174 protein-coding genes, 3 pseudogenes and 1 other annotated feature (1 of these 178 cut by a window edge) are annotated in these 220,408 nt (G+C 39.0%); of the genes and pseudogenes, 161 read left to right on the top strand and 16 right to left on the bottom strand.

Annotated elements, in window-relative coordinates; all coding sequences use genetic code 11:
• The first annotated feature begins 191 nt into the window (after positions 1-191).
• From NPA36_RS03950 to NPA36_RS03940, 3 genes are all read left to right on the top strand, one after another.
• Positions 192-8,309, top strand: coding sequence for a Cna B-type domain-containing protein (locus NPA36_RS03950; protein WP_256944802.1), 8,118 nt, complete (start codon positions 192-194; stop codon positions 8,307-8,309).
• A gap of 328 nt (positions 8,310-8,637) precedes the next feature.
• Positions 8,638-12,468 (top strand): Cna B-type domain-containing protein, encoded by a 3,831-nt coding sequence (locus NPA36_RS03945; RefSeq protein ID WP_256944801.1) that lies wholly within the window; start codon positions 8,638-8,640, stop codon positions 12,466-12,468.
• 428 nt (positions 12,469-12,896) lie between these two features.
• Entirely contained in the window at positions 12,897-13,799 is a 903-nt protein-coding gene (locus NPA36_RS03940; RefSeq protein ID WP_256944800.1) for a hypothetical protein, read from the top strand.
• An 820-nt stretch (positions 13,800-14,619) separates the two neighbouring features.
• Here the strand turns inward: NPA36_RS03940 and NPA36_RS03935 are convergent.
• The 4 genes from NPA36_RS03935 to NPA36_RS03920 form a co-directional block, all read right to left on the bottom strand.
• Positions 14,620-16,626, bottom strand: coding sequence for an FtsX-like permease family protein (locus NPA36_RS03935; protein ID WP_256944799.1), 2,007 nt, complete (start codon positions 16,624-16,626; stop codon positions 14,620-14,622).
• Positions 16,607-17,386 (bottom strand): ABC transporter ATP-binding protein, encoded by a 780-nt coding sequence (locus NPA36_RS03930; RefSeq protein ID WP_256944798.1) that lies wholly within the window; start codon positions 17,384-17,386, stop codon positions 16,607-16,609. Before NPA36_RS03930 ends, NPA36_RS03935 begins: the two co-directional genes overlap by 20 nt.
• Positions 17,387-17,497: 111 nt before the next feature.
• A complete protein-coding gene (locus NPA36_RS03925) occupies positions 17,498-18,514 on the bottom strand; it encodes a sensor histidine kinase (RefSeq protein ID WP_256944797.1) in 1,017 nt (338 codons plus the stop codon).
• Positions 18,511-19,191 carry a response regulator transcription factor gene (locus tag NPA36_RS03920; protein WP_256944796.1) on the bottom strand — a complete coding sequence of 227 codons (681 nt, stop codon included), beginning with the start codon at positions 19,189-19,191 and terminating at the stop codon, positions 18,511-18,513. Before NPA36_RS03920 ends, NPA36_RS03925 begins: the two co-directional genes overlap by 4 nt.
• A gap of 169 nt (positions 19,192-19,360) precedes the next feature.
• Between NPA36_RS03920 and rapZ the strand changes: the two genes are divergently transcribed.
• The 22 genes from rapZ to NPA36_RS03810 all read left to right on the top strand — a co-directional run bounded on the left by rapZ (position 19,361) and on the right by NPA36_RS03810 (position 40,447).
• Positions 19,361-20,248 carry an RNase adapter RapZ gene (gene rapZ, locus NPA36_RS03915; protein WP_256944795.1) on the top strand — a complete coding sequence of 296 codons (888 nt, stop codon included), beginning with the start codon at positions 19,361-19,363 and terminating at the stop codon, positions 20,246-20,248.
• Positions 20,248-21,291 (top strand): gluconeogenesis factor YvcK family protein, encoded by a 1,044-nt coding sequence (locus tag NPA36_RS03910; RefSeq protein WP_256944794.1) that lies wholly within the window; start codon positions 20,248-20,250, stop codon positions 21,289-21,291. The genes rapZ and NPA36_RS03910 overlap by 1 nt, the downstream gene beginning before the upstream one ends.
• Positions 21,292-21,925: 634 nt before the next feature.
• Complete coding sequence (gene liaX, locus NPA36_RS03905) at positions 21,926-23,506, top strand: daptomycin-sensing surface protein LiaX (RefSeq protein ID WP_256944793.1); 1,581 nt, start codon at positions 21,926-21,928, stop codon at positions 23,504-23,506.
• 29 nt (positions 23,507-23,535) lie between these two features.
• The gene (locus NPA36_RS03900; RefSeq protein WP_256944792.1) at positions 23,536-23,721 is read left to right on the top strand and encodes a PspC domain-containing protein; all 186 of its coding nucleotides are present in this window, start codon (positions 23,536-23,538) and stop codon (positions 23,719-23,721) included.
• A 13-nt stretch (positions 23,722-23,734) separates the two neighbouring features.
• Positions 23,735-24,079, top strand: coding sequence for a PspC domain-containing protein (locus NPA36_RS03895; protein WP_256944791.1), 345 nt, complete (start codon positions 23,735-23,737; stop codon positions 24,077-24,079).
• A complete protein-coding gene (locus tag NPA36_RS03890; RefSeq protein WP_256944790.1) occupies positions 24,079-24,423 on the top strand; it encodes a phage holin family protein in 345 nt (114 codons plus the stop codon). The genes NPA36_RS03895 and NPA36_RS03890 overlap by 1 nt, the downstream gene beginning before the upstream one ends.
• 444 nt (positions 24,424-24,867) lie before the next feature.
• Positions 24,868-25,812, top strand: coding sequence for an HPr(Ser) kinase/phosphatase (gene hprK / locus NPA36_RS03885; protein ID WP_256944789.1), 945 nt, complete (start codon positions 24,868-24,870; stop codon positions 25,810-25,812).
• A 71-nt stretch (positions 25,813-25,883) separates the two neighbouring features.
• Entirely contained in the window at positions 25,884-26,729 is an 846-nt protein-coding gene (lgt, locus tag NPA36_RS03880) for a prolipoprotein diacylglyceryl transferase (RefSeq protein ID WP_256944788.1), read from the top strand.
• A gap of 33 nt (positions 26,730-26,762) precedes the next feature.
• Positions 26,763-27,785 carry an NAD(P)H-dependent glycerol-3-phosphate dehydrogenase gene (locus NPA36_RS03875; protein WP_256944787.1) on the top strand — a complete coding sequence of 341 codons (1,023 nt, stop codon included), beginning with the start codon at positions 26,763-26,765 and terminating at the stop codon, positions 27,783-27,785.
• A 116-nt stretch (positions 27,786-27,901) separates the two neighbouring features.
• Complete coding sequence (gene galU / locus NPA36_RS03870; protein ID WP_256944786.1) at positions 27,902-28,834, top strand: UTP--glucose-1-phosphate uridylyltransferase GalU; 933 nt, start codon at positions 27,902-27,904, stop codon at positions 28,832-28,834.
• A gap of 25 nt (positions 28,835-28,859) precedes the next feature.
• A complete protein-coding gene (gene trxB, locus NPA36_RS03865) occupies positions 28,860-29,822 on the top strand; it encodes a thioredoxin-disulfide reductase (protein WP_256944785.1) in 963 nt (320 codons plus the stop codon).
• A gap of 20 nt (positions 29,823-29,842) precedes the next feature.
• Complete coding sequence (locus tag NPA36_RS03860; RefSeq protein WP_256944784.1) at positions 29,843-31,558, top strand: phospho-sugar mutase; 1,716 nt, start codon at positions 29,843-29,845, stop codon at positions 31,556-31,558.
• A 72-nt stretch (positions 31,559-31,630) separates the two neighbouring features.
• Positions 31,631-32,563 carry a 2-dehydropantoate 2-reductase gene (locus NPA36_RS03855; protein ID WP_256944783.1) on the top strand — a complete coding sequence of 311 codons (933 nt, stop codon included), beginning with the start codon at positions 31,631-31,633 and terminating at the stop codon, positions 32,561-32,563.
• Between the two features lie 401 nt (positions 32,564-32,964).
• A complete protein-coding gene (locus NPA36_RS03850; protein WP_256944782.1) occupies positions 32,965-33,378 on the top strand; it encodes a DUF2177 family protein in 414 nt (137 codons plus the stop codon).
• 1 nt (position 33,379) lies between these two features.
• Positions 33,380-35,167 (top strand): DAK2 domain-containing protein, encoded by a 1,788-nt coding sequence (locus tag NPA36_RS03845; protein ID WP_256944781.1) that lies wholly within the window; start codon positions 33,380-33,382, stop codon positions 35,165-35,167.
• Entirely contained in the window at positions 35,164-35,943 is a 780-nt protein-coding gene (locus NPA36_RS03840) for a DUF1295 domain-containing protein (RefSeq protein ID WP_256944780.1), read from the top strand. The genes NPA36_RS03845 and NPA36_RS03840 overlap by 4 nt, the downstream gene beginning before the upstream one ends.
• Before the next feature lie 36 nt (positions 35,944-35,979).
• Positions 35,980-36,714 carry an alpha/beta hydrolase gene (locus NPA36_RS03835; protein ID WP_256944813.1) on the top strand — a complete coding sequence of 245 codons (735 nt, stop codon included), beginning with the start codon at positions 35,980-35,982 and terminating at the stop codon, positions 36,712-36,714.
• 515 nt (positions 36,715-37,229) lie between these two features.
• Positions 37,230-37,655 (top strand): PTS sugar transporter subunit IIA, encoded by a 426-nt coding sequence (locus NPA36_RS03830; protein ID WP_256944779.1) that lies wholly within the window; start codon positions 37,230-37,232, stop codon positions 37,653-37,655.
• 13 nt (positions 37,656-37,668) lie between these two features.
• Positions 37,669-38,166, top strand: a complete 498-nt coding sequence (locus NPA36_RS03825) for a PTS system mannose/fructose/N-acetylgalactosamine-transporter subunit IIB (protein ID WP_256944778.1) — start codon at positions 37,669-37,671, stop codon at positions 38,164-38,166.
• Positions 38,167-38,180: 14 nt separating this feature from the next.
• A complete protein-coding gene (locus NPA36_RS03820; protein WP_256944777.1) occupies positions 38,181-38,996 on the top strand; it encodes a PTS mannose/fructose/sorbose/N-acetylgalactosamine transporter subunit IIC in 816 nt (271 codons plus the stop codon).
• Positions 38,996-39,838 carry a PTS system mannose/fructose/sorbose family transporter subunit IID gene (locus NPA36_RS03815; protein WP_256944776.1) on the top strand — a complete coding sequence of 281 codons (843 nt, stop codon included), beginning with the start codon at positions 38,996-38,998 and terminating at the stop codon, positions 39,836-39,838. The genes NPA36_RS03820 and NPA36_RS03815 overlap by 1 nt, the downstream gene beginning before the upstream one ends.
• A gap of 48 nt (positions 39,839-39,886) precedes the next feature.
• Positions 39,887-40,447 (top strand): glucose-6-phosphate isomerase family protein, encoded by a 561-nt coding sequence (locus NPA36_RS03810; RefSeq protein ID WP_256944775.1) that lies wholly within the window; start codon positions 39,887-39,889, stop codon positions 40,445-40,447.
• Between the two features lie 126 nt (positions 40,448-40,573).
• Here NPA36_RS03810 and NPA36_RS03805 read toward each other — a convergent pair whose 3' ends face one another.
• Positions 40,574-41,302: a GntR family transcriptional regulator gene (locus tag NPA36_RS03805; RefSeq protein WP_256944774.1), complete on the bottom strand. Its 729-nt coding sequence runs from the start codon at positions 41,300-41,302 to the stop codon at positions 40,574-40,576.
• A 139-nt stretch (positions 41,303-41,441) separates the two neighbouring features.
• Here NPA36_RS03805 and NPA36_RS03800 point away from each other — a divergent pair, with 139 nt between their 5' ends.
• Positions 41,442-43,190, top strand: coding sequence for a class I mannose-6-phosphate isomerase (locus NPA36_RS03800; RefSeq protein ID WP_256944773.1), 1,749 nt, complete (start codon positions 41,442-41,444; stop codon positions 43,188-43,190).
• Positions 43,191-43,209: 19 nt separating this feature from the next.
• Positions 43,210-43,989, top strand: a complete 780-nt coding sequence (locus NPA36_RS03795; RefSeq protein ID WP_256944772.1) for a glucose-6-phosphate isomerase family protein — start codon at positions 43,210-43,212, stop codon at positions 43,987-43,989.
• Between the two features lie 107 nt (positions 43,990-44,096).
• Here NPA36_RS03795 and NPA36_RS03790 read toward each other — a convergent pair whose 3' ends face one another.
• Positions 44,097-44,312 carry a DUF4305 domain-containing protein gene (locus tag NPA36_RS03790; RefSeq protein ID WP_256944771.1) on the bottom strand — a complete coding sequence of 72 codons (216 nt, stop codon included), beginning with the start codon at positions 44,310-44,312 and terminating at the stop codon, positions 44,097-44,099.
• A gap of 165 nt (positions 44,313-44,477) precedes the next feature.
• On the opposite strand from NPA36_RS03790, the gene NPA36_RS03785 reads away from it, so the two are divergent.
• The 13 genes from NPA36_RS03785 (at position 44,478) to NPA36_RS03725 (ending at position 60,139) form a co-directional block, all read left to right on the top strand.
• Positions 44,478-44,747 (top strand): co-chaperone GroES, encoded by a 270-nt coding sequence (locus NPA36_RS03785; protein WP_256944770.1) that lies wholly within the window; start codon positions 44,478-44,480, stop codon positions 44,745-44,747.
• 26 nt (positions 44,748-44,773) lie between these two features.
• Positions 44,774-46,393, top strand: coding sequence for a chaperonin GroEL (gene groL / locus NPA36_RS03780; protein WP_256944769.1), 1,620 nt, complete (start codon positions 44,774-44,776; stop codon positions 46,391-46,393).
• A 680-nt stretch (positions 46,394-47,073) separates the two neighbouring features.
• Positions 47,074-48,453, top strand: a complete 1,380-nt coding sequence (gene rpoN, locus NPA36_RS03775) for an RNA polymerase factor sigma-54 (protein WP_256944768.1) — start codon at positions 47,074-47,076, stop codon at positions 48,451-48,453.
• Between the two features lie 26 nt (positions 48,454-48,479).
• Positions 48,480-51,314, top strand: coding sequence for a sigma 54-interacting transcriptional regulator (locus NPA36_RS03770; RefSeq protein ID WP_256944767.1), 2,835 nt, complete (start codon positions 48,480-48,482; stop codon positions 51,312-51,314).
• Positions 51,315-51,505: 191 nt separating this feature from the next.
• Positions 51,506-51,919, top strand: a complete 414-nt coding sequence (locus tag NPA36_RS03765; RefSeq protein WP_256944766.1) for a PTS sugar transporter subunit IIA — start codon at positions 51,506-51,508, stop codon at positions 51,917-51,919.
• Positions 51,916-52,416: a mannose/fructose/sorbose PTS transporter subunit IIB gene (locus NPA36_RS03760; RefSeq protein WP_256944765.1), complete on the top strand. Its 501-nt coding sequence runs from the start codon at positions 51,916-51,918 to the stop codon at positions 52,414-52,416. Before NPA36_RS03765 ends, NPA36_RS03760 begins: the two co-directional genes overlap by 4 nt.
• A 23-nt stretch (positions 52,417-52,439) precedes the next feature.
• Entirely contained in the window at positions 52,440-53,252 is an 813-nt protein-coding gene (locus tag NPA36_RS03755; RefSeq protein WP_256944764.1) for a mannose/fructose/sorbose family PTS transporter subunit IIC, read from the top strand.
• A 13-nt stretch (positions 53,253-53,265) separates the two neighbouring features.
• The gene (gene manZ / locus NPA36_RS03750) at positions 53,266-54,102 is read left to right on the top strand and encodes a PTS mannose transporter subunit IID (RefSeq protein WP_256944763.1); all 837 of its coding nucleotides are present in this window, start codon (positions 53,266-53,268) and stop codon (positions 54,100-54,102) included.
• 4 nt (positions 54,103-54,106) lie between these two features.
• Complete coding sequence (locus NPA36_RS03745) at positions 54,107-54,427, top strand: DUF956 family protein (protein ID WP_256944762.1); 321 nt, start codon at positions 54,107-54,109, stop codon at positions 54,425-54,427.
• A 306-nt stretch (positions 54,428-54,733) separates the two neighbouring features.
• A complete protein-coding gene (locus tag NPA36_RS03740; RefSeq protein ID WP_256944812.1) occupies positions 54,734-55,081 on the top strand; it encodes a YlbF family regulator in 348 nt (115 codons plus the stop codon).
• Between the two features lie 79 nt (positions 55,082-55,160).
• Entirely contained in the window at positions 55,161-56,420 is a 1,260-nt protein-coding gene (locus NPA36_RS03735; RefSeq protein WP_256944761.1) for a metallophosphoesterase family protein, read from the top strand.
• A complete protein-coding gene (locus NPA36_RS03730; RefSeq protein ID WP_256944760.1) occupies positions 56,420-59,158 on the top strand; it encodes an ATP-binding protein in 2,739 nt (912 codons plus the stop codon). The genes NPA36_RS03735 and NPA36_RS03730 overlap by 1 nt, the downstream gene beginning before the upstream one ends.
• 15 nt (positions 59,159-59,173) lie before the next feature.
• Positions 59,174-60,139: a 3'-5' exoribonuclease YhaM family protein gene (locus NPA36_RS03725; RefSeq protein WP_256944759.1), complete on the top strand. Its 966-nt coding sequence runs from the start codon at positions 59,174-59,176 to the stop codon at positions 60,137-60,139.
• Positions 60,140-60,782: 643 nt separating this feature from the next.
• Here the strand turns inward: NPA36_RS03725 and NPA36_RS03720 are convergent.
• Positions 60,783-61,754, bottom strand: a complete 972-nt coding sequence (locus tag NPA36_RS03720) for an L-lactate dehydrogenase (protein ID WP_256944758.1) — start codon at positions 61,752-61,754, stop codon at positions 60,783-60,785.
• Between the two features lie 189 nt (positions 61,755-61,943).
• Between NPA36_RS03720 and pth the strand changes: the two genes are divergently transcribed.
• The 17 genes from pth to lysS all read left to right on the top strand — a co-directional run bounded on the left by pth (position 61,944) and on the right by lysS (position 83,964).
• Positions 61,944-62,513, top strand: coding sequence for an aminoacyl-tRNA hydrolase (gene pth, locus NPA36_RS03715; protein WP_256944757.1), 570 nt, complete (start codon positions 61,944-61,946; stop codon positions 62,511-62,513).
• A 92-nt stretch (positions 62,514-62,605) separates the two neighbouring features.
• On the top strand, positions 62,606-66,133 hold the full coding sequence (gene mfd / locus NPA36_RS03710; protein ID WP_256944756.1) for a transcription-repair coupling factor: 3,528 nt from the start codon (positions 62,606-62,608) through the stop codon (positions 66,131-66,133).
• Positions 66,134-66,221: 88 nt separating this feature from the next.
• Positions 66,222-67,844, top strand: a complete 1,623-nt coding sequence (locus NPA36_RS03705) for a putative polysaccharide biosynthesis protein (RefSeq protein WP_256944755.1) — start codon at positions 66,222-66,224, stop codon at positions 67,842-67,844.
• Positions 67,845-67,875: 31 nt separating this feature from the next.
• A complete protein-coding gene (locus NPA36_RS03700) occupies positions 67,876-68,148 on the top strand; it encodes an RNA-binding S4 domain-containing protein (protein ID WP_256944754.1) in 273 nt (90 codons plus the stop codon).
• A gap of 87 nt (positions 68,149-68,235) precedes the next feature.
• Positions 68,236-68,670, top strand: a complete 435-nt coding sequence (locus NPA36_RS03695) for an FtsB family cell division protein (protein WP_256944753.1) — start codon at positions 68,236-68,238, stop codon at positions 68,668-68,670.
• A gap of 111 nt (positions 68,671-68,781) precedes the next feature.
• Positions 68,782-69,285 (top strand): S1 domain-containing RNA-binding protein, encoded by a 504-nt coding sequence (locus tag NPA36_RS03690; RefSeq protein ID WP_256944752.1) that lies wholly within the window; start codon positions 68,782-68,784, stop codon positions 69,283-69,285.
• Positions 69,286-69,396: 111 nt separating this feature from the next.
• Entirely contained in the window at positions 69,397-70,809 is a 1,413-nt protein-coding gene (gene tilS / locus NPA36_RS03685) for a tRNA lysidine(34) synthetase TilS (protein WP_256944751.1), read from the top strand.
• A 22-nt stretch (positions 70,810-70,831) separates the two neighbouring features.
• Positions 70,832-71,371: a hypoxanthine phosphoribosyltransferase gene (hpt, locus tag NPA36_RS03680; protein ID WP_256944750.1), complete on the top strand. Its 540-nt coding sequence runs from the start codon at positions 70,832-70,834 to the stop codon at positions 71,369-71,371.
• A gap of 139 nt (positions 71,372-71,510) precedes the next feature.
• Positions 71,511-73,754: an ATP-dependent zinc metalloprotease FtsH gene (gene ftsH / locus NPA36_RS03675; protein WP_256944749.1), complete on the top strand. Its 2,244-nt coding sequence runs from the start codon at positions 71,511-71,513 to the stop codon at positions 73,752-73,754.
• Between the two features lie 78 nt (positions 73,755-73,832).
• Complete coding sequence (gene hslO / locus NPA36_RS03670) at positions 73,833-74,729, top strand: Hsp33 family molecular chaperone HslO (RefSeq protein ID WP_256944748.1); 897 nt, start codon at positions 73,833-73,835, stop codon at positions 74,727-74,729.
• A gap of 11 nt (positions 74,730-74,740) precedes the next feature.
• The gene (locus tag NPA36_RS03665; RefSeq protein WP_256944747.1) at positions 74,741-75,268 is read left to right on the top strand and encodes a DUF2812 domain-containing protein; all 528 of its coding nucleotides are present in this window, start codon (positions 74,741-74,743) and stop codon (positions 75,266-75,268) included.
• A 204-nt stretch (positions 75,269-75,472) separates the two neighbouring features.
• Positions 75,473-76,585 (top strand): galactose ABC transporter substrate-binding protein, encoded by a 1,113-nt coding sequence (locus NPA36_RS03660; RefSeq protein ID WP_256944746.1) that lies wholly within the window; start codon positions 75,473-75,475, stop codon positions 76,583-76,585.
• A gap of 282 nt (positions 76,586-76,867) precedes the next feature.
• The gene (locus NPA36_RS03655) at positions 76,868-78,370 is read left to right on the top strand and encodes a sugar ABC transporter ATP-binding protein (RefSeq protein ID WP_256944745.1); all 1,503 of its coding nucleotides are present in this window, start codon (positions 76,868-76,870) and stop codon (positions 78,368-78,370) included.
• A gap of 403 nt (positions 78,371-78,773) precedes the next feature.
• Positions 78,774-79,781, top strand: coding sequence for a galactose/methyl galactoside ABC transporter permease MglC (locus tag NPA36_RS03650; RefSeq protein ID WP_256944744.1), 1,008 nt, complete (start codon positions 78,774-78,776; stop codon positions 79,779-79,781).
• An 80-nt stretch (positions 79,782-79,861) separates the two neighbouring features.
• Entirely contained in the window at positions 79,862-80,863 is a 1,002-nt protein-coding gene (locus NPA36_RS03645) for a LacI family DNA-binding transcriptional regulator (RefSeq protein ID WP_256944743.1), read from the top strand.
• A 495-nt stretch (positions 80,864-81,358) separates the two neighbouring features.
• The gene (gene dusB / locus NPA36_RS03640; protein WP_256944742.1) at positions 81,359-82,375 is read left to right on the top strand and encodes a tRNA dihydrouridine synthase DusB; all 1,017 of its coding nucleotides are present in this window, start codon (positions 81,359-81,361) and stop codon (positions 82,373-82,375) included.
• An 80-nt stretch (positions 82,376-82,455) separates the two neighbouring features.
• The gene (gene lysS, locus NPA36_RS03635) at positions 82,456-83,964 is read left to right on the top strand and encodes a lysine--tRNA ligase (RefSeq protein WP_256944741.1); all 1,509 of its coding nucleotides are present in this window, start codon (positions 82,456-82,458) and stop codon (positions 83,962-83,964) included.
• 404 nt (positions 83,965-84,368) lie between these two features.
• Here lysS and NPA36_RS03630 read toward each other — a convergent pair.
• Positions 84,369-85,748, bottom strand: a pseudogene (locus tag NPA36_RS03630) (ATP-binding cassette domain-containing protein).
• A 428-nt stretch (positions 85,749-86,176) separates the two neighbouring features.
• Between NPA36_RS03630 and NPA36_RS03625 the strand changes: the two are divergent.
• From NPA36_RS03625 to NPA36_RS03295, 67 genes are all read left to right on the top strand, one after another.
• A complete protein-coding gene (locus NPA36_RS03625; RefSeq protein WP_256944740.1) occupies positions 86,177-87,037 on the top strand; it encodes a helix-turn-helix domain-containing protein in 861 nt (286 codons plus the stop codon).
• Between the two features lie 143 nt (positions 87,038-87,180).
• Positions 87,181-88,383 (top strand): NRAMP family divalent metal transporter, encoded by a 1,203-nt coding sequence (locus tag NPA36_RS03620; RefSeq protein WP_256944739.1) that lies wholly within the window; start codon positions 87,181-87,183, stop codon positions 88,381-88,383.
• A gap of 69 nt (positions 88,384-88,452) precedes the next feature.
• Positions 88,453-89,181 (top strand): 5-oxoprolinase subunit PxpB, encoded by a 729-nt coding sequence (gene pxpB / locus NPA36_RS03615; RefSeq protein ID WP_256944738.1) that lies wholly within the window; start codon positions 88,453-88,455, stop codon positions 89,179-89,181.
• 1 nt (position 89,182) lies between these two features.
• Positions 89,183-90,196, top strand: a complete 1,014-nt coding sequence (locus NPA36_RS03610; protein WP_256944737.1) for a 5-oxoprolinase subunit C family protein — start codon at positions 89,183-89,185, stop codon at positions 90,194-90,196.
• A gap of 16 nt (positions 90,197-90,212) precedes the next feature.
• Complete coding sequence (gene accB, locus NPA36_RS03605) at positions 90,213-90,629, top strand: acetyl-CoA carboxylase biotin carboxyl carrier protein (RefSeq protein ID WP_256944736.1); 417 nt, start codon at positions 90,213-90,215, stop codon at positions 90,627-90,629.
• A 26-nt stretch (positions 90,630-90,655) separates the two neighbouring features.
• Entirely contained in the window at positions 90,656-92,011 is a 1,356-nt protein-coding gene (accC, locus tag NPA36_RS03600) for an acetyl-CoA carboxylase biotin carboxylase subunit (RefSeq protein WP_256944735.1), read from the top strand.
• A 15-nt stretch (positions 92,012-92,026) separates the two neighbouring features.
• Complete coding sequence (locus NPA36_RS03595; RefSeq protein ID WP_256944734.1) at positions 92,027-92,794, top strand: 5-oxoprolinase subunit PxpA; 768 nt, start codon at positions 92,027-92,029, stop codon at positions 92,792-92,794.
• A 494-nt stretch (positions 92,795-93,288) separates the two neighbouring features.
• On the top strand, positions 93,289-93,705 hold the full coding sequence (rpsL, locus tag NPA36_RS03590) for a 30S ribosomal protein S12 (protein ID WP_256944733.1): 417 nt from the start codon (positions 93,289-93,291) through the stop codon (positions 93,703-93,705).
• 50 nt (positions 93,706-93,755) lie between these two features.
• Positions 93,756-94,226: a 30S ribosomal protein S7 gene (rpsG, locus tag NPA36_RS03585; RefSeq protein WP_256944732.1), complete on the top strand. Its 471-nt coding sequence runs from the start codon at positions 93,756-93,758 to the stop codon at positions 94,224-94,226.
• A 195-nt stretch (positions 94,227-94,421) separates the two neighbouring features.
• Positions 94,422-96,503, top strand: a complete 2,082-nt coding sequence (gene fusA / locus NPA36_RS03580) for an elongation factor G (RefSeq protein ID WP_256944731.1) — start codon at positions 94,422-94,424, stop codon at positions 96,501-96,503.
• Positions 96,504-96,672: 169 nt separating this feature from the next.
• Complete coding sequence (gene tuf, locus NPA36_RS03575; RefSeq protein WP_256944730.1) at positions 96,673-97,860, top strand: elongation factor Tu; 1,188 nt, start codon at positions 96,673-96,675, stop codon at positions 97,858-97,860.
• A gap of 119 nt (positions 97,861-97,979) precedes the next feature.
• Positions 97,980-98,642, top strand: a complete 663-nt coding sequence (locus NPA36_RS03570; protein WP_256944729.1) for an aspartate/glutamate racemase family protein — start codon at positions 97,980-97,982, stop codon at positions 98,640-98,642.
• Positions 98,643-98,766: 124 nt separating this feature from the next.
• Positions 98,767-100,224, top strand: coding sequence for a flotillin family protein (locus NPA36_RS03565; RefSeq protein ID WP_256944728.1), 1,458 nt, complete (start codon positions 98,767-98,769; stop codon positions 100,222-100,224).
• Positions 100,225-101,012: 788 nt separating this feature from the next.
• The gene (rpsJ, locus tag NPA36_RS03560) at positions 101,013-101,321 is read left to right on the top strand and encodes a 30S ribosomal protein S10 (RefSeq protein ID WP_256944727.1); all 309 of its coding nucleotides are present in this window, start codon (positions 101,013-101,015) and stop codon (positions 101,319-101,321) included.
• 24 nt (positions 101,322-101,345) lie between these two features.
• Positions 101,346-101,984: a 50S ribosomal protein L3 gene (gene rplC, locus NPA36_RS03555; RefSeq protein WP_256944726.1), complete on the top strand. Its 639-nt coding sequence runs from the start codon at positions 101,346-101,348 to the stop codon at positions 101,982-101,984.
• A 25-nt stretch (positions 101,985-102,009) separates the two neighbouring features.
• Positions 102,010-102,633, top strand: coding sequence for a 50S ribosomal protein L4 (gene rplD / locus NPA36_RS03550; RefSeq protein ID WP_256944725.1), 624 nt, complete (start codon positions 102,010-102,012; stop codon positions 102,631-102,633).
• Positions 102,633-102,923: a 50S ribosomal protein L23 gene (rplW, locus tag NPA36_RS03545; protein WP_256944724.1), complete on the top strand. Its 291-nt coding sequence runs from the start codon at positions 102,633-102,635 to the stop codon at positions 102,921-102,923. Before rplD ends, rplW begins: the two co-directional genes overlap by 1 nt.
• Before the next feature lie 39 nt (positions 102,924-102,962).
• Positions 102,963-103,793, top strand: coding sequence for a 50S ribosomal protein L2 (rplB, locus tag NPA36_RS03540; protein ID WP_256944723.1), 831 nt, complete (start codon positions 102,963-102,965; stop codon positions 103,791-103,793).
• 45 nt (positions 103,794-103,838) lie between these two features.
• The gene (gene rpsS, locus NPA36_RS03535) at positions 103,839-104,120 is read left to right on the top strand and encodes a 30S ribosomal protein S19 (RefSeq protein WP_256944722.1); all 282 of its coding nucleotides are present in this window, start codon (positions 103,839-103,841) and stop codon (positions 104,118-104,120) included.
• An 18-nt stretch (positions 104,121-104,138) separates the two neighbouring features.
• Positions 104,139-104,495 carry a 50S ribosomal protein L22 gene (gene rplV / locus NPA36_RS03530; protein WP_256944721.1) on the top strand — a complete coding sequence of 119 codons (357 nt, stop codon included), beginning with the start codon at positions 104,139-104,141 and terminating at the stop codon, positions 104,493-104,495.
• A 3-nt stretch (positions 104,496-104,498) separates the two neighbouring features.
• Complete coding sequence (rpsC, locus tag NPA36_RS03525) at positions 104,499-105,158, top strand: 30S ribosomal protein S3 (RefSeq protein WP_256944720.1); 660 nt, start codon at positions 104,499-104,501, stop codon at positions 105,156-105,158.
• A gap of 2 nt (positions 105,159-105,160) precedes the next feature.
• Positions 105,161-105,595 (top strand): 50S ribosomal protein L16, encoded by a 435-nt coding sequence (rplP, locus tag NPA36_RS03520; protein ID WP_256944719.1) that lies wholly within the window; start codon positions 105,161-105,163, stop codon positions 105,593-105,595.
• Positions 105,585-105,779, top strand: coding sequence for a 50S ribosomal protein L29 (gene rpmC / locus NPA36_RS03515; protein ID WP_256944718.1), 195 nt, complete (start codon positions 105,585-105,587; stop codon positions 105,777-105,779). Before rplP ends, rpmC begins: the two co-directional genes overlap by 11 nt.
• 24 nt (positions 105,780-105,803) lie before the next feature.
• Positions 105,804-106,070, top strand: a complete 267-nt coding sequence (rpsQ, locus tag NPA36_RS03510; RefSeq protein WP_256944717.1) for a 30S ribosomal protein S17 — start codon at positions 105,804-105,806, stop codon at positions 106,068-106,070.
• A gap of 39 nt (positions 106,071-106,109) precedes the next feature.
• The gene (gene rplN / locus NPA36_RS03505) at positions 106,110-106,478 is read left to right on the top strand and encodes a 50S ribosomal protein L14 (protein ID WP_256944716.1); all 369 of its coding nucleotides are present in this window, start codon (positions 106,110-106,112) and stop codon (positions 106,476-106,478) included.
• A 31-nt stretch (positions 106,479-106,509) separates the two neighbouring features.
• The gene (rplX, locus tag NPA36_RS03500; protein ID WP_256944715.1) at positions 106,510-106,821 is read left to right on the top strand and encodes a 50S ribosomal protein L24; all 312 of its coding nucleotides are present in this window, start codon (positions 106,510-106,512) and stop codon (positions 106,819-106,821) included.
• A 24-nt stretch (positions 106,822-106,845) separates the two neighbouring features.
• On the top strand, positions 106,846-107,385 hold the full coding sequence (gene rplE, locus NPA36_RS03495) for a 50S ribosomal protein L5 (RefSeq protein ID WP_256944714.1): 540 nt from the start codon (positions 106,846-106,848) through the stop codon (positions 107,383-107,385).
• A gap of 22 nt (positions 107,386-107,407) precedes the next feature.
• Positions 107,408-107,593 (top strand): type Z 30S ribosomal protein S14, encoded by a 186-nt coding sequence (locus NPA36_RS03490; RefSeq protein ID WP_256944713.1) that lies wholly within the window; start codon positions 107,408-107,410, stop codon positions 107,591-107,593.
• A gap of 31 nt (positions 107,594-107,624) precedes the next feature.
• A complete protein-coding gene (gene rpsH, locus NPA36_RS03485; protein WP_256944712.1) occupies positions 107,625-108,023 on the top strand; it encodes a 30S ribosomal protein S8 in 399 nt (132 codons plus the stop codon).
• 25 nt (positions 108,024-108,048) lie between these two features.
• Entirely contained in the window at positions 108,049-108,585 is a 537-nt protein-coding gene (gene rplF, locus NPA36_RS03480) for a 50S ribosomal protein L6 (RefSeq protein ID WP_256944711.1), read from the top strand.
• Positions 108,586-108,652: 67 nt separating this feature from the next.
• Positions 108,653-109,009 (top strand): 50S ribosomal protein L18, encoded by a 357-nt coding sequence (gene rplR / locus NPA36_RS03475; RefSeq protein ID WP_256944710.1) that lies wholly within the window; start codon positions 108,653-108,655, stop codon positions 109,007-109,009.
• 21 nt (positions 109,010-109,030) lie between these two features.
• Positions 109,031-109,531: a 30S ribosomal protein S5 gene (rpsE, locus tag NPA36_RS03470; RefSeq protein WP_256944709.1), complete on the top strand. Its 501-nt coding sequence runs from the start codon at positions 109,031-109,033 to the stop codon at positions 109,529-109,531.
• A 14-nt stretch (positions 109,532-109,545) separates the two neighbouring features.
• Positions 109,546-109,725 (top strand): 50S ribosomal protein L30, encoded by a 180-nt coding sequence (gene rpmD, locus NPA36_RS03465; protein ID WP_256944708.1) that lies wholly within the window; start codon positions 109,546-109,548, stop codon positions 109,723-109,725.
• Between the two features lie 31 nt (positions 109,726-109,756).
• On the top strand, positions 109,757-110,197 hold the full coding sequence (rplO, locus tag NPA36_RS03460; protein WP_256944707.1) for a 50S ribosomal protein L15: 441 nt from the start codon (positions 109,757-109,759) through the stop codon (positions 110,195-110,197).
• The gene (gene secY, locus NPA36_RS03455) at positions 110,197-111,495 is read left to right on the top strand and encodes a preprotein translocase subunit SecY (RefSeq protein WP_256944706.1); all 1,299 of its coding nucleotides are present in this window, start codon (positions 110,197-110,199) and stop codon (positions 111,493-111,495) included. The genes rplO and secY overlap by 1 nt, the downstream gene beginning before the upstream one ends.
• A 90-nt stretch (positions 111,496-111,585) precedes the next feature.
• Positions 111,586-112,245: an adenylate kinase gene (locus NPA36_RS03450; RefSeq protein ID WP_256944705.1), complete on the top strand. Its 660-nt coding sequence runs from the start codon at positions 111,586-111,588 to the stop codon at positions 112,243-112,245.
• A gap of 120 nt (positions 112,246-112,365) precedes the next feature.
• Positions 112,366-112,584, top strand: coding sequence for a translation initiation factor IF-1 (gene infA, locus NPA36_RS03445; RefSeq protein ID WP_005607446.1), 219 nt, complete (start codon positions 112,366-112,368; stop codon positions 112,582-112,584).
• A 36-nt stretch (positions 112,585-112,620) separates the two neighbouring features.
• Positions 112,621-112,734 (top strand): 50S ribosomal protein L36, encoded by a 114-nt coding sequence (gene rpmJ, locus NPA36_RS03440; protein WP_256944704.1) that lies wholly within the window; start codon positions 112,621-112,623, stop codon positions 112,732-112,734.
• Positions 112,735-112,760: 26 nt separating this feature from the next.
• On the top strand, positions 112,761-113,126 hold the full coding sequence (gene rpsM, locus NPA36_RS03435; RefSeq protein ID WP_256944703.1) for a 30S ribosomal protein S13: 366 nt from the start codon (positions 112,761-112,763) through the stop codon (positions 113,124-113,126).
• Between the two features lie 27 nt (positions 113,127-113,153).
• Positions 113,154-113,540 carry a 30S ribosomal protein S11 gene (rpsK, locus tag NPA36_RS03430; protein ID WP_256944702.1) on the top strand — a complete coding sequence of 129 codons (387 nt, stop codon included), beginning with the start codon at positions 113,154-113,156 and terminating at the stop codon, positions 113,538-113,540.
• A gap of 70 nt (positions 113,541-113,610) precedes the next feature.
• Positions 113,611-114,555, top strand: coding sequence for a DNA-directed RNA polymerase subunit alpha (locus tag NPA36_RS03425; protein ID WP_256944701.1), 945 nt, complete (start codon positions 113,611-113,613; stop codon positions 114,553-114,555).
• Positions 114,556-114,585: 30 nt separating this feature from the next.
• Positions 114,586-114,966 (top strand): 50S ribosomal protein L17, encoded by a 381-nt coding sequence (rplQ, locus tag NPA36_RS03420; protein WP_256944700.1) that lies wholly within the window; start codon positions 114,586-114,588, stop codon positions 114,964-114,966.
• A 247-nt stretch (positions 114,967-115,213) separates the two neighbouring features.
• Entirely contained in the window at positions 115,214-116,056 is an 843-nt protein-coding gene (locus tag NPA36_RS03415) for an energy-coupling factor ABC transporter ATP-binding protein (RefSeq protein ID WP_407932764.1), read from the top strand.
• Entirely contained in the window at positions 116,032-116,916 is an 885-nt protein-coding gene (locus NPA36_RS03410) for an energy-coupling factor ABC transporter ATP-binding protein (RefSeq protein WP_256944810.1), read from the top strand. The genes NPA36_RS03415 and NPA36_RS03410 overlap by 25 nt, the downstream gene beginning before the upstream one ends.
• Complete coding sequence (locus NPA36_RS03405) at positions 116,906-117,703, top strand: energy-coupling factor transporter transmembrane component T family protein (protein WP_256944699.1); 798 nt, start codon at positions 116,906-116,908, stop codon at positions 117,701-117,703. The genes NPA36_RS03410 and NPA36_RS03405 overlap by 11 nt, the downstream gene beginning before the upstream one ends.
• Before the next feature lie 64 nt (positions 117,704-117,767).
• Entirely contained in the window at positions 117,768-118,511 is a 744-nt protein-coding gene (gene truA / locus NPA36_RS03400; protein WP_256944698.1) for a tRNA pseudouridine(38-40) synthase TruA, read from the top strand.
• Between the two features lie 471 nt (positions 118,512-118,982).
• Complete coding sequence (locus NPA36_RS03395) at positions 118,983-119,999, top strand: hypothetical protein (RefSeq protein ID WP_256944697.1); 1,017 nt, start codon at positions 118,983-118,985, stop codon at positions 119,997-119,999.
• 76 nt (positions 120,000-120,075) lie between these two features.
• Positions 120,076-120,924 (top strand): aldo/keto reductase, encoded by an 849-nt coding sequence (locus NPA36_RS03390; RefSeq protein WP_256944696.1) that lies wholly within the window; start codon positions 120,076-120,078, stop codon positions 120,922-120,924.
• 266 nt (positions 120,925-121,190) lie between these two features.
• On the top strand, positions 121,191-122,594 hold the full coding sequence (locus NPA36_RS03385) for an MATE family efflux transporter (RefSeq protein ID WP_256944695.1): 1,404 nt from the start codon (positions 121,191-121,193) through the stop codon (positions 122,592-122,594).
• A gap of 305 nt (positions 122,595-122,899) precedes the next feature.
• Complete coding sequence (locus NPA36_RS03380; RefSeq protein ID WP_256944694.1) at positions 122,900-123,442, top strand: helix-turn-helix domain-containing protein; 543 nt, start codon at positions 122,900-122,902, stop codon at positions 123,440-123,442.
• 19 nt (positions 123,443-123,461) lie between these two features.
• Positions 123,462-124,565 carry an ABC transporter ATP-binding protein gene (locus NPA36_RS03375; RefSeq protein ID WP_256944693.1) on the top strand — a complete coding sequence of 368 codons (1,104 nt, stop codon included), beginning with the start codon at positions 123,462-123,464 and terminating at the stop codon, positions 124,563-124,565.
• The gene (locus tag NPA36_RS03370) at positions 124,558-125,373 is read left to right on the top strand and encodes an ABC transporter permease (RefSeq protein ID WP_256944692.1); all 816 of its coding nucleotides are present in this window, start codon (positions 124,558-124,560) and stop codon (positions 125,371-125,373) included. Before NPA36_RS03375 ends, NPA36_RS03370 begins: the two co-directional genes overlap by 8 nt.
• Positions 125,370-126,203, top strand: a complete 834-nt coding sequence (locus tag NPA36_RS03365) for an ABC transporter permease (RefSeq protein ID WP_407932761.1) — start codon at positions 125,370-125,372, stop codon at positions 126,201-126,203. The genes NPA36_RS03370 and NPA36_RS03365 overlap by 4 nt, the downstream gene beginning before the upstream one ends.
• A complete protein-coding gene (locus NPA36_RS03360) occupies positions 126,200-127,270 on the top strand; it encodes an ABC transporter substrate-binding protein (protein ID WP_256944691.1) in 1,071 nt (356 codons plus the stop codon). The genes NPA36_RS03365 and NPA36_RS03360 overlap by 4 nt, the downstream gene beginning before the upstream one ends.
• A gap of 396 nt (positions 127,271-127,666) precedes the next feature.
• Entirely contained in the window at positions 127,667-128,761 is a 1,095-nt protein-coding gene (locus NPA36_RS03355; protein WP_256944690.1) for a glycerol dehydrogenase, read from the top strand.
• 487 nt (positions 128,762-129,248) lie between these two features.
• Entirely contained in the window at positions 129,249-130,628 is a 1,380-nt protein-coding gene (locus tag NPA36_RS03350) for an NAD(P)/FAD-dependent oxidoreductase (RefSeq protein ID WP_256944689.1), read from the top strand.
• Positions 130,618-132,090: a helix-turn-helix domain-containing protein gene (locus tag NPA36_RS03345; protein WP_256944688.1), complete on the top strand. Its 1,473-nt coding sequence runs from the start codon at positions 130,618-130,620 to the stop codon at positions 132,088-132,090. Before NPA36_RS03350 ends, NPA36_RS03345 begins: the two co-directional genes overlap by 11 nt.
• A gap of 157 nt (positions 132,091-132,247) precedes the next feature.
• Entirely contained in the window at positions 132,248-133,783 is a 1,536-nt protein-coding gene (gene glpK, locus NPA36_RS03340) for a glycerol kinase GlpK (RefSeq protein ID WP_256944687.1), read from the top strand.
• 4 nt (positions 133,784-133,787) lie between these two features.
• Positions 133,788-135,638, top strand: coding sequence for a type 1 glycerol-3-phosphate oxidase (glpO, locus tag NPA36_RS03335; protein ID WP_256944686.1), 1,851 nt, complete (start codon positions 133,788-133,790; stop codon positions 135,636-135,638).
• A gap of 19 nt (positions 135,639-135,657) precedes the next feature.
• Positions 135,658-136,371, top strand: a complete 714-nt coding sequence (locus NPA36_RS03330) for an MIP/aquaporin family protein (protein ID WP_256944685.1) — start codon at positions 135,658-135,660, stop codon at positions 136,369-136,371.
• A gap of 244 nt (positions 136,372-136,615) precedes the next feature.
• Entirely contained in the window at positions 136,616-137,302 is a 687-nt protein-coding gene (locus tag NPA36_RS03325) for a class B sortase (protein ID WP_256944684.1), read from the top strand.
• Between the two features lie 102 nt (positions 137,303-137,404).
• Complete coding sequence (locus NPA36_RS03320) at positions 137,405-138,019, top strand: hypothetical protein (protein WP_256944683.1); 615 nt, start codon at positions 137,405-137,407, stop codon at positions 138,017-138,019.
• A gap of 8 nt (positions 138,020-138,027) precedes the next feature.
• Positions 138,028-147,669, top strand: coding sequence for a DNRLRE domain-containing protein (locus NPA36_RS03315; RefSeq protein WP_256944682.1), 9,642 nt, complete (start codon positions 138,028-138,030; stop codon positions 147,667-147,669).
• Position 147,670: 1 nt separating this feature from the next.
• Positions 147,671-148,276, top strand: coding sequence for a hypothetical protein (locus tag NPA36_RS03310; RefSeq protein WP_256944681.1), 606 nt, complete (start codon positions 147,671-147,673; stop codon positions 148,274-148,276).
• Positions 148,277-148,315: 39 nt separating this feature from the next.
• A complete protein-coding gene (locus tag NPA36_RS03305; protein WP_256944680.1) occupies positions 148,316-149,359 on the top strand; it encodes a hypothetical protein in 1,044 nt (347 codons plus the stop codon).
• A 2-nt stretch (positions 149,360-149,361) separates the two neighbouring features.
• Positions 149,362-149,874, top strand: a complete 513-nt coding sequence (locus tag NPA36_RS03300) for a DUF2247 family protein (RefSeq protein ID WP_256944679.1) — start codon at positions 149,362-149,364, stop codon at positions 149,872-149,874.
• A 604-nt stretch (positions 149,875-150,478) separates the two neighbouring features.
• Entirely contained in the window at positions 150,479-150,940 is a 462-nt protein-coding gene (locus NPA36_RS03295) for a hypothetical protein (protein WP_256944678.1), read from the top strand.
• A 54-nt stretch (positions 150,941-150,994) separates the two neighbouring features.
• Here the strand turns inward: NPA36_RS03295 and NPA36_RS03290 are convergent, their stop codons facing one another.
• Positions 150,995-151,537 carry a biotin transporter BioY gene (locus NPA36_RS03290; protein ID WP_256944677.1) on the bottom strand — a complete coding sequence of 181 codons (543 nt, stop codon included), beginning with the start codon at positions 151,535-151,537 and terminating at the stop codon, positions 150,995-150,997.
• Between the two features lie 33 nt (positions 151,538-151,570).
• A complete protein-coding gene (locus NPA36_RS03285; RefSeq protein ID WP_256944676.1) occupies positions 151,571-152,554 on the bottom strand; it encodes a biotin--[acetyl-CoA-carboxylase] ligase in 984 nt (327 codons plus the stop codon).
• Between the two features lie 426 nt (positions 152,555-152,980).
• On the opposite strand from NPA36_RS03285, the gene NPA36_RS03280 reads away from it, so the two are divergent.
• The 4 genes and pseudogenes from NPA36_RS03280 to rpoC all read left to right on the top strand — a co-directional run bounded on the left by NPA36_RS03280 (position 152,981) and on the right by rpoC (position 162,373).
• Positions 152,981-154,252, top strand: a complete 1,272-nt coding sequence (locus NPA36_RS03280) for a UDP-N-acetylglucosamine 1-carboxyvinyltransferase (RefSeq protein WP_256944675.1) — start codon at positions 152,981-152,983, stop codon at positions 154,250-154,252.
• 144 nt (positions 154,253-154,396) lie between these two features.
• Positions 154,397-154,660, top strand: a complete 264-nt coding sequence (locus NPA36_RS03275) for a type B 50S ribosomal protein L31 (protein ID WP_256944674.1) — start codon at positions 154,397-154,399, stop codon at positions 154,658-154,660.
• Between the two features lie 298 nt (positions 154,661-154,958).
• Positions 154,959-158,436: pseudogene (rpoB, locus tag NPA36_RS03270) on the top strand (DNA-directed RNA polymerase subunit beta); the annotation flags it as partial.
• 289 nt (positions 158,437-158,725) lie between these two features.
• Positions 158,726-162,373 carry a DNA-directed RNA polymerase subunit beta' gene (gene rpoC / locus NPA36_RS03265; protein ID WP_256944673.1) on the top strand — a complete coding sequence of 1,216 codons (3,648 nt, stop codon included), beginning with the start codon at positions 158,726-158,728 and terminating at the stop codon, positions 162,371-162,373.
• Between the two features lie 93 nt (positions 162,374-162,466).
• Here rpoC and NPA36_RS03260 read toward each other — a convergent pair whose 3' ends face one another.
• Complete coding sequence (locus NPA36_RS03260; RefSeq protein WP_456237497.1) at positions 162,467-162,964, bottom strand: Ltp family lipoprotein; 498 nt, start codon at positions 162,962-162,964, stop codon at positions 162,467-162,469.
• A 582-nt stretch (positions 162,965-163,546) separates the two neighbouring features.
• Positions 163,547-164,395, bottom strand: a complete 849-nt coding sequence (locus NPA36_RS03255) for a MurR/RpiR family transcriptional regulator (protein WP_256944671.1) — start codon at positions 164,393-164,395, stop codon at positions 163,547-163,549.
• Positions 164,396-164,559: 164 nt separating this feature from the next.
• Between NPA36_RS03255 and gnd the strand changes: the two genes are divergently transcribed.
• The 6 genes from gnd (at position 164,560) to NPA36_RS03225 (ending at position 171,686) form a co-directional block, all read left to right on the top strand.
• On the top strand, positions 164,560-165,456 hold the full coding sequence (gnd, locus tag NPA36_RS03250; RefSeq protein WP_256944670.1) for a phosphogluconate dehydrogenase (NAD(+)-dependent, decarboxylating): 897 nt from the start codon (positions 164,560-164,562) through the stop codon (positions 165,454-165,456).
• Positions 165,457-165,922: 466 nt separating this feature from the next.
• A complete protein-coding gene (locus NPA36_RS03245) occupies positions 165,923-167,830 on the top strand; it encodes a CAP domain-containing protein (protein WP_256944669.1) in 1,908 nt (635 codons plus the stop codon).
• A gap of 246 nt (positions 167,831-168,076) precedes the next feature.
• Entirely contained in the window at positions 168,077-168,823 is a 747-nt protein-coding gene (locus NPA36_RS03240) for an NADPH-dependent oxidoreductase (protein WP_256944668.1), read from the top strand.
• 36 nt (positions 168,824-168,859) lie between these two features.
• Positions 168,860-169,564 carry a metallophosphoesterase gene (locus NPA36_RS03235; RefSeq protein ID WP_256944667.1) on the top strand — a complete coding sequence of 235 codons (705 nt, stop codon included), beginning with the start codon at positions 168,860-168,862 and terminating at the stop codon, positions 169,562-169,564.
• A 629-nt stretch (positions 169,565-170,193) separates the two neighbouring features.
• Positions 170,194-170,961: a M15 family metallopeptidase gene (locus NPA36_RS03230; protein ID WP_256944666.1), complete on the top strand. Its 768-nt coding sequence runs from the start codon at positions 170,194-170,196 to the stop codon at positions 170,959-170,961.
• 26 nt (positions 170,962-170,987) lie between these two features.
• Positions 170,988-171,686: a CPBP family intramembrane glutamic endopeptidase gene (locus tag NPA36_RS03225; RefSeq protein WP_256944665.1), complete on the top strand. Its 699-nt coding sequence runs from the start codon at positions 170,988-170,990 to the stop codon at positions 171,684-171,686.
• Between the two features lie 93 nt (positions 171,687-171,779).
• Here NPA36_RS03225 and NPA36_RS03220 read toward each other — a convergent pair whose 3' ends face one another.
• The 3 genes from NPA36_RS03220 to NPA36_RS03210 all read right to left on the bottom strand — a co-directional run bounded on the left by NPA36_RS03220 (position 171,780) and on the right by NPA36_RS03210 (position 175,272).
• Positions 171,780-172,499 (bottom strand): YebC/PmpR family DNA-binding transcriptional regulator, encoded by a 720-nt coding sequence (locus tag NPA36_RS03220; RefSeq protein WP_256944664.1) that lies wholly within the window; start codon positions 172,497-172,499, stop codon positions 171,780-171,782.
• Positions 172,500-172,607: 108 nt separating this feature from the next.
• Positions 172,608-174,002 (bottom strand): metallophosphoesterase, encoded by a 1,395-nt coding sequence (locus NPA36_RS03215; protein WP_256944663.1) that lies wholly within the window; start codon positions 174,000-174,002, stop codon positions 172,608-172,610.
• Between the two features lie 403 nt (positions 174,003-174,405).
• Positions 174,406-175,272 (bottom strand): methyltransferase domain-containing protein, encoded by an 867-nt coding sequence (locus NPA36_RS03210; protein WP_256944662.1) that lies wholly within the window; start codon positions 175,270-175,272, stop codon positions 174,406-174,408.
• 150 nt (positions 175,273-175,422) lie between these two features.
• Between NPA36_RS03210 and NPA36_RS03205 the strand changes: the two genes are divergently transcribed.
• The 10 genes from NPA36_RS03205 (at position 175,423) to argS (ending at position 188,246) form a co-directional block, all read left to right on the top strand.
• Positions 175,423-176,505 carry a CobW family GTP-binding protein gene (locus NPA36_RS03205; RefSeq protein WP_256944661.1) on the top strand — a complete coding sequence of 361 codons (1,083 nt, stop codon included), beginning with the start codon at positions 175,423-175,425 and terminating at the stop codon, positions 176,503-176,505.
• A gap of 85 nt (positions 176,506-176,590) precedes the next feature.
• Positions 176,591-177,529, top strand: a complete 939-nt coding sequence (locus tag NPA36_RS03200; RefSeq protein ID WP_256944808.1) for a glycosyltransferase family 2 protein — start codon at positions 176,591-176,593, stop codon at positions 177,527-177,529.
• Between the two features lie 344 nt (positions 177,530-177,873).
• Positions 177,874-179,070: a tRNA epoxyqueuosine(34) reductase QueG gene (gene queG / locus NPA36_RS03195; protein ID WP_256944660.1), complete on the top strand. Its 1,197-nt coding sequence runs from the start codon at positions 177,874-177,876 to the stop codon at positions 179,068-179,070.
• Positions 179,071-179,153: 83 nt separating this feature from the next.
• The gene (trmL, locus tag NPA36_RS03190; protein ID WP_256944659.1) at positions 179,154-179,663 is read left to right on the top strand and encodes a tRNA (uridine(34)/cytosine(34)/5-carboxymethylaminomethyluridine(34)-2'-O)-methyltransferase TrmL; all 510 of its coding nucleotides are present in this window, start codon (positions 179,154-179,156) and stop codon (positions 179,661-179,663) included.
• Between the two features lie 201 nt (positions 179,664-179,864).
• Positions 179,865-181,097 (top strand): arginine deiminase, encoded by a 1,233-nt coding sequence (gene arcA / locus NPA36_RS03185; RefSeq protein ID WP_256944658.1) that lies wholly within the window; start codon positions 179,865-179,867, stop codon positions 181,095-181,097.
• Positions 181,098-181,157: 60 nt separating this feature from the next.
• Positions 181,158-182,171, top strand: a complete 1,014-nt coding sequence (argF, locus tag NPA36_RS03180; RefSeq protein WP_256944657.1) for an ornithine carbamoyltransferase — start codon at positions 181,158-181,160, stop codon at positions 182,169-182,171.
• Between the two features lie 145 nt (positions 182,172-182,316).
• Positions 182,317-183,816 (top strand): YfcC family protein, encoded by a 1,500-nt coding sequence (locus NPA36_RS03175; RefSeq protein WP_256944656.1) that lies wholly within the window; start codon positions 182,317-182,319, stop codon positions 183,814-183,816.
• 42 nt (positions 183,817-183,858) lie between these two features.
• Positions 183,859-185,196, top strand: coding sequence for a dipeptidase (locus NPA36_RS03170; RefSeq protein ID WP_256944655.1), 1,338 nt, complete (start codon positions 183,859-183,861; stop codon positions 185,194-185,196).
• Positions 185,197-185,236: 40 nt separating this feature from the next.
• Positions 185,237-186,187, top strand: coding sequence for a carbamate kinase (gene arcC, locus NPA36_RS03165; RefSeq protein WP_256944654.1), 951 nt, complete (start codon positions 185,237-185,239; stop codon positions 186,185-186,187).
• Between the two features lie 70 nt (positions 186,188-186,257).
• Positions 186,258-186,477 (top strand) — a binding site (T-box leader).
• A 77-nt stretch (positions 186,478-186,554) separates the two neighbouring features.
• Positions 186,555-188,246 carry an arginine--tRNA ligase gene (argS, locus tag NPA36_RS03160; RefSeq protein WP_256944653.1) on the top strand — a complete coding sequence of 564 codons (1,692 nt, stop codon included), beginning with the start codon at positions 186,555-186,557 and terminating at the stop codon, positions 188,244-188,246.
• Between the two features lie 391 nt (positions 188,247-188,637).
• Here argS and NPA36_RS03155 read toward each other — a convergent pair whose 3' ends face one another.
• Positions 188,638-188,889, bottom strand: coding sequence for a hypothetical protein (locus tag NPA36_RS03155; protein WP_256944652.1), 252 nt, complete (start codon positions 188,887-188,889; stop codon positions 188,638-188,640).
• A gap of 197 nt (positions 188,890-189,086) precedes the next feature.
• Here NPA36_RS03155 and NPA36_RS03150 point away from each other — a divergent pair, with 197 nt between their 5' ends.
• From NPA36_RS03150 to NPA36_RS03070, 17 genes and pseudogenes are all read left to right on the top strand, one after another.
• Complete coding sequence (locus tag NPA36_RS03150) at positions 189,087-189,365, top strand: hypothetical protein (protein ID WP_256944651.1); 279 nt, start codon at positions 189,087-189,089, stop codon at positions 189,363-189,365.
• A gap of 12 nt (positions 189,366-189,377) precedes the next feature.
• Positions 189,378-190,073, top strand: coding sequence for a DNA alkylation repair protein (locus NPA36_RS03145; protein WP_256944650.1), 696 nt, complete (start codon positions 189,378-189,380; stop codon positions 190,071-190,073).
• A gap of 346 nt (positions 190,074-190,419) precedes the next feature.
• Positions 190,420-191,130 (top strand): hypothetical protein, encoded by a 711-nt coding sequence (locus NPA36_RS03140; protein ID WP_256944649.1) that lies wholly within the window; start codon positions 190,420-190,422, stop codon positions 191,128-191,130.
• A 4-nt stretch (positions 191,131-191,134) separates the two neighbouring features.
• Positions 191,135-191,536, top strand: a complete 402-nt coding sequence (locus tag NPA36_RS03135; protein ID WP_256944648.1) for an alpha/beta hydrolase family protein — start codon at positions 191,135-191,137, stop codon at positions 191,534-191,536.
• Positions 191,537-191,597: 61 nt separating this feature from the next.
• A complete protein-coding gene (locus NPA36_RS03130; RefSeq protein ID WP_256944647.1) occupies positions 191,598-192,305 on the top strand; it encodes a hypothetical protein in 708 nt (235 codons plus the stop codon).
• Between the two features lie 4 nt (positions 192,306-192,309).
• On the top strand, positions 192,310-192,963 hold the full coding sequence (locus tag NPA36_RS03125) for an Mbeg1-like protein (protein ID WP_328516868.1): 654 nt from the start codon (positions 192,310-192,312) through the stop codon (positions 192,961-192,963).
• A pseudogene (locus tag NPA36_RS03120) lies at positions 192,956-193,213 on the top strand (replication protein); the annotation flags it as partial. The gene NPA36_RS03125 and the pseudogene NPA36_RS03120, both read left to right, overlap by 8 nt.
• A gap of 21 nt (positions 193,214-193,234) precedes the next feature.
• Entirely contained in the window at positions 193,235-193,993 is a 759-nt protein-coding gene (locus tag NPA36_RS03115; RefSeq protein ID WP_256944646.1) for a hypothetical protein, read from the top strand.
• A gap of 302 nt (positions 193,994-194,295) precedes the next feature.
• The gene (gene mobV, locus NPA36_RS03110) at positions 194,296-195,528 is read left to right on the top strand and encodes a MobV family relaxase (RefSeq protein WP_256944645.1); all 1,233 of its coding nucleotides are present in this window, start codon (positions 194,296-194,298) and stop codon (positions 195,526-195,528) included.
• 237 nt (positions 195,529-195,765) lie between these two features.
• Positions 195,766-197,067 carry a peptidase domain-containing ABC transporter gene (locus NPA36_RS03105; protein WP_256944644.1) on the top strand — a complete coding sequence of 434 codons (1,302 nt, stop codon included), beginning with the start codon at positions 195,766-195,768 and terminating at the stop codon, positions 197,065-197,067.
• Positions 197,064-198,164 (top strand): HlyD family efflux transporter periplasmic adaptor subunit, encoded by a 1,101-nt coding sequence (locus NPA36_RS03100; protein ID WP_256944643.1) that lies wholly within the window; start codon positions 197,064-197,066, stop codon positions 198,162-198,164. Before NPA36_RS03105 ends, NPA36_RS03100 begins: the two co-directional genes overlap by 4 nt.
• 366 nt (positions 198,165-198,530) lie before the next feature.
• Complete coding sequence (gene trpX, locus NPA36_RS03095) at positions 198,531-199,586, top strand: tryptophan ABC transporter substrate-binding protein (RefSeq protein WP_256944642.1); 1,056 nt, start codon at positions 198,531-198,533, stop codon at positions 199,584-199,586.
• Between the two features lie 16 nt (positions 199,587-199,602).
• Positions 199,603-200,505 (top strand): ABC transporter permease, encoded by a 903-nt coding sequence (locus NPA36_RS03090; protein WP_256944641.1) that lies wholly within the window; start codon positions 199,603-199,605, stop codon positions 200,503-200,505.
• A complete protein-coding gene (locus NPA36_RS03085) occupies positions 200,502-201,272 on the top strand; it encodes an ABC transporter ATP-binding protein (RefSeq protein WP_256944640.1) in 771 nt (256 codons plus the stop codon). The genes NPA36_RS03090 and NPA36_RS03085 overlap by 4 nt, the downstream gene beginning before the upstream one ends.
• Positions 201,273-201,423: 151 nt before the next feature.
• Positions 201,424-208,116 carry an endo-alpha-N-acetylgalactosaminidase family protein gene (locus NPA36_RS03080; protein WP_407932758.1) on the top strand — a complete coding sequence of 2,231 codons (6,693 nt, stop codon included), beginning with the start codon at positions 201,424-201,426 and terminating at the stop codon, positions 208,114-208,116.
• A 983-nt stretch (positions 208,117-209,099) separates the two neighbouring features.
• A complete protein-coding gene (locus NPA36_RS03075; RefSeq protein ID WP_256944639.1) occupies positions 209,100-219,269 on the top strand; it encodes a beta-N-acetylglucosaminidase domain-containing protein in 10,170 nt (3,389 codons plus the stop codon).
• 170 nt (positions 219,270-219,439) lie between these two features.
• Positions 219,440-220,408, top strand: partial view of an aminopeptidase gene (locus NPA36_RS03070; protein ID WP_256944638.1) — the 5' portion only. Its footprint extends 276 nt past the window's final position; 969 of the gene's 1,245 nt are visible here — the first part of the coding sequence; it begins with the start codon at positions 219,440-219,442; its stop codon lies off the right edge, out of view.

The raw sequence follows: 220,408 nt of genomic DNA, 5'->3' as shown, positions 1-220,408 counted from the left end.
ATGGGTGTTAGGAAGTTCTTGCATATCTTCTTACCTCGTTTCTTGGTCGATTTGAGGTTAGTATAGCAAGAACTTTCTTTTTTTGCTTGATTTAACTTTTTTAACTAGCACTAAGGGTATATAAGATAATTAATTACATGATGTTATTTAGTTTGTTTGCTCAGGTAGTAAACCCTACTGTAGTAATGGCTATGGAACAAGGAAGCACGGTGTCAAGCCAAATGGAGAGTACGGCTGAATCCTCAGTTGAATCATCTATAGTGGAGACAAGCAGTGGGGAACAGAAATCACTTATTATTGATAGTTCTAGTTTAGAGAGTAGTTTTCAAACCGATCCCTCAAGTTCTTCTGCACAAGAGGTGATTTCTAGCCAGCCAGTTTCAGAGGTAGAGGCTGGCACTAGCACTAGTTCAATAGATAGTTCAAAGCCTGATGAAACGCCTAGCATTGATAGTAGCTCACTAGACAGTACTTCAATGATAGAAAGCTCATCTAGCGAAGTAAAAACACGTGCTAAGCGAGAACTACAGGCGGCCTTGCTAGCAACACAAGTGTCTTTAGTAAAATCTAACGAAAGTAGTGCAGATCCACAATTTACCACCTTCACTCATACTGGAAGAATTTCTTTAGACGGAACAGGAGCTACAAGTGTTCTAACTAATGCCTACTTAGAAATCACTCTTGACAGTACTTATTTGAGTAGGATTGATGTGCCAACGACGGCAACAATTGTCAAAAAAACCACACAAATCGATAATGGAAATGGAACTCGGACGGTTAGGGTTTATCTAAAAGATATTGATGCAACGACAACAGCATCATTTACCTTTTCATTAAAATTTTTAAACCGAATGACGCCAAATGGTTATGCAATCAATCCAGAAGTAACACTTTTTAACCAAGATGGAACAAAAGTTAAAATGGCTACAGGTAATCTTAATTTTGCCGTTAAAACGGTGACTCCTAATATTTATAAATATGTCGTGTCAAATGAGACTACTAATTTTTCAAATGATGGGCAAACGGTATATGGAGGTGGAGCTGATCCAAGTAAGACTTATATTGCCAATGCCTCTGATGTAACCTTTATGTACCGCATGGAAAATAAATTAGGTAGAAATGCTCTCTCATATGGAGATGGATTAAGTTCTGTTCGCTTATATGAGAAGATTGTCTTGACTGATGTTCTTCCAACCTATATCAATAACCAAAACCAAAGAGTAACTGCTGTTTTTTCAGCTGCGAAAAATCCTGGTTGGGTGGATAATGGGGATGGAACTGTTTCTAAAATTGTTGATAGTCAAAGCACCGATTTAATAACTGGTGGGGCTGATACGGCAGTTTCTGATGAAAAGTTAGTCTTATCATTCCCAGGAGCACAATTAAAAGATACCTTTACCAATTCTGTTTCAGCCGACTTAACACCTTATAATAAGGCTAACTATGAAACGATTGCTAAGGTGAGTGACCCAATCAACTTTAAATTATCTGCTGATATTTTCCCGGGTAGTGGTTATTTTATCAAAAACTCAAATCTCAGATTTCAGGTTATCTTAGATCCCGGTTTCAACCATACCGTCTATGACCAATATAGTTTGACCTTGACCAATAAAGCATCTTATCCGATGAAAAATATTGTTATCACTGATGGACCTTTCGATAGTCGTTTTTACTTGGCAGCTCTTAACTATCAAGGAAGCTTAGGCAATCAAATCAAGGCAATCTACGGCGTGAAAGCAGATGGTACAAAAGAAGCCATCAGTTTTACACCAAGTGCCAATGGAAATGTGACTATACCAATGATTGACACGGCAACGAGGAATCAAGTCTTATCCATCGTGAATCAAGTAGAAAGTGGACAAATCACTGAGGAAAATGCACCAAAAGCTCAGACAACTTATACAGGTTTGGAAATTGCACTCAAAGATGAGTTTGCCTTACAACCGGGACAAACCTTCAGCTTTTTATTATCACTGATGTTAAATGATCCTTATCACGCCAAGGTTATTCAACCAACAAATAGTGAGGCCAATACCTATCGCAATGCGGCCAAGGCTGCTGGGCAGCTAGTAATGGAAACACAGAATATGAACTTCTCTTTTGACAGCAATTCATTTAGCCGAGCAACGCAAAAAGCAGAATCCATGTCCATTTCAAAAATAACCTATTCAAACCCTACTGGTGCACTTGGTGAACAAGTAGAATACCGTATGTCTTTTGATACTCGTAACCTTGCTCAAGGCAGACGATTGACAAATGCAAAATTAATCGATGTTCTTCCAGAAGGAGTTACCTATCTTAGAACCTATCCAACTGGGCAAGCGCTGCTTGACCGAGGATTCAAATCCGTTGAAGTAATTGAGAACTATAATAATACCGGTAGACAAGCGGTAGTCTTTTCATTTGCTGATGAGCTGGTTCGAGACATTACCTTAAAAAATACAAATACTATTAGTATCTCTGGTTTTATTAATGCAAATGCTGTTCCAGTGAGTGCAGTAAGTCCTGAACACAATAATATCAACCGCGTATATTTCACCGCAGATAACCTTAAAACTATTCCATCAGAAATAACCGTTAGTTCTTTATTACCAGATATATTTGACGTGGACAACGATGGTAATAAGGCAGACATGGTTATCGGTAGCCAAAGTGATACCATTGCAAATCTACCAACGGAAATCCGTTCGGTCAAGTTTATCCGTAATGTGAATGGATCTTGGCTACGTACAGGCATTTTCACCAAATACGATGAAGATTTTGAGTATCGTTTAGAAACGGAAAACTATTCTGGTGGGGATATGGACAACCTTATCGTTTACGACCGACTTCCTTACAGTGGGGATGCAAACGGAAGCCATTTCTCTAACAAATTACGTGGACCAGTCGTTGTGCCTAATGGCTATACGGTATATTATCGTACAGATATTCCATCAGATGATGTTAATACTGCCGTAGCGGAAAACAGTTGGCAAACCAGCGTTACAGATTACTCGAAAGTTACAGCTATCAAAGTAGTGATGAATCCGGGAACCATTCTGAAACGTGGCAATATTGTTTATTTTGATGTGCCGATGAAAGCTGCTTCCTATGCTGGAGGAGTTTTAGAAACAAAAGTAGCCATCAACCATTTCTATTCCTCTCGAGATTCAGGGGTAACATTTGGAGAAACGAATGCCGTTTATAACCAGATGCCACAAAACATCCCAGTTACTAAAAAATGGGTTGGTACGCCGCTGCCTAGTATTGAGGTTGGAGTTTATCGTCAATCTGCTCCAAACACTATACTGCAACAGCTAACCTTGACCCAAGCAAATAACTATTCTGCCTTGTTTATGAATTTACCAGCAGCGGATAAAAACGGTGCTATTATCACCGACTACAAGGTTAAGGAATTAACGACGAACCTTCAGAATTTTGATAAACAATACAAGGTATCGATTACTGGTGATGCAGATCGTGGTTTTATCATTACCAATACGGAGAATCTGACAAAAGTTGAAGGTCAAAAAATTTGGAATGATGCTGACAATCAAGATGGCAAGCGTCCTTCTACTATTAAGGTTCATCTTCTAGCTGATGGCAAGAGAATTCAAGAACAAGAAGTCACTCAAGCTAGTGACTGGCAATTTGTATTCGATAAACTACCTATCTACACTAATGGGACAGAAATTCAGTATAGTTTAGAAGAAGAGGTAGTTGCAGGATATACAACAACTATTGAAGGTTTTATTATTACCAATAGCTATAGTCCAGAATTGATTGATCTTTCAGGAACTAAAGTCTGGGATGATGCGAATAATCAAGATGGCAAACGTCCAGAATCTATTACCGTTCATCTCTTGGCAAATGGTGATAAGGTAGATGAATTAGAGGTTAAAGCTGATACCGATTGGAAATTCAGTTTTACAGGTTTCCCTAAATATAAGGACGGTAAAGAAATCGTTTATAGCTTTACCGAAGAGGCAGTGGACGGCTACACGACCAAAGTCGAAGGGGATACCATTACCAATTCACATAGCCCTGAAGTGACTAGTTTAGCTGTTGAAAAAATCTGGAATGATGCCAATAATCAGGACGGCAAACGCCCAGACTCTGTCACAGTAAATGTCTTGGCTGATGGTGTTAAACTTGCTTCGCAACAGATCACCGCTGATAACCAATGGAAATATACTTTTGCAAACTTGCCAAAATACAAAGATGGTAAAGAAATTGTTTACACTATTTCCGAAGAGGCAGTGGCTAACTATACGACTCAAATCCAAGGGATGACCATCACCAACTCCTACACACCTGAAACCATTAGTCTACCTGTTCAAAAAATCTGGGATGATGCGGATAACCAAGACGGTAAGCGCCCAGCGTCAATTGAGGTTCATCTTTTTGCAGATGGTACTAAAGTAAGCTCTCAAACGATAACGGCTGATAGTCAATGGAAGGGTACTTTTGCAAACCTACCAAAATACAAAGATGGAAAAGAAATCTCCTATGTGCTTTCTGAAGAACCAGTAGACAGTTATCTCTCATCTATTAATGGAGGCACGATTACCAACTCGCATAGACCTGAAACAACTAGTGTGTCTGGCGAGAAAATTTGGAACGATGCCAACAACCAAGATGGTAAACGACCAGCCACCATCACAGTGAACTTGTTAGCAGATGGTCAGAAGATTGGAAGCCGAGAAGTCAAAGCAGATAGCGACTGGAAGTTTACTTTCTCAGAGCTACCAAAATATAAAGATGGCAAGGAAATTGTTTACACCATTTCCGAAGAAGCAGTAGAAAATTATACTAGTGACATTCAAGGAACAACTATTACTAATTCCTATAGCTCAGAAGTGACAACTATTTCAGGTCAGAAGATCTGGAATGATGCCAATAATCAAGACGGCAAACGTCCAGAATCTATTGTGGTAAACCTTCTAGCAGATGGCAACAATATAGAAAATGTTACGGTTAAAGCAGACAGTGACTGGAGATTTGTTTTCAATAACTTGCCTAAATATAAAGACGGCAAGGAAATTTCCTACACAGTTACCGAAGAAGTTGTAGAAAATTATAGTGTTGAGGTTAATGGAACAATTATCACCAACTCATATACGCCAGAAGTCACAAGTGTATCAGGTAAGAAAATCTGGAATGATGCCAATAATCAAGATGGTAAGCGACCAGCTACTATTAAGGTGAACTTACTAGCAGATGATCAGAAAGTTTCCATCCAAGATGTCACTGCAGATAGTAATTGGGAATTTATTTTTAACAACTTACCTAAGTATAAAGATGGTAAAGAGATTGTTTACACTGTGTCAGAAGAAGTAGTAGAAAATTATACTAGTCAAATCCAGGGCACTACTATCACTAACTCATATACGCCAGAAGTCACAAGCATATCTGGAGAGAAGGTCTGGAATGACGCTAATAACCAAGACGGTAAACGTCCGACATCAATTGTAATAAATCTATTAGCAGACGGTGAAAAAGTATCAGACCAAACTGTCAAAACGGATGGTGAGTGGAAATTCACTTTTGCGAATTTACCTAAGTATAAAGACGGTAAAGAGATTGTTTACACGATAACTGAAGAAGCAGTTGAACACTACACCAGCCAAGTCCAAGGTACAACCATCACCAATTCCTATACTCCGGAAACAACAAGTGTATCAGGAGAGAAAATCTGGAATGATGCTAACAACCAAGACGGCAAGCGTCCAGAGTCGATTACAGTCAACTTGTTGGCTGATGGGACAAAAGTATTAGACCAAGCCATTAAAGCGGATAGTGAATGGAAGTTCACTTTTGCTAACTTACCTAAGTATAAAGATGGTAAAGAAATTTCTTATACAGTGACTGAAGAAGTGGTAGAAAATTATACAACAGAAGTTCAAGGAACAACTATCACTAACTCATATACACCAGAAGTAACAAATGTATCCGGTGAAAAAGTGTGGGATGATGCTAATAACCAAGATGGCAAACGCCCAGAATCAATTGGGGTTAACCTATTGGCAGATGGTCAAAAAGTAGCTAACCAAACTGTCAAAGCTGATGGTGAGTGGAAATTCACTTTCGCTAACTTACCTAAATACAAAGATGGTAAAGAGATTGTTTATACCATTTCAGAAGACACTGTGGAAAACTACACTAGCCAGATTCAAGGTACGACTATCACTAATTCCTACACACCAGAAACAACAAGTGTATCCATTGAAAAGGTCTGGGATGATGCCAACAATCAAGACGGTAAACGCCCAGAATCTATTGTAGTAAATCTATTGGCAGATGGTACGAAGTTGCTGTCTGAAACAATAAAAGCAGATAGCGGATGGAAATATACTTTTGCTAATTTGCCAAAATATAAGGATGGCAAAGAAGTTGTTTATACCATTTCAGAAGAAGCCGTAGAAAATTATTCTACTAATATCAAAGGAAATATCATCACCAACAGTTATACGCCAGAAGTAACAAGTATCGCTGGTGAAAAAGTCTGGGATGACGCCAATAACCAAGACGGTAAGCGCCCAGCGTCCATCAAGGTAAACTTGTTAGCAGATGGAAAAAAAGTACAAGAAATGTCTGTAAAAGCTGATACAGAGTGGAAGTTCAATTTCATCAACTTACCTAAATACAAAGAAGGCAAAGAAATTTCTTACACTATTTCAGAGCAAGCGGTAGAAAACTATACTTCTGAAATACAAGGCAATAAAGTTATTAATACCTACAACCCAGAAATTACTCATATAAATGGGGTTAAGATTTGGAACGATGTCAATAACCAAGACGGCAAGCGTCCAGAATCGATTGTAGTAAACCTACTAGCGGATGGACAAAAAGTAGATAGCCAAATGATTAAGGTAGATGCAGAATGGAAATTCACTTTTACCAACTTACCGAAGTATAAGGCTGGTAAAGAAATTGTTTATACCATTTCTGAAGAGGTAGTGGAAAACTACACAACAGAAATCCAAGGTACAACGATTACTAACTCATATACGCCAGAAACGACAAATGTATCAGGAGAAAAAATCTGGAACGATGCTGACAACCAGGATGGCAAACGTCCAGAATCAATAGTGGTAAACTTGTTAGCTGATAACCAAAAAGTAGACAAGCAAACTGTTAAAGCCAATACAGAATGGAAGTTCACTTTTGCTGACCTACCTAAATATAAAGAAGGTAAAGAAATTGTTTATACCATTTCCGAGGAAGCTGTAGAAGGCTATACTAGTGAAGTTCAGGGTAATAAAATTATAAACACGTATAACCCAGAGATTACTCATGTAGCTGGAAACAAGGTCTGGAATGATGCTAACAATCAAGATGGCAAACGTCCAACATCAATTACTGTTAATCTTTTAGCAGATGGTCAAAAAGTTGATCAACAAACTGTTGAAGCTAATACGGTTTGGCAGTTCAGTTTCAATAATCTACCTAAGTTCAGAGATGGAAAAGAAATTTCTTATACAGTTACTGAAGAAGCAGTAGAAAACTATACTACAGAAATCCAAGGTACAACTATTACCAACTCCTACACTCCAGAAATAACTAATTTGTCTGGAGAAAAAGTCTGGAAAGATGCAGATAACCAAGACGGAAAACGTCCGAAATTGATTACAGTCAACCTTTTGGCAAATGGTACAAAAGTATCGAGCCAAACAGTTACAGTTGATACTGAATGGAAATTTAGTTTTAATAACCTGCCTAAATATAAGGATGGTAAAGAAATTTCTTATACAGTAACCGAGGAAGCAGTGGAAAACTACGCAACGGAAACTCAAGGCACAACCATTATCAACACTTATAATCCAGAAATTACTCATGTTTCCGGGCATAAAATTTGGGATGATGCGGATAATAAATCTGGTAAGCGCCCAGAATCTATCGTAATCGAATTATTGGTTGATGGAGAAAAGATTTCTCAACAAACAGTCAGTGAAACTTCTGATTGGGCATTTGTTTTTGCTAACTTACCTAAGTTCAAAGAAGGTAAAGAAATCAGTTATCAAATTAGGGAAGTTGCTGTAGCTGGATATGAAAGTAAGGTAGATGGATTCACTATTACAAATATTCTTAAGAAGAATAGTGGTGAACCAAGTAAACCTGTGACTCCAGTGACTCCTACAAAACCAGAAAAACCAACACCTTCAAAACCAGAAACCGTCAAACCTAGCCCTACAACAAAAAAACAACTCCCTAAAACAGGAACAAATAATAACACAGAGCTACAAATAGCTGCTCTAGCATTTGTCCTATTAGGAGCTGGATTGACGTTGGCAACGAAGAAAAGAGAAATGAAGAAAAAAGTTAGTTAAAATGAATCCGCATTTTGAATTTCAAGAAACCCACTAAAGGTAGAAAACTCTATCTTTAGTGGGTTTTTAATTTTTGGATGGAACATCTAAAATTACGATATTAAAAGCTCGGCTAAATCCATACCAGCCCCACCAATTTTCTATATAAAAAGTACTGGATATAGTATTGGGAAAAATATAGAGAATGACGTATGTAAAATTTAGTTTCTCAAAATGTGACATTTTAAGTGACATGTTGTCACACTTGTTGTTCCGCTTACATTGTTTGTGATACGATGTATATATATGAAGAAATAAAAGGGAAGAATTTGAGAAGGGAGCGTGTGAAATGAAGAAGAAACTAAGTATGTGGTTTAGTCTGATGGTGATTTTAAGTAGTTTAATTGTAGAACCCATTAGTATTTATGCCAAAACGACAACCCAACCAGATGGAGCCATACAGACAACAGATGTCCAAAAACAAGTGCAAGCTACAAATGGAAAAGAAGAGGGACAAGGCAACCAGCAAGATGAAACCGTTTTAAAAAGTGAGGCCGACGAGAACATTGAACTTCCAGCTGAAGTAGTACCAGTGATTTCAGCGATTGAAAGCAATAAAGTTGATGAGAAAGAACCGCTAGTTGAAAAGTCTACAACAGCCCAAAGTAATCAACAATCAAATTCATCAGCAACAGAACCAATAATTCAAGAAACTCCAAAAGTAGTGGAAGATAATAAAAATGGAGAACAAGTTCAACAATCTGAAAACAAAACAATTGTTAAAGATGACGAACAGGTAAATTCTGCAACAAAAGATCCAATAACCAAAGAAACTGTCCAATTAACTGAAATTCAACCAAGAGCACCAAGTAATAGACGACAAAGTTCTCAAAATAATGTTATCACCTCTTTTAGTATCACAGATGATAAAGGAAACCCATTAAATGAACAAGTGACACAGTGGACAAATTTTAGGATTAATGGGAATTTCGATTTACCAAATAATACAGTTTCATCTGGTGATATAACTACTATTACCTTACCCGAACAATTAAAATTTGCTTCAACAGAAAATTTTGCTTTAAAGGATACAAATGGACAAATTGTAGCACATGCTGTTATTAACCCTGATAATAAAACTATAGTATTAACGTATACAGACTATGTTGAAAATCATTCTGATGTCAAAGGTAGTTTTTACTTTTATGCTCAAGTGGATTACGCAGTTGTAAAAGAGAGCCAGATTATTCCGGTAGCCATTCAAATTGATAAAGAGACTACCTTTCATGCCGGAGAAATTGATTATGGAGTTTATGTTGCTCCGGGAAGAACGCTTGATAAGAGTGGTTGGTTTGAAGGTGGTAGTGATCAAGTCATAAACTTCCGCGTTGAGGTGAATCGTTCCAAGAATGATTTTAATAATGTAGTTATCCAAGATTCCCTAGCTAATCAAGGCGCAAAGATTGTTGAGGGGAGTATAGAAATAGGAAAAGGAGATTGGGTATTTAAAGATAACAACTGGCTTCTAGAGAATGAACAAAATGTTACAAATAACTACACTATCCAAATGGAAGCTGGAAATAAAGGGTTTTCTGTTAATTTAGGGGATATTAAAGCTTCAGACGGATTTAATATTAAATATTTAGTTGAATTAGAATACCATGCAGTTGATGGTGAAATAATAAGAAATGGTGCTAAGATGTTGTCAGATTACCAAGTCATCAATGAATTCATTACTAACGTTCCTTATCATCAAGGTGGAGGTGCTGGGGAAGGTGCAGTATTTACTATTAGAATTCATAAGGTAAATGAAGACGGCGATAACTTAGTGGGTGCTGAATTTGAAGTTATTCGTGATAGAAATCAACAATCATTTGGTACTATAGTAACGGATCCTTCTGGTAATGCATCTATTGGAAATCTTTTAAAAGACGATTATACGTTAAAAGAAACGAAGGCACCTGAAGGATATGATTTACTACCTGAAGATATTAAAATCTCGCCATCTGATTTTGGTAGCATTAAAGAAGCTTTTAAAGAAGTGGTTAACAAAAAAACAGTACCACAAAAAACAGATGTCAAAGGATCAAAAATATGGAAGGATAATAATAATCAAGATGGTAAGCGTCCGAATGCTATTACGGTGAATTTGTTAGCAGATGGTTCTCAAATTGACAGCAAAGTAGTCACTTTAGCTGAAAATTGGGAATACGAGTTTACCAATTTACCGAAATTCAAGGATGGTAAAGAGATTATCTATACGGTTACTGAGAATCAAGTGGCTGACTATAATACTGATATTAAAGGCTTTGACATTACTAATAGCTATACCCCGAGTAAAACTAGTGTATCTGTGACGAAAAAATGGGTAGATGCCAACAATCAAGATGGAAAACGCCCAGATAGTATTCAAGTACAACTACTAGCAAATGGGCAAAAACAAGGAGATCTAGTAGAACTGAACGCCAATAATAATTGGACGACGACTTGGAATGACCTAGATCAAAAAACTGCTGGACAAGATATTGTTTACACTATTGAAGAAGTTAGTGTTAAAGACTACACAAGTACTGTAGACAACTCAGATAAGGGCAATATCTTGTTGACAAATAGTTACACTCCAGAAACAACAGAAATTCAAGGTTTGAAAACATGGAGCGATAACAATAACCAAGATGGAAAACGACCAGAGGCAATTGTAGTTAATCTTTTGGCAAATGGGCAAAAAGTAGCTAATCAAACCGTCAAAGCGGATAGTGAATGGAAGTTTACTTTTGCTAACTTACCGAAATTTAAGGAAGGCAAAGAAATTGTTTACACTATTTCTGAAGAAGCGGTGGAAAATTATACAAGCGAAATACAGGGAACGACAATTAATAACTCGTATATTCCAGAAATAACCAGCATTTCAGGCCAAAAAATTTGGGATGATGCTGATAACCAAGATGGAAAACGACCAAGCACCATTAGAGTGAGCTTACACGCAGATGGCCAGAAAGTATCTGCTCAAGATGTGGAAGCTGATAATAATTGGAAATTTACTTTTGCTAACTTACCTAAATATAAAGAAGGCAAAGAAATTATTTACACCATTTCAGAGGAAGCAGTGGAAGGGTACTTAACAAATGTTGAAGGGAATATCATAACTAACTCTCGTATCTCAGAAACGATAAAGATATCGGGTGAAAAAATCTGGAATGACGCCAATAACCAAGACGGCAAACGTCCGGCAACTATCATGGTGAACCTCTTGGCAGATGGTACAAAAGTAACAGACCAAATAGTGTCAGCCGATACAGAGTGGAAATTTAATTTCACCAACTTACCAAAATACAAAGATGGCAAAGAAATATCCTACACTGTAACGGAAGAAGTTGTAGAAAACTACACAACAGAAATTAAAGGAACGACAATTACTAACTCATACACACCAGAAACGACCGATCTAACTGGTGAAAAAGTCTGGAACGACAGTAATAACCAAGACGGCAAACGTCCGGCAACTATCATGGTGAACCTCTTGGCAGATGGTACAAAAGTAACAGACCAGACAGTGTCGGCCGATACAGAGTGGAAATTTAGCTTTACCAACTTACCAAAATACAAAGATGGCAAAGAAATATCCTACACTGTAACAGAAGAAGTTGTAGAAAACTACACAACAGAAATACAAGGTACAACCATTATCAACAGCTACAATCCAGAAATCACACACGTTTCTGGGTATAAGATATGGGTTGACGCTGACAACAAAGCTGGTAAACGTCCAGAATTTATTGTAGTTGAATTACTGGCTGATGGGGAAAAGATATCTCAACAAACAGTTGAAGCAACTTCTGGTTGGGAATTTATCTTCACTAATCTACCTAAATTCAAAGACGGTAAAGAAATTGTTTACCAAATTAGGGAGCTTGCTGTAAGTGGGTATGAGAGCAAAGTATATGGATTTACTATTACCAATATTCTTAAAGAAGATAGCACAATACCAGATAAACCAGAAAAACCAAACCCACCAAAACCAGAAAAAGTCAAACCGACACCAACAACAAAAAAACAACTCCCTAAAACAGGAACAAATAATAACACAGAGCTACAAATAGCTGCTCTAGCATTTGTCCTACTAGGAGTTGGATTGGTGTTGCCCACTAAAAAAAGAGTAATAAAGAAAAAAGCTAGTTAAAAAGGTCCTCAGATTCCTATGAAGTTTTTATAGGAATCTGAGGATTTTGGCTGTTCGTCAAATAGTGTTGATAGAGTCAAAATGAATAAAATTATCGTCAGAAATCGGTGGAGAATCTTCTCTACCGATTTTTAGATTTGCAGGGTAAAATAATAAAAGAGTCACGCTGAATTCTTGCTTATTCTAAATATTTTTTAAACATGATGTAGCTATTTTTGATATACTAATTCTACAACAAATCTTGGATTGGTTCAGGAAAGGCTATGACTATTCTAGAATTCCAAATGATAAATTTGAGTTAAGTGAGATAAAGACAGCACGGGGATAAAGCTTTAAAAGGGGGACCTCTTATAAAAAATAAAAACAGCCCAGAAGCATTAAACAAAAAATACTTTATTTCTTTGATGAATGATATAGGATCGGTGGGGATGTTACGATTTCAATTAATTGTTTTGTTTTTCTTCTCCATTATTGGATTGATCTCAGGAAGGGACATCCATTCTTGGTACAATAATACAGCAAGTACAATCTTATATGGAATGCTAAAATTTTATGTGATTTACGCTATTGTATTGAATATCTATTTTTTTCTTGTCCCACAAAGAAGAGTCTATAAGCATCAGGTAGCTAATTCTATCTTATTATTTCTTACTTTATTCATAGAATTAGTTATTTTTCTAGCATTTCTATTCTGGATAAGTAATACTAAAGCGATTGGATATAGGTCATACAAAACTTATTTTAATGCAACCTATTCAACAATATTTCTAGTTATAATTGGAGCCGTAGCTCTGCTGGCAACTTGCTATAACGTTTTTTGGATTAGAAAAAATATAAAAAATGGCTTTTCGGAACAAAGAAATGTAGCTAGTTATTTAGCTTTTTCTACAATATTTAATTCTAGTTCAATTTGGATTATTTTTGGAGTACTTAGTATTATAGGATTATTTTTAAAAAGAATGATACTTACTTATGCACTTTTTTATGCCTTAGTTGTTGTATTAGCCTTTCCAAGATTGCTTATAGAAATTGGCTATTTAACATATTTGAAAACTGTAAACAAAGATTATTGGGAAGAGTATAAAGAGCTGAAGTCTCTAACCTTCAACGGAAGCTTGAGCTCAATATTCAAAAAGAAGTATATATATGTAGTAATGGGATTGGCTATAATAGTAGGTATGGTGCTATTAGATACGAAATATGTATTATCTAAAACAATAAGAAAGATGTTTGGATATATTTTAATTGTAATCTTAATGGGATTTATGATTATTTTGATACAGTGGATTATGAAAAAAATAAACAATAGGAATGTTGGGAGGAAAAGATGACATTAAAAGCAAGATAAGCTAGCATAAATCATATCATTGAATTTGCCGACATTTACACTTGCTTAAAAGCCGGCATAAAGTCTGTCATAAAATATAAAGCTTTCTAAATCATAAAAGAGTTCCCGAAACATGTATCAGACGCCAAAATGGTGGCACCACTATTTTTGATAGATGTTTCGGGAATTTTTGTGTTGTCATACTAGGGACTTTTTGCTCTGACTTGACTCCTTTCGGTAAAGTATAAGCTCTTTGCAAGGTGATTATGAGAAAAGGAGCTGTTTTTGACTCTCTAACGAGGAATAAAAGTGATTTGTTCCTCGTTAGACGCTTGATTTTGGGTAGTTTTCTCATTATTCGTTAGTGAATTAGCTGTTTTCAGCAGTATACAGTCTATTTTGAGTGCGTTTATGAGAAAAGTAAGTATTTTTAGCTCTCTAACGAGGAATAAAAGTCGTTTATTCCTCGTTAGATGCTTGATTTTGAGTAGTTTTCTCATCATTCGTTAGTAAATTGGCTGTTTTCAGCAGTATACAGTCTGTTTTGAGTGTGATTATGAGAAAAGTAAGTATTTTTAGAGCTCTAACGAGGAATAAAGTGCTTTTATTCCTCGTTAGAGCTCTGTTTTCAAGTACTTTTCTCATAATCCATTATCTCGATTCTTTTTGTAGGAAAAGGGCTGGGTGAAAAGTTCTTGCTGCTATTTTGTGATTTAAAAATAAATAGTAATCATTATGGACTTATTGCTCGGCTCATTTTGAGTTAAAGGTTTCTTTGACTAATAGCGATTCAGTAAGATGTCAAATTATAGAGCTCTAACACATCACCGCTTAACAATTCGCAAGTAGCTACGTGATGTAATGCGGTAGACGACAAAATATGCGAGGATGAAAACCGCAACAACCAAGAGGTTAGATTTCAAGATTAGGCTATCATCAGTAACGCCTAGCTGCTCTAAAATTCGTGTAGTTATTGGGTAAGCAGCAGCGACATGGGCCAGTGCTAGGATAATCGGCAGAAAGAAAACAGTTAGAACTTGTCGATTAATGGTTTGTTTTACCATCTTGCTGTCTAGCCCAACTTTTTGCAGAATATCGAACCGTTGACGGTCTTCCCAGCCTTCTGAAATCTGTTTGTAGTAGATGACGAGGACGGTTCCGGTGAAGAACAGCAGTGAAAGGAAGAGGCCAACAAAGAAAAGGGTGCCGTATAAGTAGAATGTTTTAGTTTCATAAGCTACTTTGTAGTCCATATTAAAACCCCAGCCATCCTCATTTAATTGGTCAAAATATAGACGAGCTTGCTCTCTTTGAACCGTCTTATCTGAGGAATGTTCCGTATTCCAAGCGGTAAAGAATGTTGCAGTCTTTAAAGTTGTTTTCAGATCAGGATAGATATCATTTAGGCTAGGGACTACCAAGGTTACTTGATGCTCAGCATAGGCAGCTTCTTGTAGTACAGGTACACGGTTTAGGAAAGTATTCCCATCAACCATCTCTTGGATTGGAAATTCCTTGTCTCCCAATTGAAAATTAGTAAATGGTTTATTTTTATTGGTGTCGATAGAAAATAAGATTACTTTCCCCTTATCAAGTGTAAGTTCTTGGCCTGTTATATGATTATAATCTTCAATATCAACAAGGATGATTAAACCAAACGTTTCTTCGGTAGTAGGTTCAGTAAATTGAAACGAATTCTCTTGTTCCAATTCTCCAGCAGCTCGTATGAAGCTGTATTGAAGTTTTTCCGTAACAGGGTCCTTACTTGTTTTAAGAACCTTATCAATTACTGGTTTAGATTCATATAATCTATTCAGAATGTCACGCTGATTTTCTCCATCTGAGTATGCCGCTTTGAAAGTAAAATCATAGGGATATTGTTCGTTACTATTAACGTTTGTACCCGTCTGTAGTGAGATGGAAGTGGTTAAGGTGACTAAAACCATGGTTGATAGAACACAGATAGATGCCAGACCAGCAGCGTTCTTTCTCATACGGAAGATTAAATTAGAAATAGAAATAAAGTTTTGCGGCTTGTAATAATAGTTAGGACGCTGCTTTAAGAACTGTAGGAAACGAATGATACCTGCATCAAAGGTGATAAAGGTTCCAAGGATGACCAGCAAGACAGCTAGGAAAAATGTTGGAATGGCTTGTCGGATGCCAGTGGATGTGATGGATAGGTAGTAGCCAACTAGTATGAGGGCTAGGCCAATCAGTGCACGAATCGTTAAGAATCTGCCTTGTTTCTCACCTTTTTTAGGGTTCTTTAATAGGTCAAGTGGCTTGCCAAACTGTAGTCGTACAGCGTTGTAGAGAAAGAGTATCAGAAAGATGAGCGGAAAATAGAGCAAAGTTTCAGTAACATTGGACCATTGAAACATATAAGTCAAAGGCAAGGCGTAGTCCATAGCTCTTACCAAGATGGCAAAGGCTAAGCGTTCAAAGATGAGCCCAAAGAATAAGCCGAGAAAAATAGTAACTAAAGCAAAATAAAAGATTTCAAGTGCAGAAAGGAGATGCAGATGTCGTTTTTCTAAACCTAGAATGGTGTAAAGTCCTAACTCCTTGGTTCGGTTTTTACGTACGTAGGCATTGGCATAAGCCATAATAAAGAGAACGGTTATACCTACAATCGTAACACCAAAACCTAAAGCAGCTTGCATACTGCTTCCGCCGTATGGAGCATTTTTTATGCCGGGATTTTTGGCGATGGATAGGAAGATGTAGAAAACTGTAACGGAGATAAAAACTGCTAAAGAAAAAGGGAAATAGAGTGTTCGGTGTTGCCTTAGATTACTTAATGCGAGTTTATTGATTAATTTGATCATTTAACTCACCTCTTCCAGCCATAACTGTCAGTGTTTCCGATATCAACTCGAACATTTCTTGGTAGGTTCTTTCACCTCGAAAGACTTGGTTGTAAAGCACACCGTCTTTGATAAACAAGACACGTTTGGCACGACTTGCGGCAGTGATACTGTGGGTTACCATCAAAACGGTCTGACCTCGTTCGTTAATAGCATCGAATAGGTCAAGAATTTTAGAAGATGATTTGGAATCCAAGGAACCTGTAGGCTCATCTGCTAATAGTAAGGTGGGTTCGGTAATAAGGGCACGACCAATGGCAACGCGTTGTTGTTGCCCACCGGATAATTCATAAGGGAAGTTTTCTAAGAGTCGACTGATGCCTAGCAATGAGGCTAGTGTTCTAAGTCGTTCTTGCATTTCTTTGTAAGGTGTTTGGGCTAAAACTAGTGGCAATAGGATATTGTCTTTGACGGAAAGGGTGTCCAGCAGGTTAAAGTCTTGGAAGACAAAGCCTAGGTGGTCCCTGCGGAAGGCGGATAGGGCTTTTTCAGGGATGGACTGAATCTCGACGCCATTTAGCTTGACGATACCTTGTGATGGCCTGTCCAGTGTGGCTAAAATATTCAATAAAGTGGTTTTTCCTGAACCAGATTCCCCCATGATGGCAACATATTCACCAGCCTCTACGGTAAAATGAATATCGGACAAAGCAGTAACTTTGGTACCGCCAAAACGGGTTTGATAAATTTTTTGTACATGTAACACATCTAATAGAGTCATTAGACTAGTCCCTCCTTTTTCTCTCTTGATAGGACTATCTTATCCGATTGGTGGCTACCTTGCCTTAGCTTGAGCTTTCATTTGTGAGTTTAATCTTACATTTTTGTAAGGTTAGTCAAAATCTAGCTCAACTTGTTCCAAATCAATCAAAATGGTGGTACCTTTACCGGGGCTGGACTCGGCTTTTAAGGCAATTCCTAACTTTTTAGCAATTTCGCTAGAAAGATATAACCCCAGTCCGGATGAATGATTTTGCATGCGGCCATTAAAGCCGCTGAAACCACGTTCGAAAATACGACCTAGGTCAGCTTTAGAGATACCAATTCCACTATCTTCAACCAATAGGATATCTCCATCTAGTCTAATTGAGATTTGTCCATGGTCTTTGGTATATTTGAGGGCATTAGAGATGACCTGTTCTAAGATGACGCTGAACCATTTTTTGTCAGTGGTGAAGCGATAGTTGATGGGCTCAAGATTGAGTTGGATTTGTTTTTGGATAAAGAAACTGGCGTATTTTTTGATGATAGATTGAAGCATATCTTCCAGAGACTGTTCTTCCAGAAGTAAATCTTGGTGAAAACTTTCCATACGAAGGTAGTGCAGGACAAAGTCACTATAAGTTTGAATCTTAATGAATTCTTGTTCCAACAGTTTTTTCTCTAAAGAAGCGGGAAGTTGGTCAACTAAGAGTCGGCCTGCAGCGATGGGAGTTTTAATTTGGTGAATCCACATGGTGTAGTAGTCTAATTGTTGACTATTTTGTATTTGTTGTTTTTGAACTTGTTCTTGGAGACGTTGGTTACTGATGGTTAAGGCTTCTAAGAGAGACTCTTCCGCAAGGCCAATCACTGGCAAATTATCAGGTACGCTATCGCCGTTTTTAATAGCATTCAAAAGAAAGGCCAATCTGGTGCTACGTTGGTAACTCGTATAGAAGTCACCAAGGAAAAAGAGTAGGCTCAACACCGCATATAAAAGCCATAGATAGGATAGTAGACCGAGGTCAGCTTGGTAGAGATGAGGGTAAAGCAGAAAGAGAGCGCTAATTAAGAGAAATTGTACCAAAAACCAGATATGGGATGTTACCCAAGCCAATAAGTGACGTTTTAGGAGTTGTTTTGTCATAAAGCACTCACCAGCCCATACCCAATCCCCTTCTTGGTAGAGATAAAGTCTTTCAATCCTACATCTTCTAGTTTTTTACGTAGTCTGGCAACGTTGACCGTTAAGGTATTGTCGTCAATAAAGAGGTTGCTATTCCATAAGCCCTTCATCAAGTCATCACGGCTGACGTAGGTTTCCATATGTTCAAATAGAATGCGCAGAATTTGAAACTCATTCTTGGTTAGATCAACTGTCTGACCTTGATAGGTTAGGTGTGTTGATTTGAGATGAAGGGTCACGCCCTTAAAATCTATCCAATCTTGATTGCCCATAAATTCATAGCTACGTCTGATAAGACCTTGAATTTTTGCCACCAAGATGGTCATGTCAAAAGGCTTGGTGATAAAGTCGTCTGCCCCCATATTAATCGACATAACGATATCCATGGCTTGGTCACGAGAGGACAAGAAGAGAATCGGTACTTTTGATAGTTTACGAATTTCTTGGCACCAGTAATAGCCGTTGAAAAATGGCAGTGTAATATCTAGAATGACCAATTGAGGGTTCAAGCGGATGAACTCCGTCAAGACTTGATCGAATTCATCAACCCCATGAACGTCATAGCCCCATTTGCTAAGTTCTTTGGTCAGGGCTGTCCGAATGACAAAATCATCTTCAACAATTAATATAGAATGCATAATCATGCTCCTCTTTTTAATAGGTAGTTTATTAAGTAAAGTCTTCACTAATCTATTTTTCATTGTAGCATAGATGAGAATAGAGAGAAAGGATTGGCGGATTGTGGTATGATAGACTAGAATAGAAAAAGTATGATAGTAATGAAAGTTATATAGGAGAGTGAAGATTATGGCAGATCAACTAGAGTTAGTGATTATTACTGGGATGAGTGGTGCGGGGAAGACCGTTGCTATGCAAAGTTTTGAAGACATGGGCTATTTTTGTGTGGACAATATGCCACCAAGTTTGTTGCCTAAGTTTTGGGAATTGGTCAAAGAATCAGGCAAGGTATCCAAGATAGCCTTAGTCATCGACCTACGTTCTAGAGCCTTTTTTGATGAAATCATGAGCGCTATTGGTAATTTAGACAATACGTCATTTATTACAACAAAGATTTTATTCTTAGAAGCTAGTGATGATGCTTTGGTTTCACGCTATAAAGAAACTCGCCGCACACATCCGCTAGCCACCAATGGACGTGTTTACGATGGGATTGTGTCTGAGCGCAAGTTATTGGAAGATATCCGTATTCGAGCACAAAAAATTATCGATACCACCAACCTATCCCCAAGACAATTGCGTGAAGAGATTATGGGAAGTTTTTCAGATGGCGACAGTAGTGTATTCACCGTACAAGTCATGTCATTTGGCTTTAAGTATGGTATTCCAATTGATGCTGATATCGTCATGGATGTCCGTTTTCTACCTAACCCGCACTATATCGACAGCTTGAGACCGATGACAGGTCTGGATCAAGAAGTCTATGATTACGTGATGACGCAACCTGAAACTAAAATCTTCTACCATAAATTTATGGACCTACTGGATTTCGTTATTCCGGGCTATAAAAAAGAGGGGAAATCAAGTGTGACCATAGCGATTGGTTGTACAGGTGGACAACACCGTTCAGTTGCTCTAGCGGAGAGAGCAGGCAAAGAGTTGATGAGCGATTCCTACAAGGTGAACATCAGTCACCGAGATAAAGATCGCCGCAAAGAAGGGAATGGGCGATCCTAATGGAAGAGCAACTACTTAACAACCAAACAGGGCAAAATGGCCAACGAAAAAGAAGACCAAAAATAACGGTTATCGGCGGCGGAACTGGTCTGCCAGTCCTCTTACGAAACCTAAGAAAGAGAAATGCGGATATTACTGCGGTAGTAACCGTTGCGGATGATGGAGGCTCTTCGGGCGTTATCAGAGACTATATCAACGTGGTGCCGCCCGGGGATATTCGGAACTGTATGATTGCCTTATCGTCAATGGGGAAACTTCAAAAAGAAATTTTTCAATATCGCTTCAATTCTGATGATCAGTTTTTTGCTGGACATGCTATTGGGAATTTACTAATTGCTGCTTTAACAGAAATGAAGGGCAACAATATTTTTGATGCCATCCGTTTGTTGTCTAAGATGATGCAGATTGACGGACACATTTATCCAGCAGCCGAAGAACCGCTTGTGCTCCATGCAGAATTCGAAGATGGAACCAAGGTTGTGGGGGAATCCAAACTAGCCCATCACCGCAAAAAAATTAAACGAGTAACAGTTGAAACCTATGAACCCGGACGACCAGCCAAGGCGGCCAGAGATGTCATCAAATCCATTATGGAATCAGACATGGTTGTCATAGGGCCAGGAAGCCTCTATACCAGCATCCTTCCGAATCTGATGATTGAAGACATCGGCACAGCCATTTGCGAAACACAGGCGGAAGTTGTGTATATCTGCAATATTATGACCCAGTTTGGCGAAACAGAACAGTTCACCGATGCCGACCATGTGCGAGTCTTGCATGAACATCTGGGCAAGAACTTTATTGACACAGTCCTAGTTAACACCGAACCAGTGCCAGACGAATACCTCAACCAACAAAAGAATGAAGAATATCTCTACCAAGTGACCTACGACTTCAAAGGCCTAAGAGAACAAGGTTGTCGAGTGGTGTCCGCTGACTTTATCAAACTAAGAGACTCAGGCGTCTATCATGACGGCCAAAAAGTCATCGACGAACTCTACACCCTAATCCGCAGCGTCAACCCCCGGATTGTAAATGGGTAAGGAAATCTGTTTGTAGAAAATTTAAATAGATAAATAACTGCTGTGGAAACTTTTGGGTTTCACAGCAGTTTTTATGTTTGGTGATGTATAGAATAGACATTTGTAAGGAAAAATTATGAAAAAACAAGATCTCTATTAGTATCTAATGGGGAATAAAAGTGGTTTATTCCCCATTAGGAAGCTAGTACCACTTAGAAAACAAAAGAGTTTCCGAGAACAGCAGCAGAAATAACGGTGAATGAGCATAGCTGGTGCACAGTAGCTGTTTCGACGTTAGTCGATTACAGATACGTAGACAGCTAAGTCGTGAGACCAGGGCTCACGGCGGTGCCACCGTTCTCATTTCTGCTGCTGTTCTCGGAAACTCTTTTAAGTCTTAGAAATAGATTCTAGTTATTTATGGAATTTTTACCCAATATATTGTACTGGCTACTTTGGGTTTCTCCGTTATTCTAGCACGATTTCTTACCATCCTAGTACAAAGGTCCTAGGAGAAATTTTTAATAGTTCAATCTTAAGACCTATGAAAAATCATTTGGAATACGTCATAATCAGTAGTGTAAAGAAATACTCTATCCGTCATTGAACCAATAGAGAATGATTTAGCTAACCATATATTGAGGAGGAAACGATAATGGAAGAAAAAGAAAGAATCATTACACTTGTCAAAGAAGGTATTATCAGCTCAGAAGAAGCATTAGTCTTATTGGAACAACTAGGACAAAAAGCAGCTGAAGCCGCAAGTCAAGAAACTGTTAAAGAGACAACCACTAATCATAAAAAAGAAACTAGTGCAGAATCTATGGAAGCCGACGACCAAAACAACCTCAACAAAATTCTAGAAGGAATTGCGAGCGCATTAACCTCCTTCTCAGCAGATGTTGATGGCAAAGACCAAACCTTAAAAACACTCTATGCAGATATTCAAGCTAAAAAAGACCGTTTAGCAGAACTAGATGTGATGAAAGAATTGGATGAATGGTCCAGTGACCAAGAAATGGAAGCACAACGTATCAAGGAAGAGCTAGATTCTCTAGATGGGCAAACCAAAGCCCTAGAAGAAGATAAAAAAGCTCTCGAAGAAGAAATGGCTCGCTTGAAAAAAGAAGAGATGGACGAAGCTATCAAAAAAATGAAAGAAAAAGTTGAATCCGCAAAAATCAAAGAGTCTGTCAATGAAACAATGAATCAAGTAGGCTCAACCGCATCAAAACTAGGTGAAGCCCTATCCAACCTATTCAGCAGTGGCTTCAAGAATGTGATGGACAATGTGGAATGGGAAACAAAAGAGTTCAACATTCCAAAATTAGCGTCACAAAAATTCACACACACCATTGAAAGCCCAACAACCAGTGCAACAATTGTAGATGTGAAAGTCGCAAATGGTGAAGTCAAATTTAAAACATGGGATCTTCCATATGTAAAAATCGAAGGGAACTACAAACTGTATGGTGCCTTTGAGGAAGACACACCTCTAGAAATTTTTGAAAACCGTAGTAAAGTGGTTTTTGATGAAGAAAAGATTACTTTCCATATTCCAAACAAACGTATCTACGCAGATCTAATCATCTATCTACCACGACAAGAGTATGATTACATTTCTGTTCAAGCCTTGAACGCTAGTATCCGCTTAAAAGATATTCAAGGAAAGGATTTCTATCTAAAATCCGTTAACGGTGACGTACTCCTAAAAAATATTACAGGGACCATGGTAGAAATTGACAGCGTAAATGGTACTTCAAAAGTTATAGATTGTACGCTAAGAGACTTAATCAGCAAAAAAGTAGCTGGCAAATCAGTTATCAAGAGTGATATCGTTAGCAGCAAAATTACATCTGTCTCTGGCTCTATCAAAGTAGAAGCAACCAAAGCTACCATTAAGAAGATGAATGCAAGCACAGTTAGCGGTTCTATTTCCGTTCAGATTGATAAGGATCAAGAGTTTGAAGCAAAATTGTCAACGGCACTTGGTAAGTTAGACTATGAAAGTTTACAAGCAGAAGTCATTAATGAAACCAAGGATACTGCTTCTAAAAAAGTACATCTTCGTAAAGTAACGGAAGGGGCTCCTGTTCAAATCAATTTATCAACAACTACAGGAAGTGTGCGATTGCTTGCCGCAACCAATCCTAAAAAAGATAAGTCAGTAGAACAGACAGAAGAAGAGATTAAAGATATAATGGAAGATAAGAAAGAAGAAACAAGCGAAGAATAATAGCTAGCCAATCAGAAAGGGTGGGAATCATGGGCTATAAAAAATTAACAAAATCAAAAAATCATAGAATGATATCAGGTGTCTTAGGAGGAATTGCTGATTACCTAGGGGTTGACCCAACAGTAGTCCGTGTCATCTTCTTACTAGTGGCAGGATCCGGTATTCCAATTATCTTATATATTGCGATGGCTTTAATCATGCCAGAAGCTGAATAAGAAAGGAAAGTGAGTGAGAACAGTGTATCAAAAAAAACTAACCAAATCGTCTACCAATAGAGTCCTAACAGGGGTTCTAGGTGGGATTGCAGAATATTTAGGTATCGATGCGACGATTATTCGACTCATCTTTATTCTCTTAGTTTGGTCAGGTGTGTCCATCATGATTTATATCTTATTGGCCATCATCATGCCAGAAGAATCTAAAGAGAGTCGCAAGAATAAAAAGAATCGTCAAGAACAAGAAAAATGGTCAAGTGGAAGAGATTTCTTCTACTCAGACAACAATAAAGCTAAAAAATCTAAAAAAACAGATGTCGACTTTGAAGAAGATGACGAAGATTGGAGTGACTACTGATGGGTAAAAAGATTATTATCAATACGATAGGTTTCATCTTAATAGCCACATTAGTTCCAAGTTTTCATGTAAGTGGTTGGGTGACAGCTTTAATTGCCAGTGTGGTTTTGGCCATACTTAATTTATTGGTCAAACCAATCTTGTTACTGCTAACCTTACCAATTAACTTCTTAACATTTGGCTTGTTCAGTTTCATCATCAATGCTTTTATGTTAAGCCTAACCTCATTCTTCATGGGGAGTAGTTTTTACATCACCTCTTTCGGAATGACCATCGTTGTCAGCATCTTGCTAACCATTTTCCAACAATTCGTGGAACAATTTACCGAACCAAGAGGCTATTAAAGCACATTTTAAATCCAGCTCTCACATTAAAGGGCTGGATTTTTTTACGTTGACAATGTACTAGAACAAATAAACCAGTGTGTAAACAGCAAAACTAAACAAAAGAGTTACCGAGAAATATATCCGTACAGAACGGTGCAAAGCATAGCTGACGCACAGTGACTGTTTCGGCTTTAGCCGATCTACAGTCACGTAGACAGCTAAACCGTGAGACCAAGGCTCACGGTGGTGCCACCGTTCTCATTTCGGATATATTTTTCGGTAACTCTTTTGTGCTTTAGAAACAACCAACATTATTTAAAACTTGTCAAACGACTTCATTCCTCTTAATAGCTCTAATATGGTATGATAATATTACCAATAGAAAGAGGTTTTCATCTTCTTGTTTTAGTAGGCAAGTCAGAGACTTCAAGATAAAATAGATGGATAGAAAGAGGGATGTCGATGTCGAACTTCGTTACAGTAGGAGAGCTAGTTAGTAAAATTCGTTTAAAACCAATTCATGGAAAAGAATACTTGGACCGCCCAATCACAACCAGTGAAATTTCCCGACCAGGCTTGGAATTAACAGGCTATTTCAACTTTTACCCAGCAGAACGGATACAGTTGTTTGGACGAACAGAAAAGTCATTTTCAGATAAAATGATTCCAGAAGAGCGTTTATTAATTATGAGACGTTTATGTACTGAGCAGACACCATGTATTATTATTTCTCGTAAATTGGATGCTTCTGAAGAATTGATACAAGCTGCTGCTGAAGCTAAGATTCCCATCTTACAAGCATCTTCTAGAACAACACATGTCTCCAGTAGTGTAACCAATTATTTGGAAAGCCGTTTGGCAGAGCGCATGTCCATGCATGGTGTATTGGTGGACGTCTATGGAATTGGTCTATTGATTACGGGTGAGAGTGGTGTTGGTAAGTCTGAAACGGCACTTGAACTAATTCAAAAAGGCCATCGACTTGTAGCGGATGACCGAGTAGAGTTGTACCAACACGATGAATTGACACTAGTTGGAGAGGCTCCAGAAATCTTAGCCAACCTCATTGAAATTCGTGGAATAGGTATTATCGATGTCATGACCTTATTCGGAGCTGGAGCTATTCTAGAAAGTAAGCAAGTTGATTTGTTAGTCCATCTTGAGAATTGGTCGCCAGATAAAAAGTATGAAAGACTTGGCGGGCCGGAAGAGTTGGTTGATATTATGGGCGTTTCTATACCAAAGATTCGCATCCCTGTTAAAACCGGTCGTAACGTTTCTATTATCTTGGAAGTGGCATCTATGAACTTTAGAGCTAAAAATATGGGCTTTGATGCCAGCGAAACCTTCCAAAGAAATCTAGATAAACTAATCGCCAAAAATATGGAAGAAAGTGATAATAATTAAGCAGGTTTTGAAAGAGGTGTAGGAACAGCTTAAACACCTAATAATGCATTCAATAGAGAAAGAAGGATTTGATGAACAGTTTTAGCGTAATAGATCCAGTTTTTTTTGAATTAGGTCCTATAGCAGTCCATTGGTATGGCGTGATTATTGCTTTAGGAATCTATATTGCTGTAACCCTAGCAGATAAAGAGGCAACTAGAAAAGGCTATCGAAAAGATTTTATTATAGACTTAGTTATGTGGGTCTTACCAATAGCGTTTTTAGGAGCACGCTTATATTATGTTGTGTTTAACTTGAATTACTATTTGGCACATCCGGAAGAAATTATCCAAATATGGAATGGGGGGATTGCCATCTATGGAGGCTTGTTAGCTGGGGCGGCAACGGCCTATTGGTTTTGTAAAAAAGAAGGAGTTTCCTTTGCCCTCTTTTTAGATATTGCGGCACCGGTTGTTTTACTAGCTCAAGCTATGGGACGATGGGGTAACTTTATTAATCAAGAAGCTCATGGTGGAGAAGTTAGTCGTGCCTTCTTAGAAAGTCTTTTCTTGCCCAACTGGATTATTGAACAGATGAACATTAACGGTGTTTATTACCAACCAACCTTTTTGTATGAGTCTGTCTGGTCTGCCATCGGAGTTATTCTTCTCCTAGTTTTACGCAGACGGAAGCACTTGCTCCGAGTGGGAGATATTGCCATTATTTATACCATGTGGTACTCATTTGGACGTTTCTTTATTGAAGGCTTAAGAACGGATAGTTTGATGATGTTTGGATTGATTCGAGTATCGCAAGCTTTGTCAATTGTGCTCTTTATCGGTGCCTTGATTGTTTGGTGGCTCAGAAGTCGTCGCATTCCTGAGTATCCTTATTACGATGAGGTTACTGATCCGAAAAGTAGGCTTTTACTAGGTTAATCTATAGTATCAGAGAAGAATTGAGGTAGGAAAATGAAACAAACAATTGCTGTATTAGGTTCAGGTTCTTGGGGGACGGCTTTAGCCATGGTTCTTCAAGGAAATGGACATACTGTTCGCTTATGGGGTAATTCACCAGAACAGATCGAAGAAATCAATCAAAATCATACCAATAGACATTACTTACCAGATGTCTTGTTAGACCCATCTATTAAGGCAAGCACAGATTTAAAAGAAACCGTTACAGGCGTGGATGCTATTTTATTTGTTCTACCTACTAAAGCCATGCGTTCTGTAGCACAACAAGTTGCTCAAGTGATTAGCGGAAAACCCATTATTATTCATGCCAGTAAAGGTTTGGAACAGGATTCTTTTAAACGAATTTCAGTTATTTTAGAAGAAGAATTGTCTGCCGATTCTTATGAAGCTATTGTAGTATTATCAGGACCGAGTCACGCTGAAGAAGTGGTTCGCCAAGACCTGACCACCATCACGGCAGCATCTGATAATTTGCAAGCGGCGGAATATGTGCAGGCCCTGTTCAGTAATGACTTTTTCCGTATCTATACCAATAAAGATGTGGTTGGTGTTGAATTGGGAGCGGCCTTGAAAAACGTTATTGCAGTAGGTGCTGGTGCCTTGCACGGTCTAGGTTATGGTGACAATGCCAAGGCAGCTCTTATGACGAGGGGATTGAGCGAAATTAGTCGTTTGGGCGTAGCTTTTGGTGCGGATCCACTGACCTTTATCGGTTTAAGTGGTGTCGGTGACTTAATTGTAACCTGTACCAGTACCCATTCACGAAACTGGCGAGCTGGAAATCAACTAGGACAGGGCATTCCTTTAGACCAAGTCTTGGAGAATATGGGCATGGTGGTTGAAGGTGTAGCAACGGCTAAAGCTGCTTACCACCTAGCACAGGAAAAAGAGATTGATATGCCTATCACACAGACTGTCTACAATGTCTTATATCAAGGGAAAGATGTCAAAGAAGAAATCAAAAACCTAATGAATCGGGAACGTAAGGCAGAAGCCTCTATCAGCGAACACTTATAAACTTATAGAACTCGTTTAAAGGCTAGAAAGAAAAGCCAGAATACGTTAAAATAGTATCAAAGTAATCGCTTATAACTGTAAGAAAACATGAGGATACTGTTATTGGAGGAGTGCAAATGAAAAAAGTGAAAAAGGCCGTTATTCCGGCAGCTGGTTTAGGGACCCGATTCTTACCTGCTACTAAGGCTATGGCTAAGGAAATGCTGCCAATTGTGGACAAACCAACCATTCAATTTATTGTTGAGGAAGCGTTAGCCTCGGGAATTGAAGATATTTTGATTGTTACAGGGAAAAGCAAACGACCAATTGAAGACCATTTTGACTCTAATATTGAATTGGAATCAAACTTGGAATCTAAAGGCAAAACGGAATTATTGGAGTTAGTCCAAGAAACGACAGGCATTAATCTCTTTTTTGTGCGCCAATCTTACCCTAAAGGTCTAGGTGACGCTGTTTTACAAGCCAAGGCGTTTGTAGGTGATGAGCCATTTGTCATCATGTTAGGGGACGATATTATGCAAGATGAGGTTCCTTTAACACGTCAACTTATCGATGCCTATGAAAAAACACACGCTTCGAATATTGCTGTTATGGAAGTCCCACATGAAGAGACCTATAAATATGGGATTATCGACCCAGATAAGCAAGTAGAAGAAGGTTTGTACAATGTCAATAAATTCGTTGAAAAACCAAGACCGGAAGATGCACCAAGTAATTTGGCCATTATTGGACGGTATCTCTTAACACCGGAGATCTTTACCATTTTAGAAGAGCAAGAACCTGGTGCTGGCGGTGAGGTTCAGCTAACGGATGCCATTGATACCTTGAACCAGACCCAACGAGTCTTTGCCAAGCAATTCAAGGGACAACGCTATGATGTGGGCGACAAATTTGGCTTTATGAAAACCAGCATTCAATTTGGTTTACACCATCCAGAAATCAAGGATGAATTGCGTGAGTATATCATTCAGGTTGGTTTAGAGTTGCGTGAAGAAGACCAAAAGAAAAACCAATTGTTAAAAAAAGAAATCATCGAAAGTAAAGAATAAGTTATCAAGAACTAAGGAGATAGGAATGGAAGAATCCAAGGAAATGAAACCCACTATTTATGATGTTATTATCATTGGGGCAGGTCCTGGTGGGATGACCGCTGCCTTATACGCTTCACGCTCTAATTTAAAGACGCTGATTCTAGAAAAAGGGGTGCCGGGTGGCGAGTTGCTTAACACGGCTGACGTTGAGAACTACCCTGGCTTTACCAGTATTACGGGCCCAGAATTAGCCGATAATATGTACAAAGGTGCTATGCAATTTGGCGCAACCTATGCCTATGGAAATGTCTCTGAGATTGAAGATGAAGGAGATATCAAAATTATTCATGCAGGCAAAAAAACATACTATACCTATTCTATTATCATTGCGACCGGCTCACATCACCGTAAGCTAGGTGTTCCTGGTGAGGAAGAATATGCCGGACGAGGCGTTTCCTACTGTGCGGTCTGTGATGGTGCCTTTTTCAAAGAGAAGCACCTATTTGTCATTGGTGGAGGTGATTCTGCGGTTGAAGAGGGAACTTATCTAACGCAGTTCGCTAGCAGAGTAACCATCGTGCACCGCCGTGACCAACTTCGCGCACAAAAAATCCTACAAGATCGTGCACGTAAAAATAATAAAATCGACTTTATCTGGGATTCCGTTGTGGAAGAAATTCAAGGTGCTGATGGTAAGGTGTCAGGCATTGTCTTAAAAAATGTCAAAACAAATGAGAACACTACTTTGCCGGCAGATGGGGTATTTATCTATGTAGGGCTTCTGCCTAACTCTCAAGCTTTCCAAGGGCTAGACATTAGCGATGAAGAGGGCTGGATTGTTACCAATTCAAACATGGAAACAGCCATACCGGGTATCTTTGCTATAGGAGACGTCCGTCAAAAGACACTGCGTCAAATTACGACAGCGGTTGGAGACGGTGGGCAGGCTGGGCAAGCAGTGTATCATTATGTAGAAGAATTGAAAGAATCACTAGAAAATCAATAACAGTTAAGGGGGAGAAAATGATGGCTTGGAAAGAAAGTGCAAAACAATGGGAAGATTTCAAGGATTTAGATCAACCGCTAAAAGACTTACTAGTTAACATGAGTGATGAAGAAAAGATGGACGCCTTTTATGCCGCATTAGAATTTGGTACAGCGGGTATGCGTGGCGTCGTCGGACCAGGGATTAATCGTATGAACCGATATACCATTCGTCAAGCAAACGAAGGATTAGCTCTTTTCATGGAAGCAGCAGGACTTGAAGCAAAAGAACGTGGTGTGGCCATTGCCTATGATTCACGACATTTTTCACCAGAATTTGCCATGGAGTCAGCATTAACCTTGGCAAAACATGGTATTCCATCCTATGTGTTTGAATCACTTCGTCCAACACCAGAATTATCTTTTGCTGTTCGACATTTAAATACCTTTACAGGTGTCATGATTACAGCAAGTCACAACCCTTCAGACTACAATGGGTATAAGGTATATGGCCAAGATGGCGGACAAATGCCTCCACAAGATGCAGATGCCCTAACGGCTTTTGTAAGAAGCGTTGAAAACCCACTTGAAGTTGAAGTCTTAAATTTGGAAGAAGCTAAGGCAGCTGGTCTAATCCATATGATTGGTCAAGAAGTTGACAAGGCCTATTTGGAAGAAATTAAGTCTGTTACCATCAATCCAGACTTGCTACAAGAATCAAAAGATTTGGTTGTAGTGTATACACCGCTCCATGGAACGGGTGAAATGTTATCCAAAGCCTCTTTAGAACAAGCAGGCTTTACTGGTTTGCGAATTGTAGAAGAACAAGCTGTACCAGACGGAGACTTTACAACTGTCAAATCACCTAACCCAGAAGAACCGGGCGCTTTTGAATATGCCATCAAACTCGGAAAAGAAACCGAGGCTGATTTACTGTTGGCTACCGACCCAGATGCAGACCGTCTTGGTGCCGCTGTACGGTTACCAGATGGCAACTATCAAGTGATTACCGGAAACCAAATCGCAGCACTATTATTGGACTATATCCTCTATGCTCGCAAAGAATCAGGGCAACTACCAAGAAATTCAGCAGCTGTTAAATCAATTGTTTCTAGCGAATTGCCAACCGCTATTGCTAAGGCATATGGCGTTGAGATGATTGATGTCTTGACTGGCTTTAAATTTATTGCTGAACAAATCAAACAGTACGAAGAAACAGGGCAACATACCTTTGTCTTTGGCTTTGAAGAAAGCTACGGCTTCTTAGTAAAACCATTTGTTCGTGATAAAGATGCTATCCAAGCTGTCTTGTTATTAACAGAAGTAGCGGCTCATTTCAAAAATCAAGGCAGAACCTTATATGATGGTCTGCAAGACTTGTATAAGAAATATGGGTATTTCACTGAGAAAACTATTTCAATCACCATTCCTGGAGTGGAGGGTGCCGCTAAGATTAAGGCTTTGATGGCTCAGTTGCGTGCGGATGCGCCTAAGGAGTTCGGTGGTTTGAAAGTCGCTTTGACACAAGACTTTGCCAACCAAACACAAACAGATGCAAATGACGTGATGACACCAATCCCTCTGCCAAGTTCAGATGTCCTAAAATACATCTTAGAGGATGGTTCTTGGGTAGCAGCTAGACCAAGTGGTACCGAACCAAAAATCAAATTCTACATGGGTATCCAAGGCGATAGCCAAGAAGCGGTTGCTGAAAAATTAGCGAAGATTCAAGCTGATATTGAGTTATTTACCAAATAAGTGTAGGATAGAAGAGCAGTCAGTTGGTTAAAGTAACTGGCTAACAAACAAGTATTGAAGGAGTGAAGTATTTTGAAAATTGCAATAGCAGGCTCAGGAGCTATGGGGAGCCGTTTTGGATTTATGTTACATCGCGCAGGGAATGACGTGATTTTAATTGATAAATGGCCAGCACACGTGGAAGCTATTAACCGTGACGGATTAAAAGGTGACTTTAATGGTGAGGACTTTGTAGAAAAGATTCCAGCAAGTTTCCCAGAAGATGTTCACGAACACATCGATATCGTCTTCCTGTTTACAAAAGCTATGCAGCTGGATGATATGTTACAGTCTATCCAACCAATCCTAAGCCAAGACACACAAGTTGTTTGTCTATTAAACGGTCTAGGACATGAAGATACAGTTGAAAAATACGTTCCAAAGAAAAATATCCATATGGGTAACACCATCTGGACTGCTGGACTAGTTGGCCCAGGACACATTCACCTACACGGAAATGGTTCTGTTGAACTAGAAAACGTTGAACCAGAAGGCGAAGAAAAAGCTAAAGAAATCTGCCAACTCTTAACAGATGCTGGTCTAAATGGTAAGTATAGCGACAACGTTAAGTTGGCTATCTACCGTAAAGCCTGTGTTAACGGAACGATGAACGGCTTATGTACCATGCTTGATAGCAACATGGCACAATTAGGGGCTACTTCAACGGCACGCGAGATGATTACCACTATTGTTAACGAGTTCGCTGATGTGGCGGAAGCGGAAGGGATTATCTTGGATCGTCCTGAAGTGATTGAACACTGTATCAGTTGTACAGATCCAACCACTATTGGAGAACACTACCCTTCAATGCACCAAGACCTCATCCAATCTAATCGTCTAACAGAGATTGATTACATCAACGGAGCCATTGCTCGTAAAGCAGAAAAATATGGTCTATACACACCATATTGCAAATTCTTAACCGAATTAGTGCATGCTCGTGAGCAAGTGTTAGGCGCGAAATAAAAAACGAAAATAGGTAATAAGGACACTACAGAGTCTCCAGATAAAGGTCAGGAACAAAAGCGGTGGCACCGCCGTGAGCCTTGGTTTCACGGCTTAGCTGTCTACGTGGCTGTAATCGGCGAAAGCGCCAAACATCCACTGTGCGTCAGCTATGCTTTGCACCGTTATTCCTGACCTTTATCCGGAGACTCTTTCGTGCTTTAAGAAATTGTAATATTGCTTGAGGAATGTTATTAGCCAAAACAATTCTAATCTCTTAAAAAGGCGATTCCCACGAATTCCGTGGGGATCATCTTTTTTTGTGTACAAAATATGTCTATTTTTTGTGAAATGTGAGCATGTTGTTAGATACTAATATTTTTTTATGCTACGATAAATTTGAAAGAAAAAGGGGGATTAACATGACGAATTTCTTTAAATTATACTTAATTAGTGCAGTCGTTTTCTTGGTTTTTGATCTTTTTTGGTTAGGTGTTGTTTCTAAGAAGATGTACCAACACTTTATTGGACACTTAATGGGGGAAGTTCGGATTACACCAGCTATCATTTTCTATCTAATTTATCTAATTGGACTAGTTTTCTTCGTCTTAATGCCGGGCATTGAAAAGAGTAGTCTTATCTATACCATAGGAGCAGGCGCTTTGTTTGGGTTTGTTTGCTATGCGACCTATGATTTGACAAACTTGGCGACCCTTAAGAATTGGCCGGTGACCATGACCTTGATTGACCTTGTTTGGGGAACCTTTGTAACTGCAGCAAGCTCAGGAATTACTTACTATATCTTTATGAAATTCTTTGGAGGAGGCGGTTCATAATATGGAAGTCGAAAGCCGACAGCTACTGCAAAGTATCTATCAAGGAGCTAAGAATGTTATTAGCAAAAAAGATGAGTTAAACCGAATTAACGTTTTTCCTGTTGCAGATGGTGACACGGGAACCAATCTGGCTTCTTTGATGCAAGCTATTATAGACATTGTTCCACCGAGGAATTATGCTGTGGATGAGCTTTTAAACAATATTTCATCAGCTGCTTTAATTGGAGCAAGAGGTAACTCTGGGATTATTTTTGCCCATTACTTAAGTGCCGTTGCTGAAAATTATGATAAGGTGGATTCATCTTCTTCCAAGAGTTTGGTAACCGCCCTGCAAAACGGTGTTGACAAGGCATATGAGGCACTCTTAGAACCTAGAGAGGGCACTATTTTATCAGTTATGCGAGCTTGGGCGGAAGCCTTAGCTGAGACCTTTAGCCAAGAAGCTTCACTAGGAAATTCTCTATTGGAAGCACAAAAAGCAGCTGAAAAAGCTTTAGAAGAAACACAATTCCAACTAGAGGTGCTCAAAAAGAATCGATTAGTCGATTCAGGAGCTAAAGGCTTTTACTATTTTATTAGTGGGCTAACAAGTTCCTTCTGTGGTGAAGAGGGTGACTTGATAGAGTTGGATCTAGTTGACGAGGGAGAAAGCGTCGTTGACAGCCACCATTTTGAAACGAGTCAACCGATCTATCGTTATTGTTGCGAATTTATACTAAAAAATCTTAGTCTGTCTAGTCAGGAATTAAAAGATATGTTGCAAGGTATGGGGGATTCTTTGATTATTGCTGGCACTAAAACACAGGTTAAGGTTCATATTCATAGTAACAAACCACAAGATGTTTTGGCCTTGCTAGAATATGAGGGAAAAGTCGTTTATCAAAAAGTAGATGATATGCAAGTACAGTATCAAGTTTCTAAAAATGGGCGACTACCGATAGCCGTTGTGACGGATTCTATCGCTGATTTGCCGGATGACTTTATTGTTGAACATCAAGTGCATGTGATTCCAACCAACATTTTAGCTGCAGACAAAAATTATTTGGACAAACTAACTATTGACCCAAGTATTATCAAAGAAAAGCTAAAAGAAGGTATTCCTTTAAGCACCTCACAACCTACTATTCAGATGATAGACTCTTTGTTCTCCTATTTACAGGGTAAGTATGATCATGTAGTGGTTATCACTGTTTCGTCTCAATTAAGTGGTACTTATCAGTTGATCAAGCAGCGGATTAAGGCCAAGAACTTGTCATCTGATTGGATACGAGTCGTTGATTCTCGTTTGAATTCAGTGGCGCAAGGGCTAGTGGTCAAACGAGCCGTAGAATTGGTTGAAACCCATGAGACTTTTGAACGTATTCTAGATAAGTTAGAAGAAACAATTGACCGCACTGTGATTTATGTGGCGGTTGCTGACTTGAACCCAATGATTCATTCAGGCAGAATCCCTCAATTTGCTGGAAAAATATTACAGGCACTTTCCCTTTATCCGATTGTTAGCCTAGATCCATCTGGAAATGGCAAATTAATTGGAGCCTCATTTGGACAGAGGGCTAGTATGAAGAAAATTATTAAAAGGCTTAAGAAGGAAATTAAGGCAGGTAAGATTGAAGAGCTTGCTATTACACATGTTTGTGCTCCAGAACAAGCCAAGATTTGGGCTAATCAATTTGAGACAGGTGAGAATCTGGTTTCTTATCTTGTAGATAGTTCGGCTTCTATTGCTATCAGTGCTGGTTTAGGAAGTGTGGCTATAGCTGCCATCAGAAAAGAGGGGAATCTATGATGTATTGGATAGTGATTGTCGCTTTAACCTTGTATTTTATTAGTTGGTTTGCAATTTCTCAAGCTAAAAACAATTATTCTTTAGTTGATATTGCTTGGCCAGGTGGTTATCTGGTGGTTGCTTGGGTTGGATTTCTCTTTTCCTTTGATGGCACCAAGCAGGAATTGGTGGTACTACTCTTAGTGACCTTATGGGGTGGTCGCCTGTTCTGGCACCTAGCTCGCCGTAATTGGAATAAACCGGAAGATTACCGTTATACCAATATGCGCAAAGCATGGGGCCATAAATTTGTCCCTGTAAAAGCATTCTTCAAGGTTTTCTTTTTACAAGGCGTTCTCTTATATATCATTGCTCTACCAATTACGCATATCTTTGCTTCTAATCCAAAGTCAGACACCTTTTCTTGGTGGCAAATAATTGGCGTCATTTTATGGATGATTGGTTTCACTTTTGAGGTGGCTGGTGATTATCAATTAGAGCAGTTTAAAATGAATCCAGCTAATAAGGGCAAGCTGCTAACTAGCGGCTTCTGGTCTCTGACGAGACACCCTAATTATTTTGGTGAAGCATTGACTTGGTGGGGCGTCTTCCTGGTTGCCTTTACCCAATTGTCAGACGCTTGGTTACTGATTAGTCCAGTCCTCATCACACTACTCTTGCTCTTCGTTTCAGGCGTTCCATTATTAGAGGAAAAGTACAAGGACCGACCAGATTTTCAAGAATATGCAAAACATACGCCAAAATTTGTCCCATTTATCGGGAAGAAGGGGCTCTAAAAAGGTTGTAAAATTTGTAGGAGAGGAAAACGATTGATGAAGAAGATTCCTTTATGGAAAAAAGTACTAGGGATTATTCTAACCTTGGTAGCTGTGATAGGTATTGGAGGAACCATTTACCTGAAACAAAGCACCTATCCAGCGACAGAATCTGCTCAAATACTAAGTGAGCAGGCTGTTGATTCTAAAGAATATGATCTTTATAGCAACGGACAAGGCAATCCATTGAGCATTATTTTTTATCCTGGAGCCTTGGTAGCACCAGAAAGCTATAGCAAATGGGCGTCACAAGTCGCTTCCAAAGGCTATGATGTCTATGTAGTTAAGATGCCCTTGAATTTAGCGGTATTGTCTCCCAATGCAGCAGAAAAAATTATTGAGGCTAACCCTGATAAATCGTTCGTGATGTCGGGCCATTCACTAGGCGGTGTTATGGCAAGTCGTTTTGCAGCCTATCACCTTGACCGAGTAAGAGGAATGATATTTTTAGCTAGCTATCCCGATGAAAAGGGTAGTTTGACGAGTTCTGGTATTCCAGTCCTCTCAATAACTGCTTCTAAAGATGGGGTACTGAATCAAGAAAAGTTTCAAGAAGCAAAGGCTTATCTGCCAAGTCAAACAGATTATATGGATATTGAAGGTGGAAATCACGCCGGTTTTGGTTCGTATGGCAAACAAAAAGGCGATATAGAGGCTACTATATCGAATGATATGCAACAGGAAGAGATTTCCAGTGCTATTGTTGAGTGGTTGGGACGGGTGAAGGAATAAGGGTAAAGGCCAATAAAAGTAGACAAAAAGAGCTGAAAAGCACTTTTGTCTACTTTTTTATTGAATAGTGTTATTAACATACTAAGATTAGTAGGTTTAAAATCTGAAATACTAGATTTGATAACAAAGAGTTAAGCATGTATACAATAGAAGAATATAATAATCCTATTGTATTATCGAAATATGCAATAGAACTGAGTGACATAAAGCGTTTTTACCAATATAATATATATTGTAATGACAATGGAACTAATGATGTGCTGAATGAACAAAATAATTGAGGATATAGTAATAATAAACTTGACATCCGGTTAAGAATCTTCGTGAACAAATTGAACCTATTTAAAAAAGGAGGAATCAGAACAAAAAGTCAAGAATAGAATAAAATCAGTCGAAACTTAGTCAATGTTGATTTGGGATAGACATGACAACCTCTTGATGTACTTTATAGACTGTTTGTTAATGGAGAGTAGTTAATAGAAAATATAATTTAGAGAGGCAAATGAGGTGATATTTTGAGAATATTAGTAGTATCTCATGGTGAATTAGCGTCAGGACTAATCAATAGTTATGAAATGATTGCAGGTGAAAATCCTCAGTTAGATTCATTGAGTTTAACTAATGCGGGAATTGCTAATTTTACGCAGAAATTTATGGAGAAATTAGACTCATATGGAAATGAAAAAGTTTTAATCTTATGTGATATTAAAGGTGGTAGTCCTTTCAACGAATCTTACAAGTATCAAATGACACATCCTGATAGAGTAAGCATTATATGTGGAGTTAATTTACCAATCTTGATTGAAGTTGGCATGTTAGTAACTAGTATTGACGATTTAGACGTTTTATATCAGATGGCATTGTCAATTGGCAAACAATCTATAGAAGGGATTAGCAAAGAAATAGTACAAGAGGAAGAAAACGAAGAATTAGAATTTTAAGGAGTTGAAAAAAATGGCTATTTCCTTTATTCGAATCGACGATCGAATTATTCACGGTCAAGTTGTAACAAGGTGGATGAGTGAGAGACCTTGTGATGGTGTCGTTGCGGTTGATGATGCTGCGGCAATGAATCCTGTCCTATCTAAAGTGCTTAAATCAGCTGTTCCTCAACCACTAAAGGGATTTGTTTTGACTGTTGAAAGAGCAGCAACTAAATGGACTGAAATTGTAAACAGTAATAACAACTATTTTTTAATCGCAAAGACACCCGAGACCCTAGTCACTTTGTTTGAACAAGGAGCAGATTTTATTAAAGAATTACCAAAATTGAATGTTGGACCCATGAGTGCAAGAGAAGAAGCTCAAAAAATTGGACCTAATGTTGCTGTTACAAAAGGAGAAATAGATGCCTTCAACCGTTTAGATCAACTTGGGATGGAAATCGAATTTAAATTAGTTCCAGATTCTAAAGGTTATTTATGGAAAGATATCAAAGAAACAATTAAATAAGGAGAGTGGAAAAAATGGATGGAATATTATTATTGCAAGCAGCACTAATATCATTGCTCTGCTACTTGGGGGCTTTGAGTACACCATGGCTTTTGGGATTGACAGGAGGTTGGTACACACTAACTAGACCTTTAGTATCAGGTTTCTTAATTGGAATTATTCTAGGCGATGTTACAAAGGGAGTTATTATTGGTGTTGCAATTCAAGCGGTATACATCGCTTTAGTAACCCCAGGTGGTCAAATGCCTGCCGATCTTAACTTTGTAGCTTACCCAGCTATTGCACTTGCTATGTTGTCTGGTGTATCTACAGAAGTTGCTGTTACTTTAGCGACAACGATTGGTGTTCTCGGTACAATTGTCTTTAACTTTTATCAAGTGACAAACTCTTTTTGGAATCATCGTGCTATAAAAGCCATAAATGAAGGTGATGATAAGGGCTTCGCTTTCAATACCATTGTAGGGCCGCAGTTACTAAACTTTGCCTTGCGATTTATCCCTTCATTCTTAGTTATCTATTTTGGTTCAAATTTTGCTAAACAATTACTAGAAAGTATGCCTCAATTCATCGTTGATACGATGTCTGTGTTAGGTGGCGCACTTCCAGCAATTGGGGTCGTTATGCTATTGACTGCAGTTGTTAAGGAAAATATTATGATTTTATTTTTCCTATTTGGTTTCGTGTGCGTTGTATTCGTAAAACTCAATATGATTGCGTTAGCGATTGTTGCAGCAGTTATTGCCTATATTTATTATCTAATCATCTCAAAACAAGGACCAACAGTTGTTAGTGCAGGAGGAAATGACGAGATTGAGGAGGAAGAATTCTAATGGAGACGAAAAAAACCTATCAATTACTTGATAAAAAGACGTTAAATCAATCTTATTTTAGATGGATGATGCACAATTTAGTGGCGATGAGTTATGAGTATTTGGAAGCGCTGGGCTTCGCTTATTCTATGCAGCCAGTTGCTGATAGACTGTACAAAGATAATCCTGAAGAACGCAAAAAAATGTTGCAACGACACGCTCTCTTTTATAATACTGAACCTCAATTAGGAGCTTTGATTAACGGTGTGGTTTGTGGGCTTGAAGAACAAAGAGCTTTAGGCAATTCTGAAATTGATGATAGTTTCATAAATAGTTTAAAAATCGGTTTAATGGGTCCTATTGCAGGTATTGGGGATTCAATGATTCCGGGGATGTTAATTCCTATTCTATTATCCATCGGTATGGGTTTATCAGCTGATGGTGGAATTCTAGGTCCCATCTTCTATATCATTACCTACAATCTAATTATAGTATTAGGAACAAGATATCTCTTCTTCAAGGGATATGAATTGGGTGCTGAATCGGTAGATCTTTTCGTTGGAAAGAAGGCTGCACAAATGACTCAGGCAATCTCTGTGCTTGGAGTTATTGTCATCGGTGGAGTAGCGGCTTCCTATGTGAATTTAAATTTACCAATAGTTTTAGATTTTGGAAATGCAGTTGTTGATGTACAACTAATCCTCGATGGTATTTTCCCTAAGCTGTTGCCAGTGGTATTAGTGATTACTAGTTGGTATTTCATGGCTAAAAAAGGCGTAACTCCATTAAAAATGATTGCAACTTACTTTATTTTAGCTTTTACAGGTGTTGGGTTAACTTATTTAATTCAAATGTTTTTTTAGGGTGACTTTTTCAGGAGTCAGTAATGGTTAGAAAGGAGCCTAAAACTATTGGAAAATAAAATATGTTATAACGGCAACGTAGCAACTTTAGAAGGTAAAAATGTTATAAAAAAAGAAACGAAATTGTTCAGTCTTCAAAATATCTTTCAAGATCAAGTCGCTTTAGAACAGATGGATCCAGATCAAGTAGTTTATGAAGTTGAGATGCATGATAATGGATTAAAAGAAGGTGAAAAAGGGGGGCTCTTCTTTGGTATATCTCATATCCATCCGGGAAAGGTTGGAAACGAATATTTCATGACTCGAGGACATATTCATCTTGTGGAAGATACTGGTGAATATTACTGGGGACTAGAGGGGGAGGGCCTTTTAATCTTGACATTTCCTGATGGAAAAACTTATGTAGAAGAGGTTCGACCTAATAGTTTGCATTATATTCCTGGAAAAGTAGCTCATAGATTAGTTAATACTGGACAGGAAAGACTATCTGTTGGTGCTTGCTGGTTGACAGAGTCAGGCCATAATTACAATAAGAAAGGCCTCTTTAAGGTCTCAGTTGTCGAGGAAGTAAACCAATTTAAGGTCTTGGACTTGGAAAAATTCAAATGAATTATAGCCAGTTTTTAGTTAAAGTAGTCAAATATAAATAGGCTAATCTTTTCTTGTAGATTAGCCTATTTATTAAATTAGGATATGGAAATTGATACTGTTATGTCAACTGAAATCTTATACTAGCTACATATCCAAATAGTAGCGATAATATTTACCGATATAAAAATTTTCACTATATTCACGGTAAGTGCCTTCGACATGTTTAACCATTCGGACTCGTTTTAATATTGGCTCATAGAGCCCAATGTCCAGAGCGTCTTGAATGGCTTTGGTAGGTAGCATGGCTTCAACATATTCGGTTTCATGATTGAAAGATACGCCATATTCTGATAGTAAGCTATAAAGTGAGCCATAGTAGGATTCGTTATTTGTAGGATATCGCTCATCATAGGTGAAAAAGGACTCAACATAAACAAATGCTTGTCCATCAGCTCCCCGGATTCTCGTTAATTTCATGATGGTGTCCCTAATATTTATATTTAGATAACGAGAGATTTTCTTGTTTGCCTTGACAATTTCTATTTGAGCCCACAATGTAGTAGCCTCTTTACCTAATTCCTTCATCTCTGTTGTAAAACTTTTAACAAAAGTGTAGTGTTCATCTACTTTTTCTTCCCACTCACAAACAAAAGTACCTTTAGCCCTCTTTCTATAGACAAGGTTTTCTTTTACTAGTTCCTCAATGCTTTTTCTAATGGTGATTCTACTAACGTGATATTTATCGCAGAGATCTAATTCGGGTGGAATTTTGGTGCCAGGTTTCCATTTTTCGGAAATAATATTCATACGAAGTTCCCCAGCTATTTGTACGTATAAAGGGATACTAGAATCATAATTAACAGCGTTACTCAAGAAAACAACTCCTTTAATACTCATCTCTATTGTTATGACAATAGAATAGCATATAAAGGGGAGTGGTACAATCAAATTAAAAAATAAATATAGTAAATCATTTATTGTAATAACAATATATCTATAGGGGTGTTGTGCAATGACGAAATATGATTTAAAACCAGAAATCAAGATAAAGAATGTACTTGATGGATTTAATGGTTTTACAGCAATTGCTGACCAGCTATTAAAATCAGTTCAAGAAAAGAGCAAAAAAAATATTGTTCTAGCTATTGAAGGGTATCCAGGAGTCAACTATCTAGAGCTAAAGGAAAAATTATTCCCATTACTTGCTCCTTGTAAAGTGATAGATGCAGATGAGTATGCTCAATCCGTTGAACAAGTTCAAGAGAGAATTAAAGACACGATTACAAATGACAGAGTTTTTGGGGTCTTATCCCAATATACAATTGATCAATTTTATCCCCTTGATTTGATTGTAAAAGCTAAAGAAGAAATTGCATCCAGTAAGGGATTAGTTGTTGTATATGGCATGGGGACACGCTTAATCTGCCAACCAGATATTCTAGTTTATGCTGATTTGCCACGTTGGGAGATACAGTGTCGTTATAGAAATGAGCATTTAAATAATTGGAAAACAGATAATCTTGATGAGGATCCTTTAAGAAAATACAAACGAGGATACTTTTTTGAATGGGCTATGGCCGATCGTGAGAAGAAAAAACTTTTTAATAAAATAGATTACCTTTTAGATACCACTAACAAAGGTTTACCAACTATGATTGATGGTAAATCCTATTTAGAAGCTTTAAAACAAGTTGCTAGAAGACCGTTCCGGTTGGTACCATTTTTTGATGCCAGTGTTTGGGGTGGCCAATGGATGAAAGAGATGTTTAATCTAGACCCTAATGTCAAAAATTACGGTTGGGCTTTTGATGGAGTGCCTGAAGAAAATAGTATCATCCTTAATTTTAATGGTACCAAAATTGAGGTGCCAGGACATAATCCTGTTTTTACTAATCCGGATGAACTGCTTGGACCTAAAGTTCGTTGGCGTTTTGGTACAAATTTTCCAATTCGATTTGACTATCTAGATACAATGCAAGGAGGAAATTTAAGTTTACAAGTTCATCCCCTTGTTGAGTATGCCCAGGATACTTTTGGTATTCATTATACTCAAGATGAGAGTTACTACATTCTTGAGGCAACAGATGCTTCGACAATCTATCTGGGAGTTAAAAATGGAACTAATAAAGAGGAGTTAATTTCTGATTTAAGAAAAGCAAGCTCAGGAGAGATACGGTTTCCTGATGAAAAATATATCAATATCTTTCCGGTCAAAAAACATGACCATTATTCCATTCCGGCAGGCACAATTCACTGTGGTGGACCTGAAACGGTAGTCTTAGAAATAAGCGCAACTCCCAATAATTTCACCTTCAAACTTTGGGATTGGGGCAGGGTAGGGCTAGATGGCGTTCCTAGACCAGTTCATATTGATCATGGAGAAGCTAATATTTTGGTTGAGCGAGATACTGATTACGTTTTGGAAAATTTAGTTTCAGAAGCTAATGATATCTTTGAAGATTTATCAAATCAAGAAGGGGTTCGAACCGAAAAAACGGGACTGAGTGATTTACAATTTATCAAAACTCATCGCCATTGGTTTGACGAAGTGGCCATTCTAGAAACACATGAAAGTGTCAATATGTTGAATCTTGTTGAAGGTACTTCAATTGTTGTTGAAAGTGTAGATGGACAATTTGATCCTTTGTCAATTAATTATGGTGAGACATTTATTGTACCCGAGAGTGTTAAACAGTATAAGGTTAGAAATACTGGAGAAAAGAAAGTTGCACTCCTTCAAGCGTTTGTTCGTAACTTATGAGTATTAGGTGGTGATAAAGTTGAATTTTTATCCAGGGTTTGATATAAGAGTTGATGAAGAGAAGATGATGTTTGAATATGGGGAAGAGACTTTTGGTCTCGAGGTTGAACGAAGGCGTATGGATGACATTCGAAAAAGTTTAAGAAATGCTAATAGCAACGGTCCTGAAATTCCTTATGCAATTGCAATGGATGTTGGCAAAAAAAGGGATTTAAAAGATTTGATAAATCGTTCCTTGTTATATGGAGCAGTTATTTATTCAAAAGGTAGATTTGGCCAGGAGCCAGTTCGTAGCCAAGGGCATATTCACTCGGTTTCAGCTTCTTGTGGCTCATCTACACCAGAAGTTTATGAGATTTGGTCAGGAGAAGCGATTATTTATATGCAGGAAAGTGCCAAGGATAATCCGGGCAAGTGCTTTGCTGTCTACGCTGGTGTTGGGGATCTTGTTATCGTTCCACCTTTTTGGGCTCATTATACAGTCAATGCCAATCCAAACCAAAACATGTCGTTTGGTGCTTGGTGTATTCGAGATTATGGTTTTGATTATGAAGAAGTGCGGTCTCATGGGGGATTAGCATATTTCCCAATCTTGGATGTAGAAGATAAGATATCATGGACTAAAAATGAGTCTTATAAAGCACCTAATATTTGTTTACAGAAGGCTAGAGAATATCCAGAGTTCGGACTTAAAAGTGGTGTTCCAATTTATACCCAGTACGAAGGGGATCGAGAACTTTTTACTTTTGTCACTAATCCACAAGCTAACCCAACTCTTTGGCAAGATTTCGAGCCTTAAGACTCAGAAAAAACTCCCAAAAGTTTGTATAATTACAAGACTTTCGGGAGTTTTTAGCATGTTCAACATTTTCTATAATCTTTTATAATATTATTTGCAACAAAAAACTACTCTTTCTCAGCCTCTTTCTGAATTCGGCGCAAGACGCGGTAGGTTAGCACCATTTTGAGGGCTGTTACGATGGTGTTGGTGGCGAAAAAGCAGCAGAAAAAGCTGATGATATTCCAACCTGAACTTGCCACAGATAGGGTTGCTAGGTAGGTGAAAAAGAACCCCATAGCAAATTGTGTAAAGGTATGTAAAAAGAATCTGTTTCTAGTCATGTTTAGTCCTCTCTCTTGTATCTGTAACTTATCATAACGGTTTAGCTCTAGGTGGGCAAGTATTTTTTCTTGCATTTCTAACCAATTTTGATTATTATTATCTTGTGCTTAGCACTTGAAGAGTATGAGTGCTAATTCGTAAACTATATATTGGAGGAATCGATTATGTTAAAGCCTTTAAAAGACCGTGTTGTCATTAAGATGGTTGAACCAGAAGAAAAAACATTGGGTGGCTTAGTATTGCCTAGTGCTGCTCAAGAAAAATCACAAATTGGGCAAGTGGTAGCGGTTAGTGACTTCACCGATGAGGACGACCGCCAAGTACAAGAAGGCGACCGTGTCGTATTTGAAAAATATTCAGGTACAGAAATTAAGTTTGAAGGTCAAGAATATATTGTGGTGAAAGAAAAAGATTTAATCGCCATTGTTAAATAATACCAAGTAGACAAGGAGATAATAATATGTCAAAAGAAATTAAATTTGCAGAAGACGCTCGTGCCGCTATGCTACGCGGTGTTGATATTTTAGCGGATACCGTTAAAGTAACCTTAGGCCCTAAAGGACGCAATGTTGTTTTAGAAAAAGCATATGGTTCACCATTGATTACAAATGACGGAGTAACCATTGCCAAAGAGATTGAATTAGAAGACCATTTTGAAAATATGGGGGCTAAATTAGTAGCTGAAGTGGCGTCAAAAACCAATGATATCGCTGGTGACGGAACAACTACTGCTACAGTCTTAACTCAAGCTATCGTTCGTGAGGGGCTTAAAAACGTGACAGCAGGTGCTAACCCAGTTGGAATTCGTCGTGGAATCGAACTTGCGACCAATGCTGCGGTAGAAAAACTCCACACCATTTCACGTAAAATCGAATCAAAAGAAGCTATCGCACAAGTTGCGGCTATCTCTTCTGGTTCACAAGAAGTAGGTCAACTAATCGCTGATGCTATGGAACGTGTTGGTAATGATGGTGTTATTACTATTGAAGAATCAAGAGGAATCAATACAGAACTAGATGTTGTTGAAGGAATGCAATTCGATCGTGGTTACCTATCTCAATACATGGTGACCGATAACGATAAGATGCTTGCGGAATTAAACAACCCATTCATCTTGATTACCGACAAGAAAATCTCTAACATTCAAGACATTATGCCAATCTTAGAACAACTCGTTCAAAATGGTCAATCTCTATTGATTATTGCGGATGATGTTGATGGTGAAGCTCTACCTACCTTGGTGTTAAACAAGATTCGTGGAACGTTCAATGTGGTTGCAGTTAAAGCTCCAGGATTTGGTGACCGTCGTAAGGCAATGCTAGAAGATATCGCTGTATTGACAGGCGGAACCGTGATTACGGAAGACCTAGGCTTAGAACTAAAAAATGCTACCCTAGAACACTTAGGTCATGCATCTAAAGTTACTGTCAGCAAGGACAACACTACCATCGTTGAAGGCGCTGGAGAAAAAGAAAGCATCGAACAACGTGGTGCCCTAATCCGTGCACAAATCAAAGATACCACATCTGATTTTGACCGTGAAAAATTACAAGAACGTTTGGCTAAAATTTCTGGTGGTGTGGCAGTCATTAAAGTGGGTGCTGCAACAGAAACTGAATTGAAAGAGAAAAAACTTCGAATTGAAGATGCTTTGAATGCTACTCGTGCAGCAGTGGAAGAAGGAATCGTATCCGGTGGGGGTACTGCTCTAGTTAATGTGCAAGCTGTAGTAGATAGCTTGGACTTAGTTGGAGACGAAGCAACAGGTGCAAGAATCGTGTCTCGCTCACTAGAAGAACCTCTTCGCCAAATCGCGACCAATGCAGGTCAAGAAGGCTCCGTTGTTGTAGCCAACTTAAAGACAAAAGAAGAAGGTATTGGATACAATGCAGCAACCAACGAATGGGTAAACATGTTCGATGCAGGTATCGTAGACCCAACTAAAGTAGCTCGTTCAGCCTTGCAAAATGCTGCCTCCGTATCAGCCCTATTGCTAACAACAGAAGCAGTTGTAGCCGACAAACCAGCCCCAGCAGCTCCAGCCATGCCAGGTATGGACCCAGGCATGGGGATGATGTAAAGGTAAGTAATAAGGTCAATTACTAACTAGAAAAGAGTCCCCAGATAATCTGTCAGAAATGAGAACGGTGGCAGATTATCTGGAGACTCTAGTTTTTATCAGATTGGAGCTATCAACAACCAATATGGTAGTTTTTAGTAGAAATCAAAATTAGAAACTAAAAATAAAAAAGGTACTTAGGGTTAACATTCATAGGGATGTTGCTTTAAGTACTTTTTTTGAATAAAAATACAATTTATACAAGCTGTTCCCTGCTAGGATTGTATAAATATATTCTCGCCAACATTGTAACCAGTCCAAAGAACGAATTCAAGTAGTTTCTTAACTCACCAGAGTTTCCAGACCAGCTGTCGGAAATAACGGTGTAAAGCATAACTGGCGTACAGTGGATGTTTGGGGCTGGGCAAAAAGTCCAAATGGCAACAAAATAAAATAGTTCCCCAGAAATCTATCCGTACAGAACGGTGTATAGCATAGCTGACGCACAGTGGATGTTTCGGCTTCAGCCGATTACAGCCACGTAGACAGCTAAGCCAGTGAGACCAAGGCTCACGGCGGTGCCACCGTTCTCATTTCCGATAGCTGGTCTGGAGACTCGATTACTTAAAAGCAACACACTAGATGCACAATACACTATTGTGTGTTAAAATACACTAGACTAGATTGAAAGGAGAAAGGCTATGAAGCAGACATTTGGTACAAGTTTAGGACAAAGCATACAAAAGCAACAAAGTCACCAAGCAAAACACGACCAATCCCAAACTCAAAAGATGATGAATCAGCAACAAATGCGATCCTTACATATGTTGGAGTTGGCACAAGACGCTCTACAAGATTATTTAGTAGAACAAATGGAGGGGAATCCCTTCATTGAACTAGCTGATTCACCAATGGAATCGTTGGAAAACATCTATGACCTGAGCCGAGAAGAAAATAGTAACCTAGGAGAACTATCCCTATTCGATACCTTGGCAGATAGACCAATCATCACCATTAGAGATCACCTCCTTCATCAAATTCTCTGCTACCGAGATGGGGACATTCGCCGTTTGATGATTGATTTGCTGGATTACCTTGACGATGATGGCTACATTAAGCTGTCACCTGCTGATTTGTCCAATCAACTAAAGGTTAGCCAAGTCCTTTTAAGTGATGCACTGGAACTGTTAAAAAATTTAGACCCAGCAGGAATTGCCTGTCAAGGATTACAAGAATACTGGCTCTTACAAATTGAACAAGATAGTCAAGCGCCAGACCTAGCCTACCTTGTCGTCGAGTCCTACTTTGAAGCCCTAACCAAACGAGAATTCTCATTCATTGCTGACAGCTTACAGGTAGATGTGGCAGACATAAACCACTTACTAACCTATTACAAACGACTGTCCACTAGTCCAATGAGCCTCTACCGCAACCAATTCGAGGAATCCAAAGCCTATATTATCCCAGATCTAACCATTTACAAAGAAGACGGAGACTTCAAAACCATTTACCATGGTGGGCAAAAGGGACAGATTTCCTTTAATCAATCCTACTATAACCGCATGTTCAAAGAATCCGCCCATGACCAAGAAGTACAAGACTACCTCAAAAACCATAAGTCAGAATACCAAGCCCTTATAGCCAGCCTGAACAAACGAGAAGAAACCCTATTAAAGGTCATGGAAGCCATAGTAACCATCCAAAAAAACTACTTCCTGTCAAATGGTGCCCACTTACAGGACATGCGTCTACAAGATGTGGCAGAAATCTGTAAAATTCATAGCTCCACCGTCAGCCGAGCCATCAAGGATAAGTATATCTATACCTCTTTTGGCATGCTGAGGCTGGCTTCGCTCTTTAGTAAAACAGCCCATCAAGAGGGACAAGAAAACAAACAATTATCTGAGGTACATCAGCTGATTAAGCAACTTATAGACCAAGAAGACAAGCAAAAACCCTTATCCGATCAAAAATTACAAATTCAACTTGAAAAAGAAGGGTATCAACTATCACGCAGAGTTGTTGCCAAATACCGTGAGGAACTAGGCATTGCCTCCTCACAAGGACGCAAACAAAGATAGGCGGGAAAGGAAAAAAGGAGAAGAAAATGAAACGAATTGAACGTATTTATAGCTATGTCTGTCAAAAATCACATTCCACACAAGTTGACGAACTTACTGGGCAGCTAGGCGTAACCACGCAAGAGATTGCGGACGAATTGCAGCTTTTACGAAGCAATGTTTCTAAGGATTTAAACCAACTCTGCCAAGAAGGCAAACTCGAAAAAACACAAACACGTCCAGTTCGCTACAGCGATGCCAAGGTGGTTATGCGCCCTGATGCTAAAAAAAGAACCGTGTCCTACAAGGATGCTAGTCTTGAAAAGTTAGCAAAGCCAAATTCACCTAGTCTGGCGAAGGAAGTCAACACAGGGGCTATCTTTGACCGTATGATTGGTCGGCATGGTAGTTTGAAAACTCAGATTGAGCAGGCCAAGGCATCCGTCCTCTACCCGCCGCGAGGCTTAAACACCTTGATTATCGGTCCGACCGGTTCGGGGAAAACATTTTTCGCCAATGCCATTTTCCAGTATGCACAAAGCCAAGGTGTCTTGGCAGAAAACTGTGAAATGGTGGTTCTCAACTGTGCGGACTATGCCCACAACCCGCAATTGCTCTTATCTTATCTTTTTGGGCATGTCAAGGGAGCTTACACAGGGGCGGAGCAGGAAAAAGATGGGCTCTTAGCTATTGCGAACGACACCATACTCTTTCTTGATGAAGTTCATCGCCTTCCACCAGAAGCTCAAGAAATGCTCTTTTATTTTATGGATACTGGTAGCTACCGCAAAATGGGTGAGACCAGTGTAGTGGAAACGGCAAGTGTACGGATTATTTGTGCAACAACTGAAGACCCAAAGTCTAGTCTCTTATCCACTTTCCTAAGACGGATTCCGATTGTTATTCAGTTGCCGCCATTTAGTGAGCGAGAAGTTAGTGAGCAAGTGTTACTGATTAAGTTCCTCTTCACTTTAGAAGCTAAACGAGTGCAAAAGAATCTCATCGTAGAAGAAGATGTTATTAAAGCACTGATCGGTTCGGTCACCTATGGCAATATTGGTCAGCTCAAGTCCCATATCCAAACCATTTGCGCTAAAGGCTTCTTGATGAGTATTAGTGATCCCAATACTATTCACATTACCTTTAATGACTTTAGAAGTTTGTTGGAGGATGGGTATTACGAGATTGCACAAGACCGTGAGAAAACCAACTCACTCAAAATATTGTTGGACAAAACTTTAGTACTGTCTTATGACGACTTCACCATGGACCTTAACGGTGATACCTATGAGCTTCCTTATAACTTATATGAGATAATAGGCGACAAACTAGCCATGATGAAAAACGATGGCATGAGTGAGCAACAAATCAATGACTTCCTATCAACCGATATTGACTTGCACCTTAAGGCTTTTTACAAGGATACACTATATTCTTACAAACAAAGCAACTTGGCAGATATTGTAGATGAGTCCATTATTCAACTCAGTATGTCTATCCAAAAAATGGCAGAAGACTACCTTAACCAAGTTTTTTCTAGTAAATTTTTATACGCTATGAGTCTGCATATCAGTTCTTTTATCAGTCGCTCCGAATCCAAAACAGTAGCCAACAAGAATAACCAACATGTTCGTGAAGTGGTCTCTACCTATGTAAAGGAAACGGAATGCGCTATTTTAATCAAGGACCTCATTGAGGAACAACTAGGCATTCGCGTGCCTGAAGTAGAAGTTGATTATCTCACCATGCTGCTCATCTCCTTGAGCGGTAAAGACCTACCAAGCGAAAGTGTTGGCATAGTGGTAGCTTGCCATGGAAATGACGTCGCCACTGGTATGGTGGATGTGGTCAAAGAATTATTGCAAAGTACCAATATTGAAGCTGTCAACATGCCCTTAACCATTTCACCAAAAGTGGCTTATGAACAGGTCAAGCATGCCTTGAAAAAAGTAGATAAAGGAAATGGCGTTCTCTATTTTTGCGACATGGGTTCCTTACGAATGTTTGGCGAGCAGTTGCAAAATGAATTGTGCATGGCGGTTGAAACCCATGATATGGTATCAACACCGCTCTTGTTGGAAGCAGCTAGGAAAACCCAAATATCTAACCAACCTCTACCTGTTATTTCTCGGGAATTAAGACGATTTAGTGGTTATGCTATTCAATCTAGCACTATTATTGATCAAGGTGTCTTAGAAACTTCGACTGAAGATGAGCGTCCAATAGCGATTGTTGCAGTTTGTTCAACTGGGCAAGGCTCTGCGCAGGCTTTGAGTGAGCGGATTGAGCAACTTATGGGGACTGATTTCTCGTTAGAGGTCAAGCTAATCACCCTCTCTGTTTTAGAAGCAAAAGAGCAGTTAGCCAGTTTGAAAGAAACCTATAAGATTGCCTTTACAACGGGAATTACTTGCGTGGATACTTCATTACCTTACATTTCCATGGAAATGATCTTTAGTCAAGAAGCCAAGCGGGTTATCATAGACATGATGAATGAAGGCATTAACTTTGATGGGGCAGAAGAGATTAACTTGACTAGAGAGCTTTGTTTGGGCTACTTAAGCGAACACTGTATCTTCTTGAACCCACATAAGTTGGTCGATCTTCTTATGAACTATGTCAATAATGTTGACAATCGGGTTCATGTCCATCATACAGGTGGCTTTAAACTAGCCATGATATTACATCTAGCAAAGATGATTGAGCGGAGTATTCAAGGAGAATCTCTACCACTACCAATTGAGCGGCAAGAACAAGATAACCGATACTACCAAGAGTATCATCAAGCCATTTTGAAAGAAAACCAAATTCTGGAAGAAAAGCTAAACATCTGTATCCCAAGTGTAGAACAAATGTATTTGGTTAGAAACTATATGGGCTAAACTTCTAAAAAAACGATACAGAAAGTCAGCTAATACAGAAACACACTATCGATACACTAAATTTATTCCAATTAGTGTATCGATAGTGTGTTTTTCTATTGTTTAAGAATTGCATAAGATCAATCTTTATTGCCGACCTAAAAAAGTTGGCACGGACTTTGCTATAGGAATAGTGAAGGGGGAATGAAAAAATGTTACAAATTATTGTCGCAACACATGGACTAATGTCCCAGGAAGTCGTGAACTCATCTTACATGATCTTTGGTCAACAAGAGGATGTTCATGCAGTTACTTTTGTTCCTGGTCAAGGACCAGCAGACCTTTTAGCGAGGTACAAAGAAATCTTGGCTGAAAGAGCACCCGGAAATGAAACACTTATCTTAGTGGATTTATTTGGTGGGTCACCATACAACGCTGCTACACAGCTTGCAGTGGAAGATGAAACAGTTGGATTGGTAGCCGGTGTCAACCTAGGTATGCTAATCGAATTGTATGGTATGAGAAATAACTCGTTGGAAGCTGTGACGACACAAGTGGTGGAAGCAGGAAAATACGGAATTGTTGCATTTGAATTACAAGAAGAAGAGGATGATGATTTACTATGACAATGGATGTACGCTTAGCAAGAATTGATGACCGTTTAATTCACGGACAAGTAGCCACTAGCTGGACTAAAGCAACTGGAATCAACCGTATTCTAGTCGTGAGTGATGCTGTAGCAAAAGATGAACTTCGTAAAAAATTATTAAAACAAGCAGCCCCTCTTGGTGTTGGTGTTAACGTGATCACTGTTGACAAATTAACAGAAATCTGGACCAATCCAAAGTATGATGTTTTTAAGGCAATGTTACTGTTTACCAACCCACACGATGTAAAACGTGTAGTTGATGGTGGTGTAGACCTTAAGTCTATCAACATTGGTGGTATGAGCTATTCAGAAGGCAAACAAATGGTTACAACAGCTATTGCCGTTGACCAAGCAGATGCAGATGCTTTTGACTATTTAGCATCAAAAGGAATTGAATTAGAAGCACGTAAGGTTATTGCGGATAAGAAAGAAGATATGATTTCAATTCTTAAGAACAAAGGCTTCTTAAAATAAACTAAGTATCAGGAGGAAAAAGCATGTCAATGTCAGTCAATTTTATTCAGATTATTTTAGTTGTAGCTTATGCTTTCGTAGCAGGCTGCGGTAGTGTGTTAGATGAATTTCAAACACACCGTCCTTTAGTTGCTTGTACTATAACAGGATTACTACTTGGAAATATTACTACAGGAATTCTATTAGGTGGAGCTTTAGAATTGTTAGCTCTAGGTTGGATGAATATCGGGGCAGCTTTAGCACCGGATGCGGCTTTAGCATCAGTAGCATCTACCGTTTTAGTGATTGCTTCAGGTGTTGAACGTGAAACAGCAATTACAATTGCAATTCCTCTAGCGGCAGCAGGACAAGTTTTAACAATTTTTGCCCGTACAATCGTTGTTGGTATCGTTCATAAAGCTGATAGATATGCTGAAGTTGGCGATATCAAGGGTGTAGGTCGTATGCATTTATTCAGTTTAGGTATTCAAGGTTTACGTATTGCTATTCCAGTATCTCTATTATTCTTAATGCCTCCTTCAGCTATTCAAACTGCTTTAACATCATTACCAGAATGGTTGACAATGGGCTTATCTGTTGCCGGTGGATTTATCGTAGTTGTCGGGTATGCAATGGTTATCAATATGGTTGCAACCAAACAATTAATGCCATTCTTCTTCCTAGGATTTGCGTTTGCAGCAATCTCAGACTTGAACTTGATTGCACTAGGAATTATCGGATTAGTCATTGCTATTGTTTATTTACAATTATCACCTAAATACAATCTTAGCCCAGCTACAGCGAATGCAAATGGTGGCAGCTATGATGAGTTTGATGCAGACTTAGAAGACTTATAGGAGGAGACAATCGATGACTGAAGTAAAATTAACCAAACAAGATATAAATAAAGCAATTGTTCGTTCCAACTTTTTACAAGGTTCATGGAACTTTGAGCGTATGCAAAACTTAGGTTATGCCTTCCAAATGCTTCCAATTATTGAGAAATTATATCCAGAAGGTAGCCCAGAACGTATTGCTGCCTTACAACGTCATTTGGAATTCTATAACACACAACCATTTATGACTGCACCAATCCTTGGTGTAACCATCGCGATGGAAGAACAACGTGCAAATGGTGCGCCAATTGATGATGCTGCTATCAACGGGGTTAAAGTTGGTATGATGGGACCCTTGGCTGGTGTTGGTGACCCAATCTTCTGGGCAACTCTTCGTCCAGTTTTAGGAGCTTTAGGAGCGTCATTTGCCTTAACAGGAAGTATCATTGGACCACTAATCTTCTTCTTTGGGTTCAATATCGTTCGTTTATTGTTCAGATATTTTGGTGTGACATTAGGTTACCAAAAAGGGGTAGAGGTTGTTTCTGACTTTGGAAATAACTTCCTACAAAAACTAACAGAAGGAGCTTCTATTCTAGGGTTGTTCATTATCGGGGTACTTGTACCACGTTGGACCACCGTTTATTTCCCAACTGTTGTTTCTCGTATCACACAACAAGATGGAACAGAAGTAGTTACTCGTTTGCAAGATATCTTCAATATGTTAATTCCTGGATTAGTGCCATTACTATTAACATTTGCATGTATGCACCTATTGAAGAAGAAAGTAAGCCCACTACGTTTAATCTTTATCTTATTCGCAGTTGGTATCATTGGATACGTTATTGGTTTACTAGGCTTCCCTGCTTAAGCCCATGGCCGCTTATCAACCGTTAAATAGCCAGATCATCTATTCTGGGAAGGCTAATAATTTAAGCAGTGCCCTCAACGCCACCGTAGGAACCATTGAGTTTGGAGACAAAGGGTTAGAATTTCGTTCTAGCCAAAGCTCCTTCTTCATGCAAATTCCCTATCAATCTATTCAAAAAGTCTATCCCCATAAACTCTTGTGGTTTTGGTTAAGAGGCTTTAAGATAGTAGCAGAAGGACAAGTGTTCACCTATGTCGTGGCAAATGCGAAAACAGTCTACCCTCTATTTTTAGAGACGCTTCGGACCTATCGTAAGAAGAAATAGAAAGAAAAACATACTAAAATGAATAGGCAGGAACCTCCGTCGGGGTTCCTGCCTATTCATTTTAGTATGTTTTTGGTTTTAGTGATAGGAAATTATGGAGAGTGCAAAAACATATAACACCCATCATTTTTGAGAGTGCAACAGGTAAACTGTTTTATATAGTATACCATATTTTTAGACAGTAGTAATCATTGATTATCGGAAGTACAAGATACCAAAAACCCGCACGAATATACGTTCTGATTATGGATATTTTTCTTAAAGTATGGTAGGATTGTTCTAGACATTTATTAATGAAAGGGGATTATTTTTTTGAACATTTATGATACTGCCAACCAGTTGGAAAGAGAATTAAGAGAGATGGAACAATTCAACAAAGTTAAGAACGCTTTTGAGGCTATTGAAGCTGACGAAACGGCTAAAGCGTTGTTTGATGAGTTTCGCGATGTGAATGTGGCGCTTCAAGAAAAGCAATACTCTGGTCAAGAAATTACAGAAGAAGAAATTCAAAAAGCACAAGAAGTAGGTCAAAAAGCTAGTGAGCATGAGTTGATTCAACAATTAATGCAAGCTGAGCAACAACTTAACTTAGTGATGCAAGATATTAACCGTATTATCACTTTACCATTGCAAGAATTATACGCACCAAAATAATTACAAGATAAATGGAGCAAATGCCCAGTGCATGGGCTCCTTTTTTTGTAAGGTTAATTTGTTGGGAAGGAGGGAGACCGTGGTACGATTTATTCATACAGCAGATAATCACCTAGGAAGTCCATTTAAAGGATTGGGAAAAAAAGATAGTCAGATGGCCAAAAAGGCAAAAGAGGCGAGCTACCGAGCTTTTGAAGTAATTATTGATAGGGCTATTGAAGAGAAAGTTGACTTTTTGATAGTGGCGGGCGATCTTTATGATACAGAATTCCAACACATTCAAGAGCGTGTCTTTGTGATCAAACAGTTTGAACGTCTTCGTCAGGTTCAGATTCCAGTTTTTTTGATTCAAGGTAACCATGATTTCTGGCAAGAATCAGCCTTACACATGTCTTTCCCAGATAATACCTACGTATTTGGTACTAGTGTTGAAACCATCTATTTGACCACAAAATCAAATGAACGGATAGCTTTAACGGGTTTTAGCTATCCTAGGCGTTGGGTTAGCGAACGGATGGTGAATGATTTTCCTAATCGTGAATCGCATGTAGATGTGCAAATTGGTATTTATCATGGCTTTTTGGATGGGTCTGACAAGGAAGTTGCTGCATATGCGCCATTTTCAATTGGAGAAATGCAGGCTAAACAGTATGATTACTGGGCTTTAGGCCATATCCACCAACGACAAGTTTTGTCTGATGACCCATTAATTGTCTATCCTGGAAACAGCCAGGGCTTTAAGCGAAAAGAACTTGGTGTTAAGGGAGCATATTTGGTCAATCTTACTCCAACAAAAACGGTATCTAATCAAAATCAAATAGAATTTTTTGAAACATCACCAATTATATGGCTAGAAGAAGAGGTCGATCTGAAAGGACTTGTCACTTTTCAAGAGCTGGCTTTAGCGATTTCCACGAAAATAAGTCATTTGCACTTGGATGAGAAAAGGTTTTTCTTACTGTCACTGGTATTGACCAATTTTGATGACTTGAGTCAAGAGGTCTTTCATTTACTAAGAGAAGAAGACAGATTGATAGTCCTGCAAGAGCTGATTGACTCAGACAAACAATTGCTTTACCTCTACCAAATAAAACTAGGTCCAGCACAAGAGCAAGTTTTCTGGCCGCAACAAGAGCAACTGGAAGAAAGTTTCCAAGACAGCAAAGCATACTATCAAGCTCCACAACATTTCCAAAAAGCATTAACAGATTTGATGTCCAATCGAGATTATGCAAATCTAAGAGATAGTCTCCCAATCAATCAACAGTTTCAAGAGGATGTTATGGGACAAGTTGAAATACTGCTCAACCAATCCTTCCACAAAGGAGTTGATTCCTGATGATCATTCGAAAAGTTGAAATATTTGGCTATGGCAAATGGCTTCAAGAAACATTTGAACTAGATGCTAATCTACAGGTTTTCAGTGGACCTAACGAGTCGGGCAAGTCCTCCATTCGTAATTTAATTGGTCATATTCTTTATGGATTTCCTAACCGTACCAACAACGAATATTCCTTCACACCTAAAAAAGGCCAGACTACTGGTGGGCGGCTTTATATAGAAGATGCTCGCTATGGTAGATTGATTCTTGAGCGAACGACCAGTTCTGGGAAAGGCAAGCTGACTTGGATTCAAGAAGATGGACAAATCATTGAGCAGCCTGATCTGAGCCACTTGTTTTATAATGTCAATCAGGAACGCTTTCAGGCAATCTACTCCTTCAATTGGACTCAGTTGCAGGATTTTGGACGCGTGTCACCTGATATGGTCAATGAGTACTTACTCAGTATAGGATTTACGGGAAGTCAACACGTGGTGGACGTAATCAAGAATTTTGATAAATCAGCTAACCATCTCTATCGAAGTAAAGGGACCAAATATCCCTTAAATCAGGACCTTAAAGAAGCGCAACTCATAAAAAAAAGACTCCTAGCTAGTAAAGAACTAGATCATCGCTACCAAGATCTAAAAGTGCATCAATACCAATTGCAGGAAAAACGGACTCACTTACGTCAACATGCGCAAGAAACTAAAACTACCTTAGAAGAAACAAAAAATCTACTTAGTCTATATCCAATCTATCAAGAATGGTTAGTGGATAAGAAACAGGTTTCTAGTCAAAATTATGGGTCCTTTTCTAAAGAGCTATTGTCTGAATTTGAACGAGCTAGTTTAATAGAAAGTCAGGCGCAAGACAGAATTGATCAAGTACAAGATAAGTTGCAAGAGCTTGATTTTCATTTGAAGTTAGCATATCCAGACCGATGGATCGATGATAACCAAGCTGCAATTAAGCACTTATTAGGAAAAGAAGAAGAGGTTTTCGAAAAAGAATTTCGCTTTATTGAGGTGGGCAAAGTCCTAGACCAACTTGAACACGAACAAGAAGTGCAGTTGGCGAGTTTAGGGATTAGCCGTAAAGTTATTATTCCGTCAACTATAGTTGGGGATGCTAGGTTAGAAGCTCAGCAGCTACTTCAAAAAGAAAGTCAGATTCAAGAACAATTGTCCAAATTGATGGTTCAACGAGAGGTCAGCTTACAGCAGGTGTCTAGTTACCAAAGCCGCACAAATTCTAAAGAAGTGCCAAAAGAAAACAAAGTAAGGCCAGCTAGCTATTTTTATGTCTATTTATCTGTTTTTCTTTTTCTTCTTGCAAGTGCTCTTCCATTTTTCTATCCTTTTGACTTAGGTCAGCCATCCTTTTTATATTTTCTAGGGGGAGAAATAGGACTCGTTGGTATCGCCATATTTCTATTAGTGACTAAAGTTGGAAAAGGCCGTTCCAACGTTAGTCATCCACAAGACCAAGACTTGCTTCAGACACTTTTAACAGATGAAGTGGCTCAACAGGTCCAACTTAACCGAGAAGTCGAGGAACTACAAGCTAAGTTAGAGGAAGTAAAACAAAACAAAGCAGCTTGGCTAAGCAAACATGGATACCAAGACGTTAAGTTGACCTTACAAGATATTCTCTATCAAGATCCATTTGAAACTTATCGCCGTTTGCAAGAAAAAGAAAAAGCTCTGGAGGCAGAGGTAGCGGGTTTAAGTCAGGCCTTAGATACTTTTCGACAAGAGATTGCCTTTTTCAAACAGTATAGAAATGAAAAAAGCAGAGATTCTTTAGTTGATGAATGGAGAGCTTTGAAGCATTTTGTGCAAGAAAGCCAGGGTGCGCAGCTTCAAAAACAAAGCAGCTTGGACAAAAAAGTAGAGCTAGAACGTGACCTATCTGACTTAAAGAAAACCATTCAAACAGCTCAAGCAAAGAAAGAAGCTATTCTGGAAGCAAGTGGAACATCTTCTCAAGAAGATTTCTATCATCTATCGGAGCAAAGGGAAAAACAAGAGCAAGTAGCTGCTAAAATTAGCCATTATTGGAAACTCATAGAGCCTTATCAAGAACAATTGGCTAACTTTTCTGCAAAAGCGGAGATTGAGGGACAAGTGACAGATTTGGAGATGACTATCCAAGAGGAGCAACTTGTTGAAGAACAGCTGAATGAAGAATGGGCCAAAGTTGAACAAGAGATTAGATTCTTGGAAGAAAGTGGTTCCTATCACGAGCTCTTACAAGAATATGAAGCTAAAGTTGAAATGACTAGGAGACAAATGGTAGATTGGGCAGCCTATAAAATGGCTTCAAATATCTTACAAAGAACTTTAACTCAAGGAAAAGAAGGTCAATTCCAACAGGTCTTAGAGCAAGCCAGTAACTATTTTTCAAGGCTGACTTTTGGAGCTTTTAAAAGTATACATTTATCTGAACAGCAGCAATTCGTTGAAGCATCTGATGGGGACTATTTTCAATTCAATCAGCTCTCTCAAGGGACTTTGGACCAACTTTATGTATCCATGAGATTGGCTTTTATCAAGCATTTGGCATTAAAAGCACCACTGCCACTAGTTGTGGATGATGGATTTGTCAATTTCGATGATAAACGTAAGAACCTTATGATGGAGATTTTACAAGAAATTAGCCAAGATACTCAAGTTATCTACTTTACCCTAGATAGCCATATGGATCACTTGTTTCCAAGACAACAGCTAACCTTACTCAACAATCATAGATAAGAAAGTAGGTAGATTATGACAAAAAAATTATATGAGCATGGCAATGATGAAAACCTCGAGCTGTTTTTATTCGTCAAATCAGCCACTGTTAGAACTGCAAAAAATGGTAAGCCCTATATTTCATTTACTTTCCAAGACAAATCTGGACAAATGGATGGCCAATACTGGTCGGCTAACCCAGAAGAAATTGAGCGATTCCAAGCGGGAACGATTGTCTTTTTAAGTGGAAAACGGAGCCTTTACAACGGTACGCCACAAGTTAAGATTACGGCATTAAGACCGGCTGACCCAACACGTGGTGAGCCATCTAGAATTGACCAATTCTTGGAAAAAGCTCCGCTAACTAAGGAAGATATGCTAGAAGAATTTACTGAAACCTTATTTGAGATTACTAGTGCACCGATCAATCGAATTGTTCGCTTCATCCTGAATAAGTTTCATAAGGAATTTTATGAGTTTCCTGCTGCCAAACGCAACCACCATGCCTACGTAGGTGGCTTGAGTTACCATACGATATCCATGTTGCGCTTGGCCAAAGCGATTGCTTCGCAGTATGAGCAAGTGTCAAAACCTCTACTTTACGCGGGGGTTATCTTGCATGATATTGGAAAGACAATTGAACTAAGTGGGCCGTTTGCTACGGAGTATACCTTGAATGGTCAACTTTTAGGGCATATTGTTCTTTTGGAAGAGGAGATTTCTAAGGCTTGTCAGGAGCTGAATATTGATGAAAACACGGAAGAAGTTATCGTATTAAAGCACCTTATCTTAGCTCATCATGGTAAATTGGAATACGGTTCGCCAGTTCGACCTCAGCTGTTAGAAGCGGAATTATTACATCAGATTGATATGATTGATGCTAGTGTTAATATGATTGGTACCGCACTTCAAAAAACGGAGCCGGGAGAGTTCTCAGAGAGAATTTTCGGCTTGGACAATCGAAGTTTCTACAAACCGCTTTTTGAGGAAAAAGGAAAATAATGCTCTATTTTTACTTATTTGTAGTCCAGTATTCACTTTAGCTGTCAAATAAATGAAACTAGGGGTTAGGCAAAAAGTTATAATGACTAATATCTATTTTTAAATCACAAAAGAGTTTTGCGAAAATCTTACCAGAAATGAGAACGGTGGCACCGCCGTGAGCCAAGGTCTCACTGGCTTAGCTGTCTACGTGGCTGTAATCGGCTGAAGCCGAAACATCCACTGTGCGCCAGCTATGCTTTACACCGTTATTTCTGGTAAGATTTTCGCAAAACTCTTTTGTTTAAATAGCAGCAGGGACTTTTTACCCAGCCGCCTCTGTAGCAGGAAATTGGTAAATTTTTAAAGTAGGATTTTCCGATTAGAATATTAAACAACCCATTACTATAAGGGGTGCATAAACGAGTCCCTAGCCTAACTGTTGGAAATAACGGTGCATCAGCATAGCTGACGCACAGCGGATGTTCGGCTTTAGCCGATTACAGCCGCGTAGACAGCTAAGCCGGGAGACCAAGGCTCACGGCGGTGCCACCGTTCTCATTTCCAACAGTTAGGCTAGGGACTCGTTTTCTATGTACGTAAGCAAAAAAGCTGCAAAATCATTTGAGTGATTTTGCAGCTTTTTCAATTCTTAAGACAAGTCTTATTCGCCTTTTTCTAGTTTTTCAAAAGCTTCTTTGGTAACAGCTTTTAACGTTGCGGCAGAGTAGTCCATTTTTTCTTGCTCAGCTGGTGCTAATGGGATTTCAATGATATTTTTAACCCCATCACGTCCAATGATAGCTGGAGCGCCGATATAGACATCATCTTGATTGTATTGTCCTTCAAGATAGACAGATAGAGGGAAGATGGCATTTTCATTGCTTAGAATGGCCTTAGTAATACGGGCAAGAGTTGCACCGATTCCATAAAAGGTAGCCCCTTTTTTCTCAATGATTTCATAGGCAGCATCACGAACTTGGAAGAAGACCTCTACTAATTTCTCTTCGTCGACTTCGGGGTTTTGTTTAACCCATTCATAAATTTGTAGACCACCCACGTTGGCATGAGACCAAACAGGGAATTCAGTGTCACCGTGTTCACCCAAAATGTAGCCGTGGACGTTACGAGCGTCAACACCAACTAATTCAGCGATGGCTTGACGGAAACGAGCGCTATCTAAGCTTGTACCAGAACCAATAACACGTTCTTTTGGTAGACCAGAGAACTTCCAAGTGGCATACGTTAAGATATCAACAGGGTTTGCGGCTACTAAAAAGATACCATCAAAACCACTTGCCATAATTGGGTCAACAATACTTTTTAAGATTTTTAAGTTTTTGTGAACAAGGTCTATACGAGTTTCACCCGGTTTTTGTGGTGCACCTGCAGTAATACATACGATATCTGCATCGTGGCAGTCTTCATATGAAGCAGCATAGATTTTCTTTGGCGCATTGAAGGCTAGGGCATGAGATAAGTCAAGGGCATCCCCTTCAGTTTTGGCACGCGCAATATCAATAATTCCTAATTCTTCAGCAATTCCTTGTAAAACCAAAGCGAAAGCGTAGCTTGAACCAACCGCGCCATCTCCAACAAGCATTACTTTTGAACCTAATTTTTGAGCATTTTCCATTGAACTTCCTCCTGTATTCATTGTCTTGTTACCTTAACTTCTATTATATCACGAATATTTCGTGGTAGCGATTTCTTAGTTATGAAAATTTTCATTTTCACTAAAAATATTTTTTATACCTCATATAAGGCATTTTTTGAAGAAAGTGTTATAATAGACAAGACTAAAAAATGGAAATTAGGTGAAAGAATGAAGTTAGTTGTTGGATTAGGAAATCCGGGAGCTAAATACCGCAACAATCGGCACAATATTGGCTTTATCTCGTTAGATGAGTGGGCCTTTCAAAATAAGAAAGAATTCAATAAGGTTATGTTTGATGCTGTTTTTTTTGAAGAATTTATCAATGGTGAAAAAGTGATCTTTTTAAAGCCTCAAACCTATATGAATCTATCAGGACAAGCCATTCGACCGATTATGAATTATTTTAATATTGATTTGAAAGATATATTGGTAATTTATGACGATATGGATTTACCAGTTGGAAAAATTCGTTTGCGACAAAAAGGCAATGCGGGTGGTCATAATGGGATTAAGAGTATTATTTCTTGCCTAGATAGCAATGAATTTAACCGCATCAAAGTTGGTGTGGGGCGGCCATATTCTGGTAGATCAGTTACTGATCATGTTTTGTCAGGATTTGCCAAAGAGGAGCAAGAGGATGTACTATCAGCTGTTCAAGATGCTGTTGCAGCCATTGATGACTGGATTCAGCAGGGGGATTTTCAAAAGGTCATGAACACCTATAATAGTAAGTCTTAGAATATTCGTCAGATAAGTAAATAGTTTTGCAGGCCCAGTGGATTGCTGAGCCTTTTTGTAGTTTAAATTGGTTACCCATGAAAGGATGTCACATGAAAGAAATTATTAATATCATAAAAAATAGCCCTAGTTTTCAACCTTGGTTGTCGACTAGTCAGCAGCTATCATCTCAACTAATTTTAGGCTTGTCTGGGTCAGCTAAGCATTTGGCTCAAGCAGCCCTCTTTGAAACGCTCAAGGTGCCAGTCATGATTATCACGCCAACGCAGCTCCAAGCCGTTCATGCGTTTGAGGAATTGCAGGCTTGGTTTCCACAGGAACAGGTACATTTATTTTCTGCCGAGGAGTCTCTAGCTGCCGAAATGGCCTTTGTATCGCCAGAAATCCGTAGTCAACGAGTAGAGGCTTTGCAATTTTTAAGAGATAAGAAGCCAGGTTTTATAGTGCTTTCTTTAGCTGCTCTGAGAAAAAGATTGGTGCCTGCTTCCGTTTGGGATGACTTTTCCCTAAGCTTACAGTTAGGCAGTCAAGTACCATCCATTGAGCATATGAGTCAACAATTAAGCCAAATGGGTTACCGTCGAGAAAGTATGGTAGCCGCACCGGGGGAGTACTCTGTTAGAGGAAGCATCATTGACGTTTACTCCATCCATCAAGACCACCCGTATAGAATTGATTTGTTCGATATTGAAGTAGATTCCTTAAGAACCTTTGATGTAGAAAATCAACGCTCGATTGAGAATCTGAAAGAAATTCACATACTGCCAGCCGATGAATTACCTATCAGTAAAGAAGCTCTTTTGACAGCAGCACCTAACATTGAGGCTCAGATTGATAAGGAAACCTCTCGTATCAAGGACCAAAATGTCAAAGAACTGGTTATGGCTAACAAAAAATCTCTACTAGAGCAATTGCAAGCCCAAGAAATTGTCAACAATGCCCACTGGTGGTTGGATCTCATCTACCCAGAAAAGACCAGTATCTTGGATTACTTTTCTGAAGAGGGACATGTCGTAATCGATGATTTTGCTCGTATTATGGAGCGGGAAAGAAGCTTGTCCGAAGAAGAGGCACATTGGTTGATGATGAAACAAAGTCAAGGAGTCGTTATCAATAAGGAAGCTTTTGCTGTACCTATTAAAGACATTCTAAAAGACAGCCGGCAAGCTAAAACCTATTTTGCACTCTTTCAAAAAGGCCTAGGCAATAAGCGGTTTGACGCAGTTCACAATATTAGCTACCGTGCTATGACTCAATTTTTCTCACAGATGCCACTCGTTAAAGTGGAGTTTGACCGCTGGAAAAAGCAAAAACTTAGTGGATTTGTCGTGGTTTCTGACGCTAAACGAGCGCGGAAGGTAGAGCAAACGTTCAATGATTTCCAGATTGATGTCATAATTAGCGATCAAAAAGAGGTTAGATTACATCAAATACAAATCATTGTGGGTTCCATTCAAAGTGGTTTTGAGCTACCAAAAGATAAAGTTTTCATGATTAACGAAAGAGAATTGTTCAATCGAATAACCAAGAAAACACCTAAAGCGCAAAAAATATCCAATGCGGAGCGCCTAAAAAGTTATACAGAGTTGGCAGTTGGGGACTATGTTGTCCATGTCAATCATGGTATAGGAAAATACCAAGGAATGGAAACTTTAGAAATTAATGGTGTTCACCAAGATTATATTTCTATCCATTACAAGGATGGCGGTAATCTATTTGTTCCCATCACTCAGATAAAATTGGTTCAAAAATATGTCTCTTCTGATGCCAAAGAACCAAAAATTAATAAATTAGGTAGCAGTGATTGGAATAAAACCAAGCGGAAAGTTGCAGCTAAAATTGAAGATATTGCCGACGATTTGATTCAATTATATGCCAAGAGAGATTCTGAAAAGGGCTATGCTTTTTCTAAGGATATTCCTGAACAGAAGGAATTTGAAGATGAATTCCCTTATTCGGAAACAGATGACCAGCTACGAAGTGTGGCCGAAATCAAAGGAGATATGGAAAAAGATAGACCTATGGACCGACTATTGGTTGGAGACGTAGGCTATGGTAAAACGGAAGTAGCCCTGCGCGCCATGTTTAAGGCTTTGGCCGATGGGAAGCAAGCGGCTATTCTAGTTCCAACAACCATTTTGGCAGAACAGCATTATGAGAATTTTGTTCAACGGTTTGCTAACTATCCATTTTCTGTAGGACTCTTGAGTCGTTTTAGAACCAAGAAGCAACAAGAAGAAACCATAGCTGACCTTAAGGCTGGACGTGTGGATGTGGTTGTTGGAACGCATCGACTCTTGTCTAAAGATGTCCAATTTTTGGATCTAGGCCTCTTAGTCATCGATGAAGAACAACGATTTGGGGTTAGACATAAGGAAAGACTAAAACAATTGAAAACGCAAGTTGATGTCCTAACCTTAACGGCAACCCCAATTCCTAGAACCTTGCACATGTCCATGTTAGGGGTCAGAGATTTGTCTGTTATCGAAACGCCGCCTGCCAATCGTTATCCGGTTCAAACTTATGTCATGGAGCAGGATAATTTGACCATCAGAGATGGGATTGAAAGAGAGATGGCTCGTGGTGGACAGGTCTTCTATCTCTACAATCGGGTGGATACCATTGAACGAAAAGCTGACGAAATCAGGCAGCTAGTTCCCGGCGTACGTGTAGGAGTCGCACACGGTCAAATGACGGAGACTAGTTTAGAAAATATTCTGTATCAATTTATTGAAGGAGAATTTGATGTTCTAGTCACCACGACCATCATTGAAACAGGGGTAGATATTGCCAATGTCAACACCCTTTTTGTAGAGAATGCCGACCGTATGGGCTTGTCTCAGCTCTATCAATTAAGGGGACGTGTTGGAAGGACTAACCGTGTCGCTTATGCCTACCTCATGTACCAAGCAAACAAGATTTTAACGGAGGTCAGCGAGAAAAGACTACAAGCCATGAAGGACTTTACCGATCTAGGTTCTGGTTTCAAGATTGCTATGCGTGATCTATCTATTCGTGGTGCCGGAAACCTACTAGGTCAGCAACAACACGGCTTTATTGACTCTGTCGGATTTGATTTGTTCTCCGAAATGCTGAATGAGGCTGTCCTGAAGAAACAAGGCAAGCCAAGAGACAGAAGACAAGATGAGTTGGTTGAGATTGACTTGGCCATTGATGCCTACTTGCCAAGTACCTACATTCAAGATGAGCGCCAAAAAATTGAGATCTATAAACGGATTCGTTCCATTGAAAACGAGGAAGCCTACTCTACACTACTGGATGATTTGATTGACCGGTTCGGAGAGTTTCCTGACCAAGTTGCTGATCTAGTAGAAATTGGTATGATTAAAACACTGGCAGAAGAAGTTGGAATTCGCTCCATTAAACGTGTGAAGCAATCTCTTACCTTAATATTTACAGGCCCCAATGCTGCTAAATTAGAAGGGGCTGCCATCTTTGAAGCCCTATCTTCTATCAAGCAAGCGGCACAAGTGACAAAATCCAATGATGAATTAAGCGTCTTAATCAATATTTCTAATTTGGAAACAGACCAGTGGTTACGAGTGCTTAAAACCTTTATTAAGGCCTGCTACGCTATTTTATTTAAGGAAGATGAGTAGGCAGATTTATAAAAATCTTACTGAAATCAGTGATTTCTAGCCTTATGTCAATGGTATAATAAAGAAAAATCAGTGAGGAGGAAAGTTCTTGGAAAAGAAATCAGGCGATAATCAATCAGTCAAATTCTTAATGCAAGGGGCTTTACTGCTTTCTATAGCGGGTTTTATTGCTAAAATTCTTAGTGCCGTTTACCGTGTTCCTTTTCAGAACATGGTGGGCAATACTGGTTTTTATGTTTACCAACAAGTGTATCCCATTTATGGAATAGGCATGACCCTAGCCTTGTCTGGCTTTCCAGTGTTCTTCTCCAATTTGATAGCTGAACAACATGGTGGGCAAAAGATTGCTTCTATTATTAAACATGGTTTTCTCTTGTTGTCTGTACTAGCATTAGTCATCTTCCTTAGTCTCTATACCTTTGCAGCCCAGATTGCCTTTTGGATGGGAGACGCTCAGTTAACCCCAGTTATTCAAAGTGTGTCATGGATGTTTTTACTAATGCCTTTCTTAGTTTTAGTTAGAGGTTACTTCCAAGGTAGCTTTCGCATGATGCCAACCGCTATTTCTCAAGTAGTAGAACAGCTTGTTCGGGTAGCCGTCATCTTGATAGCCGCTGGGATTTTTACCAAAGTAGGTGGCGATGTCTACCAGATGGGCGGTTGGGCTATGTCCAGTGCTACAATTGCCGCTTTAGCAGCTAGTTTGATTTTACTTTATTTTGTGCGCCAAGAGAGAGCTCTCCTTATGGAACAAGAAAATTCTTGGTTAACCCATAAGGAATCAGCCGCTTATTCATGGAGGATATTGATTAGACGTTTAATTGTCGAAGGTGGGACCATTTGTCTCTTGAGCTCCATTTTGGTTCTCTACCAACTCATTGACTCCTTTACTGTCTTTAATGGACTGCTTGAACAAGGCTTACTAGCAGATATGGCTAAAAATTTAAAGGGTATTTATGACAGGGGACAGCCTTTGGTACAGTTGGGTTTAGTCGTTGGTGTTGGCTTTTCGTCTTCTTATATGCCACTGATGAGTCGTGCATATTCTCAGGGAAATATGGCTGAAGTCAAACAAAGTGCCAAATCCTTATTACGGATGACCATGGCTTTTTCAACAACTGCAACAATAGGGATTATTGCTATCTTACCACGTTTAAACCACATGCTCTTTGGAGATATGCAGGGAAATGCTGCTTTGAGCGTCTATGTTCTTAGCATCTGGCTAGCTTCCATGATGCTGGCCTACCATGGTATTCTTCAAAGTATTAACCAATACCGCATTACTTTGATGGGGCTGGCTATTGGTCTATTGGTCAAATTACTTTTGAACCAACTCTTCGTGGTTGATATGGGGACTCTAGGAGCTAGTTTGATTACTGTGCTTGGGCTAACCATTATGTTACTCTTTATGTATGGGCTCACACCAAGCTTTGTCAAAGGAAGTCTTAGACCTAATAAATTCATTCGCAAACTACTTTTCGGTAACTTCCTACTTTTTTTAGTTGTTGGAATCCTTAATCTAGGACTGAATGTTGCTTTTCCGAATGGTTTATCAAGAGGGATGGATTCTCTCATGGTCTTTCTTCAAGTGATAGTTGGATTGATGACATTTTTAGTCTATGCTGTTAGAAGTGACCTCTTTACCCAAGGAGAATGGGCCTCTATACCAAAAGGAAAGACCATTTACAAGCGACTATCAAAGGAACAATAAAAAATAATCTACAATAGAAAGAAGGATAAACATGAGATTAGATAAATATTTGAAAGTTTCTCGCTTAATTAAAAGAAGAACCGTGGCTAAAGAAGTAGCAGATAAAGGACGTATTTTGCTTAATGGACAAGTAGCCAAATCTTCTTCGACTGTCAAAGTTGGCGACCAATTGACGATCCAATTCGGCAATAAGGTAGTAACCGTACGTGTTGAAGCTCTCTTAGACTCCACCCGTAAAGAAGATGCCAAGGAAATGTTTACCATACTAGAAGAAACTTACAAAAATAATGATGAAAAAGTATAGAAAGCAATAGACTTTTACAAGTCATTCTTGCTATACTTTCAATAGGAACCAAAAATAAAGCATGTGTAAAAAAGTGAGGCGATCATTGTGAACCAAAGACAAACAAATAAATCCGTCACAGTGATAAATGAGGATTTTGTAAAGAAAACAAAAAAGGCTAGTGGAACGAAGAGGATTGGTTTCATAGCATGGAAATCATCTTCATTAGGAAAAGCGTTGGCTGTTGCTCTTGTATTGGCGATTAGTGCTGTTTTTCTTGTGCAGATTGCCAATCAATTAATTCAGTTGAATACCATCAACCAAAGTATTGTTGAGGCAGAAGCGAAAGTCAAAGCAGCCCAAGAGAAGAAAGTTGCTCTGACGCAACAAGTGGAGCTACTCCAAAATCCAGAATATGTTGCCAAACTAGCTCGAAGTGAGTATTACCTCAGTAAAAAAGGTGAAATCATCTTCAGCTTACCAGAGGATTTGGCTTCCAATCGTTCAAAGCCTGAGGCAAAAGGTCAGTCTTCAAACCAATGATTGACAACAAAATCACTAAAAGAACAGTAGAAAGATCAAAGAGCAATAGTATTTAAAACCTATTGTTGCTATAATAATGGTTACAAACAAACAAGGAGGAACGCTTTTTTTATGTCAATTGAGGTAGGAAATATTTTACCAGGAAAAGTTACAGGGATTACAAATTTTGGAGCATTTATCGATTTAGGAGACAGAAAAACTGGATTAGTTCATATCAGTGAGGTGTCTGATTCGTATATTAAAGATATTAAAGATGTACTAACAGTTGGTGACGAAGTACAAGTTAGGGTTATGACAGTTGCTGCAGATGGAAAGATTAGTCTATCAATCCGACGTGCTGTTGATAAACCAGCTGAAGAAACCAAACCACAAAGGACTTATAATAAACCAGCTCCAACTCGTAGTTCTGAATCTCAAGGACAAAGAAAGCCATCATTTTCATCAAATCATTCAAAACCAAACTTCTCAGGCTCAAAATCTTCTCCAGCACTTGCTAAATCAGATGATTTTGATTCATTGATGAGCGCCTTTTTAAAGGATAGTGATGATCGACTAACCTCGTTAAAACGTAGTACCGAAGGAAAACGTGGTGGGCGTGGCGGTCGTCGTTCATAATATTGGTGATGAATAACTAAAACTAAGTATATTAAACAGTCAGGATCTGGGACCTAGGTCCCAGATCCCATTTTTATGAATAATTAGTATCTTTTGCATAGGAGGGAGAACGTGCCAGAGCAAAGAAGTTTAGAAAAAACTTTCCAAGAAACGGTCTACAGCTTATTAGAAAAAGATACCGCTCCAACGTTTGTTCTAGCTGTTTCTGCAGGCGTAGATTCTATGGTTCTCCTAGAATTATTTCAACGAATGGCTCAAAAAGAGTCAAGAATAGAGTTTGTTGTGGCCTATGTGAACCATCAACTTCGTCAGGAATCTCAAGCCGAGGAAGAATTGGTCTCAGACTATTGTCGGGCCAATAACATCAAACTCTATGCAACAAAATGGCATGAAGGCAAAACCGTTGCGGTGGGGATTGAAGAAGCTGCTAGAAATTTTCGCTATGACTGGTTTGAGCAAGTAATGAATCATTGTCAGGCTAAGTATGTGGTAACCGCTCATCATTGTGATGACCAAGTGGAAACCATCTTAATGAAGTTAATTCGAGGCAGCCGACTATCAGCACTTACGGGTATGCCCAAGAAAAGAAACTTTGCCAAGGGTTACTTAATCAGACCATTTTTAGGACTTTCCAAAGACGATATTTATGCATTTGCTTTGCAAGAAGGTGTCAAGTACTTGGAGGATAGTTCTAATCAAGAACTAGTTTATCAACGAAATCGAGTCCGATTAAAACTTCTGCCACAAATAAAGAAAGAAAATCCACAGTTTCAAGACCACTTGCTTGGCTTTTCTGATGACCTATCTGATACTTTGGAAGTTCTTCAACCAATCATAAGAGAAAAAGAAAAAGAATTCATTCAACCATTTGAGGATGGGTGGGTGATTGACTGGCAAGGCTGGCAGAGGGACTTGTCCTTGGCTTGGCAGAGATTGGTCTTGAGCTACTTTTTTGAGCAAGAATTTCACGCAAAAGGAATTTTTATTAAAGGAAAGCAAGTCAAATCGGCCTTGAGCCTGATGGAAAGTGATCGCCCACAAGCTATAATAGCCCTTACTAGTCAATGGCAACTGCGCCGAACCTATCAAAAGCTCTATATTGAAAGGGTGGGATCAGAAGCTTCTAGTTATTTTTCTGAACAGGAACTTTTAGTGACTGTTCCTGGTGAATACATTTTGAATGAGAATGAAAAGCTCTCTATTATAGAAGTAACGGATTCTCTTCAGATCAAAGAAGGCTTGAATAGTTTTCAGGTAAATCGGTCACAGTTGCCTTTGACCATTCGTCACCGTAAGTCTGGTGACTTGCTACAAATAGGGGTTAACCCGCCAATGCATCAAAGTCTTAAGCGTTGGTTTATTAATCAAAAAATCCCTAAGGACTTAAGGGATAAAATCTGGTTGGTGGAAGATTGTCAGCAAAATATTGTTGCGCTATTGGGATACAGAACATTTCAATTGTCGCTAAAAGAAGAAACTGATAGAATATTTGTAAACTATCGAAATCATGCAAAGCATGACTAGAAAACTAATAATGAGGTGTATGATGTTAATTCATGATATGGAAGAAATTTTAGTAAATGAGGAAGAGTTACGTGAGACAATTCAAAAGTTAGGGAAACAATTGACGGAAGATTATAAAGACAAAAATCCTATCGTTATCTGTATCCTTAAAGGAGCAGTATTTTTCATGACTGACATCGTTCGTGCTATGGATTGCCCATTAGAGATTGATTTTATGGATGTTAGTAGTTATGGAGATGCGTTTGAGTCTTCAGGAGAGGTAAAGATTCTCAAAGATTTAGACCAAAGTGTTAAAGGGCGCCATATTCTTTTGGTCGAAGATATTATCGATACTGGACGTACCTTGAGCCATATCGTTGAACTATTTAAGCACCGCCAAGCGGCCTCTGTTAAAATTGTAGCACTCTTGGACAAGCCTGACCGTCGTGTCGTATCCATTCGTGCTGATTATACTGGCTTGCAAGTAGCAGATAAATTCGTAGTAGGTTATGGATTGGATTATTGCCAAGGCTACCGAAATGCGCCATTTATCGGAGTTTTAAAAGAAGAAATTTATAAGTAATTTCATTCGTCAAAATTAGTCAAATATGGTATGATGGTCTGGTAAGAATTACTAAAACACTCCCAATGATTAGACAAGCCGTTATGAGTTGAGCTAAACAGTTTGATAGCTTAGGAGGTAGATAATAATAGGAGGACAAATGAAGAATAATAACAATAATAACCGTAGAAATTTATTACAAAATAGTTTTATGTATGTATTAGTATTTTTGTCGATTATTGCAGTCATATCCATGTTCACCCAAAATGGAGCAAGCAATCCGGCACAAATATCTTATACTGAATTTATTACTCAGCTTAAAGGTGGAGAAATTAAAAAGTTTCAAACACAGTTTCAAAATGGTGTCTATAATGTAGATGGTGAATACAAGGAAGCTAAAGAACGTTCAAGCTCTTCGTCTGATGCTGGGGGACTAGCTATTTTTGATAACCGTTCTACTACGACAACCACTTTTAAAACGACAATCTTACCGAATACGGATACCTTAAAAGATGTCACCGATGCAGCTGTTGCTACGAAAACAGAAATGAAAACTTTGTCTGAAAGCCAGAACAGTCTATGGGTAAGTATAGGGTTTCAAATACTTCTATATGGTGGAATTGCTGCCTTTATCTACTTTGTCTTTATGTCTAGCCAAAGCGGCCAAGGTGGACAAAGAGGGGTCATGAATTTTGGAAAGACGAAAGTAGAAGACCAAAACAAGCAAAAAATTAAAGTTCGCTTCTCTGATGTTGCTGGAGCGGAAGAAGAAAAACAAGAACTAGTCGAAGTAGTTGAATTCTTAAAAGATCCACGTCGTTTCACCGCCCTTGGAGCACGAATTCCTGCGGGTGTTCTTCTAGAAGGACCTCCAGGGACAGGTAAAACCCTTTTAGCCAAAGCAGTAGCTGGCGAAGCAGGCGTGCCATTCTATTCTATTTCAGGTTCTGAATTCGTTGAAATGTTTGTCGGTGTCGGAGCGTCTCGTGTGCGTGATTTGTTTGATAATGCCAAGAAAAATGCTCCTGCCATCATTTTCATTGATGAAATCGATGCTGTTGGACGTCAACGTGGTGCCGGTATGGGTGGTGGACACGATGAACGTGAACAAACATTGAACCAATTGTTGGTTGAGATGGATGGTTTCCAAGGGAACGAAGGCATCATTGTTATTGCGGCTACCAACCGTTCAGATGTTTTAGACCCAGCGCTATTACGTCCAGGCCGTTTTGACCGTCAAATTTTAGTTGGCCGTCCAGACGTTAAGGGCCGTGAAGCCATTCTGAAAGTTCATGCACGCAATAAAAAATTGGCTCCAAATGTTGATTTGAAAGTTGTAGCACAACAAACACCAGGATTTTCTGGTGCTGAATTAGAAAATTTATTAAACGAAGCGGCTTTAGTTGCTGCTAGACGTGATAAAAAAGTGATCGATGCACTGGATATTGATGAGGCTCATGATAGAGTGATCGCTGGTCCAGCAAAACGTGACCGTGTTATCAGTAAACGCGAACGTGAAATGGTAGCCTACCACGAAGCGGGGCATACTGTAGTTGGTATGGTCTTGAGTGACGCACGTGTTGTTCATAAGGTAACCATTGTCCCTCGTGGACGTGCAGGCGGTTATGCTATTATGTTACCAAGAGAAGATCGTTTCTTGATGACCAAGAATGAATTGTTAGATCAAGTAGTCGGGCTATTAGGTGGCCGTGTGGCTGAAGAATTGATCTTTAACGAACAAACCACAGGGGCTAGCAATGACTTTGAACAAGCGACTGGTATCGTTCGTTCTATGGTAACAGAGTACGGAATGGTTGATGAATTAGGAACTGTTCAATATGAAGGTAACCATCAAGTTTTTGTTGGACGTGATTACAACCAAACGAAAGTCTACTCAGACCAAGTTGCTTTTGAGATTGACAATGCTGTTCGTCAACTGATGAAGGAAGCGCATGACAAAGCATACAAGATTCTAAGTGAGCATTCAGACCAATTGAAACTCATTGCTGAAAAATTACTTGAATTAGAAACCTTGGATGAAAAAGCAATTGCTTCATTATTTAATACAGGAAAGATGCCTGTTGAGAATACGACTGATTATCCAAGTGAGGCTGAAGCGACTAGTTTCGAGCAAGCCAAAGAAGCTTTGGAAAAGAAAGAAGCGAAACGCTTAGCTGAAGAGGAGAAAGCTTTAGAAGAAAGAAACGTGTCAGAAAAATCTTCTGATTCTAAGGAAGACTCTTCTAAAACAGAGTCACATCACGCTTCAGGTAGAAATGCTCATGTGGTTCAAGAAGGTCATGACCATCATGAGTCACATACCAAAGAGGAAGAGAATCATGCTAATGATGTCTTTGACAGAGATGATGATTTCTTCGATAGAAAAGATGATACAGAAAAATAATCTATAAAGAAAAAAGAGGAGTGTAGCGGAAGGAAACTTTTGGCACATTTCTCTTTTTTTAAAGAAAGAAGGGTAATAATGTCAGATTACATGACGAAAGTTTTAGCGTTTCATGGGCAAGTAAAAGCAGTTGCTCTTGTGGCGACAGAATCAATCTCTACAGCACAAAAAAAACATGATACATGGAGTGCCGCAACAGCTGCCTTAGGTCGGACACTAATTGGAACAACCTTACTTGCCTCTAGTTTAAAAGATCAAGAAAGAATTTCTGTTCAAATTCATGGTAATGGCTTAGGTGGTAAGATTTTTACGGATGCGAATGGACAAGGGGATATGCGTGGCTACATTTCTAATCCTCATGTTTCTTTACCGCTTAACGAGCAAGGGAAATTGGATGTGCGTACAGTTGTTGGGGATAGAGGAACCATGACCGTTATCAAAGATTTAGGTATGCGGGAACCATTTTCCGGTCAGATACCCATTGTTGATGGGGAATTGGGGGCGGATTTTACTTATTATATGGCTGTTTCTGAACAGATTAATGGATCTATGGGGCTGTCTGTTTTGGTTAACTCAGATGAATCAGTCCGTGCTGCTGGAGGCTTTATGATACAATTAATGCCAGGAGTGACAGAAGAAACAATCGTAGAAATCGAAAAATGTTTATCAGATATTCCTATGATTTCCAGTCTACTTGACCAAGAAGCTAGTCCGGAAGATTTGTTGGACCGCTTGTTAGGCAAAGAGAATATTCAACCTTTGGAAACCATGCCAGTTCAGTTTAACTGTTCTTGTACTAGAGACAAATTTAGTTCAGGCTTGATTGCCATTGGTGAAGAAGAGTTGAAACGTCTAGTGGATGAAGACCATGGAGCAGAAGTCGTATGTCACTTCTGTTCTGAAAAGTTTTTCTACAGTAATGAAGATTTGTTAGATTTAATAGAAGAAATTCGTCAACAAAAACTACAAGCATAAGAGGTGACAAGGTGAGTCGTAAAATCGAGAAAAGAGCTTTCCCTAATTATGACAGTCAAAAAGAAGAAGATTATTTGGTGGATATGGCAAAAAAGGGTTGGAGATTTGCCAACTATGATGAGATGGGTTACCATTTCGAATCAGATCAGGCACAGGACAGACAGTATATTGTTGAATATTTCTTAGAGACCTTACCTAATGACGGTATTGAATTCTATAAACAGCAAGGGTTTCTGCTAGATGCTTACTACCAATCTGCAAAAGGTGGAGCTTGGTACTATTTTAGTCGTCCGTTTTCTGAGGTGGATATTGAACGCAATCAGTCAGATCGCAAAAATATGATTCAAGCTATTATCAAACGAGTAGAGTGGTTTGGTTTTGGTATCTGTATTGCCTTACTGTTTTTGGCAAGTTATCTTTATTCTAGGGAACAAAATCCAGTTTATTTGTTGGTCATTATTGGAGATAGTGCTTTAGGCATCTTTTTATTGTCTGTTTATCAAAAAATGAAAAAACAACTAAGAATAATTAATAAATGAAGTAAATTTTTACTAATAGTTTACCTTATAAATTAGTGAGAAAATCATAGAAAACGCCTATGTGATGCTGCTTGGATTCACAAAGGCGTTTTTTATTTGTAACATAATCAAAATATCCTCTTGACGAAATCGGTTACAAATGGTAAATTATATCTAACTAGTAGTAAACGTTTTACTAGACAAAACGAAAAGGAGAAAAATAGGATGAAGAAACTATGGAAGATTGTTGCGTTTATGTTCGTATCAATTGTTTTAGTAGCATGTGGCAACACAGGTGGAGGAACAGCCAGCTCAAGTACTGAATCGGGTACAGGTACTGCAGAAGGTAAAACATACAATGTCGGCGTTGCAATTTACAAATTTGACGATAACTTCATGACACTATATCGTGAAGAACTAGCTGCATATTTCAAAAAATTGGGTGAAGAAACTGGGAATAAATATGTCTTAGATATCCAAGATGGTAAACAAGACCAAGCAACACAAACAGAACAAATCAATAACTTTATTAACCAAAAGAAAGATGTTATTTTGGCTAACTTAGTGGACCCAACAGCTGCAGGAGCTATTATTAACCTTGCTAAAGCTGCTGAAATTCCAGTTGTATTAATCAACCGTGAACCAGAAGTTGCAGAACTAGAAATCTGGCCAGGTAAAACGACTTATGTTGGTGCTGATGCAACACAATCAGGAACTTTCCAAGGTGAAATGATTGCTGCAACAAGCAACAAAGGTGACATCAATGGTGACGGAACAGTTAACTACATCACTCTATTCGGAGATCCAGCTAACGTAGATGCACAACAACGTACTGCTTTCTCAGTTAAAGCTTTAGACGATGCAGGAATCAAAAAAGAAGCTTTAGCAGAACCATATTTAGCTAACTGGGACACAGCTAAGGGACAAGAAGTTACTGCTGCTGCTTTGGAACAATTTGGCAACAAATTAGAAGTTGTATTTGCTAACAACGATGGTATGGCAGTTGGGGCTGTTACAGCGATTGAAGCTGCTGGCCGTAAAGTAAATGAAGATATCTATGTAGTTGGTGTTGATGCGATTCCAGATGCTATCAACCTATTAGAAAAAGGTAGATTAACAGGTACAGTATTGAATGACCACTTCAACCAATCTCATACAGCAGCAGATGTTGCCGTTAAATTAATGAATGGTGAAGATGCTGAGGCTTACTACTGGATCAACTATGTTAAAGTTACTAAACCAGAAGAAGCTGAATTAAAACCAGCTACTGCTAAAACTGAAACTACTGAAGCAATCAAGGTTCGTTATGCAGAACGTGACAAAGCGTTAAACAACTAATGTCAAACTACTAAAACGTTATTACTAGAAAAACAAATGTTAAACATAAGCATATCTTTTTATGTGATATGAGAGCACGAATGATTACTGTGTAGCCTGATAACCAAGGTTGCAACTTCCTCTGATTATTATAGGCACAAGAAGAAGTTGGCTCAGTGGTTTATGGTTAATAAAGTCTTTCTTTATTAACCATCGGATCATCGCTATTTATCAGTGTCATTTGTGTTTTATTTTGTTAGAAGGTAAAAGAATTTGACATAGTACAAGATAGGGAGTGGCTAAATGAGTGAATATATTTTACAGATGAAAAATATCACCAAAACATTTCCAGGTGTGAAAGCCTTAGACAACGTTAGTCTAAACCTAAGACCAGGAACCGTTCATGCACTTATGGGTGAAAACGGTGCTGGGAAATCAACACTGATGAAATGTTTGTTTGGAATCTACCATAGAGATCAAGGTACCGTTATTTTTGACGGGCAAGAAGTTGATTATAAGGATTCAAAAGAAGCTATCAATGCAGGAATTTCAATGATTCATCAAGAGTTGCAGCCAATTCGTATGATGACCATTGCAGAGAATGTATTTTTAGGCAACTACCCATTGACGAAATTTAAAACGGTGGATCATGGCAAGATGAATGAAAACACCAAAGCTCTACTAAAAGAAGTTGGTTTGGTTGTGGATCCGAAAACGTTGCTAAACGATTTAACTGTTTCTCAAATGCAGTCTGTGGAAATTGCCAAAGCGATTTCTCATAATGCACGTATCGTAATTATGGATGAACCAACATCCTCCTTAACCAGTTCAGAAGTAGAAAAGCTATTTGAAATTATTGAAAGTCTAAAAGCAAAGAACATTGGAATTATTTATATATCTCATAAGATGGACGAAATCTTACGCATCTCTGACGATATTACGATTATGCGAGATGGGCAGTACGTAGGAACTTGGCCAGCTGAAGAAATGACCAAAGCAAAAATTATTTCGGCAATGGTGGGGCGTGAATTGACCAGCTTATTCCCACCGAAAACCAATGCGCCTAGCGAAAAAGTTATCTTAAAAGTTGAAGATATGACATCACCAAATCCCTTGTCCTTTAAACATGCAAACTTCGAACTCTATCAAGGTGAAATCCTTGGAGTAGGAGGGCTAGTTGGAGCGCAACGAACAGAGTTGATGGAAGCTCTATTTGGAATGAGGAAACTTGAGTCTGGTAAGATTTTTATCAGAGGAAAAGAAGTGAGCATTAATACCCCTTCGGATGCCATTGCAAATAAGATAGCTTTGGTGACTGAAGACCGTCGTTATAATGGCATATTTGGTGTATTGTCTATTACAGATAATACCTCCATAGCTGCTTTAAAGGGCTTCACTAGTAAGGTGGGTATCATCAATGAAAAAGAGGTTAATAAAGTCGTTGATGAAAATGTGGCAAGATTACGTGTTAAAACGCCAAGTAACAAAACAAAAATTGAGAGTTTATCTGGAGGAAATCAACAAAAGGTTATCTTGTCCAGATGGTTGGCAAATAGCCCAGATATTCTAATCTTGGATGAGCCGACTCGAGGGATTGACGTAGGTGCAAAATATGAAATCTACCAAATCATCAATGATTTAGCCGCAGAAGGTAAGAGTATCATTATGATTACCTCAGAAATGTCAGAACTACTAGGTGTCAGCGACCGAATCATGGTTATGTGTGAAGGCCGAGTATCTGGTTTCCTAGATAGAGAAGAAGCTTCTCAAGAAGCAGTAATGACGCTAGCAACGAAGTTTATGTAACAAGGTGCGAGAGATGGCGTTTATACCCGACAGAAATTTAGGAAATTCCACGGAAGCCTCAAAGAGGCAGTAGGGAATTTATCTAATTTCCGAGAGTATGCCAACTCGAGCCTAATTAACACAAGGTGCGAGAGATGGCGTTTATACCCGACAGAAATTTAGGAAATTCCACGGAAGCCTCAAAGAGGCAGTAGGGAATTTATCTAATTTCCGAGAGTATGCCAACTCGAGCCTAATTACACAAGATGTGAGGGGTGGCGTACAGAGGTGACAGAATTTTAGGGAATTTTACGGAAGTCTCAAAGAGACTGTAGAAAATTCATCTAAATTCCGAACCACTGCCAACCCGAACTCAATTAAACCCCATAACCAATACTCGACTAACGATTAAGGAGGAATTACTATGGCTCAAGTAGTAACGCCAAGTAAGAAAAAATTCAATTTATCAGAATTTCTAACACAGAATTCAATGTATATCGTTGTTATTGCAATGATTCTTTATACTGGATTAACGCAAGATAACTTCTTTACCATCGGAAATGCATCCAATATCATGGCCAATACCTCTGTACGATTTATTATCGCTTTAGGTGTTTCTGGTTGTTTAATTATCAGAGGTACTGACCTTTCAGCGGGACGTATTGTAGGTTTAACAGCAATCGTAACGGCAACCTTAGTTCAACAACCAGATTTTGTGGGTAAATTTTTCCCTGACCTACCAGACTTCCCAATTATTGTGCCTTTATTTGTGGCATTAGCAGTGGGTGGAGTTTTAGGCCTAATGAACGGAATAGTAATTGCTTTCCTAAAGGTACCGCCATTCTTGGCAACTTTAGGGGCGCAAATTATGATTTATGGATTTGTATTAATTTACTCTCAAAGTAAACCAATCGGGACGTTTAAACCAGAATTCATTCAATTAGGACAAGGAAAGATTGCTGGTTTAATCCCTTATATTGCTATTATTGCAGCAATTGTTGGTATTTTAATGTGGATTCTTTACAATAAAACTCGTTATGGAAAATATATGTATGCTATTGGTGGGAATGAGAATGCTGCAGAAGTTTCCGGGGTAAATGTTAGTTTTTCAAAAGTAAAAATCTTTGCCTTAGCTGGTATTTTGTATGGCTTGGCTGGTTACTTGCTTTCAGCTAAAACTGGATCAGCTGGAGCTGGTGCAGGGATGGGATATGAGTTAGATGCTATCGCTTCTGCAACTATTGGTGGCGTATCAACAGCTGGTGGACAAGGTACAGTTCCAGGTATCCTATTAGGGGTATTCGTCTTTGAATTATTGAAAGTTTGTTTGACCTATTTAGGAGTAACACCAGATATGACCAACGTGATTCAAGGTATTGTTATTATCGTAGCAGTTGCTTTGGATATCCGTAAAACAATGGTTAAAAAATAAAAAAACACTAGAAAACCAGAGTATAAGCTTTGGTTTTCTTAGGTTTTGTCTTAAACTAGTTAGTGTAAAGGGGTGAGGAAATGGCGACTCTAAAAGATATAGCTGAGTTAGTTGGCGTATCAACTGCTACAGTTTCACGTGTATTAAACTATGATGAAACGTTGTCGGTTGCCGAGACAACTAAAAAGAAAATTTTTAAAGCAGCCAGTGAATTGAATTATCAAAAAACTAGCAAACGAAGCCAACGTTCTGATAAGAAAATTGCCATTGTACAGTGGTATACAGAAACGGAAGAATTAGATGATATCTTCTACTACACCATTCGTTTAGGCGTTGAACGGCAGGCTGAAGAAGAAGGTTACCGTGTCGTTCGTGTGTTTCATAGTGTAGACCTAGGTAATGAAAAAGATTTGTTAGGCATTATAGCTATTGGTAAATTTTCAGCCAACCAAATTGAGCAGTTGAAAAAGTACCACCAAAATATCTGTTTTGTTGATTTTGATGCCTTGTCGCAAAATCTTGACAGTGTTGTTATTGACTTTGAAACGGCCGTTAGAACAGTAGGGAGCTACTTTGTTGAACATGGTCACGAAGCAATTGGCTTTATCGGAGGAGAAGAAGTCTATTCAGATGGAAGTCCAGTTCCGGTTGATCCAAGAGAAACTTTCTTTAAACAATACCTCAAGGAACAAGGTTTATACCAAGAGCAATTCTTCTATAAAGGGAATTTTAATGTTCAATCCGGCCAAGAAATGATGGAGGCAGCTATTAATCAACACGGTGAACAGTTACCGACAGCCTTTTTTGCAGCCAATGACCCAATCGCTATTGGTGCCATTCGTGCCTTAAAAGCAGCTAATATTGCTGTGCCACAACGGGTTAGTATTATAGGGTTTAACGATATTTCTACTGCCCAATATGTAGACCCGGCTTTATCCACGGTACGTATTTATACTGAACGTATGGGTGAGATGGCGGTTCATCTTTTGCTTCGTCAGATTTCCTATGGGCAAAATGGAGGCATTATTGCACAGAAATTAACTATTTCGACCGAGTTAGTGATTCGCGAGTCTAGTCAATAGTTGCTGGACAAAAAGTCCATAATGACTAATATTTATTTTTTTAAAGCACAAAAGAGTTTTGCGAAAATCTTACCAGAAATGAGAACGGTGGCACCGCCGTGAGCCAAGGTCTCACTGGCTTAGCTGTCTACGTGGCTGTAATCGGCGAAAGCGCCAAACATCCACTGTACGCCAGCTATGCTTTACACCGTTATTTCTGGTAAGATTTTCGCAAAACTCTTTTGTTTGAATAGCAGTCTTGACTTTTTGCCCAGCCCCTTACAGATACGTAGTCAGCTAAGCCGAAAGACCAAGGCTTTCGGCGGTGCCATCGTTCCCATTTCCGGTCTACTTCTGAGCAACTCTTTTGTGATATAAACCGTTTTTTACTCGTTACTGATGTATGATCCAGCTGCTACTAAACTTATTTTGTACAATTAAGCCATTTGTCTTTTGATGAATGGCTTTTTGTGTTAAAATATGCCGGCATATATTGAAAAAGAGGAGTTAATATAGATGAGTTTTAAGATAGGACCTATCACAATAGATAATCCCGTTGTAGTTGCCCCTATGGCAGGAATTAGTAATTCGGCATTTCGCGTGACCGTAAAAGAGTTTGGGGCTGGCTTGGTTGTTTGCGAGATGATTAGCGACAAGGGAATTCAGTTCCGTAATGAGAAAACCTTACATATGCTGCATATCGAACCCAACGAGTTTCCTTTGAGTGTTCAAATCATGGGTGGAAGCCGTGAAACCTTGGTAGAAGCAGCTAAATATGTTGCTGAAACGACTGAAGCGGCTATTATTGACATCAATATGGGCTGCCCTGTCAACAAGGTCATCAAAGCAGAAGCTGGTGCCAAATGGTTACTAGATCCTAATAAGGTCTACGAGATGGTTGCGGCAGTGGTGGACGCGGTCGATAAACCAGTCACGGTTAAGATGAGAACAGGCTGGGACCATGAACACCTTTATGCCGTTGAGAATGCCTTGGCAGCTGAGCGAGCAGGGGCAAGTGCCGTTGCCATGCATGGTCGTACCAGAGTGCAAATGTATGACGGAAAAGCCGATTGGGAAATCCTAGGCGAAGTCAAACGCAACCTAAAACGTATTCCACTAATTGGAAATGGTGACGTTAAAAGTGCAGAAGATGCTAAACGAATGATTGACATATCAGGTGTTGATGGTGTTATGATTGGACGAGCTGCCTTAGCTAACCCTTGGATGATTAAACAAACAACCCACTATTTAGAAACTGGTGATTTACTAGAACCGAATACCGTACCAGAAAAAATTGATATTGCAAAATTACATTTGCAACGCTTGGCTAGCCTAAAAGGTGAAAAGGTAGCCACCAAAGAATTCCGTAAATTAGCAGGCTACTACCTAAAAGGAGTCCCTCGTGCCTCTAAAACAAAGGTGGCCATTAATGAAGCAGAATCTGTAGACCAAGTGAATCACTTGTTGGATCAATTTGTCATGGAACATCTAGAACGTGAAAAACGCAAAGATGAGCGTTTATTAGTGGAATAAGAGAAAATACCACTTGATTTAGCCTATAAAGATTGGCACAATAGCAATAGAGAGATTAGAATTACACAGGAGGCAAGTAAATGAGCACTGAGATTGAAAACACAGACTTATTAAACGACCAAGTGATTGTTCGTCACCAAAAAATGGAGGACCTACGTCACAAAGGGATTGAGCCGTTTGCGACAGGATTTAAACCAACGACTTCTTCTCAAGCCATCCATGAGGAGTTTGAGGGTGTAACGAAAGAAGAATTGGCTGAAAGAGAGCCGGTTGAGGTTAAGATTGCTGGTCGTATGATGACCAAACGTGGCAAAGGGAAAGCTGGGTTTGCCCACATCCAAGATGGCAAAGGTCAAATCCAAATTTATGTTCGAAAAGATGCAGTCGGCGATGATGCCTATGAATTGTTTAGCAAGGCGGATCTTGGTGACATTATCGGGGTTAGTGGAACGGTTATGATTACTAATACTGGTGAAGTATCTGTTAAGGCGGCTGACTTTGTTCATTTGACCAAAGCTTTGCGTCCTTTACCAGATAAATACCACGGCTTAACCAATGTTGAGCAACAATACCGTCAACGTTATTTAGACTTAATCAGTAATCCAGAAAGTATGGATCGTTTTGTCTTACGTAGCAAGATTATTCGTGAGATTCGTCGTTACCTAGACGATAGAGATTATTTGGAAGTAGAAACACCAATCCTGCACACCTTAGCTGGTGGAGCAGCCGCAAAACCATTTATCACCCATCACAACGCTTTAGATATGGAACTTTACATGCGTATCGCACCTGAGCTGCATCTAAAACGTCTGGCAGTTGGCGGTATGGAACGCGTTTACGAAATTGGCCGTGTCTTCCGTAATGAGGGGATTGATACGACGCATAATCCAGAGTTTACCATTTTAGAAGTGTATACAGCTTACTTTAATTACTTAGATGTAATGGAATTGGTGGAGGGCTTAATCTCTACAGTTGCTGAAAAAGTGTTAGGCAAAACGACGCTTGAATTTGATGGGCATGAGATTTTTCTGCAAGCACCATGGAAGAGAGTGCATATGGTAGATGCCATCAAGGAAATTACAGGGGTGGACTTCTGGAAAGAAATGACCGACCAAGAAGCAAGAGAGATTGCTAAAGAACACAATGTTCATGTGGAAAAAACAGCAAGCTTTGGTCATGTAGTTAATGAATTCTTTGAAAGTTTTGTGGAAGATACCTTGATCCAACCAACCTTTATTTATGGGCATCCAACAGCTATCTCACCACTGGCTCGTAAGAATGAAGAGGACCCACGCTTTACCGACCGTTTTGAGTGCTTTATCGTTGGTAAGGAATATGGAAATGCCTTTACGGAGTTAACAGATCCGATTGACCAACGTGAGCGTTTCATGGCACAGGTAGAAGAAAAAGATACAGGTAATGATGAAGCGCATCCCTTTGATGAAGACTTTGTTGAAGCATTGGAATATGGACTTGCGCCAACTGGTGGCTTAGGTATTGGAATTGACCGCTTGGTGATGCTCTTGACCAATAGTCAATCGATCAGAAATGTTCTGCTCTTCCCGACTATGAAGAGTACTGATAAATAAGAATTGAATAGGTAGAAATAGACACTTCGGATTGAGGTGTCTATTTTTATTGTTAAGGGGATTAAAATAGTTTCCAACTAGGGCTGTCGGAAATCAAAACGGTGGCACCACTCTGAGCCTTGGTCTCAGAGCGCACTGGGCTACGTACCTGTAATTCGGCTAAAGCCAAAACAGTTACTGTGTGCCCAGCGTGCTTCACACCGTGATTTCCGACAGCCCTAGTTGGAAACTATTCTAGACTTGGAAATGAGGAGAGGTATATCACTATTTTTAATATTTTTCATAAGTTACAATGTTGCCACTTTAAAATGACTTTATTAGAGGTTTGCATACTATATATTTAAGAAAGTTAAGAATAGTATTTCAAGCATATGAAAGTCTCAAGTGCAATAAGAAAAATAAACCTACAAAGCAATAATCGCATCAAACTTATCTTTATTCTCATCAAATAAATGATGTGTCACTAACACAGCTGTCATTGATTCTTCATTAAGAATTGTATTCTCCAGTAGTAAGGCTGTTTCTTTGTCTAAGTTAGCTGTGCTTTCATCTAGTAAAATTAATTTATCTGAGTCTGTCAATGCTCTGGCAAAGGCGATTCTTTGTTTTTGTCCGCCAGACAAATTCTTGCCGTTCTCTTCAACGACTTCTTCGCTAGCAATAAATCTATCAATTTCTAGATCTTTAATGCTTTCCAGTGATTTACTGATAAGATTTTCATCCCACAGACTAATGTTATTGATGACCTTGTCATTAAAAATATGTGCGTTCTGTGGTGTGTAAGCTGTGATACTATTTAAGTTTTTCACTGCTTCTTTGGCAAGCTGCTTCCCATCCACCAATATCTCTCCGTCGTACTCATCAATTCATCCAGATAATATATTTAACAGGGTAGATTTACCTGAGCCACTAGGACCGATAATGGCATATTTCTTTCCTTTTTCAAAGGTAAAGTTAACGTTTTTCAAAATGGTTTTGCCAGCTATCTTATAGGTTATATTCTTTAATTCGATACTCTTATCAAGGTCAATTTGTGAAATGTATTTATGGGTATGGGCCTCAAAGGCATCATACTTTTTAAAATAGGTGTCAACTGATTTTAACATCATTAAACTACTGCTACCTTGAGAAATAGAATTGAATATAGTTGAAGCTAGGTTACCAGTGGTGCTTAGGGCACCAATAGAAACAAGGTTGAAAGCTGCAAGAATACCCGTATAGGTGACAATAGCTATCTGGCTAAAGATATTCACGATACCTATAAAGCCTGTAGTGGATTTATTGGTTTTTGCAAATTCAACTTTCTCATCTGCCAAGTCTTGTGAAGATTGCTGAATCAGTTGCGGCATTTTAAATAATTTGTTGTAGCCGAATAAGACGGAATAGCCAGCAATGACGTCTTGAATCTTGGAGACAAACTGTTCGTTAGCCAATGCAAATTTATGGGTTGCTGTCTCCATTTTTTTCTCAAACAAGGAAGGGAATTTCAATAATATTCCCATGAGGATAAAGGTTACGAAAATCAGTGAGTAATGGTAGGCAACTAAGGCTATAGCCGATAGAAGAACTGAAAAGATATAACCCCAAAAAGCATAGTACTGTCTAATACCACGGTCTTCAATTTGGCTAAGGTCATTATTGAGCCAAGAGACATAGGTGCCTTCATTTTTACTGCTAACATTGGAAAAAGAGCTGGCGGTTATTTTCTTGATAATATCAATTCTGATATCTGTGGAGATTTTTTGGACAATCTTCTCTTCATAGACACCTTCGAGATAGTTTATCCAAAAAAATGATTCCCCACAGTCCTAAGCTAAACACATTCCATAAGAAAAAAGGTCTTACCTGTCCCTTAATCAAGGCGTCCATGGAAAATGTATGAATAATAGAAGAAAATACTTGAAGTCCTGCTATGATAAAGGTAAGCAATAATATCAAAAAGTTATTGTATCGGTATTTTTTTATATAGTGTTTCAGCATATCAAATTTCCTCGTTTCTTATCACGATGCGTAATCCGGGTATTTTTTTCAGTTGACATAAGTACTTGATTTGAGTCATATCATCCATCTTTTCAAAGTGTTCAAATAAATGAATGATTTGTTTTAAGATTGCTTTCATTTCGGTCGCTCCTTTCAATACCTTATGTTGTAAGCCTACCAAATTATCTTTATAATGATAAAAATGATTCAAATATGAAACGGGGATAAACAAGTGAAAAATAGTTATGGAACTTTTTTTAGGAAATTAAGACAAGATAAAAATATTAGTATCTCATCTTTAGCAGATGAATACATTTCTAAGGGAATGATTTCTAAGTTTGAACGAGATGAATCTGAGATTAGTGTATCTAGGTTTTTTCATCTTTTAGACAAAATTAAAGTCAGATCGAGTGAGTTTGAACTTGCAAAAAATATGTTTCAGCCTTCAGGATTTGATACCTTGTTGTATAAGATTCAAACGTGTGTCGTAGAGGAAAATTACACCAAATTAAAAAAGATCGCTCATTCTGAACGACTTGAATGGGAAAAGACCCAGGATATCTATAGTTATTTGAATTATATTATGATAACAACTTTAATAAACAATCATAAGCAAGAAAGCACGGACTCTGAACTGTTAGATGTTCTCCTCAATTACCTTTTTAAATGTGAGAATTGGGGGTACTATGAATTGGTCTTATATACAAACTCAATGTCAGCTTTGCCTATAGAAACTACGCTAATGTTCTCAAAATCTTTACCACAAAAGATATTATTACTGCAAGATTCTGGGAGAATATTAGAGATAGCCATTAACACTATCATCAACACCTTGATTATATGTATCGGAAAGAATAAAAAAGAAGAGGGATTCTTTTTTATTAAGGTTTTAGAGGATTTTTCTATGCCAGAAACCATGTTGTTTGAGAGAGCTTTATTCAATATTTATAAAGGAATATTTTTATCCAAGTTTACGAACGACAAAGTTTTAGGAGCTCAATTAACCAAAGATTCTTTGTTAATATTTCAATTAGCAGGATGCCACAATATATATGATTTGCTTCTGGACGATACAAAAAAGATGCTTGTTTAATATCTGAAACAACTTTTAGCTTTATTCTCATTTCCCTATGTCATATTATCTACCATCAAATGTTATAAACAGCTTGTGATTCCCCTTTCTTTTGATTATAATAAAATTATAAATCGATTAAAAACAAAAAAGGTGGGGAATACATGGAAAAGAAGAAAAACTCAAGTGCCCTGATTGGGGCGGCATTTATTATGGCGACTTCAGCGATTGGACCGGGCTTTCTAACCCAGACCGCTAAGTTCACCAGTGACTTTCAAGCTAGTTTTGGTTTTGTTATTATTGCTTCTGTTGCTCTAGCTGTTATTGTGCAATTAAATGTTTGGCGAGTTTTATGTGTAACTGGGCTTAGAGGACAAGACGTGGCAAACAAGCTTATACCGGGCTTAGGCTATCTAGTCGCATTCCTAGTTGTTCTAGGAGGACTAGTCTTCAACATCGGAAATGTTGGTGGCGGAGCTTTAGGTTTCAACACCTTGCTAGGCTTGCCAACCGAGTTCGGTTATTTTTTAGCGGGTGGAATTGCTATCTTAGTATTCTTATTAAAAAACGCCATGAAGGCTATGGACACCATAACAAAAGTTCTAGGAGCCTGTATGATTATTGTCATTTTCGTTGTCATTCTGATTGTTCAACCGCCTGTCGGCTTGGCGCTAAAAGAAAGTATTATTCCTAGCACAGGTGTACCAACTTTAATTCCAGCCATTCTCACCCTTTTAGGTGGAACTGTTGGTGGCTATATTACCTTTGCTGGGGCTCACCGTCTGATTGATGCCGGGATTACGTCTCAAGATAATTTGAAAGAAATTAACAAGAGCTCTATTATGGGGATGAGTATTGCAGCTATTGTGCGGGTGTTTTTATTCTTAGCTGTTCTAGGTGTAGTGGTAAAAGGGGTGACACTTGATGCTTCAAACCCGGCAGCAGATGCCTTTTTACAAGGTGCGGGCCAGGTAGGATACCGCTTCTTCGGCTTGGTATTACTTTGTGCTGCCATAACATCAATTATTGGTGCGGCTTATACGTCAGTTTCTTTCCTAAAAACCTTTAATGCAACAATCGCCAAATACGAAAAATGGGTGACTATTGCTTTTATTGCCATTTCAACACTTATCATGGCTTTTATTGGACAACCAGCACAGCTTTTAGTCATTGCTGGATCTTTAAACGGATTGATTTTACCCCTAACCTTGGGAATTGCCTTATGGGCATCGCAAAAAACAAGTATTATGGGTGTAGGCTATAAACACCCAACATGGCTTTTGGTTTTAGGTATTGTGGTTGTCTGCTTAACTACCTATATGGGCGTTCAATCTCTTGGAGGACTAGCAAAGTTATTTGCGGCTTAGGTTTTTAATGATTTTTTCAGACCGTTTTTAGACAAATGATGACAAATTCTTACAACGTAGGAGGCAACTATGAAAGATGTGCTGATGAAAGCAGAGGGCGATTCTGCACTATTAGTGGAATTTCCACAAGAAATATCGCCACAGATTAATGCGTCTATCACGGCCTTGGTGCATTTGATTAAGGAGCAACGAATTGAAGGGATTATGGATATGATACCGGCTTTTTCTTCCTTGTTGATTCATTATGAACCACTAGTGATTGGTTACCATCAACTAAGTAAACGTATCAAGGGATTGCTTGACTTGGACTTGGGAGATGGAGTTACACAAAAACGAATTTTTGATATTCCAGTTCTTTATGGGGGTTCTTTTGGACCAGACTTAGACTTTGTGGCTAGTCAGGCCAATTTGACGAAAGAAGAGGTCATTGAGATTCATTCTTCTCAAGATTATTTGATTTACATGTTAGGTTTTTTACCTGGATTTCCTTATCTAGGTGGTTTGGATTCAAGAATACACACTCCACGTCTGGCCAACCCTCGTATTAGAATTCCAGCTGGGTCAGTAGGGATAGGGGGCGCACAAACGGGTATCTATCCGCTCGATTCACCGGGTGGTTGGCAGCTGATTGGTGCAACCCCACTTTTAACTTATCAAGCTGAGCGTGAAGAACCTATTCTTTTTGAAGCGGGAGACTATATCCGATTTGTGCCGATTAGTCAGGAAGAATACAAAGAAATTGCTAAAGAAGTTGAAGCGGGAACCTATACCTATTCGTTTCGTTCGGAGGAGATCTAACATGGGCATACGAATTCTCAAAGCTGGCCTACAAACCAGCATCCAAGACATGGGGCGCATGGGCTATCAAAGTCAAGGCTTTGGTGTATCAGGGGTCATGGACCAACGCTCATTCAGATTGGCAAACCTACTTTTAGATAATCCGGAAAATGAAGCTGTCATTGAGTTTTCTCTGATAGGACCAACATTGGAATTTACAGCAGATGCCATTATTTCCATTACAGGAGCTGACTATCAGCCCTTGGTTAACAAAGAAGCTGTTCCAATGTATACCGCCATTTATATGAAGAGTGGGGATGTCTTGGAGTTTCAAGGATCCAGAGCAGGAACTTGGGCTTATATTGCTTTTTCTTGTTATTTGGATATTCCTGTAGTAATGGGCAGCCGTTCAACCAATGTCCGTTGTTCCATTGGGGGCTTTAAGGGACGGAAGTTACAGGAAAATGACTTTATAGGTTTTCGGATTAAGCGACGCTATTTACCGTATTTTCTATCTAGAAATTTGGACTTGGATGAGTTCAATCAAGAAGAGGAGCTTATTCGTGTTGTAGCGGGACCGCAAGATAAATACTTTACTAAAGAAGGCAAAAATACTTTTTATGGCAAAGCCTATACTATTAGTGGTAACTGTGACCGCATGGGTTGTCGCTTGGACGGGCCTTATATTGCACATAAGGGTTCAGCCGATATTATTTCTGATGGGATTGCTCTTGGAGCTATTCAAGTTCCGGCTCATGGGAATCCCATCATTTTACTAGCAGATAGGCAAACGACTGGTGGGTACCCTAAGATTGCGACAGTAGCAAGTGTTGATTTGCCGAAGCTAGTGCAGCGAAAGGTGGACCACCAGGTTCGTTTCCAAGCTATTGGCGTGGAGGAAGCGCAGAATCTTTTGCGGGCAGAGCTACGTGAATTTGCCCAGTTTAGAAAACAAATCCATCAACCTTGCCCAGAGGTTCTGGATGTTCGTTTGGTTGCCAAGCAGTTGGCTACTTTGTTTAAAGATGAATCGTGAAAATGGAGGGACAATGATGGATTTAGAGGCAATTGAACGACTTGTAGCCATTATGGACAAGTCCAGTTTAGTAGAACTGAGCGTAGAAGATGGTGAAACAAAGATTACCATGAGTAGAAAGGGGCAAACAGCTCAGGTTTCTCTTGGAGAAGATGTACATCTGGCAAAACCGATTGAGGATGACGAAGAGGAGTCCTTTATTTCATCACCAATTGTGGGAACTTTTTATTCAGCAGCTTCTCCGGATATACCAGCCTTTGTACGAGTGGGGGATGTGGTCAAAAAAGGCCAACCAGTCTGTATCGTTGAAGCCATGAAATTAATGAATGAGTTGAATTGTGATTTCGATTGTGAGATTGAAGCGGTATTAGTTAGCAATGAGCAAAAAGTAGAGTATGGGCAGCCTTTGTTTCGTGTGGGGCGGCTAGATTAAAGATTGGGCAGAAAAGAGGTTGGAAGATGTTCAAAAAAATATTAGTGGCCAATCGAGGCGAAATCGCTGTGCGAATTATTCGAGCCTGTCGGAATATGGACATTCGTAGTGTTGCCATTTACTCTAAAGAGGACCAAGATAGCTTGCATGTCAAACTAGCAGACCAGCGTATCTGTATTGGTGAGGGCCCAGCAAAGAATTCCTACTTAAATATGGAAAGAATTATAACAGCGGCTATCAATATCGGGGCGGATGCTATTCATCCAGGATATGGCTTTCTATCTGAAAATGCTGATTTTGTGAGGCTGTGCCAAGAACATGGTTTGGTCTTTATCGGGCCAAGTGCCCAAGTAATCGATCGTATGGGCAATAAATCTATGGCAAGAAAAACCATGATGGAGGCGGGAGTTCCTGTGGTTCCGGGTAGTAAAGAAGCCCTGCATGAATTAGGAGAGGCTCAAGAACTTGCGAATCAACTAGGCTATCCCTTGATGATTAAAGCCTCTTCAGGTGGTGGCGGCAAAGGGATGCGTGTGGTTAAGGATGCCTCAGAATTCGAGTTCCAATTCACCTTGGCGCAAAGGGAATCTATTAATGCATTTGGTGATGATGCCATGTACTTGGAACGCTATATTGAAGACCCAAGGCACATCGAGATACAGATTATTGGAGATGATGCTGGAAACATTGTGGCTCTGAGAGAGCGAGACTGCTCGGTACAACGTAACCACCAAAAACTAGTTGAGGAATCACCGTCTCCAGCTATAACTGAAGATATTCGACAATCCATGAACCGGGATGCTGTTCTTGCCGCCAAAACGGTTGCTTATACCAATGCCGGAACCATTGAGTTCATCATGAGCAAGGACAATTCTTACTATTTTATGGAGATGAATACCCGTATTCAAGTAGAACATGGTGTCACGGAAATGGTCACGGGAATGGATTTGATTATTGAACAAATTCGAGTAGCTATGGGAGAGGAATTAAGTTTTAAACAAGAAGAGGTTCAATTGAAGGGACATGCCATTGAATGTCGTATTAACGCAGAGATACCGGAAAAGAACTTTATGCCCAGTCCCGGACTTGTTAAACACCTCCATTTGCCAGCTGGAAATGGGGTTCGAGTAGACACAGCACTATATAGTGGCTATAGGATCCCTAGTGAATATGATTCTATGATTGCCAAAGTGATTGTTCATGCGCCAAATCGACAAGAGGCGCTTCAAAAAATGCGAGCTGCCCTCAATGAGATGGTGGTTATCGGCATTGAAAGTAATTTAGATTTTCAATTTCAGATTATGCGTAGTCCTATCTTTATAGAAGGAAAAGCTACAACTAGTTTTATAGAAGATTATATGATCTATTCGTCTAGAAAATAGAAAAGGAGGAGGATTATGTATCGAGTTGATTTGAATTGTGACTTAGGGGAAAGTTTTGGTAATTATAGGATTGGTCAGGACCAAAAAATTATTCCTTTAATATCTAGTGCTAATGTGGCTTGTGGCTACCATGCCGGAGACCCACTTGTAATGAACCAAACGGTGGCTTTAGCCAAAGAGGCTGGTATATCGGTTGGAGCGCACCCGGGCTATCCTGATCTGATGGGCTTCGGGAGAAGAGAAATGAACCTATCTAGCCAGGAAATCAAAGCTTACCTCACTTACCAAATCGGTGCCCTAGATGCTTTCTGCAAAGTTCATGGTATCAGGCTCAATCATGTAAAGCCACATGGTGCTCTTTACAATCAAGCAGCAACCGATTCAAGAATTGCTAAAGCGATTTGTCAAGCTATAGCTGCATATGACGATTCGCTAATTGTCATGGGGCTTTCTGGTAGCCGTCTTTTAGAAGAAGCTAAAGCTCTTGGGCTGAGAAGTGCTAGCGAAGTTTTTGCCGATCGCAATTACGAGCCAGATGGTAGCTTGGTCAGTCGTTCGAAAGACTATGCTATAATTAAAGACGAAGACTTAGCTATTGAGCGAGTGATTCGAATGGTCAAAGAGGGCAAAGTTCAAGCTCATAATGGAGAAGATATTTTCATTCAAGCAGATAGCATTTGTGTCCATGGTGACGGTCAAAAAGCCCTCATCTTTGTTGAACGAATCGGACAAGCCCTAAAAAAAGAAGAAATAGCCATCCTACCTCTAGGCGCTACTATTTAGTAACCCTAGAGGTAGTTTTTTGATAAATGTAAAGGTACAAAGAGTCTCCGGCTAATCTGTCAGAAATCAAAACGGTGGCACCGTCGTGAGCCTTGGTCTCACGACTTAGCTGTCTACGTGGCTGTAATTCGGCTGAAGCCGAAACAGTCACTGTGCGTCAGCTATGCTACTACACCGTTATTTCTGACAGATTAGCCGGAGACTCTTTGTACCAAGTTGAGCTTAATATACACTTTGTAAATTTTAGAAGAAAGTCTGCAACTAAAATTTCGATGTAGACATATAAAAAATAAGTTGACGAAAGGCATTGAGCGTGCTACTATATAAAAGGTGCTTTTATACCTTGTTTCCTGATAAGAAATAATTCAGTCGTGCTGACTGGTAAGAAGGCCATTAATGGACATTAACATATGAATGTCTTTTTAATTTAAGAAAAAATGGTCCACCTGGATGTGTGGACCAAGAAGAACCCGATAGGGAAGGAGGAAAAATACATGCCAACTATTAACCAATTAGTCCGCAAACCTCGTAAATCAGCAATCGAGAAGTCTGCTTCTCCTGCGCTAGGTAAAGGCTATAACAGTTTCAAAAAATCTCAAACAAACACAAACTCTCCACAAAAACGTGGTGTTTGTACTCGTGTGGGAACAATGACACCTAAAAAACCTAACTCTGCTTTACGTAAATATGCCCGTGTACGTTTGTCAAACTTAATCGAAGTAACAGCGTATATTCCAGGTATTGGACACAACCTACAAGAACATAGTGTTGTTCTTATCCGTGGGGGACGTGTGAAAGACTTACCAGGGGTACGTTACCACATCGTTCGTGGAGCTTTAGATACAGCCGGCGTAAACAACCGTGCGCAAAGCCGTTCTAAATACGGAACTAAACGTCCAAAAGCAAAATAATCTAACAATAAAACATTTAAAAAATTTAACTCATGAAAGGAGGATTTTAAATGCCTCGTAAAGGTCCTGTCGCTAAACGTGATGTGTTGCCAGATCCAATGTACAACTCTAAGTTAGTTACTCGTTTAATCAACCGTTTGATGGTCGATGGTAAACGTGGAAAAGCAGCAACAATCTTATATAACGCATTTGATATCATTAAAGAAAAAACTGGAAACGATCCAATGGAAGTTTTCGAACAAGCAATGAAAAACATCATGCCTGTTCTTGAAGTTAAAGCTCGTCGTGTAGGAGGGTCTAACTATCAAGTCCCTGTGGAAGTTCGTCCAGATCGTCGTACATCATTAGGTTTACGTTGGTTAGTGAACTACTCACGTCTACGTGGTGAAGACACAATGGAAGTACGTCTAGCGAAAGAAATTATGGATGCAGCTAACAACTCAGGTGCATCTGTTAAGAAACGCGAAGACACACACAAAATGGCAGAAGCGAACAAAGCGTTTGCTCACTACCGTTGGTAAGATAAACCCAACAACCCATTGCCTATTTGAAGACAAACTGGTGATAAGATTTCGTACAGCCCTAAGAGTAAGATGCAAATTTTTAGTGAATTTGACAGATACTCTTGTCGCTGTATGAAAGTGATATAGCTAAGGTTACTTATGTTATACCCTTATCCACTGAAATATTAAAAAAGAAAGAGGTGTTGGAAGAAGATGGCAAAAAGAGAATTTTCTCTAGATAATACTCGTAATATCGGAATCATGGCCCATATCGATGCAGGTAAAACTACAACGACAGAGCGTGTTCTTTATTACACTGGTAAAATCCATAAAATTGGTGAAACTCACGATGGTGGTTCACAAATGGACTGGATGGAGCAAGAGCAAGAACGTGGGATTACTATCACATCTGCAGCAACAACTGCACAATGGAAAGACCACCGTGTAAACATCATTGATACCCCTGGACACGTGGACTTCACTGTTGAAGTTGAACGTTCTCTACGTGTATTAGATGGTGCTGTAGCTCTACTAGATGCTCAATCAGGTGTTGAACCTCAAACTGAAACAGTATGGCGTCAAGCAACAACTTACGGCGTACCTCGTATTGTTTTCGTTAACAAGATGGACAAGATTGGTGCTGACTTCTTGTACTCAGTACGTACAATCCATGACCGCTTGCAAGCAAATGCTCATCCGATTCAATTACCAATTGGTTCGGAAGACAATTTCACAGGTATCATCGACCTTATCAAGATGAAAGCTGAAATGTATACAAACGACTTGGGTACAGATATCCAAGAAGTTGACATCCCAGCAGACATGATGGACTTAGCTGAAGAATGGCGTACAAACTTAGTAGAAGCTGTTGCTGAAACAGACGAAGAGTTGATGGAACGTTATTTAGAAGGCGAAGAAATCTCTCAAGAAGAATTGAAACAAGCAATCCGTAAAGCAACTGTTGCCGTAGAATTCTACCCAGTACTTTGTGGTTCAGCTTTCAAAAACAAAGGTGTTCAATTAATGCTTGATGCAGTTGTTGATTACCTACCTTCTCCATTAGATGTTCCAGCTATCAAAGGAATCGACCCTAATACTGACGAAGAAGTAGAACGTCATGCAGATGACAACGAACCTTTCTCAGCATTAGCCTTTAAAGTTATGACTGACCCATTCGTAGGTCGTTTAACATTCTTCCGTGTGTACTCTGGTACATTACAAGCAGGTTCATACGTACAAAATGCTACAAAAGGGAAACGTGAACGTGTAGGACGTATCCTACAAATGCACGCTAACGACCGTAAAGAAATTCCAGAAGTATTCTCAGGCGATATCGCTGCTGCAGTTGGATTGAAAGATACAACTACTGGAGATACTTTGTGTGATGAAAAGAATGAAGTTATTCTAGAATCAATGGAATTCCCAGAACCAGTTATCGAAGTTGCGATTGAACCAAAATCAAAAGCTGACCAAGATAAAATGGGACTTGCTTTACAAAAACTTGCTGAAGAAGACCCAACATTCCGTGCTTCAACTAACCACGAAACTGGCGAAACAATCATCGCTGGTATGGGTGAGTTGCACTTGGATATCATCGTTGACCGTATGAGACGTGAATTCAAAGTAGAAGCTAACGTTGGTGCTCCTCAAGTATCTTACCGTGAAACATTCCGTGCAACTACACAAGCTGAAGGTAAATTCGTACGTCAATCAGGTGGTAAAGGTCAATACGGTCACGTATGGATCGAATTCGAACCAAATGAAGAGGGCGCAGGATTTGCATTTGAGAATGCTATCGTCGGAGGGGTTGTTCCTCGTGAATACATCCCAGCTGTTGAAGCAGGATTGAAAGATGCAATGGAAAATGGGGTTCTTGCTGGATATCCATTAGTAGATATTAAAGCAAAACTTTATGATGGTTCTTACCATGATGTCGATTCATCTGAAACTGCCTTTAAAGTAGCCGCTTCTATGGCTCTACGTGCAGCAGCTAAGAAAGCTAGCCCTGCAATCCTAGAACCAATGATGGCTGTTGAAATTACAGTTCCTGAAGAGTACTTCGGAGATGTAATGGGACACGTTAGCGCTCGTCGTGGACGTATCGAAGGCTCAGAAGTTCGTGGTAACGCTCAAATCGTTAAGGGATTAATTCCTCTATCAGAAATGTTCGGATACGCAACAACCTTGCGTTCTGCAACACAAGGTCGTGGAACATTCTCAATGACATTTGACCACTATGAAGATGTACCTAAAGCAATTGCTGAAGAGATCATCAAGAAAAATGGTGGAAACTAAGACTTAGTTTTAGACTAAGTTATGCTACAGGCTTTAAGCAATCACTAGACTTGTTTAGGCAGACTAGTTGATTTTTCAGACCTTTCTAGGTATACTAACCTTTGGTAGATACTAAAAAAGGTCTAACTAAAAAAATAATAAATATTTCAATTAGGAGGAATTAGATACAATGGCAAAACAAAAATTTGACCGCTCAAAACCACACGTTAACATTGGTACTATTGGACACGTTGACCATGGTAAAACAACTTTAACAGCAGCTATTACAACAGTATTAGCTAAGAAAGGTTTTGCTGAAGCAACAGACTACGGTTCAATCGATAAAGCTCCAGAAGAACGCGAACGTGGAATTACAATCAACACTTCTCACGTAGAGTACGAAACTGAAACTCGTCACTACGCTCACGTTGACTGCCCAGGACACGCGGACTACGTTAAAAACATGATCACTGGTGCTGCACAAATGGACGGAGCTATCTTAGTAGTTTCTGCTGCTGATGGTCCAATGCCTCAAACTCGTGAACATATCTTACTTTCTCGTCAAGTAGGTGTTCCTTACATCGTTGTATTCTTAAACAAAATGGATATGGTTGATGATGAAGAATTACTAGAATTAGTAGAAATGGAAGTTCGTGATCTATTATCAGAATACGATTTCCCAGGCGATGACACTCCAGTTATTGCAGGTTCTGCTTTACGTGCTCTAGAAGGCGACCCTTCATACGAAGAAAAAATCTTAGAATTAATGGCTGCAGTTGACGAATATATCCCAACTCCAGAACGTGATACTGACAAACCATTCATGATGCCAGTTGAAGATGTATTCTCAATCACTGGACGTGGAACAGTTGCTACAGGTCGTGTTGAACGTGGAGAAATCCGTGTTGGTGACGAAGTAGAAATCGTTGGTATCGAAGAAGATACAAGCAAAACAACTGTTACAGGTGTTGAAATGTTCCGTAAATTATTAGACTTTGCTCAAGCAGGGGACAATATCGGTACATTACTACGTGGTGTTACTCGTGATAACATCCAACGTGGTCAAGTATTATCAAAACCAGGAACAATCACTCCTCATACAAAATTCAAAGCTGAAGTTTACGTTTTAACTAAAGAAGAAGGTGGACGTCATACTCCATTCTTCACTAACTACCGTCCTCAATTCTACTTCCGTACAACAGACATCACTGGTGTTTGTCAATTACCAGAAGGTATTGAAATGGTAATGCCTGGTGATAACGTAACTATGGATGTTGAATTAATTCACCCAGTTGCTATCGAAGATGGTACTAAGTTCTCTATCCGTGAAGGTGGACGTACTGTTGGTGCTGGTGTCGTAGCATCTATCGAAAAATAATTTAAACACTAACCCTTATGTATAAGGCGAAAAGACCAAGGAGATTTTCTTCTTGGTCTTTTTGTATGGTGTTTTGCTATAATGTAACTTACATAGTCTACGACCAAGGAGGATAACTGATGACAAGTGCAAAATCAATTCCTATTGCAGTGATTGCCGGAACTCCCATTGATACCCAAATGGGAGTGAACCTTTTGACAGATAATGGTTATGAACGAATTTGTGCCTATTCCATTTCAGAAAACCCAGCCCAGCAGACAACGTTTCAAACATCCAAGCCAGATGAGCGCTACCAAACTCTCTTGGAATTGCTGAGACAAATTAAGAAGTTGGGGACGCAAAAGGTGTTAGTATATTGCAACTCCTTATCAGGCGCGGTAGATTTTGAAACATTGGCCTGTCAAGTAGGCATAACCATCGTGACACCATTACAGATATATAGAGATCTAGCTAAGAACTACCAACATTTAGCTGTGCTGAGTGCCAATGCTCAAGGATTAGCTGGAATTGAACAGGTACTGATTCAAAGTAACCCGTCCATTACATTAGTGAATCATTCATCCATCAGGTTAGTGGAAGCAATCGAAAAAGGAGATACGCCAGAAGAAATTATAAAAAAGTTCCATCTAGCGGAGTTGATGAAATATGTTTCTCAACTTAAAGTAGAAGCTCTACTTCTAGGGTGCACCCACTTCCCATATTTATTGCCTCAATTGGAAAATTTATTAGAAATCCCCATAATAAATCCGGCCAAAAAAATAATCGAAAAGTTGGAAAAATAGAATAAAATTCTAAAAACCCCTTATTTACTAATATATAACCTTAATTATTATGAATAATTATATATTTTCAAGATAAAATACTGTATACTGTAAGAGTAAGTAAATAATGGTATGGAGGGAAAAGATGGATAACTTAGTTTTAGTAGTGGGTATTATTGTAGCGCTTGTCATTGTGGTTTTGATATTTGGGATATTGGGTTATGTCAAAGCACCACCTAACCAAGCCTATATCATTTCAGGATTTAGAAAATCCAGAATGTTAGTTGGACGATCAGGGATTCGTATTCCATTCTTAGAAAGATTGGATAAGTTGACCTTGGCTATGATGTCAGTGGATGTAAAAACGACTGATTTTGTGCCAACAAATGATTTCATTAATGTGAAAGCAGACGCGGCTGTGAAAGTGAAGATTTCCCGCAATGAAGATTTAGTCAAGTTAGCCTCTGAAAACTTCTTAAACAAAACTGAAGATTACATTATTGAACAAGTACGTGACGTTTTAGAAGGAAATATGCGTGAGATTATTGGCCAAATGGAATTAAAAGACATGGTCAATGACCGTAAAATGTTTGCGGATAAGGTACAAGAAAATGCCGTGCCTGACTTTGCCAAGATGGGGTTAGAGATTGTTGCCTTTAATGTGCAATCTTTTGAAGACCAAAATGGAATCATAGATGACTTAGGAATAGACAATATTGCCCAAATTAAAAAGAATGCTTCTATTGCAAAGGCCAATGCACAACGAGAAATTGCTGAAGCAGAATCTAATGCATCCAAACTAGCCAACGATGCTAGAGTTGAAGCTGAAAAAGAAATTGCTGTTAAAAACAATCAATTAGCCATTTCAAAAGCAGAATTAAAACGTGAAGAGGACTTAAAACAAGCTATTGCGGATGCTGCCTATGAGATTGAAAAAGAAAATCAAAGAAAACGTATTGAGCTTACCAAAGCAGAGGCCAATATTGTAAGGCAACAAAAAGAGTCAGAAGTAAAAGAACAAGATGTTCGTGTTAAAGAAATGACACTGAATGCAGAAATTCGTAAACAAGCTGAAGCTGACCGTTATGCAAAAGAAGAGGCGGCACAAGCAGTCCTATTCGAAAGACAAAAAGCAGCCGAAGCAGAGCGTTATCAAAGAGAACAGGAAGCCCTAGCTCTTAAAGCACAAGCAGATGCTAACAAATATGCACAAGAACAAGAAGCGGCTGGGATTCGTGCCAAAGGGTTGGCCGAAGCGGCAGCTATTCAAGCCAAACTACAAGCTGAAGCGGACGGGTTAGACAAAAAAGCGGAAGCCATGAAGAAATACGGTGAAGCGGCTGTCTTAGAAATGTACTTCAAAGCTCTACCAGAAGTTGCTAGACACATTGCAGAACCATTAAACAATGTTGATAAGATTACTATGTACGGCGAAGGCAACAATGCAAAAATGATTGAAGACATCACTACCTCTATCACTAAAATCAATAGTGGTCTTGGAGATTCAATGGGAATTGATTTAAAGAGCTTGTTAGCCGGTGTCCTAGGAGGAAAAATTCTCTTAGATAATCAAGCAACGCCAGAGGATTCAAATAAGGACTAAGTAGTGTGAAAGAAGAAAACTGCTGTGGGAATCAGAAAATGATTTTCACAGCAGTTTTCTTCTATATAATATATAGTGGCTGACATGGTTTGTAACCCAGCCCATTACTTGACACCTATTTTTAAATCACAAAAGAGTTTTGCGAAAATCTTATCAGAAATGAGAACGGTGGTACCGCAATGAGACAAGGTTTCATTGCCTTAGCTGTCTAAGTGGCTGTAATCGGCTGAAGCCGAAACATCCACTGTGCACCAGCTATGCTTTACACCGTTCTGTACGGATAGGTTTCTGGGGAACTATTTTATTTAGTGACCATTTGGACTTTTGCCCAGTCCCGACAGCAGTTGTGCTCCAGTTATGCTCATACACCTATATTTTGGCTTCTGTTCTCGGGAACTCTTTTACTCTATCAACATAGAAGGTGCTTTTTGCTCAGTCTCAACTTTAGCAGTCAAAGATGCTCTAACACATATAAATTCCTTTAAAACCCATAGCATTCACACAAATAAAGGAGTAAAATTAAAAAGGAAACACACGGCGGCGTTTTCATTAAAAAACTTTGATAAATCAACAAAAAACTCTTGCATATTAGCTGAAGAAGCCCTATAATAGTGGAAGTGTTGATTTACAGCCGTTTTTGGCATGCCAACACCCCCCTAAAATTTTTAGGGAGACAGCGATGAAGCGAGAGGTTGCGATACACCCGGACGCTTTGCCACGGAAGGGTGAAGTCGGAAATTCGCGTGGAGCTAGTCTTATGATAAACATTAGACGAAGGAGGAGACACAATGGCAAACAAAAAAATCCGTATCCGTTTGAAAGCATACGAACATCGTGCGCTTGACCAATCAGCGGAAAAAATCGTAGAAACAGCAAAAAGAACTGGAGCTAGCGTAGCAGGTCCAATTCCATTGCCAACAGAAAGATCGGTTTATACAGTTATTCGTGCAACGCACAAATACAAAGATTCTCGTGAACAGTTTGAAATGCGTACGCACAAACGTTTAATCGACATCGTAAACCCAACACCAAAGACTGTTGACGCATTGATGAAGCTTGACTTACCAAGTGGCGTTGACATCGAAATCAAACTATAAAATTAAAATAATGGAGGTGTAACCATGACCAAAGGAATCTTAGGCAAAAAAGTAGGGATGACTCAATTCTTTACAGAATCAGGCGAATTAGTACCAGTAACAGTTGTAGAAGTAACTCCTAACGTTGTTCTTCAATTAAAGACAATTGAAAACGATGGATATGAAGCTGTACAACTTGGTTTCCAAGATATTCGTGAAGTGTTGACAAACAAACCTGCTAAAGGTCATGTAGCAAAAGCAAATGCTACTCCTAAGCGCTTCATTCGTGAATTCAACAATGTAGAGCTTAGCGGGTATGAGTTAGGACAAGAAGTAACAGTTGACGTATTCCAAGCAGGAGACATTGTTGACGTAACAGGTACATCTAAAGGAAAAGGTTTCCAAGGTGCTATCAAACGTCATGGTCAATCTCGCGGACCAATGGCTCACGGATCTCGTTATCACCGTCGTCCTGGTTCAATGGGTGGAGCTTCATTCCCATCACGTGTATTTAAAGGTAAAGCATTACCTGGACAAATGGGTGGAGAAAGAATCACTATTCAAAATCTTGAAATCGTTAAGGTTGATACAGAACGCAATGTAATTCTTATCAAAGGTAACGTACCAGGATCTAAAAAATCATTAGTAGAAATTAAAACTGCCATTAAAGCAGTAGAAAAATAATTAAAGAGAGAGGAGGAACGAGAGAATGACTAAAGTGACTTTATACAAACAAGATGGAAGCGAAAACGGTCAAGTTGAACTGAATGCTGACATTTTTGGAATCGAACCAAACGAAAGCGTAGTATTCGATGCAATCTTAATGCAACGCGCTTCTCTAAGACAAGGAACTCACGCAGTTAAAAACCGTAGTGCAGTTCGCGGCGGTGGACGTAAACCATGGCGTCAAAAAGGAACTGGTCGTGCACGTCAAGGATCAATTCGCTCACCACAATGGCGTGGCGGTGGAGTTGTATTCGGACCAACACCTCGTTCATATAGCTACAAATTACCTAAAAAAGTACGTCGCTTAGCGATTAAATCAGTACTATCACAAAAAGTATTAGACAACAAGTTACTTGTTGTTGAAGGGTTGCAATTTGCAGCACCAAAAACAAAAGAATTTGCACAAGTGTTATCTAACTTAAATATTGACACAAAAGTATTGGTAGTTGTTGAATCTACAAATGATTTCGCAGCATTAGCTGGCCGTAACTTACCAAACGTAACAATCGTTGATGAAACAAATGTTACAGTACTAGACGTAGTGAATAACGATAAATTAGTTGTAACTCAAGCTGCTCTTTCTAAAGTAGAGGAGGGTCTTCTATAATGGATGCACGTGATGTAATCAAACGCCCAATCATTACTGAAGCTTCAATGCTTGCTGTTGACGAGAAGAAATATACTTTCGAAGTAGATGTTCGTGCTAATAAAACACAAGTTAAGAAAGCTATCGAAGAAATTTTTGACGTAAAAGTTGAAAAAGTAAACATTTTAAACGTACGCGCGAAGTTCAAACGTATGGGTCGCTACGGTGGCTATACTAACAAACGCCGTAAAGCAATTGTGAAGCTAACAGAGGCTTCAAAAGATATTCAATTATTCTCTGAAGAAGCTTAATCAGAGTTCAAATCTACTATAATATAGGAGGGAAAAAACGTGGCGATTAAAAAATATAATCCAACCTCAAACGGCCGTCGTAATATGACAGGTTACGATTTTAGTGAAATCACTAAATCAACTCCTGAAAAAACTCTTATTGAGTCTTCAAAAAACAGGGCAGGTCGTAACAGCCAAGGTAAAATCACAGTACGTCATCAAGGTGGCGGACATAAACGTGCTTACCGTGTGATTGACTTTAAACGTAACAAAGATAACGTTGAAGGCGTGGTTCACTCAGTTGAGTATGATCCAAACCGTTCAGCAAACATTGCTCTAATCCACTATGTTGATGGAGTTAAAGCATACATTATTGCACCAAAAGGAATTAAAGTAGGACAACGCATTGAATCTGGAGTAAATGCAGATATCAAAGTGGGGAATGCATTGCCATTAGCAAACATTCCAGTTGGTACTTTCGTTCATAACATTGAAACAAAACCTGGTAAAGGCGGACAATTAATCCGTTCAGCTGGCACTTCTGCTCAAGTATTGGGTAATGAAGGCAAATACGTTTTAGTTCGTTTGAACTCAGGCGAAGTTCGTATGATCTTGGCAACTTGTCGTGCAACTATCGGTACTGTAGGTAACGAACAACACGAATTGATTAACATCGGTAAAGCAGGTCGCTCACGTTGGAAACGTAAACGTCCAACAGTTCGTGGATCAGTAATGAACCCGAATGATCACCCACACGGTGGTGGTGAAGGTAAAGCGCCAATCGGACGTCCAACACCAGTTTCTCCATGGGGTCAACCAGCACTTGGTTACAAAACTCGTAAGAAGAAAGCACGTTCTAACAAACTTATCGTTCGTGGACGTAAGAAATAATAAGACTAATCTGATTCAATTAACATCTGGAAGGAGGATTTCAGCATGAGTCGTAGTTTAAAGAAGGGACCTTTCGTCGATGATCATTTGATGAAAAAGGTTGAAGCCGCTCAAAACAGTGAGAAAAAAGTAGTCATTAAAACATGGTCTCGTCGTTCAACAATTTTCCCAAACTTTGTTGGCCAAACAATTGCCGTATATGATGGTAGAAAACACGTTCCAGTTTATGTTCAAGAAGACATGGTTGGACACAAATTAGGTGAATTTGCACCTACAAGAACTTATCGCGGTCACGCGAAAGATGATAAGAAGTCAAAACGTAGATAACACAAGGAGGATACAATTATGTCAGAACAAATTACATCTGCTAAAGCAGTTGCTAAAACTGTCCGTATTGCACCTCGTAAAGTTCGTCTTGTTGTCGATCTTATCAGAGGTAAAAATATCGGAGATGCAATCTCTATCTTAAAATTCACTCCACGTTCAGCATCGCCTGTAGTGGAAAAAGTTCTAATGTCAGCAATTGCTAACGCAGAACATAACTATGATTTAGATGTAGAAAACCTATATGTAAGCGAAGCTTATGTTAACGAAGGACCAACCATGAAACGTTTCCGTCCACGTGCTAAAGGTTCAGCATCACAAATCTTAAAACGTACTAGCCACATTACTGTAGTGGTATCAGAGAAGAAGGAGGGATAATCAGTGGGTCAAAAAATTCATCCAATAGGAATGCGTGTCGGCATCATCCGTGACTGGGATTCAAAATGGTATGCAGAAAAAGATTACGCAAACTTCTTACACGAAGACTTAAAAATCCGTGATTATATCCGTAAACAATTAAGCGACGCTAGCGTTTCAACTATTGAAATTGAACGTGCAGCTAACCGTGTAAATGTTTCAATCCACACTGCTAAACCTGGTATGGTTATTGGTAAAGGTGGATCTGAAGTTGACAAATTACGGACTAACTTAAACAACTTAACAGGCAAGAGAGTACACATTAACATTGTAGAAATCAAAAAACCTGACCTTGATGCTAAGCTAGTTGCAGAAGGAATCGCTCGTGACCTAGAACGTCGTGTGGCTTTCCGTCGTGCACAAAAACAAGCTATCCAACGTACAATGCGTGCTGGAGCTAAAGGGATCAAAACACAAGTATCTGGTCGTCTAAACGGAGCTGATATCGCTCGTGCAGAAAGCTATTCAGAAGGAACTGTTCCTTTGCATACTTTACGTGCTGATATTGACTACGCATGGGAAGAAGCAGATACAACTTACGGAAAACTAGGCGTTAAAGTTTGGATTTACCGTGACGAAGTATTACCAACAAGAAAGAACAACTCTGAGAAAGGAGGGAAATAAACATGTTAGTACCTAAACGTGTAAAGCACCGTCGTGAGTTCCGTGGTAAAATGCGCGGAGAAGCTAAAGGTGGAAAAGAAATTACATTTGGAACATACGGTTTACAAGCTACTGAATCTCATTGGATTACAAACCGTCAAATCGAAGCAGCCCGTATTGCAATGACACGTTACATGAAACGTGGTGGGAAAGTATGGATCAAAATCTTCCCTCATAAATCATACACTGCTAAAGCTATCGGAGTTCGTATGGGTTCTGGTAAAGGGGCACCTGAAGGATGGGTAGCACCAGTTAAACGTGGTAAAATCATGTTTGAAATCGCTGGAGTATCAGAAGAAGTAGCTCGTGAAGCACTTCGATTGGCATCACACAAATTGCCAGTGAAAACAAAATTTGTGAAACGTGAAGAAAATGGTGGTGAATCGAATGAAGGCTAATGAACTTAAAGGGTTATCCACTGCTGAAATGGTTGCAAAAGAAAAAGAGTTTAAAGAAGAGTTATTCAACTTACGATTCCAACTTGCTACTGGCCAATTAGAAAACACTGCTCGCATCAGCGAAGTACGTAAATCAATTGCACGTATCAAGACTGCATTGCGTCAAGAAGAATTGCAAAAATAATCATCAGCAAAGGAGGCAATGATAATGACTGAAGAACGTAACCAACGTAAAGTTTATCAAGGTCGCGTTGTTTCTGATAAAATGGACAAGACAATTGTAGTTGCTATTGAAACTTACAAACGTCATACCACATATGGGAAACGCGTAAAATATACTAAAAAGTTTAAAGCTCATGACGAGAATAACTCAGCAAAAACTGGTGACATCGTTAAGATCATGGAAACTCGTCCATTATCTGCAACAAAACGTTTCCGTTTAGTTGAAATCGTCGAAGAAGCAGTAATTATTTAATAAAAAAATGTTCCATAAGCTTGAAAGGAGGAACCAATAATGATTCAAACAGAAAGTCGTCTGAAGGTAGCTGACAACTCAGGTGCCCGTGAAGTATTAGCGATTAAAGTTTTAGGTGGATCAGGTCGTAAGACAGCTGGTATTGGTGATGTAATCGTAGCAACTGTTAAACAAGCAACACCAGGTGGCGTTGTTAAAAAAGGTGACGTTGTCAAAGCTGTTATCGTTCGTACAAAATCAGGAGCTCGTCGTAAAGACGGTTCATATATTAAATTTGACGAAAACGCATGTGTAATCATTCGTGATGACAAGAGTCCTCGTGGAACACGTATCTTTGGACCTGTTGCCCGTGAATTGCGTGACAACAACTACATGAAGATCGTTTCATTAGCTCCAGAAGTACTATAAAACTTTTCAAAACGAAGGAGGTGTACAACACATGCACGTTAAAACTGGTGATAAAGTAAGAGTAATCTCAGGTAAGGACAAAGGGAAAGAAGGCGTAATCCTAGCAAGCTTCCCTAAAAAAGACCGCGTACTTGTTGAAGGTGTAAACATCGTGAAAAAACATCAAAAGCCGTCTCAAGCCAACCAAACAGGTGGAATCGTTGAGGTAGAAGCACCAATTCATGTTTCAAACGTAATGTTCATTGACCCTTCAACTGGAGAACCAACACGTGTTGGCTACAAGGTAGAAGAAGGCAAAAAAATCCGTGTATCAAAACGCACAGGTGAAACGTTAGATAAGTAATTTTAGGAAGGAGGACCATCCTGTATGAACCGCTTAAAAGAAAAATATACAAATGAAGTTGTTGCATCTTTAATGGAGAAGTTTGGTTACAAATCTATTATGGAAGCACCAAAAGTAGACAAAATCGTTATCAACATGGGTGTTGGTGATGCTACTTCAAATGCTAAAAACTTAGAAAAAGCAGTAGATGAATTGACATTAATTGCTGGTCAAAAACCAGTTGTTACAACAGCTAAAAAATCAATCGCTGGATTCCGTTTACGTGAAGGAATGCCAATCGGTACAAAAGTTACATTGCGTGGCGAACGTATGTATGATTTCTTAGACAAATTAGTGACAGTTTCTTTACCTCGTGTCCGCGACTTCCGTGGAATTTCTAAAAAATCATTTGATGGACGTGGAAACTACACTCTAGGGGTTAAAGAACAATTAATCTTCCCTGAAATCGACTACGATAAAGTTGACAAAGTTCGTGGTATGGATATTGTTATCGTAACAACAGCTAAGTCTGACGAAGAAGCAAAAGAATTACTAACACAACTTGGAATGCCTTTCCAAAAATAAAAAATTATAGGAGGCGAATAGTTTGGCTAAAAAATCAATGATCGCAAAAAACAAACGTCCAAAGAAACACTCTACCCAAGAGTACACTCGTTGTGAAGTTTGTGGTCGCCCACATTCAGTATATCGTAAATTCAAACTTTGCCGTATTTGTTTACGTGAGCTTGCCTATAAGGGGCAAATTCCTGGAATGAAGAAAGCAAGTTGGTAAACACCAGACTTGATAAAGGAGGTACACATTAATGGTTATGACAGATCCTATTGCAGATTTCTTAACACGTATTCGTAACGCTAACATGGTTAGACACGAATCACTAGAAGTCCCAGCATCAAACATGAAAGTGGCTATTGCTCAAATCCTATTGAATGAAGGTTTCATCAAAGATTTCTCAGTTCAAGAAGACGACAAGCAAAATGTTATTAAAGTTGTTTTGAAATATGGAAAAAACAACGAACGCGTAATCACAGGTTTGAAACGTATTTCTAAACCAGGTCTACGTGTTTATGCAAAAACTGGTGAAGTTCCTAAAGTATTAAACGGTTTAGGAATTGCTATCATTTCAACATCTGAAGGTGTTGTTACAGACAAAGAAGCAAGAGCGAAAAACGTAGGTGGAGAAGTTCTAGCATACGTTTGGTAATCTAGAAAACAAGGAGGTGCACCCAGTGAGCCGTATCGGAAATAAACCTGTTACAATCCCTAGCGGAGTAACATTAGATCTTAAAGAAAATACAGTCGTTGTTAAAGGTCCTAAAGGTGAATTATCTTATACTTTCAATCCAGCTATTACCTTAGAAGAAAACGAAGGTGTAGTTGTTTTCAAACGTCCAGATGATTCTAAAGAAAACAAAACTATTCACGGAACAACTCGCGCAGTCTTCAACAACATGGTTGTTGGTGTTACTGAAGGATTCCAAAAAGAATTGGAACTAATCGGGGTTGGGTATCGTGCACAATTGCAAGGTCAAAAACTTGTATTAAACGTTGGTTACTCTCACCCAATCGAATTCGAACCAAGAGAAGGACTGGAAGTAGAAGTGCCATCAAACACTAAAATTATCGTTAAAGGGTACGACAAACAAAAAGTTGGCGAATTAGCAGCTAACATTCGTGGAACTCGTCCGCCAGAACCATATAAAGGTAAAGGTGTTCGTTACGTTAACGAATTTGTACGTCGTAAAGAAGGTAAAACAGGTAAATAATAGATATTATTTACTACTAGCTGGAGTAATTCCAGCCTAACACTATAGAAATTAAGAGGTGAAAATTGTGATTTCAAAACCAGATAAAAATAAAGTGCGTCAAGCTCGTCACGCACGTGTTCGTCGCAAAATCTCTGGTACTGCAGAGTGCCCACGCTTGAACGTTTTTCGTTCTAACAAAAACATCTACGCTCAATTAATTGATGACGTAGCGGGTGTGACGCTAGCAAGTGCCTCAACAGTTGACACAAAAGTAGCAGAAGGAACAAAAACTTCTGATGCATCTGCAGTAGGTAAACTAATTGCAGAACGTGGCTTAGAAAAAAACATTAAAAAGGTAGTCTTTGACCGTGGTGGATACCTATACCATGGCCGTGTGAAAGCTTTAGCTGAAGCAGCACGCGAAAATGGACTAGAATTTTAGGAAAAGGAGGATCCACAGTACATGGTTTATATTGACGCAAAAAACTTAGAATTAGAAGATCGTGTTGTTGCGATTAACCGCGTAACTAAAGTTGTTAAAGGTGGACGTCGTTTACGTTTTGCTGCTTTGGTAGTCGTTGGAGATCGTAATGGTCATGTAGGATTTGGAACTGGTAAAGCGCAAGAAGTACCAGAAGCAATCCGTAAAGCAATTGAAGATGCTAAGAAAAACTTAATTGAAGTACCAACCAGTGGTTCTACAATTCCTCACCAAGTAATTGGTCGTTTCTGTGGCGGTAACGTTCTATTGAAACCAGCACAAGCCGGTTCTGGAGTTGCAGCAGGTGGACCAGTTCGTGCCGTTGTCGAATTAGCAGGTATTGCTGACGTTACATCAAAATCATTAGGATCAAACACACCAGTTAACATGGTTCGTGCGACTATTGAAGGTTTGAAACAATTAAAACGTGCTGAAGAAGTTGCTCAATTACGTGGCAAATCAGTCGAAGAATTATTAGGATAAGGAGGACTTACAACATGGCAGAATTAAAGATTACTTTAAAACGTAGCTTAATCGGACGTCCTCAAAACCAAATTGATACTTGTAAAGCTTTAGGCTTAACAAAAATCAGATCTACAGTTGTTAAACCTGCAAACGATGCTATCAAAGGCATGGTTCGCACAGTTTCTCATCTAGTAGACGTAGAGGAAGTTTAATTTCTTACAACTAGAAGGAGGTGCCCAATAAATGAAACTTCATGAATTACATGCATCAGAAGGTTCTCGTAAAGAACGCAATCGTGTAGGTAGAGGTCAAGGTTCAGGTAATGGTAAAACTGCCGGACGTGGTAACAAAGGTCAAAAAGCCCGTTCAGGTGGTGGCGTAAGACTTGGATTTGAAGGTGGACAAACACCACTATTCCGTCGTGTACCAAAACGTGGTTTCCAAAACATTAACCGCAAGGAGTATGCAGTTGTTAATTTAGAAACATTAAACCGTTTCGAAGATGGACAAGAAGTAACTGCAGCTGCATTAGTAGAATATGGTATTATCAAAGATGAAAAAGATGGTATCAAAGTATTAGCAAACGGTGTATTAGAACGCAAATTAACCGTAAAAGCAAATAAATTCTCACAAGCAGCTAAAGAAGCTATTGAAGCTGCAGGTGGAACAGTAGAGGTGATCTAATGTTTTCACTCTTAAAAAATGCGTTTCAAATGAAGGACATCAGAACTAGGTTACTATTTACAGTAATGATTTTGATTGTCTTTCGTCTAGGAACACATATTACAGTCCCAGGAGTCAATGCAGCTGCCGTTCAAACGTTTGCTTCAGCTGGCTTGTTTGGACTGTTAAATACATTCAGTGGTGGCGCTTTGTCAAGCTACTCTATTTTCGCTATGGGGGTTTCTCCTTACATTACCGCTTCAATCGTTGTACAATTGCTCCAAATGGACATCTTGCCAACCTTTGTTGAATGGTCTAAACAAGGAGAAGTTGGTCGTAGAAAATTGAACCAGGTAACCAGATACCTAACAATCTTCTTAGCTTTTGTACAAGCAATTGGGTTGTCACTAGGATTTAACGCTTTAGCCAACTATGGTCTAATTGTTAATCCAGGGATTCAAACCTACTTGATGATTGCTTTGGTATTAACTGCCGGAACTATGTTCTTGACTTGGTTAGGAGATATGATAACTGTACACGGAATTGGAAATGGTGTTTCCATTCTAATTTTCTCAGGGATTGTAGCCCGTGTTCCAAGTGACTTATATGCCTTCTATACCCAACAAATCCAAGGTAAAACAGGTAGTGATTTATATAGAGCACTTGGTTTTTCTGCAGCCTTATTGGTTGCGGCATTATTGATTGTAATGCTAGTTGTCTTTGTTGAACAAGCGCAACGCCGCTTACCAATTCAACATTCAAAACGTGCAACCGGCTCAAACGAAACATCACGCTTACCACTAAAAATCAACTCTGCAGGAGTTATTCCCGTTATCTTTGCAAGTTCATTTATGATGACACCAAGTACGATTTTGGGATTCTTTAGTGCAACACACAGCGAAGCATCTTGGTTTAAATTCCTAACATCAGTTACGGATATGTCACAACCACTTGGAGCTTCTATCTATGCCGTATTAATTATTGTCTTTACGTACTTCTACGCATTTGTACAAGTTAATCCGGAAAAAGTAGCTGAAAATCTTCAAAAACAAGGTGGATACATCTTAAGTGTTCGTCCAGGGAAAGAAACAGAACAATATATTTCGTCCTTACTATTACGTTTAAGTACAGTAGGTGCTTTGTACCTTGCTTTAATCGCGATTTTACCGATGATTGCATCAGCTTTATGGTCACTACCACAAGGATTGATGTTAGGCGGTACAAGCTTACTAATCGTTGTTGGGGTTGCTCTTGAAGTCAGCCGTCAAATTGAAGGTCGCATGATCAAACGCAAATACCAAGGATTTATCGAAAATTAGTTCGAAGTAGCGACAAAACTTTCTACTATCTTATTTAGGGAGAAACAAGGTTTTGTCACTCCTTCATGTTTTTATGTCAAGGAGGCAATTATGAACATTGTATTAATGGGCTTACCTGGTGCTGGTAAAGGTACTCAAGCTGAAAAGATTGTAAAAGAATACGGCATTCCGCATATCTCTACCGGAGATATGTTTCGCGCTGCAATGCAAGATGAAACGGAATTAGGATTAAAAGCAAAATCATTTATGGACAAAGGCGAGTTAGTTCCTGATGAAGTCACAAATGGCATCGTTAAAGAACGTCTACAAGCTGATGACACAAAAAAAGGCTTTTTACTAGATGGATTTCCGCGCACACAAGCCCAAGCTCAAGCTTTGGATACAATTCTAGAAGAATTAGGTCGTCAAATCGATGCAGTCATTAACATTGAAGTTAACCCTGAGATTTTAATGAGTCGATTGACAGGCAGAATTATTTGTAGAAACTGTGGAGCGACTTACCATATAGTTAATAATCCACCAAAAGTTGATGGAGTTTGTGATCGCTGTGGATCTACGGATTTCTATCAACGTGAAGACGATAAACCAGAAACGGTTAACAATCGAATTCAAATCAATCTGGAACAATCAAAACCAATCTTAGACTACTATGATGCAAAAGGCATATTACGTAATGTAGATGGAGAGAGCGGTATTGACAATTTATTCCAAACCATTCAAAAGATTATGGGCTTGCCAAGTGAGTCTTAATGCCGTTATCTTGCATTTTATTAGTTTGATGGTATAATTAAAAAGTTAGATAACAATAAATCCGTTAGCCATAAAGATAAAATAGAAGCAATCATATGGCCTTAGTTAGGAGGATGAAACATGGCAAAAGAAGACGTAATTGAAATTGAAGGTATTGTCAATGAAACTTTACCGAATGCAATGTTCAAGGTAGAACTTGAGAATGGTCATGAGGTACTAGCGCATGTATCAGGTAAGATTCGGATGCACTACATTAAAATTTTACCGGGAGACAAAGTAACGGTTGAATTATCACCTTATGATTTGACGCGCGGAAGAATCACATATCGCTTCAAATAATGTACTCCGTCAATCACAGAAGGAGGGAACTAGAAAATGAAAGTAAGAGCTTCAGTAAAACCAATTTGCGAAAAATGTAAAGTCATCAAACGCAATGGTAAAGTTATGGTGATTTGTTCAAATCCCAAACATAAACAACGTCAAGGTTAAAAATTTATAAGGAGGTACTGACTAGTATGGCTCGTATAGCAGGAGTGGACATTCCACGTGAAAAACGTGTTGTTATTTCTTTAACCTATATCTACGGTATTGGTGTAACAACTTCAAAGAAAATCTTAGCAGCAGCTAATGTTTCAGAAGATACTCGTGTTCGTGACTTAACGAATGATGAGTTAGATCGTATCCGTGCAGAAGTGGATACATTAAAAATCGAAGGTGACCTACGTCGTGAAGTGAACTTAAACATCAAACGTTTGATGGAAATTGGTTCTTTCCGTGGAATCCGTCATCGTCATGGACTACCAGTTCGTGGACAAAACACAAAAAACAATGCTCGTACTCGTAAAGGCCCAGCTAAGGCTATTGCAGGTAAGAAAAAATAATATATTTAAGAAGGAGGTAATTTCTTCATGGCAAAGAAAGTTGTACGCAAACGCCGCGTGAAAAAGAATATTGAGTCTGGTGTAGCACACATCCGTTCAACATTTAATAATACCATTGTTATGATTACAGACGTACATGGAAATGCGATTTCATGGTCATCTGCTGGAGCATTAGGCTTCAAAGGATCAAAAAAATCTACTCCATTTGCTGCTCAAATGGCTGCTGAATCAGCTGCTAAAGGCTCAATGGAACACGGTATGAAATCTGTAGAAGTATCCGTAAAAGGACCTGGTTCTGGACGTGAAGCAGCAATTCGTTCATTACAAGCTACTGGTTTAGAAGTTACAGCAATTCGTGACGTAACCCCTATTCCACATAACGGATGTCGTCCTCCAAAACGTCGTCGTGTGTAATTGAGTATTTTTGGAATATGTGTTTATACACTCACACAATGTACTTACGTTTTGAAAGGGGTAAATAATAATGATCGAAATTGAAAAACCAAAAATTGAGACGATTGAGATCAGCGAAGATGCTAAATTTGGTAAATTCGTTGTTGAGCCACTTGAACGCGGTTATGGTACTACATTAGGAAACTCTTTACGCCGAATTTTATTATCTTCATTACCTGGAAGTGCGGTAACAGATATTCAAATGGACGGAGTTCTACATGAATTTTCAACCGTTGAAGGTGTCGTTGAAGATGTTGCGGCTATTATTTTAAATCTTAAGAGAATAGCTTTAAAAACGTTTGGCGAAGATAATAAAGTATTAGAAATTGATATTACTGGGCCAGCAGTTGTTACGGCAGCTGATATTTCCCATGATAGCGATGTCGAAATTCTAAACCCAGATTTATATATTTGTACAGTTGATGAGGGACATCGTTTCCATCTACGTATGAATGCAAAAAATGGTCGTGGTTATGTCCGTTCAGAATATAATAAAACTGAAAACATGCCAATCGGTGTTATTCCAATCGATTCCATTTATACTCCGATCAGTAAAGTGAACTATCAAGTAGAGAACACTCGTATCGGTCAAAAAAATATTTATGACAAGTTAACCTTAGATGTGTGGACAGACGGTTCTATTTCTCCAGAAGAAGCAATCAGTTTGGCTGCAAAAATCTTAACGGAACACTTGAATATTTTTGTTAATTTGACAGACGAAGCGCGCAAAGCAGAAATTATGGTTGAAAAAGAAGAAACTCATAAAGAGAAGATGCTTGAAATGACCATTGAAGAATTGGACCTATCTGTTCGTTCTTACAACTGTCTAAAACGTGCGGGAATTAATACTGTCCAAGAATTGACGAATAAATCAGAAGCAGAAATGATTAAGGTCCGTAACTTAGGACGCAAATCACTTGAAGAAGTGAAAAACAAATTAATCGAATTAAACTTAGATTTACGTCGTGAAGACTAAGAGAAACTGTAAGAAGGAGGAATAATTAGAATGGCTTACCGTAAATTAGGACGTACAAGCTCACAACGTAAAGCAATGCTACGTGACTTGACAACTGACTTAATTATCAACGAACGCATTACAACTACTGAAACACGTGCTAAAGAAATTCGTTCAACTACTGAAAAAATGATTACTTTAGGAAAACGTGGAGACTTGCATGCACGTCGTCAAGCAGCTCAATTTGTTCGTAATGAAATCGCAGATGTTCGTGAAGAAGACGAAACAATTGTTGTTGAGACAGCTTTGCAAAAATTGTTCAACGACTTAGGACCACGCTACAGCGAACGTCAAGGTGGATACACACGTATTCTTAAAACTGAACCTCGTCGTGGGGATGCAGCACCAATGGTCATTATTGAATTAGTTTAATATAACCAAAGCGAACACTTTTCGATGTATGAAAAGAGCGTTATGATGGTAATAGTTGAATCCCACTCGGTTTGAAGTGGGTGGGATTTTTGATTATTTAGTCTAGCTCGGAGTTGACTCGGTCTGACCGGGTCAACCCATTCATCTTGAAAAGGTTATTTTTTTACCTATTTTTGGGTATAATACATATAGTAGATTTGATAGTCGATACTACATACATCATTTGTTATAAAAGGAGCCGATGTTGGTGGATAAACATGCTGTAGTTAGCTTAAAGAATATTTCTTTTTCATACCCACAAAGTGAGTCAGAGGCCTTATCTGATATTTCGCTGGAAATTTTTCCCGGTGAATGGATCGCTGTTATTGGACATAACGGCTCCGGTAAATCAACACTTGCCAAGATTATTAATGGCCTAATTGAAGCTAACCAGGGGCAGGTATGGGTGGAACAGGAATTGTTGACCGAAGAAACAATCTGGTCTATTAGACGTAAAGTAGGCATGGTTTTTCAAAATCCGGACAATCAATTTGTGGGCTCAACAGTAGAAGATGATATTGCATTTGGTTTAGAAAATGCTGGTGTACCTAGAGATGAAATGATTAAGGCAATTGATAGAGCATTGGCTCAAGTTGGAATGTCTGATTTTCGTACTAAGGAACCTGCTCGTTTATCTGGTGGGCAAAAACAACGTGTGGCTATTGCTGGTATTGTGGCGCTACAACCTAAAGTTGTTATTTTGGATGAGGCGACTTCTATGCTAGACCCAGAAGGCCGTGAAGATGTTCTGGGAACTATTAAAGAACTGAATCAAGAAAAGCAATTAACGGTTATCTCGATTACTCATGATTTAGAAGAGGCATCACAGGCAGACCGTGTCATCATGATGAAACAAGGACGTATTCATAAAATTGGTCGCCCAAATGAGATTTTTCAATTAGGTAGTGAATTGGTCGAAGCGGGATTAGATGTGCCGTTTCAAGAAAAATTAAAGGAAGAGTTAGTCAAGAGAGGTATTGATGTGCCTCAGCAATATCAAGGACAGGAAGGATTGGTAGAATGGCTATGGACATCCGTTTTGAGCAAGTAAATTTTGCTTATCAAGCAGGAACCCCTTTTGAAACTCGTGCTTTATTTGATATTAATTTTGCTATTCCGTCCGGTTCCTATACGGCTATCATTGGTCACACTGGATCTGGTAAATCAACAGTATTGCAGCATTTAAATGCGCTTCTAAAGCCTACTGAGGGCACGGTGACTATTGGAGACCGGGTGATTACCAGCCAAACGTCAAATAAAAACTTAAAACCTCTGAGAAAAAATGTTGGGATTGTCTTTCAATTTCCAGAGGCACAATTGTTTGAAGAAACGGTTGCAAAGGACATTGCTTTTGGACCTAAAAATTTTGGTGTTAGCGAAGAGGATGCTTTGGAACTGGCTAAGGAAACTTTAACCTTGGTTGGTTTGGACCAATCTTTGTTAGAGCGTTCGCCATTTGACCTTTCAGGAGGACAGATGAGGCGGGTTGCTATTGCTGGAGTTTTGGCTATGAAACCAGAAGTCTTAGTTTTGGATGAACCAACGGCTGGCTTGGACCCTAAAGGTAGAAAAGATATGATGGACATGTTTTATCGCTTGCACAAAGAGCAAGGATTGACCATTATCTTAGTAACGCATCAAATGAATGACGTAGCGGATTTCGCTAATCATGTAGTCGTTATGGAAAAGGGGACAGGTATCAAAACTGGAACGCCTGCTGAAATTTTCGATGATAGGGACTGGTTAAGCAGTAAACAATTGGGGCAGCCGGCTGCGGTAGATTTCTTTCATCGTTTGCAAGCTAAGGGTTGGAACGTTGATGCACAACCATTAACAACCAATCAATTAGCTGACTTGATTGCTGCTCATGTGAATAAGTCAAGCTTTGAGGAGGGTGACGATGTTAGATAAATTATTATTTGGTCGCTATCTTCAAGGCGACTCATTTATCCATAAATTGGACCCTCGGACAAAATTATCTATCACTTTCTTATTTATTCTGGTGATTTTTCTAGCCAACAATTGGATTACTTATGGGATTTTGACATTATTTACCTTTTCGGTTTTGCTGTTATCAAAAATTCCTATGAAGTTTTTTATTAATAGTATGAAACCCTTAATTTGGGTAATTTCTTTTACTGTTTTGCTACAAATATTCTTTACTACTGGGGGAACGGTTTACTTCCAATGGGGAATTTTTACGGTAACGGAATTCGGGATTATTAATGGGATTTTTATTTTTTTACGGTTTATGTTGATTATCTTCATTTCTACCTTACTAACTTTGACCACCCCACCTCTGTCCTTAACAGATGCCATTGAGGCACTGTTGAACCCTTTGAAAAAAATTCATGTTCCTGTACACCAATTGGCCTTAATGTTGTCGATTGCCTTACGGTTTGTGCCAACTTTAATGGATGAGGCACAAAAGATTATGAATGCACAACGTTCTCGTGGGGTTGATTTTGGTGAGGGAAATATCTTTCAACAAATGCGAGCGATTATACCGATTTTGGTGCCACTTTTTGTTTCTTCTTTCAATCGTGCTGAGGAATTGGCTATTGCTATGGAGGCTAGAGGCTATCAAGGTGGCGAGGGGCGTACTAAGTTTCGCATTCTAACTTGGCACAAAAGAGATGGACTGGCATTTGCAGTCTTTGCTCTGATGACGGTCTTGTTGGTTATTACTAAATCATAATGAGAGAGAATAAGGATAGCTTGTTTGCTAGTCTTATTCTTTTTTTGTAAAGGAGTCTAGAGCTGTGCAACGATATATGGCAATTATAGAATATGATGGAAGCAATTATGTAGGCTTTCAGGTGCAAAATAATGGCAATAGTATTCAAGCTGAATTGAATAAAGCTTTAAAGAGTATGACTAAGGGGCAAGACATTGCTGTTTCGGCTTCTGGTAGGACAGATTCCGGGGTTCATGCCTTGGGACAGGTGATTCATTTTGATTATCCACTACCTATCCCAGTTAACAATCTATTGAAGGCGCTCAATAGCCTTTTGCCAGATGATATTTATGTGAAGCAAGTGAAGGTTGTGGGAGATGATTTTCATGCTCGCTACTCTGCTAAGGGGAAACGTTATCGTTACCGAGTAGATGTTTCGGATTTTCCGGATCCCTTTAAGCGGCTTTATTGTTTGCACCATGCTTATCGCTTAAATCTTGCTGATATGCAAACGGCCTTGGATGGTATTGTGGGCTTGCATGATTTTACTAGTTTTTGTTCTACTAAAACGGACAAGACGGATAAGGTGCGGTTGGTGACCAAGGCTGAGGTTTTTTATGATACTGCACTTAATGAAGTTCAGTTTGTCTTTGAGGGGGCTGGTTTCTTGTATAATATGGTACGGATTCTAGTAGGAACTTCTTTGCAGATTGGAAATGGGCTTAAGCCTGTGGGAGAGATGCAGCGCTTGCTAGAGGTGAGAAACCGTAATCAGGCGGGGCCAACTGCGCCACCACATGGCTTGTATATGGAAGAGGTTTTTTATTAATAAACTACGGCTGGGCAAAAAATCTCTATCAATAAAATTTATTTCTAAATCACAAAAGAGTTCCCTAAAACTGTATCAGAAATCAAAACGGTGGCACCGCCGTGAGCCTTGGTCTCACGACTTAGCTGTCTACGTATCTGTAATCGACTAAAGTCGACACAGCTACTGTGCGCCAGCTATGCTCATACACCGTTATTTCTGTTACAGTTTTAGGAAACTCTTTTGTTTTGTGTTACAATACGGACTTTTTGCCCCGGATCAACACTGTGCGTCGGTTATGCTTTGCACCACTATTTCGGATATATTTTTCGGGAACTCTTTGTTTTGTAATGATATTATTTTTTTCAGCCACACTGGTACTAGGCTTTAGATGCTTTCTCACTTAATTGTACCAGTCCTTGCTAGTGGTATTATTTTGTACTTTTTCTAGGATTTTGGCTAAAATAGAGGTGATAGAGAGGAGGGATAGTTTTGCAAAAGAATGGGTGGAAAAAGGGTTCTCTGATGAAGAGTCTACTTAGTGCCTTGGTCTGGATTGTTTCTATTGGTTTGGGGATTGCTGTTTTAGTGAATTACTTTGTTGGTCAACCGACTAAGGAAGAAGTTTCTTATGATGTCAGTGCTAGTATTGGATACCAAGATAGCAATCAGGAACTATTGAACCGAGCCTATGAGCTAATATTAGACAGAATTATTTTGGTTTCCAACACCAGTTCTGAAAATAGATCTATTTACACAGAAAACATAAAGCAACTTTTGAAAGCGGTCGTTTTTGAGAATCAAGATAATGAGGCATTGACAGTTGCCATTAATGACTACTTAGTTGAAATGAATACTTTGGAGATGCATGATGAAATACTTTCAAGTGAATATGACCTTTCAAATTGGGTGTACTATCATTCTGGAGTGGTTAATATGTCGGCTCAGATTAAGGATGGAAAGGGGGCGTGGATTGACTTTCGTAAGACAAGATATGTTTCTGATGAAGAAGTATATCGGTTATATTCTGTATTGGAGCTTTTACCAGAAGCCTTACTAAAGCCTCTACTTCGAGTGGATGTTGTTGAAGAGTCATTAATGTTAGACGGATCTGATAAGGACGATATATCTTTTAAGGTTGCGGGCAGGGCTGTTAACCCTATGATGGCTATTACTCAGGGTTATGTAGACAACAAGTATGTTATCTACCATGAATTGGGGCATGTGATTGATACGGCATTTCATCAGGATACCAAATCCATTTATGATACTAAACGACTAAGTGATGGTGAAGATTGGCGAGCAATTGCTAAGGAAGAATGGGGTGATGGAGACCATTTTTCATCGGATTCTGAGTCGTTTGCATCTGGCTTTGCTATTTATTTATTGAAGGAAATTGAAGGGTCTACGGCATCGATGTATGGCTATCCTGAGAGCCAAGACAGCTATAAGGAAAAGACCTTTGATTATTTTAAAACACTGTTTTCAAAAGAAGGTATCACTTTTTAGGATCAATCAAAATATTAATCCTTTTGGACAAATTCAGGTATACTAAAACTATCAAATAAGAAAAGGTGATGAAGAGATGGATGTAGCGAACAAACATTATGAGTTGAATAATGGTCTTGAGATTCCTAAGGTTGGTTTTGGGACTTGGCGTTCCAAAAATGGGGATGAGGCTTACCAAGCTGTATTGGAAGCGTTAAGAGTTGGTTATCGTCATATTGATACGGCTGCTATTTATGGCAATGAGGAAAGTGTTGGCCGTGCTATTAAGGATAGCGGCATTCCTCGTGAAGAATTATTTATCACTACAAAATTATGGAATGACTCTCATTCATATGACAAGGCAAAAGTTGCCTTAGCGACATCACTTGAAAAATTAGGCTTGGATTATCTTGACCTTTACCTCATTCACTGGCCAAATCCATTGGAGTATCGTGATAGCTGGCAAGAAGCCAATGCCCAAACTTGGAAAGCGATGGAAGAGGCTGTTGAAGCAGGATTGGTTCGTTCTATCGGTGTCAGCAACTTTATGGTAAGACATTTGGAAGAATTAGCTAAAACTGCAGTCATTACCCCTGCTGTTAATCAAATTCGTTTGGCACCTGGTGTGTTCCAAGAAGAAGTCGTTCTTTACTGCCGTGACAAGAATATTATTTTGGAAGCATGGAGTCCTTTGGGGCAAGGTGAAATTTTTAAAAATGAAACCATGATGAATCTAGCTGAAAAATATGGTAAGACAGTAGCTCAAGTTGCTTTAGCTTGGAGCTGGTACGACGGCTTCTTACCATTACCAAAATCTGTGACACCATCAAGAATTATGGAGAACTTAGATTTCGGTGATATTGAATTAACGTATCAGGATGCCTTAGCTATTCGGGCTATTGATGGCGTGACAAAGGAAAGCAATCCGGATACGGTGGATTTTTAGGGAGTAGTTTACTGAACTCCAAAGCTAGTAGAAATGTAAGCTTCTTCTAAAGAAAGTATTGAAAGTTTGTAGTTTTATGGTAAAATAAAACGGTTGGTCAATGACTGGCCCAAGTCCTAGCAGACAGCCATATCGTAAAAGAACTAACCAAGCAGGACGATTTTGACAGTTTTATCAAACTTTATAAAAAAATTTAATATGTACCACGTCTTTTATTGTTTCCCGAACCCTAAACAATAGAGACGTGGTTTTTCTTTGGAGGAAATATGGAAAACACAAACAAATTAGCAACAAATCGGTTATTTTTATTGATTATTCAGATGGCAGTACCGTCTATCTTTTCGATGTTTATTCAGTCTATGTATAATATTGTCGACTCTATTTTTGTCGCTATGCTGAGTACGGAGGCTTTGACAGCTACCTCCATTGCATATCCGATTCAGAATTTAATTTTGGCAATTACAGTTGGTTTTGGGACGGGCTTGAATGCTTTTCTTGCCAGAAATCTTGGTAGAAAAAATTATAAACAGGCTAATCAAGCAGCAAGTCTAGGTTTGCTTATGTCTATTGTTCATTATCTTATTGTGCTTTTATTGAGTTTGTTCTTGGCAAAACCTTTCTTAAGTCTCTTTAGTGATAATCCCACTACAATAGACCTTGCGTATCAATATATTATGATTATCTGCATCTTTAGTTTCAGCGTCTTTATTCATATTACCATTGAAAAAGTTTTCCAAGCCTGTGGAAGTATGGTAGAGCCTATGCTTTTCCAACTATTAGGCTCCATTGTTAATCTTATATTGGACCCAATATTTATTTTTGGCTGGGGAATTTTCCCAGCAATGGGTATCCGTGGTGCGGCTATTGCTACGGTGATTGGTCAAGCCGTTTCCATGATGATTGCCATTTACGTTTATCGCAGAAAAAAACTGGATGTGCAATTCCAATTTAAACAGTTGCAATGGAATGGTAAGATACTAAAAGAAATTTACACAACTAGTATTCCATCGTTCTTACTATTGTCCATCGGCTCTGTCATGGTTTCTTGTTTGAATTATCTCTTAAAGGCTTTTTCCGAGGTGGCAGTGTTAGCGTTCGGAATCTACTTCCGCTTGCAGACTTTTGTCTTTATGCCTATAAATGGCTTAGTACAAGGTACCTTGCCAATCATGAGTTTTAGTTATGGAGCAAAACAGAAAGAACGTCTGCTGGACTGTTTAAAAATTTCTCTAGCCTTAACTTGTTTTTTCAGTATTTTAGGAACTGTTATTTTTCAAATGTTTCCTGGGACTCTTTTAATGCTCTTTAATAGTAGTCCAGAAGTTTTAAGTGTCGGAGTCCCAGCACTTAGAATCATTAGTTTGAGTTTCTTCTTTGCTGGTTTTGGTTATGTCTTCACTTCCTATTTCCAAGCGACGAGAAGTCCTTTATTTTCAGTTTTCATTATTTTAGGGCGGCAGTTGCTCATCTTAGTTCCTTTGGCTATGCTCTTCGGTCAAGTTAAGGGTCTCAATGGATTTTGGTGGGCCTTTATTGCCACAGAAGGGATTGTCATGGCTATGTCGTTTATCCTCTTAAAGTTGGATCTTAGTCGAAAGGCAATCTATAAAATACCTGCCAGACAAGGTTCAGCGTGTCTGGATAAGGCGACTGAAGCTGTCAAGAGTTAGAAAGACTGGGCAAAAAGTAACTATTATAATAAAACAAAAGAGTTTCCAAGCACTATTAGAAATGGCGGTACCACCGTTCACATTCCTGATGTATTGCTTGGAAACTCTTTTTGTGATTTAGAAAGTCATTCTACTCTTTGCAGACCTATTGCCTAGCCTTACACTAAACTAAACAAAAAAATATTAGCAAAATAACCTTCTGACGTTGACTTATACTAAACTTCAAGTATAATATTAATGGGCTATTATTAGTATACAAAAAGTTTACTAAAACCTAACTTGATAGAAAACTATAGGAGGGACTTATGGAGATTGGCAAGCAATTGAAAGATTTACGAATCCAAAAAGGCTTGACACAAGAAGAACTAGGTGAACGAACGGATTTGACTAAGGGGTATATATCGCAACTAGAAAATAACCTCAGTTCGCCATCAATGGAAACATTTTTTGATATTTTAGAAGTGTTGGGCTGTCCTGCAAAAGATTTTTTTGATGATGAACCCGCACAGGCACTATCAGTTTACACACCAGAAGATATGACCATAACACAAGACCATAAGAACAAAACCACGGTAAAATGGTTGAACCCAGACTCTAATGAGCACGAGATGGAACCCATCCTCCTACAACTGGAAGCTGGAGGAGAATACAAGACCTTTCAACCCTCATTAGCAGAAAGTTTTGGTTATGTGTTGACTGGAAAAGTAGAAGTAAAAGTAGGAAAACAAAGAGCAATTGTGGAAGCAGGAAATGCCTTTTATTTTGTGGCCTCTGCCAAGCATCAGATTAAAAATGCAGCAAAAACAAATTCAGAATTATTATTAGTCGTAACAGACTCTTACTTATAAGAAACGGGGTGGACATAAAATGGCAGAGCCAATTATTACATTTGATGGCATTAAGAAACAATACGAAGACACGGTTGTATTGAAAAATATCGATTTTGAAATTGAAAAAGGAAAGTTTTATACCCTATTAGGGCCTTCTGGTTGCGGAAAAACAACCATTTTACGGATTATTGCAGGATTTACCGAACCAAGTGAGGGAACTGTCACTTTGAGTGGTCAAGTGATGAACAATGTTCCACCAAATAAACGGAAGGTCAATACCGTCTTCCAAGACTATGCCTTGTTCCCACACATGAATGTGTTTGAAAACATTGCTTTCGGTTTGCGCTTGAAAAAACTACCAAATGACCAGATTCAGAAAAAAGTTTCTGAAGCCCTAAAAATGGTTCAGCTATCTGGCTACGAAAAAAGAGAAATTGCTCAGATGTCAGGTGGTCAGCAACAACGTGTTGCCATTGCTAGAGCCTTGGTCAACGAACCAGAAGTGCTCCTCCTTGATGAGCCACTGTCTGCTCTTGATTTGAAGCTTAGAACAGATATGCAATACGAATTGCGTGAGTTGCAACAACGCTTAGGCATCACCTTTATCTTCGTAACCCATGACCAAGAGGAAGCCCTAGCCATGAGTGATGAAATCTTTGTTATGAACAAGGGCGAAATCGTTCAATCAGGAACGCCTGTCGATATCTATGATGAGCCAATCAACCGGTTTGTGGCTGACTTTATCGGTGAGAGCAATATAGTTGATGGTATTATGAGAGAAGACTATCTTGTTGAATTCGTGGGCAAAAGGTTTGAATGTGCCGATGCTGGTATGCGTAAAAATGAAAAGGTAGAGATTGTTATTCGTCCAGAAGACCTACATTTAACTTCTATCGAAAAAGGCAAATTAATTGTTGAAGTAGACACTCAATTATTTAGAGGCGTGCATTATGAAATCATTTGCTATGATGAGAATGGCAATGAATGGATGATTCACTCCACACAAAAAGCAGAAGTGGGAACTAAGGTTGGTTTGTATTTTGAGCCGCAAGATATTCACGTTATGCGTTTTGGCGAGAGCGAGGAAGACTTTGATGCTCGTCTAGAAAGTTACGAAGATGAGGAGGATAGCAATGACTAAATCTAGTCGGAACTTATTTTCTATTCCATATTTGTTATGGTTGATGCTCTTTGTTATTACTCCACTTGGCTTGATTCTTTATCAATCATTTTTTGATATTCATGGGAATTTTACTCTGGCCAACTATGGGACTTATTTTACCTCAAGCAACTATCTTGAAATGACCTTGAACTCGGTTTGGTATGCCTTTTTGATAACGGTGATTACTATTTTTGTGTCTTACCCAACGGCCTACTTACTGAGTAAAACCAAGCACAAACGTCTCTGGTTGCTCTTAATTATTTTGCCAACATGGGTAAACCTTTTGCTGAAAGCTTATGCGTTTATTGGGATCTTTAGTCAGAGCGGTTCAGTTAATTCGTTTTTAAGTCTATTCGGAGTGGCACCGCAACAGTTCTTGTTTACGGATTTTAGCTTTTTAACGGTAGCGGCTTACATCGAATTGCCATTTATGATTTTGCCAATCTTTAATTCGGTTGAAGAGTTGCCTAATTCTCTGATTGCGGCTAGCCGAGATTTGGGTGCCACCAAATGGGATACCTTGAGACGGGTTATCTTTCCTCTAACCTTGAGTGGCGTTCGTTCTGGTGTTCAAGCAGTCTTTATTCCATCCTTATCCCTCTTCATGCTAACGCGTTTAATCGGAGGGAACCGGGTTATTACACTGGGAACCGCAGTTGAGGAACATTTCTTAGTGACCCAAAACTGGGGCATGGGTTCAACCATTGGCGTCGTCTTAATTGTTGCCATGATCACTCTGATGCTAGTCACTAGAGAACGGAAAAGAGAGGAGGGAAGTGGCTCATGACGATGGAAAAAAATACAAAATGGGGCAATCTTTACCTAATTTTTGTTTTCATTATTTTGTATACACCAATCTTTTTTCTAATCTACTATTCCTTTAATAGTGGTGGAACTATGAACAACTTTGAGGATTTTACCTTAGAGCATTATAAGGCAGTTTTTGCGGACACCAGACTGATTGGGATTGTATTGGACACCTTGATTTTGGCACTACTATCTGCCTTGATAGCAACGATAATTGGTACCTTAGGGGCTATCATGATTTATTTCATCCGTTCTAATCGTAGAAAACAAACGGTATTAGGACTTAATAATATTCTGATGGTGTCACCTGACGTTATTATTGGGGCAAGTCTTTTGATATTATTCACGTTGATTGGTTTCCAATTAGGTTTTATGTCAGTTCTACTTTCTCATATTGCTTTTGCCATTCCTATTGTTGTTTTAATGGTCTTGCCAAAGCTCAATGAGATGAATCGGTCTATGATTACCGCAGCACGGGATTTGGGAGCTAACAGCAATCAAGTCTTGAGTCGCATTATTCTTCCATCAATTACCCCAGGTATTTTGAGTGGGTTTTTCATGGCCTTTACGTATTCCTTGGATGATTTTGCCGTGACTTTCTTTGTAACTGGGAATGGATTCTCAACGATTGCAGTAGAAATCTACTCCAGAGCTCGTCAAGGTGTCAGCCTAGAGATTAATGCCTTGAGCACTTTGATGTTTATTTTCTCCTTTGTACTAGTCATTGGCTACTACTTCATCCAGCAATACCAAGCGAACCGGTCCCAAGATGGAACCGAGAAAGAAATGTTGAAGGGGGTAACCCTATGAAACGCTTAGTCATGTTTATTGGGGCAATTCTCTTAGCCTGTTTGGGATTATTTACCCTTCGCCAAGCCATGGCTTCAACGACTGGTGGCGGCAAGGATACCCTGATTATCTATAACTGGGGAGATTATATTGACCCTGATATTATCGCTAGTTTTGAAGAAGAAAGTGGTTATAAGGTAATCTATGAGACTTTCGATTCTAACGAAGCAATGTATACTAAGATTAAACAAGGCGGAACCAAGTATGATATCGCCGTCCCAAGTGATTACACTATTGAAAAAATGATAGAAGAAGACCTCTTGATACCCTTGGATCACTCAAAAATTGAGGGGTTGGACCATATAGAGGAGCGCTTTTTAAATCTCCCTTTTGACAAGGGCAACCGTTATAGTATCCCTTATTTCTGGGGAACTCTAGGCATTGTCTACAATGAAAAATTTATTGACGGAAGTCTCTTAACAAAATGGTCAGACCTATGGCGACCAGAGTTTGCCAACTCAGAGTTGTTGATTGATGGCGCCCGTGAAATGGTAGGGCTGACCTTGCAAAGTCAAGGCTACTCCCTGAATGAGCGAGACACAGAGATTGTCACAAAGGCTGGTGCTCGATTAAAAGAGTTGATGGGTAATGCTAAAGCCATTATCGCTGATGAAATTAAAATGTATATGGCACAAGAAGAAGCCCATATTGCCGTAACCTTTTCTGGTGAAGCAGCAACCATGATGGAACAAAACGAAAATCTAGTCTATGTCATTCCAGAAGAAGGCACCAATTTATGGTTTGATAATTTGGTAATTCCAAAAACAAGTGGCAACACACAAGGTGCCTACGACTTCATTAACTATATAAACCGTCCTGAGATTGCAGCACAAAATGCCGAATATATTGGCTATGCCACACCAAACCAAGATGCTGTGAAACTATTGCCAGAAGAGATTACTTCTGATGAAAGTTTTTATCCTAAAGAAGAACAGTTTGAACATATGGAAGTCTATGAGAACTTAGGGCCAGAGCTGTTGGGCTTGTATAACGACCAGTTCTTGGAGGCTAAGATGTATCGGAAGTAGAAATATAAGAAACGTATATGGTTGTTTTTTTCGAGCCCTCAGACAATATCATTAATAGCAGTGTAAAGCGTAGCTAGCTATTTCTGGTAAATTGTTTGAGGGCCTTTTTTGTGTTTTGGAAATAGATTTTTTCAGACTTTTTATCCGAGTCTAGAGTTATAAAATAAAGCTAATCAGAGTAAACTTGTTTATTTGTGATTATATTAGTATAATAGGTAATATAAGATAGTTTACTAGTTGAGATACATTTTTCTAAGAATCTAGGCATATTTAGGAAGCCCTTATTCAGTATATAAGGCAAGTCAACAGTTGAATAGATGAAGTTTAATACCAATAGCTCCTTATTTCACAAACAATTTACTGTAAGCGCAAACTAAATAATTTTTGGAGGTTAGCATGGAAAAAGTATTTGTAAGCCCATCGAAATATGTTCAAGGCAAGGATGTTTTAGTTACAGGGATCCCTCATATCAAAAACTTAGGCAACAAAGCTTTGTTACTTTGTGACGATATTGTCTGGGGAATTGTTGGAGAAGAATTTGCTAAGAATCTAGAAAATGAAGGCATAACAGTAACTCGAGTCCCTTTTAATGGTGAAGCTTCTACTAGTGAAATCAACCGTGTGAGTGAGATTGGCAAGAGCAATCAGTGTAACTTAGTGATTGGTTTAGGTGGCGGTAAGACAATTGATACAGCTAAAGCAATTGGCGATAAGTTGACATTACCAGTGGCGATTGTCCCAACGATTGCTTCTACTGATGCACCAACTTCTGCTTTATCGGTGATTTATTCTGATGAAGGAGTGTTCGAACAATACCTATTTTACAAAAAGAATCCAGAACTGGTCTTGGTTGATACTGCTGTTATATCAAAAGCACCAACTAGGCTTCTAGCATCAGGTATCGCTGACGCCCTAGCTACGTGGGTCGAAGGACGTTCCATTATTGAAGCACACGGGAAAACCATGGGAGGAGCGGCACCAACCCTAGCAGCAGAAGCGATTGCGGCTAAATGTGAAGAAGTTCTGTTTGCCAATGGGCTTCAAGCCATGGAAGCTTGTCGTGCAAAAGTAGTTATACCAGCTCTAGAAGCCATTGTTGAAGCAAACACCTTACTAAGTGGTATTGGCTTTGAAAGTTGTGGACTTGCTGCAGCTCATGCCATCCATAATGGCTTTACCGCATTGCACGGGGACATTCATAGCTTAACTCATGGTGAAAAAGTTGCATACGGAACCTTAACGCAATTGTTCTTAGAAAATAAACCAAAAGCAATGCTTGATAAATTTATTGCCTTCTATCAAGCACTTGAATTGCCAACGACTCTAGCTGAATTAAAACTGGCAGATATTTCTTATGACGAATTATTGAAAGTCGGAAAACTAGCTACACAAGAAGGTGAAACTATCCATCAAATGGCCGAAGATTTTTCAGCCGAAGACGTGACAGATGCTCTGTTTGCGGTAGATGCTTATGTTCGTTCTCTAAAATAGAAAGTTAATAGAGAATTGGATATAAATTCTATTCATTTTGTTAGAGCTCTTTACAGATATCTTCTAAGCATAAAAAGAAAAAGGGGCTGGACAAAAAGTCTGTAATGACTAATATCTATTTTTTAAATCACAAAAGAGTTTTGCGAAAAAGGTTATCAGAAATGAGAACGGTGGCACCGCCGTGAGCCAAGGTCTCACTGGCTTAGCTGTCTACGTGTCTGTAATCGGCTAAAGCCGAAACATTCACTGTACGCCAGCTATGCTTTACACCGTTATTCCTGATAACCTTTTTCGCAAAACTCTTTTGTTTTAATGGCAGTCTGGACTTTTTGCCCAGCCCCTTTTCAGTTTTTAAGTATTATCTGAATAGAAATACTGAAATTTACCAGAAAGTAGTTCCCTTTATTTGCCTTCCCCCAACCCAAGTATGATATGATATCCCTACAGCTAAACGTTTTCAATTATATTTTGAAAGGGAGATTCAAGAATGAAGGGAACAATTGTCATTATCGGAGCGTCTTTTGCAGGAATTTCTTGTGCATTAGAAGCAGCCAATTTATATCCAGAAAGTCACATCATTTTAATTGAAAAAGAAAAAACAATTGGTTTTATTCCAAGTGGCTTAAACTTAACCCTATCTCATAAAGTTACTAGCTTAGATAATGCTCGTTTTATTTCTGCAGACTTGCTCAGAGAAAGGAATATTGACCTTCGTTTGGAGACGATGGTCACAAAAGTCGATGTTAAAAAACGAGAGCTCTCAACGGAATGTCGTGGAATCAAACAAAGGCTACTGTATGATAAGTTGGTTTTAGCCATGGGATCGCATCAAGGGTCGCACCAGATTGAGGGGGCAAATCATCCCTTGGTGGTCTCAACCAAAACCTATGAGGATAGCCTTGAAACGCTTAAAATTGTTCATCAGAGTCAAAGAATTGTCGTTGTTGGTGGCGGACAAATTGGTTTAGAGGCAGCTCAAACCTATCAGAATCTAGGTAAGGATGTGACCTTAATTGAGGCTTTGCCATCTTTAGCCTTTAAATATTTTGATGAAGAGATGATTGCCCCTGTTCAAAAAGCCATGACGCAACAAGGGGTTCAGGTCATAACCAATCGTAGTGTTGTCTCCATTAAAGACAACCTTGATCAATCCACCGTGCCACTAGTGATAGAAACGTCCAATCAAGAAACAATTGAAGCAGATATGGTACTTCTAGGCGTCAACTTAAGACCCAATAGCCATTTGGTTAAGGGGATCTTAGACAGGGATGTGGACAACACCATTCGAGTGGATGACTATTTGCGGACCAGCGACCCACACGTCTTTGCCATTGGCGACTTGATTCGTTTGCCATACGGACTAGACCAAGAGAAATATTATCTTCCTTTAGTTAACCACGCCTTAATCACCGGTCAAATGGCAGCCATAAACTTATTTAAACCGCAAGCACCCTATAAAAAGAGCACTCGGTCTATGGGGACATCCCTCTTTGGCTACTACATGGCTAGTGTTGGCTTAACGCAGGTGGAAGCAGAAACTTGGGGGCCAGTTCATAGCACGATCTTTGTCGGTCGAGGCATGGAGATGGTCTCAGCAGAGAACACAGAAAGTATCACCATAAAGCTGATTACTTCTATAAATACTGGACAAATCCTAGGAGCTCAACTCTATTCAAAAGCCCCTATTTTCCATGTGTCAGATATCTTGTCATTAGCTATTTCGGCTGGCTATAGTGACCAAGATTTGGCCTTGCAGGAGCGGGCTTATGTGGCTGGCTTTACGGATTTGCAAGGAGCTATCTATCAAGCAGCCATGCACTCCTTTGAAGGTAGATTGGCGCAAAGGAGTGATGCTCATGTTGATTGAGGATTTGATGGAAAAGCCGGAACGGGGCTCTTACTCTATCATATTGACTCTTTTATTTGCTAACCAAGCGACGACGATCAAAAAAGTTATGGAAGAAACGGGCTTATCAAGGAGCACCATTTTAAAGTATATTGAACTGATTAATAGCCTACCCCCTATTAACCAACTAGAGCAAATGGAGCTTTCTATAGACTTGCAAGAAGATGCTCTGCAGCTGTCTCTTGGTTTGGCCATCACTCAAAAAGAGATTGCCTACTATTTTTTAAGCCAGTCACCTAAGTACCAGATTATTGACTATATTTTCCAGCACCAGCAATTCACCATCCAAGAATTGGCAGATAACTTATTAATGAGTGATGCTAGTCTGCACCGCCATTTGGCTGGCTTAAATAGTCTCTTGGAAGAGTTTCAGTTGGTCATTAAAAGTGGTAAGCTGCGTGGTCCGGAGCATCAGATTCGTTATTTTTATTATCTTTTCTTCCAAGAATGCTTGCCTAGTCGCTTGTTCAAACCCTTATTGGAGGATTCAGCTATTGAGCAGCAGATTGGTCAGATTTCTCGAATTTTTCAGTGTGAATTTTCAGAGGATGAATTGCTCAAGATTGTTACTTGGCTCCATATTACTAAGAGGAGGTTTCCCAGAAGTCGCAAGAACTTTTCGTCTTTAGAGACCTTGATGCGACCTTATCAAGATCATCGTATCTATCAATTGGTGCGGCAGACGACCTTTCGTTTTTTCAGTCGTTATGCTGTTGAGATGGATGAGGGCGAGGCCATGTGCCAGTTCCTTTTTTTCAAGGTGATGTCAGTCTTGCCGATTGTAACCATGGAGCATTCACTAGGTTATGGCGGTCCCATTATGGATGCTACTACTATGGGCTTGCAAGCCATTAAGCTCTTGGATCCTAGTCAAGATAACTTGAACGAGATAGCCATGTATGAACTAAGTCAGATTACGGGCAAATTGTATTTTTTTACAGGTCATCTTCGGTCACTAGCCAGTGCTCTGGAGGAAGAAAAATCTTCTGTAGAGAGCAATGAAACCTGCATCGGATTATCTACCCAGCTCTTAGATGGGATTTTTAAAGATACGTATACCAATCGTTCACTCTATGATTTGGGGGACTTATACGATTTGAGCCATAAAGAAATCTACAAGGTTTTTACCTATATTTTGGAAAGAGAGCCAAAATTATTGGTGGTTGGTGTAGATTTAATAGGCAGTGTCATTGATAAAAAACGCAATTTACAAAAGTTACGTGCTTCTTTAGAAAAGAATCGTTTTATTGTACTGGAACCATTTGAAGAAGAGGTATCCTATTCCTTAATTATTAGCAATCAAGGTCAGGACAGATTTCAAGAAACTAAAGCCCTTGTTTATCAGCTAAAAAGCAGCCAGGTCATGGATTTTGACATAGAACAGTTGCGAAATCTCATGGAAGAAGTTCTGGCAACGAATTAGTCAAAAATGCAAATACAGTCAGTCCTATCATATTTTTTTGCTTATTCAAAAAATATGATAGGACTTTTTTCTTGAGAAAGGGTAGTATAGAAGTAGAAAGAGAAAGCGATTACTTTGCCAACCAAATAAAAGTAATCAACATTGAGGAGGAAATATCATGGCAGAAGAAAAATATATTATGTCTATTGACCAAGGAACCACTAGTTCTCGGGCAATCATCTTTAACAAAAAAGGTGAAAAAGTAGCCAGTTATCAAAAAGAGTTCCCACAAATTTTCCCTAAGGCTGGCTGGGTAGAACACAATGCTAACCAAATTTGGAATTCAGTCCAATCGGTTATTGCAGGTTCCTTTATCGAAAGTGGCATCAAGCCAACTCAGATTGAAGCTGTTGGGATTACTAACCAACGTGAAACAACGGTAGTCTGGGATAAAGAAACAGGCTTGCCAATCTACAATGCGATTGTTTGGCAATCTCGTCAAACAGCACCATTGGCAGAGCAACTAAAACGTGATGGTTATTCAGAGATGTTCCATGAAAAAACTGGTCTTGTTATCGATGCTTATTTCTCAGCCACTAAAGTTCGTTGGATTTTAGACCACGTTCCTGGCGCTCAAGAAAGAGCTGAAAAAGGGGAATTACTATTTGGAACGATTGATACGTGGTTGGTTTGGAAACTAACAGATGGCGAAGAGCACGTAACAGATTACTCAAATGCTGCCAGAACCATGCTTTACAACATCCGTGATTTAAAATGGGATGATGAAATTCTAGAATTGTTAAACATTCCAAAAGCTATGCTACCAGAAGTAAAATCAAACTCAGAAGTTTATGGAAAAACAAAAGGGTTCCATTTCTATGGTGGCGAAGTTCCGATTGCAGGAATGGCAGGTGACCAACAAGCAGCTCTATTCGGTCAATTAGCTTTTGAGCCAGGAATGGTTAAAAACACTTATGGAACCGGCTCATTTATCATCATGAACACAGGTGACGAGTTCCAGTTGTCTCGCAATAATCTCTTAACTACTATTGGATATGGTATTGATGGCAAGATTCACTATGCCTTAGAAGGGTCTATCTTTGTGGCTGGTAGTGCTATTCAATGGCTACGTGATGGCTTGAAGATGGTGGATAGCTCACCTCAATCAGAAGATTTGGCACGTGCTTCTAAGAGTAACGATGAAGTGTATGTAGTACCAGCCTTTACTGGTTTGGGGGCACCATACTGGAACCCTAACGCACGAGGAGCGGTATTTGGCCTAACACGTGGAACGAGCAAGGAAGACTTCGTGAAAGCTACCCTACAATCTATTGCCTACCAAGTTCGTGACATCATTGATACTATGCAAATTGACTCAGGCATTGAAATTCCAGTGCTTAAAGTTGATGGTGGAGCAGCTATGAACAATGTCTTGATGCAATTCCAAGCAGATATCTTGGGAACAGAGATTGCTCGTTCTAAGAACTTAGAAACTACTGCTTTAGGGGCGGCTTTCTTAGCAGGTTTAGCTGTTGGTTACTGGAAAGATTTAGAAGAATTGAAGACCATCCAATCTGTGGGTGAATCCTTCAAACCAACCATGAACGAAGCACGCAAAGAGCAACTCTACAAAGGCTGGAAGAAAGCTGTCAAAGCGACACAAGTATTCGCCTTAGAGGATGACGAAGAAGAGTACCAAGAAAGTGGGGAATGAGACTATGAAATTTTCAGCTGAAACACGTATATTAGCCATAAAAAAATTACAAGAACGAACTCTAGACCTCCTAATCATCGGAGGAGGCATTACTGGGGCCGGCGTGGCTTTACAAGCAGCAGCTTCAGGTTTAGACACAGGTCTGATTGAAATGCAAGACTTTGCAGAAGGAACAAGTAGCCGTTCCACTAAATTAGTTCACGGAGGTATCCGCTACCTAAAGAACTTTGACATTGAGGTGGTATCGGATACGGTAACGGAAAGAGCTGTGGTCCAACAAATTGCACCACACATTCCTAAACCAGACCCAATGTTGTTGCCGGTTTACGATGAACCAGGCTCAACCTTTAATATGCTACGTGTCAAAGTTGCGATGGACCTCTATGATTCACTAGCAGGAGTAGGCAACACACCAGCAGCAAACTACACCTTGACAGCAGAACAAGTCTTAGAAAGAGAACCTCAACTGAAAAAAGAAGGCTTAGTCGGTGGTGGTGTCTACCTAGACTTTAGAAACAATGATGCACGTCTGGTTATCGAAAATATCAAACGAGCAAATGACGATGGTGCCCTAATCGCTAGCCGCGTCAAAGCAGAAGACTTTTTATTAGATGAGGCTGGCAAAATTATTGGCGTTCGTGCTAAAGATTTATTGACGGGGGAAAGCTTTGAGATTAAGGCCCGTGTGGTTATTAATACTAGTGGTCCATGGAGTGATATCGTTCGTAACATGTCTAGTTCTAAAGAAGCTAGAGACGTTATCAAACAAATGCGACCAACTAAAGGAATCCATTTGGTAGTGGATAAATCAAAATTATCTGTGCCACAACCAACTTACTTCGATACGGGTCTGGGCGATGGCAGAATGGTTTTCGTTATCCCAAGAGAAGAAAAAACTTACTTCGGTACCACAGATACAGACTACACTGGAGACCTAGCCAATCCAAAAGTAACGATGGAAGACGTGGACTATCTCCTACAAGTCGTTAACAATCGCTACCCATCAACGGCTATCACGATTGACGATATTGAAAGTAGCTGGGCAGGCTTGAGACCACTTCTATCTGGTAACAGTGCTTCTGACTATAACGGCGGGAACAGTGGTGCCTTGTCAGACGAAAGTTTCAACCGCTTAGTAGATGTTGTGGGCAACTATCTGGAAGACAAAGCCAGCAGAACCGATGTTGAAATGGTAGCTGGTGAACTAGAAGGCAGTCTATCTGAAAAAGAATTAAACCCTTCTGCTGTTTCAAGAGGAAGCTCCTTAGACGTAGACGATAACGGTTTAGTAACCCTTGCAGGTGGTAAAATCACTGACTACCGTAAGATGGCTGAAGGTGCTATGGCGACTATCTTAAGAATCTTGGATGAACAATTTGACCGCCATTTCCGCTTGATAAACTCAAAAACTTACCCAGTTTCTGGTGGGGAATTGAACCCAGCTAACGTGGATGAAGAGTTAGAAACCTATGCACTACTAGGTGTTAAGAGAGGCTTTGCAAGTGATCAAGCTGTCTACTTAGCTAACCTCTACGGCTCAAATGCACCAAAAGTATTCGCTCTAGCTAGCCAAGTGGAACCAGTAGAAGGCCTAAGCCTAAGCGAAACAGTAGCCCTTCAATACGCAATGCGTGAAGAAATGGCGCTAACACCAGTCGATTACCTCTTGAGAAGAACCAACCACATTTTGTTTATGCGAGATAGCCTAGACCAAATCATTGAGCCAATTGTCAACGAGATGGCTAAATTCTACGGCTGGTCTGACCAAGAGAAAGCGCAAGAACTAGCTCATTTACAAGAAGTACTTGATGAAAACGACTTGGTAGCCTTAAAAGAACAAGTAAAGAATAAATAATAGAAAAGGAAGTGTTAAGATGGGCGCTTTAGGAACAGAGTTATTAGGAGAATTTATTGGGACAGCAGTCTTAATTTTATTAGGAAATGGTGTTGTTGCAGGAGTCTTGCTAAAAGACACTAAGAGCAACAATGCAGGTTGGGTAGCCATTACAATGGGATGGGGGATTGCTGTAGCAGTAGCAGCTTTTATCGCAGGGTTTATGAGCCCAGCACACTTGAACCCAGCCGTATCCATTGGCTTAGCCATTAATGGTAGCTTCCCGTGGGCATCTGTTGGGCCATATATCGTGGCACAATTCTTGGGAGCAATATTTGGAGCATTCCTAGTTTGGCTACAATACAAACCTCACTACGATGTAACAGAAGACAAAGGAGCAATCTTAGGCACCTTTGCAACTGGTCCAGCAATTTACCAACCAGTAGCTAACGTCATCAGTGAAGCAATCGGAACCTTTATCTTAGTATTTGGTATCTTAGCTTTTGGAAAATACGATATGCCAGTTGGCTTAGGAACGCTAGTTGTGGGTACCTTGATTGTAGGTATCGGACTTTCACTAGGTGGAACAACCGGTTACGCTATTAACCCAGCTCGTGACCTAGGACCAAGAATTGCACACTTCTTCCTACCGATGAAAAACAAAGGCAACTCTGACTGGAAATATGCTTGGATTCCAGTAGTTGGCCCAATCTTAGGCGGAGCACTCGCAGGATTGTTGTTTACATTCTTATAAAAGATAAATGAAAAAGCTACAAATCACTTGGTAGACAGGTGGTTTGTAGCTTTTTAGATGTATTGTATTTGAGTCGTTGACCTATCTGTCATAGGCTGCCATGTCTAATCACCTTTGTTTCTATTAGGTGAGTTCAATCTTTTTAAATAATTTTTTCAAAAAAAAAAAGAAATTTTATTTAGGATATCATTTAAATATTGAGAGTGATGTGGTAAAATAAGAAAAAGTTAGAAAGGAGGATATTTTGAAAAAAGTTAAAAATATTTTAGGCTTTCTTCTCCTTATATGTATTTTATTAGGTTTGTTCTATATATCTACCCAGTTAGAAGAAACTGCCATGGAAAGCGTATCTGGAAAACAAGAAGAGTTATCTCGACAAACGAACAAACATTCTGATGTATATGCTTGGTTGACAGTAGAAGGAACTAGGATTGATTACCCTATTATACAACATTTAAGTGATGATAGTTACTATTTGAGCCACGATATTGATGGACAACCTACTAAATATGGCGCTATTTTTACGGAAAGGATTAACAATCAGTCTTTTGATGATCCAGTAACCATTGTTTATGGTCATGCTATGCGGGATGATGCTATGTTTGGTAGCTTGAAAAATTTTTCAGAACAAGAAACCTTTGATACCTTTCGCACCATCCAAGTGACTACTAAAGAAGGTCAGTATACCTACGACATCTTTGCGGCATACACCTATACGGATGAGCATTTGTTTTATACCTATCACTTGGATAAACAGGGCAAACTTGTTCAGTATATCTCAAATGTTGAGCAAATTAGTCAAGAGTATGGCGGTTATTACCGAAAGATAGACTTTATTAGCGGAAAAGATAAATTATTAATCTTATCAACATGTGACCTACAGCTTGATGGAAGTCGATTTGTGGTTCATGCTATACGAAGAGGAGGTTGAGTAGGTATTATGTGAAATAGATGTCTTTCACAATTAAATAGACGTCCTACTAGGTTGTTAGGCGGGCAATATACAACTCAAAAAAGGAGGAAAGGAACTGTAATGACGGTTATCAAAGAACACAGACATTTTAGCGTTTTGGCATTCGGGTTCATTTGTTTTGGGTTAGGGCAACGTCTTTTAGGAGTCGGCATCGTTCAACCCTTAGTCCAAAATAGACAATACTCAATGATTTTAGGAATAGTAGGAGGACTATTGTTCATTTTCGGAGGCACCTTATTGCTGAAGGTAGCCATCTGGTTTATTAAAAACTACAATCAAGAAAATCGTGTGCTAAAAATAATTGCTTATGGCCTAGCGAGCTCTATCTTACTAGCGTTAATCATGGGACTGCTTGGACAATTTTTATATGATCAGCGTGTAGCCGATTATCAAAGCCTGAAAACTGTTATATGGTCTATTAGTGCTATTGGTCAAACAACCATTAAACTAGTCACGCTATATGCTCTCATCATATGTTATCAAGGCAAGATGTTTTCATGGAAGGAAAAGTCCCTAAAACATCTCGTTTTGTTAGGGGTTATTGTAGCCATAGCGGTTATAGGCATTAGCTTATTGGTACCGCAACTAGCAATAGTCGTTCAATACATAATGGACACGTTATTGCTACTGGGAACTATTTACTACGGGATATTCATAAAAAAAGAAAAGGAATAAGACTAGATATGAAAAAATTACGACAGATAAATACATGGCTAATGTTGATAATCATGACTATCTCAAATAGCCCACTAATGTATGCAGAAGAGTTGAACCAAGCTATAGAAAGTAGCCAAGCACAAAGTTATCACCAACAATCCGTCAATCAAGCGCAAGAAATGACAGTAGATAGCACAGTGGAAAGTAGTGTTGACAGTAGCACTACTACTCCTGAAGTAAACTCTAGCCCAACGAATGAAAGTACAGTCATCCCACCAACAGAAGACAGTACTTTTTCTAGCACAAGGGAGTCTATTGAACCAACCGGGGATGCCATCCAACAGCCCCAGGTTTCTAAAGAAGGACTTAGTCAAGAAGAGACAGCACTGCGCAATCAGTACGGCAATCCCATTATAGAAAGCGGGCAGGAGCAGCTTTACCGAGTGGATGAAACAAATTTTGTTACTCACATTGGGACTAGTGTTAAAACCTTTATTAACAACAATGGTGTCGAAGTTCCAGTAGATTTAACTCTAGTAACGCATCATGAAGATGGCAAACAGGTCTATAAGCCAAAAGATAGCCCTGTTGAAGTTGTTCTGCCAAGTAATGTGGATGAAAAGACAACGATTGATGTGACCCACGAAGATAAAAGTATTTCTATTTATCCTTTAGATAAACCTTATGAAAATGCGACTGTACAAGAGAATGCCATTCTGTATAACAATGTTGATGGAACAACTGATGTGCAATATACAGTCCAATCAAATGGTGTCAAAGAAGAGATTGTTCTAACCAAATGGGAGGGCAAACATCGCTTTTCTTATGGGCTTGATGCAGGCCAGTATGATGTATCTCTAGACAACAATCAGGTATTAGTCAAAGAAAAAGGAAAACAGACGGTTATCTTTGTTCTAACCGCACCACTTATGGTGGATCAGGCTGGAGTAACTAGCAAAGATCTTCAAATGGAATTATCTAAAACAGATAGTCACTATCAAGTAACCATTGTTGCTAGCAGTGATTGGTTATCCGCTAACGAACGTCAGTACCCTGTTCGGATTGACCCAACCATTACCATTCCACGAGAAAATATTCTTGATTCGGTAACCAGTACGGTTCACGGTCAATACCAGGGGATATCCTATGGCTATGTAGGCTACATGACCGTTGATTTAATGGGAATGACAGATGTTCCTTTCGTTAAAGACATCGGTCGTAGCCGCATGTATTTCAAAATTAATTATGATTTCAAGAAAAATATACCGGCAGAAGCAAAAATTGATAGTGCTACGCTAAACTTATATGAATATACAGCACCAGGGAATCAAGGAACCCAGTTTGGTGCTTACCGCTTAACAGAAGACTTTAATATTAATACGATCACTTGGAATTCATCGGTTAACCTAGGTAGAGAGATAGCTGGTGAAAAAGCTATTAGTGGCAAAAAGATTGGCATGCATAACTTTGATATCCGTGAGACCGTCAATGGCTGGGTTCAAGGCCTATATCCTAATTACGGCTTGGTAGTTGCTGCAACAGATGAAAGTGCGGATGGTGCTGCCTTTTATACTACCGAAGCCACGGCAGCCAATGCAGGCCAGATTGGCTTTACACCGGATAAGGCTCCAAGTGTCACCATTAACTGGTCTATTCCAGACCCGGTAAATGTTAACTATGCCATTGGGAACACAACCATTCACTTACGCACCATGGTGAAGACTGATAAAACAGGTAAATTACAATTCAAAGGTGTTTTCGCAGATGGCTTAACAACTCCGGGAGCGGTGCTTACCTATTCTCTTAGTGATTTTGAAAAGAATTACATGGGACAAAGTCTAGCTAGCTTTTCTTATAAATACCCTGATACTAGTCCTTTTATAGCAGCCTTTGAAAAAGGAAGCACACAGTATAAGGACAAATTATCGAACTGGCAAACGGCTGTTCCATTTACTGATCCGGAATTAAACAAGCTCTATACGATTGATGCTGTGAGTCAAAAAGACGGACAAAGCAGTGGTAAGAAATCCAGTGACAGCTTTATCATCTATAAGGTGACGCAGTTCGATACACTTCCGAAGATTGCTGCCTATTATGGTGTAGCACTAGATCAGCTAGCTAGTGATAACCGGATTCAAGACATGCTAGTAACCAAGAACAATACGCTCTTTATTCGTAACCCTAAGAAAAATGCTGATAAGCCATACAACCCACCTGCTTTGACGGATGGGACGAAAGCAACGATTGACACCTTATTGATGGGGCGTGGCCTGCATTGTGAATTTGGCTTTGAGCCGATCAACTTAAATACGGGAAATTTCTACCTTGATCGAACCGATGTGAGCATTCCAGATCTAAACGGCAAATTCGACATCGTTCGTGCTTATAATTCTAAAGCGGCAGGTATCAATAGTCTCTTTGGACGAGGGTGGTCATTCGCTTACAATGAGCAGTTAAGTAGTGATGAAGAGGGTAACCTGTACTATACTCGTACGGATGGTTCCATTCTTACCTTCACCAAAGAAGGAGACCACTACAAGTCTCCAGCAGGATATGACTTAAACATAAGTGTCAAAGAAGTTGAGACCAAGAAAGCAGACTTTGGGGATGGAGAAGAAGACTACAGTGTTAAAGAGTACCACATCACAGATGCTAAGCAACAAGAGAAAGTATTTAACTTTTACGGTTTACTAATCCGACAAACCGATGAAAAAGGTAACCAAACCAGCCTAAGCTACAATGAAAATGGGCAGCTGACAAGCATTAGCTCTCCAAGTGGTCTTGCTTATCACATTACTATGACGGAAGAAGGCACGATTGGTTCAATTGGTTTACCAAATGGTGCAACACTATCCTATGAATATGATGAGAATACCAACTTAGTTGCTTATACAGATGCCACAGGTGTCGTGACTCGCTATGACTATGATGATAAAGGCCTTATGACGGCTTGGTATGATGGAAATGGCACTAAGGTCGTGGAGAATGTCTATGATGATATGGGACGTGTGACCCAACAAACGGATGGAACGGGCGCAGTATCAACCCTTGCCTATAGTGAGGGGCAGACCATTACGACAGATGCCAATGGCCAAAAAACAATCTACTCTTATGACCAGCAATACCGTACCAGACAGATTGCCTACCCAGACGGAAGCACCGTCACAAAAGCTTATGACGATGCCAATCGTTTGGTTAGCACGACCAATGAAGCTGGACAAACAAGTAGCTTTAGCTATGATGCGAATGGCAATCTTCTGACAGAAACTCGTTTTGATGGTGCAGTAAAAACGTCAACCTATGATGAGAAGAACCATCTATTGTCGGTGACAGACTTTGATGGGACAAGCACAAGCCATAGCTATGATAGCCACGGAAACTTATTGAAGACAAGTCTAGCCGATGGGACATCAATTACCTATACCGTTGATCAACAAGGTCGAATCCTTACTACCACAGATGCCTTGGGAAGTAGCACCACTTATGCCTACACAGGTGCCAATCTGATCCAAATTGTCAACCCACTTGGAGGGAGTTCAAGTCTAGCTTATAATGCACATGGACAAGTAGTTTCTATAACCAATCCACTAGGTGGCGTAACAAGCTATAGCTATGACGCTGAAGGTCGGAAAACAGGTCAGACAGATGCAGATGGTGTTCATCAAAGCTATGTCTTTGACCAAGCCGGACAGGTCATTGCAGTTACAGAGGGCAATGGCAATACCTCAACCTTTGCCTATGATGCTTTCGGGCGGAAAATATCTGCCACAAACGGTGAAGGAGGAACCTATACCTACAGCTATGATGGGGTGGGGAACAGGCTAAGCCTAACCGATGCACAAGGCCAGACTACCACCTACAGCTATGACTCTAGAGGACGTCTCTTAACGGAAACAGATGCACTCGGACAAGTGCTTAGCTACAGTAGAGATGTCCTTGGACGGGTATTAACAAGAACCAATCAGGCAGGACAGAGCAGTAGCATTGTTTATGACGACAGAAATAACCAGATAGCAAAAATTACAGATTCTCTCGGGCAAATTACAGAGAACAGCTATAATGCTTCGGGCCAGTTGACTAAGGTTTCTTATCCGATTGGAACGAGTACGGAAAGCACTTATGATGCCATGGGTCGTGTATTAAGCTATCAGGATGAAGCCGGTCAACTAGTGACCTATAGCTATGATGCTGTAGGGAATAAGCTGAGCGAAACACTGGGAGACCGCACCACAGCCTATGCCTATGATGCAGCTGGAAATGTCACGCAGGTCATCTACCCAGACAAAAGCACCGTTAGCTATAGCTATGACACCATGGGAAATGTTTTGACTTTTGTTGATGCCAAAGGAAACAAAACCACCTATGACTATAGTGTCGCCGGTCGTTTAACAAGAACAACAGACCCTCTAGGGCAACAAACCAGTGTCACTTATGACAGTAACGGCAATCAAAGCACCGTTACAGACGCAGCGGGTTATACAGCTACTAGTACCTATAATGGCCAAAATCAAGTCAGCCAAATCACAGATGGTTTAGGCAATACCACAAGCTTTAGTTATAATCAGATGGAACAATTGACTGAAATAACAGATGCCTTAGGTGGTAAAACGCAATACAGCTATAATGCACTAGGCTATCCGATTCAAGTGATGGATGCCAACAACAATAGCACGCAAATAAGCTATACAGCAACGGCTCAAGTAAAGGAAGTCATCACTGCAGATGGGATGACCATTACCAATGAGTATGACGCCTTAGATCGCTTGGTAAAACAAAGCAAATCTAGTGGTTTAATAACAGATTACAGCTATGATGCAGCTAATCGCCTTGTTTCAGCTAAGGATAACCAAGGGCTGGATGAAAGCTATACCTATGACAATGCCGGCAACCGTATCACAACAACCAATAGCTTGGGCCAAGTGACCTCTTATAGCTATGATAGCTACCAGCAATTGATTAAAACAACCTATGCAGATGGAAGCAGCCAAAGCTTTACCTATGATAGTATGGGAAACCTTGCAACATCAACCGATGTGGAGGGGCATACCAAAACCTATCACTATGAGGCTAGTGGCAACTTAATCAAAACCATTGACCATCTAGAAAGAGAAACTAGCTATGATTACGATGCCCTAAACCGAGTAGTAACAGAAACGGATCCCCAAGGAAATCAAGTTCGTTACGAGTACGATCTGCTAGGTAACCTGGCCAAGATTACGGACGCAAATGGACATAGTAGTCAATATGGCTATGATGCCAACCAGCATTTGGTGCTCTACACAGATCCTAAAGGCAACCAGACTGCGCTGAAATACGATCCACTCGGCCGCTTAACAGAAACCGTTGCTCCAACGGGTGCTAAACAAAGCTTTCAGTATGATGCGGTCGGTAATACCTTGTCGACCACAAGCGGTGAAGGCCATACCACGCACTACCTTTACGATGCCATGAACCGTATCGCAAGAGTGACCAAACCAACAGGCGGTCAAAGCTCCTTCACCTATGATGCTACAGGTAGCCTAGCAACAGAAACAGATCCTAATGGAGGCGTAACGGCTTATACCAATGACCTTTATGGTCGGGCAACCAAGCGTACCCTACCAAATGAAGCCAGCTTTACCTATAGCTATGATGCCCTAGGTCGCTTATCTGAACAAACAGCTCAACAAGGCTTGTCAAAAACCTATAGCTATGATGTCTTAGGCAACCTGATTCAAGAAACTGATCAATCAGATCGTACTAGCCACTACACCTATGATGTGGCAGGGCGTCTCTTAAAAGAGAAGAATGCCCTTGACTTGGAAACGAGCTATAGCTATGACAAAGCGGGGAATCTGGCGACCATCACAACACCAAGCGGCGCCAAGACAAATCTAAATTACACTAAGCTAGATCAGCTAAAAACCGTTACCAGTCCAACAGGCCGTAAAACAGACCTGAATTATGATCCAGTGGGACAATTAACCAAGCGTACGATCAATGGCAAACGTGAGGAAACCTATGCCTATGACCCAAATGGGAATCTAACCAAGATGGTCAATGCCCTAGGCCAAACGAAAAGCAATCAGTATGACGCTTTGGACCGATTGACCTCTGAGACCGATACCGCTGGTCAAACAAGACATTATCAATATGACAATGATGACCGTATGACTAAGGTAACCACCGCTGCAGGTGCTGTAGCCAACATGACCTATGATGGCAATGGCAATCTCTTAAGCCTAACATCTGGTAGCCAACGCATTAGCAGTTACACCTATGATCAAAAGGATCAATTGATAACCGCTACTAAAGGGATAGGTGATAAGGCGTCGACCTCAAGCTATACCTATGATACTGTAGGCAATATGACATCTGTCACTAACGGCAATGGTCAAGTCACCAAGTACAAGTATGACCAATTGTCCAATATCGTTGAGCGGATGAATAGCCTTGGAGATGTCGAAAGCTATAGCTATGATATCAATAACCGCATCTCTAAGGTTACGAAGGCAGATAGCAAAACCATCACCTACGATTACAATAAATTGGATCAGCTCCTCACAAGAAAGTATTCAGAAAAAACGGAAGGACAAGTGCTTTACACCTATGATGCGGATGGTCGCCGTGTCTCTATGAATGATCTGATCGGTAAGACCAACTACGCTTACAATGATGAAGGTGAGATAAGTGGTCTTCGTCAAGGAGATGGCAGTCTTATCCAGTATAGCTATGACGAATATGGCAATCTTGAGAAGTTGACCTACCCAGATGGGAGCGAGGTTCATTATGCCTATGACGAGCTAGATAGACTGATACAAGTCACAGATAAAGAAGGAAAAGTCACTAGCTACGACTACAATGAAGCAGGAGATATGGTAGCAATCAAACGTGGCGATGGCAGTTCAAGTGCCTTGACCTATGATCTAGGTCACCGAGTTAGCCAAATGACGCACCGAGATAAGCATGGTGAAACCATCTCCAGCTATGCCTATGAATATGATGATGGCAACTACATCAGTAAAGAAACCATCACACAAGACGGGCAAACCATGATTCAAGACTACACCTATGACAGTCTTGGACAGTTAGCTAGCATGAAGGTCATGGATAAGTCTGACAAAGAACTAGCCAGCTTTGCCTATAGCTATGACTTGGCAGGAAACAAGCTGACCAGTACAGAGACTGTAGGAGACCAAGAGCAGGTAAGCCACTTCACTTATGATGACAATAACCGACTGGTAGAATTGAAGACGGGTGATAAAGCCATCACCTACACCTACGATCAGAACGGAAATCGTATCCAGCAATCCGAAGGTGATGAGAAACTAGATTATATCTACGATACGGAGAACCGACTCTTAGCTGTCAAACAAAAAGAAGGCTTACTATTCGCCGCACTTTACGATGGGGAAGATAATCGAGTCTTTACAGCTAGCCGTACTGAAGCCACCAATACCTACCAGCTCTTTAAGCGCCAAGAAAAAGTCACCTCACCTTATACAGCTCCTAGTGGGGAAGGCCACTCTGCCTTCTGGTATGGCTTTACCCAAAACGTAATCCAATTCTTCTCTAGCTTTGGGACTAGTCAGGGCTACGATTGGCGAGACACCTATGACACCATCTCTACGGCTTATCATCAGAAGGTAGCCAAAGATCAAGCCAGTCAAGAAGGAATTCTAGTCAACCCGCCAGCCATAGACCAAGTACCCGGTCGTGATGAGATCCAGTATGCCAGCAAGGCACAAGAAGTCCTTATCCCTTATACCACTAAAACCGACACCTACAATTACTATGAAGTTCGCAACTACGTCAACGATGTCAATCAAGAAAACACGCAAGTCCTTCAAACCTATGATGACCAGCTAAAGGAACGAGAGACCTACACGTATGGCCAAGGACGAATTAGCTACCTAAACCATCAAACCAATACCAGCTACAACTACCAAAGCAATCTATCCGGTAGTGTGACAGGCTTAACCCAAGATGGGACAGCAGTGGCTTCAAGCACCTATAGTATTTATGGCAACCGAACCAAGAGCACCGATACGACTGGTAACCCATTCGCCTATAACGGTGAAGCCCGTGACAGCACAGGTCTTGACTACCTAAGAGCCAGATACTATGATAGTGTCGCAGGTACTTTTTTAAGTCAAGATAGCTACCCCGGAAAACAAAGCGACCCTCTTACTCAAAACGGCTATGCCTATGTGTCTAATAACCCAATCAATTACACCGACCCAAGTGGTCACTTCTTGAAAGGGCTAGTCAATGGGGCCAAAAAGCTCTGGAACGGTGCAAAACAAGTCGCTACCAAAACATGGAATACCGTCAAGACGGTAGCCAATAATGCTTGGAACGGGGTCAAACGAGTTGCCCAAAACACATGGAACGGCGTTAAAAAAGCAGCGTCCAACGTCTGGAACGGTGTTAAGGCTGTTGCTAACAATGTCTGGTCAGGCACCAAACAAGTAGCTCATAGCGCCAAAACCTATATCAGCAACACTGCCAAAGCAGTCTATAGCGGAGCCCAGCAAGCCTATAAAGGCGCTAGTAATTATGTCGTACAGAAATACCAGCAAACCCAACAAACAGTAACTAATGCTTGGCAAGAAGCCAAAGCCACTGGACAATCCGTCTACAACTGGGGTGTGTCAAAAACCAGAGAAGCAGCAAATATCGGTCGTAACTGGACGAAAGCTCTTGAAGAGACCATTACACATGTGTGTAAGGTAGCTGAATCTGTGGCTGAAAGCACTGTTGAATTTATGAAGAATGTGGACTGGAAAACCGTAGGAATTGTGACAGCGGCGACAGTGACAGCCATAGTAGCGACAGCTGTAACGGCTGGAGCAGCACCAGTACTATTAGGGATAAGTGGACTTGGGCTAACAGGTAGTTCAGCCACCATATCTACAATGATCGTTAGTGCCCTAAGTGGAGCGGCGGGATCTGTAAGTTATAAACTGACGGAAGGAGCTTTATCTGGTCAAGATAATAAAACGATATTAAAGAATGTAGGAAATGCTTTAATTTTAGGTAGTTTAACCGGAGGTGCCCTAGGTTTCTTGGGTAGCGCAGTTAACAACATTTCGAATCCAATTTCCTATTATGCAGCAGATACCATAGGAGAAACAGTGATTGATACCGTTGGAGATGCAGCAAAAGGTGGGAAGATTACCCTAGAAAGTATCGGGACAAGCCTATTGATTAATGCAGTAACTGAGGGCATTTCAAGTAGCATGGTAAAAGGTCCAAAGGCAGAAGTTGAAGTGCCACCGGCTAAACAGAATTTTTGGAATGGTGAAACTAGTATCCCCAATAGTTCAAAAAATAGTGCTCAATACCAAAAATATAAAAAAGAGTTGGTAAAAGGTGATGTACTTGAAAATTCAAAATCTATTATATCTGGTTCTAATTTAAAGGATACAAAGGTAATTTCTGAACTTACTAAAAATGGAGATTCGATACTAGATTGGGCAAAAATGGAGTCTATATATAGTTATGAAACTTCTATGGGGAAAGGTAAAATTCACTACTATCAAAATTTAAAAACTGGTGAATTTAGTCTTTATGATTTGAAAATGAAAGTTCCAATTCCAAAAGATATCAAAATTAGGAATGGACTGTCTGATGATTTTTGGATTATAGATTTAGATAATAATTTTATACCTAAGGAGGTCAGATAGTATGCTTGTAAAAGCAATTTCTAATAAAAAACGTAGAGATATTACTATTAACAAGATATATCCCGTTATTATAAAAGAAGATAATGACATTAGAATAATAGATGATTTTGGTGGGTTATCTATATATGAACTAGATGATTTCCAAGTTTATAAAAAAAATATTAACTCATATACTAAGTATAGGGATTCTTTAGTATATAGTTTAATTGACTATCCATCTTTTTTAGAAAATTATTATAACGATAATAAAAAAGCTATGAGTGATGTAGTTAATAGTCAAATAAATATATTTGAAGAAGATTTAAACGCAGAAGAACTTGAGGGGGTTATTAAATCAGAAAATTATTCAAGTTATGAAAAAATTGTATTTATTGAGGCGGTAAAAAATAAGTTAACAAATGAATTAGCAAGATCATTGGCTAATTATTTACAAAAAAAGTACCAGATAGAACAAGAGTTACTATTGCCTATTTGTAAACTTCTATCTAAATATCAAATTCAAGAGGTTTATGATTTGTTTTTAAATATTATGTTTGATAATACAATGAATAATGAGTCAGTACAAAATATAATTATTGAATATTTTAATAGTTATTATGAAAAATGAAAAAGAAAAATTAAACAGTTAGATTGTTATAAAAGGGCTGTGTCAAAAACCAGAGAAGCAGCAAATATCGGTCGTAACTGGACCAAAGCCCTTGAAGAAACCATTACACATGTGTGTAAGGTAGCCGAATCTGTGGCTGAAAGCACTGTTGAATTCATGAAGAACGTGGACTGGAAGAAGGTAGGTGTTGCCGCAGCAATCGTCACCTCAGTTGTGGTAACCGTAGCTACAGCAGGAGCCGCCGCACCTGTTATAGCAAGCCTAGCCGGAGGGTTGGGACTAAGTAGTACCGCTACCGCCATCCTAACCACAATGGGACTTGGTGCAATCAGTACCGCAGCGGGAAGTGGAAGCCATGCCTTAGTAGATGGCATCTTCAGCGGTAAAGATGGCAAAACCATCACAGGAAACGTATTGAAAGCCATGCTGATTGGGACGATAACAGGAGGCTTAATAGGAGGTTTAGGTGGCGTAGCCGCTAATGCGACAAAACCACTCATTCAGTACACGACCAAAGTAGCTGGAGAAACGGTTATTGATACCTTTAGAGATGTTCTAGAAGGCAATGACATTACTCTATCCAGTGTAGGAATGAATCTCGTGCTCAATGCAGTGACCGAGAATGTTCCTAGTAAAGCAACCAAAGGGTCTCAAGCAAAAGTGGAAGTTCCACCGACTAAGTCATTTGCCGGAGAAGATGTTCTACAGGGGGTTAGTAAGGGAACCAGTGGAGTTGAAACAACTGCCAAGGACTTATCGCAATTTGAAAAGCTAAAAGGAGAATATGCTTCTAAAGAAATACCTAATGCTGATAGAATTTGGAGTGGATTGAAAGACGACCCAAGTCATAGAGCTGCAAGTTTTATAACAGAAGAACAGCTTGCAAAAGGAAGAATCATGAGTTTTACTGGTAGCGATAATAAATCTTACTCTATACTTCAAACAAGTGGAGGTTTTAATGGACTAGATGGTATATATGAATATACTTTAGATTCAACAGGAAAAATAACTCATCAAAGATTTATTGAGGGTGGCAAAATAACAGGGTTCCCAAATCAAAAAGTTCCTAAAGGAGGGTATTAAATTTGAGTAACAAGTATGATTTTTTTAACTTTTCTCAAACAAAGACTAGTTGGCTCTGGCAAGAAATACTATATGGGATGGAGAACAAAATACTTACCCGAAGTGATGTTATAAATTATGCTACACGTATTCTTGATGAAGATATACTAGGGTTTGATTGGGTGCTAAAAATAGTGATAGCTAAGGATTATGAAGATATTTTACCGTATATCCATGAATTGATTGATTTAGAAGATGATGAAGATACTAGTATAATACTAGACAGATGGAGATACGCCATATTAAAAGAATTATATTCTAAGAAATCTAATTATGAAGATTTTAACGGGAAAGTTGAAGAAATCTATGCTGATTTTGATTATCCTGAAGATATGTCTGGACTTATTGGATATATGCCTTTAGTAGGTGGAAAAACTATGGAAGAATCTTGGCAAGGATATTTAACTAGTTCTGAGAAAAAATTGAAAATAAATAGAAAAAGGCACGTTACTATTCGACAGGAATCGAAAAAATAGATCATAGATTAGTGAGCGTAGCCATACTAATCAAAGTATCAATAGCTATCAAAAAATATTCATATGATTTAGTACATTTTAATAATTAATACGGAGAGCATTTCGAATAAGGGTTAGTAGCTCTGATTTGAAATGCTCTTTCAATGTTTATCTATTAAGTGGTAGTCATAAAGAAAGCAAAACTTATCAAGAAGGAATTCTCCCGACTTTTGCACTTACAGGAAAAAATAAGTCGACAAACACCTACAGCCACAAGGGTTACACAAAATATAATCAATTAACACTTGTATATATACAGTAGTTTTGCTATAATGGTTAAATAGAAGTTTTGTATATAAATTTACTATTTTTTGATAAAAAAGCTAATTTATCATATGATTTTTGATAAATTTATCCTATAAGATATAAGTATTTATCAAATTTAGATGCATAAAATTATTATTTCATTTGAGAAAACAGAGTAATTTTGACTGAAGACTATGTAAAAATATTGAAAATGAAATGAATTCCTCATTGATGACATTAAAAACTTGAAAAAACTGTATATATACTCTTAAAAAAATAAAAACACCACTAAACCCCTTTAGTAACAAGGGGTTTGGTGGTGTTTTCTTTCATTCAAGTGCAAAAGTCGGGAGAAAGCAAAACTTATCAAGAAGGAATTCTAGTCAACCCACCAGCCATAGATCAAGTGCCCGGTCGTGATGAGATTCAGTATGCCATCAAGGTACAAGAAGTTCTTATCCCTTACACCACTAAAACCGACACCTACAATTACTATGAAGTTCGCAACTACGTCAACGATGTCAATCAAGAAAACACACAAATCCTTCAAACCTACGATGACCAGCTAAAGGAACGAGAGACCTACACGTATGGACAAGGACGAATTAGCTACCTAAACCATCAAATCAATACCAGCTACAGCTACCAAAGCAATCTATCCGGTAGCGTGACAGGCTTAACCCAAGATGGCACAGCAGTGGCTTCAAGTACCTATGGTAACCGAACCAAGAGCACAGAAAAGATGTTGAAAGTTAGCGCTAAAAAAGAACCCGAAATCTAGGCAATAAATACCAGATTTCGGGTTCTAAAAAGTTATACGTATTTAGTGGCTCTTTTACAGATTAACCCGAGGCTTAATCCGCAAAGCGATCACAATAGCCAAGACAGCTTTAGCTAAGTCTGGAAGAATGAATGGAATTAAACCAGCATTTAAAATAGCCATTAATCCCATATCTAAGCCTTTGACTTGTAGCAAGATGTAAGCCATATAAGGAAGTCCAATCAAATAGAGGATAACTTCACCAATAATAGCAATCACTAATAGGTTAAGGAAAGTAGCTTTGGATAGTCTTCTAACGGCTAGTGAGATAACGAATGCCATAACCATAAAGCCTAGAATAAAACCAAACGTTGGGCTTAGGAAAAGTGCAATCCCGCCACCCAAGATAAATTGCAAGAAGAAGTGGATAAGTTGAGATAGGAAGGCTGCTGTTGGAGACAATAGAATCCCAGCCATAATAACAACTGCAGTTTGCAGAGTGAAAGGAACTGGTCCGATAGGAAGTCTAATAAGTCCTGCTACATAGGTTAAAGTAGCGAATAAGGCGGTTAATACCAATAGATAGGTTGAAAATTTATTTTTTGTAGTTGTTGACATAGTGTAACTCCTTAATAGTTAGATTGATAAAGCTTATAAAAAATTCCGAATACTAACTTCCCCGTAAGAAAGTTCATGTTGCTGCTGGTCATGGTCTTCAACGATTAAATGACCCTGGTCGTTAATGGAACGAGCAAATGCTTGAAATTCTCGGTTACCTTGAATGACGGTAACTTCTTTTCCTAATACAATAGAGCGCTGACGATAGTCCTCCAAAACCGTTTTAGCATCAAGCTGATGATAAAGTGACATCCATTCGTTTAAAATGTTGACAGCCAATTGGTTACGGCTGAAGTCAGCTGATTTGCCTTCAAAAATCGACCCCACTACGGAACGTAGCTCTTCAGGTAACTCTTCTTTAGGTGGATAAACATTCAGACCAATTCCTATAATCAAGGCGACTACTTCCTGTGATTCCAAGTCAGTGACAGCCTCAGTGAGAATGCCAGCAATTTTTTTGCCGCCCATATAGATGTCGTTCACCCATTTGATGCCAACGGGTAGAGTGGTTACCGACTCGATAGCCTTAGCCACCGCTACGGCAGTTGCAGCCGTCATTAGGCTCATGTCTTCTAGAGAACTGTTGGGAAATAGACATATAGTCATGTACAAACCGGTTTGAGCTGGTGAAAAGAAAGGACGACCAACTCGGCCTCGTCCAAGAGTTTGTTCCTCCGAAATGAATATCTTCGGCCTTCGACTTTGTCCGTTATTGGCATAAGCTTTAGCTTGGGTATTGGTCGAATCGATGGTTTTGAAACATTCTAGATCCCAGTCATCAAATAACGAAGATAAGTTCTTACGAATAGTAGCTTCGTGCAACCAATCTGATGAATCGGCTAATCGATAGCCCAAGTTTGGAGCAGACTCAATCACATAACCTTCTTGACGCAAACTTTGAATAGCTTTCCAGATGGCATTGCGAGACAAGTTCAAGTCATCCGCCAATTTTTGTCCGGATATGGGACTGTCACGATGAGCTTCCAAGTAAGTCAATACCTGCTGACGTGTGTTCATACCATGTAACACCTCCTAGTTAAATTAAAAGCAAATTCAGTTAACAAATGAGCTAGCTGACAGCTTTCATTTTGTAGAACTAAAATCAGTTTACGAGCACAAACAATCATTGTCAACTAAAACTTACAAATAGGTTGACAACGGTGAGTCTAGAGCGCCTTAACTTTCCTAAATAAAAGTCACAAACATGGACAAATCAGGCCCAAATAAGCTATTCTTATAGTAGAAAAGATTCTTTAATTATGTAGATTAAATGTCCTCTATAGAAGTTTTGTCACCTTTATGATTGATTTTTTTTAAAAATTCTGTATGATAGATAAGAATCTGAAAGTAATTCTCACCCATTTCGCAGATTGAATTCAAACAAAGTGCTGCAAGAAGCTATATCATAATAAAGGCAGACCAGTATGAAAGGAAATGTATCTAATGAAAAATATTGTAATTGAGGGCGGCAAAACTCTCCGCGGGGAAGTAATGATTAGTGGGGCAAAAAATAGTACGGTTGCTTTAATCCCAGCAGCTATTTTAGCTAACGAACCCGTTATTTTGGATGGTGTGCCAGAAATCCAAGACGTTTATGCCTTGATTGATATTCTGAAAGACTATCATGTTGATGTGACCTTTGAGGATAACACACTAACCATTGACCCGACCAATATGGTTTCCATTCCAATGCCAACTGGCAAGATAAAGAGCATGCGTGCTTCATACTATTTTATGGGGGCAACTTTGGCTAAGTTTGGCGAAGGGGTGGTGGGGCTTCCGGGAGGCTGCTTCTTAGGCCCGCGCCCTATCGATCAACATATCAAAGGATTTGAGGCTCTAGGAGCAAATGTAACCAATGAGATGGGCGCTATTTACCTATCTGCCAAAGAAAAAGGCTTAGAAGGTGCACGTATCTATATGGACGTTGTTTCTATCGGTGCCACCATCAATGTTCTCCTAGCAGCCGTCCGTGCAAATGGCAAGACCATCATTGAAAATGCAGCTCGTGAACCTGAAATTATTGATGTAGTAACCCTACTAAATAAAATGGGGGCTAACATTAAAGGTGCTGGAACTAGTGTCATCCGTATTGAAGGGGTGGACCAATTACATGGTTGCCGTCATACCATTATCCCAGACCGTATCGAAGCAGGTACCTACCTATCTATTGCAGCAGCAGTAGGAGATGGTGTCCTAGTTAAAAATGTTATCTTTGAACACATTGAAGGCTTAATCGCTAAGATGGACGAAATGGGTGTCAATATGGAGATTGGTGAGGAAGACATTTTGGTCAAAGCTTCACCAAACCTAAAAGCAGTCAATATCAAGACCTTGCCTTATCCAGGTTTTGCAACTGATTTGCAACAGCCACTAACACCACTCTTGATTAAAGCTGTTGGGCAAGCACGCATCGTGGATACCATTTATCCAAAACGTGTGAACCATATCCCGGAACTTAAGCGTATGGGAGCTGATGCCCGTGTTGAAAATGATGTCATTACCTTGGTTGGCCCAAGTAAATTAAAGGGCTGTGAAGTTTCAGCCAGTGACTTACGTGCCGGAGCTTGTCTAGTAATTGCTGGTTTGATGGCTGAGGGAACGACGACCATTTCCAATGTGGATCATATCTTAAGAGGTTATTCCAATATCGTTGAAAAGCTGCAAGCTCTTGGGGCAGATATCAAGATGGTGGAAGTAGCTGACAACGATTAAGTATCAGTAGCAAGAAAGCACAAAATAGCTAAAAAACTGTTTGCTTTTTAGATGTGCACATGGTATTATGTCACTGTCGCATTTAAGCAATGCAGAAAAAATAACTCTGGATTAGCAAATAATTCAGGGCAGGAGGACTAAAACATGAAACAAGAAATTCATCCAAATTACCATCCAGTAGTATTCATGGATACAACAACAGGTTTCAAATTCCTATCTGGCTCAACAAAATCTTCTAACGAAACAGTAGAATGGGAAGACGGCAACGAATACCCATTATTACGTGTTGAAATCTCTTCTGATTCTCATCCGTTCTATACTGGACGTCAAAAGTTTACACAAGCAGATGGACGTGTGGACCGTTTCAACAAGAAATACGGTTTGCAAGACAAAAACGCAGCAGAATAAGAACCTTAAAAAAGAGTATGTCTTTGTTGACATACTCTTTTTCTTATAGTATAATTTCATAATGCAATGAATGTAACTAAAGCCCAAATGGCCGCTGAAATATTGTCCAGCCGACCATTTTCAATCGAAAAACAAAGGAATTAGCATTTCTCATCAGAAAAAGTCTAAGCTCTTTTGGTTTTTTTTTGTCAAAAAAAAGGGGTTTAGTTGGTATTTGTTACGAGGATTTAATATTCGTTACACAAATGTAACGAATAAACAAGAGGCTATCTAACTAAATGATTAGGGGTGAAAAAGCTTGGCAAGTCATCATGATGTGAATTACGGGAAACACCGTGTGCGTAGAAGCTATGCACGTATCAGTGAAGTTTTAGAACTTCCAAACTTGATTGAGATTCAAACCGATTCTTACCAATGGTTTTTAGATGAAGGGATTAGAGAGATGTTCAAAGATATCTCCCCAATTGAAGACCATACAGGAAATCTACTATTGGAATTCTTAGATTATGAATTCCATGCGCCAAAATACAATGTTGCTGAAGCAAGAAACCACGACGCAAACTATTCTGCACCAATCTATGTCAAACTAAGATTGATTAATAAAGAAACTGGCGAAGTAAAAGACCAAGAAGTGTTCTTTGGTGATTTCCCATTAATGACCGAGATGGGAACCTTTGTTATCAACGGGGCTGAAAGGGTTATTGTATCGCAATTAGTTCGATCTCCGGGTGTATACTTCCATAACAAGTCAGACAAAAATGGTAAAGAAAGCTATGGGTCTACCTTAATTCCAAACCGTGGAGCTTGGTTAGAGTATGAATCCGATGCCAAAGATATTTCTTACGTTCGTATTGACCGTACTCGTAAAATTCCATTAACAGTACTTGTCCGTGCCTTAGGTTTTGAGTCTGACGATATCATTAGTGAGATTTTTGGCGACAGCGAAACACTTCGTCTAACCCTAGACAAAGATGTTCATAAACGCATGGACGAATCTAGAACAGAAGAAGCGCTTAAAGAAATCTATGACCGTTTACGTCCGGGCGAACCAAAAACGGCTGACAGCTCAAGAAATCTGTTAACAGCTCGTTTCTTTGACCCAAGACGCTATGACTTAGCGCCAGTTGGACGGTACAAAGTAAACAAAAAATTACACCTAAAAAATCGTTTAGCAGACCAAACCTTAGCTGAAGCGATTGCTGATCCTGAAACAGGTGAAGTTGTTTTAGCAGCTGGAACTAAGTTAGACCGTCAAGCGATGGAATCTTTAGTGCCATTATTAGAAGCTGGTGTCAATACCTTTACCTTATACCCATCAGAACAAGGTGTTATTTCTGAACCTGTTGTGATTCAAACTGTTAAAATTATTTCACCAAAAGACCCAGATCGTGTCATTAATGTGATTGGCAATGCCAATATCGATGAAAATATTAAGCATGTAACGGCAGCTGATATTCTAGCGTCAATGAGTTACTTCCTTAACCTTTATGAAGGTTTAGGCGTGACGGACGACATTGACCATTTAGGAAACCGTCGTATCCGTTCAGTTGGTGAATTACTACAAAACCAATTCCGTATTGGCTTGTCTCGTATGGAACGTGTGGTACGTGAGCGTATGTCTATTCAAGATGTAGCCACTGTAACACCGCAACAATTAATTAATATCCGTCCAGTTGTGGCAGCTATCAAAGAGTTCTTTGGCTCATCTCAGTTATCACAATTTATGGACCAAACCAATCCTCTAGGTGAGTTGACCCATAAACGTCGTCTTTCTGCCTTAGGACCTGGTGGACTTACCCGTGACCGTGCAGGATATGAAGTCCGAGACGTTCACTATTCCCACTATGGCCGTATGTGTCCGATTGAAACCCCTGAAGGACCAAACATCGGGCTAATCAACAGCTTATCCAGTTATGCAAAAATCAATAAATATGGCTTTATTGAAACACCATACCGCCGTGTTGACTGGAAAACGCATAAAGTAACTGACAAAATCGATTACTTAACAGCTGATGAAGAAGATAACTTTGTAGTAGCCCAAGCAAACTCTGTCTTGAATGAAGATGGAAGCTTTGCTAGCGACATCGTGATGGCTCGTTATGTTTCAGATAACTTAGAAGTGCCAATTGACCGTGTTGACTACATGGACGTATCTCCTAAACAAGTAGTTGCCGTTGCGACAGCGTGTATTCCTTTCTTGGAAAACGATGACTCCAACCGTGCCCTAATGGGTGCCAACATGCAACGTCAAGCAGTGCCATTAATTAATCCAAAAGCACCATTTATCGGGACAGGTATGGAATATGTATCTGCTCATGACTCTGGTTCAGCCTTAATCTGTAAACGTGAAGGTGTCGTTGAATTTGTTGATGCTAGAGAAATTCGTGTGCGTACCGCAGATGGCACTCTAGACAAATACCCAATCGTTAAATTCCACCGTTCTAACTCAGGAACGTGTTATAATCAACGCCCAATCGTTGCTAAAGGCGATAAAGTAGACGTAAGTGAAATCCTAGCAGATGGCCCATCTATGGAAGCTGGCGAAATGGCTTTAGGACAAAACGTCTTGGTTGCCTTCATGACTTGGGAAGGGTACAACTATGAAGATGCGGTTATCATGAGTGAGCGCTTAGTCAAAGATGATGTTTACACCTCAATCCATATTGAAGAGTATGAATCAGAAGCACGTGATACCAAATTAGGGCCTGAAGAAATTACAAGAGAAATTCCTAACGTTGGTGAAGATGCTTTGAAAGACCTTAATGAAGAAGGAATCATCCGTATCGGAGCAGAAGTCCGTGATGGTGATATTCTAGTTGGTAAGGTAACACCAAAAGGGTTAACGGAGCAATCTCCTGAAGAACGTCTCTTGCATGCTATCTTCGGTGAAAAAGCTCGTGAAGTCAGAGATACCTCTCTAAGAGTTCCACATGGCGGAGGCGGTATAGTTCATGACGTGAAGATCTTTACTCGTGCAGCAGGTGACGAATTGTCTCCTGGTGTCAATAAACTTGTTCGTGTCTACATTGTCCAAAAACGTAAGATCAACGAAGGGGACAAGATGGCTGGACGTCATGGTAACAAAGGGGTTGTATCCCGTATCATGCCTGAAGAAGATATGCCATATCTACCAGATGGCACACCAGTCGATATCATGCTGAACCCATTAGGGGTACCTTCTCGTATGAATATTGGTCAAGTACTAGAATTACATCTAGGCATGGCTGCCCGTGAATTAGGCATCTACATCGCTACGCCAGTATTTGATGGTGCTCAAGATAAAGATGTTTGGGATACTGTTTCTGAGGCAGGAATGGCAAGAGATGCTAAAACCATCTTGTATGATGGACGTACGGGAGAACCATTTGATAACCGTGTTTCTGTCGGAGTTATGTATATGATTAAATTAGCCCACATGGTTGATGACAAACTACATGCTCGTTCTATTGGACCGTACTCACTCGTTACCCAACAACCATTAGGTGGTAAAGCACAATTTGGTGGACAACGTTTTGGTGAGATGGAAGTTTGGGCACTTGAAGCCTATGGTGCTGCTTATACCTTGCAAGAAATTTTAACCTACAAATCGGATGATGTTGTTGGACGTGTGAAGACTTATGAAGCGATTGTTAAGGGTCAACAAATTTCTAAACCAGGTGTGCCAGAATCCTTCCGTGTATTGGTTAAAGAACTTCAAGCACTGGGCTTGGACATGAAAGTGCTAGATGCAAACGACGAAGAAATTGAACTACGTGACATGGATGATGAAGATGACCGTGTTAACTATGGTTCAATTGATAAATACAATGAAGAACAACGCCAAGCGAAACAAGAAGCTAGTCAATTAATTGGACAAACACAAGAAGTTGAGATTCTTGAAGAAGAGGCTACAGAAGATGATGACGTGGCTGACGAACAAGAAACAGATATCGAATTAGTGGCTGCTACAGATGAAGAAGCACCACTTGAAGAAGTTCAAGTCGTTGAAGAAATTGACAGCAATGAAGAGTAAGACAAAGAAATGGAACAACTCGGGCAGTTCCAAGAATAAGGGAGGTTGGCCCCTTGATAGATGTAAATAATTTTGAAAGTATGCAAATTGGACTAGCATCACCAGATAAGATTCGAAGCTGGTCATATGGTGAAGTTAAGAAGCCAGAAACCATTAATTACCGTACTTTAAAACCTGAACGCGATGGATTGTTCTGTGAACGAATCTTCGGACCGACAAAGGATTTAGAGTGTTCATGCGGTAAATTGAAAAAAATTAATAACAAAGATAAAGTCTGCGATCGTTGTGGGGTTCAAGTAACACGTGCCAAAGTTCGTCGTGAAAGAATGGGACATATTGAATTAGCAGCACCAGTATCACACGTTTGGTACTTTAAAGGAATTCCTAGCCGTATGGGTCTTGTCTTAGACATGAGCCCACGTGCTTTGGAAGAAATTATCTACTTTGCAAGTTATGTTGTCATCAATCCTGGTGACACTTCCTTGCATGCTAAACAATTATTGTCTGAAAGAGAATACCGTGAAAAACGCATGACTCTTGGCAATACTTTCCATGCAGCGATGGGAGCAGAAGCTGTCAAAGAGCTGTTGGATAATGTTGATTTAGATGAAGAAATTGCCGCATTAAAAGAAGAGTTAAAGACTTCTCAAGGTCAAAAACGTACCAGAGCTATTCGCCGTTTAGATATTTTAGATGCCTTCAAGGAATCTGGCAATAAACCAAGTTGGATGGTGATGGATGTAGTTCCAGTAATCCCACCAGATATTCGTCCAATGGTTCAATTAGAAGGTGGCCGTTTTGCTACATCTGACTTAAACGATCTTTATCGCCGTGTTATCAACCGTAATAACCGTTTGAAACGTTTGTTAGATTTAAATGCACCAAACATTATTGTTCAAAATGAAAAACGTATGTTACAAGAAGCAGTAGATGCTTTGATTGATAATGGTCGTCGTGGTCGTCCAGTAGTGGGGCCAGGAAACCGTCCATTAAAATCTCTATCTCATATGCTGAAAGGGAAACAAGGTCGTTTCCGTCAAAACTTACTTGGTAAACGGGTAGACTATTCTGGTCGTTCTGTTATCGTAGTAGGACCAAACCTAAAAATGTATCAATGTGGACTTCCAAAAGAAATGGCTATTGAATTGTTTAAACCATTTGTTATGAAAGAACTTGTTGAACGTGAAATTGCTGGAAACATTAAGAGTGCTAAACGCAAAATTGAACGTTTAGACGATGATATCTGGGCAGTTTTAGAAGATGTTATTCGTGAACACCCAGTTCTATTGAACCGAGCACCTACCTTGCATAGACTAGGTATTCAAGCTTTCGAGCCTACCTTGGTTGAAGGCCGTGCCATTCGTTTGCACCCACTAGTCTGTGAAGCCTACAATGCCGATTTCGATGGAGACCAAATGGCTGTCCATGTTCCTCTATCACAAGAAGCACAAGCAGAAGCTCGCTTACTCATGTTGGCTGCACAAAACATCTTGAATCCAAAAGATGGAAAACCAGTTGTAACACCTTCACAGGATATGGTTTTAGGAAACTACTATCTAACAATGGAACATGAGGGTCGTGTTGGTGAAGGGATGGTCTTCTCTGATTTGAACGAAGCGATGATTGCTTACCAAAACGGTTATGTGCACTTGCACAGTCGTATAGCTATTCACGCTAAATCTCTGTCAAACAAACCATTTACACCTTGGCAAAAAGAACGCATCCTAATGACAACGGTTGGGAAGTTATTCTTCAACGAAATCATGCCAGATGAGTTCCCTTACTTGAATGAGCCAACAACAGAAAACTTAGAAGTAGCAACACCTGATAAATACTTCTTAGAAGCTGGTGCTAATATTCCAAAAGAAATCGCATCACGTGAAGTTGTTCCGCCATTTAAAAAGAAAAACCTAGGAAATATCATCGCTGAAGTCTTTAAGAAATTCCATATTACGGAAACGTCAAAAATGTTGGACCGCATGAAAGATTTAGGATACAAATATTCTACTCGTGCTGGTTTGACAGTAGGGATTGCAGATATTACGGTTGCATCAACCAAACAAGAAATTCTAGACGCAGCACACAAACAAGTTGACAATATTGCCAAACTATTCCGTCGTGGTTTGATTACGGATGACGAACGTTATGAGCGTGTTATTGAAACTTGGAATGCTGCTAAAGATACGATTCAAAAAGCTCTTATGGAAACCTTGGATGACCATAATCCAATCTTCATGATGAGTGATTCTGGAGCCCGTGGTAATATCTCTAACTTTACTCAGTTGGCAGGTATGCGTGGATTGATGGCGTCACCTTCTGGAAAGATTATGGAGTTGCCGGTTACCTCTAACTTCCGTGAAGGGTTGACCGTCTTAGAAATGTTCTCCTCAACCCATGGAGCTCGTAAAGGGATGACCGATACCGCCTTGAAGACAGCCGATTCAGGATACCTAACTCGTCGACTAGTTGACGTAGCACAAGATGTGATTATCCGTGAAACTGACTGTGGTTCTGATCGTGGCTTAACCATTTCATCCATCCGTGAAGGAAATGAAATCATTGAGTCTCTAGAAGAACGTTTATTAGGTCGTTATGCACAACGCTCTGTTCTTGATCCAAAAACTGGAGAAGTTCTAGTAGGACATAATGAGCTAATTACCGAAGACATTGCTCGTAAGATTATTGATGCAGGAATTGAAGAAGTAACCATCCGTTCAGCATTTACATGTAATACCAACCATGGTGTATGTAAACACTGTTATGGACGTAACCTTGCAACGGGTTCAGAAGTTGAAGTGGGTGAAGCAGTTGGAACGATTGCCGCTCAATCAATTGGTGAACCTGGTACACAGTTAACCATGCGTACCTTCCATACAGGGGGAGTTGCTGGAGACGATATTACTCAAGGGTTACCTCGTATCCAAGAAATTTTTGAAGCCCGTAATCCTAAAGGGGTTGCTACCATCACAGAAGTTACTGGTGAAGTTGTTTCTATTGATGAAAATGCAACGACTCGTACTAAAGATGTAACCGTTAAAGGTGCAACAGATACTCGTACCTATACAGTTCCATTTACAGCACGTCTTAAAGTTGAAGAAGGACAAACGATCCACCGTGGTGCACCAATTACTGAAGGGTCTATCGATCCAAAAGAATTATTGCGTGTCCGTGATGTTCTGTCTGTTGAAAACTATCTCTTAAGAGAAGTACAAAAAGTTTACCGTATGCAAGGGGTAGAAATTGGAGACAAGCACGTTGAAGTAATGGTTCGCCAAATGCTTCGTAAAGTTCGAGTTATGGACCCAGGTTCAACCGAGTTGTTACCGGGAACCTTGCTCGATATCTCTGACTTCTCTGATCGTAACCGGACAGCTATTATGGCTGGTGAAGTACCGGCTACTGCAAGACCAGTCTTGCTAGGTATTACCAAAGCATCTCTTGAAACCAATAGTTTCCTATCAGCAGCATCCTTCCAAGAAACAACACGTGTCCTAACAGACGCAGCTATTCGTGGCAAACGTGACCACCTACTTGGCTTGAAAGAAAATGTTATCATCGGTAAGATTATTCCAGCAGGAACCGGAATGGCTCGCTACCGTAACATGGAAACCAGTACCAGTGTTCTCGAAGCGCCAGTAGTAGATGTCGTACCAGAAGAACAAAACATCGTTGCTGAAGTTATTGACCAACACTTGGTTTAAAAACTAGAGGCAAAATTTAGAAAATGAAAACCGCCTAACATCAACATTTGAAAATGTGATGTTAGGCGGTTTTTTGACATTGTTGCAAAATTCTTAGTCCTCTAAGTGTTGAATCGCGTATTCTGCTTCTTCAGGAGTAAATTGTTCTCCGTTTTCAGAAGTTAAGTGGTCTCGGATGCTATCAACTGACAGATGCATAGTAGCTTGATAAGTTTTTGCATTTTCAAGTGCATTTTGGTTATAGTCTGCTTTAAGGTTATCGATTGCGTATTGTGCTTCTTCAGCGGTGAATTTTTCGGCATGTTCAGAAGTTAGTTGTTTGTAGATACCTTTTTTTGACAAGTACAATGTAGAAGAATAGCTTTCAGCTTTATTCAAAGCGTTTTTCTTCCAATCCACGTTTTGTAAATTATCTATAGCATATTGAGCTGCTTCTACAGAGAATTTTTCTCCATAGTCAGATGTAAGCTGCTTATAGACTGATTTTTTGGACAAGTTCATTCTTTTAGCATAAATCTCAGCTTTATTCAAAGCGTTTTTAAACTCTTTAGGAATGTTAGCTTCAGATTGTAACTCTGATGATGAAGAAATGTCTTCTTTTTTTAATTTTATTTTTGTTTCTGATGTTGATGTTATGACAATAGTCTGTTGGATATTTTTGGGTACGTTTTTTTCTTTATTGCCACCTAGTGCATTTAATATTCCGGCGAAAGCGATAATAGCGATAATAGCAATTAAAGTATTTTTTAAACACCCATCTAGTTTCTTTTGGACATAGACTTGTCCATCATTTTCCATTATTTTCTTTGCCATGAAAATAAATTCCTCCAATTTATCTTTTTTATCTTTATAATCTTGAAGTTGACATTCAGGGTTATAACACCAACCAAAAGGTGTTTTACTATAATTCAGACCGTGTATTTGTTCATTCTTTAAGACCGTATTTTATGTTCGAAGAAATTGAATTCGTGGAAACTCACTTGTGATTTAGAAATAGATGGTTTGAAACGAATCTTTTATCAAGCCTAATTAATAACTTGAAAAAAAGTTTGGGATGTTTTTTTCTATCTAAGTTAACAAATTCCAAATTCCCTACTCTAATATATTGGGTAATTGCAAAGTGCTTAATTGAAGTAATAATATTTCTATCTATGCTAAATAAAAGGTATCTCTTTACTCTTTAATCTCAGAAATCGTACTCCTAACTTTAGCAATGGACTCTCTTGCTTGTTCTTTGTTATAGAACATCACAATGACGAAGAGGGAATCCATGATACTTAGCTGGGCAATTCTAGATGCCAGCGCTTCTGAACGGAACTCTATTTCCTCAGAAATGGAGATAAATACCACGTCTCCCAATTTAGCTAAAGGAGAGTTTGTTTGGCTAGTAATGACAATGGATTTGGCGCCAACTTTTCTAGCGGTTTCGGCAATTCGTATCGTTTCTTTCGAACGACCTGAATGGGAAATCAAAACGACACAATCATTCTCAGTGAGGAGGGCAGCTTCCATTAGTTGAATATGGTAGTCTGCACTATGAAAGACAGTAATAGGTGAGCGTAGAAATTTATGGTAGGCATCGGCTGCTACAATCTCAGAACCGCCAACACCAAAGAAGTAGAGATGACGAGATTGGTTTATCATAGTAGCAGCTTTTTTTAAATCCTTTTGTCGTAATAGTTTTCTGGTATCACGAAGAGTGGATAAATTAGATTCAAATACTTTTTTTGCCATAGTCAGCTCTGTATCGTCTTGTAAAATATTTTCATGAATGGAAATGGCTGCCAAATCATTCTGCTGAATTAGCATAGCCATTTTGAAATCTTTAAAGCCGTTATAGCCTAGTTTTTTTGTAAATTGGAAAAAAGTAGAATCTGCCATGCCCAGTTCATTGGATAGGTCACTGATAGAGCTATGGCTTACTTTATTTGGGTTTTCCAATATAAAATCAGCAATTGCCTGTTCTTTTGGGCTTAAATCATTGTATAGAGTTTTAATCTTAAGTCGAATAGAAACTGTCATGATGTTTCCCTCCTTTTCTATTGAGTATACTCTTTTCTCAGCATATTTAACACAAAGATACATTTCCTTAGCAAAAAAAGCAAGGAAAAAATATTTTTATTTTTTATCTTTACAAAAAAATATTTTTCTGTATAATAAAAGTGTAAAGAAATGGAGGCGTTAACATGGAAATTGGGATTATCGGATTAGGAAAGATGGGAATGAATTTAGCTTTAAACCTAAAGGACCATCAATACAACATTCGAGGGATGGATATTTCTACCAAAGCATTAGCTGAAGCTGAATTGCATGGAATACCAGCCTTTACATCCTTACCTGAGTTTATTCAATCGTATAGTAGCAAAAGAATTGTCTGGTCAATGTTGCCAGCAGGGGAATTGACAGAGAGTACGTTGCAGGAACTTCTAGTGTTACTAAATCCTGGCGATATTGTCATTGAAGGAGGAAATTCAAATTACAAAGACTCTATTCGTAGAGCAAAGGCATTTAAAGAGAAAGACATTGCGTATCTGGACTGTGGTACGTCTGGTGGTATATCAGGTGCTCGTAACGATGCATGTTTAATGATTGGAGGCGATAAGGAGGTCTTTGATTCGGTAGAAAACTTATTCAAGGATATTGCTGTAGAGGATGGTTATCTCTATGCTGGTCCTTCAGGTAGCGGGCATTTTCTTAAGATGGTCCATAACGGGATTGAGTATGGCATGATGCAAGCAATCGGTGAAGGCTTCCAACTAGTTGAAGAAAGTGGATTTAATTTTGACCTTGAAAAAGTGGCACGTGTTTGGAATCATGGCTCTGTTATTCGTGGTTGGTTGATGGAGATCGCGGAAGAGCAATTCTCCAAAGAACCTCATTTAGAAACGTATAAGGGTGTTGTGGCTTCCTCTGGTGAAGCAAAATGGACAGTCGAAGCAGCCCTGGAATTAAATATACCTGTTCCAACCATTGCCTTAAGTTTGTTTATGAGAAACTTGTCCCAGGAAGAAGATAACTTTTCCTTGAAGGTGGTCTCGGCCTTAAGAAACGGTTTTGGTGGTCATGATATTGTTCAAAAGTAAGACAATATAGTAATTAATTAGGACAAGCGCTTAAAATCATATTTTAGAAAATATTGATATTAAGCGCTTGTTTTAGAATTAAAATTTGGGTATTAAAATTTCTAGCATCAAGAATCACATAAGGGATGGGCAAAAAGTACATCATGACTAATTTTTATTTAAATTACAAAAGAGTTTTGTATAGTAGTCTGGACTTTTTGCCCAGCCCAAAAATTAATAAAAAAAACATATTATCAGCAGAAACGGCTTACTTATATGAATTGAGTTGAATAATGGCTATCTTATACTCGATTTAGTTAGTATTTCTTTACACTTTTAACAATCGCACAATATTCAGATATATTTTATACATAAAAGTATAGAAAGTATAAATTTTGTTCAAAAAAAGTTCGTTTGATTGTAGATAAATAGAGTAGTTTAATAGATATACATGGGAAAATATCGAAAAGGGATGAGAGGTATAAAAATGAAAAAAGGAATGATTTTAGGGATATCATTGGCTTGTTTAAGTGCAATTTCTTTTCAACATACACAAGCTTTTGAAAGTAAAACAGTGTTACAACAAGCTGAACCTTCTGTTCAAAGTTACGAACCAATTACCTTTACTGAAGTAAACGAGCCAATAAAGGCGAATGTGTCTTACTCAACTCATGTTCAAAACATTGGTTGGCAGTCATATGTATCGAATGGAAGTTTAGCAGGTACTACAGGGCGTGCCTTGAGATTGGAAGGGGTAAAAGTTAATTTAGCACTTCAAGGAATTTCAGGCGGCATTCAATACCGCACTCATATCCAAAACATCGGTTGGCAAAATTGGAAAAATTCTAATGAATTAAGTGGTACCAGTGGACAAGCTCTTCGTTTGGAAGCAATAGAACTCCGTTTGACAGGGGATTTGGCAAAGGAGTTTGATGTTATTTACCGAGTTCATGCCCAAAATTTTGGTTGGCTTGGTTGGGCAAGAAATGGTCAATCTTCTGGGACAGCAAGTTATGGTTATCGATTAGAAGGTTTGGAGATAAAGTTAGTGCCAAAAGGAACCTCGCTTCCATCAAGTACACAAGTAGCATTTAAAGAACCAAGTGTTACTGTGAAACCACCAGTAACGAATGTTAATCCAATCATTAATTATTCAACACATATCCAAAACATCGGATGGCAACAAGCAGTTGTTAATGGAGCTACATCTGGAACTTCGGGTAAGGCTCTGCGCTTAGAAGGCATCAAAATTGGCCTTAGTCAAGCAACAGGAAACGTCCAGTATCGTACCCATATTCAAAATATTGGTTGGCAAGATTGGAAAAATAACAATGAACTTAGCGGAACCCATAATCAAGCGAAACGATTGGAAGCAATTGAAATTAAATTGACTGGAAGCTTGGCAAATCAATATGATGTTATGTATCGAGTTCATGCCCAAAATTTTGGATGGTTAGGTTGGGCGAAAAATGGTCAATCGGCAGGTAGTGCAGGGTATGGCTATCGTTTAGAAGCAATCCAGATAAAATTAGTAAAAAAAGGTACTTCAATTGATCAATCTAAGCCTGCTTTTAAACAAGTTGGTTCAACAACGATTAGCAAGCCAGTTACAGAAGTGTCAACTCATTCAAATACTCAGGCTGCCAAAGTACAATCATCTGTAGTTAATTATAATATTAATACGAATCCTTCTACAGCAGCACATCAAGGACTAGAAGCTGAAGCACTTGTTTTTGGTGACAAGGTAGCTGGTTTAACTATCAAAGCGAATGTTGACTTTAAAGTAGCAAATTCTGAGAGCCCAGCAAGTCAGTATCAAAAAGCCAAACAAGCAAACCTTACCAATCATGTTTATTTGGCAAAAGGAACTTATAACCTTTCTATTCCAGTAGGCTTGAATGATACGACAGTTAACTATCTAAACCAGACAATTGATGTGAATCTTTTAAATCGAGAATTTTTAACCTTGGTGAATGCAGAAAGAGCTAAAAAGGGGCTTAAAAGTTTAAGTTATGGTGAACATTTAATAGTTGGGACTAAAGTACGTGCACAAGAACTAGCTAATATTCGTTCTATTACAGTTAATGGAAAGGGCCACTTGCGTCCAGATGGAAGTTCATATCGGACAGCATTTTCGCAGGTTCCTAATCCTCAATATCGTCTTGGTGAAAATTTGGCACAAAATAACTATCTAGGGAATCCATACCAGGCAACTAGTGAGAAATATCTGGCTGAATTATTCTATCAACAATTAGCTAATAGTCCTGGACATTATGCCAATATGATGAGTCCAAACTATAAATATCATGCAGTTCAAGTGCAATTTAGCAAAATGAGCACAAGTCAGTATTACTACAACCAAGTTATTTGCGTACAAATATTAGATGCTGGATAATTGTATAAAAAGAACATAGACTATTCATATTTTCTTCAAATGTGGGGGGTATACTTTAATCAATCCCAATTAAGAATTATTTACCCTCCCAAGTGAATATTCTATCCTTTTTTCTCTAGCGCAAGCTAGAGTTTTTTTGTGGTCTAAAGTGTAAGATCCTAGTAATATGTAACTGTTTTTCGTAAAATAAAGAGTATGAATATCAAAAACAGTCTAGGGCATGAAAATATACAAGGAGGTAAAACCATGAACGATGTCATCCAGCAGCAATTGAATCATAAAACAATTCGTTCCTTCAAAGCAGAGTCCTTAACTAAGGACGAAATTTCAACCTTAATCGATGTTGCTAGACAAGCCCCAACCAGTAATTTTATGCAAGCTTATTCCATCATTAGTATCACCAATCAAGCGCTAAAAGAAGAATTGGCAAAGATTGGGCAACAGCCTTATATCGCAGAGAATGGGCATTTATTTGTTTTTGTAGCTGACCAAAGACGTAATTTTTTGATAGCTCAAGAGCAAGGAATAGATGCGACACTACGAGGCTCCACAGAGCGATTTTTAGCAGCATTTGCTGATGCTATGATTGCAGCTCAAAATGTGTTAGTGGCTGCTGAAAGTATGGGGATGGGGGCTGTTTTTCTGGGGAGTCTGTGGAACGATGAAGAAAAGGTCATTGATCTCCTTCAACTACCCAAATATACATTTCCTGCTGTAGGTTTAGTAGTCGGCTGGCCAAACCAAGAACCACAGGTAAAACCACGTCTGCCGCAAGAAATAATTCATATGGAAAATGGCTACCAAGATTTAAAGGAGCCAGCTCAACAATTAAGCCAATACGATAAAGATATCCAAACCTACTATGACTTGAGAGATACTAGAAAACATGTGGATGCCTTCACCAAACAAATTGCCGGTCGGATGTCTAATCAACATCCAGGAAGACTAAAGATACTTAAAGCACTACACCAACAAGGATTCTTAGACCAATAGAAATACTAAATGTTACTGTTTAAAGGAGGGAAAACCATGTCCAATCAAAAATATTTTGTTGTAGGAGATGTTCATGGGGAGTTTGAAAGGTTAAAAGAAATACTGAAGCATTGGAAGAAAGATCAAGAACGACTAGTTTTTGTTGGAGACCTAGCGGATAGGGGACCAAAGTCAAAAGACAGTTTCCTGTTAGCCAAAGCTTTGGTTGAGGAATATCAAGGAATCTATGTTTTAGGAAACCACGAAGAGCTTTTTTTGAGATGGTTAGAACACCCAAACGATATGTTTGACCTCTACCGGAGAAATGGCGGTGAGGCAACGATTAACTCGTTACTTGATGCTAATCTAACTAGTCCAGTTGAGGTAGAGGCTGCTGCTGACTATATTAAAACTCATTATGGAGACCTGATTGAATTTCTGAAAGAGAGACCCCGTTATGTAGAAACGGAAGACTATATTTTTGTCCATGCTGGAGTGAATTTGGATTTAGATGATTGGCGAAAGTCAGATCCAGATGAATTTATTTGGATTCGTGAAGCTTTCCATGATGCCAAAAATACTAGTGGTAAGGCAATTGTTTTCGGGCACACACCGATTCAGTATCTGCCTGATAATAAAGGGGCGAATCATATTTGGGTTTCAGACCAGAAAATCGGTATTGATGGAGGAGCTGTTTTTGGTGGTGTACTTCATGGTGTGGTTTTATCTGATAAGGGTATTGAAGTAGATTATCAGGCTTAAAGATAAAGTTTTTATCTAAACCACAAAAGAGACTTCAGATGGTTGCGACTGGGTAAAAAGTCTGTATCAATAAAATTTATTTCTAAATCACAAAAGAGTTTCCTAGAACTGTATCAGAAATAAAAACGGTGGCACCGCCGTGAGCCAAGGTCTCACGACTTAGCTGTCTACGTATCTGTAATCGACTAAAGTCGACACAGCTACTGTGCGCCAGCTATGCTCATACACCGTTATTTCTGTTACAGTTCTAGGAAACTCTTTTGTTTTGTCTTACAATACGGACTTTTTGCCCAGTCCCAACATCCACTGCGCATCAGCTATGCTTTACACCGTTCTGTACGGATAGTTTTCTGAGGAACTATTTTATTTTGTTGCCATTTGGACTTTTTGCCAGCCCCATACAGTGCTCATACAATATCATTTCTGATAACCATCTGAAGTCTCTTTTGTTCAGTTAAAATAACATACTGGTTTTTGTTCTCATTTATTGGATTGATTTTTAAAACAGGGCTGGAGATTCAAAATGTTAAGAAAAGAATGTTTTTATGGGTATTTACTTGAATTTGAGGGGTAATTTCTGTATGTTTTATAGTAGGCTCTCAAAAATTCATTGAAAGAAGGACTAACTCATGAAAAAATTGAAAACTATAAGCCTAATAGTATGTGCCAGCTTGCTACTGATTGCTTGTGGGAATGATAAGAATAAAGAAAGCCAAAGTCAGTCTAGCCAAGTTGAATCTAGTAGTGCAACTGTTTCAAGTGTGGAAACGTCCAGTCAAAGCGGGGAGACTGGTAATCAGGATAGTAAGCCTAGTGTCAAAACGGTTGAAGAATTAACCAGTGGGCCAGAAAGTCCAGCTGATTTGACAGCAGGCTATAAGATAATTGCCAATAAGAAACACTTTCTACCTAAGGATTATACGCCTGGTGAAGACCCAACTGCGGCTAGTCAAATCCGTCAAGTTATTCAAGATATGCAAGCACAGGGTTTTTCTATTAGTGACTCCTATAGTGGTTTTCGTACCTATGAGTATCAGGAACAACTGTATCAAGGTTACGTTACTAGTGGTGGTGTAGCAGAGGCAGACCGTTATTCTGCTAGACCAGGTTATAGTGAGCACCAAACTGGGCTGGCATTCGATCTGATTAATGGTCACGGACAACTCTTAGGAGAGACAGACCCAGCAGATGAGGAAGCGGTCAAATGGATTCACGCTCACGCAGCAGATTATGGCTTTGTTTTACGCTATCTTCCCGGAAAAGAAAACATTACTGGTTATGCCTATGAAGCATGGCATTTACGCTATGTTGGTGAAGATGCAAAGGCTATTTATAATTCAGGCTTAACCTTAGAAGAATATTACGGAGTTACTGGTGGAGATTATGCCAACAACTAAAAAATTGCAAGAAGAAGGAGACATATATGGAAGAAACTCAAGTGACCAAGACGCAGGTGAAGGAACCTCAAGAAACTAAGAAACCAAAAATGCTTGTTTTTGTACTTATCTATTTATTCAATTTACTAGTTACTCCCACGATTTTATATCATTTAATGAACGGCGGTAATGGGCAAGAAAATCCCATTTTATTAAGCAACGTTACAGCTTTTTCTCATTCAATTACCTTAATTTATGCCTTAATTTATTTTAGATCATTTTTGATGGCAGAAGCGAAGAAATTAAAGGTTTTAGATTTATCGATTGCTTTGGTATCTGGATTCGTCTTAAGAATTATTCTTTCAATCGTTTTGATGAAGATTTTTCCTATTGTTCAATCTGATAACCAAGCGACTTTGGAGGCTATGTTTAAGGTAGCTAATCCATGGATTATGTTCTTATTAGTCGTTATTACAGCACCAATTGTGGAGGAACTAGTCTTTCGACAAGCTATTATTGGGAACCTATCCCATAGATTTAATGTCCATCTTCTGACGCTAATATCAGCCCTTCTATTTATTTTTGCTCATACGGGTACTGATATTCCATCTGCTACTATGTATGTGGCTATCACAGTGCCAATTATTGCGGTTTATCGTTATTTCAACAACAATGTAGTGGCAGCCATAGCCATGCACGCTGTTTCTAATCTTATTGCGTTTGGGGTTATGTTTTTGGTTTTATAATAAATAGGCTCTATCTATAGAAAAAGGTAATTTTCATTCACAGTATTGTTGTGAATGAAAATTACCTTTTTTTAATTCATTAAAGTGTTATTCTTAATCTTCCAAAGCCACATTATGGTAGACTTTTTGCACATCTTCATTTTCTTCCAGAGCATCAATCATTCTTTCAAACAAGCGTAAATCGTCACCTTCTAGAGTCACTTCTGATTGAGGAATCATTTCGATTTCTGCAACGGAAAAGTCTTCAATGCCCATCGCTTCTAAGGCAGTACGAACAGCTTGGAAATCACTTGGTTCAGCATAAACGATAGCTTGATCATCTTCTTGAATAACATCACGCACATCGACTTCAGCTTCCATCAGTTCTTCAAGCAATTGGTCAGCATCTTTATCAGGAATACCGAAGATGGCAGTATTGTCGAATAGGTAGGCTACAGAACCAGTAACTCCCATATTGCCGCCGTTTTTACTGTAAGCTGCACGAACGTCACCAGCTGTACGGTTTACATTATTGGTTAAGGCGTCCACAATGACCATAGAGCCGTTTGGTCCAAAACCTTCGTAACGTAATTCTTGGAAAACTTCATCGCCACTACCTTTAGCTTTTTCGATGGCGCGGTCAATGATATGCTTTGGTACGTTGTAGGTTTTAGCACGGTCGATAACGAATTTTAGTTTTTGGTTAGCGTGAGGATCAGGTCCACCTTGCTTTGCTGCCGCATAAACTTCGATTCCAAATTTTGCATAAACTTTACTATTAGAAGAGTCTAACTTTGCCTTCTTTTCTTTAATATTTGCCCATTTGCGTCCCATTTTCTCACTCACTTTCATATTTGATGGTTATGTGTTACAAAATTTCTCTCACAACAAGCTTATTATACAGATTTTCAGTGCCTTTGTTAAGGGAAAATCACTAGGAAATTACTGATCCCACTCAATTTGCCTTGTTAGATGGTTTTGACCATTAGATTCTAAAATCCGATTGGTGTAGCGCAAAAGAAAACTATCTGGATAATCCTTGACCAAGGTTTGGTAAGCTGGGTTTTCTAAGATATCACTTTGTATCCATTCTTGGGTTAAGGGGTGACCCGAAAAATATGAAAGATTGATTGGTCCCATGAATTTACCTACTTGGTCAGCAAAGTTCCCATCGTAGCGATTTTCATCGTGGAGACTGGTATGTGCCATAATCTCGCTATCTTTTTGGAAAACAGCCTTCATATAATCGGAGTAGGCTAATAAGTCAGGATCGGTTTGGTCAGTCTGACTTGCCCAAGATTCCATTTTTAAAGGAATTTGTTGGTAATTTATTTGACGACCTTGTATCTGAAATTGACTGATAGCGCTTGGGAAAACAGAAAAAGCACCAGTTACAATTTCGGTTAAGCTTTTCTCGGGGGCTAAGTTTTCTTGAGCAATATGTTGTGTATGGATATGTCCCGAAAAAGCTAGTGGGATGGAATAATTTTTCAAAATCCCACGTAAATCAGCAGCATTGTCAATGACGAATCCTTTGGTGATACCAGCGTGGTGTTCCAATATATTGTGATGAACGATAGGAATGACTCGCTTACCTTGGTTACTTGCTTCAGTTAATTGTTGATCAATCCATGCCAAGGTTTCTTTTTTTAGGAAGCCATTGGTCTTAGGAGCACCACTGCCTTCCGTTTCCGAATAAATATTGCTGTCAATCATCAAAAACCACAAGTCATCAAATGGTGCTGCCAGATAGGACAAGGAATTAGGGTCTTTTGCAAGAGCATCTTGATAACCATTTGCAGCAAACATAGTAGAAAAGTCCTTAGGCAATACTTGTTCCACACGACTGGACTTGTCTTCTTTAAAAGACCTTGCCCAACCACTTGAAATATCATGATTGCCAGGAATAACTAAAACTTGCGTACCTAGAGCTTCAATTTGTTGAAAATACCCAGCTAAATCTTCCATACTTTGTTTTTCACCATTAAAGGTTAAGTCACCACTTACGATGAGTAAGGCGGGCTTTTCTTGGTCAACTTGAGCAATTAGGGCTTCCATACGTTGGGCACCATAACGCAAGTCTTTTCCAGCAGCACTATACTGCATACGTAAAAAAGCTTCTTGTTCGTCATGCAAGCTGGGAGATAAGTAGTGTGGGTCTGTAATCACCCATATCTTATCATCGGCTTCAATGGCAGGGAGCTTTGTTTGACTTTGTGAAGAGACTGTTTGATTATCGGTTGCTGATAAATGATTATATAATAGAAAGGCTAATCCAAAAGAGAGGAGAAAGCCTAGAATGAGTGCTATCTTATGTTGTAAGCCCAACTGTTTCATACATATCCTACTTTCTTTTTTCTCAATTATTCTAAAGGGTAAGGGAAAGTTTTTTGTCACATGTATTTGAGTCACTAGCTAATCAGCCGGAAGATCTTGGCTTACGGCGGTGCCACCGTTCTGATTTCCGACTGATAAGCTAGTGACTCAAATATATTGTTTAGAAAGAATTTATCGTCCAATTTCCATACTAGTCTAATCAGTATAACAAAACTCAGAAAAAATAGCATAAAAAAAACGCTATCCTTCGGTGTCAAGCACTGCGAAAGGTAACGTTAGGCTAGAGATCGCTGTCGAGTTAAGAAAACATATTCCCTAACTAGAAAAGCGATAATCGTATAATAAGTCGATTTCACAAAAAAATCAAGTAAAAATCTTAAGAAATAGTAAAAATGAGAGAATTCTAATCTAAAATGTGCTTATAAACCAAAATAGTATAGTCAACTGTAATCGAAGTCAAAGGATTTTGTAGACTATAGGCCTTGTCTTCTGAACTAGCACCCCAAAATAAAGGAGTCATGTGTAACAGGTGTCCATAAATATCTGGCGTCAAGTCAACCTGATAGGTGATGGAGGATTGGCTTGCACCAGGGCATTCTTGGAAAAAGCGATTGATGATATCTTGGTTATTATAGGTTTGTTTTTCAGGCTGACTACGATAGAGTATCTGTCTTAGTTCATTCAAATAGTTGCTGCCGGGAACTACCTTGATGAATACTCCACCCTCTTTGAGAACACGCTTGAATTCTTGATAGTGGGAGGGCGTTAGAACATTTAATAGAAGAGAACAGGATTGATTGGCAAAAGGCAGTTGGGCTAAATCCGCAAGACACCAAAAAGCAGAATTGGCAAAATGATTGCTGGCTAGAGCAATGCCTTCCTTGGCAATATCCATGCCAACTGTAGAAGAAAGGGCAAATTTTTCTTGCAACCAAGCCAATTGCGACCCTTCACCACAACCAATGTCTACTATTAAACCATCTGATGCTAGGTGAGAAAAGTAGGGCTCTAAGGAAGCCAATAAAGGTGTGAAAAAGCCACTTTGAGCTAAGAGATAGCGATGGGTAAAGAGGTCTCGATTATAATCCGTATTGGCAGCTTGTTTCATCAGATGCAAGGTACCTTTTTTAGAAAGGTCAAAGTGATGTCCCTTGGCACACACTAAACTATAGCCCTCCATGTTAATAAAAGGGCTCTGACAGTAGGGGCATTGTAATAAATGTAGGTGTTCATCCAAAAACAGTTTGCTAGCATCAATTTTTTTTAGCATGGGAGGCTCCTTTATTGACCATTTCATCTTCACCGTTTATTCTATCATAGACGGCTTGACTTGTCTGTTTGACATTTTTCCTTAGCAAGCATACAATTGAAGAATAGTTCAAATCGAATTGATTACGATTCACGAAAAGGAGACTGCCCAATGTCACAAAAAATACCTGTAACAATCGTTAGCGGCTTTTTAGGAGCTGGAAAAACGACCTTAATCAATAGAATTCTAAAGGAAGAACACGGTGAACAGATTGCTGTCATCATCAATGAATTTGGTGAAATGGGGGTAGACCATCAGTTTGTTTTAGATGTTGAAGAAGAAATCTATCAAATGGACAATGGCTGCCTATGCTGCACCCTGAGAACAGATATTGCCGATATGCTAAAATCTATTTTAATGGTCAGAGAGCAAAACGGCATTCGAGTTGACCGTGTCCTCATTGAAACTACTGGGCTAGCCGATCCAGCTCCTCTAGCACAAACTTTTATTAACCTACCATTTTTAAATGATAACTTTATTGTGGATGCAGTGGTGACCATTGTTGATGCAAAGAATTTTCTTTACCAAGCGAGACACCAAGTTGAGGTGGCCAAGCAAGTCGGCTTTGCGGACAAGATTCTAATTAGTAAGCATTCTTTAGTAGAGGAACCTGTCTATCATAAAGTCGTTCAAGAAGTTCGTTCTATTAACCCGTTCGCAGCTATTCAGGATATGGATGCAAAACCGGTTACCTTAAAGGATATTTTTGACCTACAACTCTTTTATGCTAGTGAAGAAAAAATTCTTCAAATGGAAGAAGCATCAAGAGAAGAAGAGGGGTGCCAACATTGTGGACACCATCATGATGGGGAAAACTGCAACCATGACCACCATAATAAGGAGCATCACCATCACCATGAGCACGATCACGACCACCACCATCATAGTCACCATAGTGGCATTAACTCATTTGTCATCGAAAGTGACCAAGCTTTAAAACTAGAGGACATCAACGTCTGGTTGAATGAACTCATTTATATCTATGGCCCAGAACTCTACCGCTACAAAGGGATTCTTAATGTACAAAATGTGGACTATCAATTGATTTTCCAAGGAGTTCAGATGAGCTTTGATATTTCAAGAGGTAGGGATTGGAAGGATAGTGAGCGCAAGTCTACCTTGGTTTTTATCGGAAAAAATCTACCGGAAGAGACCTTGCGTGAAAGCTTTGCTGCTTGTATTAGTCAGGGCTAGACTTAAGTATTTATTCTGACTAATTTCCTATTCATAAAGACCGACAGATAGAGTACAATAGAAACAAGTACTTGAAAAGGAGAACATTATGCTATCAATCGTCGTGCCTTGTTATAACGAAGAGGAGACAGTAGATTTGTTTTACCGTGCAGTAGAGGACATCAAAGCCTTACTGCAAATGGAAATTGAATATATATTTGTGGATGATGGTTCAAACGACAAGACCATGGACAAATTACGAGCTTTGCACCAAGAGGATCCGGCTGTCCATTACATTTCCTTCTCAAGAAATTTTGGTAAAGAAGCGGCTCTTTACGCTGGACTAGAAGCCAGCAGAGGAGACTTTGTAACGGTTATGGATGCCGATTTACAAGACCCACCGGAGCTGTTACCACAGATGATGGAACGCCTACAAGAGAACCCAGACCTAGATTGCATCGGCACAAAACGCCACACCCGTACAGGGGAACCCATCGTTCGCAGTTTTTTTGCCAAACGCTTTTACTCTCTCATCAATCGCATCAGTGACACAGAAATTGTTGATGGCGCCAGAGATTTTCGTTTGATGCGCCGGCAAATGGTTGACGCCATTATCCAAGTGAGTGAAAATAACCGCTTTTCGAAGGGGATTTTTGCTTGGGTGGGTTTTAACACAGAATATATTTCTTACGAAAACCGTCAGCGGATTGCAGGCGAAACCAGTTGGAGCTTTTGGAAACTATTTAATTACTCCATTGACGGCATTGTTAACTTTTCTGATGCACCCTTAAATTTGGCATCGTTTGTTGGTGCTATCTCCTGTGTCTTTGCTAGTATCGCCTTGGTTTTCATTGTTGTGCGAACCTTAATTTTTGGTGACCCTACCAGTGGTTGGCCCTCAAGCATTTCCATCATTTTATTCATCGGTGGTATTCAACTTTTAAGTTTAGGCATATTAGGAAAATACATCGGAAAAATATTCATGGAGACCAAAAAGAGACCCATTTACATTACCAAAGAAAGAGACAAAGACTTGAATTTATAGGCATTTATGGCGGGCAAATAGTTCAGATTATTACAAAATAAAAGAGTTTTGCGGAAATCTTATCAGAAATAACGGTGTAAAGCATAGCTGACGCACAGTGGATGTTTCGGCTTCAGCCGATTACATCCACGTAGACAGCTAAGCCGTGAGACCAAGGCTCACGGCGGTGCCACCGTTATTTCTGATAAGATTTCCGCAAAACTCTTTTGTGATTTAGAAATAGATATAATTCTTTAAGGACTTTTTGTTCATATCTATGTTGTAAAAATTCTTTTACCATATTACTTAATATTTTTCATGAAAACGCCTATAATAGAAATAGGAAGTCAAAAGGAGGATTGCCTATGAACGTAACAGCTCTAAAAGAACAAATTATTGAAAAAAGTAAAGAGTTGGGCATCGACAAAATTGGCTTTGCTTCCGCAGCACCCTTTGAACACTTAGCAGAGGGAATGAAGAAATCAAAAGAATTAGGACACACATCAGGATTTGAACATCCTGTTTTAGAAGAACGATTGTATCCGGAACTTATTTTTGAGAATCCGCAAACGATTATTTCCTTAGCCCTAGCTTATCCTACCTTGCCAAGGCAGAAGCCTGAGCGAGTCAAAGGCCAAAGACGAGGAGCTTTTGCCAGAGCTTCTTGGGGCGAAGACTATCATGCTATTTTGACTAGAAAATTAGAAGCTTTAGCTAAGTTTATCCAAGAAGAAGTAGGAGATCCACAAGCGCGTTTCAAACCCATGGTAGACACCGGTGAACTGATTGATGTCCGAGTGGCTGAACGAGCCGACATTGGCTTTGTCGGCAAGAATGGACTGCTGATTACCAAGGAATTCGGTTCCTATGTCTATTTAGGAGAACTTATCACAAATATTGCTTTCCCCTTGGACAGCCCTGTAGACTATGATTGTGGTGACTGTACAAGATGTATCGACTTTTGCCCAACAGATGCTCTCTTAGGAGACGGTAGAATGAACGCTAAACGCTGCTTATCCTATCAGACTCAAACTAAGGGCTTTATGCCCAAAGAGTTTCGGCGCCCCATGGGACACGTTATTTACGGCTGTGATATTTGCCAACAAGTTTGCCCCTATAACAAAGGCAAGGACTTTCATCTACATCCGGAAATGGAGCCTTCGGTAGAAGAAACCCATCCTTTACTACAACCTCTAGTGACTATCAGCAATAAAGATTTTAAGTTACGCTTTGGCATGATGTCGGGCTCTTGGAGAGGAAAGAAACCTTTGCAACGCAATGCCATTATCGCTTTAGCCAATTTTAGAGATAAATCCGCTATCCCATTATTATTGGAAACCATGGATAAAGATCCCAGACCCGTCATCAAAGGAACAGCAGCTTGGGCAGTCAGCCAAATAATGACACAAGTTCCCGACCAAGTCATTGCTTTTTTTCAAGAACACTTAGAAAAAGCAAAACAAACACTTCTTGAAAACGAACAAATTACACCAGACGACCAAGACCTAGTTACAGAACTACAAGAAGCCCTAGACCAGCTAATAGAAAAGCAAGGCAATTAAAGTTACCAAGGGAACTAGAGGAATCAAAAACTTTTACCAACCCCTTAGCCAAAAGCACTATAACCAAAAGAAAGAGAGCCAACATGACCACAAATCACATTGTCCTATTCGAACCACAAATCCCAGCCAATACCGGAAACATCGCCCGAACCTGCGCTGCAACCAACTCCCCATTGCACCTCATCTACCCATTAGGATTCTCTGTTGATGACAAACACCTAAAAAGAGCTGGCTTAGACTACTGGAATGATGTAGACATCCATTATCATGATTCACTAGAGCATTTTCTAACCTTTGTGGGACAACGACCACTATATCTCATTACCAAGTTCGCCAATCAAACCTATGATCAAGTGGACTTAAGTCAGGCCCAAGACCAATTCTTTCTCTTTGGTAAGGAAACAACTGGCCTACCAGAAGAATTCATGAGGCAGAACCCAGAAAAATGTTTGCGACTTCCCATGGATGATACTCATGTAAGATCTTTAAATTTGTCCAACACAGTAGCCATTATAGCTTATGAAGCCTTGAGACAACAGCGTTTTCAAGGGTTAGAGATGACCCATCATTACCAGGCGGATAAATTAAAATGAGTCCAAGTGCAAAGAAATTCAAAAATACAGTAAAAATGTGATGAATTTCTCAGTTTAAATGTAAGCGATTCGCTGAAATTGATTTTTTAATCCGATATACTATAGACATAAGGAAAACGCATACAAGAATATGAGACGTCAATATTCTTGTATCGCTTCCAGATTATTTAGCAAGACAAAAACTATAGGATGGTGAATGAAATGTCAGAGAGACACCCAATTCATGTATTTTCAGAAATTGGAAGATTGAAGAAAGTTTTATTACACAGACCAGGAAAAGAATTAGAAAACCTAATGCCAGATTACCTAGAAAGGCTCTTATTCGATGATATTCCTTATTTAGAAGAAGCACAAAAAGAGCATGATGGATTTGCTCAAGTATTGCGTGACAATGGCGTTGAAGTAGTCTACTTAGAAGACTTAGCAGCAGAATCATTAACTAGCCAAGAAATTCGTGAAGCGTTCATTGATGAGTATTTAAATGAAGCAGATATTCGTGGTACCCAAACCAAAGAAGCTATCAGAAAAATTTTGTTAGCTATTGAAGATCCAAAAGAGTTAATTGAAAAAACAATGGCAGGATTCCAAAAAGTTGAAATCCCTGAAATTGAAAACAAAGGATTAACAGATCTAGTTGAATCAGACTACCCATTTGCGATTGACCCAATGCCTAACTTGTACTTTACAAGAGATCCATTTGCAACAATGGGGAACGGAGTGTCATTAAACAGAATGTACTCTGACACTAGAAATAGAGAAACTCTTTATGGTAAATATATCTTTACCCATCACCCAGAATACAAAGATGCTGACATTCCAATGGTTTATGATCGTTCAGACAGCACTCGTATCGAGGGTGGGGATGAATTAGTTCTCTCTAAAGATGTGTTAGCTGTAGGGATTTCCCAAAGAACCGATGCGGCTTCTATCGAAAAATTAATGAAAAACGTTTTCGAAAAACACTTAGGCTTTAAGAAAGTATTGGCTTTCGAAATTGCTAACAATCGTAAATTCATGCACTTAGACACTGTATTTACTATGATTGACTATGACAAATTTACTATTCACCCAGAAATTGAAGGGGACTTAAGAGTCTTCTCAGTAACACCAGGTGAAGATGGCAAATTAGTCATTCAACAAGAAACAGGCACTTTAGAAAGTATTCTTGCTTCAAACTTAGGTGTACCTTCTGTATCTCTAATTAGATGTGGTGGCGGTAATATCGTTGCTGCAGCAAGAGAACAATGGAACGATGGTTCAAACACCTTAACAATTGCACCAGGTGAAGTTGTGGTTTATGATCGTAACACTGTGACTAATAAGAAGTTAGAAGAAGCAGGAATCAAACTCCACAAAATTCGTGGAAGTGAATTGGTAAGAGGTCGTGGTGGCCCAAGATGTATGTCAATGCCACTAGTTCGTGAAGATTTATAATATCTAAAGCAATAAGGCAATAAAAACTAAAAATATGTTATCTAAGAAAGGGAGAACAATATGACACAAGTATTCCAAGGCAGAAGTTTCTTAAAAGAAATCGATTTTACAAAAGCAGAATTAGAGTATTTAATTGATTTTTCAGCACATGTTAAAGACCTTAAAAAACGCGGTATCCCACACAAATTTATGGATGGCAAAAACATTGCTTTGCTATTTGAAAAAACATCTACTCGTACTCGTGCAGCATTTACAACTGCAGCCATTGAATTAGGTGCACACCCAGAATACCTAGGTAAAAACGACATTCAATTAGGTAAAAAAGAATCTGTAGAAGATACAGCGATTGTATTAGGTAGTATGTTTGACGGTATCGAATTCCGTGGATTCAGCCAAGAAGTTGTTGAAGACTTAGCAAAATACGCTGGCGTTCCAGTATGGAATGGTCTAACAGATGAATGGCACCCAACACAAATGATTGCTGACTTCTTAACTGTTAAAGAAAACTTTGGCAAACTAGAAGGACTTACCTTAGTTTACTGTGGAGACGGCCGTAACAACGTAGCGAACAGCCTCTTAGTGACTGGTGCTATCTTAGGTGTTAACGTACGTATCTTCTCACCAAAAGAATTGTTTCCTGAAGCAGAAATTCTAGAATTAGCAGAAGGCTATGCAAAAGAAAGTGGCGCTAAACTATTAGTGACGGACAATGCAGAAGAAGCTGTTGAAGGCGCAGATATTCTTTATACAGACGTTTGGGTATCTATGGGTGAAGAAGACAAATTCGAAGAACGCGTTAACTTACTACAACCATATCAAATCAATATGGAATTAGTGGCAAAAGCTCACAATGATGATCTAATTATTCTTCACTGCTTACCAGCCTTCCATGACATTGAAACAGAATATGGCAAGAAAATCTTTGAAGAATTCGGCATCAAAGAAATGGAAATCACTGACGAAGCATTCCGTAGCAAACACGCACGTCAATTTGAACAAGCAGAAAACCGCAAACACTCAATCAAAGCTATTATGGCCTTGACTGCTGGAAATCTATACGTACCAAAAGTATAATATCTTGTTACTCCAAGAAAAAGTAAAAAAATCAATATCAATCTAACTTGTTTTTAAAAGTCATTCTGGTTTTGATCCTTGAATCAGAACGAGGATGACTTTCTTTTTTTGAAGGTCTAGTCTAAAAAAATTGGAGGTAAAGAAAATGGCTGAAAAAGTCAAGAAACAGTTTAAGATGCCGTCATCGTTTACAGTATTATTCATTATCATTGCACTTATGGCACTTTTGACCTGGTTTATTCCGGCAGGACAATATGAAACCAACGAGGCTGGTAACTTAATCGCAGGAACCTATTCTCAAGTAGATCCTAATCCGCAAGGCTTATATGAAATCTTCATGGCGCCGGTTCGAGGGATGCTGGGAACAAAGCTGACTAGCGGAGCAATTGAAGTTTCCTTCTTCATTATTATGGTTGGGGGATTCTTGGGAGTTGTTACCGAAACAGGAGCTCTTGATGTTGGGATTGCATCCGTTATCAAAAATAACAAGGGGCGTGAAAAACGCTTAATTCCAATTCTTATGTTACTATTTGCCTTAGGTGGAACAACTTATGGGATGGGAGAAGAAACAATGGCCTTCTACCCATTGTTAATTCCTGTGATGATTGGGGTAGGTTTTGACACTATTACCGCAGTATCCATCATCTTAATTGGTTCACAAATCGGTTGTTTGGCATCAACGGTAAACCCATTTGCTACAGGGGTTGCGTCACAAGCAGCCGGTATTAGTATCGGAGATGGCATTCTTTGGCGGGTTATCTTCTTTATTGTTATGTATGCTATTTCTGTAGTCTTTGTTTATCGCTATGCTAGTAAAATAGAAAAAGATCCAACTAAGTCCTATTCATACCATACAAGAGATGCTGATTTGTCGCATTTCCATGTTGAGAAAACAACTGATTCTCTATCCGGTAGACAAAAAACAGTTTTATGGTTGTTTGCTCTCACTTTTATTATTATGGTTATCAGTTTAATTCCTTGGACAGACCTAAACCCTAACTTTACTTTCTTTGAATCATTGAATGCATTCGTTGCTGGAATTCCATTTATTGGTCAATTAATTGGGCATCCAGAAGTATTGGGTATGTGGTACTTCCAAGAAATCACTATGCTCTTTATCATTATGGCTATCGTTATCGGTATGTTATATCGTATGAAAGAAGAACGTTTTATTCAAGTCTTTATTTCTGGTGCTGGAGAATTGCTAGGGGTTGCTCTAATCTGTGCAGTAGCTCGTGGTATTCAAGTAGTTATGAACGATGGTATGATTACTGCTACTATCCTACACTGGGGTGAACAAGGACTTTCAAATCTTTCATCACAAGTCTTTATTGTATTAACTTATCTCTTCTATCTACCAATGTCCTTCCTAATTCCTTCAACTTCAGGATTAGCTGGAGCAACAATGGGAATCATGGCTCCTTTAGGGGAATTTGCCAAAGTTCCTGCTCACTTAATCATCACAGCCTTCCAAGCAGCTTCAGGAATTCTAAACTTAATTACACCAACTTCCGGTATTGTTATGGGAGCGTTAGCTTTAGGTAGAATTGAATTAACTGTATGGTGGAAATATATTGCTAAATTAATCGCAGTAGTATTCGTAGCAAGTATTGCTATCTTAGTTCTCGCAACATTCTTTGTATAAACCTTATAAGTAAAATAGAACTGACCAGAAGGAGTGGAATTAGTGCAAGAATATATTAAACAAACCCATAAAGATCAATGTATTGAGGCCATTAAACGAGTCGTTAGCTTTCCATCAGTATTGAAAGAAGACGAAAACGGAACTCCTTTTGGTCAAGCTATTCAAGATGTTTTAGAAGACACCCTAGACCTCTGCCAGTCACTTGGTTTCTCAACCTACATCGATCCCAAAGGATATTATGGTTATGCCCAAGTAGGTGAAGGCGAAGAACTACTTGCTATCCTCTGTCATCTTGACGTGGTGCCAGCAGGAGATCTGAAAAAATGGGATACACCACCATTTGAAGCGCAAGTGATGGGTGACTATATTCATGGACGTGGCACGCAAGATGACAAAGGCCCGACTATGGCGGCCCTCTTTGCAGTAAAAGCCTTAATGGATGCAGGAGTTACCTTTGACAAACGAATCCGATTTATTTTTGGAACCGACGAAGAAACTCTTTGGAGATGCATGAATCGCTATAACGAGATCGAAGAAAAAGCTACCATGGGCTTTGCCCCTGACTCAGCCTTTCCTTTGACCTATGCTGAAAAAGGCCTCTTACAAATCAAATTGCATGGCGCTCCAAGTGATGTCCTTGAGTTAGAAGTTGGTGAAGCCTTCAATGTCGTACCAGGAAAAGCAACCTATTCAGGAAAATTAATTCCAGAATTAGCCTTGCAACTTGATGGATTAGGTTTTGACTATGAATTGAAGGAAGATTCTATTACAGTCATTGGGTCTTCTAAACATTCAAAAGATGCCCTAGATGGGGTAAATGCTATCATTCGTTTGGCCTATGGGTTATCTGAATTAGTAGAACACCCTGTGTTAAACTTCCTAGTCGATGAGATTGGTGAAGATGCAACAGGTGGAACTATCTTTGGAGCTATTCAAGATGGTCCGTCAGGAAGCTTAACCATGAATGTAGCTGGAGTGACTATTTCTTCTAATGCATCTGAGATTAGAATCGATATGCGTATCCCAGTCTTAGCCGACATGGACCGCTTATTAGAAGAATTAATTGAAAAAGCCAAAGAGTATGGCTTGACCTATGAAGAATTTGACTACCTAGCGCCACTATATGTTCCTTTAGATAGCTATCTAGTGAACACGCTAATGAGCGTTTACCAAGAAAAAACGGGTGATATGAGCCCAGCAGTATCTTCTGGTGGTGCAACATTTGCTAGGACTATGGATAACTGTGTAGCTTACGGTGCTGTTTTCCAGGATTCGCCAATGACCGAACACATGGAAAATGAACGGATGGCCTTGAAAGATATTTTTGGTGCCATGGACATCTATGCAGAAGCTATTGCTCGACTAGCAGGTCAGAAATAAATAAGTTTATAAACTGAATGATATAGAAGGAGTGGACGCAATGACAAAAAGAAAAATCGTAATTGCCTTAGGAGGAAATGCGATCTTATCAACAGATGCTTCAGCTAAAGCACAACAAGAAGCATTGAACCAAACGGCTAAGTATTTAGTACAATTCATTGAAAATGGAGATGAGTTGGTTGTTACACATGGTAACGGACCACAAGTTGGGAACTTACTCTTGCAACAAAGTGCTGCTGATTCTGAAAAAAATCCAGCTATGCCATTAGATACCTGTGTAGCTATGACAGAAGGAAGTATTGGCTACTGGTTACAAAATGCCCTAGTCAATGAATTGGAAAGAAAAGGCATCAAGAAAGATGTCGGTGCTTTGGTAACACAAGTGATTGTTTCTAAAGATGATCCAGCTTTTGCTAACCCAACCAAACCAATTGGGCCATTCCTAAGCAAGGAAGAAGCAGATGCACAAGCTACAGAAACAGGAGCTACCTTTAAAGAAGACGCAGGACGCGGCTATCGTAAAGTAGTGCCATCACCAAAACCAGTCGGCATTAAAGAAGTGAATGTTATCAAATCATTGATCGATGCAGGTGTTGTTGTCATTACTGCTGGTGGAGGCGGTATTCCAGTTGTGGAAGACCCAACGACTAAGCTACTTACTGGAGTAGAAGCAGTTATCGACAAAGACTTCGCAAGCCAAACACTTTCTGAGTTGATTGAAGCAGACGTGTTCATCATTTTAACCGGTGTGGAAAATGTCTTTGTTAACTATAACCAACCAAATCAAGAAAAATTAGAAAAAGTAACACCATCTCAGTTGAAACAATACATTGCTGAGAACCAATTTGCACCTGGAAGTATGCTACCAAAAGTAGAAGCAGCTATTGCCTTTATTGAAGCTTATCCAGAAGGTAAGGCGATTATCACTTCTCTAGAAAATATTGCTAGTGTTTTATCAGGAGATGGCGGAACACAAGTTGTAGCTGACTAAGCTTTACATTTAGGCTAGACAAGTGAGGCAACATGTGATAACATTGGTCTCACTATCAGTTACAAATCAAATAACCTTCGATATGAAGAGAGTACTTATCTAGACATTTTAAAGCGAGTTGGGGCGGTGAGAGCCAACAAATCACTAGATGAGGAAGCGCACTTCATTAGAAAACAGTCTGAATCAAGTAGGATTGTTCGGTACTTACCCGTTACAGTAAGTAAAGTGGTTTGCTTAGTAGATTCTGGGCAAACAAGCAGAGTGGTACCACGGGAATTCTCGTCTCTATTAATAGATATTTATCTATTAATAGGGACTTTTTTATTGGACTGAAAGAACAGAATATAACAATGGAGGAATGAAGTAGATGGATTACAAAAAAATAGTGGCAGAACAGATTTTGAAAACAGTTGGAGAGCACCTTTCGTATGAAGAAGTTTATAATCTTTTAGAAACACCAAAATATTCAGAGCATGGAGACATTGCATTTCCAGCCTTTTCTTTAGCAAAAGTGTTAAGAAAAGCACCTCAAGCGATTGCGACTGAAATTGTAGAAAACATTTCCGACCCAGCTATTGATAAGGCAGTTGCAGTTGGACCATATGCGAATGTTTTCTTAGCACGTCCTAATTTTTATGACCATGTTCTAAAAGAAGTTTTAGAAAAAGGGGACCACTTTGGTGATTGGGACTATGGACACGGAAGAAATGTTCCGGTTGACATGTCATCCCCTAACATTGCCAAACCAATGTCAATGGGACACCTACGCTCAACAGTTATCGGAAATGCCATTGCAAACTTAGAAGCGAAGGTTGGCTATAAACCAATCAAAGTTAACCATTTAGGTGACTGGGGAACTCAGTTTGGTAAACTGATTGTAGCTTACAAATTATGGGGCGATGAAGCAGCTGTTGTTGCTAATCCAATTGATGAACTCTTACGTTTATATGTTCAGTTCCATGAAGAAGCAGAGACAAACCCAGAGTTAGAGGAACAAGGTCGTGCTTGGTTCAAAAAACTAGAAGATGGGGATGAAGAAGCACAACGCTTATGGGAATGGTTTGTTGAAGAGTCTCTTGCTGAATTCAACCGTATCTATGATTTACTAGGTGTGACCTTTGACTATTACCACGGAGAATCTTTCTATAACGACAAGATGGATGTCATCATTGAACAACTAGAAAATGACAAGATTGCAACCGTAGATAATGGCGCAACCCTAGTTCATTTGGACAAATATGACCTACCACCTGCACTAATCAAAAAATCAGATGGAGCAACCCTATACATTACGCGTGACCTAGCTACAGCTGCTTACCGTAAGAAAACATTTGACTTTGCAAAATCAGTCTATGTCGTTGGTAATGAGCAATCTAACCACTTCAAACAGTTAAAAGCAGTCTTGAATGAAATGGGCTTGGAATGGCAAGAAGATATGGTTCATGTCCCATTCGGTTTGATTACTCTTGGTGGTAAAAAATTATCCACACGTAAAGGGAAAGTTGTCTTATTAGAAGGTGTTCTAAACGAAGCCATCGACTTAGCCTACCAACAAATCGAAGCGAAAAATCCAGACTTACCAAACAAAGAAGAAGTCGCTCGTCAAGTAGGGGTTGGAGCAGTTGTCTTCCATGACCTTAAAAATGACCGTTTAAATAACTTCGACTTCACTCTAGAAGAAGTTGTACAATTCGAAGGAGAAACAGGGCCATACGTACAATACACACGTGCACGTGCGATGAGCTTGTTACGCAAAGCTGACCAAGAAATCCAAGTGGGTGCAGAATTAGGCTTGTCAGATGACTATGCATGGGAAGTCTTAAAACTAATTGAAAACTACCCTAACGTGGTTAAGTTTGCTGAAAACAAATTCGAACCATCTGTTATCGCTAAATACGTTATCACATTGGCACAAGCCTTCAATAAATACTACGCAAATAGCAGAATCCTAAACGATGATGCAGAAAAGAATGCAAGATTAGCCCTAGTATCCGCAACAGCCAACATCTTAAAACAAGGCCTAGCAATTCTAGGAGTAGAATCCCCAGACGAAATGTAAAAAAACCAAGGTGTGAGGACGACTGGGTAGCTGCGCAAGAAATTTAGGAAATTCTACGGAAGCCTTGCAAAGGCTGTAGAGAATTTATCTAATTTCCAAGCAGCTAGGAGTCAGAACCTAATTAAAACCAAGGTGTGAGGACGACTGGACAGCTGCGCAAGAAATTTAGGAAATTCTACGGAAGCCTTGTAGAGGCTGTAGAGAATTTATCTAATTTCCAAGCAGCTAGGAGTCAGAACCTAATTACCAAGGTGTGAGGACGACTGTTAGAGCAGTTAATCACTATACAGATTCTAAATGTAGATACTTTAAACCATTAAAATAGCACCTGTAAGTCACACACAGAATGTTCTGTGTAGGGTTACAGGTGCTATTTTACTTTTAATTCAATCTATATTTTAAACTTATCTTTAACGTCTTCGACAAAGTCACTAGTTTTTTTGCTAACATCATCTTTGAATTCTTCTGCTTTTTTTCCAGCTTCATCAGCAAACTTAGCAGCTTCATCTTTAGCGTGTTCAGCTTTCTTTTCTAGGTCATCCTTAACTTCAGAAGCCTTCTTAGAAACGTCTTCTCCAACTTCTTTTGCTTTATCAACTACTTGGTCTTTCATTTCGTCAATCTTTTTTGTGAAATCTGACATAATAAATTCCTCCTAGAGATTATTTAACATCTTAATGATAACGCTTATTTTCTAGTATTACAAATGATAACCACTATAAAATAGCTTTCCAAAATCATTACAGTTGCAGTAAGCCCATTTAGTCTATAAAATGAAACCAAGCAGCAAAAAAAGTGCTTTTGCAATAATAAAAATGAAATGAAAATGAGGAGAACATCATGCCAGAAGAAAATAAACCTGCTACACCAAACATCTCGAAATTTGACCTAGCCTATCTAATTAGTGGTAGTGTCCTAATTATTATATGGATTTTAAGAACCTTTTTCAAAGTGGATATACCAAATACCTATTATTTCTTAGGTCTGGGTATTTCGTTATCGTTTCTAGCCCTGGCCGAGTACACACGCTACAGTAAAACAAAACGTCAATCTTCACTGTGGATATTGCTGACAAGTATCATATTGGCACTTTTTTCGTTTTTTAGAGTATTTTTCTAAAGGAGACTATAAATGAATCAAGAAGCACAAACCATTCTACAAGAATTAGAAGACCTATCGAATCCGTCACGAATAAAGCACTATCAAAAAAATAATGAACCGGAGCCATTTTTCGGTGTAATGATGGGGCCTTTGCGAAAGCTTGGTAAGGAACATGCAAAAAAAACAGATTTAGCCTTAGAACTTTGGGCAAGCAAAAATTTAGATGCACAACTCTTGGCTATCATGATGATGGAGCCAAACAAATTGAGTGAAGATGATGTAAGAAATCTGGTAGCAACGACGCAATCTTTGACGGTGTTGGATGAGTTGATTAGCAAGGTTATCTCCAAAAGAGACGATGCTCAGTCTTGGAAAGAAGAGTTTTTAGCCAGTGACTCAGAACTCATGCAGCGACTGGGGTGGGGCTTGGAAGTTCGATATATTGTGTCGAAGAAAGCTAGCCAAGCTGACTTGGAAGCCATCTTTGCAAGAATTAAAAGAGAATTACAAACGGCACCAGAACTAGTTCAGTGGACCATGAATCGTGCCTTGGTGGAAATAGGGGTTACTTATGATGAGTGGACAGAAGCTTGCATTGCTTTGGGACATGAGTTGAATGTCTTAAAAGGTATCCCAGTACCACCGGGCTGTACATCACCATTTGCACCAGAGTGGATTACGGTTGCACGGAAGAATAAGGAAGCACGAGCAAGGAAACAATCATAAGGCTATAAAAATAGTATGATTTAAATTTAGTACAAATTTAGTAAAAACCATGCAAAAGGGCATGGTTTTTTTGTATACCATTTTACAATGAAGTTTAATAGAATTTACTGAACTTGTATGAAAAAAACTTCACAAAAATATAGTTTTATGATAGTATTGTGATAAAATAGGAAAAATATAGAATTATAATACTGATTAATCAAAAATATGTCTATAAAATGACACAATTAGAAATAGTTTATAATTTTTATAGCTATTTATGTAAGGTGTTTACTTACAAATAATGGGAGACATTGAATATAGTTACGTAAAATAGCCGAACATAAAACTAAAAAGGATGATGAAAATGAAAACGAAAAAAACATTTCAAGTAGTATTCCTAGGGATAGTGCTGTTACTAATATCCACGGCTTGTACGGCCATTTCCCAACTACCACTCCCAAGTAGAAAAGACCTAGAAGACAGATTCGACAAGCTAGGAGACATCTACCCAACGAAAAATTTTGAAGACCTATATGATAAGTTTCCTAATGGGTTCAAGATAAATCACTACTTTTTTGAGTTTCATGGGAATATAGTTCATGTATATAAAGTGAAAATTAACGGTGATTCTGTTAATCGCACATATAGTGGAATCGTAGAATTGGAAATTGAAACGTCAGACCCATTGGAAACCATTAGTATATCTACGTATGAAATTAATACAATAGTTAATAACCGAGTAGAAATCACTGCCGATGAAGAACTGAAGAAAAAGGTGAATGATTTAGAGTTTTTATTCTTACATTTTACACTCAATCGAGAAAAACTGGCTACCCTACCCTTTGATTCAAGGTTCGAGAGTCCAGCCTCAAGAGATACTATGCTTTATTACACGATAGATGATGAGTATATAAATCAGTATTTTAATGTTAGTGAAGAAGAAGCTGAAAATAAAGTAAGATTATTGCTTCAAGGGCAACAAAGTAGCCTTAGAAAAAATGAATATTATTCGAGCGTTAGTTTAGATATAAAAAGGGGAAGAGCGCTGTTGATTGAAAGAATAGAAGGGTGGTAAAAAGATGGAAAAGACAAGTTTTGTTATGAATAGTAGTTACAAGATTGAAGATCTATTGATTGAAGGGATAAGGACAGAAGATCAAATAAAATTTGAATTTGATATACACCCATTCCTGCGCTACCTACACAGCAGCCACAATGTCGAAACAGGTATGACGGGAGTAGCCTTCGAGGACACCGTAACCAAGGAAATCATAATAGGCTACGCAGGAACCAATACAACGAATGACGCATGGAACGACATCCGAACAGACGTGGTGGACATCTTTGCAGGAGCAGGAGGTCACTATCAATCAGCCTTTGACTTTTACGAAGAAGTCAAAAACAGCTACGGCGATCGCATCACCACCGTAACCGGACACTCGCTAGGTGGCAACTATACGCCCAAACGGAGTGGTGCATAACAAGGCAAGCAGTTTACCTTTCCAAAGAAACCAATACATAAAACTAAAAAGGATGATGAAAATGAAGATGAAAAAAACAAGTCAAGTATTCCTCCTAGGGATAGTGCTGTTACTAATATCCACGGCCTGTACAGCCATTTCACAACTGCCACTCCCAAGTAGAAAAGACCTAGAAGACAGATTCGACAAGCTAGGAGACATCTACCCAACGAAAAATTTTGAAGACCTGTATGATAAGTTTCCTAATGGGTTCAAGATAGATGACTATTATTACGAGTATCACGGCGATATAGTCCATGTGTATAATGTTAGAATTGAGGGGGACTCCATTAATCGAACGTTTAGCGGAACTGTAGAGCTAGAGATTGAGAAGATAGAACCTTTAGAAACGATTAGTATATCCACTTACGAAATCACAAATATTGTTAATAATCGAGTAGAAATTACTGCCGATGAAGAACTGAAGAAAAAGGTGAATGATTTAGAGTTTTTATTCTTACATTTTACACTTAATCAAGAAAAGTTGGCTACCTTACCTTTTGACTCGAAGTTTGAGAGTCCAGTCTCAAGAGACACCATGCTGACTTATTCAATAAATGATGACTATATCAACCAGTATTTTAATGTTAATGAAAAGGAAATCGATAAAGTAAGATTGTTGCTTCAAGGACAACAAAGTAGTCTTAGAAAAGATCAATATTATTCAAGCATTAGTTTAGGTATAAGAGGAGAGAAAGCAATGTTGTTAGAAAGAATAGAAGGGTGGTAAAAAGATGGAAATAACAAGTTACGTAATGGACAGTAGTTATAAGATTGAAAAATTGTTGATTGAAGGGGGATGGACTGAAGAAGAAGAAATTAAACGTGAATATAATATACACCCATCCCTGCGCTACCTACACAGCAGCCACAATGTCGAAACAGGTATGACGGGAGTAGCCTTCGAAGACACCACAACCAAGGAAATCATAATAGGCTACGCAGGAACCAATACAACGAATGACGCATGGAACGACATCCGAACAGACGTGGTAGATATCTTTGCAGGAGCAGGAGGTCACTATCAATCAGCCTTTGATTTTTACGAAGAAGTCAAAAACCGCTACGGCGATCGTATTACCACAGTAACCGGACACTCGCTAGGTGGCAACTACGCCCAGATGGTTGCCATAGAATACAACATTCCAAATGGCGTAGTCTATAACTCTGCGCCTTTGTATTTGGGCACAACTGAACTAGTTAAAGGAGGTATGAATCTATACAATGCTTCAAGACAACCGTATTTAGCACATATTCATACAAAGGATATCCAGAAACTTCTAGTTGTTGAAAATAAGATAAACAATTATACAGGTGACATGGTTAGAATACGGTCTAAAGATGACATCTTAAATGTAGGTTCAGAAGTAGGATTAGGGTACTCTTGATGTTGAAGATAAAGACGATATGTTAAATGAAGTTTGCGATATGATCGATGAACATGACTTAGCTAATATGCGTGAGCTAAGAAGATTTATAAAAGAACATGGTTCCAAATATAATTTACCGAGTATGAAAATTATAAATTCTGTATTACGTTCTCACACAGGATTGATTAGATTATATTTTGATGCTGTTTATCAAGAAAGAAAATATGGTAGATACAATGTTGATAAAGAAACTGGAGAAATAAAATAAAATGTGAAAGTAGGTTTTTGTATGGTATCTGTTACTCAAAGGATTAAACAAATTAAGCAACCAAGAGGAGGTTATATTCCGCCTAAAAATTTTCAAAAAATAGAAATGATTAACTCTGAAGAACTTGATAAAGAGGAAAATATTCATGCTTCTTTAATGGGGTTAGCAGTTGATTATTTGTCTAGATTTATTAATGGTTCAACAGTTGCTGAAGCATTTGAAATATCATTGCGAGGAGCTTCATTATTAAGTGTTGATGAATTGAGAAAAGCTGAAAAATTAGCGGAAAATATTTTAGGATTAGATGAAAATTCAATTATTTCTGCTTGTAAACTTGTTGGGTATGATGTTGTTTTTAGGGCTGGAAAAATGGGATACAAGCCTGTAGAATATATTATTCCTGATAAAAATACTATAAATAATATTAGGATAATGGTTGAACGTTCTATTAAATTCTTTTCTGAATATGGTCCTATTATAAGTGATGGATTTACTTTTGAAGGTGGTTATACAGGTTTGATTGATTCAGGAGATGGTGATTTTTTAACTGAAGATACACTTTGGGATTTTAAAGTTTCGAAATCAAATATTACAACTGCCCATACTTTACAATTAATGATTTATTATTTAATGGGAACTCATTCTATTCATGATGAATTTAATTCGATTAATAAAATTGGAGTGTTTAATCCTAGATTGAATATTGTTTATATATTAGATATTTCAAAAATATCAGAAGCTCTTATTTTTGAAATAGAAACTGAAGTTATAGGATATTAATTATTTGGTAATCGTCAAAAGGCGATTACCTTTTTTATTCTTTTTTATTTTTTCGGAAATTGGCAATTTAGCCACCGCCGAAAAAATAAAAGCAGCGAATGTAAATTTGAAAAAATTACATTGCTGTAAGGCTAAAAAAAGTAAGGATCATAAATTGCCTAAAGGCGATTTATTCCGTACGTTTTAGCTCGACTGCTTGCAGGAGAAAAGCCCTCGGCAGAGCACGTTCTCTTGGTACAAGAGTATAACGTGCTATACTCTCATAAAATGCGAGTATCAAAAAAGAGACCGAGGTGCTGAAAATGGAGTTAGCTTGGAATGCTCAAAAGAATCAAATGAGTGATGTCAAAGGCAAGGAAATGGAACAAGAAAGAAAAGGAAAAATATCAAATGAAGATATTGATCTAGAGAAAACAAAACATAATTATGACTTAGTTGATTCAGATGAAAATTTATATAACCAAGTAAAAAATAGAGTAGCTGCGTTAAAAGAATCTGGTTCACGAGTTCAAAAAAATTCTGTTGTTATGTACTCAAATATTTTAACCGTTTCAGTTGAACAAGCGAAAATTTGGGGAGAAGAAAAAACAGATGATTATTTTAAAGCGTGCTATGAATTTTTTTCTGAAGAGTTTGGAAAAGAAAATGTCGTCAGTGCAAAAATACATAAAGACGAAACCGCTCCTCATATGCATTTACATTTTGTTCCAGTCAATAAAGAAAACGGAAAATTACAAGCTCGCATTTCGATGAACAAAGCAAAAATAAATTATATTCATGATGAACTGCCTAAGTTTTTACAAGAAAGAGATTTTGAAGTAGAACGTGGTGCAGGGAAGAAAGAAAAGAACATTGAAGATATTCACGAATATAAAGAAGTGCAGCAACTAAAAAAAGAAGTGGAAAGGCAAAAACGAGGATTAAATAAAGAGTTAGATGGAATAACAGTTGCTAAAGAACCGTTAGTTAATTTATCTGAAATAGATAAAAGAAAGCATGAAAAAGGAATTATTAATAAACGAATTGAGTTATCTGTTGATGATTTTCAAAGTTTATCAAAAATGGGATTAGAAAATGTTAAATTGAGAAAAAAATATACAAAATTATATGATAAAAAAGAAGAATTTAAAGAAGCGTATAATCATTTATATGACAACAAGACAGAATTAGAAAATAAAATAAATAAACTAAATCAAGAGATAAATAATCAAGAAGATCAAATAGATGATTTGAAGAAAAGCCTAGATAAAGAAATAGACAAAAAAATTATTTATGCAGATATTTTAAAAAATGATTTTAAGATAACTGATATTAGTAATAAAGAGATTAGCGCTCGTATGCTGTTACGTGATATTGAAAGCGGAGAGAAGCCTAGTAATAAAAAACAAGCACAGTCATGGAAAGAAACTTTGGAAGACGCTAGAGAGTCTAGAATTGAGCCTACACGACTTGAGCGAGCGATTGAGATGGTTCAAGAAATGCTACAACGTTTTATAGAACAAGTTAAAAAAAGAAGTCGTGGACCAAGAAGATAATTTAAAGCTCAAAATAATGAGTTTTAAGATGATTTAGGTTGTTTTCGGTTAGTTGTCGGCACAATCGTAAAAACACGGTAGAGAAGCGAGAATGGAGCCTGTAAGGCGACTGGTAGCGGAACGGACGTGTTAGATTGTATGAGCCGATAACTGACTGAAAACAACCGTCTATTTTGTTCTGGTCTCCATTCGGTGTGAAAGAGGCTCTAGGGGATTTTAAGGGGAAAGAATTTCCCTATGTATATAGCAGTGCTTTTTTATTACAACTCTTTTTTAACAGTGTTAGTTCTGGCATCCATTCCTTTGTATGTAGTATTGTCTATGATAGTCACACCATTGTTTCGGCATCGACTTAATGAAAAGTTTAGAACTGGTTCAGAAGTTAGTTCTTACTTGGTAGAGTCTATTCAAGGTGTTCAAACAATAAAATCCTACGCACTAGAAAATAAAATTCAAGATAGGTGGGGACAGCTTCAAGCAAACTATGTCACCTCTAGCTACAAGATAAATCTACTATCCTCAAGTTCATCGGGAGTAGCTCAATTTATTCAAAAAATCTTTGATCTGACTTTACTGTATTTTGGAGCTAAGCTTGTATTAGAAGGGCAGTTTTCAATAGGGCAACTGGTTGCCTTTAGAATGTTATCTTCTCGAATTAGTGGACCTGTTTTACGATTGGTTCAACTTTGGCAAGAATATCAACAAGCTAATCTATCCGTTGAAAAAATCGGTGACATCTTCAATAGCCCAGTAGAAATCAAAGATGAAATGGGTCAAAAGTTACAACTACCTGAACTAAAAGGGAAAATTAATTTTGATAAGGTTCATTTTAGATATAGGCTGGATGCTTCTGAAGCGGTGAAAGATTTGTCTTTTTCAATTGAAGCGGGAACAGTTGTCGGTTTGGTCGGGAGAAGTGGTTCGGGCAAGAGCACCGTTGCAAAACTGATTCAAAAGCTCTATATACCTGAAAGAGGGAAGGTTAGCATAGATGGTATGGATGTTTCTTTGATGAATGCTGACCAGTTACGCAGACAAATTGGTGTGGTACTGCAAGAAAACTTTATGTTTACCGGAAGTGTTAGAGAAAATATTGCCATTCGAGGCGACTACGCTAGCATGGAGGAGATTATGGCTGCTGCCAAAATTGCGGGAGCCCATGACTTTATTCTGCAATTGCCTAATGGCTATGATACGATTATTGGAGAAAAGGGGCTAGGCTTATCAGGTGGTCAAAAACAACGGATCGCCATTGCAAGAGCAATTCTGCCAAATCCTAAAATTCTACTATTTGACGAGGCGACTTCCGCCTTAGATTATGAGTCGGAAAGCATTATTCAAGAGAACTTGAAAGAAATCTGTAAAGGGCGTACCGTAATGATTATCGCACATAGACTTTCTACCTTGCGTGATGCTCAAAAAATAATGGTCTTGGATCAAGGTAGTATTCTTGAACAAGGAAGTCATGAAGAATTACTTAGAGCAGACGGTCTATGCGCATCCTTCTACCATCAACAGAATAGGTTGGTGAGCATATGAAAACTAATAAATTCATTGATTTTTTTAAAAAGATTGAAAGAAAAGACAATGACAAATTGATTTTGGATTTTATGCCCCAATACATGGAGATTATTGAACGCCCTCCAAACAAATCTTCAAAGGTTATCATAGGATTGCTAGTATCCTTGATTTTTTGTTTCATAGCTTGGGCATCATTTTCAAAGGTGGATGTCATTGTATCAGGTCAAGGAATGGTTGTATCACATGAGGGGATTGCGCAAGTAAAGCCTTTATATCCTGGTCAATTAGTGATGGTTTCAACATCAGAAGGACAACAAGTAAAAACAGGGCAAGTGTTAGCAAAGTTGGTTGACAAGCAGTTGGAATTTGAAATAAAAGAACTTGAAACAAGCTTACACATCATGAAAATTCAAAAAGAAGTATATCAAACTTTAGATATGGATATTGCAACAGCTATAGCAATTGAGAATTATAGTGAAATGGAGCAGCCCTTTGTCAATGCAATTCTAGCTGAAAACGACTACTATCGAAAGCAAAGTCAGATCGGAAATAGCAGTTTGGTTTTAGCACAATACAAAATGATTCGCCATTCAAAAATAGCTGAATTAGATGGGCAGATGAGTCAGATACTTGCACGTTTAACTAATCAATATAGTCATCAAGAGGCGCTTACACTACATGCTCCAATTGAAGGAACTGTACAATCAATCATAGAATCTCCGTATGGACAAGCTGTGGGCGTTGATGACATTGTTGCAACTATTGTTCCATTTTCAAAAGATTTAGTCTTTGAAGGGTATCTTTCTGATAAGGATAGGGGATCTATCATTAAAGATATGCCGGTTGAGGTTAAGCTACAGGCCTATTCTTATCAAGATTATGGAACTATAGTTGCTAGATTGGATTATATTAGTCCAGCTGCTATTCTTACTGAAAAAGGGGAGGTAGTATATAAATTCAAAGCAATACTAGATCCTAGTAGTTTAGAAAAATTCCCACAATTGGGCCCAGGTATGTCAGGTGTCGCCGAACTTAAATTAGGTGAAAGAACAGTGCTAGATTATTTCTTAGAGCCTATTACAAAGCCTTTTTCAACTGGTTTTAAAGAAAAATGAAAAACTTCTAATAAAGCATTGACAAGCTGCAACCAAACTGTAATAATAGTGACAATAAAACTAAGAAAAGGAGCCGAGACTAATGACACTGTATGGTAAGCAAATTCAAGCACAATTGAATACGCGCTGGCAAAGCCACTAGATACAGGTTGTTCTTTTGCTACTTTTTTAGTACATAGATGCAACCTTTACGATTCGTGTAAAATTGTATCTATGTGGTGACCACTTTTGAACGAACTCAACCACGTAGACACGCAAGCTACGTGGTTTTTTTGTATCTATTTTACAAGAGACCACTTTATAAAAGGGGTCTTTTTTCATTTTATTGAGTTCGTTCGCCAAAAACATATTAAAGGGGATTTTTACATGAAAAATAAACGATTAGTTATTGGTTTTGGTCTATTGATTACAGCATTACTGGCTTATGCCTTTATTCGATCTTCGCAGCAGAGTAAGCCTGATTCTGAGCAAACGCCATCTTCTGAGAGCTCCATTTCTCAGGGGGCGAGCCAAGAAAAGTCGCTCAAGTTAGGTGTTTTGCAGCTCCTATCTCATCCGGCTCTAGATGCTATCTATCAGGGCTTGCAGGATGAGTTGGATAAGGAAGGCTTTAAAGATGGGGAGAATTTGACCTTGGATTTGCAAAATGCACAGGGCGACCAGAGTAACTTGGCGACCATGAGCAACAAGTTGGTGTCGGATAAGAGCGATATCATTGTTGCCATCACCACACCGGCTACCTTATCCCTTGCTAATGTCACCAAGGATATCCCAATTGTTATGGCTGGGATTACCTATCCGGTTGAAGCGGGACTTATCTCTAGCGAAGCAAAACCTGGAAACAACATTACGGGGGTTAGCGACCGTACGCCAATCAAGCAACAGCTAGAGTTGATGAAAGAAATTGTGCCTAACCTTTCTACTATTGGAATTCTCTATACCTCTAGTGAGGATAATTCGGTTAAGCAAGCGGAAGAAGCTCAAGCCTTCGCCAAAGAACTAGGCTTAGAAGTCAAAATAGCAACCATCGCCAATACCAATGACATCCAACAGGTCAGTGAGAGTTTGGCTAGCCAAGTGCAAGCCATCTTTATTCCAATTGACAACACTATCGCTTCAGCTATGTCGACAGTTGTCAAAGTCACAGATCAGGCTAAGGTCCCTGTTTTTCCATCTGCGGATACCATGGTGGCTGATGGAGGTGTCCTAGGATTAGGAGTTGACCAATACCAAATCGGTGTTGAGGCTGCCAAAATGGTCATTGCCATTTCCAAGGGGGCTAATCCAGCTGATACACCGATTGTTATTGCCAATGCTGGTGTTATTTATCTAAACCAAGCTAAGGCAGATCAGTTAGGCTTGGTTATTCCAGATACGATTAAATCAAAAGCCCAATTAGTTGGGCCGGCTGCTAACCAATAGAAGAAGGAGGGTCATTATGGACCTAATTGTTTCGTCCATTTCTCAAGGGATTCTTTGGGGGATTCTATCGCTAGGAATTTTTATTAGTTTTAGGGTATTAAATATTGCGGATATGACCACAGAGGGAACATATCCATTAGGAGCTGCAACTTGTGTCATGTTGATTCAACAAGGGGTTCATCCCTTAGTAGCAACACTAGCAGCACTCATCACGGGAGGATTGGCAGGGTTAGTAACGGGCTTGTTGATTACAGTCTGTAAGATCCCTAGTCTACTTGCAGGCATTTTAACCATGACGGGTCTTTTATCCATCAACTTGCGCATTATGGGCAGACCTAACCTTAATCTAGCTGACAAAGCAACAATCTTTGATGGTTTGAATGGGCTTCATTTGCCACCATATTTTGATATTATTTTTATGGGAATTTTTATCGTTGCTTTAATTATTCTACTCATGTATGTATTTTTCTCAACAGAGATTGGTCAAGCTTTGATTGCTACAGGAGACAATCCTTTAATGGCAGCTTCATTGGGGATTTCAACCAAGTCTATGACTGTTTTTGGGCTAATCTTGTCCAACAGCTTAGTGGCGCTAACTGGTGCTATTCTATCTCAAAATAATGGCTATGCGGATGTTAATAGTGGTCTAGGCACCATCGTTATCGCTCTTGCTGCTATCATCATTGGGGAAGTTATTTTTGGAGATGTTTCCTTTTTCCTTCGACTCATCTGTATCATATTTGGGTCCATTATTTACCGGTTGTTATTAATGTTGGTTCTACAAATTCCCTTTATTCAAACCAACGACTTTAAGCTCTTATCTGCCATCTTAATCGCAGCTTGTCTAACCATTCCACAAGCTAAATCTTGGTTGGATCGCATCAGTAAAAGACAAGTAAGAGGGGGGCGATCTCTATGACGTATATTACGATAAAAGATCTTGAAAAAACCTTCTTTCCCAACACCAACCGAGAACATAAGGCGCTAAGAGGTATTAATCTAACCATTGAAAAGGGAGACTTTATTACCATTGTAGGTGGAAATGGTGCCGGAAAATCAACGCTACTGAATGCCTTGGCGGGTTCTCTGCCAGTAGACAAGGGTCAGATAATCATGCAAGAAACCAATATGACCAACCTACCAGAGCACAAACGAGCAAAATTCATCAGTCGTGTTTTCCAAAATCCACTCCAAGGAACCGCACCAAGAATGACGGTTGCCGAAAATATGTCACTGGCTTTTAGACGAGGCAAGTTTCGTGGTCTAAAACAAGGATCAAGTTTGGCCGAGCGTCAGCAGTTCCAAGAACTCTTAGCAAAACTAGATTTAGACTTGGAAGGTCGTTTAGATGCGGAGATGGGTCTTTTATCAGGTGGGCAGCGGCAAGCCATTGCCTTACTGATGGCAACAATGATTGAACCTAAGCTCTTGCTTTTGGATGAACATACTGCGGCCCTAGATCCAAAAACTCAGATGAAAATCATGAAATTAAGCCAAGAAACCATTGAGCAGCACCATCTAACAACCTTTATGATTACTCATAACCTCCAAGATGCTCTCCAATACGGAAACCGCATGATTGTTATGCACCAAGGGCAGATTGTAGCTGACTATCAAGGAGAAGCCAAGCAAGACATGACAGTTCACCAATTGTTTGATGAGATGAACGCCTTAGAATATCAATAAGCATTAATAAAAAAAACACAACTTGATTTCGAGTTGTGTTTTTTTTGAATTTAACAAAATAGTTAACAGAATAAGCAATTCTGTTATTTGAAATCGCTTTAAACTAATGTAGACTGTATTTATAGCGCTTACAAATGAAGGGGGAAAAGAAATGGGAAACTATGCCCGCGAGCTTTTTGGTAAAAAGTGCAAATACTCTATCCGTAAACTGACTGTGGGAGTTTGTTCAGTTATGATAGGGGCTATTTTGCTTGGAAGCTCACCAGTTTTAGCAGATGAAGCATCAGAAACGATAGGGAAAGAAAGTAATTCGCATATTGTTCTGGAGTCGGTTGAACCTAATATTGTTGAAGAGGGGAGTCTTGATGATAAGATTGAAAAAACCGAGATAACTCATGAAACAATAACAGAACTTGAAACAGAAGAGTCAAAACTAAATACTACAGCCACTATTGAAGTTTCTGATCAGGAGAAACCAGTGGAAAGTGAGTTAGCAGCTGAGAGTGAAGCTTTAACAGAATCGCCGGATATAGAAAATGAAACAGAAGCAGATGTAGCAAAAGAAAAAGTTGAAAAAGTAGAAGCGAACACTATTGAAGTAGAAAAAACACAAGAAAAAGAATGGCATTCTACATCAACAGTAACAGGGACAGTTAATACAGAAGACAATAAAGTTATCCTTAGCTCGACGGATGCCAATGATAACCAAACAAACTTTGCCGTATTTGAACATGAGGATCTTAAAGCCAATGAAGATGGTTCAGTAGATTTTACCTTAGCCTTTAAAGAATTATCAGAAACTGGCCAGGGGCGTTTTGGGGTGCTCTTAAACTATAGTGATGCTAGAAACTTTGCTGTTGTGGGCTATGATAAAGCTGGATGGTTTTATGAATACAAAAAAGATGGCTCTGGTGATTGGTATAAAGGGCAAAGAGTTGCAGCACCAACAAAAAATAGTCTTAATTCTCTAACTATTGCTATGAGTAAGGATGGACTTATTTCGGCTAGCAACAACAATGTAAAACTATTCGAGGATTACAAGATTCCAGTTGATTTGTCAGAAAATAAAAAAGTCGCTTTAAAATTAGGAAGCTTCGGACAGGGAGCTAGTGTAGAAAAAACAATAATAGAAATTGCAACACCTGAGAAAGAAACGGATAGCAACGATACAGAAGAGGTTACTCCAGAATGGACATCAACCTCCACTGTGAAAGGTAGTGTTGATGTCACTGAAAAAGCAGGTGTACGCTACAATTCATTAGAATCCACTAATGCCAATGACAATGGCCAAAAAGTGGCTATATTTGAAAAAGAAGGACTTCAAGTAGATGCGAGCGGTAATGCGACAGTATCTCTTAATTTTGTGGAGCAGTCAGAAAGTGGTCAAGGTAGATTTGGTGTGTTCCTAAAACACATTGATCATACCAAAAACATCTTTGTAGGCTATGATGCAGGCGGATGGTTCTGGGAGTATAAAACTCCTTCAGGTGGAGACTATCTAAAAGGTAGTCGTCCTGTTGCAGCACCAGTTAAGGGTAGCTCAAACGATTTGATGATTAATCTAAAAGCAGATGGACAGCTAAATGCTACAGTTAATGGTACTCAACTATTTGATACCTATATTGTTAGTCCAGATGTTCTTGTTGCCTTAAAAGATAGCAGAAAGATTGCATTAAAGCTGGGTACATTTGGTAGTCAACTGACTAAAGTCGATATCAAAGCAGATAATCAAAAAAATGTTGACAAGGACACAACTACCACCACGGACCCTGGCAAACCGATTAACGACCAAGATGTGACCTATGTAGATATCAAATCTCAACAGATGACAGCTAAGGTAGATAATCTCTACCCTAGAGTCAAAGAATATACGGTAGGTAACTCAACCTTACCAGGACAAATCAATAAAATAGATGTTGTTAAAATTAACGGTGTCGATGTAAATCCTACAGTTGAATTTGAGAAAGTCAATGACTCTACAGCTCGTTATGTCATGAAGGTTAAAGATGAAACCTCTTTTATCGATGCAGAAATTACAGTTGAACTAAAGGTTGTGGATAATCAACTGCATTTTGATGTGACCAATGTTAAAAATAACTACCTAGTTGAAGCAGGCAAAGAGATTGATGATGTTCGTAAGTTGATTTCTACTATTGAATTTCCTGGTAATAGTCTGGTTTCTGTTTCAAGTAAATTCAATAAATCAAGCTTTGATGGTGTGAGAATGTCATCTAATACACGAATTAGTGGGGATGAGCATCGCACCTTCACTCAAGACGACAGTTTGTCTATTAATCGCGGCTACATGTATGGATTTGTTTCTAGCGACAAATTGTCTGCGTCAGTCTGGAGCAATTCACAATATAGCTTTGGTGGTGGTGCGGATGACTTTACAAGACTTAAGGTGACTAGTGAAAGAATTAATCATCACAACTATGTTGGAATTGCTAGTTCTCCATTCTACTACCAAAGAGCTTATCAAAATCTTGTATATCCACAAGTTACCTTTATTCTGCCAAGTGCTAAAGTTGTTATTACAGAAGACTTGAACGATGATGCGATTGTTGATTGGCAAGATGGGGCAATCGCCTACCGAGATATTATGAATAATCCCAAAGGTGCTGAATCAGTACCAGACTTAGTAGCTTATCGGATTGCCATGAACTTTGGCTCGCAAGCACAAAACCCATTTTTAATGACCTTAGATGGCATTAAGAAAATAGGGTTACAAACAGATGGTTTAGGCCAATCCGTTCTCTTGAAGGGGTATGGAAGTGAAGGGCACGATTCCGGTCATTTAAACTACGCTGATATTGGCTATCGAATTGGTGGCGTTAAAGACTTTAAAACATTAATCGAAAAATCAAAAGCCTATGGAGCCAAACTTGGGATTCATGTTAATGCATCCGAAACTTACCCTGAATCTATCTACTTTACTGAAGATATTCTTCGTAAAAATGCAGACGGTTCCTATGCTTATGGATGGAACTGGATTGACCAAGGGATTAATATCAACGGAGCTTATGACCTGGCTCATGATCGTGCTCAACGATTCAAAGACTTACGAGAGGTATTAGGAGACGGACTTGATTTTATCTATGTAGATGTTTGGGGAAATGGACAATCCGGTGATAATGGAGCTTGGACAACCCATGTTTTGGCTAACGAGATTACCAGCCTAGACTGGAGATTTGCTCTTGAGTGGGGTTATGCAGGAGAGTATGATTCTACCTTCCAACATTGGGCAACAGACTTAACCTATGGTGGGTATGCGCTCAAAGGGATTAATAGTTCCATGACACGATTCATCAGAAACCATCAAAAAGATTCTTGGGTAGGAGATTATCCTTCCTATGGTGGTGCGGCTAACTACCCATTATTAGGTGGATACGATATGCAAGACTTTGAAGGGTGGCAAGGACGTAGTGACTATCAAGGTTATGTCACCAACTTGTTTGCGAAAAACGTTATCACAAAATACCTACAACATTTCACCGTCAGCAACTGGAAAAATGGCGACGAAATCACCATGACTCTACCAGATGGAAGTAGCCACCAATGGACACCAGAAATGGAAGTACGACTAGAAGATGAGCAAGATAACAAAATTGTTATCACACGAAAATCCAACGATCCAAACCAAGCGGGTTATCGTCATAGAACCATTACTTTAAACGGTAGAGTCATTGCAGATGGAAGTGCCTACCTAACCCCTTGGAACTGGGATGCTAATGGAACACCTTTAGAAAAAGAATTAGAAAAATTATACTATTTCAATACACAAAGTGGTGCTACAAATTGGGATTTAGCGAATGATTGGCACGTAGGAGAAATTTATCTTTATGAACTTAGTGATCAAGGAAAAATCAATGAACAAAAAATTGCTGTAGTAAATGGCAAGATAACATTGGACTTAACTGCTAATCAAGCATATGTACTTTACAGAACTCCTCAAGTTGAAAAAGATGTTAAATGGAGTGAAGGGATGCATATTTATGACCAAGGATTCAATAGTGGAACCTTGGACCACTGGGAGATTGAAGGCAATAAAGAAGTTGCGACTATCGTAAAATCTCAAGGTGCCAACGATATGCTACGCATTCAAGATAATCAAGAGGAAGTAGCCCTAACGCAAACTCTGACAGACTTGAAAACTAATACCAAGTATGCTGTATACGTCGGAGTAGATAACCGCAGTGAGTCCAAAGCTAGAATCACAGTTGATACTGGTACAAGTATCGTATCCAACTACACGAATTTATCTATTGCTAAAAACTACGTATCTGCCTATGCCCACAATACCAATCAAAAAAATGCTACCGTCAACAATACTAGTTATTTCCAAAATATGTATGTCTTCTTTACAACTGGAGATGATGTCTCTAACGTTCGATTAACCCTATCAAGGGATGCAGGGTTGGCAGCCACTTATTTTGATGAAATTAGAGTATTTGAAAATGATTCGGATATGTACAAACAAAGTCAAGATGGATTAACAAGTGAGTTTAGACAAGACTTTGAGAGTGTTCCACAAGGAATTTTCCCATTTGTCGTTGGCGGACTTGAAGGTGTAACAGATAATAGAACACATTTATCTGAAAAGAATGAGCCATACACTCAACGAGGCTGGAATGACAAGATCATTTCTGACGTAATTGATGGAAAATGGTCTGTAAAAACGAATGGGTTGATTGGAAGAAACAATCTGGTTTACCAAACGATTCCACAAAATTTCCGTTTCGAAGCTGGAAAAACTTATGAGATTAGCTTTGATTATGAAGCGGGATCAAATTATAGCTATGCTTTTGCAACGGGGGAAGGTGAGTATACCAATCCATCAGCTATTCAATTATTTACCTTGATGAATACTTGGGAAGATTCAGATCAGGCTAAACGGGTAACCTTTACCTTAACAGGTGCCGAAAGTGGTCTTTCTTGGGTGGGTATTTTCTCTACAACACATCCAAGTGACACCAAAGGAACTTCTGGAGGAGCAGCAAACTTCCGTGGCTATAACGATTTTGTCTTAGACAATCTTCTTATAAAAGAAATTCAATTGACTAGCAAAGTTTTGATTGAAGAAGCCATTCGTCTTAACACACCAATTGTTGATGGTGATTTTACAAAGGATAGCTTGGAAGTTTATAAAGACGCTATTTATGCATTGAGCCAACTGGACGAAACAAGTGTTGGTCTGGAAGAAGCGAGAGTCTTTATTGATCAAGTTAATCAAGCACGAAACAACCTAGTATTGAAGAAATTAAGTGTCTTAGCAGCTGATATTGAAAGTGCAACAGCACCAGCTCAACCAGGCGAAACGATTATGAACGCCTTTGATGGAAATATGAATACCATTTGGCATACACCTTGGGGACAAACGCATATCAATAAACCTGCAACAATCGTTTTGAAAGAGGCTACTCAAGTAACAGCATTTGTCTACGTACCACGTTCGTCAGGTTCAAATGGGAACTTAAAAGCAGGAACATTAGTGATTACAGATGCTGATGGAGCTATTCATAATTTTGCCTTTAATGATTGGTTAGACAACAATAAGAGTAAAACAATTAATTTTGATGCTCCAATTTGGGTTAAATCGTTTGTACTTACAGGAACAGAGTCATATGGTGAAGGTGGCAATAAATATCAGGCTGCTGCTGAATTACAATTAATTCTCCCTGTGCTTGCAGACCAAGAGTTGGATACTAGCGAATACGACAGCTTAATTGAGTTGTTGGAAAAAGAAGACAAATACCAAGAAGAATTAGCAACGGTGAAAGCAAAACGTTCCACGATTGATAAATACAACCTGCTCACTCCAACTACCTTAGGCTCATTGGTTAAAGAATTGCAAAGTATTACGGAAACACCGGAAACACCAGAAAATTCAGGACTCTATCAACATGAAGCAACGGGTGTGATTGTTCAACTGAGCGGAGAGGACCTTAAAAAGGATTTAGAAATCAATGTGAGCAAAGTCGAAACACCATTTGGAGTTGAACCAAGTGAACTAAAAGGGCATGCCTATGATCTCTACCGTATCTTCTTTACTAATAAGGCGGGAGAACGTACGAATATTAGTTCTACAGCTACAGTGGGCTTACCAATCAGTGATAAGGCACAGCATCTATACTATATCTTGCCACAAACAGGAATAGCAGAGGAATTGGTGATTACTAGTCAAACTGGTGAGCTAGTCAACTTTGATGTAGAGCATTTTAGCTACTATGCGGTTAGTTATGGCTTAGCTGAAACACCAGAAACACCAGAGACTCCAGAAACACCAGAGACTCCAGAAACACCAGAAACACCGGAAACACCGGAAACACCGGAAACCCCGGAAACACCAGAAACACCAGAAACCCCGGAAACACCGGAAACCCCGGAAACACCAGAAACACCGGAAACACCAGAGACACCAGAAACACCAGAAACACCAGAAACCCCGGAAACACCGGAAACCCCGGAAACACCAGAAACACCAGAAACACCGGAAACCCCGGAAACTCCGGAAACTCCGGAAACCCCGGAAACACCAGAGACACCGGAAACACCAGAGACTCCAGAAACACCAGAAATGCCAGAGACACCAGAAACCCCGGAAACACCGGAAACGCCAGAGGTACCAGAAACACCAGAAACCCCAACCAAGGGGCAGCCAGCAAAAGAAGACATGGCAGACTCAACGAAAGCTAAACCAAACCTTGTAACAAAGAGTCAGGCTAGTGTCTTACCAGCTACAGGTGTAACCAACCTTTCCTTAGAGATGTTCACCTTATCCGCTATAAGTATGTTGACTGGTCTTAAGGTACTAGGGGGCAAAAAGAAAGAAGACAGAGCCTAATAAAATAGGGTTCAATGTCTAAAAATACGAGTAAGTCATTTAATATTCGTAGATAGTTACTAGTCGGAGAAAGCACTGGTTTTCCGACTAGTACTATATTCGTTAAACGGTAAATCGAAAAAATAAATAAATGATAGCAATAAAAACACCGTTTGACATGAGGTCATAGCTGATAAATATTTTTACCTTGCAAGATAGGAGAACTATTCGAAACTATGAGGTAAAACGGTATTGTTTTTGACGCAAACAATTCAGAAAATATTAGTAATCTCTTCATTAGAAAAGATTATGTAGTCTTTGAACTGTTTTTTTGTGATAAGAGGGATAAAATGAACCAATGATACGAAAGCCCAAATGATTGTCATGTAAGCAAATTAGTTATCAAATGCTGGGAGGAATATTGGAGATACATTACTTTACTTGGTCTTCTGAATATTCATCTTGGAACAATTGCTTTTAAGAAAGAAAAATAGTTAAAACAGTGACAGAAGCAAACCAATCAATAAAATAAAGAACAACCACGATATAAAATTGTGGTTGTTCTTTATTTTAAAACAATATTGTTATCAAAAAAAACAAAATAGTTATTTGAAATCGCTTTATTGTAAGTTATACTTAGAAAGGAATGCTCATAAAGCATGAAAAAATCACTGATGTTTCAAGCATTAATTAGTGGTTTTTCAAAAAAGTTGTTTGCTATTCATAAGGTGTATCTTTGGGTTAACACTAAGATATGGCAACAGCTTAAAAGTAAATCGATTGATTATTGAGGGGGGAATAACTCTTTAAAATTGATTTGCAAAGAAGATGTGTCAATAAATTCTGATAAAAGGATCCGCATTTACAATTTAATGTAATCGTTTTCTTTTTGAAGAGTAAGAATGGGGGCGGAAAGTAGGTCTAAATCGAGAGCTTTTTATCCAAAGAAGATTTGACAGAAAAAGAAGTAGAAGACTAATCTAAGAATTGAGGAGAAAGTGTTAATGGGGAAAAACAATAAAAATTTATTCGAAAAACGACTACGTTACTCAATTAGAAAGCTAGCTATGGGGACCGGCTCAGTAGTCATTGGATCGATGTTATTTGGTGTTCATTTGGTTCATGCTAGTGAGAATGTTTCGTCAGCAGAAATAGCAACAAGTACACTAGTGAACGAGGATAAAAAGGATGAAGTCCAACCGAATAGTGAAGAGCTAGTGGAGACAATGCTGGATGAAAGCAAAGAAGCAACTTTAAAAGAAGCTAGCAATGGGACAACATCAGAAAAAGATCTTGAAGTATCAACAGTGGCGACCGAAAGTTCAACTGGTGATAGTGTGTCTACAGAAGCACTACAAAATGAAGAGAGCACCATGGAGATGCCTGTAGAAAAAACAGAAAATCCTGAAACGGCAGATGTAGAAAAATCATCAGTCAATCGGAGCGTGCTAGAGGAGCCAAAGGAAACATTGACTACAAAAGATAGTTCTGAAAAGATAGAAGAAAGTACCAGCAACCTAGAAGAAGTAAAAGAAAACGATGCAAAAGAAGAAAGTGCTCATCTATGGGAATCGACATTACCAAAAGATGTAAAAAAAATTGAAGGTATTAGCAAATCACAAGAGGAAACTGTTAAGCTTGATTTTAAAGCAGAGGGAGAACGAACAGTTTTATTTGTTGACGATTGGAAGATTGCACGGGGGTCTATAGCTGATGCGCATTTACCAACGTTAGATGATGAAAGTTGGCAAGTAACAGACTTACCAAATGATTTTAGTATTGACCAACCATTTTCACCAGCTAATGAAGCTGAGAGTGGTTTTCTACCTGGTGGTGTAATGTGGTACCGTAAAAAGTTCATCGCACCAGAAAAATATGATGGTAAACAATTCCGTTTAGAATTTGATGGCGCTTATATGGAAACGGAAGTTTACGTTAACGGTAAAAAAATTGGGGACCATAAAAATGGGTACTCTTCCTTTGCCTTCGACCTAACAGACAATTTAGTTTTTGATGGCTTAACTGAAAATCTGATTTCTATTCGGGTAGAAAATAAAATTCCAAGTAGTCGTTGGTATTCTGGTAGTGGTATTTACCGTGACCTAAGTCTAACCGTTACGGATCCTGTCAGCGTTGATTACCACGGTGTTACTATAGAGACTCCTAAGTTGGAAGAACAAAAAAATACAACTGTAGACATGACGGTTAAAACGGCTGTTGTAAATAAGAAAGATATTAGTGAAAGTGTTTCTATTGTTAACCGACTTCTAAATAAAGAAGGGAAAGAAGTTGCAAAACATACGACAGAAACGTTTACAATCGGAGCTGGTCAAACAGGCACTATTAATGCAAAGCTAGCTGTCGAAAAACCAACTCTTTGGTCTATTGACAATCCATATCTCTATACTTTGATGACAGATGTTTTGGTTAACAACAAGGTTGTTGATACTGTAGAAAATGATTATGGCTTCCGATATTTCAACTTTGATAAAGATACTGGATTCTCCTTAAATGGTGAAAATGTAAAGCTAAAAGGTGTTAGTATGCACCATGATCAAGGTTCTTTGGGAGCTGTAGCCAACCCAACAGCTATTGAAAGACAAATTCGTATCTTAAAAGAGATGGGAACTAATGCTATCCGTTCTACTCATAATCCAGCCTCAACGACTTTAATCGACTTAGCGAATAAGCACGGTATGTTAATTATTGATGAAGCTTTTGATGGTTGGACCAATGCTAAAAACGGAAATAGCAATGACTTCTCGAAACATTTCAATGAAAAAATAGCTTCTGATTCAAAACTAGTACATGCAAAAGCTGATATGACTTGGGCTGAATACGCGACAAAATCTATGGTTCAACGTGCTAAAAATGCACCTTCTCTTATTATGTGGTCTATTGGTAACGAAGTAACTGAGGGAGCGGGTGGCGATATGAGTCACTACCCACAAGTTGCGCAAAAAATTATTAACTGGATTAAAGAGATTGACACTAGCCGCCCAGTTACAATTGGAGACAATAAAACCTTACATGAAGTGATGAAGGTTGTCGCTAATAATGGTGGAATTGTAGGGAAGAACTATGCAAGCGAAGCAAGCTTACAAGCGCTTAGAAATCAGTACCCTAACTGGAAATTCTACGGCTCAGAAACAACTAGTGCCATTCACAGTCGTGGTATTTATAATACCTATGGACAGGATAGTGCAGCACTTCAAATGTCTGAATACGATAATAACCAAGCTCGTGTAGGTTGGGGACATTCTGCTAGTCAAGCATGGAAATTTGCTGTAAAAAATGACTTTAATGCAGGAATTTTTGTGTGGACAGGATTTGATTATATTGGTGAGCCAACGCCATGGAATGGGGTTTCTACAGGTAGTGTGAGTGGAAAAGGGGCAGCACCTAATTCTAGTTATTTTGGAATTGTTGATACTGCTGGATTCCCTAAAGATACCTACTATCTCTACCATAGTATGTGGAATGATAAGGAATCTACATTGCATTTGATGTCTACCTGGAATGACAAGGAAATTGTTAAAAACAACCAAGGAAAAGTCCAAGTAGATGTTTTCTCAGATGCATATAAGGTTGAATTGTACTTGAATGATAAACTAATTGGGACAAGAACTTCTACGGTCCATACGACCCCAGCAGGACACACCTATCATACCTTTGAAGGAACGGAAAATCCTTACCCAACCTTCTATGTAGATTGGGAAGCTGGCGAATTAAAAGCAAAAGCATATGATAAAGATGGTAAGGAAATTACAGACCAAGCAGTGGGAAGAAAGTCTGTTAAAACGAGCTATGAGGCTGCATCCTTACAAGCTAAAACAGATAGAGCAGAAATTACTGCTGATGGACGTGACTTAGCCTATATTGAAGTTGATGTACATGATAAAAATGGTAACATCGTTTCAGCTGCTGATCATAAGATTAATTTTGAAATTACTGGAGACGGACGCATTGTTGGTGTAGACAATGGGAACCCTGTCGATACAGATTCTTACAAGGGAAACTCTCGTAAAGCCTTCAGTGGTAAAGCCTTAGTGATTGTACAATCAACTAAGAGGGCAGGTCAATTTACTCTTACTGCTAAATCTGAGGGTCTACTTGATTCAGTTGTCACAGTCAATACAGTTTTTCCGGATAATGTGAATGAGAATAATAGTCCATCTTATCAATTATCCAGAACTTACTACATGACAAGCGGACAAAAATTAGAATTGCCAAATCAGCTAACTTTAACAGAAGCTAATGGGAGTACAAAAGCTGTTGCTGTTAATTGGTCAAAAGCTGATTTAGATAAAATAAAAGAAGTTGGTCAACATACAATTGTCGGTCAACTAACTGGTACAGACTATAAAACAAGTGTCCGTGTAACAGTGATTAACCCAATTACAAGTGTTGAAAATCATTCAACTTATAACCATCTGAATCAAAACTTGAATTTACCATCTCAACTAAAAGCTATCGATGATAGAGGCAATCAGGCTCTTACGGTTCCAGTTACTTGGGATTTATCCAATCTTGTTCTAGATAAACTTGGTTATGCTGAAGTGAAAGGAATTGCCAAAGTATTTGGGCAAGATGTTGTGGTAACTAGTCGAGTACGAATTGTTGAAGCGCAAGCAATCGCAGAAAAAATTACTAGCAATACAAGTGATCCAACAACATTCACCAATGGGTATAGCCTAAAAGCAAATGGTACCATCATTGATTTGACAGCTCCTATTGGAGATAGCTTTGCTAATCTAACGAATGGTGTCAGCAACAATAGTGCTAATGCGGATCAACGTTGGACAACATGGAGTCAAAGAAACAATACCAATATCAATGAAATCTATTTACAACTAGCATGGAAGGAAAGTCACACCTTTAATAACCTTAATTTGTGGCACTATACCGATGCGAATAGTGATTTGCCTGGACCAGAAAATATTCGTTTTGAATACTGGAATTCAACTAGCAAGCAATGGGTGTCAACAGATTTTTCTAATATTACCCAAGTTTCTTTCGCAGAAGGAGTTACTCCTTATGGTTTCACAAGCCCAATTACGTCAGATAAATTACGTATATGGATTAAACCAAAAGCTGGTCGTAATTATGGATTCACTGAAATCGAAGTCTTGAGTTACGTTGAACCGTTTCAATCAAACGCTTCTGCTACTTTGGACAAAGTACTGGTAGATGACAAAGAAATAAAATTAAATGCAAATAATCATTTTGAAATAGCATCTCAAGATGTTAAGAAGGTTCAAGTAGGGACTTTGCATAATGCAAATGCAACTATTATTCCACTAGCGTCAGGCAACTATCTCATTCAAGTTCAGTCAGAAGATGGAAGTCAGATTAAACGTTACAGACTAATTAATAGCACCTTGGATGATGGCAGTGATCCTGAGGGCATCGATGCACCAATTATTACTGAAATTGAGAAAGCTCATGTACAAAATCTCATCAAAACAACCTTGGCTAAACATCTACCTTTAGTATCAGGAGATTTTACTCAAGAAAGTATTGATGCTTACCGCGATAGTTTGGCGAATATCTATCTAATAGATAGTGAAACCACTGGGCTTGAACAAGCTCAAGCAATGGTTGCCAAAGTACAGAAAGCTTTAGAACAATTAGTAGTTGTCAAGAAAGCTTTGAATCGTTCTGACCTTGAGAGTATTACTGCAGATATTCAAAGAGAAGAAGAAGGGTTTGAAAAAGCATTTGACAATAATCTTGCAACCTACTGGCATTCCTCATGGTCAGGAAATGGATTTGGCAAACCGGCTACTATGGTTATAAAGAATCCAGTGGAAATAACTGGTTTCACGTATGTTCCAAGAAGTGGCGCTAGCTCAGGTATTGATGGAGAAAATAATGGGGTTGTAGAGGCAGGTTACTTGATTGTCACAGATGAAGCTGGTATAGAACACCGTTTTGATTTCTCTGGTTGGAAAGTGGATACTGCCAATAAAACTATTAACTTTAATAAGGCTATCAAGGCGAAGACAATTAGTTTTACTGCAACCAAGACAGGTGGAAATGCAGTTAATAAATATGTATCTGCTGCGGAACTACAAATTTTACTACCTGGTTTTGAGGTAACACCTCTACAATTGTCGGAATATCTTGCAACTTTAGCTAAAGCCAATAAAATTTCTAGTATCTCTGCTGATGTATTGGTAACAGATGCAAGACGAACTTATCTTGGTGAGAAAAATATTCTAACCCAAACCCGTTTGGATGCTTTCTTGAAAGAATTGCAAGATTTAATCGAATCAGCTCCGACGACCCCTGAAGTTCCTGCTGTAGAAAATCCTAGAGAAGAACACGATCCGGCGAATGCTAGCTACCAATCTAATAAGCCTTGGTCATTAGAGGATTTGAACGCTGCTCTTACTAATCCGGATTATTTAGAAAAAGAATATACTATCTTACCAAATCCACAAAAAGTGACCTATCTGGATGGTATGTCTGCCTTTAATCAAACGGTGAATATGGTTATCAGCAATAAGGTAGATAAATATACAGTGAACCGACTAAGAGAGATTATGAAAGATCATAATATTTCTTATCAGACTAGCGATAAAGCTCAAGATGGCTACTTTAATATTTATCTAGGTGTTCATGGTGAAACTAATGAAGCAAACACGCATCAAATCAACCATAACACGGTAGAAGGATTATTCGACAAGATTGATGCACATTCTATCGTTATTAAGGACAATACTATCTCTATAATTGGAAAAGATACAATTGGTGTTTTCTATGGTTTAACTACCTTAAAACATTTGATGAATCAAGCTACAGTTCCTGTCCTTAGGGATATGGTTATTGAAGATTATGCCGATATGAAATACCGCGCTTATATTGAAGGTTACTATGGAAATCCATGGTCCATCGAAGATCGTATCGAATTGATGAAGTTCGGTGGAGACTTGAAGATGAATCAATATATGTTTGCGCCGAAAGATGATGAGTACCACAACAGCAAGTGGCGTGATCTTTACCCAGAAGAAAAACTAGCGGATATCGGTCGCATGGCTACTGTGGGGAATGAAACTAAAAACCTATTTGTTTGGACATTGCATCCATTTATGCATAATGCTGTGAGATTTACCAATAAGGATGAATATAATAATGACCTACAAGTGATTAAGAATAAGTTTAACCAGTTAATGTCAGTTGGTGTGCGCCAATTTGGTATTTTGGCAGATGATGCACCAAATCCTCAAGGGGGCTTTAATAGTTACAATATCCTAATGAAGGATTTGACAGATTGGTTAATTGAACGTCAAGCCGAGTATGGAGATCTTAAACATGACATGATTTTTGTTCCGCATGAATATTGGGGTAGAGGGACAGAGGCCGAGCTACACGCTCTGAACAAAGATTTACCAGAATCTGTTGAAATCGTTCTAACCGGTGGTCGTATCTGGGGAGAAAATTCTCGACAATTCCTAGAGAACTATAAGGCCAATATCACTGCAAATGGTGATGCATATAGAGCGCCTTATATGTGGATTAACTGGCCAGTAACCGATAACGCTAAGAAACATTTGATTTTAGGTGGCGGTGAGCAGTTCCTACATCCAGGAGTTGACCCAAGTTTAGTAGCTGGGATTATGTTGAACCCAATGCAACAATCTGAACCTTCTAAGATAGCCATTTTCTCTAATGCAGATTACTCTTGGAATATTTGGGCTACAGTAGATGATGCAAAACGGACCAATGAGCTAGCATTTAACTTTATGGACCATGGAACTTTTGAAGATACAGATGCTTCTGTTGCCTTTAGAGAACTTGGTAAGCATATGATTAACCAAAATATGGATTCAAGGGTTTCAAAATTGGAAGAATCTGTTGAATTAGTTCCAAAATTAACCAACTTCCTTAATCTTGTAACTTCTGGGGCTGAATTTGGAGATCAAGCCAATGAATTGCGAGTAGAATTTGCTAAAATTCGTGATGCTGCAATCCTATATAAAGAAAATCCAGGAAATACTCGAAACCGGGATCAAATTATTTACTGGTTAAATAATGCAATTGATCAAGGAAATGCTGCTTTGAAGATTATTGATGGTTTAGAAGCGATAAAAACTACTCCGGATAAAGTCTGGGATCATTACTCTGCAGCCTTGGATCTCTATAAGCAATCCAAAACCTACACCTTCTTCTATGTTAATTACTATGAACGTGCAGAGTTAGGTGTACAACACATTAGACCATTTATGGAAAAAACTTTATCTCTATTGGGTCAAGAAGTAAATCGTCAAATGGATCCAACTAGTGTTAATACTAGTTTCATCACCAACCGAACTGACCAACCAACAGGCAACTTAGAGGCTTTGTTTGACAAGAACTTGTCAACAGAAGTCGTCTATAAAACACCTGCTTCGATAGCAATCGGGGATTATGTAGGAGTAAGTTTTGATAAAGCTATCCAACTACACAACCTCACATTCGAAATGGGAAGAAATGGAAACCTAAGAGATACGTTTGGCCCATCTAAACTTCAATATCGTAATGAGCAAGACCAATGGATTGATTTAGGGTTTGATTTTGCAGGGAATGAACCGACAATTGCTGTATCTGGTTTAGATTTAAGTGTTATGGGTGTTAGATTATTAGCTACTCAAGCTAAAGGGAATACTTGGTTAGGAATCCGAGAAATTTTGATCAATGAGACTCTTAAAGCCGCGGTAACTGATGCCATTACAACACTTTCCATTAGCAACAATCTAGGCTTACAACAGGGGACAACAACCTCACGGATCACAGATGGCAATGATACTACCTTTGCTTGGTTTGCATCTAATCCATACAGCGGAGACCAACGTGATAGTATCGCACCAGATGCATGGGTTCAACTTGCAACTGATAAAGCTAGAAGAATCAGTGGAGTGAGATTTTTACAAGATAGTGGCTCAGACAAATTAAAGCAAGGTGTGATTGAATACTCTCTTGATGGGCAAACTTGGACTGAATTAGGTAAAATAAACGCTCGTTCCTTAGTTGAATTTGATCAAAGCTTTGAAGCGCAGTATGTTCGAGTAAGAAATACAGAACGAGTTCCAGTTTGGTGGAAACTTATGGACTTCAGCCTATCTTTTGAAGACAAGAACTTTACTAGTGATTTGACCTATACTAATGTCTCTGCTTTAGAACAATCTAAAGCAAGGGTCGGCTTAGATCAGTTTGATTTACAATTGAATCCTACAGTAGTCTTGTCATCAGGTGACTTTATAGGTCTTAAGTTGGAACGGATTCACGAACTTGATAAGATAGTAATAGAAGGAGAAGTGGCTAGTGGACTAAGTCTACAATTCTCTGATAATGCTGTTGAATGGTTATCACTTGCAAGTCTTGTCGAAGGAAGCCATGGGCGTTATATTCGTTTGATTAATTTGACATCAGATGACCTTACTTTGGGTGCTACAGCACTTCTAGTAACAACAGTTGAAGTAAAACCTGCTGAATTCCTAGAGACGAGCATTACACCACATGCTTCATATGGAAGTGGTGATTCACGGAATACAGGAACCTTATTGAATCTCTTCGATGGAGATTTGAATACGAAAACAAGTTTTGCTAATTATCCAGGCCAAGATGGCTACATCATTTATCATCTTGGAACAAATCGTCAAGTGAAGTCAATGCGTGCTTATATTCAGGACGGTACCATTAATTATCTAAGAGACGGAATTCTCCAAGTTAGTCTTGACGGAAAAACATGGATTGATGTCATTACTGTTGGTGATGGAAAAGAGAATACAGTAGCCAAAGACGATTCATTGGGAGACGGCTGGACACATGATAGTAATAACCCAGGTAATCGTTATATCGAAGGTACTCTTGATCAAGCTGTTGAAGCAAACTACCTAAGAATTTTCTTTACGGCTCCATATAATCATCGATTTGTTGAATTTAACGAAATTGTTATCAATAATGGTGAATATGTACCTATTAAAAACGATCCAACAGTTGAAAGCAGTGCTATTGAAATCCGCAACCATCATTCTGAACAGATGACGGATAAAAACGTATTAACTTCTTACAAGCCTAATGCTAATCAAGGGCAGTTCACCTATCGTTTATCTGAAAATACCAATCATAACCATTTTACCTTGGTAACATCAGGTCAATCTACTGCAAGTATCCGTATGAGAGCAAGAGTTTCAGCCAATCAAGATGGCACAGAATCTAAATGGATAGATTTAGGACAAGTGAAACAATCTTTCCAACGCATCCCAATTGCTGATATTGCACATCTTTTTGAAATTCAATTTGAATGGGAGAATGGTATTCCAGAAATTTATGAATTGGCTACTTATTACCAAGAAATTGAAGAGGTAGATCCAACCGATCCAACCGATCCAACCGATCCAACAGATCCAACAGACCCAACGGATCCAACAGATCCAACAGATCCAACAGATCCGACAGATCCAACAGATCCGACAGACCCAACAGATCCAACGGACCCAACGGATCCAACAGATCCAACAGATCCAACGGACCCAACGGACCCAACAGATCCAACGGACCCAGTAGTGGATGAATTTATCACTGTCACCGATAGTGATACACAAATTACAGTCATCATTCACAAGGATGGAGTTAAACCAGGAGCAGTTTTTGATGCTAGTATCCTAGAAAATGTCTTGGATCTTTTCGATGGAAAAGCCTATGACTTGTATGAACTTGGGTTCGCAAGTCAAGATGGTCAGTATTCTCCGATTCAAAGTGATGCTCAGGTAGTGATTCCAATTCATGGAACCCCAATTTATGTTTATTATGTTGGGGAGAATGGCAATCTTTCTATTGACTTCAAAGTAGTTGATAAAACAGTTCACTTTACTGTACCCCACTTTAGTCAATACGCTGTTGTTTATTCCCATGCTTTGAAAGATGTCAAAGAAGATGATGTTGTCACTAAACCAATTCCAGGTCAAATTGCCGTTCCAGGAACTAATAACGACGATGAAGAGAATGGGGTTGCAATCGGACCTAAGGATGACAAAAAAGTTAAGATTTCTCAAATTGCAACAACTACTGCTAAACAACTACCGAATACTGGTACAAGTTCTGATGCTTCCTATGGTATCTTGGCATTCTTAACTGCCGGTTTAGGATTTTTAGGATTTAAGAGTAAAAAGAAAGAAGTAAAAGAATAGAACTTAATGGCATTTAGGCCATGAGGTAAAGGAGCTCTTAGAGACTTGGTTCTCTGAGAGCTCCTTTCTATTACAAAGCTATAAATCAATTCCAACAAGACTTTGAATTGTTACTACTCCTGTGAATATGTTAAGATATATGTATTGAAAAGATTAGGAGTGATAGATAGATGGTTTTAGCAAATTTTGAAAAAAATTTAGAAAAATATGCCAAACTTTTGGTGGCGAATGGAATCAATGTGCAGCCCGGACATACGGTCACAATCAATATTGATGTAGAACAAGTTGACCTAGCTCGTCTATTAGTTAAAGAGGCTTATGCTTTGGGAGCAGATGAAGTTATTGTTCAATGGGCTGATGATGTGGTGACTCGTGAAAGATACTTACATGCTGCAGAAGACCGTTTGACCACTGTTCCAGAGTACAAAATTGCGGAAATGGATTATTTATTAGACAATAAAGCTAGTAGACTATCTGTTCGTTCTTCTGATCCAGATGCGTTGAACGGTGTTGAGCCAAGTAGGTTGTCCGCAGCTTCTAAGGCTTTAAGTATTGCTTTGAAACCAATGCGCGTGGCAACTCAAGCTAACAAAGTTTCATGGACAGTCGCAGCAGCATCAGGAACAGCATGGGCTAAAAAAGTTTTCCCAAATGCAGCTAGTGATGAAGAGGCAGTTGATTTATTATGGGACCAAATCTTTACAACTTGTCGTGTTTATGAAGCTGACCCAGTTGAAGCTTGGAAAAAACATGAAGAAACGCTTAATTCAAAAGCTAGTATCTTAAACAAAGAACAATTCACAGCTTTACACTATACAGCTCCGGGTACTGATTTGACACTTGGTATGCCTAAAAATCATGTCTGGGAAAGTGCTGGAAGCTTGAATGCGCAAGGGGAATACTTTATTGCCAATATGCCAACGGAAGAAGTTTTCTCTGCACCAGATTATAGAGTTGCAGATGGCTATGTGACAAGTACTAAGCCTTTAAGTTACAACGGAAATATTATCGAGGGTATTAAAGCAACCTTCAAAGATGGGGAAATTACTGATATCTCTGCTGAAAAAGGAGATGAAGTGATTAAAATGTTAGTAGCAGACAACATGGGAGCTCGTGGCTTAGGAGAAGTTGCCCTAGTT

The sequence above is a fragment of the Granulicatella seriolae genome (assembly GCF_024543085.1).
Taxonomy (GTDB): Bacteria; Bacillota; Bacilli; order Lactobacillales; family Aerococcaceae; genus Granulicatella; species Granulicatella seriolae.
Note: the sequence above shows the minus strand (reverse complement) of the source record. Positions and strands in the feature narration are given on the sequence as shown.

Excerpts from the sequence above, each read along its gene's own strand:
- NPA36_RS03390 (WP_256944696.1), top strand. The coding sequence starts at position 120,076 with ATGGATGTAGCGAACAAACATTATGAGTTGAATAATGGTCTTGAGATT.
- rplN (WP_256944716.1), top strand. The coding sequence starts at position 106,110 with ATGATTCAAACAGAAAGTCGTCTGAAGGTAGCTGACAACTCAGGTGCC.
- NPA36_RS03690 (WP_256944752.1), top strand. The coding sequence starts at position 68,782 with ATGTCAATTGAGGTAGGAAATATTTTACCAGGAAAAGTTACAGGGATT.
- NPA36_RS03660 (WP_256944746.1), top strand. The coding sequence starts at position 75,473 with ATGAAGAAACTATGGAAGATTGTTGCGTTTATGTTCGTATCAATTGTT.
- NPA36_RS03745 (WP_256944762.1), top strand. The coding sequence starts at position 54,107 with ATGGCCGCTTATCAACCGTTAAATAGCCAGATCATCTATTCTGGGAAG.
- NPA36_RS03655 (WP_256944745.1), top strand. The coding sequence starts at position 76,868 with ATGAGTGAATATATTTTACAGATGAAAAATATCACCAAAACATTTCCA.
- queG (WP_256944660.1), top strand. The coding sequence starts at position 177,874 with ATGAACGTAACAGCTCTAAAAGAACAAATTATTGAAAAAAGTAAAGAG.
- NPA36_RS03385 (WP_256944695.1), top strand. The coding sequence starts at position 121,191 with ATGGAAAACACAAACAAATTAGCAACAAATCGGTTATTTTTATTGATT.
- argS (WP_256944653.1), top strand. The coding sequence starts at position 186,555 with ATGGATTACAAAAAAATAGTGGCAGAACAGATTTTGAAAACAGTTGGA.
- NPA36_RS03375 (WP_256944693.1), top strand. The coding sequence starts at position 123,462 with ATGGCAGAGCCAATTATTACATTTGATGGCATTAAGAAACAATACGAA.
- rplC (WP_256944726.1), top strand. The coding sequence starts at position 101,346 with ATGACCAAAGGAATCTTAGGCAAAAAAGTAGGGATGACTCAATTCTTT.
- liaX (WP_256944793.1), top strand. The coding sequence starts at position 21,926 with ATGGAAGAAAAAGAAAGAATCATTACACTTGTCAAAGAAGGTATTATC.
- NPA36_RS03620 (WP_256944739.1), top strand. The coding sequence starts at position 87,181 with ATGGAAAAGAAGAAAAACTCAAGTGCCCTGATTGGGGCGGCATTTATT.
- NPA36_RS03310 (WP_256944681.1), top strand. The coding sequence starts at position 147,671 with ATGCTTGTAAAAGCAATTTCTAATAAAAAACGTAGAGATATTACTATT.
- NPA36_RS03565 (WP_256944728.1), top strand. The coding sequence starts at position 98,767 with ATGGATAACTTAGTTTTAGTAGTGGGTATTATTGTAGCGCTTGTCATT.
- infA (WP_005607446.1), top strand. The coding sequence starts at position 112,366 with ATGGCAAAAGAAGACGTAATTGAAATTGAAGGTATTGTCAATGAAACT.
- NPA36_RS03700 (WP_256944754.1), top strand. The coding sequence starts at position 67,876 with ATGAGATTAGATAAATATTTGAAAGTTTCTCGCTTAATTAAAAGAAGA.
- NPA36_RS03135 (WP_256944648.1), top strand. The coding sequence starts at position 191,135 with ATGGAAAAGACAAGTTTTGTTATGAATAGTAGTTACAAGATTGAAGAT.
- NPA36_RS03105 (WP_256944644.1), top strand. The coding sequence starts at position 195,766 with ATGTATATAGCAGTGCTTTTTTATTACAACTCTTTTTTAACAGTGTTA.
- secY (WP_256944706.1), top strand. The coding sequence starts at position 110,197 with ATGTTTTCACTCTTAAAAAATGCGTTTCAAATGAAGGACATCAGAACT.
- rpsH (WP_256944712.1), top strand. The coding sequence starts at position 107,625 with ATGGTTATGACAGATCCTATTGCAGATTTCTTAACACGTATTCGTAAC.
- NPA36_RS03330 (WP_256944685.1), top strand. The coding sequence starts at position 135,658 with ATGGGCGCTTTAGGAACAGAGTTATTAGGAGAATTTATTGGGACAGCA.
- NPA36_RS03425 (WP_256944701.1), top strand. The coding sequence starts at position 113,611 with ATGATCGAAATTGAAAAACCAAAAATTGAGACGATTGAGATCAGCGAA.
- NPA36_RS03215 (WP_256944663.1), bottom strand. The coding sequence starts at position 174,002 with ATGAAACAGTTGGGCTTACAACATAAGATAGCACTCATTCTAGGCTTT.
- tuf (WP_256944730.1), top strand. The coding sequence starts at position 96,673 with ATGGCAAAACAAAAATTTGACCGCTCAAAACCACACGTTAACATTGGT.
- NPA36_RS03155 (WP_256944652.1), bottom strand. The coding sequence starts at position 188,889 with ATGTCAGATTTCACAAAAAAGATTGACGAAATGAAAGACCAAGTAGTT.
- accC (WP_256944735.1), top strand. The coding sequence starts at position 90,656 with ATGTTCAAAAAAATATTAGTGGCCAATCGAGGCGAAATCGCTGTGCGA.
- NPA36_RS03240 (WP_256944668.1), top strand. The coding sequence starts at position 168,077 with ATGAACGATGTCATCCAGCAGCAATTGAATCATAAAACAATTCGTTCC.
- trmL (WP_256944659.1), top strand. The coding sequence starts at position 179,154 with ATGACCACAAATCACATTGTCCTATTCGAACCACAAATCCCAGCCAAT.
- NPA36_RS03245 (WP_256944669.1), top strand. The coding sequence starts at position 165,923 with ATGAAAAAAGGAATGATTTTAGGGATATCATTGGCTTGTTTAAGTGCA.
- fusA (WP_256944731.1), top strand. The coding sequence starts at position 94,422 with ATGGCAAAAAGAGAATTTTCTCTAGATAATACTCGTAATATCGGAATC.
- NPA36_RS03125 (WP_328516868.1), top strand. The coding sequence starts at position 192,310 with ATGGAAATAACAAGTTACGTAATGGACAGTAGTTATAAGATTGAAAAA.
- rpmJ (WP_256944704.1), top strand. The coding sequence starts at position 112,621 with ATGAAAGTAAGAGCTTCAGTAAAACCAATTTGCGAAAAATGTAAAGTC.
- rplV (WP_256944721.1), top strand. The coding sequence starts at position 104,139 with ATGTCAGAACAAATTACATCTGCTAAAGCAGTTGCTAAAACTGTCCGT.
- NPA36_RS03220 (WP_256944664.1), bottom strand. The coding sequence starts at position 172,499 with ATGGGACGCAAATGGGCAAATATTAAAGAAAAGAAGGCAAAGTTAGAC.
- NPA36_RS03815 (WP_256944776.1), top strand. The coding sequence starts at position 38,996 with ATGGAGACGAAAAAAACCTATCAATTACTTGATAAAAAGACGTTAAAT.
- arcC (WP_256944654.1), top strand. The coding sequence starts at position 185,237 with ATGACAAAAAGAAAAATCGTAATTGCCTTAGGAGGAAATGCGATCTTA.
- NPA36_RS03140 (WP_256944649.1), top strand. The coding sequence starts at position 190,420 with ATGAAAACGAAAAAAACATTTCAAGTAGTATTCCTAGGGATAGTGCTG.
- NPA36_RS03230 (WP_256944666.1), top strand. The coding sequence starts at position 170,194 with ATGAAAAAATTGAAAACTATAAGCCTAATAGTATGTGCCAGCTTGCTA.
- NPA36_RS03080 (WP_407932758.1), top strand. The coding sequence starts at position 201,424 with ATGGGAAACTATGCCCGCGAGCTTTTTGGTAAAAAGTGCAAATACTCT.
- NPA36_RS03370 (WP_256944692.1), top strand. The coding sequence starts at position 124,558 with ATGACTAAATCTAGTCGGAACTTATTTTCTATTCCATATTTGTTATGG.
- NPA36_RS03945 (WP_256944801.1), top strand. The coding sequence starts at position 8,638 with ATGAAGAAGAAACTAAGTATGTGGTTTAGTCTGATGGTGATTTTAAGT.
- NPA36_RS03875 (WP_256944787.1), top strand. The coding sequence starts at position 26,763 with ATGAAACAAACAATTGCTGTATTAGGTTCAGGTTCTTGGGGGACGGCT.
- rpmC (WP_256944718.1), top strand. The coding sequence starts at position 105,585 with ATGAAGGCTAATGAACTTAAAGGGTTATCCACTGCTGAAATGGTTGCA.
- rpmD (WP_256944708.1), top strand. The coding sequence starts at position 109,546 with ATGGCAGAATTAAAGATTACTTTAAAACGTAGCTTAATCGGACGTCCT.
- rplX (WP_256944715.1), top strand. The coding sequence starts at position 106,510 with ATGCACGTTAAAACTGGTGATAAAGTAAGAGTAATCTCAGGTAAGGAC.
- NPA36_RS03130 (WP_256944647.1), top strand. The coding sequence starts at position 191,598 with ATGAAGATGAAAAAAACAAGTCAAGTATTCCTCCTAGGGATAGTGCTG.
- NPA36_RS03890 (WP_256944790.1), top strand. The coding sequence starts at position 24,079 with ATGGGTAAAAAGATTATTATCAATACGATAGGTTTCATCTTAATAGCC.
- rplP (WP_256944719.1), top strand. The coding sequence starts at position 105,161 with ATGTTAGTACCTAAACGTGTAAAGCACCGTCGTGAGTTCCGTGGTAAA.
- NPA36_RS03860 (WP_256944784.1), top strand. The coding sequence starts at position 29,843 with ATGGCTTGGAAAGAAAGTGCAAAACAATGGGAAGATTTCAAGGATTTA.
- NPA36_RS03720 (WP_256944758.1), bottom strand. The coding sequence starts at position 61,754 with ATGGAAAATGCTCAAAAATTAGGTTCAAAAGTAATGCTTGTTGGAGAT.
- NPA36_RS03835 (WP_256944813.1), top strand. The coding sequence starts at position 35,980 with ATGAAGAAGATTCCTTTATGGAAAAAAGTACTAGGGATTATTCTAACC.
- NPA36_RS03725 (WP_256944759.1), top strand. The coding sequence starts at position 59,174 with ATGACAAAAAAATTATATGAGCATGGCAATGATGAAAACCTCGAGCTG.
- NPA36_RS03345 (WP_256944688.1), top strand. The coding sequence starts at position 130,618 with ATGTTGATTGAGGATTTGATGGAAAAGCCGGAACGGGGCTCTTACTCT.
- rpsQ (WP_256944717.1), top strand. The coding sequence starts at position 105,804 with ATGACTGAAGAACGTAACCAACGTAAAGTTTATCAAGGTCGCGTTGTT.
- NPA36_RS03730 (WP_256944760.1), top strand. The coding sequence starts at position 56,420 with ATGATCATTCGAAAAGTTGAAATATTTGGCTATGGCAAATGGCTTCAA.
- NPA36_RS03355 (WP_256944690.1), top strand. The coding sequence starts at position 127,667 with ATGGAAAAAGTATTTGTAAGCCCATCGAAATATGTTCAAGGCAAGGAT.
- NPA36_RS03785 (WP_256944770.1), top strand. The coding sequence starts at position 44,478 with ATGTTAAAGCCTTTAAAAGACCGTGTTGTCATTAAGATGGTTGAACCA.
- manZ (WP_256944763.1), top strand. The coding sequence starts at position 53,266 with ATGACTGAAGTAAAATTAACCAAACAAGATATAAATAAAGCAATTGTT.
- rplO (WP_256944707.1), top strand. The coding sequence starts at position 109,757 with ATGAAACTTCATGAATTACATGCATCAGAAGGTTCTCGTAAAGAACGC.
- rpsS (WP_256944722.1), top strand. The coding sequence starts at position 103,839 with ATGAGTCGTAGTTTAAAGAAGGGACCTTTCGTCGATGATCATTTGATG.
- mfd (WP_256944756.1), top strand. The coding sequence starts at position 62,606 with ATGAAAGAAATTATTAATATCATAAAAAATAGCCCTAGTTTTCAACCT.
- glpK (WP_256944687.1), top strand. The coding sequence starts at position 132,248 with ATGGCAGAAGAAAAATATATTATGTCTATTGACCAAGGAACCACTAGT.
- NPA36_RS03595 (WP_256944734.1), top strand. The coding sequence starts at position 92,027 with ATGTATCGAGTTGATTTGAATTGTGACTTAGGGGAAAGTTTTGGTAAT.
- rapZ (WP_256944795.1), top strand. The coding sequence starts at position 19,361 with ATGGCAGATCAACTAGAGTTAGTGATTATTACTGGGATGAGTGGTGCG.
- NPA36_RS03570 (WP_256944729.1), top strand. The coding sequence starts at position 97,980 with ATGACAAGTGCAAAATCAATTCCTATTGCAGTGATTGCCGGAACTCCC.
- NPA36_RS03290 (WP_256944677.1), bottom strand. The coding sequence starts at position 151,537 with ATGTCAACAACTACAAAAAATAAATTTTCAACCTATCTATTGGTATTA.
- NPA36_RS03085 (WP_256944640.1), top strand. The coding sequence starts at position 200,502 with ATGACGTATATTACGATAAAAGATCTTGAAAAAACCTTCTTTCCCAAC.
- NPA36_RS03315 (WP_256944682.1), top strand. The coding sequence starts at position 138,028 with ATGAAAAAATTACGACAGATAAATACATGGCTAATGTTGATAATCATG.
- accB (WP_256944736.1), top strand. The coding sequence starts at position 90,213 with ATGGATTTAGAGGCAATTGAACGACTTGTAGCCATTATGGACAAGTCC.
- NPA36_RS03935 (WP_256944799.1), bottom strand. The coding sequence starts at position 16,626 with ATGATCAAATTAATCAATAAACTCGCATTAAGTAATCTAAGGCAACAC.
- hpt (WP_256944750.1), top strand. The coding sequence starts at position 70,832 with ATGTTAATTCATGATATGGAAGAAATTTTAGTAAATGAGGAAGAGTTA.
- NPA36_RS03770 (WP_256944767.1), top strand. The coding sequence starts at position 48,480 with ATGAAACGAATTGAACGTATTTATAGCTATGTCTGTCAAAAATCACAT.
- pxpB (WP_256944738.1), top strand. The coding sequence starts at position 88,453 with ATGAAAGATGTGCTGATGAAAGCAGAGGGCGATTCTGCACTATTAGTG.
- NPA36_RS03765 (WP_256944766.1), top strand. The coding sequence starts at position 51,506 with ATGTTACAAATTATTGTCGCAACACATGGACTAATGTCCCAGGAAGTC.
- NPA36_RS03280 (WP_256944675.1), top strand. The coding sequence starts at position 152,981 with ATGAAAAATATTGTAATTGAGGGCGGCAAAACTCTCCGCGGGGAAGTA.
- NPA36_RS03360 (WP_256944691.1), top strand. The coding sequence starts at position 126,200 with ATGAAACGCTTAGTCATGTTTATTGGGGCAATTCTCTTAGCCTGTTTG.
- gnd (WP_256944670.1), top strand. The coding sequence starts at position 164,560 with ATGGAAATTGGGATTATCGGATTAGGAAAGATGGGAATGAATTTAGCT.
- rpsJ (WP_256944727.1), top strand. The coding sequence starts at position 101,013 with ATGGCAAACAAAAAAATCCGTATCCGTTTGAAAGCATACGAACATCGT.
- trxB (WP_256944785.1), top strand. The coding sequence starts at position 28,860 with ATGGAAGAATCCAAGGAAATGAAACCCACTATTTATGATGTTATTATC.
- NPA36_RS03800 (WP_256944773.1), top strand. The coding sequence starts at position 41,442 with ATGACGAAATATGATTTAAAACCAGAAATCAAGATAAAGAATGTACTT.
- NPA36_RS03405 (WP_256944699.1), top strand. The coding sequence starts at position 116,906 with ATGTTAGATAAATTATTATTTGGTCGCTATCTTCAAGGCGACTCATTT.
- pth (WP_256944757.1), top strand. The coding sequence starts at position 61,944 with ATGAAGTTAGTTGTTGGATTAGGAAATCCGGGAGCTAAATACCGCAAC.
- NPA36_RS03645 (WP_256944743.1), top strand. The coding sequence starts at position 79,862 with ATGGCGACTCTAAAAGATATAGCTGAGTTAGTTGGCGTATCAACTGCT.
- hprK (WP_256944789.1), top strand. The coding sequence starts at position 24,868 with ATGTCGAACTTCGTTACAGTAGGAGAGCTAGTTAGTAAAATTCGTTTA.
- rplQ (WP_256944700.1), top strand. The coding sequence starts at position 114,586 with ATGGCTTACCGTAAATTAGGACGTACAAGCTCACAACGTAAAGCAATG.
- NPA36_RS03910 (WP_256944794.1), top strand. The coding sequence starts at position 20,248 with ATGGAAGAGCAACTACTTAACAACCAAACAGGGCAAAATGGCCAACGA.
- lysS (WP_256944741.1), top strand. The coding sequence starts at position 82,456 with ATGAGCACTGAGATTGAAAACACAGACTTATTAAACGACCAAGTGATT.
- rplW (WP_256944724.1), top strand. The coding sequence starts at position 102,633 with ATGGATGCACGTGATGTAATCAAACGCCCAATCATTACTGAAGCTTCA.
- rpsG (WP_256944732.1), top strand. The coding sequence starts at position 93,756 with ATGCCTCGTAAAGGTCCTGTCGCTAAACGTGATGTGTTGCCAGATCCA.
- NPA36_RS03350 (WP_256944689.1), top strand. The coding sequence starts at position 129,249 with ATGAAGGGAACAATTGTCATTATCGGAGCGTCTTTTGCAGGAATTTCT.
- NPA36_RS03820 (WP_256944777.1), top strand. The coding sequence starts at position 38,181 with ATGGATGGAATATTATTATTGCAAGCAGCACTAATATCATTGCTCTGC.
- NPA36_RS03320 (WP_256944683.1), top strand. The coding sequence starts at position 137,405 with ATGACGGTTATCAAAGAACACAGACATTTTAGCGTTTTGGCATTCGGG.
- mobV (WP_256944645.1), top strand. The coding sequence starts at position 194,296 with ATGGAGTTAGCTTGGAATGCTCAAAAGAATCAAATGAGTGATGTCAAA.
- NPA36_RS03930 (WP_256944798.1), bottom strand. The coding sequence starts at position 17,386 with ATGACTCTATTAGATGTGTTACATGTACAAAAAATTTATCAAACCCGT.
- NPA36_RS03205 (WP_256944661.1), top strand. The coding sequence starts at position 175,423 with ATGTCACAAAAAATACCTGTAACAATCGTTAGCGGCTTTTTAGGAGCT.
- NPA36_RS03380 (WP_256944694.1), top strand. The coding sequence starts at position 122,900 with ATGGAGATTGGCAAGCAATTGAAAGATTTACGAATCCAAAAAGGCTTG.
- NPA36_RS03920 (WP_256944796.1), bottom strand. The coding sequence starts at position 19,191 with ATGCATTCTATATTAATTGTTGAAGATGATTTTGTCATTCGGACAGCC.
- NPA36_RS03850 (WP_256944782.1), top strand. The coding sequence starts at position 32,965 with ATGACGAATTTCTTTAAATTATACTTAATTAGTGCAGTCGTTTTCTTG.
- lgt (WP_256944788.1), top strand. The coding sequence starts at position 25,884 with ATGAACAGTTTTAGCGTAATAGATCCAGTTTTTTTTGAATTAGGTCCT.
- NPA36_RS03610 (WP_256944737.1), top strand. The coding sequence starts at position 89,183 with ATGGGCATACGAATTCTCAAAGCTGGCCTACAAACCAGCATCCAAGAC.
- NPA36_RS03075 (WP_256944639.1), top strand. The coding sequence starts at position 209,100 with ATGGGGAAAAACAATAAAAATTTATTCGAAAAACGACTACGTTACTCA.
- NPA36_RS03115 (WP_256944646.1), top strand. The coding sequence starts at position 193,235 with ATGGTATCTGTTACTCAAAGGATTAAACAAATTAAGCAACCAAGAGGA.
- NPA36_RS03940 (WP_256944800.1), top strand. The coding sequence starts at position 12,897 with ATGTTACGATTTCAATTAATTGTTTTGTTTTTCTTCTCCATTATTGGA.
- NPA36_RS03410 (WP_256944810.1), top strand. The coding sequence starts at position 116,032 with ATGGACATCCGTTTTGAGCAAGTAAATTTTGCTTATCAAGCAGGAACC.
- dusB (WP_256944742.1), top strand. The coding sequence starts at position 81,359 with ATGAGTTTTAAGATAGGACCTATCACAATAGATAATCCCGTTGTAGTT.
- NPA36_RS03760 (WP_256944765.1), top strand. The coding sequence starts at position 51,916 with ATGACAATGGATGTACGCTTAGCAAGAATTGATGACCGTTTAATTCAC.
- rpsE (WP_256944709.1), top strand. The coding sequence starts at position 109,031 with ATGGTTTATATTGACGCAAAAAACTTAGAATTAGAAGATCGTGTTGTT.
- rplE (WP_256944714.1), top strand. The coding sequence starts at position 106,846 with ATGAACCGCTTAAAAGAAAAATATACAAATGAAGTTGTTGCATCTTTA.
- NPA36_RS03845 (WP_256944781.1), top strand. The coding sequence starts at position 33,380 with ATGGAAGTCGAAAGCCGACAGCTACTGCAAAGTATCTATCAAGGAGCT.
- NPA36_RS03175 (WP_256944656.1), top strand. The coding sequence starts at position 182,317 with ATGGCTGAAAAAGTCAAGAAACAGTTTAAGATGCCGTCATCGTTTACA.
- NPA36_RS03150 (WP_256944651.1), top strand. The coding sequence starts at position 189,087 with ATGCCAGAAGAAAATAAACCTGCTACACCAAACATCTCGAAATTTGAC.
- trpX (WP_256944642.1), top strand. The coding sequence starts at position 198,531 with ATGAAAAATAAACGATTAGTTATTGGTTTTGGTCTATTGATTACAGCA.
- NPA36_RS03255 (WP_256944671.1), bottom strand. The coding sequence starts at position 164,395 with ATGACAGTTTCTATTCGACTTAAGATTAAAACTCTATACAATGATTTA.
- NPA36_RS03925 (WP_256944797.1), bottom strand. The coding sequence starts at position 18,514 with ATGACAAAACAACTCCTAAAACGTCACTTATTGGCTTGGGTAACATCC.
- rplD (WP_256944725.1), top strand. The coding sequence starts at position 102,010 with ATGACTAAAGTGACTTTATACAAACAAGATGGAAGCGAAAACGGTCAA.
- ftsH (WP_256944749.1), top strand. The coding sequence starts at position 71,511 with ATGAAGAATAATAACAATAATAACCGTAGAAATTTATTACAAAATAGT.
- argF (WP_256944657.1), top strand. The coding sequence starts at position 181,158 with ATGACACAAGTATTCCAAGGCAGAAGTTTCTTAAAAGAAATCGATTTT.
- NPA36_RS03365 (WP_407932761.1), top strand. The coding sequence starts at position 125,370 with ATGACGATGGAAAAAAATACAAAATGGGGCAATCTTTACCTAATTTTT.
- NPA36_RS03790 (WP_256944771.1), bottom strand. The coding sequence starts at position 44,312 with ATGACTAGAAACAGATTCTTTTTACATACCTTTACACAATTTGCTATG.
- NPA36_RS03210 (WP_256944662.1), bottom strand. The coding sequence starts at position 175,272 with ATGCTAAAAAAAATTGATGCTAGCAAACTGTTTTTGGATGAACACCTA.
- NPA36_RS03225 (WP_256944665.1), top strand. The coding sequence starts at position 170,988 with ATGGAAGAAACTCAAGTGACCAAGACGCAGGTGAAGGAACCTCAAGAA.
- NPA36_RS03650 (WP_256944744.1), top strand. The coding sequence starts at position 78,774 with ATGGCTCAAGTAGTAACGCCAAGTAAGAAAAAATTCAATTTATCAGAA.
- rpsM (WP_256944703.1), top strand. The coding sequence starts at position 112,761 with ATGGCTCGTATAGCAGGAGTGGACATTCCACGTGAAAAACGTGTTGTT.
- rpoN (WP_256944768.1), top strand. The coding sequence starts at position 47,074 with ATGAAGCAGACATTTGGTACAAGTTTAGGACAAAGCATACAAAAGCAA.
- rpsK (WP_256944702.1), top strand. The coding sequence starts at position 113,154 with ATGGCAAAGAAAGTTGTACGCAAACGCCGCGTGAAAAAGAATATTGAG.
- NPA36_RS03950 (WP_256944802.1), top strand. The coding sequence starts at position 192 with ATGGAACAAGGAAGCACGGTGTCAAGCCAAATGGAGAGTACGGCTGAA.
- NPA36_RS03090 (WP_256944641.1), top strand. The coding sequence starts at position 199,603 with ATGGACCTAATTGTTTCGTCCATTTCTCAAGGGATTCTTTGGGGGATT.
- NPA36_RS03755 (WP_256944764.1), top strand. The coding sequence starts at position 52,440 with ATGTCAATGTCAGTCAATTTTATTCAGATTATTTTAGTTGTAGCTTAT.
- NPA36_RS03825 (WP_256944778.1), top strand. The coding sequence starts at position 37,669 with ATGGCTATTTCCTTTATTCGAATCGACGATCGAATTATTCACGGTCAA.
- NPA36_RS03145 (WP_256944650.1), top strand. The coding sequence starts at position 189,378 with ATGAATCAAGAAGCACAAACCATTCTACAAGAATTAGAAGACCTATCG.
- rpsL (WP_256944733.1), top strand. The coding sequence starts at position 93,289 with ATGCCAACTATTAACCAATTAGTCCGCAAACCTCGTAAATCAGCAATC.
- hslO (WP_256944748.1), top strand. The coding sequence starts at position 73,833 with ATGTCAGATTACATGACGAAAGTTTTAGCGTTTCATGGGCAAGTAAAA.
- galU (WP_256944786.1), top strand. The coding sequence starts at position 27,902 with ATGAAAAAAGTGAAAAAGGCCGTTATTCCGGCAGCTGGTTTAGGGACC.
- NPA36_RS03275 (WP_256944674.1), top strand. The coding sequence starts at position 154,397 with ATGAAACAAGAAATTCATCCAAATTACCATCCAGTAGTATTCATGGAT.
- NPA36_RS03100 (WP_256944643.1), top strand. The coding sequence starts at position 197,064 with ATGAAAACTAATAAATTCATTGATTTTTTTAAAAAGATTGAAAGAAAA.
- NPA36_RS03235 (WP_256944667.1), top strand. The coding sequence starts at position 168,860 with ATGTCCAATCAAAAATATTTTGTTGTAGGAGATGTTCATGGGGAGTTT.
- NPA36_RS03900 (WP_256944792.1), top strand. The coding sequence starts at position 23,536 with ATGGGCTATAAAAAATTAACAAAATCAAAAAATCATAGAATGATATCA.
- NPA36_RS03285 (WP_256944676.1), bottom strand. The coding sequence starts at position 152,554 with ATGAACACACGTCAGCAGGTATTGACTTACTTGGAAGCTCATCGTGAC.
- glpO (WP_256944686.1), top strand. The coding sequence starts at position 133,788 with ATGAAATTTTCAGCTGAAACACGTATATTAGCCATAAAAAAATTACAA.
- arcA (WP_256944658.1), top strand. The coding sequence starts at position 179,865 with ATGTCAGAGAGACACCCAATTCATGTATTTTCAGAAATTGGAAGATTG.
- groL (WP_256944769.1), top strand. The coding sequence starts at position 44,774 with ATGTCAAAAGAAATTAAATTTGCAGAAGACGCTCGTGCCGCTATGCTA.
- NPA36_RS03450 (WP_256944705.1), top strand. The coding sequence starts at position 111,586 with ATGAACATTGTATTAATGGGCTTACCTGGTGCTGGTAAAGGTACTCAA.
- NPA36_RS03840 (WP_256944780.1), top strand. The coding sequence starts at position 35,164 with ATGATGTATTGGATAGTGATTGTCGCTTTAACCTTGTATTTTATTAGT.